Below are 230686 nucleotides of genomic sequence, written 5' to 3'. Positions count from 1 at the left end.
GATTGCACACCAAATTCATCCGGGTCATCGCTGCCGGCGATCTCGTCGACATACAGCGCAGCCGGGCGCGGAAAGGTCGCGTACAACCGGATTAGCGCGATGGCGACGTCGCGGTGGAAGTCTTCAATGTAAATATCATTCATCGGAAATGCTGTCATGGCGTGATCAAATGGGCTCGTCTTGGTTGCTGCATGCCGACTCGCTTGGTGTTGGCAAAAGAGTGGGGTCAGGGAATCTTGGCCATCAGGCCGCGTTCCTGCAGTTGCTGCGGGTCGAGACCGTAATCGCCACGGCGCAGCACGCGCACTACCCGGTGGGCCGGTGCGCCTTCAGCCGCCGGCATGGCCAGATTCAGTATTTGTTCCTTGCGCGGCTGCTTGTTGGCATCGAGCAGCAACACCACGCGCGGCAGCATCGGCTTGTTCGGCGTTTGTGCCAGCACGATGCCGACTTCGCCGCTGCCAAGCTCGACAATACTGCCAACCGGAAACACCCCGATCATGTCGATGAAGTGTTTGACCAGCGACTCATCGAACTGCTTGCCGCGGCCGGCATTGATTTCTTTCAAGGCCTCGAACGCCGTGCGTTCGCCGCGATAAACATGCTCGCCAATAATGTCGTCGTAGGTGTCGACGATGGCAATGATTTTGGCAAAGGGTGAAATCTGGCCGCCGTTCAGACCGCGCGGGTAGCCGGTGCCGTCCACCCACTCGTGGTGACTGTGGGCAACGTCGATAGCGCCGTGATAGAGCTCGCGTGCCGACATCAGAATGACCCGACCAAAATCGGTATGTTTGCGCATCGTGGCCAGCTCGGCTTCACTGAGCGGCCCGGTCTTGTTCAGCACGGCATCCGGGATCTGCAGTTTGCCGACATCGTGCAGCAGCGCACAGATGCCCAGCTTTTGCAGTTCATCGCGCGGCAGACCGAGGTGGCGGCCAAACGTCACCGCGAGAATGCAGGCGTTCAGGCAATGCTGTTCGTGACTGGCGTCCTTTTTGCGCAACTGCGCCAGCCACATCATGGCATCCGGATTGCGCAGCACGCTGTCAACGGTATCGGCCACGCCTTCCTCAATGGCCTTGACGTTAAGCACCCGACCAAAGCGGATGTCATCCATGAAGCCGCGCACCAGCGAGCTGCCGCGCGCATGCACTTTGCGGGCATCCGGCAGTTCTTCTTCGACCGCCCGTTTTGGTGCTGGTGGTTCACTGCGTTGGAACAGACTGAAGCTGCTGTTGCGATCCAGATTCTGCTGACCGCGGTCTTTGCTTGAGGTTGGCAGAGCGCCACGGCGTGGGTCGATGTAGACGTACCGGCAATATTGCTGGACCGCTTTGATATCGGCCTCGGTACTCAGGATGAAGCCTTGGATCAGGAACGGTGTTTCGAGCCAGGGCCGGTCGAGATCGATAACGCACATGCCGAGCCGAAGCTCGCTGACGGAAATACGCTGGCGGTTATTCACGGTAGTCGCATCTCATCGGTGGTCGCCGTCCTCACGGTACCGGGGCCATTGCCCGCAAACGGCCTAAGCTGTACCAGAGTATACCGTCAAATCTCCGGCTTGCTGGCTTTGGCAGGACTTTCCCGACCGGCTGAACGTGGGCGCCGGACTCGGCTTCGGGTAGAATGCGCGCCGTTTTGCGTGGCTTTCGGTTCAGTCGTTGGGCGGGTGCGTGGTGTCCAGTTCTGCAGTATTCAGTTTGCCGATTGCTGGCCAGGAGCTGGCTGACCGCCGTGGCCCGACGCCCGATGCGGCCGCCTTGATCGCCGTGTTCAATGCCTGCTTTGCCGAATCCGAACGCACCGTGCTGGTTGGCGGTGGTGCCGAGCCGGAGTATCTGCCGGCAACCGAAACGCAGCCGGCCCGGATCATTTTCCGTGAAGACTTCGCTTCCAGTGCCTTGCATGAAATCGCCCACTGGTGTCTGGCGGGCGCAGCGCGCCGGCAATTGCACGACTTTGGTTACTGGTATCAGCCCGATGGTCGCAACGCCGCGCAGCAGGCCGAGTTCGAACGGGTCGAAGTCAAACCGCAGGCCGTGGAATGGGCGCTGAGCCGGGCGGCCGGTATACGGTTCAATCTGTCAGCAGACAATCTCGCCGCCGGCCCGCAGGGCAATGATGCCAGCGCGGCTTTTCGCCAGGCCGTGTTCCAGCAGTGCCAGCACTATTTTTCGACCGGCTTGCCACCCCGTGCGCAGCAATTCTTCGATGCTTTGCAGCAGGTCTTTCGGCAGGGCGAACCGGTTTCGGCGCCGCAGTCGCCGTGCTGAGTCATCGCTGGCTTCTGTCATCGTCAGTTTGAGCAATCGATGACTGCGGCAATCAAGAACTGGTGCAATTCATAGCTAGTGCAATTCATAACTGAAGCTATCGCTGGCCGGTGCAAGGGGAGAGAGGATAGGCATGCTGAATCTCGGTCTGGTGATCAATCCCTGGGCGGGTATTGGTGGCAGCGTTGCCCTCAAAGGCAGCGACAATGTCCGTGATCAGGCGCTCGCGCTCGGCGCCGAACCACGCGCGAACATCCGGACCCGCACCGCGCTGGAAAAGCTCTTGCCCTGGCGGGAGCAATTGCGCTTTCACACCGCGGCCGGCGCCATGGGCGCTGATGTCTTGCAGCAGCTCGGTTTTCAACATCAGATTGTCTATCACGCCAACGGCGAATTCACATCAGCTGCCGATACCGTTGCCGCGATCAAGGCGCTGGCTGCGCAGCAGTTGGGCTTGATCCTGTTTGCCGGTGGCGATGGCACAGCACGCGATGTCTATTCGGAGTTGAATGCGCTTGGTGTCAGTGAGCTGGCGCCGGTGCTCGGGATTCCGGCCGGAGTAAAAATCCATTCGGCGGTGTATGCCGTCAGCCCGCAGGCCGCCGGTGAAGTGCTGGCCGATCTCTGTCAGGGCAAACCGCTGGAGCTGACCAGCGCGCAAGTGAAAGATCTCGACGAAGACGCCTATCGGGCCGGCAATGTCCGGGCGCGCTTGTTTGGTTATCTGAAAGTGCCGGCGCATCCTTTGCTTCAACAAAGCAAGGAAAGTGCGCGGGCGGTTGAAACGCAGGTGGTAGACGATATCGCCGAGCAAATCGTTGATGAAATGGCGGACGACGTTGCTTATTTGCTCGGCTCCGGAACCACCTGCATGGCGATCAAGCAACGGCTCGGAATTGAGGGCAGTTTGCTCGGCGTCGATGTGGTCAAGGCCGGCCAGTTGCTGAGCAAAGATGCCACCGAAGCGACACTCTGGAATCTGCTGCAAAACGAACCGAAAGCAGCGCTGGTGGTCACGGTTATCGGTGGTCAGGGCCACGTTTTCGGTCGCGGCAATCAGCAGCTGAGCCCGCGGATATTGCGACGTCTGGGCCGTCAGGCGATCAGCGTGGTCGCCAGCCCCGGCAAGCTGCAAAGTCTGCAAGGGCGGCCACTGCTGACGGATAGCGGCGACCCCGAGCTGGACCGGGATTATTCCGGACCGATTCGCGTGGTCACCGGCTATCGCAGTGAGGCGCTGTATCCGTTGCAATAGCTGCCAGAGAGTGTCGTTCCGGTCGGCCAGCATGTTTCAAGCTGTTGCGGCGGGTGTGCAAATGCGTGCCACCGGGTTCAGCATAATTGGCAAAATGCCCGGCAGTTGCTGGGCTTTTTGCCAATTATGCCTGTGCTTGCCTTAAACAAATTGCCGTAATCCCTTCATTGCCCTGCAATGCTTTGCCGGCAATCTGGCAACACCGGAGATTGCTCCGGCGTAACAGGAAGGGAGTCACCCATGAACGTCATCACCACCGTCGTCATCGCCACTGCGCTGTTGGCGGTTTGCGATGTCAGTCAGGCCGCGCAGCCGGCAGCAAGCAAAATGGTTCATCCGCAAGCCAGCACTCAGACGGTTGCCTCGTCAGCCGCTGCACCGTCATTGCCGAATATTCGCGAGAGCGGCAAGCAGGCCCAGCAACAGATTCTGCGCGATGCGATCCCGCAAAACTGGCAGCAGCTGGCCTTGCAGCCACTGCCGATGCTGGCGCCGGTTGAAGAAGAACGTGTGGTCGAGTCGGAGCTGTCGAGCCGTCAGGTTGCGGTCAAATAAGGCCGGCAAGCACTCAACCGATATCGTCAGTCAGATAGTGGCGGAAGCGCGCCGGTGCGACGGCGCGCAGCCAGTCGAGTGGAAACGGCATCGGCTCGCCGGCCAGTTGTGCCGCCAGCACCTGCGCACCTGCGCAGGCTGTCATCAGTGCGTGTGAGCCGTGGGCGAGATTAAGCCAGAGCCTGTCCTGAGTCGGGTGCGCGCCAATCAGCGGTGAGCGATCGGGGCTGACCAGGCGATGACCAACATCGCCCTGCACGGGCTCGTGTTGCCAGGCTGTCGCCAGTTCCGGCAACGCCCACGCCAGCGCAGCGATATTCTGCTGCTGACTTTCCAGCCGCAACGCCGGATCCCATTCACCTCCATCGTAACTGGCACCGAGAATGTGCCGCCCGTGTTGGGCCGGTGTCAGGTAGCCACCAAAACGCAGTGGTAGTTGCAGCGCGCTGCTGGTTGTTGTTGCTGGCAGGTTGCTGTTTTGGCCGCGCACCGGTCGCAATGGCAACGGTGCCAGGCGGGTCATGCTGGCGGCACCGGTAGCGAGCACGAGTTGTGCGCAGTGTTCCTGTTCGCCGTTATGCAAGCGCAGCGCAACGCCGGCTTCATTGGCCGTAAAGTCGATTACCTCTACGCCATGGCGAACCGTAATCAACGGGTGCGTCAACAACGCGGAACACAAAGCCTGCGGATCAACCGACAATGCCAGATGATGCCGCACCGCGGTGTGCTGCAATGGCACGCCGGCAATGGCGCTGGCGGATGCCGCATCGAGCCAATCTGCCAGCGTCGGCAAAATGCCCAGCTCGTGCAGCAGAGTCTGTTCACGCGCGCAGTCGGCGTCCGTCAGCACGGTCAAAATGGCTTGCTGCAGAATGATTGGCCGAGCCGGGTCGGTTGATTGCAGTGCTTGCGCCCACTGCTTCAACAGCAACAGCCCCGCCAGCTGAAAGCGGCTGCGGACATTGTGATCGCGACTCCAGCGCGGACTGGCCAGCGCTGCCGCGTGTTGACGCAAGGTTCCGCCGGTTTCTGCCTGCTGCTCCAGCACGACCACCGAAATGCCGCGCATTGCCAATGCATAAGCGGTGGCAGCGCCGGCGATGCCGGCGCCGACAATGAACACCGGTTCCTCGGGCCGTTGCAGACTGGCGTGATACGGCAGTTGCTCCCGCTTGCGCGTTTGCGGGTACTGCGGCGCGACGAAACGGGCTTCTGTCATGTCGCGCTTGTGGCCAAAGCCGGCGACTTTTTTTACGTCAAATCCTGCACTCTGCAAGCCACGGCGAACGACACCGGCCGCGCTGAACGTGCTGGCCGTTGAGCCGGTACGTGCCAGCGCCTTCACTACCGGCCACAGTGGCTCGGCCCACATCTCGCCATTACGGGCCGGAGCAAAGCCATCGAGATACCAGGCATCGAATCGCCAATCGGTTTGCTGCAGAGCCGGTAGTGCGTTGGCGATGTCATCGAAGATCAAGGTCAGTTGTACCTGCCCGGCAGCAAAGTGCAGCGTGTGCCAGTTGCGCAGTGGCAAGGGATATTGCGCCAGCAACTGCGCGGCGAGCGGCGCCAGTTCGGGAAAGCTGGCGAGTGCACGCTGCAGATCCTGCGGTTGCAACGGGAACCGTTCGACCGCGACATAGCGCAGTTGCGCGCGTGGCGGCTGGTTGGCCAGAAACGCCTGCAACGTCAGCAGGAAATTGAGCCCGGTGCCGAAACCCGCTTCAAAGACATGAAAGGCCGCTTGCTCGGCAAAATGTCCGGGCCAGCGCTCGGGAATGTGGTTGCCACGCAAATAAACGTAAGTGGATTCGGCGAGACCGCCAGCGCGAGAAAAGTAGATATCGTCAAATTGCTGCGAGCGGGGCGTGCCGTCAGCTTCCCAGCTGAGGTCGGCGTAATCGACGGTGGCAAGTCCGGCCATGGGCAATCAGTTTGGGTGGGGATTGATCAGGTGATGGTGCGGCAGCGAAGGCGTTCGTGAATCTGGCGCCTTCGCTGCTGAACGGAGCGGTCAACCGCGGCCGATCAATTTCAGGAATTCGGTGCGCGTTGCCTGCGATTTGCGGAAGTAACCGAGCATGACCGACGTGGTCATGGTCGAGTTCTGCTTCTCGACGCCGCGCATCATCATGCACATGTGCTTGGCTTCCACCACCACACCAACGCCCTTGGCATGGGTCACGGCCATGACCGCTTCGGCGATCTGCTTGGTCAGGTTTTCCTGAATCTGCATGCGACGGGCAAACATGTCGACGATACGGGCAATTTTCGACAAGCCAATCACCTTGCCGGAAGGCAGGTAAGCGACATGGCAGCGGCCGACGAACGGCAGCAGATGGTGTTCGCACATCGAGTACAGCTCGATGTCTTTGACGATGACCATCTCATCGGTTTCCGATTCGAAAATGGCATCGTTGACCACTTCATCGAGCGTTTCGTGATAGCCCTTGGTCAGGAATTGCATGGCTTTGGCAGCGCGCATTGGCGTGTCGCGCAGGCCTTCGCGATTCACGTCTTCACCGAGCTGGCTCAGGATCTGGCTGTACAGGGCGGCGATTTGTTCAGTCGCGGGCAAGGGCGCGGCTTTGTCGGACATGGGGCAACCTCGGCGAGCTTTCAGGGGCGGGCAGGGCGAAGGGCCGGTATGATACCGCATACCGGCCAAACAGGCCGTCTCTTACGCGGTCCGGCGGCAATCAGATGTCGCATGGGCCAAGGATGTTTTCGAGCCCTTCATGGATTGCCGCCCGGCCTGCGCCGCCTGCTGCATTGCGCCCTCTATCACCAGCCCGATACCCGGCATGCCAAACGGCAAACCGGCGGGTGTGCCGTGCGTGCAGCTCGACGAGCAACTGCGTTGCCGCCTGTTTGGCAAGCCGGAGCGGCCGGCTTTCTGTTCCAGCCTGCAGCCATCGGCCGAAATGTGCGGCAGCTCGGCGGCGGAAGCCATGATCTGGCTACTGGATCTGGAAGCGGCCACGGCACCAAGGCAATCGGACAGTCGAGCTTAGGAGAGGGCTTGCCCGCGATGGTTTCGATGTGGAAAGTCATCGCGGGCAAGCCCGCTGCTACAGGGTCCATGACAATCACAAGGTCCGTGACACTTACAATGTCCGTGACAGTCAGCCAACCCCATCCGCTTTGAACATGGCTTTGATGCCGCGCAGTGCCTGCCGGGTTCGCGCTTCGTTTTCGATCAGGGCAAAGCGGATGTATTCGTCGCCGTATTCGCCAAAACCAATGCCAGGGCTGACCGCCACTTTCGCTTGTTCCAACAGCTTCTTGGCAAAGGCGAGCGAGCCGAGTTCGCGGTAAGCGGCCGGAATTTTGGCCCAGACAAACATCGTCGCTTTTGGAATGTCGACCGGCCAACCGAGCTGGTGCAGGCCCTGACAGAGCACGTCACGACGTTTGCGATAGATCTCGCAGATTTCCTGCACGCAATCCTGCGGGCCTTCCAGCGCGTGGATTGCGGCGATTTGAATCGGCGTGAACATGCCGTAATCGTGATAGCTCTTGATGCGCGCCAGCGCGTTGACCAATTTGGCATTGCCAGCCATGAAGCCGACCCGCCAGCCCGGCATGTTGTAGCTTTTCGACAGCGTAAAAAATTCGACCGCGATATCGCGCGCGCCCGGCACTTGCAGCAGCGACGGCGCCTTGTAGCCATCAAACACGATGTCGGCATAGGCAAGATCGTGCACCAGCCAGACACCGTACTCGCGGCACAAGGCGACGATTTTTTCAAAGAAGCCATCGGGCACCGTCACCGCCGTCGGATTGGATGGGAAGTTCAGGATCAGCATTTTCGGTTTCGGGTAATGCGTGCGCAGCGCTTCTTCCAGCCGCTCCGGAAAGGATTGCGGATCGGTCATCGGCACGCTGCGGACATCGGCGCCGGCAATGACCGGACCGTAGATATGAATCGGGTAGGAGGGGTTCGGCACCAGCACGGTGTCGCCACGATCAAGCAGTGCCAGGCAGAGGTGGGCAATGCCTTCCTTCGAGCCGATGGTGACGATGGTTTCCTTTTCCGCGTCGAGGCTCACGTCATAGCGTTTGTGATACCAGTCGGCGATGGCCTTGCGCAGCCGCGGCAGGCCCTTGGACACGGAATAGCGATGGGTGTCGGGCCGCTGCGCGGCTTCGACCATCTTGGCGACGATATGAGGCGGCGTCGGTCCGTCCGGATTGCCCATGCTGAAGTCGACAATATCGTCGCCCTGCCGGCGAGCGGCCATCTTCAGGTCGCCAATGACATTGAAAACATAAGGCGGCAGCCGGTTCAGCCGCGGAAAATCGTCCATTGGGTTGGCCATCTTGCAAGCTTCCTGTTCGGTAAGCGGCCGATTCTAGGGACCGATGATGCTCTGCAGCAAGCAACGGATTGGCATATTCGCGCGGCGGGCGGGCGGGGCTATTCAGCCTTCTGGTCAATCGCTATAGTCGGGCGGTCGCGTCGTGGTCGCGTCAGCTGCCGGCAGCCAGGGATTCCAATCGCGCTATCGATTGCAGCCGCTTTACCGATGCCAACAATTCGGATTTTCGCCAGGAAGGAACATGAGAAAAATGACAACCCCTCAATCGTTTTATCGCCGCTGTGCCCCCCTGTCTCTTGCCATTGCCACCGTCCTCGCCACCCCAGCCATCACCCTCGCGGCCGATACCGCCGGCGATGAAGAGCGGGTCCAGGTGGTCGGTTCGCGCGTTGCTGTACGCTCCGAAAATGAATCCGCCGTGCCGGTCGACCTGATCTCCGGTGACGACCTGCGCAAGGCCGGTGCCACCGATGTCGGCAACGCACTGGAGCTGATTGCGCCGTCGTTTAACTTTGTTGAAATGTCGGTTGCCGATGGTTCCGACCACGTTAAGCCGGCGATGTTGCGCGGCATGGGCCCGGACCAGACTCTGGTGCTGGTCAACGGCAAGCGTCGGCATCAGAGCGCGCTGATCCACATTTATTCGGTTGGTCGCGGCACGGCCGGCACCGACCTGAATTCAATTCCGATGAGCGCGGTTGAACGCATCGAAGTGCTGCGTGACGGCGCCTCTGCACAATATGGTTCCGATGCCATCGCTGGCGTGATCAACGTGGTGTTGAAGAAAAACCTGGGCACTTCCGTCAGCCAGACATTCAGTCAGACCTCGGAAGGCGATGGTGATACCAGCCTGACCTCCGTCAACACCGGTTTTGGCGTCGGCGAAGGCGTGCTGAATCTGACCGCAGAATACAAGAAAGCGGATCCGACCAATCGTGCCGAGCCGGACCCGTCGGGCAACAAATGGCGTTTTGGTGAGCCGGAACTGGAGCAAAAAACGGCATTCTTCAATTTCGAAATGCCAATGGGTAGCGCAGAGTTGTATGCCTTCGGTGGTTACTCCAAGCGTGAAGCCGAATCCGCCGGCTATGCCCGTTGCGATGAAAATGATCCGAACTCTGGCATCACTTATTGCCAAACGATCCCGACGCCGGTTTTGGACGTACACCCGAACGGCTTTCTGCCGCTGATCAATTCTGATGTCGAAGACAAGTCCATCGCACTTGGCTTGCGCTTCGATATTGGTAATTGGAATGCCGACTTGTCGGTGGTTGATGGCGAAAACAGCTTTGGCTTTTTCATCAGCAATTCGCAGAACTTCTCCTATGGCTACGGCCCGGACAACGACCCGTCGACGGTGCCGACCAGTGCCGATGCCGGCGAATTGATGTTTGGCCAGCGGACCCTGAACTTTGATGTCAGCGGCGATGTTTCACTCGGCAGCAAAACACTGGCGCTGGCCTTTGGGGCAGAAATGCGCCGTGAAGAATCGCAGATTACCGCTGGCGATGAGTACTCTTGGCAATACTACGGCGATCAGCCATGGGGATTGCCGGATGCCAAGCCTGGCATCCAAGTGTTTCCGGGGTGGTCACCGGCACAAGCCAACCATCTGGAACGCGATAGCAGCGCGATCTACGGCGAGGCGTCGATGGAGTTCACCGACAGCTTCCGCATGGAAGCGGCGCTGCGTCACGAGGACTACGAAGATTTCGGCACGGATCTGAGCAGCAAACTGGCGGCTTACCTGAGCTTCAACGATCATTTCAGCATGCGGGCTTCTATCGCCGATGGCTTCCGGGCACCAGCCCTGCAGCAGATTGGTTATAGCCAGCTGTCGTCGCAAATTGAAGCCGGCGCGACGCTGATCTCGGGCATCTACTCGATTGAGAGCGACGTTGCACAGCAGCTGGGCATTCCTGAGCTGAAGCCGGAAGATTCGAAGAGCTACACCTTGGGCTGGGTTACCAAGTTCGATATGGGCTTGGAAGCGACACTGGATATCTATCGGATTGATATCAGTGATCGGATTGCCATCTCCGGCTTGTTCTATCCAAGCGATGCGACAGAAATCGATGATGCCCTGCCGGATGATGTCGGTGCGGCCGCTTTCTTTACCAACGCCATCGATACGCAAACGCTCGGAGCGGATCTGGTGGTGAACTTCCGCCATGACGTTGGCACGGGTCGGATGGAATACACCTTTGCTTCCAGCTACAACAAGACCACGGTTGAAAGCATTGACGACTTGCCGGGCGTGCTGGCGGGCATCACCGGCGCCAATCGCGATTTGAGCCAGGTGTATTTTGACCGTCATGAAGAAGCTCGTATCGAGCGCTACTCGCCGAAAAATCGCCACACCATTTCGGCGCGTCACGTGACCGATACCTGGACCTTTGGTGCCGCGGCGAACTATTTCGGTTCCGTGAAGACGGTCTATCTTGCTGATGACCCGACTTACGACTACGTCGATGATGGCGCCTGGATTTTTGACTTGAATCTGGCGTATGACTTCGGCAATGGCTTCAACGTGCGTGGCATGATCAACAACGTTGCTGACAAGTATCCGAAGAAACAGCATGGCGATTGGAATGGCGTCACCTTGCCGTACTCGTTGGAAACCGCGCAGTGGGGTTACAACGGCCGGACCTATTCATTGGTCGGCTCGTACACCTTCTGATTGTTCCAGGACAGAAAAAGCCGCCGCAAGGCGGCTTTTTTTCGGCCGCACATCGCGACCGCAACATTTGCTTACCGCTGCCCGGAGGTTTACACACCGGCATCGGGCACAGTGCGGATAGGCATTTTTCAGGGGCGGTGAGCATGTTGGCGTTGCAGGACGTTAGTAAAACTTATCGCAATGGCGTCAAGGCCGTTGACGGGGTCAGTTTTTCGATGGGCGCAGGCGTGCTCGGTCTGCTGGGTCACAACGGTGCCGGCAAAACCTCGCTGATGCAGATGGTCGCCACACTGTCGAAGCCTTCCGCTGGCAGCATTCGTTTCCGTGGTGACGATATCGTGGACAAACCGGACCTGCTGCGGGCGCGGCTCGGTTATCTGCCGCAGGATTTCGGCGTTTACGACAATCTGAGCGCGCGCGAGCTGCTGCAATATGTCGCGGCGTTGAAAGGCGTCAAGGAGCGGGGCCGCATTCAGTCCATGCTGGAACTGGTCAATCTGCATCAGGTTGCGGACCGTCCTGCCAGCAGTTATTCCGGTGGTATGCGCCAGCGGCTCGGTATTGCCCAGGCCTTGATCAATGATCCGGATGTGATCATCGTCGATGAACCCACGGCCGGACTGGATCCAGAAGAGCGTTTGCGGTTTCGCAATCTGCTTTCCGAGAACGGTACCGGCAAGCTGGTGATTCTGTCGACCCATATCGTGTCCGACATTGCCTCCATCGCGACCCAGCTGGCTGTGATGAAGGAGGGCCGTTTGCTGCGTTTTGATCGGCCTGAACGGCTGATCCACGAAGTCGTTGGCAAGGTCTGGCAAATTTCCGCGAGCTCTGCCGAGCTGGAGCAGTATCGCAAGCAATACAAAGTCACGCAGGCCGTACGTGATGGTGAAAACTGGACGCTGCGATTGGTGCATCCCGAGCAGCCGCTGCCGTCAGCCTTGCCGGCAACGCCGGATCTGGATGACGTGTTCACCTGGCTGATGCAGTACGGCGGTTAATCATGTTCAGCTCAACCGTTTTCCAGGTCGCCCGTGTTGAAATGATCCTGCGGCTACGCCGACTCAGCACCCTCATCATGATGGTGTTGATGATGATCGGCGGCTTCTGGATGGTGCCGGATCCGGCATCGGGTTATACCGTGATCAGCTCCGGCAGCCAGCGTGTGCTGTATGACTCGCTGGCGATTGCGCTCGGTGGCAGCAGTCTGGCAACCATCCTGATTTCCCTGGCTGGCTATTACCTGATCAGCAACAGCCTTAGTCGTGATGTCCGGGTTCGGATGGGCGCGGTGTTGGCGGCAACACCAGCCAGCAGCAGTGCGCTGATACTCGGGAAATGGCTCGGCAATGCCGCGTATCTCGGCTGCGTTGTCCTGGCGATGATACCTGGCGGCATGCTGGTGCAGTTGCTGCGCGGTGAAGCGGCGATTAATGTTTTTGATTTTCTGGCGGTCTATGGCGTCATTTTCGTGCCGCAGGTGCTGTTTGTGTCGGCAATAGCCTTGTGGTTTGAGAGCGAGCGCTGGTTGCGCGGTCGCTTTGGTGATGTGCTTTATTTGTTTATCTGGGGCGGTTTGCTTTCAGCCACTATCAATGCGGGCGAGAGCAAATCGCTTTCCGGTTGGGCCGGCATGCTCGATGTGACTGGCATGGGCTTTATCGTGGTGCAACTGAGCACGCAGTTTGCGAGCAGCAATCTCAGCGTGGGGTTTGGCGACTTTGATAGCAGCTTGCCTCCGATTGCCTTGCACGGCCTCGATTGGTCGCTGGTGCTGGTCCGTTGTCTGGCATTGGTTCCGCCGATGCTGTTGTTGGCACTGGCCGTTTTCCGGTTTCATCGCTACAACCCGGACAAGGTCAAAGCCGATGCGGTAACCGCTGGTGTGGCCTGGTGGGCCGGCATCAATCGCCGGCTGCAGTTTCTGCGGCGTTTGCTGCGGCCGTTCTGGACCGTGTTGCCGAATTTGCCGGCGCCACTGGCGCACGTATTGTCCGATGTTTTGCTGACCTTGACGGCGACGCCGATTTGGCTGCTGCTGTTGCTCATCGGCAATATCGTCGCCTTGGTGGTGCCGACGGCCGATGTCGCCAATACGCTGGTTTTCAGCCTCAGTGCCGGCGCGTTGGCAACGGCCGAGCTGGGCGTGCGGGATCAGCAAACCGGCATGTGGCAGGTGCTGGCCGCCGCGCCGCGATTGCCCGAGCGTTTTCTACGTTGGAAGTTGGCTGGCGCGGTCTTGACCCTGCTGCTGTTTGTCGGTGTGGCGCTGGTTCGTTTGCTGATCGCCGATCCGGTTCAGGCGTTGACGTTGGTGGTGGGATTGCTGTTTTGTGCGGCCGCCACCGTTGCCATTGGTGTGATGTCACGCGGCAGCAAACTGTTTGCGGGTGGTTATCTGTTTTTGATTTACATGACGCTCAATGCCCACAGCGAACCCGGCTTTGATTTTGCCGGCATCAACAATGTGGCAACGGATGGCAGCCGCCTTGGGTATGGTATTGCAGCCGCCGGGCTGGTGCTGTTGGTGTGGCTGGTTCGGCGCTGGCAGCAGCGCTAGACTGCCGACCAGAGACAGAAACCAACGAGTAAAGGAATGAACTTTCGGCGCGCTAACGCAGCGGATATCCCGGCCATTTTCGAGATTCGTTTTCTCGTGAAAGAGAATGTGCTGTCCGATCCGAGCAAGGTCACGCCGCAGTTGTGCGAGGACTATCTCGACCGTCTGGGCCGTGGCTGGGTCTGTGAACAGGATGGCGCTATCGTTGGTTTTTCTTATGCCGCCAGCGCCGATGGCTCAATCTGGGCCTTGTTCGTCCGCCCCGGGTTTGAAGACCGCGGTATCGGTAGTCAGTTGCTGACGCTGGCGACCGAGTGGCTGTTTCAAAACGGTCATCAACAGGTGATCTTGAGTACCAGCATCAACACCCGCGCCGATCGGTTCTATCTGGCCAAAGGCTGGCAGCGTGGCGCGATGAAAAATGCAGTGGAAGTCAGCTACAGTCTGCCGCGACCGCCGACTTGAAGCTTCTGCTTCGTGACTTCAAGAAATAAAAAAGCCGGGCCACTTTCGTGGCCCGGCTTTTCTTTCAGTTTTTTTTTTGCGGCGCTAGCGGTCAACGCTCAGGCCGTTTGACCTTTCAGCGCCTGCACCAGCGGTTTGAACAGTTTCGGGTTGGCGCAAACAATGCCGTTGGCGCCGCCAAAATCGGTGCCGCCATTCATGTCGGTCACCAGACCGCCGGCTTCCAGCACCATCAGCGTGCCGGCGGCGATATCCCAGGTCTTGACGCCGTATTCCCAGTAACCGTCGAAACGACCGGCGGCAACATAGGCCAAATCCAGCGCAGCGCTGCCCATGCGGCGGATGTCACTGCAATTCGGGTAGACCGAATTGAAGCCGGCCATGTATTTGTCCATCGAGACGATGCCGTGGAACGGGAACGCCGTGGCCAGCAAGGCTTCTTCCAAACGGACTTTGCCGGATACCCGCATACGCTTGCCGTTCAACATGGCGCCGCCGCCGCGCGAGGCGGTGAACAGCTCGTCGCGGAGCGGATCGTAAATCAGGCCGTGTTCAACTTTGCCTTTGATCTGGGCGGCAATCGAGATGCAGAAATGCGGCAGACCGTGCAGGTAATTGGTGGTGCCATCGAGCGGGTCGATAATCCAGACGACTTCGTTGTCGCCTTGTTGACCGCTTTCCTCGGCGAGGAAGGCGTGCTCGGGATAGGACTTGCGGATGGTCTCGATGATGGCGTGTTCTGCCTTGTGATCGGCATCCGAGACAAAGTCGTTACGACCTTTGGCGCTCGCCTTGAGCTTGTCAAAATTCTCCATCGTGCGGAGCAGGCTGGAGCCGGCCGCGCGGGCGGCCCGTACGGCAATAGTAAGCAGCGGATGCATGGCAGAACCGTGTTGGAAAAGAGCGGAAAATTCGGGCGCGAAGAGTAGCAGAATCGGCCGCCGGCCGCCAATCGTGGTCGGCGGATTTCCGGCTGACCTGCTAGAATCCGCGACCTTCGTTCAAGATGGCCAGCCGGCCATCTGCCAGACCAGACCCGAATCCGACGGCCCGCCGTGCTCGACCAGATCCGCATCGTCCTCAGTCATCCCCAGCATTCCGGCAATATCGGCGCGGTCGCGCGGGCCATGAAAACCATGGGCCTGACCGATTTGCGGCTGGTCAATCCGCGCGACGCCATCGACGGCGAAGCCCGGGCCCGCTCCTGTGGCGGCCTCGATGTGCTGCTGGCAGCGCAAGTCCATGACAGTGTCGAGGCAGCCGTTGCCGGCTGTCGGACGGTCATCGGTACGTCGGCCCGCATCCGCGGCCTGCAGTTCGAGGTACTGAACCCGCGCCAGATTGCCGAACGGCTGCGCGACGAGCCGGGCGGTTTGCCGGCCGCGATTCTGTTCGGCCGCGAAGCGCATGGCCTCTTTAATGATGAGCTGGCGCTCTGCCATTACCACGTTTATATCCCGGCCAATCCGGACTACAGCTCCTTGAACCTGGCGTCGGCCGTGCAACTCATTGCCTATGAGCTGCGAATGGCGACCGTGACCGGCGCGGTGGTGCCGACCGAGCCCGGTGATCTGCGCGATCTGCCGGCGTCGGCCGAGTATATGGATGAGCTGTTTGTGCATATGCAGCGGGTACTGCTGCAGATAGAGTTCCTCAAACCGACCGCCTCGGAAAAGCTGTTCGAGCGGCTGCGCCGCTTGTACCTGCGGGCGCGGCCGAGCCAGCGCGAGGTCAATATCCTGCGCGGCATGCTGCGCGCGACCGAGGAAGCGACCGCAGCAGGCGGCGAGGCGACCGGTCCGGGCGATGCTGCCGATCAGAACGAGGACTGAGCATGTTTGGCCGTATTCGAGAAGACATTCGCAATGTGCTGACCCATGACCCGGCCGCGCGCAATGTCTTTGATGTGTTGACCAACTATCCCGGCTTGCAAGCCATCTGGTGGCAGCGGCTGACCAGCCGGCTTTGGCGCTGGAAGCTGCGCTGGCTGGCGCGCTGGCTGTCCGGCTGGGTCCGCTGGTGGACCGGGGTCGAGATCCATCCCGGGGCCAAGATTGGCCGGCGGGTGTTAATCGATCATGGCATGGGCGTGGTGATTGGTGAGACCGCCGAGGTCGGCGATGACTGCACCCTTTATCAAGGCGTCACGCTGGGTGGCACCAGTTTGAATCAGGGCAAACGTCACCCGACCTTGGGCAAGGGCGTTGTGGTCGGCGCCGGCGCCAAGGTGCTGGGTTCGTTCTTTGTCGGCGACGGTGCCCGTATCGGCTCCAATGCTGTCGTCGTCCGGGAAGTGCCGGCCGGCGCAACCGTGGTTGGCATTCCGGGCAAGGTGCTCGGCGCCGACGAGCGCAAGGCCGATGGCTTCCAACCTTATGGGGTGGACACCAGCATGCGCGACCCGCTGTCGCCGGCGCTGGCCAGCCTGCTGCAACACATCACCGCCACCGATGCCCGGATGCGTCTGCTCGAGACCACGTTGCGCAGCAACGGCATCCGGCTGGACTGTGCAGAGCTGCCGTCCCTGGACAAACGTGCCTTCCAGCCATTGTTGGATGAACACGATGCCAACGGCATCGATTACTTCATTTGATGAGGTTTGTTTTTCAATTTATTGATTCATATAGAAAATGAATCCAGATTTGCGGTGGCGGGCGGGAATATTCCGGCGCTTTAGATAATTTACTAAAACACTCGGTCTTTTGTATAATTGCCCCAGTTGCCCGCTCGGGCATTCCTGCCGGTTGGATATCATGAAACTGAGCACCAAAGGCCGTTACGCCGTTACCGCCATGCTGGATCTTGCGCTGCACCATGACGAAGGTCCGGTGGCGCTGGCCGAGGTTTCGGCGCGACAAGGCATTTCGCTGTCCTACTTGGAGCAGTTGTTTGCCCAGCTGCGCCGCGAAGGGCTGGTCACCAGTGTCCGTGGTCCCGGTGGCGGTTACCGGCTTGGCCGCAGCGCCGACGCCATCAATGTGGCCGAGGTCATTACTGCTGTGAACGAAAACATCGACGCCACCCGCTGTGGCGGCACCGGCACCTGTGACGAAGGCGAAGAGTGCCTGACCCATCGGCTCTGGCTCGATCTCAGCAACCAGATTTACAACTTTCTGAGCGGTATCAGCCTGGCGCAGGTCGTTGCCCGGCGCGAGGTCCAGCACATTGCCGAACGTCAGCATCGGCGTGATGCAAAAAGCGATAACGCTCGTATCGATAGTGCGCGACTGATCGCGATTGAATTGGAAGAATCCACGCCAGCCGTCGCCAAGCGCGGCGTTGCTTCTGGCGTTTGAGGCGGAGTTTGATGCTCATGCAAGCGGTAACCCCTATGAAATTGCCGGTTTATCTCGACTACTCGGCGACCACGCCGGTTGACCCGCGCGTCGCGGAAAAAATGATGCAATGCCTGACCGAGGATGGCCTGTTCGGCAACCCGGCTTCGCGCTCGCACAAGTTCGGCTGGCAAGCCGAAGAAGCGGTCGAAGAGGCGCGCCAGTTTGTTGCGGAACTTATCAACGCCGATCCGCGTGAAATCGTCTGGACGTCCGGCGCGACCGAATCGGACAACCTTGCTATCAAGGGCGTGGCCGAGTTCTACAAGGACAAGGGCAAGCACATTGTCACCTGCAAGACCGAGCACAAGGCCGTGCTGGATACCTGCCGCTATCTGGAAGGGCAGGGCTATGAGGTGACTTATCTGGATCCGGAGCCGAATGGCCTGATTGATCTGGCCAAGCTCGAAGCCAGTTTGCGTGCTGACACCATTCTGGTGTCGATCATGCACGTCAACAACGAGATTGGCGTCATCCAGGATATCGACGCCATCGGCGCCATGACTCGCGCCCGCGGCATTCTGTTTCACGTCGATGCGGCCCAATCAACGGGCAAATTGGTCATCGATGTCGAAAAGACTCCGGTTGATCTGATGTCACTGACCAGTCACAAGACCTATGGCCCGAAAGGCATCGGCGCGCTCTATGTGCGCCGCAAGCCGCGTGCCCGTATCGCCCCGCAAATGCACGGTGGTGGTCACGAACGTGGCATGCGTTCGGGCACGCTGCCGACCCATCAGATCGTCGGCATGGGCGAAGCCTATCGTTTGGCCAAACTGGAAATGGCGGCAGAAAACGAGCGCGTGCTGCAATTGCGTCACAAGCTCTGGAACGGCATCCAGGATCTGGAAGAAGTGCATTTGAACGGTGATGCCGACCGCCGGGTCGCTGGCAACCTCAATGTCAGCTTCAATTATGTCGAAGGCGAATCGCTGATCATGGCGTTGAAAGATCTGGCGGTATCGTCGGGGTCGGCCTGTACCTCGGCCAGCCTTGAGCCGTCGTACGTGCTGCGCGCGCTCGGTCGTTCCGATGAGCTTGCTCATAGTTCGCTGCGTTTCACCATCGGCCGCTTCACCACCGAAGCGCAGATTGATTTTGCCATTGCGGAAATTCGCAAGGCCGTCACCCGCTTGCGTGAGATGTCACCGCTGTGGGAAATGTACAAAGACGGGGTCGACCTCTCCACAGTCGAGTGGGCTGCGCACTAAGAACGCGCAAACGTCGGAGGTGTTTGAGGCGGCGTGAAATGTCTCGGCACTTCCGGGAAATGTACAAGGATGGCGTCGACTTGAGCCAAGTCGAATGGGCCGCGCACTAAGCCGGTCTTTGCACTGAATCAGGCGTTGCTCGAAACAGAATTCATGCTTTACGAGGTGTACCATGGCATACAGCAATAAAGTCATCGATCATTACGAGCATCCGCGCAATGTCGGCTCGCTCGACAAGAACGACAGCGATGTCGGTACCGGCATGGTCGGTGCGCCAGCTTGCGGCGACGTCATGAAGCTGCAGATCAAGGTCGGCAAGGATGGTCGCATCGAAGATGCCAAGTTCAAGACCTATGGCTGTGGCTCGGCGATTGCGTCGTCGTCGCTGGTGACCGAGTGGGTCAAGGGCAAGACGCTCGACGAAGCTGCGCTGATCAAGAACACCGATATCGCCCAAGAGCTGGCCTTGCCGCCGGTCAAGATCCATTGCTCGGTGCTGGCCGAAGATGCCATCAAGGCAGCGGTGGCCGATTACAAAGCCAAGCGCGAACAGACCCAGAACTGAGCGAACCGGTTGAGGAGCGAGCATCGTGGCCATCATGTTGTCGGATAGCGCAGCAGATCGGGTGCGCAAGTTTTTGGCCAATCGCGGCAAAGGCTTTGGCGTCCGCCTGGGCGTCAAGACGACCGGCTGTTCCGGTCTGTCCTACGTGCTGGAATTTGTCGATGGCATCAATGAAGAAGAAGACGCCGTGTTCAATGACAAGGGCGTCAACGTCATCATCGACAAGAAGAGTCTGGTCTATCTCGATGGCACCGAACTCGATTTCGTCCGCGAAGGCTTGAACGAAGGTTTCAAGTTCAACAACCCGAACGTCAAGGGTGAGTGCGGTTGTGGCGAAAGCTTCACTGTCTGAATGTTGAACCCGCTGTGACTGCCAACGATTACTTTGCCCTTTTCGGGTTGTCGCCGAGTTATGCGCTTGATCGCGATGACTTGACTCGCCGTTACCGCGAGTTGCAAAAGGCGGTGCATCCTGATCGCTACGCCAACGCCGGTGAAAGCGAGCGGCTGATGGCGGTCAGCCAGGCCGCGCGCATCAACGATGCGTTTCAGACCCTGCGTGATCCGGTCAGCCGGGCCCGCTATTTGTTGCAGCAGCATGGCGGCAACTGGCAGGACGAACAAACCATTCAGGACAAGGCGTTTCTGTTCGAGCAGATGGAGCTGCGTGAAGAGCTCGAAGGTCTGCACGCAGATCGGGAACTGGCGGCGCTGGAAGCGTTTGCCACGCGCGTTCGCCAGCTGGAGCAGATGCAGGAACAGAAGCTGGCGCGTGAATTTGCCGACCTCATGCATTTGCATCTAGTCCAGGGCCGTACCGAAATTCAGAAACTGATGTTCTTCCGCAAGTTGCGGGAAGAAACCGAATACGAAATCAACGCAGTGCTGGATGAAGCCTGAGCGAATCGCGGTGACGCATTCGTGATCAGGCGCTGACTGTGTTGCCCCTGTGCGAGTAGGCGAGTGCTGATTGCCGATGGATTGTTCCGCCGGCAGATGCCGCCACCGTATTGGGTTTGACGAGGAAGGCCATGCCGCTTTTACAGATTGCCGAACCGGGCATGAGCACCGCACCGCACCAGCATCGGCTGGCTGCCGGTATTGATCTGGGCACAACCAACTCTCTGATTGCCAGCGTCCGCAGCGGCAGCGCCGAAACGCTGGCTGATGAAAGTGGCGAGCACCTGTTGCCGTCCGCTGTGCGTTATCTTGCCGATGGCAGTGTCCAGGTGGGCCGCCTGGTGCGTGACAGCGCTGCCGAGCATGCCGCCAACACCCTGCTGTCGGTCAAGCGCCTGATGGGCCGCGGTATGGCTGACATCCATCAGTTGACCGGCCACGCCACTCACCAATTTGTCAGCACGCCGGATGGCCTGCCGGCCTTTGTCACGGCGGCCGGTCCGCGCACGCCCGTGGAAGCATCCAGCGAAATTCTGAAAGTGTTAGCACGCCGCGCCGAAGCCTCGCTCGGTGACAGCCTGCAAGGCGTTGTCATTACCGTTCCGGCGTATTTTGATGACGCCCAGCGACAAGCGACCAAAGATGCGGCGCAGCTCGCCGGACTCAATGTGCTGCGCTTGCTGAACGAGCCAACCGCCGCCGCTGTTGCCTACGGTCTCGACAGCCGGGAAGAGGGCGTTTTTGCCGTTTACGATCTCGGCGGTGGCACCTTTGATATTTCCATTCTGCGCCTCGCGCGCGGCGTGTTTGAAGTGCTGGCCACCGGCGGCGACAGCGCGCTTGGCGGCGACGATATCGATGGGGCGTTGGCGCTGGTGCTGGCCGCTGCAGTGAATCAGGATGCCAATGCCGACAGCAAGACGCTGCGCACCTTGTTGCAATTGGCCCGGCACGTCAAAGAGTGTTTGAGCATTCAGGAAACCGTGACGGTCAATGTGCTCGGCAAGGGCGATGTCGCGGTAAGCCGCGAGCAGCTGAAGCAACTGGCGGAGCCCTTTATCAAGCGCACGATGCAGGCCTGCCGTCGCTGCATTCGCGATGCCGGCGTTCAGCTTGACGAGATTCGCGAGTGCGTGCTGGTCGGTGGTTCGACGCGGATGCCGGCGGTACGTGAGGCGGTCGCAGCGTTTTTTGGTCGCGACGGATTGACCACCATCGATCCGGATAAAGTGGTGGCCATTGGTGCCGCCATTCAGGCCAATGTACTGATCGGCAACAAGAGCGAAAATGATCTGCTGTTGCTCGATGTCATCCCGCTCTCGCTCGGTTTGGAGACGATGGGCGGTATCGTTGAAAAAGTGATTGCGCGCAATACAACTATTCCGGTGACCCGGGCCCAGGAGTTCACCACGTTTGCTGACGGTCAAACGGCCATGAGCATTCACGTGGTACAAGGCGAACGGGAACTGGTTCAGGATTGCCGGTCGCTGGCCAAATTTGAGTTGCGCGGCATTCCGGCGATGGTCGCGGGTGCGGCCCGTATTCGGGTGAGCTTTCAGGTCGATGCCGATGGTTTGCTCAGTGTCTCGGCGCAGGAGACGCATACCGGCGTTCAGGCCTCGGTGCAGGTCAAGCCTTCATATGGGCTCAGTGACAGCAGTATTCGGGAAATGCTGGAAGCGTCGATGCAACACGCTCGCGAGGATATGCAGGCGCGGCTGCTGCGCGAGCAGCAGGTCGATGCCGACCGGGTGTTGGTGGCGCTACGGGCCGCAATGCGCAGTGATGGCGAATTGTTGAGCGCGACCGAACGCGAGGCCTTGCATGTCGCCATGCAGGTGCTGGAACGGACTGCTGCTGGTGACGATGTCGCCGCGATCAAATCGGCGATTGCCGAGCTGGATCGACAAAGTGCCGCATTTGCTGCGCGCCGGATGGACCGCAGCATTGCGGCGGCGCTGGTTGGGCAATCGCTCGAGCAGCTGTAATATATTTTTGCCGACGGCGACAGCGTTTTGTTGCCGTGGCTTCAGGTACGGATTGCTATGCCAAAATTGACGTTTCTTCCGCATCCGGAACTCTGCCCGAACGGCGCGACCGTTGAGGCAAAATCGGGTGAAACCATTCTTGATGTCGCGCTGCGCAACAAGATTGGTATCGATCACGCTTGCGAAATGGCCTGCGCCTGCACGACCTGCCATGTGGTGGTGAAGCAGGGCTTTCAGTCGCTGGCGGCAAGCGACGAAGACGAGGACGATCTGCTCGATCGCGCATGGGGTTTGACGCCGGTGTCGCGGTTGTCGTGTCAGGCCAAGGTGGCGGAGCAGGATCTGACGATCGAGATCCCGCGCTACACCATCAATCTGGCATCGGAACGGCATTGAGCAGACGGGGAGCAGGTTATGGCACTGAAATGGACTGATGTTCTGGAAATCGCCATCGCGCTGTCGGACCGCCATCCGGACGTGGACCCGGCCTTTGTCAATTTCGTGGACCTTCGCAACTGGGTTCTGCAACTACCTGATTTTGCGGACGATCCGGCCCGCAGTGGCGAGAAAGTACTGGAAGCCATCCAGCAAGCCTGGATTGATGAAACTGACTGAAAACCTTTTCCCTTTCCGCTTGATTTCCGGAAGAAAATCCGTAAGATAGCGGCCTCTTCGCGATGGGTCGGTAGCTCAGTCGGTAGAGCAGCGGACTTTTAATCCGTTGGTCGCGAGTTCGAATCTCGCCCGACCCACCATTTATTCGAGCAAAAACGCTGGCAATTGCCGGCGTTTTTTGTTTTCCAATCCGGTAAAAACAGGCTCTTGGCCCGCCGCGCAGCGGACGCTGGCCGTGATTGGTCAAAAATTATCCGGCCGTATTCCCAGCTCCTTGCCTTGATTTGAACACGCGTCCGCGTTGTTCCGCTGGCACCAATTTGCCGGGGCAAAATCCGCTTGGCCGGTAAATTGGAAATGCTATTATCGCGCTCGCCGCGCAAGTTTCCTGCGCAAATTCAGGCACCAGTACAGCCATAGAGTAAAGGTATTTGAGTATGTCGAATCGCGAAAAAGGCACAGTGAAGTGGTTTAACGACGAAAAGGGTTTCGGTTTCATCATGCGGGAACAGGGTGGCAACGACGTGTTCGTGCATTACACCCAAATTCGCGCTGATGGCGGTCGCCGTTCCTTGGTGGACGGCCAGCAAGTCGAGTTTGTCGTCGGCCAAGGCCAGAAAGGCCTGCAAGCCCAGGACGTGACGGTGGTCTAACCGCGTTCGATGTCACTATAAAAACGGCCGGCTTTGCTGGCCGTTTTTATTTCTGCCGATAAACATCCGGTTACGGTGGGAACCACGTGTTGCCGGCTGACGGCGTATAATCCCGCAACCTGATGCTAGTCCGCTCCGGATACCCTCATGAGCGCCGTGCCTGAAGCCATTCGGCTGGAGATCCCAGCCACCTTGCCGCCGCGTGATTTCAGCGCCGTGGAACGTACGCAATTGCGCGAGCGCATCAAGCAGCAGTTGCGCGCTGAAGATGCCGTGCTGGTGGCGCATTACTACACCGACCCCGACTTGCAGGAGCTGGCCGAAGAGACCGGCGGCTGTGTGTCGGACTCACTGGAAATGGCCCGATTTGGCAACCGTCATCCGGCGTCGACGGTGATTGTCGCCGGCGTCCGCTTCATGGGCGAAACGGCCAAGATTCTGAATCCGGAAAAGCGCGTTCTGATGCCGACATTGCAGGCGGAATGTTCGCTTGATCTGGGTTGTCCCGCTGACCAGTTCGCTGCGTTTTGTGATGCCCATCCGGATCGCACGGTCATTGTCTATGCCAACACGTCGGCGGCGGTCAAAGCGCGCGCCGATTGGGTGGTGACATCCAGCATTGCCGTCGACGTGGTGGAATACCTGAGCGAGCGCGGTGAGAAACTCATCTGGGCGCCGGACCGAAATCTCGGCCGTTATATTCAGGAAAAAACCGACGCTGACATGCTGCTGTGGAATGGCACCTGTGTCGTACACGACGAATTCAAGGCCAAAGCGCTGGCGCAAAGCAAGGCCATGTATCCGGATGCAGCCGTGCTGGTACACCCGGAATCACCGGAGTCGGTCATTGCGCTGGCCGACGCGGTCGGCTCGACCTCGCAGTTGATCAACGCAGCCAAAACCTTGCCGCACAAACAATTGATTGTTGCCACCGACGGCGGCATTTTCTACAAGATGCAACAGGCGGCACCGGACAAGGAATTCATCATTGCGCCAACTGCCGGTGCCGGTGGCAGTTGCCGGTCTTGCGCGCACTGTCCGTGGATGCGGATGAACGCGCTGGACAATCTGGCTGCCGTGTTTACGGAACCGGGACACGAAATCACGGTCGATCCGGCGGTGATCCCCGGAGCACTGCAATCGCTGCAACGCATGCTGGATTTTGCCCAGCAGCGTGGTGTGCGTTCGGTGGGGCGTGCCTGAGCTGATTTTTTTGCAAACCGCTATTCCTCGTTAACGGATGGAGCAGAACCCATGAAGCAACTGATTGCCGCGGTCGCCCTGGTGTTGAGTTTCTCGGCGGCAGCTGCCGATACCGAGCTGCAACAAGCGCTGGCGGGAAGCCATCGTGAACCGGCCAATGTTGCCCGCGATGGCTTCCGCCATCCGGCAGAGACCTTGGCGTTTTTTGGCCTCAAACCCAATCAGACCGTGGTCGAGATCTGGCCCGGTGGTGGTGGCTGGTATACCGAGATTCTGGCGCCGTATTTGAAGGCAAATGGCAAATTCTACGCTGCCCATTTTGATCCCAATTCGACCAGCGACTATTACAAGAAGAACCTCGCGGCTTATCAGGCCAAGCTGGCGGCCAAGCCCGAGATTTATGGCAAGGTTGAGCTGACGGTATTCAATCCGCCGACGCAGCTGGCCGTGGCGCCGGCCGGCAGTGCCGATCTGGTGCTGACTTTCCGCAATGTCCATAACTGGTGGATGCGGGGTGGCGGTGATGCCAATGTACAGGCCTCTTTCAAGGCCATGTTCACCGCGTTGAAGCCGGGTGGCGTGCTCGGTGTTGTCGAGCATCGCCTGCCGGCCGCTCGGCCCGACAGCGATCAGGAAAAAAGTGGCTACATGCACGAAGCCTACGTGATCAAAATGGCGGAAAGCGTGGGTTTCAAGCTGGCGGCGAAATCCGAGATCAACGCCAACAGCAAGGACAACGCCGATCATGAAAATGGCGTTTGGGCTTTGCCTCCGACGTTGACCAACGGCGATAAGGACCGGGAGAAGTATCTCGCCATTGGTGAGAGCGACCGCATGACGCTGAAGTTCGTCAAGCCGGGCAAATGATGGCTGGCACGTAAATGCAAGAAAACAAAAGGGCGCCGCTGGCGCCCTTTTGTTTTGCTGCTGCGCTGCCTGTCGTGCAACCGACGCGGCAGGCAACACCGCAGCAACAGGACCGGCGAAATTACAGCTCGGTCTTGAACGGATTGGCTTTTTCTTTCGCCACCGGCTGTACATTGGTTTTGTCGCCGGCTTCACCGAGCCGCATGCGCAGGCTGAGGTCGGTTTTCGATTCGGCGTAGAACAGCGCATCTTCCCGGGTGATCAGGCCGCCCTTGTACAAGTCATAGAGCGACTGGTCAAACGTGCGCATGCCGTCGACATAGTTTTTCTCAATTGCTTTCGGCAGGTCTTCCAGAAAGCCTTTCTGAATGATCTCGGCAATATCTGGTGCCATCATCATCACTTCGGCGGCCGGCATCCGGGCACCGGTACCGGATTTGACCAGCCGCTGCGAGACGATACCTTTCAGTACCGACGACAATTCCTTCATCACATGGCCGCGCATGTCTTGCGGGAACAGGTTGCGGATCCGGTCCAGCACTTGCCGGCAGTTGTTGCCGTGAATGGTGGCCAAGACCAGGTGGCCGGTCTGGGCGTAATTCAGTGCATGCTCCATGGCTTCGGAGTCGCGGATTTCACCGATCAGGATCACATCGGGTGCTTCCCGCATGGCGTTCTTCAGCGCGTAGTGAAAGCTCTTGGTGTCAACGCCGATTTCGCGCTGGTCGACAATTGACAGCTTGTGGTCGTGAAGGAATTCGATCGGATCTTCGATGGTCAGAATGTGGCCGGTTTCACGCCGGTTGCGGTAGTCAATCAGCGAGGCGAGCGTGGTCGACTTGCCTGAGCCGGTCGGGCCGCAGATCAACAGCAGTCCGACCCGCTCCATGATCAGGTTCTTGATGATCGGCGGCAGCTTCAGCGTGTCGATATGCGGAATATTGGACTTGATGTGGCGCATGACAATACCGACTTCGCCGCGCTGCTTGAACACGTTGACGCGGAATCGCCCAACGCCATCGGCAGCCAGCGCGAAGTTCATTTCCCAATTTTCTTCGAACTCTTTGATTTGGCCGGGGTCCATCAGCGCGTAAGCAATTTCCTTGATCGCGCCCGGTGGCAGTGGGCCGGATCCCATCGGCGTGGAAACGCCTTCGATTTTCATGTGCGGCGGCGCGCCGGTGCTGAAGAACAGGTCGGAAGCGTTCTTTTCGGCCATCAGGCGCAATAATAATTTGATGTCCACTTGTTGTTTCCGGAATGAAGGGTGGGGAAAGCCAACGGAATATAGCAAAGGAAAGCCAACAGCCGTTATCTGTACGAGCGTTTGTTATCGGTCGAATCCTGACCTGTGGGCAAAGCGTTTGCCAAGCCGGGGTCGAATGGGTAAGCTAGCGCGCCTTTTCCGACCCCCCACGTTTGGGCTGGTCGTCTGGAAAAGGGCGCTGATTGGCCGCATTGATCAGCGTATAGCAGTGAGATTCAGGAGAGGTGTCCGAGTGGTTGAAGGAGCACGCCTGGAAAGTGTGTATACGGTAACCCCGTATCGCGGGTTCGAATCCCGCTCTCTCCGCCATATCTCATTTGTTGCCGCCTTCAGTTAGTACCCAGCCTCAATTCGGCTTCAGCCGGTCCCGGCTACCGTTCAATGGCGGTCTGCAGGGTGCCCGCGCGACGCTAGACGGTGAACCCCGCCAGGCCCGGAAGGGAGCAACGGTAGTCGTTGATGCGTGCGCCGCGGTCGTGCTCTGCAGGCTGCCACCCATTTCCCCGTTTCAGTCTCCTTCAATCATCTAGATCGGTGTGATCGTCCGTTAGTGGCATATTGCTAGTCGCTGATGCCTGCGCCGCAGTCGTGCACTGCTGGCTTTGCGCTGCTATCGGCCACCAACCACGACCTCGCCCGTGGTAGCATTCGCGCCTCGCTGTAGTCACCTCGGCCGTTGTCTAAACCATGACATATCAGGTACTTGCACGGAAATGGCGGCCTCGCCGCTTTGACGACATGGTCGGTCAAGGCCATGTGCTGAAAGCCCTGCAAAGCGCGCTTGGCCAGCAGCGTCTTCATCATGCCTATCTGTTTACCGGCACTCGTGGGGTCGGCAAGACCACCGTCGCCCGGATTTTCGCCAAGTGCCTCAACTGTGAGCTTGGTGTCTCGGCGACGCCCTGTGGCCAGTGCGCGGCCTGTCAGGAAGTGGATTCCGGTCGCTTTGTCGACCTGATCGAAGTCGATGCCGCCTCGCGGACCAAGGTCGAAGATACCCGCGACTTGCTCGACAACGTCCAGTACCTGCCGACCCGTGGCCGCTACAAGGTCTACCTGATCGACGAAGTGCACATGCTCTCCAACAGCAGTTTCAACGCGCTGCTGAAAACGCTGGAAGAGCCGCCGCCGCACGTGATGTTCCTGCTCGCGACCACGGACCCGCAAAAACTGCCGGTGACGGTGCTGTCGCGCTGCCTGCAATTCCATTTGAAGGCGTTGACTCCCGAGCAGATCGTTGCCCGGCTGAGCCACATCCTGAAAACCGAAACCGTGCCGTTTGAAGAGTCGACACTGCCGCTGGTGGCGCGCGCGGCCAACGGCAGTTTGCGCGACGCCCTCAGCCTGCTGGATCAGGCCATTGCCCACGGTCAGGGCCAACTGAAAACGGCCGATGTTCGCGACATGCTCGGATTTATCGAGCACGCCTCGCTGGCGGAATTGGTCAATGCCTTGTGTCAGTGCGATGTCGCTGCCGTGATGCAGGCGGTCGCCGCAATGGAAAGTTTTGCCCCGGATCACGAGGCGGTCTTGGCGGAGCTGCTGAGTTTGCTGCACGGTGCTGCCGTGGTGCAGCAGTTGCCGCAAAGCAGTTATGCCGAACAGGCGCTTTGCCGGCAGTTGGCCGGTGCGCTCGGCGCTGCCGATATTCAGCTCTACTACCAGATTGCCTTGCACGGTCGGCGCGATTTGCCGCTGGCACCAAGCGGCCGGGAAGGGCTGGAAATGACGTTGCTGCGGATGCTGGCCTTTCGCCCGGTAGGCGAGGGCGAACGCCGCGCCGCGCCCGTTGCCACGACGTCGGCAGCGGTGACGAAAACCGCTGTCACGGCAGCAAGCGTTACGTCAGTAACGACCAGCACCGTTGCAAATTCTGGCAACAGCATTGCCGAAGCTCGCGCGCCGGCGCTCGATACACCGGCTGTTGTCACCGCTGTGGTGACCGAAGTCCCGGCGACCGCAGAAAAAATGCCAGTCGCAGCTACGGTTGCGGTGAATCCGACAGCGACAACCGCGACTGCCAGTGCCAATACCAGTGCTGCGTCGGTTGCCGAGCGTGCACCAAGTGCACTGAATCCGGACAACTGGCATCACGCCAGCCTCGTGCAGCTGGGCAATCAATGGCTCGACTGGATTGATGAAATGAAGCTGGTCGGGCTCGCTGACAATCTGGCGCGCAATACCGCGCTGGTGCGCTGCGACGGCGAGCGCTTTACCCTTGCTGCCGACAGCCAGCGCATGGACATGCTGACGCCCGCGCGGATGAAAGAAATCGAAACCGGATTGTCCAGCTTGCTGGACCGTTCCATCACGCTGGTGCTGACCAGTGACATGCCCGCAGGTGCCATGACAGCACGTGATCTGGCCAGCCAGCGCGCGGCAGAAAAACAGGCCTCGGCGGCGGCGTCATTGCAGGGCGATCCACGGCTGAACGAGCTGCTGAGTCTCAGTCAGGGCCGGTTGCTGCCGGACACCATACGGTCTTTGCACTGATCGCGCAGAGCCGTTGAAAAATCACCTTGAGTTGAAAAATTATCTTGAGTCAATTTGCAAAGAGGACATCACCATGAAAGGCGGATTGGGCAATCTAATGAAGCAGGCGCAAGACATGCAAGCCCGCATGCAGAAAGCGCAACAGGAGATTGCATTGCTGGAAGTGACTGGCGAATCGGGCGCGGGCCTAGTCAAGGTCACCATGAACGGCAAACATGATGTCAAGCGGGTCGAGCTGGACGACAGCCTGATGAAGGAAGACAAGGAAATGCTGGAAGATTTGCTGGCAGCGGCCATCAATGACGCCGTCCGCAAAGTGGAAGCGACCTCCAGCGCCAAAATGAATTCGCTGACCGCCGGTATGGCACTGCCGCCCGGCTTCAAGATGCCGTTCTGATTTCGTACCGGGCTTTTGCTGTAGGAGCGGCCTTGGCCGCGATTGTTTTGGAACGAATCGCGGCCAAGGCCGCTCCTACAAGCCCTCTTTCACATTGAGCGCCGCGCTGTAAATGGAAAGCAGTCCTCTTATCAAGCAACTGGTTGACGCGCTGCGCGTGCTGCCCGGTGTCGGCAACAAATCGGCAACGCGGATGGCGTATCAGTTGCTCGATCGCAACCGTGCCGGTGGCCGGCGTCTGGCCGATGCCTTGACCAAGGCCATGGACGGCGTGCGCGACTGCCAGCGCTGCCGTACCTTCAGCGATGAAGAAGTCTGTGCCATTTGCCGCGATCCGCGCCGTGATCCGGCGCTGCTTTGCGTAGTTGAAACCCCGTCCGATGTCTATGCCATCGAGCACACCGGTGGCTACCGTGGCCGCTATTTTGTCTTGCGTGGTCATTTGTCGCCGCTGGATGGCGTCGGCCCGGAGCAAGTCGGCTTGCCGCAATTGATCAAACGCCTGAAAGAAGGCGAGGTCAGCGAACTGATTCTGGCGACCAACCCGACCGTCGAAGGCGATGCCACGGCGCACTACATCCGCGATTTGTGCGAAAACCTGCCGCTGACCATCTCCCGCATTGCCCACGGCGTGCCGCTGGGTGGCGAGCTGGAGTTTGTCGACGGTGGCACGCTCGCCCATTCGTTTGCTGGTCGGCGGCCGTTCAAGTAATTTCGAGACGCGAGTGCCGCGATGACCGATGCCAACCCGACATTCACGCCGATGAACCCGCTCGAACAGGCGCTGGTCGATACCCAGAATGGTCGACTGTTGCCGGCTGCCTTTTTTCCGCTGCTGTGCGACAGTCAGGTGTTCATTCTGATCGATAGAGAGATCCCGGAAGGTGGCAGCTGGACGCCGGATATTTCCGTGCTGGTACTCAACAGCCAATCCGGCATTCCGGTGGTAGCGATGTTTACCGCGCCGGAGCGCTCGGTGGCCTGGCTGCAGCGGGCGCCAGCGTTCAAGTTTGGCTTGCAGATCGATTTTCGCTGGTTGCTGAACGGCATCGCGGATGGCGCCGGCATTGTGCTCAATCCGGGGGCCGCAGTCGGCGTCGAATTGCCGGCCAATCTGGTCCAGAAACTGAAGACGCAGGCCCAACAGGCGTCGACGGCCAAGGGCAGCGCGCCAACGCTCAACTGAGCCGCCGTTTGTACAGCAGCATTGCGGCCTTCGCGACCGTTTACTCGACGCTGCTAGCCAGCTTGGGTCGCCAGCCGATTGTCGATTGCCAGCGTTCGGTCGTCAGAGTTCGGTCGTCAGAGTTCGGCCGTCGAGTATCGCCGTTTCCCTCAGGCTCTTGAAAAACCGTAGGCCGGCCCCAAATAGCCGGCAGCGCCGCGGCTCTCGCCACGGCATTTTCTGATCCCCTTGTTTTACGGAGCCACACCATGTCCGTTGCCGCGACCCGCGAAACTCGCCGTTTTGAAACCGAAGTTAAACAGCTGCTGCAGCTGATGGTGCATTCGCTGTACAGCAATAAAGAAATTTTCCTGCGTGAGCTGATCTCCAATGCCGCCGATGCTGCCGACAAGCTGCGGTTCAAGGCCTTGGCGCAACCGGAGTTGCTCGGCACCGACAATGATCTGCGTGTTCGGCTGGTGGTCGACAAGGCGGCCGGCACGCTGACCATCAGCGATAACGGCATTGGCCTGACCCGCGACGAAGCGGTCCAGCATCTGGGCACGATTGCCAAGTCAGGCACGGCCGAGTTTCTGAGCAAACTGTCGGGTGACCAGAAGAAAGATGCCAACCTGATTGGCCAGTTTGGGGTCGGTTTCTATTCGGGTTTTATCGTCGCCGATCGCATCACGGTGCGCAGTCGGGCTGCCGGCGCGCCGGCCGACCAGTCGGTGCAGTGGGAGAGTGCGGGTGACGGCGAATTCAGCGTCGAGACCATCAACAAGGAAGAGCGCGGCACCGATGTCATTCTGCATCTGAAGGAAGATCAGAAAGAGTTTCTGGAAGCCTGGCGTCTGCGCCATCTCATCCACAAATACTCCGACCATATCGCCATTCCGGTGCAATTGCCGCAGGAAAACGACGAAGGCGAACCGACCGCGGAGTTTGAAACCGCCAACAAGGCCACCGCGCTGTGGACGCGGGCCAAGTCCGAGATTTCTGACGACGAGTACAAGGCGTTCTATCAACACATCGCGCATGACTTTGAAGATCCGATGGCGTGGACGCACTCCAAAGTCGAAGGCAAGCACGAGTTTACCTCGCTGTTCTACATTCCGGCGCGGGCGCCGTATGACTTGTGGAATCGTGATCGGCCGCGCGGCGTCAAGCTGTACGTCAAGCGCGTGTTCATCATGGATGACGCCGAACAGTTCCTGCCGATTTACCTGCGCTTTGTCCGGGGTGTGCTCGATTCGGCGGATCTGCCGCTTAACGTCTCGCGGGAAATTCTGCAGGACAGCGCAGTTACCGACACGCTGCGCAAACAGGGCGTCAAGCGAGTACTGAGCCTGCTGGAAGACATCGCCCAGAAAGAGCCGGAGAAGTATCAGAAATTCTGGGACGAATTCGGTCAGGTGCTGAAAGAAGGTCCGGCCGAAGATGCGACCAACAAGGATCAGATCGCCAAGCTGCTGCGCTTTGCCAGCACCCACACCGATACTCCGGTGCAGAACATCGCGCTGGCCGATTACGTCAGCCGGATGAAGCCGGAACAGAAAGCGATTTACTACATTTCGACTGACAGTTTTGCCGCCGCCAAAAACAGTCCGCACCTGGAAGTGTTCCGCAAGAAAGGGGTGGAAGTGTTGCTGCTGACCGACCGTATCGACGAGTGGATGCTGAGTTATCTGCACGAGTTCGATGGCAAGCCGCTGGTGTCGGTGACACGTGGTGAGCTCGATCTGGGCGGGCTGGAGAGCGAAACCGAAAAAGCGATTCAGAAAGAAGCCGGGTCGCAGGCCGCCGGTCTGGTGGCGCGAGTCAAGGCGGTGCTGGGCGAGCGGGTGAAAGAGGTGCGGGTCACTTCACGGCTGACCGATTCACCGGCGTGCGTCGTCGGTGAGCAGCAGGACATGGGTTCGCATATCGCCCGCCTGCTGAAACAAAGCGGTCAGGAAGTACCGATCATGAAGCCGGTATTCGAGATCAATCCGGCGCACCCCTTGATGCAGCGCCTGGATCGCGAAGCCGATGAAGCGCGGTTCGCCGATTTGCTGGAGCTGATGTTCGATCAGGCGCGGCTGGCCGAGAGCGGTCAGCTGGAAGATCCGGGCAGCTACAGTCTGCGGCTGAATCGTTTGCTGTTGAGTTTGCTGGCCCATTGAGGGGCGCTGCCGGCGTTGCCGACATTAGCCTGATGACAAGGCCCCGTTAATCGGGGCTTTGTCATTCCTGCGGGCGCATTGCTGTGCTGTGGTAGCCGTGTCATGCCTTGAGCCCGCGCGTGTAAGCAGCGGGCCAAACAAAACAACAAATTCTGGCGCCGGTTCAACGATGTCGGCAGCGTTCTCGGCTATGCTTTTGCCCAGAGACATCAGTGCCGGTTGGGAGCTCGCTCTACCACTATGGCCATTGCCACCACCTTGCGCCGCTTTCTGACCGCCAATGGCGTTGGCTTTCAGGAACACATTCATCCCCGCACCGACACCCTGGAAGAGGCGGCTGCTAGCTGTCAGGCGCCGGCAGGTCAGTTCGCCCGGGCAGTTCTGCTCAGCGATGGCGTCCAGTTGCTGATGGCCATCATTCCCTTGAACAGCGTGCTGGACCTCGACAAGGCCGGCAAGCTGCTGGGCCGGACGGTGCAACCGCTGACCCGGGCTGAAGCCGATCGCCGCTTCTCCGATTGCGAACCCGGCTCGCACCCGCCTGTCCCTGAGCCTTACGGACTGCGCGCGGTGATCGAAGAGGCGCTGCTGCGCCACGACCGCATCTGGTTTGAGGCCGGCGCCCATACCGCGCTGATTTCGGTGAGCGGCCAGTCCTACGGTTTTCTCTGTGGCCGCGCGGTCAAAGGCACGATTTCGGCCGTGGTGCCGGTGGCGCCGGCACCGTGCGGGCTTGATGGCGCCGACCTGAGCCAGCAAATCGCCCGGCTGAATTTGCCGTCCGATGCCGAGGTGCAGAAAAAACTGGAGCAGGTTTACCGGCTGCCGGCGATTCCGGCGGTGGCGACCCAGATTCTGCAGCTTGTCAGTGATCCGGATTCGACCGCCAAGGATCTGTCCGAGCTGGTCGAGATGGACCCCAGCATCGCGGCTCAGGTCATCCGCTACGCCCGGTCGTCCTTCTTTGGCTACCGGGGCAATGTCGACTCCATTCAGACCGCCATTACCCGGGTGCTGGGGTTCGACATCGTCAGCAATCTGGCGCTGGGCATCGCTGCCGGCAAAGTGTTCAAGCTGGCAGCGGACGGTCCGCTCGGGCTCGACAATTTCTGGCGCCATGCGGTGTACAACGCCGCCGTGGTGCAGGGCCTGACCCGGCTGCTACCGCGTGCGCTGGGCATCAAACCCGGCACCGCTTACCTCTGCGGCCTGCTGCACAACTTCGGTGTGCTGCTGCTCGGCCATCTGTTCCAACCCGAATACTTCCTGCTCAACAAGATGTGTCTGGCCAATCCCGGTTGCGGTTTGCCGGCCATCGAGCGGCGCATTTTGTGTGTCGGCAGTTCGCAAAAGCTGGTCAGTCTCGGTCACGCCAATCTTGGCAGCTGGCTGATGAACCACTGGAAAATGCCGGAGGAAGTGGTCGAGGTCACCGCCCACCACCATGACGACGACTACAAAGGCAGTGCCGCCGCTTACGTGCAACTGGTTCGGCTCGCCAATGCGCTGCTGGCCCGCGATGGCATCGGCGACATCACCGATCAAACCCTGCCGGCCGATGCGCTGGCGGTGCTCGGCATGGACGAGGCGACCGCGCTGCAACTGTACGCCGACGTTCGCGCCCACTCGGAAGAGTTGGATCGGATGGCGCGACTGATGTCCGGTAGTCGCGACGAGGGTGCCAACTGAGCCGGCAATCAGCCCGGAAGCGTCACCCGTACGTAGGCAAAAAGTCTTGCTGGATTAAACAGTTAGAGCTGATTTTTACTTGCCGCAAACGGCGTCGGGCGGTAAAGTGCGCGCGGTTCGGTCGCCGTGTGCGGCCGGCGCCACTTATCACTGTCAGGGTTCGTTACCCATCGCCCTGATGGACTTTCTTCTGCTCTGTGGAACAGAGCCTTGGAGCAATTGATGCGTATCATTCTGTTGGGCGCCCCGGGTGCGGGCAAAGGAACGCAAGCGCAGTACATCAAGGAACGGTACGGCATTCCGCAAATCTCAACGGGCGATATGCTGCGCGCCGCAGTCAAGGCGGGCACCGAGCTCGGCCTCAAAGCCAAATCGATCATGGATGCCGGCCAACTGGTGACCGATGATCTGATCATCGCGCTGGTCAAGGATCGGCTGACCCAGGACGATTGCAAGAACGGTTATCTGCTCGACGGTTTCCCGCGCACCATTGTTCAAGCTGACGCCATGCGCAGCAACGGCATCCATGTTGATCACGTAATCGAGTTCGTGGTCGATGACGAAGAGATCGTCAAGCGTTTGTCCGGCCGCCGCGTGCACGCCGCGTCGGGCCGGGTCTATCACACCGAATACAATCCGCCGAAAGTGGCCGACAAGGATGACGTCAGCGGCGAGCCGCTGATCCAGCGCGACGATGACAAAGAAGCCACCGTCCGCAAACGTCTCGAGGTTTATCACACCCAGACCAAACCGTTGATCGATTACTACCGTAATTGGTCGGACCGCGGCGGCGACCATTCCCCGAGCTATATCCGGGTGGAAGGTGTCGGCCCGATGGAAGAAGTCCGTGATCATATCTTCGAGGCCCTGGAGGCACAGTGACCGATTCAGTCGTCGCTAGCACCGACCCCACAAAAGGCGCCAACTCGGCGCCTTTTGGTCTTCTACTGGTCAACCTGGGTTCGCCAGACGAACCAACCACCGGCGCCGTTCGCCGCTACCTGAAAGAGTTTTTGTCAGACCCGCGCGTGGTTGATGCGCCGCGCTGGCTGTGGTGGCTCATCCTCAACGGCGTGATTCTGAATATCCGCTCGAGCAAAGTCGCCAAACTCTACCAAAGTGTTTGGCAAGACGATTCGCCGCTGCGCGCCATCAGCCGCCGTCAGGCCGGTGCGCTGCAAACCGAATTGCGCGCGCTGCTCGGTCGCGATATTCCGGTTGCTGTTGGCATGACCTATGGCAACCCGTCACTGAAAGCCGGCTTGCTAAAACTGCGGCAGGCGGGTGTCAGTCGGGTGCTGGTCTTGCCCATGTATCCGCAGTTTTCCGGCGCTACCACCGGCGCGGTTTTTGATGGCGTTGCCAGTGCGTTGAAACCGTGTCGGCATCTGCCCGAGCTGCGCATGGTCAAGGACTATCACGATCATCCCGGCTATATCGCCGCACTGGCCGACAGCATTCGCGCTCACTGGCAGCAACACGGGCGCGGCCAGACGCTGGTATTTTCCTATCACGGCCTGCCGCAACGTTTCGTCAAACTTGGCGACCCGTACGCAGCGCAATGCGAACGCACGACGCAAGCTGTCGTCGCGGCGCTGCAACTGAAAGCGGGGGAGTGGCAGCATTGCTATCAGTCCCGCTTTGGTCGCGAGCCCTGGTTGCAACCGTATCTGGATCAGTGGTTGGACGAGCAGGGCAAGACCGGACTGAAATCTGTTGATGTGATTTGCCCGGGATTCGCTGCCGATTGTCTGGAAACGCTGGAAGAAATCGCCGAGCGCGGCAAGCATGCCTTCCTTGAGGCCGGCGGCGAGCGACTGCACTACATTCCGGCGCTGAACGATAACCCTGAACATATCCGTTTTCTTGCGCAGCTCGTGCAAGAGCAAGCAACGGCAGGTTGGATAGGTTGATGCACCCACAATTGCGCTCTGCCTTCGAGCAAGAAATGCTGGCCGCTCAAGCGGCCTATCGCCGTGGTGAATGGCGCGAAGCGTTTCGCCTGCTGGAACGCGCCCACATTCTCGGCCAGCACCACGCCATCGCTCACACCCGCACCCATATCTGGTTTCTGAAAACCGGCTGGCAGCGTCGCGATGCCTGGGAAATCATCGGTCAGGTGATTCGCATCATCGGCGGTTTTATCGGTTCATTGATTGGCAAGGTTCCCGTCGGCAATACCGGCGGCGCCGATGTCAGCGCATTTGCTGAAATGCCCATTCCGGATGATCTGCGCGAGATTCTGATCAAGGACGAAACCTCGTGGCAAGGGATCGTCAGGGCGCGGGAGCGGGCGGCGCAGAAACGATAATCTCAGCTGCGGGTTGTTGTGTATTCAATTGCGATTTCTGTCCGCTCTTCCATCTAAAGAAAAACCCGCCGCAGCGGGTTTTTCTTTATTCATCGCTATCATCCTGTATCGGTGCTTTCAGCACTCGCCAGACAAAATAAACGGTGATGGCGGTGACCGAGATCATTGTGGTCAGCATCATGACAAGGCCGCTGGTGCTCATGCTTGTACCCTCCCGGCATGCAGGCGTTTGCGATAGGCGAGGTAGACCAGCGCCGTGATGAACAGAAAAGTCGCCAGCAGCAGCAGACGGGCGCCATTCACATAGAACAGCCGCTCCTGCAGCGTGGCAACGGTGCCACTGTCGCCGGCCACTTGGGCCGCAGCGATCTGCGCTTTCAAGCCCGCATTGCTGACCGTGCCAACCAGCGAACTGGCATCAAACTGCCAGCCGTTACCGGCAACCAGATTGCTGATGGCGGCACCCCAGTCGGCGCCGGCCGGAATAAACAGGTTGCCAACAAAGACAAACAGCAACAGCGCTGGCGTGATGTATTTCAGGACAAACTTGTAGACCGATGGCAGCCGGATCTCCGCGCCGTCATTGATCTCCGCCCAGCCCCGGTCAATGCCAAACACCCAGGCAAACAGTATCGATTCCACCATGGCAAAAAAGAACAGGCAGACCGTACCGGCCCAGTAATCGTATTCGCCAAACACACCCTTGTCGTAAAACAGCACTGTCGGCAAACCGAGCAACAGCACCAACCCACCAAATGACCATGCTGCGCGTTTCTCGCTCCAGCCAAATTCGTAGCGCAGCAAGCCAATCCACGGTGTGCCCATCGCCAGACTGGAGGTGATGCCGGCAAAGAACAGTAAACCGAAGAACGACACGCCAGCGAGCACGGCCATCACGCCACCCCATTGCTGGAACAAGTAGGGCAGTGATTGAAATGCCAAGCCGAAGCCGCCGCCGGACTTGACCAACTCGACCACCTTGTCGACGCCAAAATAGCCGACGCAGATCGGGATCAAAATGGAGGCGCCAAGCACTACTTCGACAAATTCATTCAACCAGCCGGCAGTCATGGCATTGAGCGCGACATCACGGCGTTTCTTGATGTATGAGGCAAAGCAGATCACCGTGCCCATGCCCACCGACAGCGTGAAGAATATCTGACCGGCTGCGGCCAACCAGACGCTGGGGTTGGTCAGTGAATCAAATTGTGGCGTCCAGAGAAAATCGAGGCCAACGGTACCGTCAAACTGGGCGCCGTTTTCGCCGGCGGTCAAGCTCACGCCCTGAATTGCCAGAAAAATGCCAAACAAAATCAGCAGTGGCATGCCGATCTTGGCCGTCACTTCAACGCCGCCCGCCAAACCCTTGCTGAGAATCCAGGTGTTGAGCAAGACGCAGAAGACAAAGAACACGATGTTCTCGTACGGAATGCCGCTGGTGGTCTGGTTGATATCGGTATAGGCGGTGAAGAAGTTCGCGACTTCGACCTGACTCATGCTACCGAAAGTGCCGACCGCCGAGTGATAGACGTAAGCCATGGTCCAGCTTTCGACATAGCAGTAGTACGCTGCGACTGCGACGTTGGCAAAAATCCCAAACACGCCGAGGTATTTCCAGAAATGCCGCTTCGGGTCGAGCTGCTGCATCAGGAATGGCGTGCTGTGATCGCCAAACTGACCGGCGAACCGGCCGGTGGACCATTCGATCAACAACAGCGGCACGCCCATCAAAAGAAAGCAGGTCAGATAGGGGATGATGAAAGCGCCACCGCCGTTTTCGACCGCCTGAATTGGGAAGCGCAGAAAGTTGCCGAGGCCAACTGCGTTGCCGGCCATGGCGAGAATGAGGCCAATGCGGGAACCCCAGCCTTCAATGGGCTTGCTCATCTTGTTCTTGTCCTGTTGCGATTGCTGTTCGTTTTTGTCGACGGCGTTTGTTGAAAGCTACTGGCGAAAGCGATTGTCGGCTCTCATGCTGCTGCGGAACTCAAGGCCGGTTTGAATCGATCTCTTGCTTGGACAGGCCGCGATATCGAGTCTGCTGCGACACCGAGCTCGACAGGCGCTGTTACGAGCGCCAGCACAAACTGGATGAGGCCGTTTGGGCGGCTCATGGCGAGGGGAACGATACCTGAATCTGTCGTGACTGCAAACTGCGGCCGTTATGGCCGGCATTTGTGTCGATAGAGCGGATCGGCACATGGGAATAGTGCCGGACGCGACGGCAGCAGCGCCTGATGGTGCTGCTGCCATGCGGACTGACGGACAGTTACTGCTTCAACACGACCTTGACGGTGCCATCGACCTTGCTGGCATCGATATAGCCAACGCCGGCCGGTGTGCTGGCGACGAAAGCCTTCACGGCCTCATCATTGTCGAGCTCTTTCGGCGGTGTGCCTTTGCCGGTAAAGACCAGCTGCGACCAGTAGGCCTTCACCTGACTTTCCGATTTGCCCAGCAGGCCCTGATTGAATTGCTCACGCACTGCAGAGCCTTCTTTCAGGTTGACCGGGGTGGCTTCGCCGCCAGCCGGAAAACTTTTTATTTTGCCGAGAAACAGCTTTTGAATGTCATCGCTGCTCAGCGCAGCCGCGTTGCCGGGGTGCACGATCACGGCGACTTCGGCATGGACCGCGCCCGCCATCAGGCCGAGCAACAGGGGGAGAATGCGTAGCATCATGCTGATCTCCTTCAAAATACTACATCGACGCCAAGAGTGAGTAATTTCGAGTCACCGATAAAGTCTGATACCGGATCGTTTTCATCGGGGTAATAGAAATACCGCGATTCATCCTCGAAAATATCGTATTGAATCTTGAAGGCCGCCGAGCTGGCAAAATCCCAGCGCAGGCTGAACGACCGGGTATTGTGCTTCTCGATATCGGGCCAGGTCGCGGTTTCCTCAAAGCTGGACGACGTGATCATGGGCAGGAAGTCACCAAAGCGATAGCCGATACCGAAAAGCGCAGCCTTGTATTTGTTCTCTTCACCGGGACGTTCAAAGGTGTTGTATTCCGAGCGCACCACCAAATCGCCATAATCGATGTTGGCGGCTATGCCCCAGAATTTCTGCTTCTCATCTTCCAGACGAACGCGGGGCGGTGATTCGTCATAAATGAGACGATCAACCTTGTTGGTCATGTAGACCACCCGCAAGGTCAGCCAGTCGCGGGAGAGATCCAGGTAACCACCCAGCATGTCCTTCCAGGTTTCATCAACACGCACGCCGTAGTAAACATCGGATAGCAGGGCGTTATTGTTGTCCTGATCGCGACCATACCAGACGTTGCCGATCACCCCCCAATCACCCCAGCTGCTGTTGTAGAGCGCATTGATGCCTTCATAGCCAACAATCTGCCAGCCATACAGATCGCCGGGCGCTCGCATCCATGGCACGGCATAACCGACGTCAAAAAAATCCGAGTAGTAAAAAAGCGGCAATCGCTTTTTACCAATCTGGGCAGTCCAGCTGTCGTTGAGGTTGTAACTGATGTAGGCCCATTCGATATCGGTTTTATAATCTTGGGAACCGTGCGCGACCATTTGACCTGTAACCGACAACTTGTCGTTTACCTTGAAGTTGGTTTGCAGACCGAAAGTGGTTTCTGCATCGAATGTCCAGTCTTCATCATAGGTCCCGACGAACGGATAATCGACCACGGCGCAGTTGCAGGGAAAGGCATTGGGGTTGTCTTCTGTCTCCAGTGCTTTGCCACCAACGGCCGACAGAAATCCGTTCATGGTAAGTTCGCTCGCCATAGCCGCGTTGGCAGCCAGAGCCAGCAATAAGCCAGCTGCAGAAATCGTTCTTTTATGCGGAGCAGGCATGTGTCCTCCCGTTTGCTTTTGATGGTCGGTTTCTCAATGTCAGTGAAAAACCGGTGCCTGAAGCAAAGCTGGACAATGCCAAACTGTCAAACCGGGGCAGGTTATTTACTGTGTTTTCGGCTTGAAAAACACAGCGCCGCAACCTCGGCATAGGTGCGGACAAAATGCACCGAAAGGCCTTTCCGGATGTAGGCCGGCAGTTCCTGATAGTCGCCGCGACAAGCTTCCGGCAGGATCAGTTCGCGGATGCCAACCCGGCGCGCGGCCACCACTTTTTCCCGGATGCCGCCAACGGCCAGTACATCGCCGGTCAGCGTCAGTTCGCCAGTCATGGCCAGTTCGCGTTTCAGGGGTTGCTGGCGTGCCAGCGAGAGCAGGGCGGTGGCCAGCGTGATACCGGCGCTCGGTCCGTCTTTGGGGGTTGCACCTTCCGGCACGTGGATGTGGATGAAGCTGTTGTCGAGCGCCTCGGCTTTGGCGCCGAAGTCGGCAAGATGGGCACCGACATAGCTGTAGGCGATCTCGGCCGACTCTTTCATGACATCGCCGAGCGTGCCGGTCAATTTCAAGCCGCGCTGTTTGTGATGCACGACGGCGGTTTCAATGTTCAAGGTCGAGCCGCCCAGTGCGGTCCAGGCCAGTCCAGTAACGATGCCGATACCTTGCGCGGGTTTTTCAATCGTGAATACCGGATGGCCGAGGTATTGCTCGATCCGTTCCGGTGTCAGTTCGACTTTGCTGGTTTTGCCCGGTGACTTTTGGTTGACCTTCTCGACGACAATTTTGCGCACCATGCGGCCGAGTTGCTTTTCCAGATTGCGGACGCCGGCTTCGCGGGCATAGTCTTCGATGATTTTGCGCAGCGCCGGTGCCGGCAGGCTGACATCACGCCGTGACAGGCCGACTCGTTCCAGTGTTCGTGGCCACAGATAATCGCGGGCGATGGCCATTTTTTCCTCAGTGATATAGCCGGACAGGCGAATCACCTCCATCCGATCCAGCAGTGGCCGCGGAATGGTGTCGAGCTGGTTGGCGGTGCAGACAAACAGCACTTTCGACAGATCAACCCGGACGTCGAGATAGTGGTCAAGAAAGGCGCTGTTTTGCTCCGGGTCCAGCACCTCCAGCAATGCCGATGCCGGATCGCCCTGATAACTGCTGCCGATCTTGTCGATCTCATCCAGCATCACCACCGGGTTCATGGTTTCGCATTCGCGCAACGCCTGGATTAATTTGCCGGGCAGGGCGCCGATATAGGTGCGGCGATGGCCTTTGATTTCGGCTTCATCGCGAATACCGCCGACTGAGAACCGATAGAACTTGCGCTCCAGCGCGTGCGCGATGGAGCGGCCAATCGAGGTTTTGCCGACACCGGGCGGACCAACGAGCAGCACAATGGAGCCGGCAATTTCACCTTTCAGCGCGCCGACCGCAAGAAACTCGATGATTCGCTGTTTGACGTCTTCGAGGCCGGCGTGATCTTTTTCCAGCACCGCTTGGGCACGCTTCAGATCCAGATTGTCCTTGCTGTATTTGCCCCAGGGCACCGCTGTTGCGACATCCAGCCAATTGCGCGTTACCGCGTATTCCGGCGAGCCGGGTTCCAGCACGGCGAGTTTGTCCAGCTCTTCGTCGATGCGCTGCCGGGGCGCGGCCGGCACGGTCAAGGGTTCCAGCCGCTCGCGAAATTTTTCGGTGTCGGCGGTGCGGTCATCTTTGGCGATACCGAGTTCGCGCTGGATGGCTTTCATTTGCTCGCGCAGGAAAAACTTGCGCTGGTGTTCGCTCAGTCGCTCTTCGACTTCCTCGCGGATCTTGGCTTGCAGACGAGCGACCTGCATCTCGGTCTTGATGAGTTCAATGACCACTTCCATGCGATCACGCAGGTGCACGGTCTCCAGCACCTGTTGCAGCTCTTCGCGGCTGGCGGTGGTCAGGCTGGCGGCAAAATCGGCCAACGGTGACGGCTCGTTCGGGTTGAACCGGTTCAGGAAAAATTTGAGCTCGTCGCTGTACAGCGGATTGAGCGGTGCCATGTCGCGCAGGGTGTTGATGATCGCAACGGCATAGGCTTTCAATTGTTCGACATTGCGGTAACGCGGTTCCAGCGGGTAATCGATCTTGGCCAGAAACGGCGGCTTGTGACTGATGAATTCGCGAATGCGAAAGCGTTGCAGGCCTTCGGCAATGAATTGCACCTTGCCGGACGACACCACCGGATGGTGTACGCGCACCACGGTGCCGATTTCATAAAAATCCGCGCTGGTTGCGTGATCAGGATGGGCAGCCTTGGTCAGCACAAGACCGGCGAGACGATGCTCGGTATGGCCGATGTAATCGAGCGTTTCCCGCCAGTGTTCTTCATTCATCAACACCGGCAGCGTTTGTGGCGGAAAGAACGGCCGCTCGGCCAGCGGCAGCAGGCAGAGTTCGGTCGGCAAATAGGTTTCGACGGGGCTGTGGGCTTTATCGTTATTCAGCGGATTGATGCCTGTTGGCTCGGGGGCCATGCCGGTCTCCTGCACCACCGGCCTGCATCCTGGCGGCCAGTCGGGTGGGCGGGGCGCGCCTTGGTGGCTTTAGCCCCTTGCGATGGCGTTAGGTATAGGCAAAAACGTGGCATTGCGCCACGTTTTTTGTATGGATGTCTCAGTATGCCGGCGCTGGATGGCTTAAGCGTCCGCCGAACGGCTCAGGCGTCGCTGCCGTCCGGGTGCTCGGCGAGCCACTGATAGAACTCGATGTCGTTCAGGGTATCGAGATCCGCGTCGGCGGCCAGCAACTCCATGTCATCAAAACCGATGGCCGTTTCGCTGTCGGTTTGCGCCAGACCTTCGGCATCGGTCGCCGCCGGCGCGCGTAGCAGCAAGGGCAGCGCCAGCACAATCGCCAGTGCCGCCGGCATGGCGGCCAGCCACAGCATTTTCTGTTGCCACCAGGGCGCTTTGGCCGGCTGCGGGCTCAGTGCCGCCAGGGCCGCCGCGCGTGCGCGCTGCAGCTTCAGTTGGGCGGCATAGTCCAGTTGCTCGGCACTGTGGTTCAGTGCCTCCCGGCTGCGCTGGATCAGGGCTTCGTCCTGCTCTTGCCTGTTCATGATCAGACTCTCGCTGCTGGCTTGTGCTTCGTCATCGTTACGCATCGTCCCGGACTAGCTTAATTTATGCTCGACCAGACTGGCGCGCAGGGCATGCATGGCGCGCGACAGATGGGTTTTGACCGAGCCTTCGCTGCATTCCATCGCAAATGCGGTTTCCTTTTCCGACAGGCCTTCCCAATGCCGCAGCAGAAAGGCCTGCCGCTGCCGCTCCGGCAGCTTGCCGACGGCGTCGACCAGCGCGCTGTTGCCTTGCTCCAGCGTCAGCCGGTCGAGCGGGTTGGTCAGGGTTTCGTCCGGCGCCTCGGCGATGGGGTCGTAGTCGTCATCGTCGTCATTGCGGCTGAACCAGACGAACAAGCGGTTGCGCACTTTCTGGCGGCGAAAATGGTCGGTAATGCGGCTCTGCAGAATGCGCTGGAACAGCGGCGGCCAGTCGCTGGCGGCGACGTGGCCGTAGCTCTGCGCCAGTTTCATCATGGCGTCCTGAACGATTTCCAGGGCATCGTCCCGGTTCCGCACCGAGAATTCGGCAATGCGCAGCGCCCGTCGTTCCACGCCGGCCAGAAACTGGTCCAGCTGTCGGCGCTGTTGTTGCAAAGCATCTGCTGGAGCGACGCCACTCTGCACATTACGGTCCCGGGTCAGCCCGCGGCGCACCGGAGTCGCGCCGTTTGGTTGGGTCGCGTACGCTCCCTGCGTACTGCGACGTTCCCCATATCCAAGTGGGCCAGAGTCTAACGGTATCTGCAGGCTGGCAACAGCGGCGGTCATCAGCAGGGCTCGCGACGTGGGTTTTGCTCAGTTAACGCCGGTCCGGCGGTCGCGTTGACAGCCCGGATTCACTATTTTTGCCAGAACCATGGCTCGAACCGCCGCCGGGGCTTGCTTGCGGCGGTCGGCCCGGCTGAAATGGCGCCTGCCGTTTGCGCCACCCCGGATGTGTCTGTGTCTCTGTTGCCTGCTTCGCCCACGGCGCCACGCGCTGCCTTCATTTTCATCTTCATTACCCTGGTGCTGGATGTGCTGGCGCTGGGCGTGGTGATCCCGGTCTTGCCGAAGCTGGTCGAGCATTTTCTGGCCGGAGATACCGCCGCCGCCGCGCGCATGGTCGGTTTTTTCTCGATGGCCTGGGCGTTGATGCAGTTTCTGTTTTCGCCGCTGCTCGGTGCGCTATCCGATCGCTTTGGCCGGCGCCCGGTCATTCTGATTTCCTGTTTTGGTCTCGGCCTTGATTACCTGTTGATGGCGCTGGCACCGAGCCTGCTGTGGTTGTTCATCGGCCGGGTCATGTCCGGAATCACGGCCGCCAGTTTTTCCACCGCAGGCGCTTACATTGCCGATGTCACGCCAGCAGAAAAACGCGCGGCCAGTTTCGGTATGCTCGGCGCCGCGTGGGGCATTGGTTTCATCGTCGGCCCGGCGCTTGGCGGCGTGCTTGGCGGTATCGAAACCCGGTTGCCGTTCTGGGTTGCCGGCGCACTGACTTTGATCAACGCGATGTACGGATTATTTGTCCTGCCGGAATCGCTGCCGGCGGAAAAACGCGGCAAATTTTCCTGGGCCAAAGCCAATCCGCTCGGCTCACTCAAACTGCTGCGTTCGCATCCGGAATTGTTTGGTCTGGCGAGCGTCAATATTCTGTATTTGCTGGCGCATTACGTCTTGCCCAGCACCTTTGTGTTGTATGTCGGTTATCGTTACGGCTGGAGCGCGACCGTTACCGGTATCACGCTGGCGATCGTCGGCATCTGCAACGTGATCGTGCAAGGTGCGCTGGTGCGTCGTGTCATTCCTTGGCTCGGTGAACGTCGCGCGATGTTGACCGGACTCTGGTTTGGTGCCGCCGGTTTTCTGATTTACGCGTTGTCGCCGGTTGGCTGGATGTTTTGGCTCGGCATTCCGGTATTTGCCTTGATGGGCTTTTTTGGCCCGGCCGTGCAAAGCATGATGACGCAACATGTCACGCCGCAGGAGCAGGGGCAGTTGCAAGGGGCCAACAGCAGTCTGCTGGGTTTGACCGGCATGATTGGCCCGGTGCTGTTCACGCAAACCTTTGCTGCGGCTATTTCACCCGGTAAAGCCTGGCATTTCCCCGGCGCACCGTTCCTGTTGGCCGCCATGCTGTTGTTGCTGGCCGTGGTGATTGCCTGGCGGGTTACGATGAGCCGCAGCCGCTCGCGAAAAAACGCGGCAACGTGATGTGATCGGCGTTTTCAGTCGCGGCTGTGATCGCTGACAAAAACGCTCGCCGCAAATTAAAAGAACGCTCGCAGCAGCGCCGTCGAGCCTGCAGCCAACGCCATGACCGCCAACAGCGGCAAGCGCAGCAGCAGCGCGAGGGTCGCGACGAACAGGCCGCCGATTCGGGCATCGAGCACCGGCGCATCAATACCGGAAAAACTGGCGTTGATGACCATGGCAGCCAGCAAGGCTGGCGCCAGCACCGGAAGTACACGGGTAATCGGCAATGGCAACGCGCGGCCGCGCAACCAGAAACCACTGGTTTTGCAGGCTGCCGTGGCAGCCGTGACCGCGGCCACGACCGACCAGCTATTTTCAATCATCGCATCATTCCTGTTGCTTGATGGCTTGTGCCGCTGCCGTTTGCTGCGCTGGCAGGTTGCGCTGAGGCGGTGTCTGTCGGTTCCCCCCATTGTTTCGGCGCAGCGACAGCCAGATCAGCGCCGGTAACGGCGCCAGCAATAACGCTAACCCCGGCTGTGCCAGTGGCAACAGCAAAAGGGCGAGCGCGGCACTGCCAATGGCGGCGGCGCGTTTGTCGGGGTGGTCCAGTTGTCCGGCCATCAGGGCCAGAAAAAACGCGGCAATTGCCATGTCCAGCCCCAGGGTTTCCGGCGCCGGCAAATGTTCGGCGAATGCCAGTCCGAGCAGGGTGCCCAAGGCCCAGATCAGCCATTCGGCAATACCGACGGCAAGAAAAAATTCGAATCGATGCCTGCCGTTTTTTCGCCGCGACAACAACCAGGTTTCATCGACCAGCAATTGCCCCGCCAGAAATTGTTTCCAGCGTGATGCCGGCAAACTGTTTGCCAGTGTCAGCCCCATGCTCAGATAACGGCTGTTGATCAGCAAGACGGCCAACAGCGCGGCGATGAGACCACTGCCAGCAGCAAGCGCACCGAGCGCCGCAAATTGGGCGCCGCCGGCAAACGTGATCATCGACATGGCCATGGCGGCGCTGCTATCAAAGCCAACCTGTCTGGCATACAAGCCAAAGCTGATGCCGAAAGCGAGCAGCGGCAACAACAGCGGAAATGCGCGTTGCAGACCGGCGATAAACCGCAGCTGATTGCGACTGGGCTTTTTGTTCATGGTGTTTGGCTCATCATGCTGGCGTTGTCTTTTTTTCGTTCATGCGCCCATCACAACAGTGGCGTGCCGTTTGGCACCGGGTGATCCACCGAGCACAGCACGACGCGACCATCGTGATCGTGGAAGCCAGTAACCAGCACTTCGGAGGTAACGCCAGCGACTCGCTTCGGCGGAAAGTTGCACACGCAGAGCACCTGCCGACCGAGCAAATCGGCCGCCGAATACAGCGCAGTGATTTGCGCGCTCGACGTCTTGATGCCGAGCGGGCCGAGATCCACTTGCAGGCGATACGCCGGTTTTTTTGCCGTCGGATTCGGTTCAGCGTGAATGATCGTGCCGAGCCGCAATTCGACCCGTTGAAAATCGTCCCAGCTGATGACGGGCGGTCGTTGCTCTGAAGGTGGTGATGCGGAGGGCGGTTGTTCGTTCATGGTGGTCGCTAACGTGGTGGGTGCCGAAACGGGCGGCGGGGTTTGTCGCTGTATCTGAGCGGGTCAGCTCGGCAAGTCGGCTCAGCATGCCGGCAACTCTCTTTACTTGTCTTGCAAAAAGCGCAGTGGTTTTTGCCAAAACAACAGATTAGGGGCTGGAGTTAGTGCAGGTGGCCGGTCGTGTCGCTGGGTGGTCAGTGCCGAGCTCAGCGCCGGCGCAAGCGGCCGGGCGTGATGCCGGTCAGTTCGCGCAGGGTGTGGGTCAGCGCGCTCTGGTGGGCAAAACCGGTGGCGGTGGCAATGTCGGCCAGTGATCGATCGGTACTTTCAATCAGCCGGATGGCGAGCTCGGCCCGGCGTTTGCGCAGGTATTGCAGCACGCTCTGGCCGGTCGCCTGCCCGAACAGCGCCTGAAAGTGGCCGGGCGAGCGGTGGACCAGCCGGGCCAGATCAGCGACCCGGATGGGTTCGTGCAGATGCTGGTCGATGTAGCTGTCGATGACGGCGAGGTCGAGCGGGCTGCGGTCAACGTCCTGCAAGGGCCGGCCCTGGACGGCCAGCAGCAGGGTTACGGCCAATTGCTGGGCAATGGCGCTGTCGGAAGGGTGGCGCGGCAGCTCCAGGGCGGCAAACCGGGCCAGCTGCTGCAAGGCCGGGTCGGCGGCAAACCAGCTGGCCTTGTCGAACAGGCGATCCAGTTCGGGCAGGCCGCGTTCGGCCAGTTCCTGCGGGTCGCCGCCGACATCGATGACCAGGCTCTGGTTGTCACCGGTCACGACAAAATCATGCCGGCATTCGGCCGGCACAATGCCGCCGCGGCTGGTCGTGATGACATTTTCCCGGCCCTGCATGGCCAGCTCCATGCTGCCGCTGACAGCGACCAGCAGCTGGTGATAACCGTGGCTGTCGCTGGCACCAAGCTTGCGGTAATGGCGGATGTCGGCGGTCAGTTTCATGCCCACACTATAACGGCTCGCTTTTCAGCTGTCTTTTTGCCCGCTTTTCGCTGCGCCGGCGCTTTCACCAAGGGGCTTTTTAACAACGCAATGCGACAAGCCCGAGCGGGAAGCTGAGCCCTCAGTCAGGCTCAAGCTGTTGCAAAACATCTCGCCAGTCACGCCCGCTTACGCTGGATCAAACTCTTTCTTGCTTTCTTTCGTCAGACTAGCGGCCAGTTGATGATTTCTCATCTGAAAGGAGCGCGTCATGAAATGTCCGAAATGTCATGCGGCAATGGACAGTGTCCGGCTGCACGGGGTCGAGATTGATCGCTGTTCTGGCTGCAAGGGGCTGTGGTTCGACAATGGCGAGTTGGACACGCTCGGCGCCATCCGCGACAGCGAAATGCTGGATTTGGGCTCGGCTGCCATCGGCAACATCTTTAACGGCCAGCACGATATTGATTGCCCACGCTGCGACGACATCGCCTTGCTGACCAAGCAGTTGGGCGGCAGCGGTTTGACCGTCGAGCATTGCCCGCAATGCCAGGGCAAATTCTTTGATGCCGGCGAATTCACTGCCTACAAGTATCGTGGTCCTTTGGCTCCGCTGCGGACGCTGTACTCGCGTCTGACTGCCTGAGTCCCGGTTGTAGCGTCAGCCCGGCTGCGGAACAGGGCCGGGGTCGGGCTGACCATTCCCGCTGTTTTTCTGCGGTTTTCCCGCTGGATTTGATTTGGCCCCGGACCCTTTATCGCGGGTTCTTTTTGCGACAAAACGCGGTAGAATTCGCGCCCCGTTGTTACTGCTGCTTCCGACTCTGCCATGGCTTCTTTTGCGACCGAACGCGTACTCGATGTCCGTCACTGGAACGATACCCTGTTCAGCTTCACCACCACCCGCGATCAGGGCTTCCGTTTTCGCAACGGCCATTTCGTGATGATCGGGCTTGAGGTGAATGGCAAACCACTGCTGCGTGCCTACAGCATCGTCAGCTCCAATTACGAAGATCATCTGGAATTTTTCAGCATCAAGGTGCAGAACGGGCCATTGACCTCGCGTCTGCAGCACATCAAAGCCGGTGATTTGGTGCTGGTCGGCAGCAAGCCGACCGGCACCCTGATCGTCGACAATCTGATCCCCGGCAAGCATCTGTACCTGCTCAGTACCGGCACGGGTCTGGCGCCGTTCATGAGCATCATCAAAGATCCGGAAGTGTACGAGCAGTTCGAGAAAGTGATTCTGGTGCACGGCGTCCGCAACGTGAACGATTTGGCCTACGCCGATTACATCGAGCGCGAGTTGCCGCACAACGAATACTTCGGCGAAATCGTCCAGCAGAAGCTGATTTACTATCCGACGGTCACGCGTGAGCCGTTCCGCAATCAGGGGCGGGTGACGGATTTGATTCAGAGCGGCAAACTGGCCAGCGACATCGGCTTGCCGCCGTTCAACGTAGATACCGATCGGGTCATGCTTTGCGGCAGTCCCAGCATGCTCAAGGACACCTGCGCCATTCTGAATGGCATGGGCTTCGCCGAAGCCCGGCAAGGTGATCTGGGGCATTATGTGATTGAGCGGGCGTTCGTGGAGAAGTAAGCTGCACGCCATCGGTTTCGCCAACAGGCGCGTCGGTCCATCACTGACGCGCTTGTTTTGTTTCTGGCATCGGAATACGCAGGTTCCCGCATGGCACTGAAAGCCACCATCTTCAAAGCCGAGTTACAGATTGCCGACATGGATCGGCATTACTACGAGACGCACATGCTGACCATTGCCCAGCATCCATCGGAAACCGATGAGCGGATGATGGTGCGCTTGCTGGCGTTTGCGGTTTACGCCCATGAGCGCCTGGCGTTCACCAAGGGCATCAGTACCGAAGATGAGCCAGATCTCTGGCAGAAAAGCCTCAGCGATGAAATCGAACTGTGGATTGAGCTTGGCCAACCGGACGAAAAGCGTCTGCGCAAGGCTGCCGGCAGGGCCCAGCAGGTGGTGATCATCACCTACAACAGTCGCAGCGCGGCGGTTTGGCGCAGCCAGATGCAGGATGCGCTGAGCAAGCTCGACAACGTCACCGTGCGTGCCCTGAACAACGAAACCGTCGAAGCGCTTGGCAAACTGGCTCAGCGCAACATGAGCCTGCAGTGCACGATACAGGACGGCGAGATCGGCATCGGCGACGACAGCCAGCATCTGACCGTCCGATTCGAATAAGGCGAATGTGCCGCGTTGTCTCAGGCCTGCTGTGCCAGTCGAGATCGCGCGGTGCAGAAGGCTTGAACAGTAGCGCCGCTAGCCGCCATCGCTTGAACAAGCCGACGTTGCTGCACCGGTAACAGCCGAATGACCGGCACTGATTCGGCCAGAAGGCCACTGGCCGCGTTACCACGCAAGAACGGACTATACTGACCAAGCCGTATCAAACAAATTCCCCGGTTGTGGAGGTCCGTATGGTCATGGATGCCACCGCAGCCGCCGCTCGTGATGAACAAGCCTGGCAACGCAAGCTGCTGCCGTTCATGGCAGGCAGCATTGCGCTGATGGCAGCGTTCTTTCTGATTGTCAGCGTCGTGCTGTTGTTCTCGTTATACCAGGAAGTGCGAATACGCTCCGGTGACAGCATTGTCTATGCGCCGGCTGCAACCGACGCGGTCGCGGTTGCGCAAGCGCAATGGCAAACGCTGGTGGCACTTGAGCAAAAAGTGATCGAGCACCGCTACCAGCAAGTCAATGTCACGTTGATGTTGCGCGCCTGGACCCGTTATCTGGGTTTTCTGACCGGCATGATCCTGGCATTGGTCGGCGCCATTTTCGTGCTCGGCAAATTGCGCGAGGCGGGTACCAGCCTCAACGTCGAAGGCAATGGTTTCAAGGGCGCCATCACCAGCAGTTCGCCCGGTTTGATTCTGGCCAGCCTTGGCACATTGCTGATGGCGATCACGCTGGTGATCCCGTTCAGCTTTGATGTTCGCGATGTGCCGGTTTATCTGTCCCCGTCAGTTGCCGCACCAAGCACGGCGGCGCCAATCCCGTTGGCGTCGGCCGCGCAACTCAAAGCGGAAAATTGTGCGCTGTTTCCCGGTCCGGAATGCGAGACCCACCCGGCACCTGCTGCCAACGCTTCGCCCTGAGGCGTTTGTTACGGAGGGCAGATCATGGCTGCCACTCGCGTTTTGCTGTCAAGCCTGCTCTGGTTGTTGATGGCCTATGTTCCGCCGGGTTTTGCCGAATCTTCGTATCAAACCGGCAAAGAAAAGTGGGTCGCCGGTGATTACGCGGCGGCATTGACGGCGCTGCTGGAATTTCGCAAACAAGCCTTTGGTCGCACCGCCGAAGTGGACTACATGCTCGGCACCAGTGCCTGTCGTTTACCGGCACGGCAGGAGTGGGGGCTGCGGGTGCTGAATTTCACGCTGTATAACTACGCGCTGGATGATAGCAGTCGACAGCAGGTGCAGACCGAACTGCAAAAGTGCCAGCAAGCGGGTTTGTCAGGTGAACGTCTCGCTGTTGCTGGCGCCATTCATGCCGTGCTGGTGGCGGGCGCTTCCGGGCAAGGCAAGATGTATTACGACCTGGGTTCGGAGAACTCCTTGTTTGCCTATCCGGCGAGGCATGTGCGCGAAATTGCAGAAGCCGAGTTCTCGGCACGCTTGTTCACGCCACAGCAGTTACCGGAAGCAAAGGCCAAGATCAGCAGTTTGGTGCCCGAGTTCACCGTGCATGGCTATGGTCGCTTTGTGCTTGCAAGCCACGCCGGACATAGCGTCAGCGAGCTGGAGCAACTGGCAACAAAACTGGATCGCTATTTCGCCTTTTTGCAACAGCGTTATGCCATCACGGCACCGACCAGTGTGGTCAGTGTCTATCTGGTGCCAACCGTTGCCGAGCTGCAACAATTGGCCGAGCGCCTGCACGGTTTGGCGGTCAATCCCAATACCATTGGCTACACCTATCGCAATGATCAATCGGCCGTGGCAATGGTGACCGGAGTCAATACTGGAACCCTGTTTCACGAGCTGTTTCATTTGAGTGTGCGCAACGGCTTCGGCGACATTCCGCAATGGCTGGACGAGGGGATTGCCTCGCTGTATGAAGTCTCGACGTTTCGCCAGCAGGAGCTGTTCGGCTTGGTCAATTGGCGCGGCGAATTGCTGAAACGCTTTTCCCGCGACATTCCTCCGGTAGCCAAGGTCATCAGTTCCGACTGGTTTCCGTTTGATGTGCAGGAGCTGGAGCGTGACCGCTGGCAGGACGGTCAGTCCAATCGCGAGCTCGCGGTGCAAATGGCGGCCAACCGCTATTTCATTCTGTATCTGCAAGAGCAGGGCAAACTGACTGACGTCTATCGCAGTTTTCGCGACCGTGATCTCGATGCGCTGGCCGACAATCCGCATCAGGATGCGCTGAAACGGGTGGAACAGGTGCTGGGCAAACCGATGTCGACCATCGAAGCTGAATTTGGCGCATGGCTGAAACAGGTCCTGCAACACGGGTTGCCTGCACCCGCCGGCACCGGTGAAACGGCGACCAAAAGTGGTACCGGCCAGAAACCCTAACAGCCTGGGACTTTAACGGCGAGCGACGGTAACAGCCAGAGGCGGTAACGGCTTGCAGCGTTGAGATGGTCGGCGCAGAATCGCCAGCCGTTGCCGCCGTCTCCGGATTTGCCAAGTGAATCGCGTTCCTGCTGCCACCTTGCGCCATGAAATTGAAGTCAAGCGCAGCCGGTTTATTGCGACCGTCGCGCGGGCTGGCTCACGCAGCGAGGCCGAGCAAGTGATTGCCAGTGTGCGCGCCGAATTTGCCGACGCGACCCACAATGCATTTGCCTACATCGCCGGCATGCCCGGCAACACCGCAGATGTTGCCTGTTCGGATGATGGCGAGGTGGTGGGTACTGCAGGGCGGCCGCTGCTGAATCTTTTGCAACATAGCGAATTGGCGGAAGTGGTTGTGGTGGTGAGCCGCTATTACGGTGGCACCTTGCTCGGCAGTGGTGGTTTGGTGCGCGCTTATAGCCAAGCCCTGAAAGATGCCTTGGCATTGTTGCCGACACTGGCGCTGGTAGCGAGCTGCAGCGCTGAAATTTCGTTTGCCTTTGCGCTTGAGGCTTCGGTTAGGCGGGAGCTTGCCCGGATTGGCGCCAACGTGCTCAGCCAACACTATGGCGAGCGTGTGAACCTGCAGATTCAATTGCCGATCACCCATCGCGATGAATTCCGCGCGGTGTTGGACAGCCTCAGCAAAGGGCAGGCGATCTGGCGGGATCTGCAGGCCTGAATTGGTTTGATTGGTGAACCTGAATGGTAAATCGGATTGATTAATGAACCGATTCAGGCGGCAGCGGCCGGCAGCATCTGCTGTAGCCGCTCGACCATTTTCTCGGACGGTTCAAAAATTTCCAGACAGACCCGACCCTTTAGATCTTCGTAGAAATATTCAAAGTGGGTGCAGGCGAGGATCAGAATCTCGACGCCGCTCATGCGCAGGCTGGAGCCGATTTCGACCAACGCATGATCGCGGATGATGGCTTTCGGCGAATAACCTTTCTCGATGTCTTCAACAATCTGCAAATTACCGACGCCGATCACCTTGGCCTGGCTGTCGCCTTCGATAATCAGCCGCTCAATGTTGGCGCAGCTCTGGCAGTTGGCCGCCAGCAAACCAAACTTGCGGTATTTGCCGATCAGCTCTTTGTAGACATCGAGCGGTGACACCAGCGGAACGGTAATCTGCTTGCGCACGCGGTCCAGATCAATGGCGCCGCTCAGCGAGTTGCAGTAAATCATGATGGCGTTGGCACCGGCGCGCTGCAGCTCCTCGATGACCAGCAAGGTCCGCTCGGTCAGTTGGTTGCGGTCCAGTGCCTGCAATTCGGTTTGCTGCTGCGGGGTTTCCGAAATGGAGCGGCCATAAGCCTTGATCTGATGGGCATCGAGATAATTGACGCCAAAGCGGGTATCAATTGGCGTGCCGGCAATGACGCCAACCACCAGTTTGGAATCGACAACCGAATTCGTGATCAGGGCCATGCTGTGCTCCGTTCAAGCCGGGGTGCTGCTCGCCGTCATCGGTTTCAAACCGAACAGCGAGCGAACAAAGTCGAGGTAGATGCCGTAAGGGCGGCCGAGGAATCCCGCCAACAGGCTGGCGGTGCCGGCGGCTTTCAAAATACCGGCCAGATCTGCGCCACCGAGCGCCATGATGGTCACGTACACCGGCAACTGGAACGACAGGAATACCAGCGAGTCGACCCAGTAGCGCTTCAGCGCGCTGCTGGCTTCGTTCATGCCGGTCCGCTGCACGACATATTCCCGCCATACGCCATAAGGCCGGCCGATCAGCGAATTGATCAGCAAGCCCATCAAGCGCACTTTTAAATGCGCCTGCCAACTCATGTCGGCGACGATCAGCTCCAGCGGCGCCGCCACCGCATAGGAAAACGTGTTCATCACGAACACATCAACCCAGAACTCTTTCAAACGCTCGCGGGCAGGGAGCGAGGAGGTCTTGGCGGTGGGGTTTTCAATCGACACTGTGGACGTCCAGACGTATGCTACCCAGGAAAAGCAACGGCCACCGCAAGGGTGGCCGATGGCGCGCATTCTACCCGAACCCCGGCGGTTATGGCAGCTCAACCGACCAGCCAGTTGCAGTTATCGTGAGGGGTTGCCGGCTTGGCATGCGCCATGACGATCCACCATGGCTATATCGGTGCTGCGAATCGGGTATCGCCAACATGCTGTTTGGTCAAGGAAAGTGGTAGATGGTTTGTCGTTCATTTGTTGTTGCTGGCGGCATGTTGCTGGCTTGCCTGCTGTGCGCTTGCCAGCAATCGGAAACCTCGGCCGAGAAAGCGGATGTGGTGGCGTCTTCGCCGCAGGCCACACCAGAAAACACTGCAGCCGCGAATGCCGTGGCGGTTGATAGCACGACGCTGCGTTCGGGGTTGCAGGAACTGGTCCTGGCACATCGGCAGTTGATCGTGCTATTTGCCGAGCCCGGCCGTGATGCCGCAGAGCAGGACGTCATCAATCAGGTCGGCCAGTACATCTTTCATGAAAATCAAGCTCGGTTACAGGCGCTGCTCGCGCAGACGGCGACGCTTGCCGACGCGAGCAATACCAATTGGTTTGCTGCCCTGGACGATTTGCTGGTCTATGTCGAGTCGGCTGATGATCTGTTTGATGCTGACCGCCTGGCATTTCGAGAATGGCTGCTTGCGCTTGAATCGAGCAGTACCAAGAGTGGCACCTTGCCGGCCATCAAGTTGCACAAGCGCATTGTCGAGGATCTTGATGCCCTGAACGAAATCGAGCGCTTGTATGACAAGGAGATCAAACAGATATTCAGTCGCTTCGAAACGCGCGCCATTGTACTGCGGCGGGAGCGGTGGCAAGAGTATCTTGCGCAGCTGAAAGCGCGACTGTCTCGGGACGACATTTTGAAGCAGTACGGCCACATCATGCCGTATCCAACACCGGCGGAACGCGAGCGGGTGCAACAGAAATCCATTTTTGGCCGCACATTGCCTGAGAAGACGGTGGTTCTGAGCTTTGATGATGGCCCGCACGCGAGCTATACCAGTGAAATTGCCGCCATTTTGAAGCGCTACAACGCGCCGGCAGTGTTCTTCCACGTAGGCAAGAATCTTGGCACCGTCGACAAGGACGGTATCGTCACGCTGTCGAAGCGGGCGGAAATAAGCCGTCAGCTAGCTGGCGAGGGTTTTACGCTGGCCAACCACACCTATAGTCATGCTCAACTGTCAAAAGAAACGGGTGAATCACTGAAATCGGAAATCACTATGGCTGATGCCGTTCTGAAGTCGGTTGACGGCAAACGCTCCAGCCTGTTCCGATTTCCTTATGGCGCCAACAATGATGAAGGTTTGACTGCGTTGTCACAGGCAAACCTGATTTCGGTGATGTGGAATATCGATTCGCTCGATTGGGCCGATCCGGTCCCCACGTCGATTGCGGATCGGGTATTGCGACTTGTGGATCAAGAGGGTCGTGGCATCATCCTGTTTCACGACATTCATGACCGAACCGTAAAAGCCTTGCCCAAGGTGCTGGACCGCCTGGTGGCAGAGGGGTATCGCTTTGCCGGCTGGGATGGCAAGGACTTCACCGTACCGAAGGAAGCCGAACTTCCAGTTGGCAAGCTGGCCATGAGCACCGAATACGGCGACTCTTGGGCCATCGTGATTGGTATCGACAACTACGACAAGTGGCCCAAGCTGCAATATGCCGCCCGTGATGCTGAAGCCGTCCGCACCACCCTGATCGAACAACACGGTTTCACCAGTGAGCGCGTTCTGGTTTTGCAGAACGAAGCGGCGACGCGCAATGCCATTCTGTCATTGTTTCATGAGCGTTTGGCCCATGATGGGGTCAAGAGCAATGATCGCCTTTTTGTATTCTTTGCTGGTCACGGCGCCACTCGCAAGCTGAGCTCGGGTCGCGAACTCGGCTACATCGTTCCGGTCGATTCCGATCCTGCAACTTTTGCCAGCGATGCAATTGCCATGAGCGACATTCAAAATATCGCCGAAAGCCTGACGGCCAAGCATGTGCTGTTTGTTATGGATGCCTGCTACAGCGGCCTTGGCCTCACGCGCGGAGCCGGTTCGGGTAGCTATCTAAAGGAAAATTCGCGCCGACTGGGCCGTCAGATGCTGACCGCTGGTGGCGCGGATCAGCTAGTTGCTGACGGCGGTCCGAATGGTCATTCGGTCTTCACATGGGCGTTGCTGCAGGCGTTGACGGGTAAGGGGGATTTGAACGGTGACTCGCTGATCACGGCAACCGAATTGGCGGCCTATCTTGCGCCAGCCGTATCCAGCATCTCACAGCAGACGCCGGCATTTGGCAGCTTACCTGGATCGGAAGGCGGCGAATTCATTTTTGAATTGAGTGGCGAATCTGAGTTTCTGAATCCACAGACTGAGCAATTACAACGTGACGAAATCGCGATGAACAAGCAGCTTGATGCTGCAAGTCAGCTGAGCGCGACGGCGCCAGTCAAAGTGCTGGATCTGCAGGGCAAGGCGCAGGAGCTCAAGTTGCCGAAAGCGGTCAGCTCGTCCATGCGGCAGTTGGCGCAGCGTGCCAATGACAAGGGATTGCAGCTGTACCGGGAACAGCAATATGCGGCTGCCGAAGCGCAGTTTACCGAAGCGCTGAAATACCGGCCTGATTTTGCTCTGGCCGCCAACAACCTGGGTTACATCTACTTTCAGCAAGGAAAGTATCAGGAGGCGGTGCGCTGGTATGAGAAAACACTGCAAATTGATCCGTCACGTTCCGTTGCCTATCGCAACCTCGGTGATGTGAAGGTCAAGCTGGGACAAATCGACCAGGCCAAGCAGGCGTTCAACACATACTTGGAACTGGCGCCAACTGGTGTTGGCGCTGACTATGTCAGAGCAGAGTTGGCGAAGCTCTGAGTTGGCTTTCTCTGTTGGAAAAAAGGGCACGTTATCCGTGCCCTTTTTTTGCTCATGGCGATGAGGCCAAGTGACATCATCGCCAGCCGAGTGTGTTACTGACCCGCTTTTTTACCGCTGCTGCCGCCTGCTTTCGGCAAAAAGCCGCGCTTGCGCATCAAGGCATCGGTTTGGACATCGCGGCCGCGGAATTCGCGGAATTCTTCCGCTTGGTCCTTGGTGTTGCCGGCAGACAGGATGGTCTTGCGGAAGCGTTCGGCTACGGATTTGTCCCACGGGCCTTTGCCTTCGCCGAAGGCTTCCCAGGCATCGGCGGTCAGTGAATCTGACCACAGGTAGGAGTAATAGCCGGCCGAATAGCCATCGGACGAGAACACGTGGCCGAATTGCGGCGTGCGGTGGCGCATGACGATTTCTGCCGGCATGCCGAGCTTCTGCAGTTCTTCACGTTCGAACTTGTCCGGATCAATGGTCTCGCCACCGGCCAGATGCAGTTTCATGTCGATGACGGCCGAAGCGAGGTATTCCATGGTCTTGAAGCCTTCATTGAAGGTTTCTGCCGCCTCGATCTTGTCGACCAGTGCTTTCGGAATCGGTTTGCCGGTTTGGTAGTGCAAGGCAAATTTGTTCAGCACTTCCGGCGTCGACAGCCAGTGCTCGTTGATCTGCGACGGGAATTCGACAAAGTCACGCGCGACGGAAGTGCCGGCCAGACTTGGGTATTTCACATCCGACAGCATACCATGCAGGGCGTGGCCAAATTCATGGAACATGGTTTCCGCATCGTCCCAGGAGATCAGCACCGGTTCACCCGGCTGGCCTTTCACGAAGTTGGAGTTGTTCGAGACGATTGGCGTCACGTTGCCATCGAGCTTTTCCTGACCGCGGTAGGCATTCATCCAGGCACCGGAACGTTTGCCCGGCCGTGCGTACGGGTCGAAATACCACAGGCCGACGTGTTTGCCCTTGGCATTGGTCACTTCGTAAACGGTGACATCCGGGTGTTGCACCGGCAGGCCTTTGACCAGCTTGAATTTCAGACCATAAAGCTGACCGGCGGCCCAGAACATGCCTTCACGCAGTTTGTCGAGCTGCATATAGGGTTTCACTTCGTTCATGTCCAGATCGTATTTTTCTTTGCGCAGTTTCTCGGCGTAGTAGCGATAGTCCCACGGCGCAATCTTGATCCAGGCTTCTTCCTTGTCGGCGATGGCTTGCATGGCCGCGACATCGGCTTTCACTTGCGCGGCGGCTGGTGTCCAGACCGATTCCATCAAGGCCATTGCGCGCTCGGGTGTGCCGGCCATTTGCGGTTCGACGCGCCAGTGGGCGTGGGTTTTGTAACCGAGCAACTGGGCCCGCTCAAAACGCAGCTTCAGAATTTCCGTGATGATGGAGTTATTGTCAGTTTTGCCACCGTTGTCGCCACGGCTGAAATAGGTGCGCCAGACTTTTTCCCGCAGGGCGCGATTGCTGGCATTGACCAGCACCGGTTCCATCGAGGAACGGGTGTTGTTGATGACCCATTTGCCTTTGAGGCTGCGTGCTTCGGCATTGCTGGCGGCGGCGGCGATCAAATCAGCTGGCAGGCCGGCCAGATCCGATTCGTTTTCGACCACGGTGAACAGATTGCTTTCGTCGTCGAGCAGATTCTGACTGAAGTTGTTGAACAAGGTTGCCAGCCGACCGTTGATCTCGGTGATGCGGGCTTTTTGTTCTGCATTCAGCGTCGCGCCGGAGCGGACAAAACCGTTGTAATAGGTCCAGACCAGACGCTGTTCTTCCGGCGTCAGCTTGGCTTTGTCCGGGCTGTTGTAAACCGCCTCAACGCGCTTGAACAGCGGTTCGTTCTGATTGATTTCATCATTGAACGCGGCCAGCTTGGGCGCCAGATCGCGCTGGATGTTCGGCATCTCGCCGAGATTCAGCGTGCTCGAATGCACGCCGTAATAGGTGTAGACCTGATCCAGCAGTCGGCCGGAGCGTTCCAGTTCGATGATGGTGTTGGCGAAGGTGGGTGCGTCGGGATTGCTGGCGATTTTGGCGACCCGGGCGCGTGAGTCGGCCATGGCGGCGGTAAACGCGGCGCCGAAGTCCTCCGGCTTGACCTTGTCCCAGGCCGGGACGCCACCGTAGGGGCCGGTCCATGCGGCCAGCATCGCCGGCGACCCCGTCGGGGTGGTGGTCTCGTCGGCATGGCTGATGCTGGTGCCCAGTGTGGCAACGAGAGTGGCAGTAACCAGCGTTCTGGCAATCAGGGCGTTTTTCGGTGAGGTACGGGTTTTCTGCATCGCGACAAACCTCGGATGGCAGTGCCGGTGCAAAGGGCGGGGCAATCCTGCCGCCTTACCGGACGATCAATAGCCAGCGAATCCCTCCGCCGGGCGAGACCGGGGATGGTAGCCGGCCCTGTCGCTGCTGCCAGCCGGCAAAACCGTTACAAGGCGTTTCAGCGGCCCGGCTTACCCGGCCGAGTGCCGGCGGCCCGCCATTTCGGCTATTGCGCGGATTTTTTATGGTAAGTTTCACGGCTACCTGAGAATGGAGAGGAATCAGGCGTGAAGAAAAATTTGAATAAATTGCTGGCAACCGTGATGACCCTGACCGCGCTTGGCCTGGTCGGCTGCGAACGGGGTGATGAGCCGGCGCCGGAAACCACCACGCCGGTCGCGCAAGCCAGCGCCAAAGCGCGGGAAATAAAACAATACAGCGCCGCGATGCTCTATGAAACGGTCAGCTATGGCGGTAGCTCCATCAATGCTGCCGGTGACGCCGTGCTGTTGCATTCTGACGAGTCGGGCGTTTTCAATGTCTATCGCGTTGCCCTGGCCAGCGGCGAAAAGACCGCACTGACCGATTCGAAAGACGACGCGCTGTTTGCCGAAAGTTTTTTCCCGGCCGATGATCGCGTGCTCTACAGCGGCGACAAAGGTGGCAACGAGCTGGACCATCTGTTTGTTCGCGCGCTGGATGGCTCCATCACGGATCTGACCCCCGGCGACAAACTGAAGGCGCAGTTCATCCGGTTCAGCAAGGACGGCAAGTCCTTCTACGTCATGACCAATGAGCGCGATGCCAAATTTTTTGATGTCTACAAATACGACAGCGCAAACTATCGCCGGGAGATGGTCTACAAGAACGATGCCGGCATGCAACCGGAAGCGCTCAGTGGCGACGGTCGCTGGCTGGCCTTGAACCGCAGCAACAACAACGCCGACAGCGATATTTTTGTGGTTGATCTGAGCAGCAAGGACAAAAAGTTGCTGCACCTTACGCCGCATGAAGGTTTTGTCCAGTACAGCGCGGCGACCTTTACCCCGGATAACTTTGGCCTGATTTACACCACCGACGCCAACGGCGAATTTGCCCAGGCGATCCGTTACAACATGGCGGGTGGCAAACGCGACACGCTGATCAATGCCGAATGGGATGTCTCGTTCGTTTATTTTTCGGATGACGGCCGCTACATGATCAGCGGCATCAATGCCGATGGCTCCACCGAAGTCCGCATTCTGGACACCGTGACCAACAAGGCGTTGCCACTGCCAGAAATGCCGAAGGGCGATCTGCGCAGCATCAGCTTCAGCAAAGACAGCAAGCGGATGGTGTTCTACGTCAACTCCGACACCTCGCCGTCCAATCTGTATGTCTACAACATGGATGGCAAGGCGCCGCAACAGCTGACGCAGGCCTTGCCGAAAGAGGTAGCCGAGCTGGATCTGGTCAAGAGCGATGTGGTGCGTTATCCGAGCACCGACAATCTGGAAATTCCGGCGCTGCTGTTCAGGCCGCAAACTGCCAATGCCGACAGCAAAGTACCGGCGATTGTTTACATCCACGGCGGTCCCGGTGGCCAGACTCGCAAAGGTTACAACCCGACCATCCAGCATCTGGTCAATCACGGTTACGCGGTCATTGGTGTCAACAATCGCGGCTCTAGCGGTTATGGCAAGACCTTTTATCATCTGGATGACAAGAAGCACGGCGAGAAAGATCTGGAAGACATCGTTGCGGCCAAGAAATACCTGCAGTCGCTGCCGTGGGTCGATGGCGACCGCATTGCCGTGATGGGCGGCAGTTATGGCGGTTACCTGACCATGGCGGCCATGACTTATACCGACGAGTTCGCGGTTGGTATCGACATTTTCGGTGTCACCAACTGGGTCCGGACCCTGGAATCGATTCCGCCGTGGTGGGCCAGCTTCCGTGATTCGCTGTACGCAGAAATGGGCGATCCGGCCAAGGACAAGGAACGCCTGCGGCGCATTTCGCCGCTGTTCCATGCCGACAACATCAAGAAGCCGGTACTGGTCATTCAGGGCGCCAACGACCCGCGGGTGCTGCAGGCGGAAAGTGACGAGATGGTCGCGGCCATTCGCGCCAACAATGTCCCGGTCGAGTACGTGCTGTTCCCGGACGAAGGCCATGGCTTCGTCAAAAAGAACAATCGTATCCGGGCCTCTGATTCCTATCTGTTGTTCCTGGACACGTATTTGAAAGGGCAGGGGCCGGTTGTGCCTGCAGCGCCGGCATCCGCCACTACGGAGCCCGCTGCCGCTGAATCCGCGACGTCCGAATCGGCTGCGCCTGAGTCGGCGCCAGCGAGCAACTGATCACGGCACGATATCTGATCATGGCAAAACACCGGATCATGACAAGACATCGTCATGCTGACGGGGCACCTTGGTGCCCCGTTTTTTTCGGGCGGCAGCAACCGTGACAGGAGCTGGAACCATGGCGTTTAACGACGTTTCTCCAAGAGACAAATCTGTAAACGACGAGTCTGCAAGAGACAAGCCAGTAAAAGACAAGCCAGTAAAAGACAAGCTGGAGATCGATGCGCTGGTCAAAGCGTTCTTTCAGGTTTTTGACAACCGTGGCGGAAAGCGCCCGGCGTTTGACCAATTGCATCAGTTGTTCATTAGCGAGGCGCTGGTGATAAAGAATGTCGGCGACCGGCCGGAAATTTATACGCTGACCCAGTTCATTGCGCCGCGGGAAGTGCTGCTGACAAATGGCGAGCTGCTGGATTTTTTTGAGCAGGAGTTGGCCGAGCGCACCGATATCTTTGGCAAGATCGCCCAGCGCTTTTGTGTCTACCAAAAATCCGGAATGCAGCAGGGCCAGGCTTTTCAGGCCAAGGGAATGAAGACCATGCAGTTCATCAAGACGCCGGGCGGCTGGAAAATAGCCGCAGTGGCCTGGGATGATGAGCGCCCGGGCCTGATGATCGCGAGTGACCTGATGCGTCTGGATCAGTAACCGCTCGGCGAAAAATGCATGAAGTCTTTTTGCTTGCCGGCAATTTCGCCGCCCCACTTGAAGCCGTATTTCTTGAACGTGAGCACAATGGGGGATTCGACTGTCAGGCTGGTCGGCTGCTGCGGATTCCACGGACCACCTTTGATCAAGCGACAGCCGGGGCCGAACTGATAGCAGTTGTCATAGAGCCCGTTTTGTTCGGTATTGATATCCAGCGCGACCCCGAATGAGTGATTGCTGAAGCCGGTGCGATTACCGGACTTGTCCGGCTCGCCACGGGTCATGCCAACGCGATAACCGACGATGTCGATCAGCGCCGCCTGTTGCTGCTGCAATTCCGTGACAATTTTGCGGATGTTGTCTGCCAGCTTTTTACAGGCCTTGAATGGCCGCAAACCGGGAAACTCAAACTCCATTTGATCTTCGTTGCACACCGTGCAGCCGGTGGTGGCGTCGATTTCGGCATTGCTCAGTTCGCTGCGCAATTTGCGTATTTGTTGGTGGTTGACCGCCTGACGCGTCTGGGTGTTCCACTGGTAGGTCGAATAACTGCAGGTGTCATCGGCCGCGCTGGCGTGGGTAGTTGCAAGCAGCAGCGTCAACAGGAACATCGGGTGAATGCGGCGCACGGTTATCGGTGGTCGGCGGGGAAGTGGTCGGCCAATGTTAGCACCGCTGCTATGTCGGCGGCATTGCCGTACTGGCAAGCGCCAACAAACCTGGGTCACGTTGCCAACGATGAATCACAGCCCATTCGAGCAGGAGTCAAAGCCAGAATCGATTGGGATATCGGCGTAATGTGGCGCGGTCTGTGATTGCTGGCCCTGTTCACTCCGAACGCGCCCGGTGCTATGTTCGTGCTCAGCCATGTCATTGAGACATGTCATTGGTTTTGGGAACTGCCATGCCACGCTTTGCCGACCCGCTGCAGACCACCGATATCATCAATCCGTTTCCGGGCATCGTTGCGCTGGAGCGTATGCTTGGCCGTGCGATCACGGCGCGTATCGGCTCGAACGAAGGCTTGCCGATTGCCAATGAGGCGCTGCTGCATGCGTTCGGTGCGTCTTTCTGTGAGCTGGCCCGGCTGTATCCGGACCCCTCCGCGCTGGCCTTGCGCGAGTGCGTCGCGGCTCAGCAGCGTGTGCAGGCAGAGCAGGTCCTGTTTGATGCCGGCGCGGACAGTCTGCTGCTGCTGGCGCTTCGGAGTTTCTGCAATGCTGGCGATGCGGTGGTGACCAGCGCGGGGACCTATCCCAGTTTCAAATATTTTGCCGAGGGGGTCGGTGCCCGGATTATCGAGGTGCCGTATCACGATCAGGCGGGACTGCTTGCCCCAAATTTGTCGACGATGGCCGCCGAGGCAACCGCGTGTAACGCAAAAGTGGTCTATCTCGCCAACCCCGATAATCCCAGCGGTTACTATCATGACCGCAACGCCATTCGCCGCTTCCGCGAGCAATTGCCTATTGAAACTGCATTGATTCTGGATGAGGCGTACATTGACTTTTGCGGCGTCGAGGAGTGCCTTGCGCTGGCGGGCCATGGCAACGTTGCCATCGACTACCCCAACACGGTGCGTTTGCGTACGCTGTCCAAGGCGTATGCGGCCGCCGGTCTGCGGCTCGGGTATGCGTTGGCTGATGCCGAGTGGATCAAGAAGGCGGCGATGATCCGAATCCACTACGCCACCAGCAGTGTCGCGCAGGCTGCCGGTCTGATTCTGCTGAATGATGAACGCTACAAGCAGCAACTGATCGCGCAGACACTGCAGTTGCGGCAGCAATTGACCGAGCAATTGAGCGCAGCCGGCAACGGCCGCATAACGGTATTGCCGTCGGCCACCAATTTCATTGCGATCCGGTATTCCGATGCCGCTCGCGCGACGGCGGTTCAGCAGCAGTTGTGGCAACAAGGCATTTCTGTGCACAGGCCACCACACCCGGCATTGCAGCATCTGCTGCGGGTGACGGCGCAACCGGCAGCGCTCGAAGCGACGGTGATATCGACCTTGGCCGGTGGTTGATTGCGTCGCGCAGTGGCAGTAACGATTGTTTGCTTGTTGTCGAACTTGTCTTTGTGTCGCGCCTTTTTTTTTCGGGTATCGGTGCCGGGTATTGGCTTCGGGGATTGATTCAAGCATCAGGTTTAGTGAAGCGGATTGGTAATTGAGGAAGCGTTTCATGTACGTTTTGTATATCGCCAATAAAAACTATTCTTCCTGGTCATTGCGGCCGTGGCTGTTGATGCGGCAGTTGGCGATTCCGTTTCAGGAACGCATGGTGCCGTTTTCGTCCGGCTCCAATTGGGAACAGTTTCGCCGTTTTTCGCCCACCGGACGGGTTCCCTGTCTGCGTGACGAAGACAGTTATATCTGGGATTCGCTGGCCATCACCGAATATCTGGCAGAGCGCCACGACGGTGTCTGGCCACAACAGCAAAAGGCCCGCGCGTGGGCACGTTCGGCAACCGCCGAGATGCATTCCGGTTTTCAGCAGCTGCGCGAGCGTTGTCCGATGAACTGCGCGTTACGGGTTCAACTGAACAGCGTTGCGGCGCCGCTCAACAACGACATCACACGGCTCGATGAGCTCTGGTGCGATGGCCTGAACCGGCACGGTGGTCCGTTCCTGACCGGTGCGGAATTCACTGCCGTCGATGCGTTTTTTGCTCCGGTGGCGTTTCGCGTGCAGACCTATCAACTGAAATTGTCCGCTACCGCAACGAGCTATGCCGAACGATTGCTGACATTGCCGGCAATGCTTGAGTGGTACCGCGCCGCGCTGGTTGAACCGTGGCGCGAGCAGGGGCATGAAGACGAGGTCATGCGCTCCGGCACCGTACTGACGGACTACCGAATCCCCGGCGTCAGCTGATGGCAAATGTCGGCGTTCTTGACTGAGCTGGAGCCATGCTCATGCCGCGTATCAGTTTTACTGCCAATTTGCAGCGTCATGTCGAAACGGCAACGTTGTCGGTTGACGGCGATACCATGCTTGCTGCACTTGAGCAGGTGTTTGCAGTCAATCCGCGGCTGCGTGCCTATGTGCTCGATGATCAGGGCCGGGTGCGTCAGCATGTGGCGATATTTGTTGATGCCCAGCAGATTCGTGATCGTATCCATTTGACCGACACCGTAAGGCCTGACAGCGAGATCTATGTCATGCAGGCTTTGTCTGGCGGTTGAAGTCGCACTGGCGGTTGAAGCCGCATTAGTGCAATCAAACCATTGGAGTCACATCGAGCACAGGAGCGCATCATGTCAGCGAAAATTCACGTTGCCACTCGCAAAGGCTTGTTGACGGTAAGTCGCGGCGCAAGAGGTTGGCAGATTGAGCGAGCGGATCTGCTCGCCGAGCCGGTAACGGCATCGCTGTACGATGCTCGCGATGGCTCGCTGTATGCGGCGTTGCGGCTGGGGCATTTCGGACCCAAGCTGCGCCGCTCCCGCGACGGTGGCCAAACCTGGCAGGAGATTTCGGCACCGGCTTTTCCGGCGATAGCCGCAGCGGATGATGGCAGCGAGCCAGATGCGAACGCCAAAGCGGCATCGGTTGACATGATCTGGTCACTGGAGTGCGGCGGTGCGGATGAGCCGGGTGTGCTGTGGGCCGGTACCATTCCGGGCGCGCTGTTTCGCTCGACGGATGCTGGTGAATCCTGGCAATTGAACCAACCGCTGTGGCAGCTGCCGGCGCGCAAGGAATGGCTCGGTGGCGGCTATGATCAACCCGGCATTCATTCCATTTGCGTTGATCCTCGCGATAGTCGTCGGATCCTGATCGGCATTTCCTGTGGTGGCGTCTGGTACAGCGATGACGGTGGCAACAGCTGGAGCGTTCGTGCGCAGGGCATGCGTGCGGCGTACATGCCGCCGGAGCGCGCCTTCGAACCGAATATCCAGGACCCACACCGTTTGGTTGCCTGCAAGGCGCAACCGGATCATCTGTGGGTACAACACCACAACGGTATTTTTCGCTCAGTTGATGCCGGTTTGCACTGGCAGGAAATTGAAACCGCCAAGCCATCGGCATTTGGTTTTGCCGTGGCTGTGCATCCGCAGCAGCCCGACACGGCCTGGTTTGTTCCGGCAGTCAAAGACGAATGCCGGGTGCCGGTCGAGCAGAAATTGGTGGTCACGCGAACGCGCGACGGTGGCCGGAGTTTTGAACAGTTGCGCACCGGGTTACCGCAGCAACACTGCTTTGATTTGATTTACCGCCACGGCCTGGATGTCGATGCCAGCGGCAATGTGCTGGCCATGGGCTCCACTACCGGCAATCTTTGGTTGTCTGAAGACCAAGGCGATAGCTGGCAACTGCTGTCGAGCCATCTGCCGCCGATTTATTCGGTGCGGTTTGGATGAAGGGCAGGGCGGGTGAGAGGCGGGAGTTTTGTTGACAGGCTGACGTTGCGCCAGCGCTTGCATGATTGCGGGTGAAATCTGGAAGCACATCGTCTTGCTGTCCGTTTGAACAGCAAGACGATGCCTGTTGCAGCTCAGGTGCCGCTGCGAATGTTTTCGTGGATGCCCTGACTGCGCAGGTAGTCTTCGTAATTGCCACCGAAATCAATAATGCCTTGCGGTGTCATCTCGATGATGCGAGTGGCCAGCGAGGAAACGAATTCGCGGTCGTGGCTGACAAAAATCAGCGTGCCGGGATAGTTCTCCAGTGCCAGGTTCAGCGCTTCAATCGATTCCATATCCAGGTGGTTGGTCGGCTCATCCATGACCATGACGTTTGGCCGGGTCAGGATCAGTTTGCCGAACAGCATCCGGCCTTGTTCACCACCGGAAAGTACCTTGACCGATTTGCCGATTTCATCGCCGGAAAACAGCATCCGGCCCAGCGTACCGCGAACCAGCATTTCACCGCCCTTGGTCCATTGCTGCATCCAGTCGAACAAGGTCCAGTCTTGCGGGAAGTCTGCTGCGTGATCCTGCGAGTAGTAACCAACTTCCGCGCTGTCGGTCCATTTGACCGTGCCGCTGGTCGGCGTCAGTTCACCCATCAGGCAGCGCAGCAGCGTGGTTTTGCCGATACCGTTCGGGCCGATGATGGCGACACGATCGCCAGCATCGATCTGCAGGCTGAAGTTCTTGATCAGCGGTTCGTTGCCCGGATACGCGTACGTCAGCTTGTCCAGCGTGATGGCCTGACGGTGCAGTTTCTTGTTTTGATCAAAACGGATGAACGGACTGACCCGGCTCGACGGTTTGACTTCTTCCAGTTCGATCTTCTTGATCTGGCGGGCGCGTGAGGTGGCCTGCGCCGATTTGGACGCGTTGGCCGAGAACCGGCTGACAAACTGCTGCAGTTCAGCAATCTGGGCTTTCTTTTTGGCGTTGTCGGCCAGCAAGCGATCACGCGCGGCGGTGGAGGCGACCATGTAGTCGTCGTAATTGCCGGGATAAACGCGCAGCTCGCCGTAATCCATGTCGGCCATGTGGGTGCAGACGCTGTTCAGGAAGTGACGATCGTGCGAGATGATGATCATCGTGCTGTTGCGTTGGTTCAGAATGTCTTCCAGCCAGCGAATGGTGTTGATGTCGAGGTGGTTGGTCGGTTCGTCCAGCAGCAGCACATCCGGATCGGCAAACAGGGCTTGCGCCAGCAGCACGCGCAGTTTCCAACCCGGCGCCACGGCGCTCATCGGGCCGGTGTGTTGTTCAACCGGAATACCAAGACCCAGCAGCAACTCACCGGCGCGCGCTTCGGCGGTGTAACCGTCCATCTCGGCGAACAGCACTTCGAGCTCGGCGACTTTCATGCCGTCGGCTTCGCTCATGTCGGTCAGCGCGTAAATGCGATCGCGCTCGGCGCGCACACGAGCCAGTTCGGTGTGGCCCATGATCACGGTGTCGAGCACGGTGAATTCTTCAAACGCAAATTGATCCTGGCGCAGCTTGCCAAGCCGAACGTTCGGTTCCAGCATCACTTGTCCGGCCGACGGTTCCAGATCGCCACCGAGGATTTTCATGAAGGTGGATTTGCCGCAGCCGTTGGCACCAATCAGGCCGTAGCGATTGCGGTTGTTGAAGCTGACATTGACGTTTTCGAACAGGGGCTTGGCCCCGAATTGCATGGTGATATTGGCAGTCGAGATCACAACGGATTCCACAGCAGCGGCAACACGGGCGACATGCCCGTACGGAAGCCACCAGCTGGTAACTTGATACCAGTTAGGTGACCCCAGCGAAATGGGGCGCGATTGTCGCACAGCAGCATTGTTCAGTCACTGACCAATTTTGCCGTTGGGGAGCGAGGGGCTAGAGGATGGGGCCTGGTTTGCGGATAGAACTGGCGCGGGCCGATCATGGCCGGCTCAGGAGCATTGTTGCGGCCGCCGGGCCAGCTGGAGCCTAGGGCGGGCGCGATAGAATCGACCATCGCCGTCAAACTGCTTGGAAGATCTCCAAGGTGTTGGCTCAGTGAGCTGCTGTGAGGGATTTGCTGAGGAACGCTACAGGGGCGGTCTGTTGGGGGATGTGTTAATGCAAGACCTGACCCCGATACCTGGGCTCAGGAGCAATGTTGCGGTCGTCAGGCCAGCTGGAGCCTAGGGCGGGCGCGATAGAATAGACCATCGCCGTCAAGCTGCTTGGAAGATCTCCAAGGTGTTGGCTCAGTGAGCTGCTGTAAGGAATTTGCTGAGTAACGCTAAAGGGGCTGCCTGTTGGGGGATGTGTTAATGCAAGACCTGACCCCGATACCTGTGCAGGCTGCGCTGAATAATTTAAATGGTCACTAAATAGATGAAGGCTAATGTTATGAAGGCGACGCTCAAACTATTCTTTTTTTTGTCGGCTATGCTTTTGTTTGGTTGTGATGAAAGCGATAAGGGCGCGCAGGAGCTGCAATCAAGAGGCGCGGTAGTCAATAAGCTATCTCTGAGCGGGGACTATCAGCGCGCCGCTGACGAGGCGGTAAAATTGGCGAAAGACTTTCCTGGGAGTGCGAAAGCTCAATTTCTTGCAGCTTTCTATCTAGGAAGAAAGGCTCAGATGACTGAGTCGCATCCTTTTTCTAATGAGACCGCAAATGAGGTCAGAAAGTATCTAAGTAAGGGGTTTGCAATTGGGCCAGATGATGTTGAAACAGAATGGGGCGCTGCACTAGTTTATGCCGGGATAAGTGCCCCAAGAGAAGCGATGAGTATTTTTTTGAAGTATAAGGATGATAACGAGTTTCTGACTCGGGAAGGGCGTATCGACACATTTTCAGACTTCGCATATTTGATAGCAGATTCTGGCGATCTGCCTGAGTCGCTTGAAGTGATGGATGCTGCTTTGGCCGCCAATCCAGGCCATGACTCACTTGCTCAAGAGAAGGTAAGGTTGTTAACTAAGTTTTCAACGATAGAAGAAGTCGAGTTGTTTGCGAAATCTTTCGAAAGCCAGTTCGGTTTTCGCGAAACCATACAGTACCAAGTTTGCTCGGCTTACAAATATCGGCAGTTAAAGGAAAAGGCAATTAAATGCTTCAATGCATTGCTTGCCGTGCCTGATTTGTCAGAGGAGGAGCGGGAAATGATTCTTTCTGATATGAAAAATTAGGGTCACGCTCGAATTAACAACGACCAGTGCAGGTAGGGCGGGACATCCGCAGGGTTTTCCGCCGAATGTTGCGTTTCCGAAACGTCCCGAGCATGCCGTGGGAAACCTGCGACGGAAGTGCTTCGCGGTGGCGCCCTGCCACAAGGCATTAATCCGCCGTACGCGAGGTGCGATAGTTTGAACGTAAAACCGCCGCAAATGCGGCGGTTTTACTTTGCCAGGAAACCGGCAGCGTTTGCTGCATTTAACGACCGGCTAAAACTGCAACCGTAGCTTGACCAGAAACTGGTCGGCATCGCGCAGTTCCAGCGCGTCACTGAAAAGCGGGCCTGGCGCATCGGGGCCATCTTCGCGTTCGCTGAAGCCACCACGGCTGTAGACGGCAAAGACATCGGACAATGAGCCGAGCTTGTAGCGGTAGCGCAGCTGCAGGCCAAAGGTATTGATATTCAGATCGGCAACGGCGTTACCGGTCGCCTGCATGTCTTCATTGACGAGTTGATAGGCCTGACCGTGGTCGGCTGCGATGGCGAGCCACTGGGCTTTCAGCCGCAGCTCGTGTTTGTCGCTCGGGAACCAGTTCAGACCAAACTCGGCCTCGTAGACTTCGCGCTGGTAACGGTTGAAGTCGATGCCTTGCTGCCAGATCAACCAGTCCGGGCTGTCACGGTATTTGAGTTCCGTGCTGGTGGTGAAGCTGTCGCCGAAGTAATGGGTGTAAGCGGCCCAGTACATGTCAAACGATTGGTGCAGGCCTTCTTCGTAACTGTAATAGCCGCCGCTCCAGGCGCTGTTGTCGCGGCGCGCCGATTCGAACCAGACTTCCTTGCTGAGTTTTTCCGGGGCATCCCAGTTGCCATTGCCACGGGAAATCAGATCGTCTTCGCCCGGTTGGGTGATCACCGATTCAAAAAACGCAATGTCACCGGCACGGCTGCGCGCCTGCATGGTGATGCGCGCCATGTCGCCGATATCATCACCTTGCTGATTGCGCCGTGGTTTGACTTTGCCTTGCCACTCGATTTCCTGAATCCAGGCATCGTCGGCAAAACCGGTTTGCACATAACGGGTCAGCCAGGAGACCTGACGCAGATTGCTGCGCTGAACGTAGCCCATGTCGTTGAGCATGAGCTCTTCGCCGTAATTGACCAGCTCAAACGTGTGCTGGGTCGACACCGACGGGTTGATGTCGACAGCAAGCCAGCCACCGTTGTCGCGCGTGCGGCTGTCGGCGACGTCGATCTGGCTTTGCAGGGCCTGCACATGCAGGTGAACGTTTTCGTTGAAAACACTGGTGACATCGACCGCCTGGACCTGGGCTTCGCGTTGCAGGAACGGCCGATCGGTTTGCAGCAGGGTATAACCGAACTGGGTTTCACCAACCCGGTACTTGGGCCGAAGCACCTGAAACCGCCGGCCAAGGTCATCACCAAAATCAGCTTCCTGGGCACCGAGGTAACTGATGGAGCCGGCGCCATTGGCGCCGCGCAGTTTGACTGCCGCATCAATATCGGCAATGCCTTTACCGTCGTCGCGGTTGCCACCGATGCGGCGGGTGTAGATCAGTTGGCCACTGTCCGGCAGTGACAGAATGAAGTCGTCATTGTTCTCGGTGAAGAAGGGCCGCTTGTCGGAAAAGAACACTTCGATGGCCGAAAAATCCACGACCAGATCATCGCTTTCGACTTGGCCAAAATCCGGATTAAGCGCGCCGATCAACTGAAACGACGGCGATGGTTTGTAAAACACATCAAGACCGGCGCGGGTTTCGGTATCGCCATTGACCATGTCACGGCGGACGCTGACATATGGGTAGACGTGCGACTGCGACGCCGAGTACGCGGGGATGTTGATTTTGGCAAAGGTGCTGATGAAGTCGCTCTGGTTGAAACGCAGCGCCGGGTAGGCATAACGCTCGCCGCGCGCTTTCAACACCCGGTCCAGATAGATGCCGACCGTGCGGGTATCGCCGTCGACCGGATCCATCGCGGCAATGGTCCAGGGAATCAGCATTTCCACCGACCAGCCGTTGTCCGTTTCATGTACGGCGTGCTGCCAATCGCCATCCCAGTCATTGCGGAAATTGTTGCGCGAGGCGATGCCGTCTTCGATTCCGTTGGCCAGACTGACCGTGAAGTTGTAGGCGGTCTGGCCCTTGTTGTCGAAATCGATAATCAGATTGACCCGGTCGGCGCTGTCGAGCTGGTCACGCTGCGTTTGTGGCTTGGTGCGGGTGACCTCGGCCGGATGATCAATCTGAAAGGCCAGTGCCAGTCCTTCCGGCAGTGACAACAGCAAAACCCGTTGCTGATACGGCGGTATGGCTTGGGTATACGGCTCGACGGTGACGAACTGATCGAGCACCTTGGCTTGTTGCCATTCGATTTCATCGGCCCGGCCATCAACATTGATGTTGGCATGGCCAACGCTGCAAAGCAGCAGGGATGCGACGGCGAACAGCGTTTTCATGGCGGTGGCGGACATTGGAGTGCTAGCTCTCGGGAATTGCCGCGCATGCTACCGAACCCGCGGCTGGCGCCGATACCGATAATTTGTCACAACACTTTTACCGTAAAGGAAACAACGCGAGGTTTATCGGTTCGCCTTGCCTCAAGCCAGCGCCGCGATCACCTGGATTTCGACCCGGTAGCCCGGCTTGGCCAGCTTGGCCTGTACGCAGGCGCGAGCGGGTGCGGTATCGGCCGGCACCCAGCTGTCCCAAATGGCATTGAAGGCATCGATCTCGCTGATATCGCTCAGATAGATGGTCGCCATCAACAACCGCGCCTTGCTGCTGCCGGCACTGACCAGTGATTGTTCGAGGCTGGCCAACATTTCCTGTGCCTGTCCGCTGATGTCGGCGCTCAACGTGGTGGGCACTTCGACAAGGTACAGCGTGTGGTTGTGGCTGACAGTATCGGACCAGCGGGCAGTGGTTCCGGTGCGGGTGATGTCCATGGTTTGTTTTTCCTGTTTTGAATTGTTCTGGTTTGCTGTCTGGTTCGATGTCTGTTTGAAGTCAGATTCGATCTTTAATTCCGGCGAGGCCGACAATGCAGATCAACTGTAAGGGCTCGCATGGTGCCGGCAGTTTGTCATGCCGGCGAAAGTCGGATCAGACTGCGCTGAGCGGAACCTCAAAATAAAACGTGCAGCCGCCATCAGCGCCATTGCGAAAGCCAATCTGCCCACCGTGGGCAGCGATCAATGCATTGCATATACTAAGACCCAGACCAAAGCCGCCGTGGGCGCGGCTGTCATTGCCGTCGCCCTGACTGAATGGTGTGAATAAGCGGGTCGCCAATTCAGCACTGATGCCCGGTCCGGTGTCGGTTACTTCGACATGCAAGGTGTCGTTGCCACGTTTGTCGTGCGTGATGTTGGCACGCAGCTGTACCGTGCTGTCCGGTTTGGAAAACTTGAGTGCATTCGACAGCAGGTTGTGCACCACCTGCTCAATCCGGTCGGCATCGATATTGACCGGGGCTGTAACCGTCGACTCAACACGCAACGTAATGTGGCATTCATCAGCGCGCGATTGATGCATGCTGGCGGCATGTTCAAGCAGCTGAGAAATGTCGCTTGGACTGCGCGTGAGCAGCACCTTGCCGGCGTTGATCCGCTCCATGTCCAACAAATCATTGGTCAACCGGACCAGCCGCTCGGTGTTGCGCAAGGCGATGGCCAGAAACTCGGCATTGCGCTCGGGATTGCTTTCCGCATTGTGCCGGGTCAGCGACAGCGCACCGTGCAATGCGGTGAGCGGTGTCCGCAATTCGTGACTGACCACCGACACCCATTGCCGATGTAACGCCGCCAGCCGCTGTTTTTCTGCGTCGGCCTCGCGCCGGTTGCGTTCGTACAGATAGGCCGTGCCGGACACCAGCAAGGTCGACGCTGAAAACGCCAGCAATCGGGCCCATTCATTGCCGAGTGCAGGAAAGCGGGCAAGCAGCCCCTGATGGTGTGCCAGCGCCAAACCGATCAGCATCACAATGACCAACAGGCAACTGCCGATGGCGCGAATGCGGCCGGCAAAAAAATTGCCAATCAGCGGCACCGCCGGTAACCAGATCATCACCCGGGAATACAGGCCGTTGTCATTGATCGCTACGCCGATAACCACCACCAGCAGCAGCAGCAACGACAGATCCGCCGTCAATCCTCGATCCAGATTGCAACGAAAGGCAATCAGCAGCGCGCTGTAGGCGAGCCAGGCCAGCAGGGTAACAAGCGTGGCAGCGGCCCAGCCCGCATCCAGCAGCCGATACAGAAACATCACGCCGGACAGCAGGCAGCCGAGCAGCAGAAAACCGGCTTGCACCTGCGTTTGACTGCGACTCTCCAACGTGTCTTGCGCTGTTGTCGGCAGCAGTGGCGAAAGAAGGGCAGGGAGGGGCAAGGACGACTCGCAGGCTTGGTTTATCCCGTGCTCTCAGTGTAGTTGCATTTGTCGAGGGCAGCGGTGCGAGATTTGCGGTTGTGATGATGGTCCGTGGCGACAAACGCCAGTCGTTATCATCACCGCAAAAAACAAGGGCGCCAGTGGCGCCCTTGTTTTACAACTCACTAATGCTTATTCCGGCTTTTCCAGATCGGCGATCACGGCCGCCAGGAAGCGGGCGCCTTCGCCGCCAGTGCAGGCACGGTGGTCAAACGACAGCGACAACGGCAGCATCTTGGCGTTCTCGATGCCTTTGTCAGTCAGTTTCAGCTCGTTGCGGAAGCGGCCGCAGCCCAGAATCGCCACTTGCGGAGGCGACACAATCGGCGTGCCGTAGCGACCGGCGATCGAACCGTAGTTCGACAGCGTGATCGTGGCGCCGCTGAGATCGGTCGGCTTGATGGCCTTGTCGGCGATTTTCTTGCGCAGGGTTTCAACATCGGCGCGCAGTTCTGCGTTCGATTTGGCCTGCGCCTCACTGACGACCGGCACATACAAACCATCCGGGGTATCAACGGCGATACCGACATTGACGTTCGGGTGCAGCAGCCGCTCCATGTTGGCGCCATCAAACCAGGCATTGAGCGCAGGCTCGACTTTGGCCGCAGCACACAGCGCGCGGATATAACGGGCGAGTGAATCTTCGCCTTTTTTCCACTTGCTGATATTGGCATCTTCCATCAGCGTGACCGGCACGACGGTCTGATGCGACAGCGTCATTGCCTGCGCCATTGCCCGGCGCACGCCACGCACGGCTTCCGGTTTTACCTGCACCGTAACGGTCGGCAAACGGGCGCCGACGGCCGGAGCCGCCACCGCCGTTGCCGCTGTTGTGCGTGCGGCGACCGGCGCAGAGGCACCGGTTGAAGCCGACTTCACATCGTCACGGGTAATCGTGCCTTTCGGGCCGCTGCTGTTGCAGCGGCTCAAATCGACACCAAGCTCATTCGCCAATTTGCGCACAGCAGGTGAGGCGCGGAATGCGAGCGGGTTGTTGGTCGATGTCGCGACCGGTGCCGCCGCCAGCGCCATCGATTTCGCCAAGCCACCAGCTGCCGCGGACTTGACATCAGCCTGACTGATTTTGCCGCCAGCGCCAGTACCTTTGACCTGATTCAGATCGACGCCGAGTTTTTTCGCCAGCGCTTTGACCACCGCATCGCTGGTTTCGGCAACGATGGTGTTGCCGACTTGCACCGCGCCGACAACCGTGCCGGCATCCGCAGGTGCTTCGTCTTTTTTGCTGGGCGCCGGCACAGCAGCAGCTGAACCACCGACAGCCGAACCGCCGAACGTAACTAGCGGCGCATGGGTGATAATCACATCACCGGCTTTGCCGTGCAGTTTGGCAATGACGCCATTGAACGGCGACGGCACTTCGACTACCGCTTTCGCCGTTTCCATTTCGGCGATCGGTTGATCGACTTTGACGGTGTCGCCTTCTTTTACCAGCCATTTGACGATGGTGGCGTCCGGCAGGCCTTCACCGAGATCCGGCAGCAGAAATACTTCACCGCCGCCGCTTGCCGGTGCCGCCGGAATGCCGGCAGCCACTTGCGAATGCATCGAGGCCGATGCGCTCGGTACTGATTGGCTCGGTGCCGGAGCTGCGGCAGGTGCGGCAGCCAGCTTTTCACCGGCATTGCCAAAGGTAACGAGCGGAGCGTGGGTGATGATCACATCACCGGCTTTGCCGTGCAGTTTCAGAATCACACCGTTGACCGGCGACGGCACTTCCACCACGGCTTTGGCGGTTTCCATTTCCGCGATCGGTTGATCGACTTTGACGGTGTCGCCTTCTTTGATGAGCCATTTGACAATGGTCGCATCCGGCAGGCCTTCACCCAGATCGGGCAACTCGAAAACAAAGCTCATCACTTGTACTCCAGCAAGCGGCGGGCTTCTTCCAGAATGCGATCCACGCTCGGCATGAACTGCTTTTCCAGTTTGTAGTACGGCATGGTGGTGTCGTAACCGGTGACGCGGCCGATCGGGGCGAGCAAGTTAAAGAGGCCATTTTCGGCCACTTGCGCGGCAATTTCCGAAGCCCAGGAACCCGAGCGCGGTGCTTCACAGACGATGCACAGGCGACCGGTCTTGGCGACCGATTCCAGAATGGTGTCGATATCGAGTGGCGAAATGGTGGCCACGTCGATCACCTCGGCACTGATGCCTTCAAGCTTCAGTTTGTCGGCGGCGATCAGCGTTTCATGCATCATCGCGCCCCAGCTGACCAGGGTGATGTCAGTACCTTCACGGTCCACAAAGCAGGTGCCGAGCGGATATTCTTCGCCGTTGTCTTCGATCTCGTGCTTGACGATACGGTAGACGCGCTTCGGTTCAAAGAACAGCACCGGATCCGGATCACGAATCGCGGCCAGCAGCAAACCATAAGCACGCGACGGGTTCGACGGGATCACCACTTTCAGGCCCGGAATATGCGCGCATTGCGCTTCCGGCGAATCGCTGTGGTGTTCCGGCGCGTGAATGCCACCGCCCCACGGTGCCCGAATGACCATCGGCAACGTGATGCGACCGCGAGTGCGCAGGCGCATCCGGGCCATGTGGTTATAAATCATGTCGTAAGCCGGCATCATGAAGGCTTCGAATTGCATTTCAGCAACCGGCTTCATGCCTTGCGCGGCCATGCCAATCGCCAAGCCGGCGATCATCGATTCGGCCAGTGGCGTGTCGATGACGCGGTCCTTGCCGAACTTCTGGGCCAGACCGTTGGTGGCGCGGAACACGCCGCCGTTGACGCCAACGTCTTCACCGAGCACAACCACATCGTTGTCGCGCTTCAGCTCGTGGGCGAGCGCAAGATTTACCGCTTCAATCAGAGTAATGGCAGCCATGCTGGCGACTCCTTAATGATGACCGCCAACATGCTTGGCGCCACGAGCAATGGCTTCCGCACGTTGTTGCTGGATGTGTTTCGGCAGTTCGGCGAACAGCGTGTCGAACATGTCTTCAGGCTTCGGTGCCGGGAACGTTTTGTAGGCGTGCACAGCGGCTTCGATTTCCGCCGCCAGTTCTTTTTGCAGCGCTTCTTCGTCGGCATCGCTCCAGGCTTTTAGCGATTCGAGGTAAGCACGCAGGCGCTTGACTGGCTCGCTGTCCCAGCCTTTTTCCAGCTCGTCTTTTGAACGGTAACGGGAGGCGTCATCAGCGGTGGTGTGGTCGCAAAGGCGATATGACACCGCTTCGATCAGCGTCGCGCCTTTGCCAGCACGGGCTTTTTCAAGCGCTTTCTTGGACACGTCGTAAACGGCCAGAATGTCGTTGCCGTCAACCTGAATGCTTTCGATGCCAGCCGCGATACCTTTCTGCGCGTAGGTTTCGCAGTTGGTCTGAATTTCCGACGGTACCGAAATGGCCCACTGGTTGTTGTTGATGAAGAACACCACACCCAGATTCCAGATACCGGCAACGTTGATGGCTTCGTAGAAGTCGCCTTCTGAGGTGCCGCCTTCGCCAATTTCAGTCACCACAGCGCGCTGTTGCTTGCGGTATTTGAGCGCTGTTGCAACACCGGTAGCGTGCAGGCATTGGGTGGCAATTGGCACCGCAATCGGGAAGTCTTCGCGCGCGACCTTGAAGTCGGAACCGCGCTCGTCACCGCCCCAGTACAGGAAAATTTCCAGCATCGAGACGCCGTGCATCAGCAGACCGCCGGTTGAGCGGTAGTAGGGCACCAGCACGTCTTCTTTTTTCAGTGCCGTGCCGTAACCGATGCCGATGGCTTCCTGGCCCAATGACGCCGGGTAGGTGCCCATGTTGCCGGTACGCTGCAGCGCGTAGGCTTTGGCGTCGAAGGTGCGCAGACGGACCATGTTGCGATACATCGAGCGCAACAAATCTTTGTCTTTGGCGAAATCAGGCAGGTTTTTGGTAAGCGGTTTGCCAGTCGGGTCCAGGTACTGGACGCGTTCAATGGCGAACTTCGCGACGGGGGTCGTCGACAAGGCAAATCCTCCGGGGTGGTGAAGGACAAAAAAGCGCGTGAGATCCTAGCTGGGTCTGCCGACGACAGCCAGTTTCCCTTTACGCAAACGGAAGGGCGCGCATTGTACCCGAGTCGGTGTGACAGCCCAACACCGTTGCGTGGCTGGTTGCCGGCAGACCGGACCGACCAGCTGCCAGGGGCGGGATATGTTGCGATGCAGCAATATTTGGCCCCTTCTTAATTCACTCCTTACCTTAGCGGTCTCCCCTCGGCTTGACCTGGTGTTGCGGTCGCGTGATGGCCCGCGAATGCAGGGACAGCGGTTACAATCCCCGGCCTGATTCCGCCCCATTTACAAAAAGCCCGGTCCGTGACCGGGCTGGAGCCGCCAATGGCCAAAGGCAACCAACAGCCCAAACAGCCGAAATTCCGCAAGGATTACCGTGCCAGCGATTACCTGATCGATCAGGTCACCATGACCGTCGATCTGTACGAAAGCCACGCCGAGATCTACAGCCAGCTCCATATAAGGACCAACCCGGCAGTGCCGGCGCCGGCGTCCAGCCTGTGCCTGGACGGTGAGGAGCTGGCCCTGAAGTCCATCGCCATCGATGGTCAGCCGCTGCCGGCTTCGCGCTATGAGCAGGACGAGGACTCGCTGACCTTGCACGATCTGCCGGCGCAGTTCCTGCTGGAAACGGTGGTGCACATCGCGCCGCAGAACAACACCCGGCTGGAAGGGCTGTACAAATCCGGCGGCAAGTTTTGCACCCAGTGCGAGGCCGAGGGCTTTCGCCGCATCACGTTTTTCCTGGACCGGCCCGATGTGCTGGCGACCTATGACGTGACCGTGCGCGCCGAGCAGGCGAAATATCCGCATCTGCTCAGCAATGGCAATCCGGCCGGGCAGGGCGAGCTGGACGGCGGTCGGCATTTTGCCCGCTGGCTGGATCCGTTTCCGAAGCCTTGTTATCTGTTCGCGCTGGTCGCCGGTGATTTTGATTTGCTCGCCGATCAGTTCATCACTACGTCCGGTCGCAAGGTTGATCTGAAAATCTATGTCGACAAAGGCAAACTCGATCAGTGCGCGCACGCCATGGCGTCGGTCAAGAATTCGATGCGCTGGGACGAACAGAAATACGGACGCGAATACGATCTGGATATCTACCAGATTGTCGCGGTATCCGATTTCAATATGGGCGCGATGGAAAACAAGGGCCTGAACATTTTCAACACCAAGTATGTGCTGGCCAATCGCGAGACCGCGACCGATACCGATTATGAAGGCGTCGAGAGTGTCATTGGTCACGAATACTTCCACAACTGGACCGGCAACCGGGTCACCTGTCGCGACTGGTTTCAGTTGTCATTGAAAGAAGGGTTGACCGTTTTTCGCGATCAGCAATTCTCGGCTGACATGGGTTCGCCAACGGTCAAGCGGATGGACGATGTCCGGGTCATGCGCACGGCGCAGTTCTCCGAAGACGGCGGCCCGATGGCGCATCCGATTCGGCCCGACAGCTACGTCGAGATGAACAACTTCTACACCGTCACCGTCTACAACAAGGGTGCGGAAGTGATTCGCATGTTGCACACCCTGCTCGGTGAGCAGGGCTTCCGCAAGGGTATGGATTTGTATTTCCAGCGCCATGACGGCCAGGCTGTGACCTGTGATGATTTTGTTCAGGCCCATGCCGATGCCAATGCGGTGGATTTGACTCAGTTCCAGCGTTGGTATAGTCAGGCCGGCACGCCGACCGTCGCGGTCAGTGATGATTTTGATGCCGAAAAAAACGAATACCATCTGACCCTGAAACAGCATTGCGCGCCGACACCGGGACAGCCGCAGAAAGAACCGTTCCTGATTCCGTTCCGGATTGGCTTGCTGGATGAGCAAGGTAATGAACTGGCGCTGGATTGGCAGCAGGGGACACAGCGCAGCCAGAGCGCGGTATTGCCATTTGCTGCCGCCGAACAAACCTTTGTTTTCCGTGGAGTAAGCAGTCGGCCGCTACCGTCATTGCTGCGCGACTTCTCGGCGCCAGTCAAGCTGGAATTCGGCTATCGCGACGAACAGCTGGCGTTTCTGCTGCAACATGACAGCAATTTGTTCAATCGCTGGGACGCCAGCCAGACGCTGGCGAGCCGCGTGCTGTTGCAGTTGGCCGCCGATTTTCGCGCCAGCAAGGCGCTGACGCTGCCAACCATTCTGGCCGAAGCACTTCGTGCCGTGTTGCGCGATGACGCCGTCGACAATGCCGTGCGCGCGCGCATCTTGCAGTTGCCGGATATCGCCTATCTGCAGGAGCAGGTCGAGATTGTCGATATCGACGCGCTGGTTGCGGCACAACGTTTCCTGCGCCGGCAGCTGGCGCAAAGCCTTTATGCCGATCTTTTGGCTTGCCAACAGCGCCATCGCGGTGCCGGTGGTACCGACGGCGCGGCGATTGGCAAACGGGCGCTGGCCAATGCCTGTCTGGCGCTGTTGATCGACAGCGATCGCAGCGAAGCCTACGCGCTGGCCGAACAACAGGCACGTGATGCCGACAACATGACCGACCGCTTTGCTGCGGTCAAAGCGCTGGCGCACAGCGCTGCTCCGCAGCGACTGATGGTTTTGAACGCGTTCGCTGAGCGGTTCAAGGACCAAGCCTTGGTCATGGACAAATGGTTTGCCGTGCAGGCCAGTGCGCCCATTGCCAGTGTGCTGGATGATATTCGCCGGCTGGAAACGCATCCGGCGTTCGATGCCCGCAACCCCAACAAGATTCGCGCCTTGTGGTTGGCGTTCTCGCATGGCAATCCGAGCGAGTTCCACCGCGCCGATGGCTCGGGTTATCAGTTCATTGCCGAGCGGGTGGCCCGGTTGAATGACAGTAACCCGCAGGTGGCGGCGCGGCTGGTCAGTTGTTTCAATCGCTGGAAGAAATTTGATGATCAGCGTCAACGCCTGATGCTGGCGCAATTGAAGGCACTGCTTGGCAAGTCGGGATTGTCGGCCGATGTGTTCGAGATTGTCAGCAAGTCGGTGGCGGCTTAGCGGGAATTTTGTGTTTTATTTTTTGAATAATTTGAGCTGAACCAAGAGAGACCTCTGAAATGGCCTTGATTAACTGCCCGTCCTGCGGCAAAAAAATGTCCAATAAATCACCGTCGTGTCCACATTGTGGCTTCAGTGCCAACGCCGCGCCGGAAGAACAGGACCGGATGTTGGCGCGTCGCGCCGCTGATCGTTATCGCCGGCAGCAGATGCTGCAAATGCTGGCGGTGATCGTGTTGATGGTGGGTGGTGTCATGTGGTGGTTTGGCAGCAATGGTTACGGCAGCAAAGCCGGCATGTTGCTGGCAACCGGTCAGGCGCTGCTGATCGGTGCCGTGCTGCTCTATGTGTTTGCCCGCGGTGCCATGTTATGGGACAAATTTTTCCGGAAAAGCTGATGGGGTCTGCCCAATAAAAGATGGGGCCTACCCAATAAAAAAGGCCGCTGTTGCGGCCTTTTTTATTGGAATCGAAAGTGAATGCGTTAGCCTGAAGAACAGGCCTCAGGCCGAGGCAAACCGCCGGTTGGGCCCCATCCGGGTTGCGCCGCCATTTTGGGTGTACAACACCGCATCCGGTTGGTGACCGCGGATCAGGCTCAGCGAACGCTCCACGCTGCGCCGGCTGGCGCTGATGATGCGGCCATTGATTTCATTCTGGTTGTGGCAGCGAAACAGCAGCTCGCGCAGTTGATCAACCGCCTGCTGCAGCGGATTGGCGATCGCGGCCGGAAAGGTGTTGATCAAGGCATCGACGGCGCCTTCGACCTGATGGTTCGGCACCAGTTTCTGCCGGGCCAGCAGTTGTTGATCGAGCGCAGCGAGCAAGCGGGATTTTTCCTGCGCCAGTGCCTGTATCGAGGCGCTGTCCATTCGCTGCAAGGCCGATTGTTCCTGCGCCATCACCTCATAGAGACGTTGGGCGACGGCGGTTTCCTGACGGAGCGCGGTCTGTAATTGTTCGGCAAGTGTCGGCATGCCGGCGCTCATTAGCGTTGATCCTTGCTGGTTTCGCCGCGATTGCTTTCGCTACGACCGTTCACTTCGCCAAAGCCTTCCTCAAAGCGAATCATTTTGCCGGCCAGTCGTTCCGCCGAAACGGTGTAACGGCCCTCGTCGATGGCGGCTTTGATGCGGGCGACCTTGGCCTGATCGACTTCCGGCTGGGTGGCGACCTGATTCAGCGCCGCGCCAATGGCTTTGGCCTCGGCCGACACTTCCACTTCCGGTGTGCTGCGAACGGTGGCCGGCGCCGCAGCAGGCGCGGCGGCGGTCCCGGCTTTTTCAGCGCGGCGACCCTCGACGGCGGGCTGGCCCGCAGTACCCGGTTTGGCAAGACCCAGTTGTTTGATATCCATGTGTTTCAGCCTGTCGGTAGCTCAGCCTGTTGAGGCCGTTCAATACTCACTGCCCATTTATCGGCAGCGGCGGACCAAACTTTAGCGGCAACGCGGGTTTGGCTGAAGCCGTTGCCCGAATCGGACCGAACCGGGCCGGTTGCTCGATTAACTCTCTACAGCCAGTTACGAGCAAGTTACGGGCCAGCACGACCATGACCGGCAAGGCCCCGCGCTACAGGCTGACCCGAACCTGGCCGGCCGTGACGACTTCGGCCCGGATGGTTCGGCGACTGCCGAGGTTGCGTACCGGGATACGGTCGCCGCTATTGCCCCAGCCTTCGGCCACACCCTTTACCACCACCTTGAAGCCGCTGTCCGCGGCGGAAATGTCGACGCTGTCGCCCTTGCAGACCTGGCAGGTCTGCTGGTCGCTCAGGGTCTGGCCGGCGGCGATGGCCTGCCGGGTCACCGAGCCGACCAGGGCCGCCGGGTCGCGATACGGATTGCCACGCAGCTGGTCGCGGCTGACCCGCTGGAGCTGGAGGTCGGCCGCCAGCAGTCGCTCGCCGGGGCGCAGCGGCCGGCTGGCCACCACTACGGTGACCCATTCCTGAATCCGCACCGGCAAGAACACCTGCCAGCCGGGCGTGCCGACGCAGCGGACGCCGACCACCGTGCTGCCGGATTGGCGGGCATTGGCAGGCCAGAAACCTTCCAATGGCTGGGCGCAGGCGGCCAGTTGCAGCCGGGCATCAGGCTCGGCCAGTGTGATTTCCCGTTCGTCTTCGGCCGTTGCCGGTGGCAGCTTGCCGGCAAGAAATTGCCGGGCAGTTTGCTGCAGGCTGGTGACATCGGCCGGAAAGGTTTTTAGCACCGGCGCAACATCGGCCTGCGCCGTGCAGATGACAAGAAATGCCAGCAGACTGAATGCATTACGCAATTTCATTGGCTTGACCTATGCTTTGGCAGGTTCACGCTTCGGTTGGTTGGTTTAGCCACTGGGCGGTGCCGGGAAGGTTTCCCTTGTTGCAGAGCTCACCGGTATTGCGTTGCTGCTCTGCAGATTTCATGCCCTGAGCGGGCAGATGAGGATATTGGTCATGGCTGGCATATTGGACACCGTTAACCAGCGCACCCAGATGGTCGGACAAAACCGTCTGGAATTGCTGCTGTTTCGATTGGGCGGCAAACAGCGTTACGGCATCAACGTGTTCAAGGTGCGGGAAGTGTTGCAATGCCCGTCGCTGACCCAGTTGCCGCATCGGCATCCGGTGGTGCGCGGTGTTGCCCATATTCGCGGCAATACCATTTCCGTCATCGACATGAGCATGGCTATCGGTGGGCCGCCGCTGGCCAATCTGGAAGGCAGTTTCATCATCATTGCCGAATACAACCGGGCGGTGCAGGGCTTTCTGGTCAGTTCGGTTGAACGCATCATCAATACCAATTGGTCGGATATGCATCCGCCGCCGAAAGGTTCCGGCAGCAATACCTATTTGACCGCGGTAACCGAGATCGACAAGCAGCTCGTTGAAATTATCGACGTCGAAAAAATCCTGTCGGAAATTTCGCCGCAATCGACCCAGGTCAGTCAGGCGGTGCTGGACAAGGCCTCCGACAAGTCGATGACCGAGCGGGCGGTGTTGATTGCCGACGATTCGGTGGTGGCGCGCAACCAGATCAAGAAAACGGTCGAGCAGCTGGGCTATCGCTGCGTGATGGCAAAAGACGGCGCCGAAGCTCTGCAGATTCTGAAAGACACGGCGGCGAAAGGTCTCAGCATTGCCAACGAGTTTGTCATGATGATCTCCGACATTGAAATGCCGGAGATGGACGGTTACACGCTGACCGCCGAAGTGCGCGGCGATCCGGCATTGAAAGACTTGTACATCCTGTTGCACACGTCATTGTCTGGCGTGTTCAACCGGGCCATGGTGGCCAAAGTTGGCGCGGATGATTTTATTCCGAAATTCAATCCGGATGAGCTGGCCAGCGCGGTGCAGCGCCGGGTCGAATCAGCCAATAAATCTTAACGGGGCGGAGACTCCGCAGTGGCGGTAACCAGCGGGATTAGCAGCGATCGCGAACAACAGGGCTATTTGCGCTTCTGTGAGCTATTGCAACAACGCAGTGGCATTGTCCTCGGCGACAGCAAGCAGTATCTAGTGACCAGTCGGCTCAGTCAGCTGATGCGCGAGCATCAGTTGACGACCTTGTCGGAGCTGGTTGACCGCCTGCAGCGCTCGCAGCCGATGGGGCTGTTGCAGCAAGTCATCGATGCGATGACCACCAACGAGACCATGTGGTTTCGCGATGCCTATCCGTTTGATGTCCTGCGCAAGGACATCTTCCCGAATCATCCCGGTCCCGGCCAGTTGTCGATCTGGTGTGCGGCCTGTTCCAGTGGTCAGGAACCCTATTCCATTGCGATGACGGCCGAAGAGTATCGCGCCGAGCCGAAGTCGCGGTTGTTTCCTGGTGTGCGTATCGTTGCAACCGACATTTCTGCCCAGATGCTGCAGGCCGCCAAGGAAGGCGCTTACGACAGTCTGGCGGTGGCGCGCGGATTGTCGCCGGAACGCAAGAAGAAGTTCTTTGATGAGTTGCCCGGTGGCCGCTGGCAAGTCAAGGCAGCGCTGAAAACTGCCATCAGTTTCCAATCAATGAACCTGCTCAGCATGCCGTACTCGGTCGGCCCGTTCGACGTGATTTTCTGCCGCAATGTCTTGATCTACTTTTCCCCGCAGGTAAAGCAGCAGGTATTGGCCGCCTTGACTGCCCGGTTGAAAAAGGGCGGCATTTTGTTCCTCGGCGGCTCCGAGTCGCTCGGCGAGTTGTCCGAGCGGTTTGAAATGATCCGCTGCAGCCCCGGCATCATGTATCGCCTGAAGTAAACGTCTCCGCTTCATTACTCCCTTCATCGCCCCATTTATAACAGTGGTCCGGCGTGCAGCTGCCGGGCGCTGCTGATCTGTGCCCGCATTAGATCTGACCTGCACTTCCGGAACCGGGGCGGCAAGTCTTTGCCGCTGTGGCAAGTGCCAGCTTGCATCGTGTGTTCCGGATGATTCCGGCTTTGAATCTACCGGTCACCATAAAACGCTACCAGCGCGCGCAAGCGGTCCCCAGCGGCAGTCTGATCGGGCTCAAACCATCAAGGCTCGGCGTCAAAAATGCCGTCTGATTCTCTGGCATGGAAGTTGCGACTGCATGCCTGAGTGAAACGGCGGCAGGTGAGGCGAGCGCCATGAGCATCAACTTCAATCAGGCCTTTGGCATACACGAGCAAGCGCTGGATGTGCAATCCAAACGCTCAGCCACGCTCGCCAACAATATCGCCAATGCCGACACGCCCGGCTACAAGGCGCGTGACATCGACTTCCGCCAGGCGCTGCAGAACGCCATGCACGGGGCGACGTCGCCGGGCTTGACGCGCACCGATGAACGGCATTTCAGCGGCAACAGCCGTTACCTGAGCACCGAACAGCAATACCGGGTGCCGATGCAACCGGATACCGGCGATGGCAACACCGTCGATGCCAACGTCGAGCAGGCGGCGTTCGCCCAAAACGCCATCCAGTATCAAACCAGTTTGACCTTCCTGAACGGCAAGATTCGGACGCTGTTAACCGCGATTCGAGGTGAATGATGGATCTGAACAATGTGATGGATATTGCCGGCAGCGCGATGTCGGCGCAGTCGGTTCGGCTCAATACCACGGCTTCCAATCTGGCCAACGCTGACAGCATTTCCAGCAGCATCAACCAGACCTACAAAGCGCGGCATCCGGTGTTTTCCGCCATTCAGCAGGCCTTGAATGCCGACGGCGTCGCCGGTGTTCAGGTCAAGGGCATTGTCGAGAGCAGTGCGCCGGTGCGGCCGCTGTATCAACCCGATCATCCGCTGGCCAATGCCGACGGCTACATCTTTCAACCAAACGTGAATCTGGTGGAAGAGATGGCCGACATGATCTCGGCGTCGCGGGCTTATCAGACCAATGTTCAGGTCGCCAACACCGCCAAGCAGATGCTGGCCCGTACTTTGCAACTCGGTCAGTAAGCAGCAGCGGCAAATGAAAGCCGCTTGGTCGAAGTTTGAAGTGAAGTGTCATTCATTTCAGGAGCGTCAGCCATGACGGTCAGCAGCGCAACAGATATTTATTCCGGCCTTGGCCTGACACGTACCCAGTCAACCGAGAACGACAAAAAGCAGTTGGGCCAGGAAGATTTTCTGGCGCTGTTGACCACGCAGCTGCAATACCAGGATCCGTTCAAACCGCTGGAAAACACCGAATTCATTGCGCAAATGGCGCAGTTTTCCAGCCTCGACAGCCAGCAGCAGCTGCTGACCAGTGTCAATGATCTGGCCAGCTCGCTGACTTCCAATCAGGCGCTGCAAGCCTCGTCGATGGTGGGTCGGACAGTGCTGGTGCCGAATGACACGGCATATCTGTTCAGCGACGGCGGCATGAGTGGCACCACCAATCTGAGTGCCAATGCCTATCGCGTGCAGATGCAGGTGACGGATGAAAACGGTCAGCTGGTCTACAGCGAAGAGATGGGGCCGAAGGCGGCCGGCAAGATTGATCTGTGGTGGAACGGTCAGGATGCCAGCGGCAATCGTTTGCCGGCCGGCAAATACAAAGTGTCGGTGTTTGCCAGTGTCGGCAACCGCACAGAGCAACTGGCCGTCCAGACCCGGGCCTTGGTTACCAGCGTCAACATGAGCAGCAGCACCGGCGGCATTGTGCTGAATCTGGCCGGGCTGGGTTCGGTGCCGCTGTCGGATGTGAAAGAAATCGGTGGTTGAGCCGACGCGCTCAGCACACGTTTACGGTCTAGAGGAGAGCAGTCCATGTCATTCAATACCGCACTCAGTGGTCTCAATGCCGCGCAATCGGATCTGGCCGTTACCTCGAACAACATTGCCAACGTCAACACGACCGGCTTCAAAGAGTCGCGCGCCGAGTTTGCTGACATCTATGCGCTGTCGCCGTTCGGCAGCGTCCGCACTTCAATCGGCGCCGGCGTGCTGCTGACGGCGGTGGCGCAGCAGTTCAATCAGGGCAATCTGAACTTCACCCAGAACACCCTGGATCTGGCGGTCAGTGGCGAAGGCTTTTTTGTCCTGGCACCCAATGTTGGCAGCGTAGAGCGTGTCTATACCCGGGCCGGCGCTTTCGGTGTCGATGACGTGGGTAACGTCGTCAATGCCACCGGCCAGGTGCTGCAGGCGTTTCCGGTTAACCCGAATGGCACGGTCACCTCTACGTCGCTTTCCAGTACGGTGCCGATCCAGTTGCCGCAAACGGCAGGGACACCGGCCAATACAACGGAAATTGAAATCGGTGCGAACCTGTCGGCATCGGCGAGCAACCTGAACGTCGCGCTGTTTGACCCGACCCAGCCGACAACGTACAGCTCGTCGACATCGATTTCGTTCTTCGACTCGCTGGGTCAGACCCATATTGGAACCTTCTATTTCGTCAAGGATGCGGCGGTGCCAAATTCCTGGGCGACTTATTACTACGTCGACGGCAATCCGGTTGATATCACCGGCGGTACTGCCGGTGCCGGTGGCCAGTTGTTTGGCCGACTGACCTTCGACAATACCGGGGTGTTGCAAAGCTCGGTGCCGGCGACGATACCGCCCGGCGAGTTCACCACCGCCGCACTTGGCTTTACCAACGGCGCCGATCCGGCGCAGACATTGACGCTGGATTTCGGCAACAACAATCCTACCCAATTTGCCTCTGGCTTTATTGTCAGCACGCTGAGCCAGAACGGCTTTGGTGTTGGACGTTTGACCGGCATCGATATCGCTGACGACGGTGTGGTCCGCGCGAATTTCTCCAACGGTCAGGCCATCGCGCTCGGCAAGATTGCCTTGGCGCGATTCCCGAATTCGCAGGGCTTGCAGCAACTCGGCAACACCAACTGGGCCGAGACGCTGGATTCCGGCGCAGCACTGGCCGGTGAAGCCGGTACCGCGAGTTTTGGTTTTGTCCGCTCTGGCGCGCTGGAAAACTCGAACGTTGATTTGACCCGTGAGCTGGTTGACTTGATCACGGCGCAGCGCAACTTCCAGGCCAATGCCCGTTCGATCGAAACCAACAACGCCATTACCCAAACCATCATCCAAATCCGGTAACCGCTGATGGATCGCTTGCTCTATATCGCAATGACCGGCGCCAAGGAAACGACCTTGGCGCAAGCCAAGTCCGCCAATAACCTGGCACACGCTAGCGTGACCGGTTTCAAAGCTGATCTGGCGCAAGCGCGGGCCATGCCGATTTTTGGTAACGGTATGCCGAGCCGGGCGTTTGTCATGACCGAGCGTCCGGGCACGGATTTCAATCACGGCAGTTTGATCACCACCGGCAATGATTTTGATATCGCCATCAAGGGCAACGGTTTTCTCGCCGTGCAGGATGCCAAAGGTGGCGAAGCCTATACCCGTGCTGGCGAACTGCGCATCAATGCCGCCGGTTTGCTGGAAACCTCCGGTGGCCGACTGGTGCTCGGGAACGGCGGTCCGGTGCAGATTCCGGCCAATGAAAAGCTGGACATCGGCAGTGACGGCACGCTGAGTATCCGTCCGCAAGGCGCACCTGCCAGTGCGGTCGTGGTGCTGGATCGGTTACGTCTGGTCAACCCGGATCTGGCCAGCATGCGCAAGGGCGAAGACGGTTTGTTTCGGCAGGAAAGCGGGGCACCGGCAGCGCCGGATGCCAATGTGCAGATCGTTCAGGGCGTGCTGGAGTCGAGCAACGTCAATGCCGTTGAAGAAATGGTCGACATGATCACGCTCGCACGCCAGTTTGAAGTGAACGTCAAGATGATGCGCATCAGTGAAGACAATGATTCGTCATTGGAACGGCTGGTGCAGATGTAAGGTGTTGTACAGGTATTTTTGCGTGCCGGGTCTGTTGATCCCGACGTGAATGGTCAGCCACGCCCAATCGCCAAACTGGCTTGCGGCTTCGGTAATATGAGGAAACTGCTATGCATCCCGCCCTTTGGATCAGCAAGACCGGCCTTGATGCCCAGCAAACGGATCTGAGCGTCATCTCGCACAACCTGGCCAACGCCAGCACGGTGGGTTTCAAGAAAAATCGCGCGGTGTTCGAAGACCTGCTGTATCAGAACATTCGTCAGCCCGGTGCCGCGACGACCCAGAATTCGACGCTGCCGACCGGCTTGATGCTGGGCACCGGTGTCAAAACCGTGGCCAACCCCAAACAGTTCACTCAGGGCACAACACAGGTCACTGAAAATGCCCTGGACATGTCCATTCAAGGGCGTGGATTTTTCCAAATTCAAATGCCAGACGGCAGCACGGCCTATACCCGTGCCGGCAATTTCCAGCTCAACCAGAACGGTGAAATCGTTACCACCGGCGAAGGCTATTTGCTGAACCCGGCCATTGCGGTCCCGACTGATGCGCAAAGTTTTACGGTCGGTCTGGACGGCACCGTGTCAGTGACGCTGCAAGGGCAGGCGGCACCAACGGTCATCGGCAATATCACACTGGCCGATTTCATCAATCCGGCCGGCTTGCAGCCGATGGGCGATAACCTGTTTGTCGAAACGCTGGCCAGTGGCGCGCCGGTGGTGGGCACACCGGGTCTGACCGGTATCGGCACGATCCGCGGTGGCTCGCTGGAAAGCTCCAACGTCAACACGGTGGAAGAGCTGGTCAACATGATCGAAACCCAGCGCGCCTATGAGATGAATGCCAAAGTCATCTCGACGGTGGACCAGATGTTGCAATACGTCAGTCAGACGCTCTGATCCGTCAATTTGATGAATGAAGGTACGCTGACATGAACGCCCGCCTGTTTTCGCCGCTGCTGACGTTGCTGTCGCTGGTGTCGTTGTTAGCCGGTTGCGCAGCATTGCCTGGACCGCAGCCGGATGACCCGGAATTTGCGCCGATTCTGCCGGCCATGCCGGAGCCGTCGGCGGCGCAGCCCGGCGCCTTGTACAACCCGGGTACCGCCAATTTCCTGTTTGAAGATCGCCGCGCCAGTCGGGTCGGGGATTTGCTGACCATCCGACTGGTTGAAAATACCCAGGCCCAGAAAAAAGCGGACACCAAGATCAAGAAAAACGATTCCACCGAGATCGATCCGCCGCTGATTTTCGGCCGCACCAATCCGCAAATCGATGGCGGAAAATTTGGTCTGGAAACTGACCTCGGTGCCAGCCGCGATTTCAAGGCCGAAAGTGACAGCAAGCAAAGCAATGCCCTGACCGGCACCGTTACTGTCATGGTCAGTCAGGTGTTGCCGAATGGCAATCTGGTCATTCGTGGCGACAAGTGGGTCAACATCAATCAGGGTCAGGAATTTGTCCGCATTACCGGCATTGTCCGGCCACAGGATGTTGCGCCGGACAACAGTGTGCAATCGACCCGGGTGGCCAATGCCCGCATTGCCTACAGTGGCACAGGGCAAATGGCCGAAGCGAACAGTCGTGGCTGGTTGGCACGGTTCTTCAGTACCGAATGGTGGCCGTTCTGAGGAGCATGATGATGAACCACACTGCAGCTAAATGTTTTCATGCGGCGCTGATTGCCGGATTGCTGGCGATCAGCGCCTCGGCACAGGCCGAGCGCTTGAAAGATATCGCCGGCATCGGTGGCATTCGCAGCAACCCGCTGGTCGGCTACGGTCTGGTCGTGGGGCTCGACGGCACCGGTGAGCAAACGCCATACACAGCGCAGGCGTTCAAATCCATGCTGAGCCGGTTTGGCATTGTCCTGCCGGACGGGCAGACGCCGAAATTCAAGAATGTCGCCGCGGTGGCGATTCAAGCTGAGCTGCCGCCGTATGCCAAACCCGGTCAACCGATCGACGTTACCGTTTCCAGTCTCGGTGAAGCCAAATCGCTGCGCGGCGGCGCCTTGTTGATGGCGCCACTGCGCGGTGTGGATGGTGAGATTTATGCCATTGCCCAGGGCAATCTGGTGGTCGGCGGTTTTGGCGCCCAGGGCAACGACGGCTCCAAAATTACTATCAATGTGCCGACATCTGGTCGGATTCCCAATGGCGCGACGGTCGAGCGGATTTCGCCCAACGGTTTTGCGCTCGGCGATTCGGTGATGCTGAATTTGCACGAGCCGGATTTCACCACTGCCAAGCGAGTGGCCGAGCAAATCAATCTGCTGCTTGGGCCTCTGGTTGCACAGGCGGTCGATGCCGGCACGATTGAAGTTGGTGCGCCGCGCGATCCGTCACAGCGGGTAACGTTCATGTCGGTGCTGGAAAATCTGACCCTGGAGCCGGGCGAGCCGGCTGCCAGAGTCGTGATCAATTCACGCACCGGCACCATCGTCATTGGCAATCATGTCAGAGTGAAGAAAGCCGCGGTTGCTCATGGCAATCTGGTCGTGACGATTACTGAGCAGCAGAACGTCAGTCAACCCAATGCGCTGGCACAGGGCAATACTGTGACTACGCCGCAAAGCAATGTTGCGGTCAATCAGGATGACTCGCGGATGTTCCTGTTTCCGGCAGGCGTGACGCTGGAGCAGATTGTCCGGGCGGTCAATGCTGTCGGTGCCGCGCCAGGCGATCTGATGGCGATTCTGGAGGCATTGAAACAGGCTGGTGCCTTGCAGGCCGAGCTGGTTGTCATTTAAGTCGGCGCTGACGGATACCGATCATGGCCGAGCAATTACCGCTGACCTCTGCGACCCTACCGGATGCCGGCAGCTATCACGATCTGCGTGCGCTCAACAAGCTGCGCAATCTGGCTCAGCATGACGAACAGGCGGCGCTGAAAGCTGCTGCCAAGCAATTCGAATCGGTTTTCTTGCAACAGCTGCTGAAAGCCATGCGTGCCGCCAATGAAGTGTTCGAGGATGACGACTTCTTTGGCGGTGGCAATGACGAGGTCTATCAGCAGATGCACGATGAGCAGCTGGCCTTGTCGCTGGCCAACAATCAATCACTGGGTTTGGCGGAACGCATGGTGCAACAGTTGAGCCAGACGGCCATCAGCAAGTCTGGTTCAGCTGCACCGCAAGCCGCGCCGGAAACCTTGCCTGCTGCCAGTCACCTGCCAGAGCGCAGCCTGCGCCCGCATAGCGTGCAAGGCGCCGTCAAAGCCGCGCACAGTGTGCCCCTGCCGTTGCCAGCGCGCCCGCCGCTGCAAGCCGCACAAAATCCACCACCGGCGACCCCGGCCGAGTTTGTCAAAACGGTGTTGCCGCATGCCGAGCAAGCGGCCGAGAAATTGGGTGTGAGTCCGCTGATGTTGCTGGCACAGGCGGCGCTGGAAACCGGCTGGGGCAGCAAATTGCCGACTGCAGCGGATAATGTCAGCGGAAAAGTTTTGCCGCCGGCGCAGGCAGCAATTGGCCAGTCAAGCGCTTCTGCACATCCAGCCGGCCATTCACAGCCAAACGGCTATTCACAACCAAATCAGTCGATACCGATGACTGCGGCTTCCAGCCACCAGTATTTTGGCATCAAGGCCGATAGTCGCTGGACCGGCAAAACGGTGACCGCGAACACGCTCGAATACGGTCCCGGCAACAGCGCGGTGCCCGCGCGTCAGCGCGCCAGTTTCCGGGCCTATGACTCGGTTGCGGAAGCGTTCGCCGATTACGCGGATTTCATCAAGTCGTCGCCGCGTTATGCCGCCGCAGTCGAGCAGGCCGGTGATCCGGCTGCGTACGCCAAAGGACTGCAGCAAGGTGGTTATGCCACCGACCCGAACTACGCCAACAAGCTGATACAGCTGTTCAACAGCGATTCTTTGCGCGACCTGGTCGCCAAGGCACGCGAATTGCTCTGATTCGTTCAGGCAGTGGCGGAACGGCAAGGTTGGGCTCAAGTCGTGTCCGCCCCGGCCGATAACCCGAGGCGGAGTACCCGAGCATGGCAATCGATATTCTCAATGTGGGCGTTTCCGGGCTGATTGGCTCGCAGCTCGGCATTTCCACGACCTCGCACAATATCGCCAACGTCAACACCGCCGGCTATAACCGGCAGCGCACCGATTACATTGCCTCGTTACCGCAGTTTCTCGGCAGCCAGTATTTTGGTTCCGGTGTCGAGCTCAGCAATGTCGAGCGTATTTTCAGTCAGACGCTGATCAATGAGCTACGTACCAACAGCAACGGTTCGGCAGGGTACGAAGCCTATCTGCAGGAAGCGCAGCGGCTGGACAATCTGGTCGCAGATGCCGATACCGGATTGAACCAGCAGCTGCAGGCGTTTTTTGCTTCGTTGCAGGGTGTCAGCGACAACCCCTCATCGATTCCGGCCCGGCAGGTGCTGCTGAGTCAGGCGCAGATGCTGGCCGGTCGATTCCAGTCGCTGGATTCAACGTTGTCGAAGCAACGCGACACGCTGAACGACGGTATTGTTGCCACAGCTGATCACATCTCGGCCATTGCCCGCGATATTGCCCAGCTCAACAACGCGATCACCGGCGCGGTATCGGCCGGTGGCGGCATTGCCGGACAACCGAATGACATGCGTGATCAGCGTGATCGCCTGCTCGACGAGCTGGCGACGCTGACCAATGTCACGACGATCGATCAAGCTGATGGCAGCACCAGTGTCTTTCTCGGTAATGGTCAGGCGTTGGTGATCGGCGTGGTGTACAACACGGTGGTGGCGCAGCCGAGCGTGACCGACCCGCGTCAGTATGGCGTGTTCCTGCAACCGTCGAGCGGCAGCGCCCAGATTGATATCACCAGTCAAATCAGCGGTGGCAAGCTGGGTGGATTGTTCCAGTTCCGCCGCGAACTGCTGGAGCCAGCCATCAACACCCTCGGCCGTGTTGCCATTGGTTTGTCTGAAACCATGAATGATCAGCATGCGCTCGGCATGGATCTCAACAATCAGCTGGGTGGTTTGTTCTTTACCGATTTCAATGATCCTGCCATCGCTACCCGGCGTGTATTGACGCCGACCGGTTACGCCGGGCCCGGCAGTTTTTCGGTCGATATCGTTGACCCGAACACCATGACCGACAGCAATTATTTGCTGACCATGAATGCCGGCACTTACACGGTTACCCGTCTGTCCGACAACACCGTCGTCAGCAGTTTTGCGGCGCCGGCACCACCCGCTACGGTCAATATTGGCGACGGCATTTCGTTGAATATCGCGGCCAACGCCAATAATGGCGACAGTTTCATTCTGGCACCGACCCGTGGTGCCGCTGGCGAGTTTGATCGGGTCATTGACGATGTTCGGGGCGTCGCCGCCGCGCTGCCGGTCAGCACCAGTACGTCGTTGAGCAATACCGGTAGCGGTTTGGTCAAGTCGGTGCAGGTCACGGATACCAGCACCGCCGTGTTCGCCACGCCATTTGCCATCACGCCGCCGCTGCGGATTAATTTTACCTCGGCAACCACTTACGACGTCATTGACAACACGACCAATGCGGTACTGGTTGCCGGCGCCACCTTCGTGCCCAATCAGGACAATAATCTGTTGGCAACTGCCGGACCACCGGTCAATGCCTATGGTTATGAAGTGGTGTTGGCGGGTGCGCCGCGTACCGGTGATCAGTTTTTTACCGATTACAATACTGGCGGCATCGGCGACAACCGCAACAGTCAATTGATGGCGGCACTGCAGAATATCGCAACGCTTGATAACGGACGCTCGAATTATTCGCAGGCCTATGGCCGCTTGATTGCAGAAGTGGGCACCCGGACCTCCGAGGCCGAGGTCAATGCCGCATCGACCAAGTCGCTGGTGGAGCAGACCAAGGCCCGGCGCGATTCACTGTCCGGTGTCAATCTGGACGAGGAGGCGGCCAATTTGCTGCGCTTCCAGCAATCCTATGAAGCGTCGGCGCAAGTGATTTCGGTGGCGCGGTCCTTGTTCGATACCTTGTTCCAGTCTGTGCGTTAATCAGGAAAGCGACCATGCGTATTTCGACCCCCGGATTTTTTCAACGCGGTGTGGATTCGATTCTGGATCAACAGGCGGCCATTGCCAAAACCCAGCTGCAGCTGTCGACCCAGAAGCGGGTGCTGACGCCGTCCGATGATCCGGTGGCCTCAACGCTGATTGAAACCTTCAAGGGCGAACTGGCGTCGCTTGAGCGCTACAAAATCAACGCCAACACTGCCAAGGGCTATAACGAGCAATCCGATACCACGCTTGATAGCGTCACCACGGCGCTCGGCCGCGTACGCGAACTGATCCTGCTGGCCGGCAACGGAGCCTATGACAGCCTGGAGCGCAATGCGCTGGCCAACGAGGCGCAGGAGCGGCTGGAAGAGTTGGTTGGTATCGCCAACAGCCAGAACTCGGAAGGCGAATACCTGTTTGCCGGCTTTCGCACCGATGTCAAACCCTTTACCCGCAATGCTGCTGGCAACTATCAATACGCCGGAGACAATGGCCAGCGCGAAATTTTCGTCAACAATGATGTCGCCGTTGGCGTAACCCACTCCGGTTTCGACGTGTTCCAGAACATCAAGGAAGGCAACGGCGATTTCGCCACCTTCGGTGGTGCACTCAATACCGGCAATGCCGCCATTGATCCGGGCAGTGTCAGCAACCGAGTGGCGTTTGATGCCGCCGCGCCGCAAACCTATACCATCACAATGGTTACCAATGCGCTGGGCGAGTTGGCCTACAACGTCTTTGGCTCGGTCGATGGCCAGCTGATTCCACCGTTGCCCGCCAATTCGATTACCGCAGCGCCGGCCTATGTGGAAGACGCAGCGATTACCTTCAATGGCATCACGACCAGTTTCACCGGGACGCCGATTGCCGGTGATACCTTTACCGTACAGAACAGCGCGTCGAAGGACATCTTCACCACGGTGCAGGATGCCATCGACGCCATGCGCCTTGGCAGCTCGAACGATGCCGACCGCGCCCGCCTGCAAATGGCGTTGGACTATTCGCTGGAATCGCTCGACCGCGGTCTGGAAAATATCAGCCGCGTTCGCGCCGAGCTCGGCACGCGTTTGAACGTCATCGATTCCGAACTGTCGGCCAATGAAGCCGGCAAAGTGAACGCCAAAACCACGCTGTCCTCGCTGCAGGACTTGAACGTGGTCGAGGCGATCAGCCTGTTTACCCAGCAGCAGACCTCACTTGAGGCCGCGCAAAGCAGTTTTGCCCGGATACAGGGCTTGTCGCTGTTCCGCTTTCTTTGAGAGTGTCTGTGCTTGGTATCGGATAGCACCCGGTGAGCCTGAGGTGATCCGGGCAGGTTGAATCTTTAGCTGTTGCTTTCAATGCGCTGGTTCAATCGGATAAACAGTGCGCTACCCATCACAAATGCCAGTTCGATGCACTGCCGGTTTTGCAACAGCAGGTGATCGGCTGCGCGCTTCGGGCCGTCGCCGTAGGGCCAAACATAATCATCAATAATGATCCAGCCGCCGACGCAGACATGGCCGACCCATGCCGACAAGTCGGCTTGTACGCTGCTCAGGCTGTGGTTGCCATCGATGTGCAATAGCGAAATTTTGCCTTCATAGCGACTACTGCCGAATTCCGCACTGGAAAGTTCCCGTTGTTCACGATAGATCGCAGCTGCTTGAACCGATGGCATCCTGAGGTAATTGACTGCGCCCTTGCCGTACGGCAGCAAATTGAGCCGAAAGACGGTGAACGCTTCATCAGCGCTGATGGCAATACTATCCACCAGTCCTTTTTCATCGTGTTGAACCAGATGCTCGTTCGACCACGGGTCTATACACAGCAGTTTACCGATGCGGTATATCGTTGCCAGTTGCAACAGGACAAAGGCCGATTTTCCCCACCAGCTGCCAATCTCGATGATGTCACCGTCAGGGGTTTGTCGAGCAATGGCGCAGAGCGCACGAATTTTATCGTGGTCACACATCCCGGGAATGGTTTCAGCGTGGCGAAACAGCGCCGCCAATTCCAGTATTGAGCCGGCTGGCTTTGGCGTGTCGCAGCTTGCCAGTGCCAAGGTGTCGTCACCGAGTTGCTGAGCCAGCGTCAGGGCACTGCGGTACGGTGCCAGCTCGCTGTCGACCGGCGAGCCATTGACGAGCTGGACAGTGGGAGCCAGCTGCGCCAGCTTTTGCTGCAGGTAGTTCCAGACCACCGGGTTGGGGGTGTAAATCGCAGTGATGCCATGCTCGATCAGTGCTTGCCGCAGCGCGCTATCGAAGTTCTCTGCTGTGATGTAGGGCAAATGGATCCAGGCTGGGTACTGCTTTTGGGCGGGATCATAGCCGAGCGATGACGCCCCGATGACATCCTGATTTTCCGCCCGCGCTTGCGCCAGGTAACTCAGTGCGCGTGGCATCCCGGCGGGAAAGATGAGCGTGCGTGATTTGCGTTGTTCAGTCATGTCCAGCTTGTCCATTCATCAGTGCACCTGCATGCCAGCGCACAAGCACGCCAGATAGACCGCACAGGCGTTCGGTCATCCGTTTTTATTGCTGGGGAACGGGATGGCTACAAACCAGATAGATGCTGGCGCACAATTCCGGGTACTGCATGCCGAGCTGATAGCAGCCCTCGAGGTAGGCGGGTGTGATGATGTCGGTTTGCAGCAAGCGATCAAATTGGGCGTTGGCAAAGGGCTTGAAGAAAATGCCGCCACGCTGATGAACATGAAATCCGGCCGCCCTGACATCGCGCTCCAGGGTGTCAAAGCTGTAAGTGATGCGATGGCCATGCTCCGCTTCGGCGGCCGTGACGGCGTTGTTGTGGCTAATCAAGCCCATTTTGACGGCAATTTGCCGAGACGCTGCGTCGGCATTGGGAACAACAACCAGCAGACGACCACCCGGATGCAGCCACTGACGAACCCGGCTCAGCACAGCGACCGGGTCATCCAGATGTTCCAGCGTATGCACCAGAAAAATATTATGAAATGGTGTCGCCGGGTTGGCCTGTTCGAAGGTCGAGTGAATGAATCGCACGGATGCCGGCACCCGCTGCCGCGCGCGCGCAATCAGTTCGCTGCCGGCTTCGATGACGGTCAGGTCAGAGAACTGCGCAGCCAACAGGCTGGTCATCTCGCCTTCAAAACAGCCCATCTCAAGCGCATTGCCGGCGACGCAGGCTGGTGCCAGCGTCCGCATCATGTAGCGGCGCATCACATAATCAAATTGATAGGCATACTTTTGCTCTGCGCTGTCTTTCGCCTCGCGATTGTAATCACGTGACATGATCTTGATCTCCACGATAGAAGCGCTTGTCGGCGGGTTGATACCACTCGCTGAGTGTGGCCGGAATTCTGGCGTAGTAGCCCAGCAATTGTTTTACCTCGTCGCTGCAGGCTTGGCACTGGCTATCACCAAGGGCGCGACAATAATCAAATTGCGGTTTGAAGAACGGACTGGTCAAGGTAATGGTCAGGGCGCGCCTTGAGCCATCCGTCTCATTGTGGCCGGCCGCGTGCCAAAGCCTGGAATCAAACACCAGCAGGTCGCCGGAGCGGCCGACCGCACGTTCGGCGCGGGCGTAAAACAGCGCGTCATCCGGCTGCTGTTCCTGTCGGTGCGAGCCCGGCAGCAGGTGCGTGGCACCATTGTGAATGGTGAAGTCATCGATCATGACCAACAAATTCAGCATCAACGGCCGTTCCGTGGAAAAAAAACGGATGTCGCGATGGATGTTGCGGACATAAAGCTTGCGGTCGCGGCGATTGTCGAAACCACCATAGGAGTTGATGACAAGTTTGCTGCGCAGATAGTGTGTGAGCCAGTCCAGCCGGCTGAGAAACGACAAGGTCTCAAGGAATACGCCGCCTTTCGCCAGCACGTGGTGAGCGCCGCCTTGTTCGGCATTGGTGTAGCCGAGCTGTTGGTGCAGGTCGGCGTATTGCAGCAAGGCAGCGTCCAAGGCGAGGCGAACCGCTGCCACGGTATCGGCCGGGAAAACGGCCGGTACCAGGACGTAGCCGTCGCGAGAGAGGGCGTTCAGCTCGGCAAGCACTGTTGGCTGCTCAGTCGATGATGATGTAAGACTGAAACTGGCTGTTTGGGTGTCGGCGGATCTGGTAGCGCGACAAACCAAACACTTCTTTCAATGCCACGGTTTCGCCCGGAAACTCTTCCATGTTCAGTTCATCGAAGGCCAGCACGGAACCCTTGGTCATGTGATCGCGAACCAGTTCCAGGCAGCGGTGGGTAGGTTTGTACAGGTCAAAATCGAAATAGGCGAGGGCGACAATGGTGTGCGGATTGGCAGCGAAATACTTTTCCGCCTCCACGGTCGCATCACCTTTGACCAGCTGAAATTTTTTAACGTGGGGATTCGGATTGATCTGCTCGTGGTAATTCATGATGAAGTCGAGCTGTTGTTCATAGCCGGCACTGGTGGCGTAATGGCCGGGCTGGGCTATCGGGTCAGCGCCATCCTTGTGGTCGACATTGGGGAAGCCGCTGAAGGTGTCAAAGCCAATGATTTTTCGCGACAGATTGAACGGTTCGTGGATGGCCCGCAGCGAAGAGAACAGTGCGAGGTTCTGGCCCCAGCGGCAGCCGAACTCCATGATATTGCCATGGGTGTTGAGTATCAGCTGATAGAGATCGGCCATGTACAGAATTCGGCAGAGCTGCCAGCGAGACAGGAACAGGCCAAGATTGGCAAAGAGTTCATTGTCGGGAATCGGCGTGTTGCGAAAGGCGGCCAGCAACTCAGCGCGAAGTTCCTGTTCGCGCTGAGGTGAGTAGGATTTGGTAGTAATGGGGGGTGTCGTCATGACGAAGCCTCAACGGGTCCAGTAATTGTTGCTGCGAATGAGCGCAAGATAGTCTTCACGGGTTATCCCTACCAAAATGCGATCCCAGTAACGGTCTTGGCGGTAATACCAGTTTCGTTGCCGGCCTTCGACAATCCAGCCGCAGCGATTCAGGTAGATGTTCAGCGAGATCTGGTTGTATTCAATCATTGAACCATCCAGTCTGGCCAGATGCAGCTCTTCAAAGGCATAGCGCATGATCGCCATGATGGAATCAATGCCATAGCCTTTGCCGCGAATGTCCTTGTCACCGAGCATCATGCCGTGAAAGGCGTGATTGTTTTTCCAGTCGATATCCACCAGATTGGTGGTGCCAATCAGGCCATGCTCCTCGGTTGTGATGGCAAACCGTTGCTGGGTGCTGTTGGACGAAAGCGATTCGAACCATTTCTGTTGTTCATGACGGTTGCTGGGGAAATGCCAGCCGCCAAGCTGATACCAGATAGCCGGATCATTGGCCCAGCGATGAAGCAGCTCCAGATCGGTTTCTTCGATGGCCCGGATCAGCACTTTTTTGCCATGAATGTTCATGTCGTTGTTCTCGTTTCCGTTTTTACTGTCGCAGCCGGTTGCCGGTACCGGGGAAAGTAGCGGCTCGGGGCCAGCTCGGCGGTGCGGCGCCGGTATTCCTGAGGGTCCAGAATTTTGCCAAACAACCAGCTGGTCTCGCTGCGATTACTGAAACCCTGCTTGAATCGTGCCAGTCCATCGGATTCGCTGCCGGCAATTCCAGCCGTACCACCAAAGTTGATTAGCCGGGTCGAACCGTAGCGGTCGAGCGCCGCAGCATTGACGGCATAGGCGGCGCTGAGTGCATACCCCTGTTCCGAGCTGGCGGCAAGATGGCTCCATAGAATTTCGCCATCATCAAACCATAGATGCATCGATACCGGCTCGTTGTCGGTGGCCGCAATCACGACCTCCAGGCCGGGGACCTGACTCAGGCACTCAAAGTAGGCGCGCGGAAATTGATGCAGCGCGGACAGCTGGTGCCGAACTGCCAATTGCCCATACATTGCCAGCCATTTGTCCAGCACCGGAGTGAGGGTCGACCAGTGTACGGAGACGCTTTTGTTCGCCCGCTTCAGTTCGTAGCGATGATGCTTGCTGAATTGAAAAGGCAGCCGGTTATCGAACAAATAGTGCGGTTTGAATGCTTGCCAGACATCGGCTTGGCTGGCCAGGGCCGCCATGGCTGCGTTCGATTGCAAAGCGCATACGCCGACAAAGCTGATGGCGCCGGCGTTGGTCAAGGCCGAGAAATCTGTCGCCAGTTGCTCGGGGGCTTGCATTACCCAAATCGGATACAGGGCACTGGCATCCAGCCCTGCTGCGTCTGGCAGCGATCGCAGATAAGCGTAGCTGCCACTTGCCGACATGGCCACTGGCACGCCGAGATGGCGATGCGCTTCCGCGAACAGCGGGTGACAGTAAGGCGAGGTCATAGCAGCGGCTCCAGCGCGCGCACAATCGCCGCCATATCGTCGAGATCGTAACGGTGATCGCAGGGCAGGCTGAGCAGTTGTTGGCCCAGATCATGGGCTTGGGTGAATGTTGCCGGGGCCGCCAATTCGCGCCAATGACGCTGGCCGTAAATCTTTTGCTGATGCAAACGGTTGGTCAGATGCTCGACATCTGGATGCCGAATGACAAAGTGAGACGGCGTGTGCTCACCGAGCTCACCCAGCCAGCTGATGCCGACCAGCTGCTGCTGCAGAAACTGGTAATTTTGTCGGCGCTGCTGCACCAGTGGCCGCCACGGCAGCGACTGCAGCATGGCGCTGCTGAGTTCGCTCATTGCGCGGTCATCCGCGCGCATCGCCTGCTCGATCTGCTGATACCGGGCAAAGCTGTGCGAGGTAGAAGAATCGACTTGCTCCTGCAGACGCAGCAAGGCCGGCTCCGCGAAATGATCCGGTGGCGGCAAACTGGCCGGGCCCGGGATCTGCGTCGGTCTGCTGCGCGCAAATAGCAAACCGCCGTCCGGAACGCCGCAGAGTTTGCGCGGTGAGTACAGCACGTCGTCGCCCCAGGCGCTGTCGCCGGCCGCAAGGCTGTGGGCGCGGTCTTCAAACCAATGACAATGACGGTGCTGTTGTATACGGGCCAACGTGGCTGCCGTTGGTGGCATGCCAAAATAGTTGATGACCAGCACGGCGTCATCGGCTTGCAGCTGGGCAAAGAGTTCCGCGGTTGGCGCCAGCGATTCGTCCTGCGGGTAGAACAAGGTCTCGGTTGTGACCGGCACCGCGTCGGCCAATGCTGTGCAGCTATACGCCGGTAGCCAGCAGCGCCGACAGTCGAGCGCCAGCAGACGAGCATGCATTGCTGAGCGGGCGTTATACCGAGTCAGCACAGCAACCGTATCTGCGGGTAGCCAGTGTTGCCAAAGACTATCCGGGCGCTGGGCCGCGGTTTCAAGCTGAAAGAATCCGCCAATGGCTTTGCTCACGTCGGCACTCCTGCCGCGTGTACCAGCTCGACCATGCTGGTGATGATGTATTGCTGCTGTGCATCCGTGAGTTGCAAATGAAACGGCAAGCCGAGCACACGCGTGCCGAGCTGCTGGCTGATCGTAAGCTCACCGAATCGCGGACAATCCGCAAATGCCGGTTGTTGTGGGAGCGGAGGGCAATACCAGGCTCGCGTCTCAATGCCTTTGCTGGCGAGTTGGCGTTGCGTTGCTGCATTGCTCATACCGGTGGGCAGGGCAACCGGCATCAGACTGTGCACCAGATTTTCACTGCCGTGTTGCCAGTGTAACGACGGGATGGCGGTTGCAAGCTGGGTACGCAGCATGTGCCAACGTTGTCGGCGCTGCAATTGCATTGCTGGCCACATATCCAGCGACGCCAGACCCACCGCAGCATGATATTCCGACAATTTGGCATTGGTGCCAGCGTGGTCAATCTGGCCAGTACCCATATCAATGCCGAAGTTGGACAGCTGCCGAACCCGCGCTATCCAATCCTCATCGTGACTTGCAATGATGGCGCCTTCGACTGAGCTCAGCGTCTTCGTTGCGTGCAAACTGAAGATGACGTGGCAGCGTTGCCCCACCGCTTGATTGCCCATGGCACCGGCTGCGTCGATGACGACCGGAATGCCGGTGTCTGCGCTGAATTGGTCCCAGGCTGCGACATCCTGCGGCACGCCATATGTCGCGACCGGTAACACGCAGGCGAGTGGATGCTGCGCAGCATATTGATACGCCGTTGCCGGGGTGAGCTGCCAACTGTCGGGATCAACATCGGCAAACACCGGTTGGTGTCCCGTACGCAATGCGCTGGAAGCCGTGGCAACAAAGGTCAATGCCGGCATCAGAATGTTGGCTTGTACTGGTAGTCGCAACGCAAGCAACGCCATTTCAAGTGCCAACGTCGCATTGGCGGCCGAACAAACGGCGGGCGGTCCGGCCGTACCCTGCAAGAGACTCCGGATGCGTTTTTCCAGTTCCAGACACAGCGGACCGAAATTGCTGTAGCGATGCAAACGGTCGGCGCGTTGCAGGTAAGGCATGACCGCTTCGGCTGCTGGCAGATGTGGTATCAGGACCGGAATGGCGGCCGGGTGGGTCATGACAGATGCCATTGTGGTTGGCCGCGGCGGTGCCGGTTAGTGCTGGTCATGTTGGCGCGGTATCCGGGTCTTTTTGTGCAGGAATTGCAACAGCTCGGTTGCGGCGTTGCCGGCATCAAACAGCCGCGGGAAACCCGCGGCGATGCGCTTGCCAATGGCAGTTCGATGGGCACTGTCATTGGCCAATTCGTAGGCGATGTCAACATAGGATTCGCGGCTGCTTGCGATCGAGTCGGTTACGCCGATTTGCTGCAGCATCGCGGTCGTCGGATGACTGGCCATATTGTCCAACGGCAGCGTGACGATCGGTTGACCTTGAGCGAGCGCATAAATTGCGGTGGTGCCGAGGCCAAAGTGGATCGGGTCGAGAATGGCATCGGCATGGCTCAAAATTGCCTGAAAGTCAGCTTTTTCGGCCCAGCGGCGGAAGCGGATGCGTGGCATCAATTCCGGCATCTGCGCCGCCAGTCTGGCGCGCAGCGTTTTGCCCCAACCAGTGGCGATCTGGTCTTCGAAATACAGCACCACGGCGTCGCGGTCGCGGCGCAGGATTTCAGCGACAAGCGTATCGAAATCGGGATGGATCTTCTGCAGCTTTGCCGGCACCAGATAGAAGCGCTCGGTTGGCAGCGCCAGTGCGCTGCGATCGCGGGCATCATGAACCGGGTTCGCTGCGGGGTAGGCCATGGCGAAGTGATTCAGCAAAATCGGTTGCTCGCGATATCGGCTTGCCGGCTGCGGCCCTTCCAACGCCTGCTGACTTAGAAAGAAATCCAGGGTGTCGATGCCGCTGGTTTCCGGATGCCCAGGCAACAGGCATTGCACCGTGGCCAGCCGCGAGAACGCCAGATAATAGGTGAAATTGTCCATGCCGATGTCGCCATACAACATGACGTCAGGCGCGAACGATTCGATCGCGGCCCGCGCACTGACCAGTTCCAGCGGCAACGGCACGACCGGAATTGCGTGCTCACGCAGTTGCTGTTGCAGTGGGTCGGCTTCTTTCAGTTTTGTGTAGACCTGAATAGTCACTTGCCCTTTCGCGGCCATGGCCTGCAACAGCGGCTGGTAGCAGCGGCCGACCGGATGGTCGCGCATAAAAGTCGAGACGAAAGCAATGCGCAATGGACCGCTGCGACGGGGCTTCCGGCAATGTTCGGCAACATGGGTCAGCGAAGGTGCAAGTTTGCGCAGGCTGTCAGCGATGTAGCTCAGCAATGCCTTGTTGTTGCAGCCGTGATACGCAAAATAGAAATAGGTCAGCGGCGCTTCGCGTAGCGGATTGTTGGCGCGGGCGCCGGAGGCGAGGATTTTTTTGATGCCATCCTGGACACGTTGGCGCTGGTGTTCAATATGAGCGTTGGAGAGCGGAATGTTGGCGATATAGGCCGCCGCGTGCATCAGCATGGCTTGCGAGCCGGAGCGCGCTGCGGCTTGTTGACCAATCGCCCAGGCCTCGCGGTCACGATCCATTGCAATCAGCGATTCGATGCAGCCCAGGTAGCCTTCGGTGCGGTCTGGTTCTGCCGCCATCAACTGCTGGGCAATCGGCAGGCAATGGTCAAAGTCGCCGCGCACGCGATAGAGCAGGCTGAGTGCGGCGAGTGCATCGGGGCGCTGCGGTTGTTCGGTCAGGGTTTGCTGTAGCAGGGATTCGGCTTCGGTGAGGTGGCTGTCGGTGCCGAGTTCGATCAAAGTCTTGGCGCGAATGATGCGCAAGATCGGGGTAACGGCCTCGGCCAGTTTGTCAGGGTGGCAAAGCTCTTCGCGACGCTGCAAATTGCGCAGGCAACGCCACAGGCCTTCACGGGCATCGGTATCGGCTGGCGCCGACTGGGTCAGCGCCTGATACTGCGCCAGTGCCGCATCGGTCAGTTTTTGCGCTTCCAGATTGCGTGCCAGCGCATAGCGGGCAATGAGGTTGCTCGGCGCGCAGGCCACCGCGGTTTCGTAGCAGGGGGTGGCTGCGGCAAATTGCTGTTCGCTGTCGTGGGTCTTACCGAGTGCCAGCCACAGCTCGCTGCGCTCTGGCGCCAGCTTCAGCGCGTGATGCAAGGCTTCGCGGGCGCGGTCATATTGCCGCAACTGGCTGAGCGCGACCGCGAGAATGTAAAACGGCGTCGGATCATGCGGCTGCATCTGCAACAAATGCGAGGACAACTGAATCGCACCCTGATGTTGGGCGCTCAGCAGCAATTGCTGCGCGCGCAACAGCGCGTCGTCATAACTGATGGCTGGCAGCTGCATGGTGACGGATGCACTCCAAGGTCGGTTGCCGAGTCTTAGCCAAGACTGACCCGGTGCTACCCGAATCAATGTAGCAACTAGAGTGCCAGAAAGGCGGCGATAGACCGAGGCGGGATGAAATCGGGCTCAGATGAAATTCGGGACCAGTTCAACCCGGGTCTAGTTAAATCCAGACCCAGTTAAATCCAGATCCAGTTAAGTCTTGGTTTGGCCAAAAAACAGGTCTGGCTAAAAACAGGCCTAGTGGAATCCTGCGCCGACGACTTTGGCGACACGTCCCTAGAGCATTTTGCGCAGGGTCGTGCTGACCGGTGCATAGCCGCAGCTCTGCCAGAACAGCACCGCCGGCAAGTTGCTGTGGGCATGCTGGGTATCGATATGGTGAACACCTTGATCGCGCAGCGTGGCTTCGAACATCTCGACCAAGGTTTTGCCAAGTTGCAGGCGGCGGGCATCGGGTTCGACCCATAGTACCTGAATCATGCCGTACAGCGCTGCGGTGGTGAAATCATTGGGCATGCTTTGCAGGCTGCCGGCGATATAGGCCAGTGGCTGTTGCTGGCGTTCGGCGAGGATGACCAAGGCGGTCGGGCTGGCGATCAGATCGGCAAAGTAGCGTTCGACCCGTTGCGGAAAATCCGCCTGCAACGTCAAGGCCGCGCCTTGCTCGGCTTCCTGCTCAGCCAGCGCGCAGGCGCCACGGACGATGAATGGCAGATCGGCTGCGGTGGCTAGGCGCACCGCCAGTTCGCCGGAGCTGGTTGGATTCACGCTGCAGAACTCTCCCTGGCATCAGCCGCTGCCTGGGCAACACTGAGTCGTGCCGGCAGAACGATGGGCTGAGCTTGGCTGCTTCCGTGCAACCGGTCAAGTGGGGCGAGGGTATGGCAACAGCGCGGCAAAACCTTGCCTCCATGCGGACCGCAGAGCGTCGTTCAGGCGCAGGAGCGACTAACGCAGTAGCGACAATACGCTTTGTGGCCCGGCGTTGGCTTGCGCCAGTATTGAAAGTCCCGCCTGCTGCAGCACCTGGTTCTTGGTCAAGTTGGCGGTTTCGGCGGCGAAGTCGGTGTCACGGATGCGTGAACGCGAAGCCGACAGGTTTTCGATCGCGCTACCGAGGTTGGCGATCGTACTTTGCAGCCGGTTTTGCACCGCACCGAGTGCGGCCCGCGAGCTGTCGACAAAAGACAGGGCATCATCCAGCACTTTCAAGGCTTTCTGGGCGCCAATGGCAGAGGCAATGTCGACAGTTGTTACGTCGTCAAGGGTGGCGCTATTGACCGAATTGGCCGCGTTGCCATCGATCGTGGCGGCGCTGGGGGAGGTGGTAAATGATGTGGCGCTGTTCAGCTGAATGGTGCCGATAACACGATAGGTATTGTTGCCGGCCATAGTCACAGTTTCGTCAGCGGAGGAGATGACCGTAGTGCCGTTGTAATCATAACCGCGTCCGGTCATGGCGCCGGTGCCGATGGTAGTAAAGTTATCGATAACAAAGTCATGACCTTCTTCACTGGTCACGATGATTTCGCTGCCATTAACCCGCGCGGTAAACGTCGTCTGGCTGGCCACGGCATTGATGGCATCGGCCATCTGGGTCAGATCGCCGCCAGCGACCGTGGCCTGAATGCGGATGCCTGAGCCGCCGGGAAAGGAGATGCCGAAAGCATAGGTGTCATCAGCAAATGCCAAACCGCTAGCGGTTCGGGCATCGGCAGATACTCCTGTGGTCGACGTTACGGCATTGATCGCGGTAGCCACATTGGCGGCGGAACCGGCGACAGCGATGGTGGTTGTCTGCAAGCCGCCTATCGTCAAATTGCCCGTGACGCCGCTGGGTGGAAACACAGTGTCGGCATCAATGCCGCCTAACACGGTCGTATCGGCGGCCGACGCATCAAACAGATTGTAGCGATACGAACCCATGTTATCGGCTTTGTAATTGCCCAGCGACACATTGATAGTTTCGAAGGCGTTGGCACCGACCTGAAAGGCTTCCGAACCGAACGAGCCGTCCAGAATCTTGCGCGAGCCGAACGTGGTGGTGCTGGCAATACGGGTCAGCTCTTGTTTGAGCTGGTTGACTTCCTGTTGCAGCGCCTGACGTTCGCTACCGCCGTTCGAACCGTTGGCGGATTGCACGGCCAAATCACGCATGCGCAGCAGAATGTTGGTGCTTTCCTGCAAGGCGCCTTCCGCGGTTTGCGCCAGTGAAATGCCGTCGTTGGTGTTACGGACCGCGACCGACAAGCCGCCGATTTGCGAGCTCAAACGGTTGCTGATCTGCAGGCCGGCGGCATCGTCCTTGGCGCTGTTGATCCGGAAACCGGACGACAGGCGCTGGAACACGGTGCCAAGGGCATTACTGGTACCCAGCAGGTTACGCTGGGCATTCAGCGACGATGCGTTGGTTTGAATCACACTGCCCATCTGATAGGTCTCCTTTGCTGCCCCACCCTGAGAATGCGGGCCTACAAAGTCGGTTGGTGCTGATCGCCCTGGCCGGGGCGAAATTCATTTTGTTATCGCAATAACGTCAATACGCTTTGTGGCGAGGCATTCGCTTGCGACAAAATCGCAAGGCCCGCCTGCTGCAGCACTTGGTTCTTGGTCAGGTTTGCGGTTTCGGCGGCAAAGTCGGTGTCACGGATGCGTGAGCGCGAAGCAGACAGGTTTTCGATCGCGCTGCCCAGATTGGCGATGGTGCTTTGCAGACGGTTCTGCACGGCACCGAGCGCGGCGCGCGAACTGTCAACAAACGACAGGGCATTGTCCAGAGTATTTAGTGCCTGCTGGGCGCCAATCGTCGTCGAGATATCGACGTTGGTCACAGCTTGCAACGTGCTGGTGGCAGAGCCCGCAGTGCCGGTGATGGTCGTTGCTGAGGTGGCGACGGTGTATGGCGTGGCACCGTTCAATACCACAGTACCGATGGCACGCATCGAATCTGACCCGGCAAGGTTGCCCGTAGCCCCAGCAAAAGAGGCTGGCAATGCATTGTCGCCTTCGTAGTCATATCCATTAAATGAGATTCCGCTGGCACCGACAGTGGTCAAGTTCTCCAGAATGATATCGTCGCCGGCTTCGCTGGTGAGTTTCACGTTGCTACCGCTGACGGCGGCCGTGATGCCAGTTTTGCCGGCCTCGGCGTTGATGCTGTCGGCCATACTGGTCAAGTCGAAGGTACCAGCGGTGATGGAGGCCTGAATGGACACGGATGAACCCGGTGCGCCGGTCAAGGTGAACGTGTAGGTGTCGGCGCCTGTAAATATCATGTTAACAACAGTACGTGCATCGGCGATCACGCCGGTGGTGCCTGATTCGGCATTGATGGCGGCCGCCGCACTACCGGCCGATAAGCCTGCTAGTGAAATGGCGCTTGAAGTGCCGACGCCGGCAATCGTGACCGTGCCGGCTACATTATTCGGTGCACCCGCCGCGTTCGCGCCAGAAGCGGCCGCGCCAAAACTGGCGCCAAGGTTATTGCCTGCTGTATTGAACAAATCAAAACGATACGAACCCATGTTGTCGGCTTTGTAATTGCCCAGCGACACGTTGATGGTTTCGAAGGCGTTGGCACCGACCTGGAAGGCTTCCGAACCGAACGAGCCGTCCAGAATCTTGCGCGAGCCGAACGTGGTGGTGCTGGCGATACGGGTCAGCTCTTGTTTGAGCTGGTTGACTTCCTGTTGCAGTGCCTGACGTTCGCTACCGCCGTTCGAACCGTTGGCGGATTGCACGGCCAGATCACGCATGCGCAGCAGAATGTTGGTGCTTTCCTGCAAGGCACCTTCCGCGGTTTGCGCCAGCGAGATACCGTCGTTGGTGTTACGAACCGCGACCGACAAGCCGCCGATTTGCGAGCTCAAACGGTTGCTGATCTGCAGGCCGGCGGCATCGTCCTTGGCGCTGTTGATCCGGAAACCGGACGACAGGCGCTGGAACACGGTGCCAAGGGCATTACTGGTACCCAGCAGATTACGCTGGGCGTTAAGCGAGGACGCATTCGTCTGAATGACGTTGCCCATGATAGGTCTCCTTCGATGTCCCGCTCTGAGAAAGCGGAACTTACAAAGTGTCTTTGCTGGCTTGCTGCCTTGGGCAAAGCAGGGCCGACTGCCGGGGTGCACTGAGAATGCAGAACCGGATAATCGATTATCGGCGCGTAGTGTTAAATCTTTAGCGGGATTTACAGCAGACTTTCGTCGGTGCTTTCATTTGAAGAGACAAATGCACGACGCCGAAATGGCGTCAATGAGAGCTGGGATTAGATTTGCAGTTGCTGCACCGTCTGGTAGGCATCAGACATCTGCCAACGCTGGCGCAGGTCGATCACTTCTTCGAGCATTTTCTGCCGGTGGTTGCGGGCCAGTTGGTTCAGAACGCCATCTTCTTTCTGAATTTTGCCCAGCGTTCCCTGCACCAATTCATCAGGATCTGGCAGCGGCTTGCTGGCAAAATAGTGGTCGAGCAATTGCTGTCGCTGCCGTGCCACGGTCAGCATCGCGGTCCAGTCGCTGCTGACCGACAAGGCCTGCAGTTTTTCGCTCAGCGCGACGATTTCCGCCAATGCCGGACTCATGCGGGGCTGCGCTCGGAGGCTTGATTGTCTTTGAACATGTCGACTGCCTGTGGCCGAATGCCATCCCAACCTTCCTTGATGGTCTTCATCAGATGGATGACTTCATCCAGCCCCGAGGCATCATTGTTGGCGCTCGCCTGCGCCAGGCGTATGGTCATGTATTCGTACAGGGCATTCAGTGTTTGGGCGATTTCACCGCCTTTTTGCAGATCCAGACTGGCTTGCAGGCCGCCGATGATCGAAATGGCCCAGCTGACGTTTTCGCCTTTTTTGGCGACGTCGCGGCGTTCGATCATTGCTTTGGCGACGACCAGTTTGGCCAGCGCACCGTCGATCAGCATCTGAATCAGTCGATGGGGATCGGCGGATTCGGTTTCCGAACTGGCGCTGATTTTGGCGTACTGCTTGGCGTATTGCATGGACATGAAAACGATCTCCAAACGACGGTAATGGCGTAGCGAGTGCCTGAAAGCCTGACTATTTCTTGGAACCGGTAGACATGCTTGCCAGGTTCTGGCTGATAAAGGTGGACGTTCCGTTGAACTGGGCAACCAGCGCATCCAGCGCGCCATACTGAGCGCGCAAACGGGTTTCGATTTTTTCCAGCCGCAGCGACAGCGAGTCGCGCTGGCCGGCAATTCGTTGCAGATCCTGGTTCAGTGTGGTGGTGCGGCTTTGCAGCGCGCCGTTCGATCCGGTCTGCGAATCGATATAGCTGATGGTGCGCTGGGCGAGGCCATCCGTTGCACTGAATAGCGAGACAATCTTGTCAAAGCCGCTACTCAGCGCTGTATCCAGTTTGCTGCTGTTCAATTCCAGCGTGCCGGTTCTGGATGTCGTCACGCCGATAGCGGCCAAGCTACCAAATTCGCTATCGACACTGCTGACCGAACCGGTCAACAGATTGCGCAGCCGCTGGGTGATGCTGCGGGCTGAGCTGTCGGCGGCCAATGGACCTTCGGCGCCTTTGACGTTGCTGGTCAGTTTACTGATCTCGGAAAAGGCGCTGTTATAGGCCTTGACGAATTCTTCCACCGCTTTTTTCACTGCCGATTTGTCCTCGGCAATGGTCACTTCGGTAGTTTCCGCTGCGGTGTTGGTTTTCAGCGCCGTGATGGTGATGCCTTCGACCGCCGTACTGTAGGTGTTGCTGGTGCCGGTAACGACATTGCCGTTGATCTTGATTTGGCCATTGGCGGCCGCCTGCGTCGAGCTCATGCCGGTCGAGATGGAGTTCAGCGCGGCATTGGTATTGGTGACGACCAGATCTTTGCCGGTGCCGGTAATCTTGGAGTTGAAAACCAGTTTGGTGCCAGCGTCGGTCGTCGTGATGGTCGCAGTGACACCAAAATTGCCCGTCGCATTGTTAATCTTGTTGCGGATCTGGGTCAGGGTGTCAGTTGCGGAAACTGCAACCGAGAAGGTATTGCCGCCAGCAGAAAAATCGAGCGAACCATCGCCAAAGGTTGCGCTGGAACCGCCGGCTATGACCCCGGATTCGAGCTTGCTGCCGGTCGCCAAGGAAACGACTTCCACCGAAAAGCTGGTGCTGCTGGCTGTTTCACCCGGAGTGACCGTGACGTAACCACTCTGCGACAGAGAGGTGGTGCGGAGTTTGAAATCGGAGGCTGAGTCGAGCTTTTGCAGCGCGGTTTTCAGCGTGCCAAGAATGGATGACAGCGAACCGATACCGGTCAGCGTCGTGGTGGTCTGGGCTTCTTGCCGGTTCAGTCGCTGCTCGACTGGCGCGCGCTCGGCGTTGACCAAGGCCTTGATGATCGAATCGACATCGAGGCCAGAGCCGGAACCTGCAGCAGATATGAGTCCCATGGAACCACTCCTGTATCGTGTCGGTGTCGGCCCGGATGCGGCCGTAACGCACTATCACTACACGCATTCAGGCAAAGCGAGAGCAACCCCCATGCCAAGCCATCATCAGGATGGCTGGCAATGGCCGCTGCTGTTCCAGACAGCAGCCGGCACACCCTACATCCCTGCAGGGCGGAGACTGAGCTTGACTGTCAAACCTCAGCGCGCAACAACAACCCTTTACTATCGACCTGACCTTCGCTGGCGGCCGCAAAATAGCGGGCCAGTTGCAGCAATTCTTCCGACGGGATCTGGCGGATAACTTCATCCGTTTCCCGGTCGCGAACCGTGATTACCGTGATTCCGGTGTCGTCATCGACATCAAAGCGCAGGCTGCGACGGACGCTCTGGGCATTCTGGTTGAGTTCTTCAACCTTGGCCCGCAGCGCTTCCACTTCGGCCTTGCTTTGCTGTTCCAGACGTCGGGCCGTCGTTTGTTCTTCGGCAGCCGGTTTGGCCTGAATCTCGGATTGCGCGACTGGCGCGGCAACTTCTTGCCGGGCGGCAGGGCGCAAGCTCACCACATTGTTGCCGTTGGCAGGCGTAGCGATGTTGACGGGCACGCGGGGTCCACCAGTCAGACTGAGATCAGTTGACATGGTCGTCTCCTGCAACTGCTGCCGCACTTGTCAGTGCAGCGTGTCGCAAAGGGCTTACAACGTTTGCGACCGCACCGAAGGCTACGGTCTTTCGACCGTAGCCAGTGTGCGCCCGTGGGGAGCGGCGGTTCATCATTGCCGTTCCTTATCCGCCACTTACTGCAGCAGCGACAGTACGCTTTGCGGCGAGGCGTTGGCTTGCGCCAGAATCGCTAGGCCCGCCTGTTGCAGCACCTGGTTTTTGGTCAGGTTGGCTGTTTCGGCAGCAAAGTCAGTGTCACGGATGCGTGAGCGCGAGGCCGACAGGTTCTCGATCGCGCTGCCCAGGTTGGCGATGGTGCTTTGCAGACGGTTTTGCACGGCACCGAGTGCGGCGCGTGAGCTGTCAACAAAGGAGGTCGCGTCATCCAGGATCTTCAGCGCTTGTTGGGCGCCAATCGCAGTCGAAATATCGACGGTGGTGACATCATCAAGCGCACCGCTGTTGACGGTCGTGGTGCCGTCAATCGTCGCCGCACTGGCAGTGCTGGTGAACGACTTGGCGCTGTTCAGGGCAACGGTACCGATGGCGCGCATCGCATCATCAGCTGCTTCGGTCAGGATGTCGGTCGAGGCCGCCAAGGCGTTCTGACCGGTGTAATCATAACCCTGCACCGTGATTTGGCTGGTGTTGGTGATGCTGTTCAGGTTGTCGATGGTGATGTCATCGCCTGCTTCGCTGGTCAGAATGATTTCCGAACCGGACACTTTTGCGGTCAGACCGGTCTTGCCGGCTTCGGCGTTGATCGCGTCGGCCATGCTGGTCAGGTCGCCGCCGGCAACGGTGGCTTGAATCGAAACCGCAGTACCGCCTTGTGCAGCCAGGCTGAACGAGAAGGTGTCGTTGTCGAAGGTCAGGCCGATCACGGTGCGGGCATCGGCAGAAACGCCGGTCGAACCGCTGACGGCATTGATTGACGTGGCAACCGACGAAGCCGAACCCGCGACGGCGACAACCGAGGTTGCCAGACCGGCAATGGTCAGGTTGCCGGTGACGCCGTTGGCCGTAACCGAGTTGGCCGCCAGCACGCCGCCCAATGAGGTCACCGCCGCAGCGCCGGCCGCATTCCACAGATCGTAGCTGTACGAACCCATGTTGTTGGCCTTGTAGTTACCCAAGGTCACGTTGATGGTTTCGAAGGCGTTGGCACCGACCTGGAAGGCTTCCGAACCGAACGAACCGTCCAGAATCTTGCGCGAGCCGAACGTGGTGGTGCTGGCAATACGGGTCAGCTCTTGTTTGAGCTGGTTGACTTCCTGTTGCAGTGCCTGACGTTCGCTACCGCCGTTCGAACCGTTGGCGGATTGCACGGCCAAATCACGCATACGCAGCAGAATGTTGGTGCTTTCCTGCAAGGCACCTTCAGCTGTTTGCGCCAGCGAGATACCGTCGTTGGTGTTACGAACCGCGACCGACAAGCCACCGATTTGCGAGCTCAAACGGTTGCTGATCTGCAGGCCGGCGGCATCGTCCTTGGCGCTGTTGATCCGGAAACCGGACGACAGGCGCTGGAACACGGTGCCAAGGGCATTACTGGTACCCAGCAGATTACGCTGGGCGTTAAGCGAGGACGCATTCGTCTGAATGACGTTACCCATGATAGGTCTCCTTCGATGTCCCACTCTGAGAAAGCGGGGCCTACAAAGTTACGAGACGCTGGCAGCTGCTCTGAGAAAGCTCACTACCGACGCCGGTCACGTAGCTCTGGGTGCAACTTCGAGCAAATTCGCAACCTGTCTAGTCCGGCTTGCGCTGAGAACGCAGCGCCGGTCCGAACAGGTTATCGGGCTTGCCTGAGGAAACTTTAAATGGATTTCACAATGACGAACGCGGGCATCTGCCTGGCTGTCTTGGCAGAACCCGTATGGGACCAGCGAATCAGTCACTTACCGAAACTGTTAGCGCCGAAAATTTTTTCTGTCAGTTTTTTGTCAGTTAGCCAAACCGCTTGGCTTCCCGGACTCAACTGGTACATCCATCAAAGACTGTTGCCGGTATTCTGTTTATCAAAAGCCGTTCACCGAAAGCCGTTTACCGAAACCCGTTTGCCATATCCGGTTTGCTCAATTTGCCGGGACTCCGCGCCGGGCCTGAACCCCGCGGCCCGAGAACGTCATTCGGGGAGCGGGGCTCAGGTGGCTGAGCGGTCCTGAGAAAACCCTCAGCCCTGTCCTGCGGAGTCGTCGTCGGTAAGGGCTTGGGGCACTGCGGGTACGGCTACTTCGGTTGCTGCAGACTGGACGGCTCTGGAACTGTACACAGTCGGGGTCATGCCTGTTTGGGTAATACCTGGTTGTCGCCGGCAAGAGCCAGGGTTGCCGGCGACCATCTTGGCGGTCATGGTTATCATCCTTGCAACAGTTGAAGGACGGATTGGCCCTGGGCATTGGCTTGCGCCAGTACGGACAGGCCGGCTTGTTGCAACACCTGGAACTTCGACAGGTTCGCCGTTTCCTGCGCGAAGTCGGTGTCCCGGATGCGCGAACGCGAGGCAGCAACGTTCTCGTTGACGCTGTTCAGGTTCGAGATGGTGCTGATGAAACGGTTTTGCACGGCACCGAGATCGCCACGCACCGAATCGATGGCTTCAATTGCCTTGTCGATCACGATGATGGCCTCCTGCGCGCCGATGCCGGTGGCGATGCTGAGATTGGCCACTTGCTCCAAGCCGGCGCTTTGCGTGCCGATGGCGGCAAAGATATCGGCTGCCAGCGAGGTCACCGTATACGAACGGCTGGAGTCAAACCGCACCATGCCGGCGACCACGGCCGAATCGGTGGCGGCGCCAGGCGTCAACGTGGCAGCCGTCGAACCGGCCAATGCCAAGCCGTTGAAGTCTTCCGGTGTCATCGCGATGGTGCCGTTGGCACCGGCACTGTTGTTGAAATCGGCGATTTTGATATCGGTACCGGTTTCACTGATCAGATGCACATTCTTGTCACCGGTAGCCGGGTCAACGACGATTTCGGCCGAAACTCCAGTTTCCGCATTGACCCGGTTGACCGCATCCGAGATCGCCGACAAATCGGTGACATCAGTGACCGTTGCCGAGATGATGATCGGATTGGTCGTGCTGGTATTGGAGCCATACAGCTGAAATGAAAGCGTGCCCGGCAGGGCCAAGCTCGACAATTGCGCAACGGTGCGAGCCGCTGCGTTGATCCCGGTTTCACTCGAGACAAAATTGACCGCATTGGCGATGTCGCGCGCCGTCGAGCCGGCGGCATAGGTGATGTCCTGGGTGCCGAGGAAGCCGGACAGGGTAATCGTATCGCCGGCGACCGCATTGACCGCGTTGGTGGCGTTGTCGGCCAAGGTCGCGCTGGCATCAAGCAAATTGACGCCGGCACTGGTGTCGACGCGGTAGGAGCCGGTGGCATCGGCGCGGACGTTGCCCATCGTGACGCTGATGGTTTCGAAGGCATTGGCACCGACCTGGAACGAGCGCGAACCGAACGAGCCGTTCAGCAGCACCGCGCTGCCGAAGCGCGTGGTTTCCGCAATCCGGTTCAATTCGGATTTCAGCTGCGCAACTTCTTGTTGCAGCGCCGAACGTTCTGACGGGCCATTACTGCCGTTGGCCGATTGCACCGCCAGATCGCGCATCCGTTGCAGCAGGTTGGTGGCTTCACCAACCGCGCCTTCTGCCACTTGCGACAGCGAAATGCCGTCATTGGCGTTACGGGCGGCAACGGTCAAGCCGCCGATTTGTGAGCTCAGTTTGTTGGAGATTTGCAGCCCAGCCGCGTCGTCTTTCGCCGTATTGATCCGAAAGCCGGACGACAGTCGCTGGAACGTTACGTTGAGTCCGTTCGACGTCCCATACAAGTTACGCTGGGCGTTGATGGACGCAATGTTGGTGGCGATCACGCTTCCCATTTCTTACTCCTCAGTCTTCGACGCGTCAGGCCTGCTGGCTTCAAGACGCTTACAAAGTTGCCGGTGTAGGAAAGGAGTTCGTGCTGGGACTTTTGCCGCCGCCATCAGTCATGGATGAGTCATGACAAATCGCAGGCACAAAAAAGCAGGAACGTCCTTTCGTGTTAGTCGGCTGGTGGAGCTGAGAACACCCCTGCCTAGCCGTGGGGAACACTGAGAACATTCCTGCCACGTCGAGCGATTCATGCTGAGACACAACTCGCTCGTCCGGGTTATCGACCCGCCCTGACAAAGCTTGAGGATTTTTTTTTAATTGAGTGGAGGCGAGCGGTTGGCCGGTTGCACAGGCCGGGCATAAACGAGCGGAATGGCGCGAGCGAAGTCGGCCTCAAGCCTCTTTAATGCAAAGCGCGGATTTTATTCAGCGTTATGGCGGATTCTTTCGTTACGGGCGGCTGCCGTGGCGGTTCGCGCAGGCCAGGCAGGTTGGTAGCCACATTAAGGCAAGGCGTATGGCAGGCGGGCTGTGGAGGCGGCAAATGCAACCACTTGCCGCGGCGGCAAGGTCTTGCCGCTTTGGCTCTTGTCTGAGCTGCCATGCGGTCGCAGCAACCGTGGCAAGGCGGCGGCAAACGCCTTGCCGACGCGGCGCGCAGGAAAAATGGCAGGGCGGTCCGGAAATTGCGCCAGCGAACGCGCTGTTTGCACGTTGATTGCTGCAGCAATGCGGGCAATAAGCGTTAGGAATCGCCGGCTTTTCCTGCTTTGCGACGCCGAGATAGGCACCTTGGCACGCCACTTGCTGAGTGAAGGGCGTCCCGAGACACGAATGTCAGTTCCCATGATAGGTCTCCATTTGCGCATCGGTGACATCTCCGGAGAAAACGAGGCCGTTGCTGCCGGGTGCTGAGAACATCCGATAGTGATAAGGCTTCACGAAGACGTACCTTGCGGTGCTGAGAACACTTCAGGGAATGCGGCTTCAGTCGTACGGTAAGGGGCTTAGGGTGACTTAAGCCCCTTTCTTTTTGCGCGGAAAAAGCCGCTCGCGCCGCGGTGGCTGCGCAGGCTTGTGTTCACGCTGCATGGATCCCGCAATGGCGATCCGTCGTGCCGGCTCGCGAAGCCTAACGATCCAGAAGATCCATTTCGCTCAGGAACGTGTGTACAAGCTGCGATTACATCGCGAAAAGAGTGCTGCCAAGAATTTGACAATTCTCGACCCGTCTTCTATCCCTTATTCCAACTTCTTGAACTGACGTCAGTTTTTTTGTGGAGCGCGGGTATCGTGTGGCGAGAATTGCAGTTGTTGGTGCTGGATGACGATATCGAGCGCCGTCAGCGCCTGGGGATCATCCTGGAGTTTCTGGGTGAGGAGTGCGCCCCTGCCGACAGTCGCAACTATCGGGAATTTCTGACCGAAAACCGCCGCTATCTCGGCGTTGTTCTCGGCACCATCGCGCCGGCCGATGCCAAGACCGTGCTGCAGGCGCTGCATCAGCATGATCGGCAGGCGCCGGTCTTGCTGCTGTCTGGTGGCATTCCGGTGCAACAGTTGGAGCCCGTGCTGCAGCCACATGTGGTCGGCACGCTGGATGTGCCGCTGCGCTACGCACAGTTGCTGGATTTGCTGCATCAATGTCAGGTCTGCCGCAACAACCAGCATGCAACCCGGGTCGGTGATCGGTCAGTTGAATTGTTCCGCAGCCTGGTTGGCAACAGTAAAGCAACGCAGGAAGTGCGCCGCTTGATCGAGCATGTCGCCCAGACCGATGCCAGCGTCTTGGTGCTCGGCGAAACCGGTACCGGCAAAGAAGTTGTCGCCCGCAATCTGCACTACATGTCGGCGCGCCGAACCAAGCCATTCGTGCCGGTCAATTGCGGGGCGATTCCAGCCGACTTGCTGGAAAGCGAGTTGTTTGGTCACGAAAAAGGCGCGTTCACCGGCGCCATCACGGCCCGACAGGGGCGCTTTGAACTGGCGCAGGGCGGTACGCTGTTTCTCGACGAAATCGGCGACATGCCGATGGCGCTGCAAGTCAAATTGCTGCGGGTTCTGCAGGAAAAAACCTTCGAACGGGTCGGCAGTAACCGCACCGTGCAGGCCGATGTCCGGATCATCGCGGCAACGCATCGCAATCTCGAACGTCAAGTTGCTGACGGCAAGTTCCGTGAAGATTTGTTCTACCGGCTGAATGTTTTCCCCATAGAAATGCCGCCACTGCGTGATCGCCGTGAAGACATTCCGTTGCTGGTCAATGAACTGATTGCGCGTCTGGAAGCGAGCGGGGCGCCGGCAGTTCGGCTGTCGCCGAATGCACTGGTCAGCCTGAGCCGTTACGACTGGCCGGGCAATGTCCGCGAGCTGGCCAATCTGATCGAACGTTTGGCGATTCTGTATCCCTATGGCGTGGTCGATGTCGGTGATCTGCCAACCAAGTACCGTCACGCCGAAGGCCTGACGGTTACCTCAGCGCCGACCCTGGCGGGCGAGGATCGCAGTGGCGCCATGGTCAACAGCACGGTCGCTGTGTTGCCGCGTGACGGTCTGAATCTCAAGGACTATATGGCGGAGCTGGAAATCGCCTTTATCAATCAGGCCTTGAGCGAAGCCGGTGGCGTGGTGGCGCGCGCGGCGGAACGGCTGCAGATGCGTCGGACCACTTTGGTCGAGAAGATGCGCAAGTACGGTATGGGTCGCGGCGAGGAAATGACGGAAGCTTGACGTCAATTTTTACTAGTCAGCATATCGTACTGATTTAAATAGAAAAAATATCTTGGCATAGTCCCTGCATTATTGATTGCGCCTACCGGCATTCCGCCGCGGAGCGTGATCATGATCGAAGCTGCAATCCGTAATCCTTCAGCCCATCCGGTGTCGGCCGGTGCCAGTGTTGTCGCCGCCATTGCCGGCCTTGGTGCCGCATCGGCGGACTCATCTGAGTCGCTTCGGCAAGGGCCGCAGGCCAGTGTCGGACCGCTCACCACCGGTAATGAAGCGCTGCGCGAAGTGCTGGCCTTGTTGCCGGTTGGCGTGCTGCTGCTTGATGCCTCGGGTCGGGTGCAGGACGCCAATCCGGTTGCGATTGATTTGCTCGGCGTACCCTTGCTCGGCCAGCGCTGGCGCGACGTGATTGCGCGCAGCTTCGAGCCGCGCGCTGACGATGGTCACGAAGTCAGCTTGCGTGACGGTCGCCGGGTGCAAATTGCCACACGCGCCATGAGCAACGGCATGGGCCAGCTGGTGATGGTTTCGGATCTGACCGAAACCCGTCGCTTGCAGGCTCGTCTGGCGCAGCGTGATCGGTTGGCCACTATCGGCCATCTGCTCGCCAGTCTCTCGCATCAATTGCGGACGCCAATCGCCAGCGCCTTGTTGTGCGCCCATCAATTACAGAAACATGTGGCCGGCGAAGCGTTGCCTTCACGGCATGCCGCGCGGGTAATCGAGCGCTTGCAACACATGGAACGTCAAATTGCCGACATGCTGCTCGTTGCCGGCGGTGGCAGCCCGAAAGTGGAACTGCTTGCCGTTACCGATTTGCTTGATCGGGTATTCGAACTTTATATGCCGCTGGCACAGCAGCAGGGCATCACACTGTGCCGCGATGCCGAGCACGTCGATTGCTTTCTGATCGGCAATCGCGATGCCTTGATCGGTGCGCTCGGCAATCTGCTTGACAATGCTTTTCATGCCTGCCAGCGCAATGCGCACGGCAGCGCTACCGTCAGCCTCGCGCTGAGCCAACCGAACCCGGAACACATCACGCTCAGCGTCACCGACAACGGCTGCGGCATGTCGCCATCGGTATTGGCGCGGCTGCGCGAACCATTCTTTACCACCAAACGCACCGGCACTGGACTGGGTCTGGCAGTGGTGCAGGCAGTGGCCGATTCCCATCAGGCGAAATTGACGATCAGCAGCAGCGTCGGCTCTGGCAGCTGCTTTGCACTGACCTTGCCCGCGGCGTCGAACGCCCTGGCCCGCGCCGGTTGATGGCCGTTGGCTCGACCGCGCCCGGCCCAACGCATTTCCAACAGGAGAAAATCGTGACTGACATTTCCGTACTGGTCGTTGAAGACGACGGTGCCTTGCGCGAAGCGGTGGTCGAAACGCTGTCTTCTGCCGGCTTTTCCGTCAGCAGCGCCAGCAGTGCCGAGCAGGCGCAACAATTGTTGACCGAGCAACTGCCGGACCTGGTGTTGTCGGATTGGAATCTGGAAAAAATGTCGGGTCATGATTTGCTTCGTCATGTCCGTCGCGTACATAACAACCTTCCGGTCGTGCTGATGACGGCTTATGGCAATGTCGGCAATGCCGTCAAAGCCATGCAGGACGGCGCTACCGACTATTTACAGAAGCCGTTTTCCCCCGAAATCCTGATTGACACGGTCCGTCAATATGCGCGCGCGCAGGCGGCCAGCACCGGACCGATTGCCGCCGATCCGCGCAGTGTCGAATTGCTGACGCTGGCTCGCCGCGTTGCGGAATCGGAAGCCACGGTCCTGCTGACCGGCCCGAGTGGCGTCGGCAAGGAAGTGCTGGCCCGTTATGTTCATGATCATTCTGCTCGACGCGACGGCCCGTTCATCGCCATCAATTGCGCCGCGATCCCGGAGAACATGCTGGAAGCCACCTTGTTTGGCTATGAGAAAGGCGCTTTTACCGGCGCCCATCAGGCGACACCAGGCAAATTTGAACAGGCGCAGGGCGGCACGCTGTTGCTCGATGAGATCTCCGAAATGGATCTGAACCTGCAGGCGAAGTTGTTGCGGGTGCTGCAAGAGCGCGAAGTCGAGCGCCTCGGCGGTCGCAAACCGATTTCGCTCAATGTTCGGGTCATCGCTACCTCCAATCGCAACATGCTGGATGAAGTGAAAGCGCACCGCTTCCGCGAGGATCTGTATTTCCGGCTGAACGTGTTCCCGCTCCGCTGCCTGGCGCTGATGGAGCGGCCCGGCGACATCGTGCCGATTGCCGAACACCTGATCGCCCGGCACTGCCGCAGCAGTCAGCGGCTGCCGCCACGACTCAGCGTTGAAGCCATGTCGGCACTGACCGCACACAGCTGGCCGGGCAATGTCCGGGAACTTGACAACGCCGTGCAGCGGGCGCTGATTCTGCAGAGTGGGCGTGAACTCGGTGCCGCCGATTTTCAGTTGCAGTTTTCGCCTGCCAGCGAGGCCGCCGGCATCAGTCCGGAACCGGCGGCGGAAAACCGGCTGAGCGACGCGGTCCGCCGTATTGAGTTCGAACGCATTCTGCAAACCCTGCGCGACACCGAAGACACCCGGGAAAGCATTGCCAAGCAATTGGGGATTAGTCCGCGCACGTTGCGTTACAAGTTGGCGCGGATGCGCGAGATGGGTTACGCCGTGCCGAGCATGTGACGTTGGTCCGGCACTAGTCAGTTGATGGACAGGATTTTGACATGAGCACAATTGATCGCACTCAGCTGTTGCAGGAACTGCGCGCCTTGGCCAGTCAGGCCGGCCGAACCGAATCGGCCGGGCAGGTGCTCAACAAGAGCTCGGGGGTCTCGGGTGTTCAGCAATTCAGTAGCTTGTTTTCGCAGGCGCTTGGCAACGTCAATCAATTGCAACAGCAGGCAGAAGGTCTGCAGACGCGCGTTGAAATGGGTGACAAGAGTGTCAGCCTGGTTCAGGCCATGGTCGCGAGCCAGAAAGCCAGCATTGCATTCCAGGCAACGGTACAGGTGCGAAATCGGTTGGTCGCAGCCTATCAGGACATCATGAACATGCCGATTTGAGTCGGCGCTGATTGACGCTTTTCGCAACTCATTTAGTAACGCAGGTTTTGGAGTAAGCAACAATGGCTGAGGCCGCGCAAGATACCGCATTGATTGCCGCACCCGCAGGTGGCTTTGCCAGCAGTGGCGTATTGGCCAATCTGAGCAACATGACCATGCTTCGGCAGATCGGCATTCTGATTGGACTGGCCGGCAGTGTCGCGTTGGGGCTGTTGGTGGTGCTGTGGTTGCGTGATCCGCTGATGCGGCCGCTCGGTCCGGTGGACCGGGAAAATGCCCTGGCAATCGTCAGCATGCTGGAACAACAAAAGGTGCCTTACCGTCTGGAATCGGACGGCAGTATCAGCGTGGCTCAGGATGATTATTCGCGGGTGCAGATGCAGCTGGCGGCGCAGGGCATGGAACTCGGTGGCGCTGAGGCTGACAAAATGTTGGCACGCGACAGTGGTTTCTCGGTCAGTCAGCGTCTGGAACAGGCCCGGCTGCTGCGCACGCAGGAAATTCGCATTGCCCGCACCATCGAGCAGTTTGCCGGGGTTCGCGCGGCTGAAGTGCATCTGGCGTTGCCGAAAGAGGCCGTGTTTCTGCGTGACAACGAAAAACCGACTGCATCGGTGTTGCTGAATCTGTATTCGGCGCGCTCGCTGGACGCCGAGCAGATTCGGGCGATTGTCGATCTGGTTGCCGGCAGCGTGCCAAACCTGGACGCCAATCGGGTGACGATCACCGATCAGTTTGGCCGCTTGCATCACTCCGGCAGCATGACCGAGGACGAGATTCAGGCGAGCAAGGAGTTCGCCGAAAGTCAGAAACGCGGCGAAGAGCTGCGGCGCAAAGTCGAACGCATACTGGAGCCCATTCTTGGCGCTGGCAACTACACGGTCGAGTTGCATGTCGACATGGATTTCAGTGCTCAGGAAGCGACGCAAAAAGTTTACAACGCCGATTTGCCGGCGCTGCGCTCCGAACGGACCTTGAACGAGCAGAATGCCACCGGTGGCGCGCAGGGCGTGCCCGGTGCGCTCAGCAATCAACCGCCAACACCGGCCACCGCGCCGGAAGTTGCCGGCGCGAACAGTACGGCAGCAACTGCCGCCAACGGGAGCACGGGCAGCAAGCGGGAAGAGGCGGAGCGCAATTACGATCACGACACCACGATCAGTCACACCCGGTCGCAAATCGGTGTGGTCCGGCGGGTAACGGCATCGGTTGGGCTCGACTTTGTCGAGTTGCCGGCCACCGATCCGGCACAGCCGCCCCAGCGGCAACCGCGCCCGGCTGCCGAAGTCGCGAACATAACGCGACTGGTCCAGAGTGCAATTGGTTATGACGCCCAGCGTGGCGACATAGTAGAACTGCAGAGTTTCCCGTTTGTTCGGGTCGCTGTGCCGGAAGTGCCGCAATCGATACCGTTCTGGGAACAGCCCTGGTTCCAGCTGATGTTCAAGCCGCTGCTCGGGCTGATCATTGCCGTGGTATTCGTTCTGGGCGTGTTGCGGCCGGTGCTTGGCAAGTTGTCTGGAAGGTCGGATGAAGAAGTGCGGCAGGCGACGCTGGCTGCAGCGGGCCTTGGCCCGGATGGCATGCGTGACGACACCTTGTCGCTCTCTGGCGGCAGTGGCGGCGCCTTGAGCTTGCCGCCGCCGGTAACGACCGAACTGGATTCGGTTGCCCGGGCAAAAGCGGTGGTGCAATCCGACCCGACGATCGTGGCGCAAGTCGTCAAGACCTGGATGGAAAAAGATGCCTGAGAATCCGGTAGCAGAAAAAAAGCCGACTGAAGGCGAAAAGAAAGAGCTCTCGGTCGATCGCTTCAACAACACCGAGCAGGCGGCGATTCTGCTGCTGAGCCTCGGCGAGGATCATGCTGCCCAGGTGCTCAAGCACATGGGGCCGAAAGAGGTGCAGCGCATTGGTCTGGCGATGGCGGCGGTCAAGCATGTCGAACGCAATGACGTCGATCATGTCGTCAACAAGTTTCTGATCGAGGTGGAAAAGCAGACCGGTATCGGTATCGGCACCGAGGAATACATCCGCAACACCTTGCGCGCAGCGCTCGGATCGGACAAGGCTGACGCGCTGTGTGATCGCATTCTGGCGGGTGCCAATACCAAAGGACTGGATACGCTGAAGTGGATGGATGCCCGGGCGGTGGCTGATTTGATTCGCTACGAACATCCGCAGATTCAAACCATTGTGTTGGCCTATCTGGATCCGGATCAATCGGCCGAGGTGCTGTCGCAATTCCCGGACAAGGTCCGGCTCGATCTGACCATGCGGATTGCCTCGCTGGAATCGGTGCAGCCGGCAGCACTGACCGAGCTGAACAACATCATGGAGCGTCAGCTCTCCGGGCAGACCGGTTCCAAGTCGGCGGCGCTGGGTGGCACCAAGCGTACCGCCGATATCATCAACTTCCTCGATGGTTCGGTGCAGAGCGCCTTGATTGACCAAATCAAGCAAGTCGATGAGGACTTGTCGCAGAAGATTCAGGATCTGATGTTCGTGTTCGAGAATCTGGTCGAGGTCGATGATCGCGGCATTCAGACGCTGCTGCGTGAGGTCTCGACCGAAGTGCTGATTACCGCGCTGAAAGGTTCCGACGAAACGGTGCGTGAGAAGATCTTCAAGAACATGTCGAAACGCGCGGCTGAGTTGATGCGCGAAGATCTGTCATCAATGGGCCCGGTCAAGCTGAGCGATGTCGAGAAAGCGCAGAAAGAGATTCTGACCGTGGCACGCCGGATGGCGGATGCCGGCGAAATTGTGCTCGGCGGCAGCGGCGAGCAGATGGTGTAAGCCTCCGGTTGGATGTGATTCACAGTCGAGGATGCAAGAGCAGCACTCATGATCGGCAAAGACCCCTCACCGGTACAGCCCTGGCAGCTGCCGGACATGAAGGAAACCGCGGTGAACGCCTCGCAGCGGCCGCCGCCGCGGCAGCCGGGCGAGCCACGCGGCAATACCGCCTTGGTGACGGCCGAGATGTTGCAGCAACTGCGCGAGCAGGCCCGGCACGAAGGTTATGAAGAGGGTTTGAAGAACGGCCATCGCGATGGTCTGGCCCAAGGCTTGGCTGAAGGTCGCAGCAAGGTTGATGCGGAAATACTGCAATTGCGCACTCGCGTCGACGCCATGCTGGAAGCCTTGGCGCGGCCGCTGCAAATGGTTGATGACCAAGCCGAGCAGGCATTGGCACAGTTGGCGATGTCGGTGGCGCGTCAATTAATACGACGCGAATTGCGCAGTTCACCGGGGCAGATTGTCGCGGTGGTGCGGGAGGCCGTGCAGCTGCTGCCGATGTCGCGGCAAACGATACGGGTTTTTCTGCATCCGGAAGACGCGGCGCTGGTGCGGGAAGTGTTTGCACTGGACGCGCGCGGTGAACATACCTGGCAGGTACTGGATGATCCCGGCCAAAGTCGGGGCGGTTGCCGTGTGCTGACAGATGATTCCACCATCGATGCCAGTCTGGAGTCGCGCATCGCTGCGATCGTGACGCATGTGCTGGGTGGTGAACGGAGTGAAGATGAGCGCGGCGCAGAAAGAGCGACTCCCGTTCCACCAACGGCTTGAACCGTATCAGGCTCGTGTGGCCAGCGCCCCCGGTTTGCAGGTTGAGGGCAAACTGGTGCGCATGGTTGGCTTGACGCTGGAAGCGGTCGGTTGCCGTTTGCCAGTCGGCGGCCGCTGTTTGATTCGCGGCAATGACGGACGCTTGCATCGCGCGGAAGTAGTGGGCTTTTCCGGCGACAGTTTGTACCTGATGCCGACTGCCGACTTACATGGACTCGGCCCCGGCGCCACCGTGTTGCCAACCTCCGGTGCGGCAGAAATTCTGGTCGGTGGCAATTTGCTTGGCCGGGTGCTTGATGGCGAAGGCCAGCCGATTGACGGCAAAGGGCCACTCAGTGGCAGTCACCGGTCGCTTGCGGCAAAACCGATCAATCCCTTGGCGCGGCATCCCATCAGTGAACCGCTTGACGTCGGTGTTCGTGCCATTAATGCCTTGCTGACGGTCGGACGTGGTCAGCGCATGGGCCTGTTCGCAGGTTCTGGTGTCGGCAAGAGCGTGTTGCTCGGCATGATGACGCGATTCACCGAAGCGGATGTGATCGTCGTGGGTTTGATCGGCGAGCGTGGCCGCGAAGTCAAAGAATTCATTGAACACATTCTCGGTGAGGAAGGCATGAAACGCGCGGTGGTGGTGGCCGTGCCGGCCGACTTGCCACCGCTGCTGCGTTTGCAAGGCGCTCAGGTGGCCACCACGATTGCCGAATCGTTTCGCGATGAAGGCAAGCAAGTGCTGCTGCTGATGGATTCGCTGACCCGGTTCTGTCAGGCCCAGCGCGAAATCGCGCTGGCGGTTGGTGAGCCGCCGGCAACCAAGGGCTATCCACCGTCGGTGTTTGCCAAGTTGCCGATGCTGGTCGAGCGCGCCGGCAATGCCGAAAAAGGTGCCGGCTCGATCACCGCGTTCTACACCGTGTTGACCGAAGGCGATGATCAGCAGGACCCGATTGCCGATGCCGCCCGAGCCATTCTTGACGGCCACATCGTGCTGTCGCGACGCCTGGCCGAGGCTGGCCATTATCCGGCGATTGATATCGAAGCCTCGATCAGTCGGGCGATGGCGCAAATTGCCGCCAACGCGCACCAGCAGGCGGCGGTGCTGGTCAAACAGATTTATGCCACGTATCAGCAGAATCGCGATCTGATAACGGTAGGGGCGTACCAGAGTGGTGCCGATAACGCCATCGACGAAGCCATTGGTTTGATGCCGGTCATCAACCAGTTTTTGCGGCAGGGTATGAATGAAAAAGTCTCACTGAAAGACAGCTTGCTCGGATTGGAAAGTATTTTGGCGGCAGAAGCGACTATGCTTCCTGCTAATCGCCGCCGCTGATACCGAATCCGATGGGCCCGTTCGTTGACTGTGCTGTGAGGAGTCTGTGCTTGCCATGAACCGTTCCGAGCGTTTGCAACCGGTGGCCAAACTGGCCGACAAGCAGGAGCGCTCCGCTGCCCAGGCACTGGGCGAGGCACGACAGGCTCAGGTCAGCGAAGAGACCCGGCTGCAGGAATTGATCGTCTATCGGCAGGAGTACATCAGCGATTTCCAGCGTCGCGGCCGCGCCGGTTTGAATGGCATCGAGTTGCAGCAATTCCAGCAGTTCCTGAACCAGCTGGACAAGGCCATTGAACAGCAGCAGCAACGCATCCGTTCGGCGCTGACCCAGGTCGAGCAGCGGGTTGGCCAGTGGCAGCAGCGTGCGACCAAGGCCAAGGCCATCAACAACGTGGTCGGCAATCTGCAGCAGTCGGAGAACCGGCAAACCGACAAGCGTGAACAGGCCGTCCAGGACGACCGCTCGGCCCAGCGCGCCCATCTCAATCGGCCCAAACGCCAGTGATGGCGGGGTTGTCCTGCCGCAGAGGCTATCCTGAGGCTGGACCTTCGTGCTGCTTGCGCTATAGTTGGCACTGTCTCAAGCAGTCGGGGAGCAGACCTCCCTGTTGTGCCGGTTACCAGACCGGGTTCAGGAGCGGTAGATGACGATCAGCACCACCAAGAGCGCCGACGGCACCGAACTGACCATCCGCATTGCCGGACGGTTCGACTTCAGTTCCCATCAGGCTTTCCGCGAAGCCTATGAAAACCTGCCGGTCAAACCCAAGAGCTATGTCATTGACATGCACGAGGCGACCTATCTGGACAGCTCGGCACTTGGCATGTTGCTGTTGCTGCGCGATTACGCCGGCGGCGACAGTGCCCGGATCAGTATTCAGCATTGCAATAACGATGTGAAGAAGATCCTGACCATCTCCAATTTCGAACAGCTGTTCAAAATCTCCTGAGGCGAAGAGCCCGGTTTGCTGTCGCCCGGGTCGTAGACACCGCTGTCTCACCCGGGTTCGCCTAGCGAACGGAAGACCGATCTGACGAGCGCTGCCCGTCAACGCGGTTCAGGGGCGTAGCGCCAACCGAAGTCTCAGTGCGTACCGGGTTTTGCCTCGACGTTGTGAGCGCTACGTTATCTCCCTGCCGAATCATTCGTGTTGCCGCCAATGGCTTTGTGTACAGGACTGGCATTTCATAAGGAATGAATGTGGCGACTGATGCTTTGCGCATTCTGATTGCAGACGACAATGCCAGCGACCGGTTGATTCTTCGCACGCTGCTGCAGCGTGAGGGCCATTCGGTCATCGAAGCGGAAAACGGTCGGCTGGCGGTTCAGCAATTTTTGACCGAACAACCCGATATCGTTTTGCTGGATGTACTGATGCCGGAGCTGGATGGCTATGAGGCGGCCATTCAGATCAAGATGATGGCCGGTTCGCGTCTGGTTCCCATCATTTTCCTGACGGCACTGACTGATGTCGCGGCGCTGGCCCGCTGTCTGGAAGTAGGTGGCGATGACTTTCTGACCAAGCCCTACCAGAAATTGATTCTGCAGGCGAAGCTGCGGGCGTTTACCCGCATGCAACAACTCTACGATACGGTGTCGCGGCAACGGGATGAAATCCATTTTCACACCGAGCGTCTGGTCCGCGAACAGCAGTTGGCCAAAATCCTGTTCGACAATATTGCCCATCCCGGTTGTCTGGACGCGCCGACCATTCGCTATCAGTTGTCGCCGATGTATATCTTCAACGGCGATGTGTTGCTGGCCGCCGAAAAGCCCGCCGGTGGCCTGCATGTCTTGCTCGGTGATTTCACCGGCCACGGGTTGCCCGCTGCCATTGGCGCCATGCCGGTCTCGGAAATTTTCTACGGCATGACCCAAAAAGGCTTTTCGCTGGTCGATATCCTGACCGAGATTAACCAGCGACTGAAAGAAATCCTGCCGACCGGTGTGTTTTGCTGCGCCATCAGTGCCGATATCGATTTTCGCAGTGGCATGCTGGAGTTGTGGAATGGCGGCATGCCGGATGCGTTTCTGGCGCGTTCGGGCCGCGGCATTTTGACCCGGTTCAGTTCCCAGCATCTGCCGATGGGCGTGGTCGGTCGTGATCGCTTCCGGCCGCAGGTGCAGCGCGCGATTTTCAGTCCGGAAGATCGCTTGCTGCTGACCTCGGATGGCGTCATCGAAACCAGCAACGCCAATGGCGAAATGTTTGGCAGCGAGCGACTGGAGCAGGCGGTCGCCACCACGGCGGAAGGCGACAGTTTTTTTGCCGCAGTCCAGCGGGCACTGGAGCTGTTTGGCAGTGGCGCCGCGCCGCGTGATGATGTCAGCATGGTCGAAGTCGAGCTGCGGCCGCTGTCGGCACCGGAGCACGCGCCGAGCAGTCCGCGGCCAACCCGGACCGGGCCATTGGATTGGCGTTTTGAATATGAACTGCGCACGCAATCACTGCAGCAGTTCGATCCCTTGCCGCTGTTGCTGCAGGTGCTGATGGAGCAGCCAGCGCTGCGACCGCATCGCGGCCGGGTGTTCACCATACTGGCCGAACTGTATTCCAATGCGCTCGATCACGGCATTCTGCAGCTGGATTCTTCATTGAAAAATTCGCCGGAAGGCTTCGCCGAGTACTATCGCTTGCGCCAGAGTCGACTGCAGCAACTGGCCGAGGGTTCGATCCGGCTGGTGTTCGAGCATCAGCCGCGCACGCACGGCGGCCGTTTGCTGTTGCGGGTCGAGGACAGCGGTCCGGGTTTTGATTGGCAGCGCTGGCAGGCGAGCCAGGTGCCGGGCAATGGCTATGGCGGTCGTGGCTTGGCCTTGCTGGCCAATCTTTGCCAGTCGCTTCAATTTGAGGGCCGTGGCAATATCGTCGCCGCCAGCTATGACTGGTTGTTGGCCGAGGACTGAGACTTGCCGCATCTGGATGAGCAACAATTCAACGAACTGCGTGAGCTGATGGCGGATGATTTCGGCACGCTGATCGAAGCCTATCTGCGCGACAGCAGCGAACGGCTGCAGCTGCTGACGCAAGCCTGTGCCGAGCAGGATCTGGCCAGCGCCAAACGGCAGGCGCATAGCCTGAAAGGCAGCAGCAGCAACGTCGGCGCGGCGACCCTGGCCGAACATTGCCAGCGGCTCGAACAACTGGCGCGCGGCGGTGAAGTGGCCGCGGTGCTGGCGGAGTTGAGCGCCCTGCAACAGGAGCTGGCAAACGTCCAGCTGGAGCTGCGTCGCCATCTGGCCTGAGCTCTCGCTAGCCAGCGCCCGCGCGAAACGAGTCGGGTGCCGATTGCTGGCACATCAATTGCTCTCTTGTCGCTATCACCAAGAAGGTGGTGCTCAAGGAGCCCAACATGAATTCTCCTTTGCTTGGTTTGACCAGTGGCGTGTCGTCGCCGGCAAGCCCGCCCGCCGGGACCGTTGAAACCGAATCCGGCGCTGCCGCATCGTTCGGTGAGTTGCTGCTGAAGATGACCGGCGCTAACGACGAGGCCTTGGCGGAAGCGGATACCGCGCTCGGCCAAGCCGCTGGCGACGCTGGAAAAGCCGCGGAAACACCGGCGGATTTGCTGGCCGCGCTGGTTGCCAACCTGACCGGAACCGATGACGCGGACGACAGCGACGGGCTGACCGAATCGGATGCCGACAGCGATTCGGAATCCGACGCCAGCACCGAGGATGACAGCCGGATCAGCGATGTCGCTGCTGATGCCGCTGCCATCGCCGCATTGGCTGTCGCGCCGGCAAGCGTCCCGGTAGCCGCAACGGTAGCTGCCGAGGCCGGAACAGGCGACGCAGCGGCTTTGCCGGTCGGCGGCAAATCCTTGCCGACCCCTTGGCTGTTGTTGAATCAGCAGGCCGGAGCCAACGCGAATGCGGCGGCCAACGCCAATGCCGAAACGGCAACGGCCGACACGTCAGCTGGCGGCGCCACAGAGCCTGTCGAGGCGTGGAGCCAATTGTTCGAGGTCGCCAGCAAATCGGTCGAGTTCAAGGCCACGGCAGAAGCGGCAGCGCCGATCAGTCGGCAGGCCAGTGCAGAACCTTTGCTCGCCATCAACACCTTGGCCGGCCCGCTGACCGGCACCAGCGCGTCAGCGCGAGGCAGCTCGCCCGATGCCATCGCCGGTATCCCGGTGCGATCGGCCAACTTTGCCACGCTGGTTGGCAACGACGTGTTGTGGCAGGCCAAGATCGGAAGCAATCAGGCCGAGATCCGGCTCGACCCGCCCGAACTGGGCCCCATCGATGTGCGCATCAGCCGCAGCGACAACGAAACCCACCTGCATTTCACGGTCAGTCACCAGGCCACCCGCGATCAGCTTGAGCAAGCCTTGCCACGGCTGCGCGAACTGTTTGGTCAAGGCGGTTTGCAGCTCGGCCAAGTCGAGGTCGAGCAGGGCCGGCGCGAACAACTGGCCCAGCAACCGCGCGACAGCAATCCGGGACTCGGCAAACGGGGCAGCGACGCTGGCAGCACCGACGAAGTGCTGATTCAGCGCAGCACGCTGATGGGCCTGATCGACGATTACGCCTGACTCGCTCCGGTTCAGACTCACCACAATCGCCGGCCATGTGCCGGCGATTGGCTTTCTGGCGCTGTCAAAACCAGCCAGCGGCCTCCGTCCAAGCGGGATTTATTGCGCCAATTTCCCGTCATCTGGCCAAAGCAAAAATCTGAGCTACATTTCAAGTAATTGTTGGCAAAGTGTTTTTTATCAAAATTCACCAATGGCCCGAAAGCTGCATTTGATCCATTGGTGCGGGAGAGCAGCATGGCAGAGAAGCAGGATCTGGAACTGGGCGAAGCGGCCAAGGGCGGCGGCAAGAAGAAGCTGATCATCATCATCGCCGCGGCGGTCTTGGTGTTGGCCATCGGTGGCGGCGCGGCGTTTTTCCTGCTGAAGAAAGAACCTGCGCCGGCAGAAGGCGAGCACGCGGCGGCCGACGGTGCCGAGCACGGTGAAGCGGCTGACCATGAGGCCGAACCGGAAGAAGAGCCGGTCGAGGGCGCGCCCAGTTTGTATTACGTGGCATTGCCGGAAGCCATCGTCGCCAACCTGCCCAGTGAGAGCAAACCACGGACGATCAAGATTCAGGTGGCATTCGCGGTCAAGAACGCCCATGCCGAAGAGACCGTCAAGAAACATTTGCCGCTGCTGGGCAGCGAGGTGCTGATGCTGCTGAGTGCGACCACCGCCGAGCAACTGATGACGCCGGAAGGGCAGCAGGGCTTTCGCGACCAGGCGCTGCAAAAAGTGCAGGCCGCGATGGAGCACGAAGAGCACAAGCCGCTGATTGAAAAGATTCTGTTTACCCAGTTTGTAATGCAATGACGGCGTGCTGAGACGTTTTTCAAAACCGGTTTTTCAAAAGCAGTCTTTCGGTAGCGGATTTTTGGGAACAGTGATAACGACATGGCAACCGATCTGTTAAGTCAAGACGAAATCGATGCCCTCTTGCATGGCGTCGATGACGGCGATATCGCAACCGACGCCGACGAGCTGGCGCCCGGTGAGGCGCGCCATTATGACTTCAACTCCCAGGACCGCATCGTTCGCGGCCGGATGCCGACGCTGGAGATGATCAACGAGCGTTTCGCCCGGCATATGCGGATCAGCTTGTTCAATCTGATGCGGCAGGCCTGCGAGGTTTCGATCAACGGCGTCCAGATGGTCAAGTTTGGCGAATACATCCACTCGCTGTTTGTGCCGACCAGCCTGAACATGGTCCGGATCAAACCGCTGCGAGGCACCGCGCTGTTTACCATGGAAGCCAAGCTGGTCTTCAGTCTGGTCGACAACTTCTTCGGCGGCATGGGCCGCTTTCACGCCAAGATTGAAGGCCGAGAGTTCACCCCGACCGAGCGTCGCATCATCCAGATTCTGCTGGAGCAGGCATTCATTGATTTGCATGAAGCCTGGGCACCGGTGATGCCGGTTGAATTTGAATACCTCGATTCCGAAGTCAATCCGGCGCTGGCGACCATTGTCAGCCCCTCCGAAGTGGTGGTGGTCTGCAGCTTCCATATCGAACTGGAAGGCGGTGGCGGCAATCTGCACGTGACCATGCCGTATTCGATGATTGAACCCATTCGAGACAAGCTCGATGCCGGCGTGCAAAGCGATCGCGACACCGTTGATGAGCGCTGGACCGATGCGCTGCGGGAAGAAATCATGTCGGCGCCGGTTGAGGTTGAAGCGCAGATTGGCGAGAACCCGGTTCGTTTGCGCGACATCATGGAGTGGAAGCCGGGCGACATCATTCCGGTGGAATTGTTTGAACAGGCATTGATACGGGTCGGCGGCCTGCCGACGTTCCGGGCTCGGTTCGGCACCTCGCGCAGCAATTACGCCATCAAGATTATTTCCGATATCAAGCGCGATCACATTTTGAAAAGCATGCAGTTGGGAGTGTAAGCCATGGCCAAAGACCAAGATTCGATGGCGGACGAATGGGCCGCCGCACTGGCCGAACAGGTTGAGACCGAAGCCAGTGCCAAAGCAGCTCCGATGGAAGAGTTGCGCGATGACGGCAAAAGTCTGGTCGGCAACGACAAGCTGGACGTCATTCTGGATATTCCGGTGACGCTGTCGATGGAAGTCGGCCGTACCCAGATCCCGATCCGCAATTTGCTGCAATTGAACCAGGGTTCGGTGGTGGAGCTGGACCGGATGGCCGGTGAGCCACTCGATGTGCTGGTCAACGGCACCCTGATTGCCCACGGCGAAGTGGTCGTGGTCAATGAAAAGTTTGGCATACGCCTGACCGATGTGATGTCGCCGCATGAACGTATCAAAAAATTGCGCTAAGGCAGGGGCGCGACTCGCGCTATTGCTGCTGAGTCCGGCGTCGGCATGGGCTGCCGAAGCGAGCGAAGCGGCGGTGCCGTCGGTCAGTCGGCTGGTCTTCGGTCTGTTCGCCGTACTGGGCTTGCTGATGATCTGCGCCTGGGTGCTACGCCGTGGCGGCCTGACCGGTCACACCGGACTTATCAAGGTGGTGTCGCAGTGTGCGGTCGGCACCCGCGAGCGGGTGGTGCTGGTGCAGGTTGGCGACCAGCAATTGCTGATTGGCGTCACGCCGCAGCAAATCAGTTTATTGCATACGCTGGCGCAACCGGTCGCCGCGCCGGCCGTGCCGGCATCCAACAAATTTGCCGAACAACTGGCGCTATTGATGAAAGGTCAGCGGCCATCATGATGTTGTCACGTTATCTGGTCCCGTTGACCCTGATCTTCGCCGCATTTGCCGGCGTAGCCCACGCTGCCGATGCCAGCACCAGTGTTCTGGCACCCGGTGCGCTGCCGGCATTGACCGTCACGACCGGTGCCGATGGCAGTCAGCAGTATTCGGTTACGCTGCAAATTTTACTGTTGATGACTGCGCTGAGCTTCTTGCCGGCGCTGGTCATCATGATGACATCGTTCACCCGCATCACCATCGTCTTTGCCATTTTGCGTCAGGCGCTTGGCATGCAGCAGACGCCGTCGAACCAGATTCTGGTCGGACTGTCGCTTTTCCTGACCTTTTTCATCATGGCGCCGGTATTCAAGACCGCCAACGAGCAGGCTTTGCAGCCTTACCTGAACGAGCAAATGGCACCCGGCGAAGCGCTGGAGAAAGCCTCGGAGCCGTTCCGCAAGTTCATGCTCGCGCAGACCCGCAAGACCGATCTGGATTTGTTCCTGCGGATGTCAAAAACCGAGGTGGATGGTCCGGAGGATGTGCCGTTTGTTGTGCTGGTGCCGGCGTTTGTGACCAGTGAGCTGAAAACTGCGTTTCAAATCGGCTTCATGCTGTTCATTCCGTTTCTGATTATCGATCTGGTGGTCGCCAGCATCCTGATGGCGATGGGCATGATGATGTTGTCACCGCTGGTGATCTCGCTGCCGTTCAAATTGATGCTGTTTGTGCTCGTCGATGGCTGGGCATTGGTGATTGGCACGCTGGCTGCAAGCTTCAAGGTTGTCTGACAGAAAACTGACGCACGGCGGCTGTAATGACAGCAGCAAGCATTCCGCTAGCCAGTTCGATGACAACCCGTCAGCAGTTAACCGACACACCCACATCATTACGAGCCACTGATCATGACACCCGAATTTGCTGTTGAATTGCTGCGCAGTGCGCTCTATCTGACCATTGTGCTGGTCGTGGCAATCATCCTCCCCGGTTTGCTGGTTGGCCTGGTGGTGGCCGTGTTTCAGGCGGCGACCAGCGTCAACGAACAAACCCTGTCGTTTCTACCACGGTTGGTCATGACGCTGCTGACGCTGATGGCCTTGGGCCATTGGTTCATGGATCAGTTGATGACTTTCACCACCGAGCTGGTGCGAAGTATTCCCTCGGTGCTGGGCTGAGCCCGGTCGAGTTCTCACCATCGTGGAATTTTCACTCGGACAAATCGACGGCTGGCTGGCCAGTGTGCTGTGGCCGTTCTTCCGTATCGCCGGCTTGTTGACGGCGATGGCGATCTTCGGCACTCGCAGTGTGCCGGCCCGGGTTCGTCTGGTGTTGGCGATTTTCATTACCGTTGTCGCCGCGCCCGTGCTGCCGGCCATGCCGCAGGTGCCGCTCTTTTCCGGCGCCAGCTTCATCATCACCGGTCAGGAAGTGATCATTGGCCTGATGATGGGTTTTATCACGAGATTGCTGCTGGAGATTTTTGTCGTCGCCGGCCAATTGGTTTCGCTGCAGACCGGCCTTGGCTTTGGTTCGCTGGTCGATCCGATGAATGGCGCATCAGTGCCGTTGATCAGTCAGGCGTTTCTCATCATTGCGACCTTGCTGTTTCTGGCGTTCGACGGTCACTTGCTGTTTATCGAACTCGTTGTCGAGAGCTTTCATACCGTACCGGTTGCGACCGACAGCCTGGCCCGGATCGATTTTCTGGCGGTGGTCGACTGGGGCCGCTGGCTGTTCGCCGGCGGTTTGATGGTGGCGCTGGCAGCGGTGCTGGCGCTGTTGATGTTGAACCTTGCCTTTGGTGTGCTGACCCGGGCGGCACCGCAGCTGAATCTTTTTGTCATCGGTTTTCCGGCCACGATGGTGGTCGGTTTCATTTTGCTGTGGTTGCTGACCGGTGATTTGCTACGCCATTTCGAGCGTGAGTTTGGCCAGGCGCGTGAGTTGGCTTGCGCGCTGATCAATACCTCGTGTTGAAACCGACAAGACGATGAGGTCCTGATCAATGGCTGAAAACGACTCCGGCGAACGTACCGAGCAGGCCACACCCCGAAGGCGTGAGGAAGCGCGCAAGAAAGGGCAGGTGGTCCGCTCGCGTGAGCTGACCACGGCGTCCATCACCATTGGCGGCGCCGCCGGCTTGTGGATGCTGGGCGGCGATCTGGCGCAGGCGCTGGAGCAAATGACGCGCGGCGTGCTGGTGCATGCCGGGGAAACAATCGACAGTCCGAACCGGCTGCTCGGCGCGTTTGGCGAAGCGATCTTGCTGGCGCTGTATGCCGCACTGCCAATTCTGCTGTTGTTGTTCGTCATCAGCCTGCTGTCATCCATCGCCATTGGCGGCCTGCATTTTTCGGCGGAGGCAATTCAGCCGAAATTCGATCGGCTGTCGCCGTTCAAGGGCCTGAGCCGAATGTTTGGTACTCAGGCGCTGGTCGAGCTGGTCAAGGCTGCCGGCAAATTCATTGTGCTCGGATTGATCGCGGCGCTAATCCTGCGGCACTACACCGACGAGTTTTTGACGCTTGGTCGCAGCGGGGTGCGCGAAACCTTGACGCATGCGCTCGATCTGCTGGTGCAAACCTTCCTGCTGGTATCGCTGTCGCTGCTGGTGATCGTGGCCATCGATCTGCCATTCCAGATTTGGAATTTCAACCAGCAGCTGAAGATGAGCAAGCAGGAAGTGCGGGAAGAATACAAGGAAATGGAGGGCAAACCCGAGGTCAAGGGCCGCATTCGCCGCATGCAACGCGAGCTGGCGCAGCGCCGAATGATGCAGAAAGTGCCGCAAGCGGACGTGGTCATCACCAACCCGGAGCACTTTGCGGTGGCGCTCAAATATGACCCGGGCAAGCCCGGCGCGCCGATGGTGCTGGCCAAAGGCATCGACTTCATGGCGCTGCAAATCCGGCAAGTTGCTGCCGCCCACAACGTGCAAATTTTTGAGGCACCGCCGTTGGCACGGGCTTTGTATCACACCACTGAGATTGACCAGGAAATTCCGGAAGGTTTGTACCTCGCGGTGGCTCAGGTGTTGGCTTATGTGTTCTCGCTGCGCCAGTTTGGCGCTGCCGGTTCCCGGCCACCGCCGAAGGATTACCCGATTCCGGAACAGTACCGTTACTGATGACTGTCGTTTTCGCGGACAGTCCTGGAAAACCCGCTGCGCGTGGCGCATGGGGCCCTTGTTTGAGGAGACCACTGCATGGCTGACGCTGCCGCTGTTCCGGGCGTCCGGCGCATGAATCTGACTGGCTTGGGTACGCCGGCGGTGGTGCTGCTCATTCTGGCGATGATGACCCTGCCATTGCCGACACTGGCATTGGACGTACTGTTCTCGTTCAACATCGCGATGGCGCTGATCGTGATGCTGGTATCGGTCTATGTGCTGCGGCCGCTGGATTTCGCCGCGTTTCCGACTGTGCTGCTGGTTACGACGCTGATGCGCCTGGCGCTCAACGTAGGTTCGACCCGGGTGGTGCTGATGGAAGGCCACCACGGTCCGGCGGCGGCCGGTGCGGTGATCGAAGCCTTTGGCTCGGTGCTGGTCGGCGGCAATTACGCCGTCGGCATCGTCGTGTTTGCCATCTTCATCATCATCAACTTTGTCGTGATCACCAAAGGTGCCGGCCGCATTTCGGAAGTCAGCGCCCGGTTTACCTTGGACGCCATGCCGGGCAAACAGATGGCAATCGATGCCGATCTGAATGCCGGCCTCATCAATCAGGATGAAGCCCGTACCCGGCGTGCCGAAGTGGCCCAGGAAGCCGATTTCTACGGGGCAATGGACGGTGCTTCCAAGTTTGTCCGCGGTGATGCCGTCGCCGGCATTCTGGTGCTGTTCATCAACCTGCTGGGTGGCATCGCCATCGGCACCTTGCAGCACGATTTGTCATTTGCCGACGCCGCTCGTTTCTACGCCTTGCTGACCATCGGCGATGGCTTGGTCGCACAAATTCCGGCGCTGTTGCTGTCGACCTCGGCGGCCATCATGGTGACCCGGCAAAACAGTACGCAGGACATGGCGGCACAGATGATGTCGCAACTGTTCCGCGAGCCGAAGGCACTGGAGATTACCGGTTATGTCCTGATCACGATGGGCCTGGTGCCCGGCATGCCGCATCTGGCGTTTTTGTTCCTCGGTGTTGGCTGCGTTTTGCTGGCGCGCAGGGTCAAGAAAAAAGCCGCGCAAGCCGCGCTGATGGCGCGCGTTGCGGCGGCGCAGCCGGCGCCGGTCGCCACCGCGCCCGAGCTCAAGGAACTGGGTTGGGATGATGTTGCCCAGGTGGATCCGATTGGGCTGGAAGTGGGTTATCGTCTGATTCCGTTGGTCGATAAGGCGCAAGACGGCAAGCTGATGGCCCGCATCAAAGGCGTGCGGAAAAAGCTGTCGCAGGATCTGGGATTTCTGGTGCCGCCAGTGCACATCCGCGACAACCTGGATCTGCCGCCAAGCGGGTATCGCATCACGCTGATGGGTGTCAACATCGGCGAAGCCGATATTTTTGTCGACCGCGAACTGGCGATCAATCCCGGCCAGGTCTTCGGTGATCTGCAAGGCACCACCACCAAAGATCCCGCGTTCGGTTTGCCTGCAGTCTGGATCGATCGCAATACCCGCGAGCACGCGCAAGCGCTCGGCTATACCGTGGTCGATGCCTCGACCGTGGTCGCAACGCATCTGTCGCAGATTCTGCAAACCCATGCCTCGGAATTGCTCGGCCATGAAGAAGTCGAGCAGCTGTTGAAGCAGCTGGCGAAATCGGCGCCGAAACTCGTTGAGCAACTGACGCCGCAGGCGCTGCCGCTGTCGATTGTCGTGCGCGTGCTGCAGAACCTGCTGCGCGAACAGGTACCGATCCGCGATTTGCGCACCATCGCCGAAACACTGATCGAACATGCCGGCCGCACCCAGGATACGGTCGCGTTGACCGGCGCCTGCCGAGTCGCGCTGGCTCGGCTGATCGTGCAGAACATCAACGGTTTGGCGGCGGAATTGCCGGTGATTACGCTGGAGCCGTCACTGGAGCAATTGCTGCAGAAATCACTGCAGATTGCTGGCGATGAAGGTGCCATCGAGCCGGGTCTCGCCGAACGGTTGCAGCGATCCCTGCTTGATGCCGGTCAGCGTCAGGAGATGTCCGGGCAACCCTCGGTATTGCTGACTTCGCCCGGTTTGCGGCCAACACTGGCGCGCTTTGCCCGCTTTGTCAGTCCCGGCATGCACGTGCTGTCGTATCAAGAAATTCCGGAAAACAAGCAAGTGAAAATTGTCGCGACAGTGGGCTGACGCCCGCCGTTTGCCATAGTGTTTAATGGAGTACAGGAACATGCAAATTCGCCGCTTTTTTGCCAAAGACATGCGCAATGCGCTGGCTGAAGTCAGCCGCGAGCTGGGCCCGGATGCGGCGATTTTGTCGAGCCGCCGGATTGGCGGTGGCGTCGAGTTGCTGGCCGCCATTGATTACGACCCGTCGGTGTTGAGCACAGCGGTTCCGCGCAGCGTTGATGCGCGCAATAGCGCGTCCTCTGATGGGGCATCTGAAACGATGACCGAATCCCTTGCGCCGGCCGCAGCAAAGCGTGCGCCAGCCGCTGACAAGGCACAAGCGACCAGCAAGAAGACACCATTTGAAGCCTTTCTTGAGTTGGCAGAGCGGCAATCCGCGCAAGCATCGGACGATGCTCACGCCGCCGAAGTTGCCGTGCCGCCGCGCGAGCGTAGCCGCACCGAACGCAATCGCCAACTGCCGGCAAAAGATGCCGGTCGGAAATTTCAGTCTGCACCGGCAGGCCAGACCAAGACCGCTGCCAGTCGGCGTATGACCCGGTTCGACGCTGACCACGAAGCGATGGTTGCCCGCGCTGCGACGTCTGCCGAAAAAGCGCGCCGCCCGGACGGTGCTGACACTGATCAGATGCCAAACGCGCCACGCAGCCAGCAAGCCGGCCTTCAGCACAATGAGCGTCAAGACTTGCAGGCCGATTGGCCGGGTCCAAATGCCGCGCCGGCAGGCTTGCGTGATCTGCAGGAAGAAGTCCGGCAGTTGCGCGGTTTGATGCAGGAGCAATTGCAGGGTCTCGCTTGGCGCGATTTGAAGCAGCGGCAGCCGCTGCGCGCGATGCTGACCAAACGGTTGGCCGCGCTGGAGCTGTCACCGCGGCTGCGCGAGGTGTATGCCAGTGCCGAAGGCCGTGATGTCGAACAGGCGTTGGCAACGGCCTATGCGGCGATCGCCCGCGATATCGTCAACAGCGATGACGCCATGCTCGATCAAGGCGGCATTTATGCCTTTGTTGGTGCCACCGGCGTTGGCAAGACCACGACCATTGCCAAACTGGCAGCGCGATTTGCCCTGCGTCACGGCGCCGGCAGCGTTGCCCTGATTAGCACCGACAGTTTCCGTATTGCCGGTCACGATCAGCTGGCGACCTATGCACGATTGATTGGCTGCGCGGTGCGCACCGCCGACAGTGCCGCCAGTTTGCAAAGCGCGCTCGACAGTTTTGTCGACCGCCGGCTGATCCTGATCGACACCGCCGGCATGAGCCAGCGCGATGCCCGACTGGCCGAGCAACTGGCCGCACTGGCCAGCGCCCGTTACCCGGTCAAACAGGTTCTGGTGCTGTCGGCGACCGCACAACGGGCGATTTTGCAGGAAAGCGTCAAGCAATTCGGTCAGCGCCGTGTGCATGGCGCAATCTTGACTAAACTGGATGAAACCACGTCGCTGGGTGCGGTCCTGACGGTACTGCTGGAGAGCCGGCTGCCGCTGATGGCGAGCTGTGACGGCCAGCGGGTGCCGGAGGATCTGCGGTCCTTGCGCGGTGCCCAACTGGTCGACCGGGCGCTGAAGCTGGCCGAACAATTCCGCGACGGCCCGGACGAATGGCTGATGGCGCAAGAACTTCCGGTCGGCCGGGGGTTGGCGGCTCAGGTGGCGGCCAACCCAGCCAAGGTGACCGCCCATGCTGGCATTTGATTTCAAACAGGGCCTGGACCAGGCCTCGGGGTTACGGCGGATGATACAGGCACGGCCGGTCAAGGTGATTTCGGTTACCGGCGGAAAGGGCGGCGTCGGCAAGACCAGCGTCACGGTCAATCTGGCGGTCGCGCTGGCCGAGCAGGGCCATGCGGTCATGGTGCTGGATGCTGACCTCGGTCTGGCCAACATCGACGTGATGCTCGGTTTGCATGCCGGCCGCAATCTGTCTCATGTGATCAGCGGCGAATGCGACATTCCGGACATCCTGCTCGATGGCCCCGGTGGCATCAAGATTGTGCCGGCTTCCAGTGGCACCCAGGCCATGGCGCAGCTGAGCCCGGCCGAACACGCCGGACTGATTCGGGCGTTTAGCCAAATCGGCCACCAGATTGATTATTTGTTGATCGATACCGCGGCCGGCATTTCCGACACCGTGATCAGTTTTACCCAGGCTTCGCAGGATGTCTTGTTCGTGGTCTGTGACGAGCCGACCTCGCTGACCGACGCCTATGCGCTGATGAAGATCCTGAACCGCGACCACAAAATGGCGCGGTTCCGTCTGCTCGCCAACATGGTCCGCAGTCCGCAGGAAGGTCGCGATCTGTACGCCAAGCTGACCCGGGTCACCGACAAGTATCTGGATGTGACGCTCGATTACATCGGCGCCATTCCGTTTGACGAAAACGTGCGCAAGGCCATCCGCAAACAGCGACCGGTGGTCGATGCGTTTCCGCGTTCGCCGGCGGCGCTGGCCTACCGGCAACTGGTCAAGAAAGTGGAAAGCTGGCCCCTGCCGCAAACGCCCGGTGGCCACATCGAATTTTTCATGGAGCGCCTGGTGCAGATGTCCAACCAGGCGGCACTGTCAGAAACGGGTAGCTGATGTACGCACCAGCCCACTATGCGAAGGCCATGTACGAAACTGCCCAATCCCCCGAGGAATTGCTTAACCAGTACGCGCCACTGGTCAAACGCATTGCCCACCATTTGCTGGCTCGCTTGCCGGCAAATGTGCAACTCGACGACCTGATGCAGGCCGGCATGATCGGCTTGCTGGAGGCGTCGCGCAAATACGATTTCAGCAAGGGCGCCAGCTTTGAGACCTTTGTTGGCATCCGCATCCGTGGCGCCATGCTGGACGAGGTGCGTCGCAACGACTGGCTGCCGCGCTCGGTCCATCGCAATGGCCGGCGCATTGCCGAGGCCACCAAGGCGGTTGAGCAGCGGCTTGGCCGGGATGCGCGCGATGCCGAAATCGCCGCGGAAATGCAGATCAGCCTGCACGAATTTCAACAGCTGCTGGCCGACAGCAGCGGCGGGGCGGTCTATGGTTTTGATGATGTCGGCCTGACTGACGATTTATTGGCGCAGCAGGAAGGGGTTCATCTCGCCGGTCCGCAGGAAGGGGTTCATGACGAGGCGTTCCGCAAGGATTTGGCCGCTGCCATCAGCCAGCTGCCGGAGCGGGAGAGACTGGTACTCGCGCTATACTATGATGAGGAAATGAACCTGAAGGAAATCGGGGCCGTCTTGGGGGTCAGCGAGTCGCGGGTCTGCCAGATCAGCAACCAGGCCATGGCCCGGCTGCGTGGCAAATTGCGTGACTGGAACTGACGCCAAGTCGTATCAGCATAAGAATTTTCAGTATTTGAGGGCAGATTAATGGCGTATGACAAAAACATGAAGATTCTCATCGTCGACGATTTCTCGACCATGAGACGCATCATCAAGAACCTGTTGCGCGATCTGGGGTTCACCAATACCTCGGAAGCCGATGATGGTGCTACCGCACTGCCGATGCTGCAGAACGGTAACTTCGACTTTCTGATCACCGACTGGAATATGCCGGGCATGCAGGGCATTGATTTGCTCAAGACTGTCCGCGCCGATCCCAATCTCAATACCTTGCCGGTGTTGATGGTGACCGCTGAAGCCAAGCGTGAACAAATCGTCGAAGCGGCGCAGTCGGGCGTCAATGGTTACATCGTCAAACCGTTTACCGCCCAAACCCTGGAAGAAAAGATCAACAAGATTTTCGAGCGGATTGGCTAAGCCCGGCGGGGCACGGCAGCAGTGGCTGAGCCCGGGAGCAGTGGCATGGACACCGACAATAATGAGCAGTGGAGCCAGAAAGTGTTAGGACAAGCCAAAGAGCTGGTGCAATTGCTGGAGTCGGGCCAACACGATGCCGCCCAGTCATTGCTCGACCAGATGCGCGGTGAACGGGACGTCAATCTGTTTTCGGAAATCGGCAAGCTGACCCGGCAATTGCACGAAGCGCTGATCAGCTTTCAGCTCGACAACAAGATCACCAGTTTTGCCGCTCACGACATCCCGGATGCCCGTGAGCGGCTCAACTATGTGATCACGATGACCGAGCAGGCGGCCAACCGCACCATGGATGGCCTCGAGCGTTGCATGCCGCTGGTGACTCAGCTCAATCATCAAGCCAGCGAATTTCGCGGCAAGATGCAGAAGCTGCTGCGCCGGGAAATGCAGCCCGGTGAATTCCGCATTCTGTGTGACGATCTGGTCGCGCATTTCGAAGGCACGGAAAAGCAGTTAAGCGATGTCCAGCACACGCTCAATGACGTGATGCTGGCGCAGGATTATCAGGATCTGACCGGACAGGTGATCCGGCGCGTGATCAGTCTGGTGCACGACGTCGAAGGCAGTCTGGTCGAGTTGGTCAAGATGTTCGGCAGCATGACCGAAATGGCGTCAGCGGCGAGCGAACCCGGTAAACCGGAAGTGACCAAGGGTGTGGAAGGCCCGATCATAGACAAAACGCGCCAGGATGCTGTGCATGGGCAAGACGATGTCGATGCCCTGTTATCCAGTCTGGGCTTTTAACCTGGAAACGGCGATTGGCGCTCAAAGTGATTGTTAGATGTGCGTCTGACTTTCTGAGTCACGACGATTGCAAATAAGTTTGGAGAGTTGGTCGGTCGCTACACAATGCATAGCGCCTTCCGGACTTGGTGATACAGCGTTGCGGCTTTTTTTGCAAAAGAGTCGCCTCACGAGGAATTCAACCTCGTTGCGGCTTTCGCTTTGTCTCACCGGCGCCGGAAAGCACTCTGCATAGTGTCCAACCACCATTTCCAGGTTACAGGCGGAACACGATGGCCCTTGATGCTGATGAGGAAATTCTCCAGGACTTTCTGGTCGAGGCCGGCGAGATTCTGGAGCTGTTGTCGGAGCAATTGGTCAAGCTGGAGCGCAGTCCGGATGATCTGCCGTTGCTCAATGCGATCTTCCGCGGCTTTCATACGGTCAAAGGTGGCGCCGGGTTTCTGAAACTGACCGCGCTGGTCGAAGTGTGCCACCTCGGCGAAAACATTTTTGACAAGCTACGTAATCAAGAGCTGCGCGCCAACGCCCAGATCATGGACCAGGTGCTGCAGGTACTGGACGTGGTCAACCGCATGTTTGATGAAGTGCGCGGCGGCAATGAACCGGTTCCTGCGGATCCGGCTTTTCTCGAAGCGCTGCACGCCTGTGCCGAAGGCAAAATGACGGCCGAAGCGGCACCGGTCGCGGCGGCTGAGCCTGCACCGGCACCTGCGCCGGTAGCGGCATCAGCTCCGGCACCCGCTGCGGCGGCCAAACCGGCGGCAAGCGGTGACATTACCGACGCCGAATTTGAAAGCCTGCTGGACGAGTTGCAGGGCAGCAAAGCCGCGGCACCGGCAAGCAAGCCGGCGGCAACGGCGCCGGCTGCAAGTGCCGGTTCTGGCGATATTTCGGATCAGGAATTCGACGCGCTGCTCGATTCGCTGCACGGCAAAGGCAAAGCGCCGGTGGTCGCGGCGACAGCGACGCCAGCAACTACATCCGCAACAACATCCGCCGCAAAACCGGCTGCCGGCGGCGACACGATTTCGGACGACGAATTCGACAAGCTGCTTGATCAGCTAGATGCGCAGAAAAAATCTGGCGCGGCACCCGCGGCCCCCGCAGCAAAGCCGGCCGCACCGGCTGCCAAAGCGGCAGACAAACCCGCCAAGGCGAGCGCCGCGAAATCGGCGGATGCTGGCAAGGCCGCTGGCAAAGCCGGCGAGACCATTTCCGATAACGAATTTGATGATTTGCTGGATCAGCTGCACGGCAAAGGCAAAGCGCCGACACCAGTCGCACCCGCTGCGCGGGCACCTGCAGCAACACCAGCTCCGGCACCTGCCGCCGCAGCGGCAACACCCGCCGCTGCCACAGCAACGGCTGCTGCCGGTGCCGCTCCGGCGGCAGCTGGCGAAGCCATGGCGCAAGCGGAGACGACCGTCCGGGTCGATACCAAGCGCCTTGATGACATCATGAATCTGGTCGGCGAGCTTGTGCTGGTGCGCAACCGGTTGCTGACGTTGGCCAATGCGGTTGGCAACGAGGATTTGGGCAAGGCGGTGCAGAATCTGGATGTTGTCACCTCCGATCTGCAAGGCGCCGTGATGCAGACCCGGATGCAGCCGATCAAGAAAGTGTTCGGCCGGTTCCCGCGGGTCGTGCGCGATCTGGCGCGCAGCCTCAAGAAAGAAATCAATCTGGAGTTGATCGGCGAAGAAACCGATCTCGACAAGAACATGGTCGAGGCGCTGGCCGATCCGCTGGTCCACCTGGTTCGCAACGCGGTGGATCACGGCATTGAAATGCCGGATGAGCGCGAAAAATCCGGCAAGGATCGCACCGGCAAGATCATTTTGTCCGCAGCGCAGGAAGGTGATCACATCCTGCTCGAGATCCGCGATGACGGCAAAGGCATGGACCCGGCAATGCTGCGTCGGAAAGCGGTGGAAAAGGGCTTGATGGATCAAGATCAGGCCGAGCGCTTGAGTGATGTCGAAGCGTTCAATCTGATTTTCATGGCGGGCTTTTCCACCAAAGCCGAGGTCTCGGAAATATCCGGTCGCGGTGTCGGCATGGATGTGGTGAAAACCCGCATCTCACAACTCAATGGTTCGGTGTCGGTGTTGTCGGAAGTCGGCAAGGGCAGTCTGATTCAAGTCAAGCTGCCACTGACGCTGGCGATTCTGCCGACCCTGATGGTCAGCGTGCACAAGCAGGTGTTTGCTTTGCCGCTGGCCAGCGTCAACGAAATTTTCCATCTCGATCTGACCAAGACCAACGTGGTTGATGGCCAGTTGACCCTCGTGGTGCGTGGCAAGGCATTGCCCTTGTTCCATCTGGAAGAGTGGCTGGTGCGCGGCGCCGTGCGCAACACCAAACGTCGCGAAGGTTTTGTCGTCATTGCCCAGATCGGTTCGCAGCGCGTCGGGTTTGTTGTTGATGCCTTGATTGGCCAGCAGGAGGTGGTGATCAAACCCTTGGGCAAATCCCTGCAGGGTACGCCGGGCATGGCCGGTGCGACGATTACCTCGGATGGTGGCATCGCCCTGATTCTGGATATGCCGGCATTGCTCAAACAATACGCGCGCCGCAGTGCGGCGTGAGGCGCGCTCATTATGGCTGTGCGGGTACTGGTAGTTGATGACTCCAATTTTTTCTGCCGGCGGGTCGTCGAGATTCTGAAATCGGATCCGGGCATCCAGGTCGTCGGGGTGGCCAACAATGGTCTCGAAGCGGTAAAGAAATCCGCTGAACTGAAGCCCGATGTCATCACCATGGATGTCGAGATGCCGGTCATGGATGGCATCACCGCGACCAAACAGATCGTTGCCCAGCAATCGGTCGCCGTGTTGATGCTGTCATCGCTGACCTATGAAGGCGCCCGCATGACGCTGGATGCGATGTCAGCCGGCGCCGTCGATTTTCTGCTGAAAAGTTACGAAGACGTTCAGGGCAATCAGTCCAATACCGCCAATCTGCTGCGCGAAAAAGTCAAAGCCATTGGCCTGCAACAGCAGCGCCGCAGCGGTGGCGCGTTTCGCACGGCTGCGCCGGCTCCGGCGGCGACTTCCAGTTCATCAACGCCTGGTTCATCAACCTCCAGTTCTCCGGCGCCGGTTGCCGAGTTGCGGCGGCCAGCCACGGCGCCAACGGGTGCTGGCAGTGCGCCAGCACCGGCAGCACGGTCCACACCAGCAGCCGACAGCGCTCGGCCTGAGCCGGCGAAACAAACACTGCGTCGCGGCAACACCAAACTGGTAGCGATCGGTTCTTCCACCGGCGGTCCCGTTGCCTTGCAGCAGGTGCTGACGCCACTGCCACAAAATTTTCCGGTGCCGATTGTCATTGCCCAGCATATGCCGGGCACGTTCACGCCAGCCTTTGCCCAGCGACTCGATGGTTTGTGCAATGTCCGGGTCAAGGAAGCCGCCGATGGCGATGTCCTGCAAGCCGGTCATGTTTATCTGGCGCCGGGTGGCAAACAAATGACGCTGGAAGGACAAGGCGGGCAGCTACGGGTGCGCATTCGGGAAACCGACGCCCGGCTGCAGTACGCGCCTTGCGTTGATGTGCTGTTTGGTTCGGCGGCCAATTTGCTCGGTGGCAATGTGGTGGCGGTCGTGCTGACCGGCATGGGTGCGGACGGTCGTGAAGGTTCGCGCTTGTTGCGTGACAAAGGCAGCACGATTTGGTCGCAGGACGAAGCGAGCTGCGTCGTTTACGGCATGCCGCAAGCGGTTGCTGCGGCCGGCATCAGTCATCAGGTGGTCGCGCTGACCGAAATCGGACGTCGGCTGGCGGCGGAGATCTGAACGGTGGATTCTCTGGCACTGATAGGTTTCCTGCTTGGACTGATCGCGGTGCTGGTCGGTCAGCTGCTGGAAGGCGGTCAGCTGGGCGCGCTGATGAACGGTCCGGCGCTGCTGATCGTGATCGGCGGCACGCTCGGCGCCACGCTGTTGCAAACGCCACTGAAAACCTTTTTGCACGCGTTCAAAATGCTGCGCTGGGTGATCCGGCCGCCAGTGTTGCCGTTTGCCGATGGTTTGCGCCGCCTGGTCAACTGGAGTGCGACGGCGCGCAAGGAAGGTTTGCTCGGACTTGAGCAACTGGTGGATCGCGAAGACGATATTTTTGCCCGCAAAGGGCTGGCCATGTTGGTGGACGGCGGCGAGCCGGAAAGCATCCGCGGCGCCATGCTGACCGATCTGGAATTGCAAGAGCAGCGGCAACTGCAATCGGCGCGGGTGTTCGAAGCGATGGGCGGTTACTGTCCGACGCTCGGCATCGTTGGCGCGGTCATGGGGCTGATTCAGGTGATGGGCAACTTGAGTGACCCGTCGCGGCTCGGCAGCGGCATTGCCGTGGCGTTTGTTGCCACTGTCTACGGGGTCGGTTTTGCCAACCTGCTGTTTCTGCCGGTAGCCAACAAGCTGCGGGCACTGGTGCTGGCGCAAAGCCAGTACCGGGAAATGTTGATCGAAGGCATTGTCGCGATCGCGGAAGGGGAGAACCCGCGCGTCATCGAGAACAAGCTGGCCGGTTTCGTCAATCCGCCGTGATGTTTACCCCGCGCCCTGATACGAGCTCGTCATGATCCGCCGTCGCCGTTACGAAGAAGGCGAAAACACCCATCGCTGGCTGGTTTCCTACGCCGATTTCATCACCTTGTTGTTCGCGTTCTTTGTCGTGATGTATTCCATTTCGCAGGTCAATGAAGGCAAGTACCGGGTCTTGTCGGATTCCTTGCTGTCGGCGTTTGAAAGTACCCCCACCAACACCGCTGAGCCTGCCGAGCAGGCGAGCCAATCGGCCACACCAACCGGCGAGGGTTTGCTGGAAGGCCAACCGGAAGCGGTGCCGGTCACGGCGCCAAAAGACGAGCAGGCGGCGCAGGAAGACCTCAGCTTGCCGGCCGCCAATGCGCCGAACGAGCAACAGAAGCGCGAATTTTCCCAGCTGTACGGTGAGCTGGAGCAATCGCTGCAGCCGCTGATCGATGCCGGCATGGTGGCGCTGCGCGGCAATCAGGACTGGATTGAAGTGGATATGCGTTCCGGCTTGCTGTTCGAAAGTGGCAGCGACGTGCTCGGCAAAGCCGCTGACCCCATCATGACCGAGCTGGCAGAAAAGCTGCGTGACAGTCGCAATCTGATGCGCATCCGCGGCTACACCGACAATCAGGCCATTGAGACCGAGCGGTTTCCGTCAAACTGGGAATTGGCATCGGCCCGTGCAGTCGCGGTGGTACGGAAGCTGCAAAGCTTTGGTATCCCGCCGGCACGGATGGCGGTCGAGGGTTTTGGCGAGTTCAACCCGATTGCCAGCAACAACACGGCAGAAGGGCGGGCGCGCAACCGGCGCGTGGTGTTGGCGATTTCGCGGCTGCATGAACCGGACAAACACCGCGACGAGAGCAGCGGCAAGGGCGCGCCGGCAGCAGGCGGCGAACGTTTGCCGGCCGATCCGGCGAGCAGGTCGGAGTCGGCGACGTCAACGTCAACGCCGGCTACGACATCGACGACGAGTCCGGTGACAAATGCGGCAACCGCTACCGAAGCGGAGCCAACGGAAGCGCTGGATGTGGTGCGCTTGCCGAACGGAGGTTTGCTGATACGCGGCAAGGAGCGCAACGAACCTGCAGCGGTGCCGGAGCAGCAATCGGCACCGCCGAAACCCAAGCCATAAATGGCGCGGGATGCGATTGAATGATGACGGGAGTGGGCTGTGCGGATTTGGGCGGTAGCCAACCAGAAAGGCGGCGTCGGCAAGACCACGACTTCGGTGTCGTTGGGTGGTCTGTTGGCGAGCAAAGGCGCGCGCGTGCTGCTGCTCGATCTGGATCCGCATGCCTCGCTGACGGCGTATTTTGGCGCCAATCCGGAAGGCGATGACCCCGGCATTTTTGATCTGTTCACCGAACACCGCTCGCTCAGCCGTGAACGGATTCTGCAATGCGTGAAAGACACCGGTCAGCCGGGCCTGCAATTCATTCCGGGTCAGGTTGCCATGGCGACGCTGGAAAAACTGCTCGCCGGCCAGGATGGTCAGGGCCTCATCATCACCCGCATGCTGGCGATGGTGCAGGCCGATTATGACAACGTATTGATCGATTGCCCGCCGGTGCTCGGCGTCTTGATGGTCAATGCGCTGGCGGCCTGCGATTACCTGTTGATGCCGGTGCAAACCGAATTTCTGGCGCTGCAGGGACTGGAGCGCATGCTGCGCACGCTGCAGATGATCGAGCGTTCGCGCAAACTGCCGATTCCGTATCGCATCATTCCGACCATGTTTGATCGGCGCACCCGCGCCGCCGTGCAATGCCTGCGGCAACTGCGTGATGGCCACGGTGACAAGGTCTGGCGTGGCGTGGTGCCGGTCGATACCCGTTTGCGCGAAGCCAGCCGCTCGCATCTGCCGCCGAATGTGTTCGCGCCGGAGTCGCGTGCGGTGGAAGCCTATGCGCAGCTGATGCGCGACATCATTCAAATCCAACGGATATCGCAAGCGCCGCCGGTCAGTCAGGCGGCGTCATGAGCAAACACCGCGCTGAACAGGCTCTGGCCGATTATCTCGATCGGCTGCTGGCGCCGATGCCGTTGCCTTTGGCCTCGCCGGCGGCCTCGCTGCTACCGCATGCCGAGCCGGTGGCTGAACCCGTAATCCTGCCGGCGGCCCGGCAGCGCTTGCAGCAGTTGCTGGACCAGGTCTCGGAAAAGCCAGTGGCCGTCGTGGCGGCGCCAATCGCGGCGCCAGTTGCGGCTCCGGTCGTTGCTCCGATAGCAGCTCAGGTAGCCGCTCCGATCACAAAAACGGTCACCGCACCGGTTAGCAAACCGGCGGTTGAAGCTGTCAGCAGCCAGCCCGAGCCGATTCCGCATCCGGTCTCGGCAGTCGCCAGCGCCGTCGCCGAGGCCGCGACGGCCATTTATACCAACCAGCAGTATCGAACCGACTTGCCGGCGAGTTTCCCGACTCTGGTGTTCCGGGTCGATGAGTTGCGGCTGGCCATGCCGCTGCATCTGCTCGGTGGCATTCAGCGCCGGGACAAGCCACTGACGCCGCTGGTCGGGCGGGCCGACTGGTTTCTCGGCCTGTTGCCGCATGAGCCGGAGAACATCAACGTCGTCGATACCGGGCGCTATCTGCTCGGTGACAAGTACCGGCCGGAACTGGTCGACGGTTACCGCTATGTGATCCGGATAGGGGACAGCCCATGGGGCTTGGCCTGCACCGATCTCTGTGCGACGCGCAGTCTGAGCCAGGACGATGTCAGCTGGTATGACAGCAATCCACGGCGGCCGTGGCTGGCGGGAATCATCAAGGAGGACCGCTGCGCCCTGATCAATACCCGGGCGCTGGTTGATGCATTTGAGCAGCTGGGCCGGCATGCGGCCTGAGCGCCCCGTTTGACAAAAGCAGGCTATGCTTGAGCCAGTACTGGCACGCTGGCTGTTCTTACTGGCGTCAGCCGATGGCTGATTCTGGTTTTGCTACCGGGGCCAGCTCGACTGAAAACGGAGCCAATGCAAACACATTGGCGGTAAACAGATTGGCGACAAACCGATTTGCAACAAACAGACTTGCAGCAAACAGACCGACTGAAAACAGACTTGAAAGGTGTACCCATGAACAATGAGAGTTCCCGTCTGGCCAAGGCAACCGGCTCGGTAAAGGAAGATCCGGTGCTGCAGTGGGTGACGTTCCGGCTTGGCAACGAGACCTACGGCATCAACGTGATGCAAGTCCAGGAAGTGCTGCGCTATACCGATATCGCACCGGTACCGGGCGCGCCAATTTATGTGCTCGGCATCATCAATCTGCGCGGCAACGTGGTGACCGTCATTGACACCTGCCAGCGCTTTGGTTTGCAGCCGATTGATGTCACCGATAACACCCGCATCGTGATCATCGAGGCCGACAGTCAGGTCATCGGCATTCTGGTCGACAGTGTTGCCGAAGTGGTTTATCTGCGCAGCTCGGAAATCGAGTCGGCGCCGAATGTCGGTAATGATGAAAGCGCAAAATTTATTCAGGGCGTCGCCAATCGCAATGGCGAGTTGCTGATTCTGGTTGATCTGAACAAATTGCTCAGCGACAGCGAATGGGCTGATCTGAGCTTTGCTCATTGAGAACGCGAACATGAATGTGCTGCAGTATGTGGCGTTTCTGAGCAGCGGTCTGGCACTGATTTTTGCCAGCCTGTGCCTGCTGCTGTGGCGCCGGGTCAAGCACACCGAGCAAATCGTTCAGGAATTGCGCAGCCAGCACCAGCAGTTGGCCGAAACGGCCAAGATCGTCGGCCGCAAGTTGGTGCAGTTGCAAAGCGACTTGCAGGGAGTTGCCCAGAAACTGCAAACCGAGCAGGCCGCACCGAGCAACAGCAATCACAAAGCCTATGGTCAGGCTGCCCGTTTGTTGCAGCAGGGCATGAGTCCAGAAGAAGTTATGCAGAAATGCAGCCTGAGCCGGGGCGAGGCAGAATTGCTGGCGGTGATGACGCGAGCCGCCAGCGGCGATTGACTGGCGCTCACGTTGACGGCTGGGCTGTCACCGTTTTTGTTGTGTGCTTGGTCGCTCTTTCGCTCTCGCTTCCTTCTTTACTCTTGCTGTACTCCTCGTATCGAATTGGTCGCCGGATTGCTTGATCGCAGTCAATACCCCGTCAGCTTGAAACGCCAACCATGTTTGTCAGTCGGCAGCGGAGTGCTGTATCAAGGCGTGGCGATTAATCAGGATGGTGCGGCAGCGTGAAAACCAAGACCAACGTCAATGAGCTGTTTGTTAAACGAATGGGTATCGATACCCATCGGCAGGCCATTGCCTTCATGCCGCGTGATTGTCATGCCTGCCGCTCGGAAGGTTTCAATGCCTTGTCTCGGGTGCGGCTGGTCACCAAGCAAGCCAGTGTCATCGCCACACTCGACATAGTCGACAGCGACATCGTGCCGGCGGGTTACGTCGGTCTGTCGGAATCGGCTTGGCAACAACTGAAAGTCAAAGCCGGTGATGTGGTGCGTGTTTCCCATGCGCCGCATGTCGATTCGCTTCGCTACATTCGCAGCAAACTGTTCGGCAATGAAATTGATCAGGCCGGCTTCAATGCGATTCTGGCGGATATCGTGCGTGGCCATTACAGCGACGTGTTACTGACCGCGTTCGTCACCAGCTGCGCCGGCGAACACATGAACCGGAACGAAGTGATCGCACTGACCCGGGCCATGGTCGAAGCCGGGCAGCGGCTGACCTGGCCACAAGCCTTGGTCGTCGACAAACACTGCGTCGGTGGCCTGCCGGGCAATCGCACCACGCCGATTGTGGTTGCCATCGCGGCGGCAAACGGTTTGTGCATTCCAAAAACTTCTTCGCGCGCGATCACCTCACCGGCCGGCACGGCCGATACCATGGCGACACTGACCACGGTCGAGCTTGATCTGGCCAAGATGCGCGAGGTGGTCAGCAAGGAAGGTGGCTGTCTGGCGTGGGGCGGCGCGGTCAATCTGAGCCCAGCCGATGACATGCTGATCCGGATTGAGCGGGCCTTGGAAATCGACAGCGAAGGTCAGTTGGTCGCATCGGTGTTGTCAAAAAAAATCGCTGCAGGTGCCAGTCATGTGTTGATTGATATTCCAGTCGGGCCAACGGCAAAAGTGCGCACGGCGCCAGCGGCAGCCCGGCTTGCCGCGGAGCTTGTGAACGTTGGTGCTGCGCTGGGTTTGCAGGTGAAAGCGCATATCTCCGATGGCAGCCAGCCGGTTGGCCGCGGTATTGGCCCGGCGCTGGAAGCGTTTGATCTGCTGGCGGTGCTGCAGAATCAAGCCAATGCACCGGCAGACTTGCGGGCCCGCGCCATCGAACTGGCCGCGAAAGTGCTGGAGCTCGGTGGCGTCGCCGCTGAAGGTCAAGGCCTGGTGTTGGCCGAACAGACGTTGGCGAGCGGTGCTGCGTGGCAGAAATTTCAGGCGATTTGTCAGGCGCAAGGCGGTTTGCGCGAACCACCGTTTGCCGAGTTTCAGCAGGACATCATTGCCAGCCACGATGGTATCGTCAGCCACATTGATAACCGGGTCTTGTCTCGTCTGGCGAAACTTGCCGGCGCACCGGGGGCACCAGCGGCCGGCCTGACGTTGTGGTGCCGACTGGGCGATCGGATCAGCAAAGGTGATCGGCTGCTCACGGTCAACGCCGAATCTCCGGGCGAGCTGGCGTATGCGCTCGATTACCAGCAATTGCATCCTGATGTGATCGCGCTGAGCGAGGAGGGCGCATGAGCCAGAACCGATTGCTGTTCACGCTGGATGGCAACGCTTCATTGCAGCAAGCCTTGCAGCAGCGTTTGTCCTTGCAGCGTGGTGACTGCGAAATCCGCCATTTTCCGGATGGCGAAAGCTATGTCCGGGTGCACAGTGATTGTCGTGACAGCGACGTGGCGATTCTCTGCAATTTGCACGATCCGGATCGCATTATTCTGCCGCTGCTGTTCCTGGTCGGCACGCTGCGCGAGCTCGGTGCGAAACGAGTGGGCCTGCTGGCGCCGTATCTGGCGTACATGCGGCAGGATGCCCGCTTCAATCCGGGCGAGGCGATCAGCAGTCGTCATTTCGCGGCACTGCTTTCAGGGCAAGTTGATTGGCTGGTCACGGTCGATCCGCATCTGCACCGGTTCAACACCTTGAGCCAGCTCTACACCATTCCGTCGCAGGTTGTCTACGCGGCGCCCTTGGTAGCCGAGTTCATTCGTCAGCAGATTCATACGCCGCTGCTGATTGGTCCGGATCAGGAAAGTGAGCAGTGGGTTGCCGCCATTGCCGCCGACGTCGGATGCCCCTATCAGGTTCTGCAGAAAAAACGCCATGGTGATCGTGAGGTCGAGGTGTCGTTGCCACAAACCGAACACTTTCGCCAGCACACCCCGGTGCTGCTCGATGACATGGTTTCAACCGGCCACACCATGCTGGCCGCTATCGGTCATCTGAAAAAAATGCAGATGCAGGCGCCGGTTTGCGTTGCCACCCACGGCCTGTTTGTGGAAGAAGCCAGTCAGCGGCTGCTGGCTGCCGGTGCTGAGCGTGTGATCAGTTGCAACAGCGTGCCGCATGCCAGCAATGCCATTGATTTGAGCCCGGTGCTGGTGCCGGCGGTGCAATCGTTCTTGTCGATGTAGACGGGTGCCGATGTAGACAGTTGTCGATGTAAACAGGCGTCGGCGTAATCGAGTGTCGCGTTGACGCCTGCCGTTACTGGCAAGCGCACAGTTCGGTAAACCAGCCGGGCAGTAAATGAACCAGAAATGGAAAAGCCCGGACCGCGATGGGCGGTCCGGGCTTTTTCTTTCGCAACGATTAGCTGTTGGCAGTCACGACCGGAAAGTCGATGCTGGTGTGGGCGACGTTGTTGATGTAGTTGGTCAGAATGTTCAGCGACACATTCAGCACCATCTCGACCACTTCGGCTTCGCTGTAACCGGCATTGCGGACGTCTTGCACAGCGCTGTCGCTGACCCGGCCACGTTGCTCGACAACGGCGCGGGCAAAGCGCAGCGCGGCCGTGGTTTTGGCATCGCTCGACTCGGCCATGCGGGCCGCCTTGATTTCTTCAGCGGACAGTTTGGCGATGTTGCTGCCGATGTAGGTGTGCGCCGACAGGCAGTAATCGCAGCCATTCAGCTGGGCGACGGTCAGGGCGATGCGCTCACGCAGTGCCACCGGCAGAATGCCTTTGCCCAGCGCGCCATTGAGTGACAGATAGCCTTCCAGCGCGGCCGGGCTGTGGCCGACGGTGCGCATCAGGTTCGGGGTCATGCCGAGTTGGGCTTTGACCGCTGCAAACAGGGCTTGTTGGGCGGCATTGGCTTGGGCATCGGTAACGGCAGTAATACGGGTCATGTTGCTCTCCAGAATGGTGTGCCAGGCGTTTTCGCGACACCCGGCTGGCACGAGGTGGAGTGGATGTCTGCGATGGACGGCACTCTAGAGCACTGCAGAAATCAGCAGAATCCGTGCAAAACGCAATTTTCTATTTCGAATAGTGAAATGCGGCGTCACCGAGAGCCGGAGCCATGCCGCCAGCAAATCCCGAGCTAGCGGACCTCAGCCCATCCGCCTATAGCGTCAATTGCCGGAGTTGCTGGCTGGCGAATTCGACGAAGCTGCGGACCCGGGCCGCGGCACGCCGGCCTTCGCGATACACCACATGCACCGGCAGCGAGGCCGGAGCAAAGTCGGCGAGCACCAGCTGCAATTGCCCGGTGGCGACCCGGTCGCGCACTTGATACGACATCAGCCGGGTGAGGCCGGCATCGAGCAGACAGGCATTGAGTGCCGCGGTGTTGGTTGAGGTGCTCAGCGCCGCCGTCACTGGCACAGCAAACGATTCACCTGTCTGCTGAAATTGCCATTCATGACTGCGGCTGTCGGCGGTGGAGACAATCAGTTTGTGCTGATGCAAGTCGTCGGGATGGGCTGGAACACCGAAGCGTTTCAGGTAGGCCGGTGTGGCACAGACGACTCGCTGAATGCTGCCGACCTTCACGGCAATGAGCGAGGAGTCCGGCAACTCGCCCATCAGCAAAGCAACGTCAATGCCTTCTTCCTGCAAGTTGGGAAACCGGTCAAGAAAATGCGCGCGAATGTGCACGGCAGGATAGGCATCGAGGTAGGCGAGCAGAATGGGCGTCAACACGTCCTGACCAAAAAGCAGCGGTGTCGATACGTTGAGCACGCCAGCCGGCGTTGCGTGCCTGCCGGCAGCTGAGGCCTCGGCTTCCTGCACTTCCTGAAGGATGCGTTTGCAATCGGTCAGATAGCGTGTGCCGGCTGCGGTGAGCTGCACGCCACGCGTGCTGCGTTCGAGCAAAGCCACACCCAGACGTTGTTCCAGACCGGCAATGGCGCGGGTAACCGTAGGCGCCGATTGATTCAACTGCCGCGCGGCCGCGGCCAGGCTGTGGCTGTCCGCCACCGCGGCAAATATGCTCATTTCACTGAAATGATCCACGCTGCTTGCTCCCCGAAACGCGCCGGTTTCGTTTCAATTCAACGCCGGGTTGGCGCGCAGACGGTCGACGCAATAATCGACAAATCTACGCAACTTTGCCGAGCCACGGCGTGCTTCCGGATAGACCACGTGCACCGGCGCCGGCGGCAGTTCGAATTCGGATAACACGGTCTTCAACACGTTGGTCGCCAGCTCGTTGGCAATCTGATAACTGATCACCCGCGTGATGCCCCAGCCGGCACACGCCGCGCGAATGGCAGCGCGATTTGAATTCACTTGCAGAGCACTTTGCACCGGCACGGTGAAGCGCTTGCCCTGATCCTGAAATTGCCAATCGCCGACACTGCTGGCATCTACCAAGCGAAAATCCTTCAGCGCATCGGGGTGAGCGGGAATGCCATGTTGTTCCAGCAATGCGGGCGACGCGCAGACCACGCGGCGCACATGCCCGACCGGAATGGCGAGTAGCGCCGGATCGGTGACCGGCGCAATGCGAATGGCCACATCCATGCCTTCATCGATCATGTTGACCACCCGATCCAGCAGCTGAAGCCGAATTCGCATCTGCGCGTGGTCCGCCAGAAACGCGACCACAATCGGGGTAATGATCATTTCGCCGAACAGGACGGGCGCGGTCACCGTCAGGTTGCCGCGTGGCACGGCGTCTTCACCGGCAGCGGCATCACCGGCTTCGGCAATTTCAGCGAGGATGCGGCGGCAATCGGCAAAGAAATGTTGGCCGGATTCGGTCAGGCGCACGCTGCGGGTATTGCGGGTGAACAACAGCGTCCCGATCCGGCTCTCCAGACTGGCGACGGCCCGGGTGACGCTCGGCGGCGACAGGTTCAGCCGCCGGGCAGCCGCAGCAAAGCCCTGGCTTTCGGCGACCGCGACAAAAATCGCCATGTCTTCAAATCGATCCATCGTTTCCTGCCTTTTCTGCGGGAAAACCCTAGCCAAGCGGTCTGTACAGGTGACCGGGATGCTCTGGAATTTTGGCATCGCATTGCAAAAAATGAAATAGACACTTGCAAATTGGCCAGATTCAACTGACCTCAGGCAAGACCTAGAGTGCTCCCCGTCGGTGCCGCTCAGCAGTGATGCGGCCCGGAATCCGACGCCACCGGCGTCAGTCCCTGCTGTCTACACGACTGGAGTTTTCACATGTTTAACACGATCAAAAAAACCGGCCTGGCGGCCTTTTTGGCACTGGCTGTTGTTGCCATGGGCTCGGGCCTCGTTGCTTCGGCAGCCTATGCGCTGGATGAGACATCAACCGCATCGGTCAATGTCGAGCAAGGCAATGTCATTCTGAAAGGCTACGACGCCGTTGCCTATTTCACCCAGAACGCCGCTGTCAAAGGCGACAAGAAATTTGCCGTGAGCCATGACGGCGCGACCTATTACTTCGCATCGGCGGCCAACATGAAGCTGTTCGCTGCCAACCCGGGCAAGTACGCACCGCAATACGGTGGCTTCTGCGCAATGGGCGTCGCCTTGGGCAAGAAACTGGATGTCGACCCGAGCCAATTCATTGTTCACAACAACAAGCTGTATCTGAACGTGAACGCGGATGTGTTCAAAGTGTTCACCAAGGATGTCGACGGCAATGTTGCCAAAGCAGAAACCAATTGGCCGAGCCTGAAAGACAAGGCCCCGAACACGCTGTAATCGCTTCATCAGTCCAGAAGGTTCAGCGGCGTTTTATCTCTGACGCCGCTGAACGCCTGGCTGTGTAAATAGCGAGTGGCGTTTTGCCAACAACTGCGCCGAAACCGCGGGTCCGCCAGGGATTGTTTTTGACTTTGGCAGGATGCAGTCGCAACGAATTGAAACGCGTGCGATCGATAACGGCTATTGGTGCGGCGGGTGATGGCGTATCGCAACAGGAGAGCAAACGTGGATCGTCGAACATTTAATGCAGCGCTGGCGTTGTCGCTGGCCAGTGCTCTGGCGTCAGCCAGTGTCAGTCTTCAGGCCGATGACACCGTGCCGACCCATGCTGGCAAGGAAAAATGCTTTGGGGTGTCGCGCGCCGGTGAAAATGATTGCGCCGCCGGTCCCGGCACCTCGTGTGCTGGCACGTCGAAGCAGGACTATCAGGGCAATGCCTGGAAGCTGGTGCCGAAAGGTAGCTGTATCACCATCGATACGCCGTATGGCAAAGGTTCGCTGACGCCTATCAAGCGTCCGTGACCAAACGCTGCACCGGCCGAATGGCGTGTCCAGATCGGCCGGTGCAGCATCGCGTCGGTGTCGTCAAAAAAAAAGGCGATGCGACGGTGAAGTGAATTCGTGCAGGTTTCAGAACGTGGAGTCGCCATGAGCAGAACCGAAAGCATTGCCGGTGTGGGGATTGGCTACAAGCCGGTCCATCTGGCGCCGCTCTTGGCGGAGCCTGCTACGGTCGACTTCATCGAGGTGCACGCAGAAAACTACATGGGTGCGGGTGGCTTGCCGCATCATGAATTGACTGAGTTGCGTTCGCGCCTGCCCTTATCGGTGCACGGTGTCGGTTTGAATCTGGCTGGCGAATCGCCGCTTGATGCGACGCACCTAGCGCGATTGGCCGCACTGGTTTCACGCTACCAGCCGGCCTTGGTGTCAGAACATCTGGCATGGTCGAGTCATGCCGGGCATTTCTTTGGCGATCTGCTGCCGCTGCCTTACCACGAGGTCAGCCTTGAGCGGATGTGTCGTCATGTCGATCAGGTCCAGAAAACCCTGAAGCGGCAATTGCTGCTCGAAAACCCCGTGCGTTATCTGCTGATGAAGGGCGATACCCTGACTGAGGTGGCGTTCTTGCGTGCGCTGGTTGAACGCACAGGCTGCGCGCTGCTGCTCGATCTCAATAATGTGGTGGTGTCATGCCATAACACCGGGATCATGCCATCACATTACCTGGCGGATTTTCCGTTGCCGGCGGTGGCGCAGATCCACTTGGCCGGGCACTCCAGCCAAACGCTGGATACGGGCAGCAATTTGTTGCTTGATGATCATGGCTCGGCCATATCGTCGGCAACCTGGACTTTGTATCGCCAGACCGTAAGGCGACTCGCGGTGCTGGGGCGAGCCGGGATTCCGACCTTGATTGAATGGGATCGAGAGCTGCCTGCGTGGCCTGTGCTACGTGCTGAAGTCGGCCGCGTCAGACACTATCAGCAACAGGCGCGCAAAGCGCTACGCACCGTCCGTGGCGCCGAAGCTGCTGTCGGAATTGAAGTCGAAGTTGAAGATGCAGTTGGAGTGACCGGAAATGACTGATCTCTCGCTGACATCCTCTGCGCGTGAACCGCTCAGCCAGCAGGCCGCATTCGCGCGCGCGCTGCTGGATCCGCTATTTCCCGTCGAGCAGCTCGCCGTGCGTACGCCGGCAATTGCCTCTGCAGACAACTCGCTGGCCCAGCGTTTTGCCGTGCACCGAAACAACGTGGTGGCAGGGCTGGTGAATGGGTTGCAAGACAGTTTTCCAGCGACCGTGCGCTTGTTGGGCGAGGAGTTTTTTCGCGCCGTTGCGACCGAATATGTTCGCGCGTTTCCGCCGCAATCGCCGGTGCTCAGTGAGTATGGCGGCACGCTGGCGAATTTTTTGCCGCAGCTGACCTCGCTGCAGACTTATCCGTATGTTGCCGATGTTGCCCAGCTCGAATGGCTGCGCCGACGGGCGTACCACAGTGCCGATCAATCGGTGCTGTCGTTGACTGCCATCCGCAAGATGCCGATACAGCAGCTGCTGTTCCAACGGTTTTCACTGCATCCCTCCGTCCACTGGCTGCGCTCGGATTATCCCGTCGTCAGTTTGTGGCGCAGTCAGATGGGTGAGGGGGTCGTTCCCGAGCCGGAGCATTGGCATGCTGAAACCGCACTGATCTGGCGGCCAGGTCATTCCGTGCAGGTTGCGGTGATCACTCCCACGCGGCTGACGCTGCTGGAACAACTTCAGTCAGGTGCGGTACTGGCTGACGCCATGGCCGCGATCGGCGCACCGATAGCGGTTGTCAGTCAGCATTTTTCGGCGCTGGCACAGGCCGGAGTGCTGTGTGCCGGAGACTTGCCTGTCGGCGCTGACAGTCCGCCATCGTTCCCAGACTTTTCCAACCCCACAATTCAGACGAGTTAGCCATGACGACAAGCCAAATTTCTACTGCAGGGGTTCTGCCCCGACTGCGCCATTTCCAGGCACGACTGCTCGGGCGACTCCACGCCTTTCCGGACGACCTGTTGCTGTTGCTGGCCCGGTTTTTTTCGGCGGCGATATTTTGGCAGTCAGGGCAAACCAAGATGGACGGTTGGCAGGTCAGCGAGAACGCGGTCTACCTGTTTCAGGAGGAGTACCGGTTGCCGGTGATTGACCCGTCGCTGGCGGCCCATCTGGCTGCCACCGCCGAACACCTCTTTCCGGTCTTGTTGGTGCTTGGCCTGTGCAGCCGGATGGCGGCAGCCGCCTTGCTTGCAATGACGCTGGTCATCGAGCTGTTTGTCTATCCGGATGGGTGGCCCACCCACGGCGTATGGGCGGTCTGTTTGCTGTTGGTACTGGTGAAAGGGGCGGGGCGCTGGTCGCTGGACCGACAGTTCTTGCAACCGGCCCGGCAGCTTGAATAGCTTGAACTATAGTTGAGCGCGTGGTCGCCACGAGGCGAGGGAGTCAACATCATGTTTGGCAGTCAGCACCGGGAACGCGCAGAGGCGTTGGCAAAAAACGTTCAGCAATTGCAGCAGCAGCTTGCGGAACAGAGTCAGCGCGCGGAAACCGCGCAGCAGGAGTTGGCTGCCCTGCGTAGCCAAATGGAGCAGGCGCAGAAAGAACATCAACAGACCCATCAGTTGCTGAGTCATTTGCACCAGATGGGCCATTCCATGACCGAGACGCAGACCAGCATGAGCATGCTGGCCACCGGCATGCGCGCCGAACAGGATCGCGCCAGTGAAGTCAGTTCGGTTTCGGCGGATTGCACTGATGAAATTTTGCAGATTGCCCGGCAACTCGGGATTCTTGCCACTGACTCGGCATCGGCGGCAGAACAAGTGGCGGGAGTCGATACCCAGGCCCAGCAAATCGGCAGCTTTGTCCAGCTCATCAAGGAAATTGCCGATCAAACCAATTTGCTCGCGCTGAATGCGGCGATTGAAGCAGCACGCGCCGGCGAACAAGGCCGCGGTTTTGCGGTCGTTGCCGATGAAGTGCGCAATCTGGCAAAGCGCACGATGAGTGCCACCTCGGAAATTTCATCGTTGGTCGCCACCATGCGCGACGTCAGTACCGCCAGCCGCGTGCAGATGGAAACGTTGGCGGGGCAGGCCAGCGAATTCAGTCAGAACGGCGAGTCTGCCGCCGCGACCATGTCACGCATCCTGGAACTGGCGCGGGTCGTTGAAAAAACAACGGCGGCTTCGTCACTGCGCGGCTTTTGTGAGGTTGCCAAAATCGACCACATGCTGTTCAAGCTGCGGGTCTATCGCATTTTGTTTGGTTTGTCGTCGGAGACGGCACGCGACTTTGTCGATCACCGGCAGTGCCGGCTCGGCAAATGGTATTACGAAGGTGAAGGCCACCAGCATGCGCATTTGCGCGGTTATCGCGAAATGGACCAGCCTCATCTGCAGCTGCACCAATGTGTGCAGGATGCTTTGAACAGCTATCAGCAAGGCAATGCTTCGGCGATGTTGAGCGCGGTTGCGGCCATGGAGTCGGCCGGTGAGAAAGTGTTGCAGGCGCTGGAAACCATGGCGGCGGCCGGTGATAGCAGTCATGGCAAACATTGAAGCCAGGCCTTTTGCTAGCAATGGAACCCTGTCAGTCATGAGGTGTTCACCATGACCGGATCGCTGCCTGTTATTCATTCCGATACAGCTGCTCACCCAAATACAGCTAAAGACTCCGATGTCGCTGTCATGCAACAGACGCTGAGTCAGTACCGTGAGGCGCTGCTGGCCAGCTTGCTGGTCAGTGCCTGGATGGTGGAGGCGCGTGATCCGTACACCGGCGGTCACCTCTGGCGGGTGGCTCGCCTGTCACATGCTTTGTCGATCGCTGCTGGTGATGCGCCCGCAGAAGCCAGTCGCATCAGCATTGCCGGGTTTTTGCACGACATCGGCAAAATCGGCATTCCCGATGCTGTTTTGCGCAAGCCAGACAAATTGACTGACGAAGAGTTTGCCATCATCAAAACGCATCCGCGGGTTGGCAATCGCATGTTGACCGGGCATCCGCTGGCGCCGCTGGTGGAATATGCCGTGCATTTCCATCACGAAATGCCAAACGGAAAGGGCTATCCGCAAGGTTTGCATGGCGACGCCATTCCGCGCGACGGCCGTTTGGTCGGTATCTGTGATGCTTTCGACGCCATGACCAGCACGCGCCCCTATCGGGTCGGTATGCCAATTGAAAAAGCCCTGGACATCATTGAACGCAATTTAGGGGAACAATTCGATCGAACGCTGGGCGAATTGTTTATTGCCATCGGTCGAGGCGGGCAGCTGCACCACATTGTCGGCCACACCGATGAAGGCATTCCGCTCGGCATGTGTCCGTCCTGTGGGCCGATTCTGGTGCAGCACCGCGATACCCATGCCGGTGATCACACGGCCTGTCCGGCCTGTGCCGGAGAGTTTGTCTGGCAGAAAAAAGGCAATGCGCTGGCGCCAGTCGCAACCGGTCGAAAGGCCGTTGTCATGGCCAATGAACAAGCACCGGACAATGCCGTCATTCACGCTCTGGTGCAGCAGTGGGCGGCCAGTCAATCAGCGTGATCAGGCGCAGCACCTCATTCAGCTGCGGTTCTTTGGCTGCAGCCTGAGCCCTTGCTGCGGACAGGCACGGCAGCAATAGACAGCAACTGACAGCAACAGGCAGCGTCCGAAGTAGCCGGTGACGGGACATCTGTACCGGTCCTTGGCCCCCTTGGCATTTCAGCAATTGAAATAGCCGTTTGCAAAACTCGATCATTCCGCTACCTGCGGCAACTCCTCAAAATGACCCCACGTTCTCCACCGGCCCATTCAGTAGGCGCGTTGGGAACAACCCCTACTTGAACTCATACTGGCTTACAGGATTCACCATCATGACCAAACCGACTCGCCCCATTTCGTTGTACCGCCACCCGCTGTCCGGACATTCCCATCGCGTTGAACTGATGCTGTCGCTGCTCCAGCTGCCGACCGAGCTGAAAGACGTGGACTTGATGAAGGGCGCGCACAAGCAAGCCGAGTTTCTCGCCATGAATCGCTTTGGCCAAGTGCCGGTGATCGATGATGCCGGCGTCGTGCTGGCCGATTCCAACGCCATTCTGGTGTACCTGGCTCGCCGTTATGGCAATGACAGCTGGTTGCCGCGTGATGCCATTGGCGAAGCGGGCGTTCAGCGCTGGCTGTCGGTCGCCGCGGGTCAAATCGCGTTTGGTCCGGCTGCGGCTCGCCTCATCACCGTATTTGGTGCCAAGTTGAATGCCGACGAAGTGATCGCCCGTGCTCACGCCGTATTGAAAGTCATGAACGACGAGCTCGCGCATCAGCCGTTCCTGATCGGAGCATCGCCGACCATCGCCGACGTTGCCGTCTATACCTATGTTGCGCATGCCCCGGAAGGCAATGTTGACTTGGCAGACTACGCCAATGTTCGGGCGTGGTTGCAACGGATCGAAGCGCTGCCGGGCTTTGTCGGCATGAAGAAAACGGCCGCAGGTTTGGCTGCGTAACCGGTGCCAGCAGGATCACCGCCGCCGGTGCGTCGCATCGGTGGCGGCGATGCTGTTGCCAAGGCTGTACGTACTGAAGTGACGCGAAAGCGACTTTGCGAAAATCCGTTCGGTTGACGGTATGAGGTAACACGATGAGCCACAGCTCTCCCTGGCATGCCGGTGAACGCGAGTTGCAGCAGCGAGTCGGTGTTGCCGATCGCATGGAAGTGTTTGGCCGCAAAGTCATTCGCGACTACATGCCGGATCAGCATCGGGATTTTTACCGCCAATTGCCGTTTCTGGTCGTGGCGGCTGTCGATCGGCAAGGTGACCCCTGGGTAACGTTGCTGGAGGCGGCGCCCGGTTTTGCTCACTCACCAGAGCCCCGGCAATTGCAGATTGATGCCATGCCAGGTCTTGGTGATCCGGTTCGCGATTGTCTGGCAACCGGTGACGCTATCGGCGTGCTCGGTATCGAGTTGCACAGTCGACGGCGCAATCGGGTCAATGGCCTGGTGTCGGCCCACACGGAACATGGTTTCCAGTTGGCCGTCGGCCATGCCTTTGGCAACTGTCCGCAGTATATTCAGCGTCGTCAGTTCCATTTTGCCCATGATCCATCGGCAGCCTATCGCGGCAATATTGAGTCGTTGACATCACTCGATAAAGACGCTCATGCGCTGATACAGCAAGCAGATACCTTTTTCATTGCCAGCTACGTCGATGTCAGCGCCGCAGGTGCTGATGCTTCGGTCGTACAACGACAAGTCGATGCTTCGCATCGTGGCGGCAAGCCGGGCTTTGTCCGCATCGATGGCGATGTTCTGACCATTCCGGATTTTGCCGGCAACCTGCATTTCAATACCCTGGGCAATCTGCAGAGCAATCCGCGGGCAGGGTTGGTGTTTGTGGATTTTCTGACCGGTGACATGCTGCAACTGACTGGCCGCACGGAACTGATTTTCGATGGCCCCGAAGTGACGAGCTTTCAAGGTGCCGAGCGGTTGTGGCGATTCCGGATTCAGCGCATCGTTCGCCGCCGCGCAGCGTTGGCACTGCGCTGGTCCACGCCGGAGTTTTCGCCCAATTCCCTGATGACTGGCTCGTGGGAAGAAGCGCAGGCCAGGCAGCAGGCATATGCCCTGCGGCACGACTGGCGACCCTACCGCGTAGCGAAGATTGTCAGCGAAAGTCAGAGCATCAAATCGTTTTACCTGGAACCGGATGATGGTGCCGGCTTGGCCGTGTTCGCTGCCGGTCAGCATTTGCCAGTGCGCTTGGTGCTCACGGCGGACAGCGCGCCGGTGATTCGCACCTACACGCTGTCGGCCGCGCCGTCTGACGGCTTTTATCGGATCAGTGTCAAGCAGGACGGGGCGTTCTCCCGCCATTTGCACGAGCAGATTCGGGTTGGCGATCGCATTGAGGCACGTGCGCCGCAGGGCGGTTTCACGGTGGTTGCGGACGAACGGCGGCCGTTGGTGTTGCTGGCCGGTGGTGTTGGCATTACTCCGTTGCTCGCCATGTTGCGCCACGTGGTCTATGAAGGCCTGCGTATCCGCAGGGTCCGAAAAACGTTTCTTTTCTATGCGGCACGCAGCATCGCTGAACGGGCATTCAATGACGAATTGCTGTCATTGATACAACAAGCTGGCGGCGCAGTGGAAGCCATTCGGGTGATCAGTGCGCCCGAGCCGACCGCGCAACCAGAAGTGGATTATGAAGTGCAGGGCCGCATTGACATCAGCTTGCTGAAGGCGGCGCTGCCGTTTGATGATTATGATTTTTATCTGTGTGGCCCCGGCGGCTTTACTCAGAGTCTGTACGACGGACTGCGTGCCATGCAGATTCCGGATTTGCGCATACACGCAGAGCAGTTCGGCCCTTCCACCTTGCAACGTAGCGCACCAGAAAACATCGCCGTGCCTGAACAACGTCAGCGGCCTGCTGCCGAAAAAGCCATGCCGGTGCTATTCGTCAATTCCGGCAAGGAGGCGCGCTGGCAACCGGGCGCTGGCAGTCTGCTCGAATTGGCGGAGTCACGTGGCTTGACGCCTGAGTTCAGTTGTCGAGGTGGCAGCTGCGGCACCTGCAAAACGCGCATTGTTGCGGGACAGGTGCATCACACCGTCACGCCGGGCGTGGAACTGGCGCCAGATGAAGCGCTGATTTGTTGCGCCGTGCCGGCCGCAATGGAAGAAGGGAGCTCAGCTACCGTGGTGCTTGAGATGTAGCTACCTTTTCAAATCTTGGCATGGTTGTTTGCTGCCAAACAAATACGCTGCGGCAACCGCTTCATTGCTGGCAACGCAGCGGCTGATTGTGCGGGCTTTCCGCCAGAATTGGCTCGATCTTTATTGCAGGTTCAGTAGCAACAATGATGTCTATTTCTACGTTTCCGCCGCCTCAGGCGCCGTCTACTCCGTCCACGCCGTTTAGCTCGCGTGAAGCGGCGCGGTCTCATCCTGAGCCAAGCGGCACGGCACTGTCGGTGCTGTTGTCACAATCCAGTGTTGCGGCGGAGCTGTTTGCGCGCTGGCAGCACAACCAATATGCCTGGGTGCTGCCCTTGGCGACGCGCCGCCGGTTGGCCGTTGCCTTGGCCGCATTTTATGGTTGCTCTCGCAGTGTGGCGGCGCACCGACTGCGTGCCAGTGCCTGTGGTTTGACGGGCGCCGAACTGGATGCCAACCAGCAGGGCAGCTCACAAGATGCGCGCGCCGAACGGGCATTGGAGTTTGCACTGGCCATCGCGGCCAGACGCGGCTGCGTCGAGCCCGCGCAATGGCAGCGCATACACAAGGCAGGTTTTGCCGAGGCAGAACTGATTGAAATCATCGCGCTGGTCGGTGCAAACCTGCTCGAACACTATCTGGGCGCATCACTGCATCCTGAAGCATCCCAGCTTCACCAAAAGTCACAACATCCCGGAATGCCATAACAACTCGGCCCGTGGCGGAGGCGAGATTCTGGTCGTGAAATCCTTGATGAATCGTGAGTGCCAGATTGGGCATTTCACCTTTCCCACCCCGCATTTCAAATTTAGCAACAGCGCAGTGCGATTTCTGGCTATTCCTGCATTTCTCTGACTCTTGGACAATGGCGTCCATCAAGCCGGCCCCCACAGTGGTCGACGCCTTCAGGAGTCTGAAATGGGTACGCGTACAGCAATGAAGTCAGAATCGGCCAGCTGGTGGCAGCGCATGACACTGGGCAGCGAATTTGAACTCAGCATCGCCGGCTTTGGCCTGATGGGCGAACCCGGCAGCGTTGCTGAGCGCTTGCAGCTGGCCGAGTTTCGCCCGCATCTTGATACGGATGTCGAAGCGAATGTCGATTCCAGTGTTGGCGTCGGTGAACCGCGTGGTTTGCTTCGGGCTACGCCTTTGCCATGTCAGCAATAGCCAACCAGCAATAACTGGCCAGTAATAAATGGCGAAGCGGACAAAAGTGGCCCTGCGTAGCGCAGCATTCGGTTGTCGCCAGCGCCGTGAAAAAGCAAACCGGCAGTTGTCATTCCGCCAATTTTCAAATGATTGACCCACACAAGACGAGCATTGCCATGACAGAAATCGCAATCAAGCCGCCATTGCCACCGTTCAATGAAGAAACCGCCGTGCAAAAGGCGCGCATGGCAGAAGATGCCTGGAACAGACAAGATCCGGAGCGGATTGCGCTGGCCTACAGTGAAGCCAGCGTCTGGCGTAACCGCAACGAGTTCCTGTCTGGACGCGCCGCCATCGTGGAATTTTTGAATCGGAAATGGCAGCGCGAGTTGGATTATCGCTTGATAAAGGAAGTGTGGGCATTTCGTGGCAACCGGATCGCAGCGCGGTTTGCTTACGAATGGCACGACCATGAAGGCCGTTGGTTTCGTTCGTACGGCAATGAAAACTGGTTGTTCGACGAGCAAGGTCTCATGGTGCAGCGGCACGCCAGCATCAATGATCTTGCCATTGCGGAGCACGAGCGGCTGTTTCACTGGCCGAGCGGCGTCAGGCCATCATCGCATCCGGGCTTGACTGAATTGGGGCTGTGAAGCCTGTAACGCAAAGCGACATTCAGTCATCTCAGTCTTCGAATGACCTGTCTTTGGTAGACCAGTCTTCGGTAGACCAGCATTCGATAAAACGGTCTTCGGCAGACCGGCTTTCGAGAAAGCAAACTTTCCAACCCATTTACCTATTCTGGAGAATGAAATGAGCAAAATTGACATGTACAGTTCGGGGCACTGCCCATACTGCAAGCAAGCCGAGCAGTTGCTGGCCCGGAAAGGCGTGAAAACGCTGAACAAAATCAGCATTGACGAAAATCCGGAGCAGAAGAACGCAATGATCGAACTGACCGGCCGCCGTACTGTGCCGCAGATATTTATCGGCGGTACCCATGTTGGCGGGTATGACGATTTGGTCAAGCTGGATCGGGCAGGGGGCTTGGATGCCTTGCTGGCCGACTGAACCGCTGCAGCAGCAGCTTTTATTTTCAGCTACTGCTGCGGCCCGTTGTGGTTAAGTGGGTAATGCCTGCGCCTGCCAATCTTTATCGTGACCAGCGCACGGCTACATGCCGGCGCTGATCGTCGTGGTGATAGCTGGCCTTGCCACCGAACGCCGATTCCAGCGCGTGACCGATGCGGTTGGCAAGGTGTACGCCGGTCGTGGTCACCTGCAAGCCGTCGCTGGACGGACTGATCCGCATCAGGCGCTCCAGCGGGTGCTGCGATTTTTCGGCTTGCTCAACGTGGTTGATCACATTGACGATGTCTTGGTGGTGACTCAGCACAAACGGCCCCGATAGTGTCAGCGTACCGGCCGGAGCATTGTCGGCTTTGCGTCGACAGGCCGGGCAACTGATTCGAGCAGCCGCATCGGCTTCAGCCAACTTCTGCCATGACCAGCGGCCGGCCTGATAGCTGGCACCGCAATCACCACAATACGCTGGCCCTTTATTGTGCATCGCTGCCCGATACGGGTCCTGCAGATCGGCCTTGAACAGTTTGTCCTTTTGACTCAGGTGCATTTTATCCATGCCGCTCTCCTTGATTGCGCTGGCGGTGCCGCAGGCCTGTTTGCCATGGCTGCCGGTCGAGCCGATTGATTGACGGCAATGTTGTGACAGCTTGGCGAACCATGCCGATTGACGCACATCAAGGTCCTGCGCGGGCACCACGCCATTTGGCCAAAGCGTTCCAAGCAAGCAGGTTTGATAGCGGTGTGGGTTATCAGAATTGCTATCGGTTGATTGAAGGGATTGCTGCGCAAATCAGGTAGTCATAGTAACTAGCTCAAAACAACCAGCTCAAAACGACTAGCTCAATCCGGCAATTGTCTTGCGGTGCCGGAAACCCGGATCGAACTACCCGGTGTCGCCGGAATGGCGGCGTGCAGCCGTGAGCGGGCGCCCATGTCTTCACCTTGCAGCAATTCAACGGCTCCGCCATGCGGCCAGCCGAGCTCACGCAGATAGCCGGCAAACGCGGCCGTCGCGGCGCCGGTAGCCGGGTCCTCATAAACACCGCCCGAGGCAAAGGCATTGCGGCTGTGAAAGTACTGAGCCGATTCTGCATACACCAACAAAATGGTGATCCAGCCGTGCGCATTCATCAGCTCGCGGCCCGCGTCCAGCGCGTAGCGCATGGCGGCCAAGCTGTCGCGGCGTTTCAGCGCCAGAACAAAGTGATCAGCACCGCCATGAATGACAGTGGGCGGTATGCGTAAATCCAGATCGTCCGCAGAATAACCAAACAGCTTGAGCACCTGCTCAGTCAGCTCGGGAGTTGCGGCGCGGCTATGGGTGCCCGGTGATTGCAAGGCCGCCGCAAAAAGCTCGCCTTGGCGCTCACCATCAACCGTGATCTCGCCCTGATTCAGCTGCAAACGAAAGCGGCCGCCGCCGTGTGCCAATGCCAGCGCTGCGCCCAAGGCAATGGTCGCGTGGCCACAAAACGGCACTTCCGATTCCGGCGAAAAATAACGGACCCGCCACGCACCATCCTGCGCCACAGCAAACACGGTCTCCGAAAAGCCCACCTGAGCCGCCAGCCGGCGCATCTCCTGTTCCGCCGGAAAACGGTCCGTAATCACAACGCCAGCGGGATTGCCGCCAACACCGCCATCGGAAAACGCAGCAAATTTCTGGATGTGCATATCAACCCTTCAAGGTTCGCTAACAGTGGTGAATCATGGCACTGGCCATCCGCTTCAACCAGCCACCCGGCCGTGGTTGCAGTGTTTCCGGATAGCGACCAATCCACCAGCTCAGCGGGTGCGGTCAGCTTTTATCACTTACCGATGGCGTATCGCCGGCAGTTTGAGCGGGAGATTCGGTGCCGCCTTGTTGTTTACGGCCGTCAGAGCCGCTCAACAATCCGCAATCTCGGGCAGCGACGGGCGGCGACCTGCTTGGCGTCATCACCACCACGTATTACTTGTCCCTCGTCCATCGCGATCAGCCGGGGCTTGGCTGCACCTTAGCAGCCCTCACCGCAAAAATCGTCCGACAACCTGCCTCGGTCCGTCAGCAGGTTGCCGCTAGTCAGAGCTTTCCTAAGGAGACTCTGATTTCGTCTCCGTTCGCCCTGAGCTTGTCGAAGGGTGAACAGAATTACGCTGAAATATCGGCTTTCTGTGGTTCGATGACCGCAGGAAATCCCCTTGCGGGACAAGCTCACCACGAACGGTAGCTGATGACTTGATCAGAGCTTCCCTAATTCAAACCTGTCTCTAACGTCTGCCTCGCCTACAAAACGCTACAACACCGGCCATTCACCGCGCACTCGCTTTTGTGTACATTCCCTGCAGTCGTTGCTCGGTTTGTCACACGCACCGCCCACTCACTATTGCCGTATCACGCCGTGGCGTCGGGTGATAACGCCGGTTTTTTTCACGTCACGATACTTTGTTTTTCCTTCGCCTGTTGTCCGTTGATTCGTGTGGTGGAATGGAAATTCGCCTCCCAAGTGGAGGCGCATATCAAGCCCTATTGCCGCGCAGACAGGAGAGGTTTATGCAATGGCCGGAAGGAACCAGCCCGCAGCTGGAAATTGAAACCAGCAGTCATAACGATGAGGGCTCGGCGGCCCGAGTGGTCACGTGGATCCCGTGGGACAGCGGCTTTCGTGGCTCGGGACTACGGGTAAGCGATTTGATTGTTGGCCACGGCGATCTGCGTTACGACGATGACGCGGTAAAAGCCAATAGCCGCATCGGTGATAGCGGGTTTTCGACATGGCTGGAGAAAAGTGGCCTGAAGCCAGATGACAGCTTCACCCTGCAGGTGCAGCGCGGAGACGACGTGGTGTCGATTCAAGGCCGGCTCGGCGGCTACCGCACCTACAAAAATGCCGACGGCCACCGGATGCTCAGTCAGAGCGGCCCGGTCAATCACGAAAAAGACGGTTTCGATTACGCGTGGGACTCTTGGTATCGCCAGTTTGTCGATCTGGCAAAAACCATTCTCGCCGGCTGGGACTACTTCACGGGCACCGTTACCAAGAACCAAGCGGAGCAAATGAAACCCTTTGCCGACCGCGTTGCCTACCTGGAGCAGCATTACCCTTCGGCGTTGGCAAAAGCCGTCCGTGATGACTTTGAAGCCATGAAAATCATGGTGGCTGGTGAAAAACGCGAGCTGAGCGCCGCCGATATCGCCTACCGCAGCCTGGGTGAAGCGCGAGCAAAAGAGGTTACCGCTGCGGCCGACCAGGCATTCGCCGCTTTTCTGGCGGAGCTCGATACCCAGCTGATGCAAAATCCGCCCGAGGCTCCCAATTCCTTTACCGAAGACACCCGACACCTCGTCGGTAAAATGGTGCGCCTGCCAGCAGTGGGCAAACGCGAACTGCTCTTTGAAACCAAACGCAACTGGTATTGGTCGGGTCGATACGGTGGCGGCTATCTGATCGACAAACAAAACCCTTCACTACAGCCTCTGTACGTCGCGACCGACGAGTACATCGAGAAAGTTGACCCAAACTTTCGTGACCCCAGCATCGAATTTGTTGGCATCGTGCAAGCGGAGCCCGCACTCGTTTGCGACGTTTACCGCAACGTCACTGTCTCAGGTGTCAGGCTGGAGCCCATTGCGGCACTGGTCGCCAACGCTGGCGCCAAAGAGAATCGATTCTTTGTCGATTTGCGCCCCGGCAAATCGACCGAGGCGTTCGCAGGTGAAGCCGCATTGGAGGCCGGCATCAAACGGCCAAAACTGGTCGATGAGGCGTCTCCTGCGCAAGTGCTGACAACCGCGTTTGAAGCCATGAAAGTGGGCGACATGGAGACCTGGCTTGCCTGCTATGCCAATTGGATGGTCCGCAGCTATTACGAGCGCGACCGCAGCTTTCTCTACGTCGACCACACCTGGGAAACTCTGAGCCGACAAAGCGCCGTCTCTGCCTGGGACCGCGCCCGGCAGCGCTTGATGGATGACGTATACGGCCTGGAAGTCGTGCGCGTGGGGCCGGTGCGTGTGGTTTACGACGCCGCCGCGCAACCGAGCGAGCACAAGTTGGTTACCGCATCGCCCCGGATTGTCGAATCGGTGCGCCCCTTGGTGAACCACATCGGCAAAATCGGCGATGAGTACCGCACCTTTTCCGGATTCATGTTGCATCGGCGCTGGGAGTTGCAGCGCTTGGACAATGGCCCGTGGCGCATCACTGTCACCCACGCGATATAACCACCGGCTGTTTTCTCAGGAGGAGATCTGCATGTCATACGATGCACGCAAAAAAGAAGTGCTGGAGGAGCTGGAAAAAGCCGGCTTTGAAGCGCCCGCCAAAGAAGCAATTCGCCGAGTGCTCGACAGCTACTTCAGCCAGCGCGAAGGCCGTCTGGAAAACCTGCTCGAGCTGCTGGAGCCGAATAACGACCCCTGCCATGGCAAATGGATCGACAAAGCCAAAGAATCTGCTGCCGCAGCACAAGATGCCTTGGGCCGGTCCGAACACGGCAAGTTATGGCTCGCCAAGATCAGCAATGAAGAGCACACCTTTTTTTTCAAACTGATGATCTCGCAAGTGCCGGTCAAACGCGATTTGATGGTCAAGCAGACCCTTGATCTCAACAAAGCCGAAAAGGAATTCGAGGAGAAATGGAAAGTCATCCTCAGCTCGGACCAAAGCATTGAAGAGCAGATTAAAAAAACCGCATTGGCCTATGAGGAGATCCTGAACTCCGCCGCCAAAGAGGCCGCTAAAGCGCAAATGGAGGCGCGTGAGGCACTGGCTGATAGAGTCAAACGCAGTGTCAGCGCAGTACTGCGCTTGGTGGACTTGGGGATGGTTGAGCAGATCATTAAAGGTGCGACGCGCTTGATTAGCAGCAAGCTGAGTGAGGCGGAAGCACGTAAACTGGAAATCCATGCGCTCATCAGCCGCGAAGAGGCCATTTTTGGCACCTTCAAAGAAGCCAGGGGCTTGGTAAAAGAGTTTCTGGAAGACACCAGCTACCCACAAGTCAAGGACGCCTGGGATAGCGCCGAAGATGCGGCCGAAGCCCTCGCTGGCGAAATGTTAACCAGCGGACAGAAAGACGATTGCAATGCCTATTGCTCCGCCATCAAGAATGAGCTCAGCAACGTCTTTCGCAAAGCAGAGGACGCCTATAAAGCCTTTGCCAAGAAGCACGAGTATCTGTTCTTTGGTCCGCTCGGCAGCGGATACTATCAAGAGCTATCCGAAGACGACTTCTGGAAAGAGCGCTCGAAAAACTGGCAAGAGTCGAAAAGCGACATTCACGAACTGCTTATCGAGCGCAACATTCTGGCCGGCGATGACAACGTGCTGGAGGTCAGCCTGACCGGACTCACCGACGAAGACAAAAAGCAAGTCCACGAGACCCTGAGGGATGCCCTGCAGGATTTGCTGCGCGCCTGGAATCAGTTCAAAGAAATGTCCAACGAGCCGGAATGGGCGCTGGATAGCCGCGAGCAGCTGAAAAGTATTCTGGATGCGTTCCGATAGGCCATTTGAGGTAGGCAGCTAATTCCGCGGATATCATGGCTGGGAAATACGCTGTCTCGCGGACGGCCTCTGGACTCGTTGGTCTATTCGATCCAGCCGGCCCTCACTGATAAGAGGGAGCTGGCCGGATCCTAACGGCAGCTTTCGGCCAAGAGTGGACGTTTAACGATTAACTAAGCGGCGTCGCGTAGCGACGTCCGGCGGAACGAAGTGCAGCGAACTTGAGTGTTTTGTTGGGCATGTGGTTCTCTACTTTTCTCAGCATATTAGCGCTAACACCTCGACGATATCGCCGGGCTCGATGGGGAAGCTCAAATTTTGTTCTGAACAAATCTGCACTTCTTTGCGAGTTACATGAATGTCAACCAGGACAAACTGCTCTTCATCAGGTTTTTCATAGTAACGAAAATATTGCGACGAATCGTCGGGATCAATGTGCAACCCTCGCAAATTACAAAAATTCGCGAGAACCTTACCTAAGGTTTCTCCGGTTACCAAAACACCTTCATTTTCGACCCGCCACCTAAATTGTCCTTTCTTTAGGAACGGATGCTCTTCAGGAACTGCTCTCTCGTTCGGTGGTGTTTTGTAATAAGAGAAGCGAGATTCTTGGTAGCCGTAAACTGTTACCACGAGAGTGCCCAACGTGAAGTAGACCCCATAAATGGGGTATTTTTTTTACACCAAAAAAGGTGCATAACACCTTTTCAACCGTTCTAATTCGCTGAATTATAACCAAGTTAGACCTGTTTATTCACCCAATACCCTAGGTTGAATTATGGGGTGAGTCTGGCAACAACGCCATCTACCGGTTGAACGATGTCATACCTGCCATTTGAATCAGTTTGAACGCAGCTCGCATCAGTTCTTCCAGCGTCCGCTTCGGGTCGAAATCCGTCAGTCACTGAGCCCCTGAGTAGCGTCCCCAAAACCTTGCCACCTAATTCGGCCTCCCTGTTGCCAGTGGTGCAGTTCATGCCCCGTCAAATTGGCAGAGCAGGGCAGTGCGGTTGGTGTTTACGCACGCGGGTGTGCCATAGCGATCCCCTTGGCGCCATAACAATCCGTAATGCTCAGCTATTTCAATGGCTTAATAGAATTCGGCAGAGTGGTTAGAAAGGTCGCCGAACGCATAAGAGCTTGAGTTGGCCACCCGCGTTTGGCGGCGGGGTATGCGCCATTGGTGTTCGCCGCGCTGCTTCAAAACGGACTTTTTTAGTGCAAAAGAGTATTCCACGGGCGTAACAAACCCGCACGGCCCTCGTCAAACTGCGGCCACGCTTGCCAGCGTGGGCCTCCGGTTGTCGATTCGACTTGCTCAGTGGATTGGAGCAGCAGGCTTGAAGCAGCGGGGTTGGATGACATTGTTCTCGCGGGCCGTTGTGCCCGCTCTCAGACAAAAGGAAGACGCATATGATCAACAAGACCAGTGCTGCAGCATTTGCCATCGCCGCTGCCGGCATGTTCGCCGTTGTTCCGGCCGTTCAGGCCAGCGACAAGGACATGGGCGTTCAGTGTTGGGGCGTCAATGCCTGCAAAGGCCACAATGACTGCAAGACCGACAAAAATGCCTGCAAAGGCCATGGTGAGTGCAAAGGCCAGGGTTGGGTCCAGGAAAAGTCGGAAAAAGACTGCACCGACAAGGGCGGCAAAGTCATGATGAAGAAAGAAGAAAAGAAAAACTGAGCCAGGTCATAACGAAAACGGGGTGAATTCAACACCCCGTTTTCGTTTGTCTGCGATTTGGGCGCTTTTGCCGGTGTTGCAGCCTGTTTGTAAACTCTGACTTGATCAGCACATTATTAATGTCTGGTGGAGCAGATTTTGGTAGAGCTGGTTTTGATAAAACAGGGATTGGCGGAGCAGGGTATGGCGGAATCGGTGCCTTTCTATGGTTACGGGCTGGGCCTGCGGCCACCGTATGTTGATGACATCCTGAATGGTGAGCACGCCATTGATTGGTTTGAAATCCTCACCGAAAACTATTTGGTGCCCGGCGGCAAACCCTTGGCAGTGTTGTCGCGGATACGGCAGCGCTATCCCGTCGCCATGCATGGCGTCTCATTGTCCATTGGTGGCAGCGCGCCGCTGAATACCGATTATTTGCAAAAACTGAAGGCCTTGGCCGACCGCATTGAGCCGATGTGGGTGTCGGACCATTTGTGCTGGACCGGGCATGGCGGCAGCAACACGCATGATCTGCTGCCCTTACCGTATACCAAGGCTGCGGCGCAGCACATCGCTGAGCGGATACAACACGTACAAGATGTCTTAGGCCGCCGCATTCTTATTGAAAATGTCTCCAGCTACGCAGCGTTTCAGCAGTCGGAGATGACCGAGTGGGAGTTTCTGAGCGAGGTAGTGACGGCAGCGGATTGCTGGTTGCTGTTCGACATCAACAATGTCTATGTCAGCAGCGTCAATCACCAATTTGATCCGCTGGATTTTATCCGTGGAGTGCCGGCAGCACGGGTCAAACAATTTCATTTGGCGGGCCACTCGGACTATGGCGACTATTTGATCGACACCCATGATCACGCCATTTGCGATCCGGTCTGGCAGTTGTATCGCGAAGCCTGGCGCACCTTTGGTCCGGTCAGTACCATGATTGAGCGTGACGACGAGTTTCCGCCGTTCGCCGACTTGATGGCCGAGCTGCAGATGGCCCGGGACATTGGTGAGTCATTGCGCCGGGAGGCAGCATGAGACTGGCCGAGCTGCAAGCGGCGTTTCAGGCGCATATGTTGAGTGGTAGCGATGCGATACTGCCGCATATTCAAAGCACGCCAACGCTCGACAATACCGCCCGCATGGCGATTTATCGCAATGCCTATTACGCCCGTTTGCGCCAGGTCTTGCAGGTGGATTTTCCGGCAGTGACGACCTGGCTGGCGGATGACGCGGCGCCGGTGTTTGAAGCCTATATTGCCCAACACCCATCACAATCGTTCACGCTGCGTTTTTTCGGCCAGTCGTTTGCCGAGTTTTTGACTCAACAAGAGGTTTGTCAACGGCAGCCATGGCTGCCGGATCTGGCGCGGTTTGAATGGGCGTTCTGCGATGCGTTTGATGCGCCGGATTACCCGCTGGTGGGTCTTGCCGACATGGCGCAAGTGCCGCCGGAGCAATGGCCGACGTTGCGCTTGGCCTGGCACCCGTCAGTGCAGTGCCTGGCCAGCCGGTTCAACATTGCCGCCTTGTGGCGCAAACCCAAGCTGGAAACTGGCGAGGCGATTTCCGAAACTATTCCCGAAACCATTCCCGAGACCATTTTCGAAGCAACTCCCGAGGCAATTCCTGACGCGGCGACACAGCCGTTGCCGACCGAGATTTGCTGCCTGATTTGGCGCGGCCATGATCTCAGCAGCCATTTTCGCAGCCTGGCGGCCGACGAAGCGCTGGCGCTGCAACTGATGAAACGCGGTGGCAATTTTGCCGAACTGTGTGAAGCCATCTTGCCGTTCCATGATGCCGAGACCGTGGCATTCCGTGCCGCCGCTTTGCTCAAGACCTGGTTGCAAGATGGTTTGCTGACTGAGCTGCAGGTGGGAAATTAAGCCGGGCTGCGCAAGACGCGATTCCATATTTTGTTGGCGTAGAGTGCGTCATGGCGCACCCTGCGACGCGATGCATGGAAGAAGTGGCGGATCATGAATCCCCCAACGTTCTGATTAAATTTTGAAACCAACAGGCTATCTCGGTCGGTACCAAAGCCTGGCGTCCCTGAGCGGCGTTTGCGGTGGCAGATTGCGATTTGGCAACTCAATCAGCCGTCGCTTGCTGAAGTTGGCGCGCTTGATGGCGGCGTTATTGTATTTGTGAAAGATGAGGTCAAAGCTGCCGTCCGCCAGCATGCGTTGCAAGCCGCGCTCGATGCGCTCGGCAAGTTTCGGGTCGGTCGGCGTGACAAAGAAATAAAAGGGGTAGGGGTAGTGCAGCAATATGCCCTGCTCGATCTCCAAGTTGGGTGTTTGCGACTGGCGAACATCAAATTCGGCAAACACTTCGTTGACGCCGCGTGAAAAATAATCAAAGCGGCCAAATGCCGTCATGGCAAACAATTCTTCGTATGGCGCCAGCTGGACCTTGAATCCGGCGGCTTGGTAAACGTCGATGTCACCCCAGCCGGGTCCCAGACCGAACTCGAATGGCAACAGATCCTGAGCTGTCTTGACTTGGTCAAACCGCGCCTGGCTGCCAGCCCGAATCAGGCCAATGCGATAGCCCAGCAAACCTTTTTCCAGCGGTATGCGTACCGGCAACAGCGTTTTTTCCTTTTCGATTGAGGTGGCGCTCCAGACCACGTTGATTAACGTCCCGGAACGCGCTTCAACCAGAAACCGGGCTTCGTTCATGTCCTGATCGGCCGGTTTCAGAACATACGGTCCGTAGTCTGTCGACGTGCGGTCCAGCGCCGTGCGCAGCAGCTCGATGTACTCGGCATACCGCGGGGCATCGCCGGGATAGATGACCAGCTTGGGATCAGCCAGCGCCGGCAACGGCAGCCACTGCAGCAGCAATGCGCAGCAGACTGGGATGAGGTATGGCGCGCATCGCGGCATCTGGGCTACCAGCTTTGGCACGTGAAAAGCGGCTTTTGCCAAGTCTAGGTCAGGAAAATCCTGCCCCGTGCGGCATCCATTAGATGGCGCATAATGTATATTATGTTAAATAACATATCCGGCAAGGCTCGGATTAGGCCGATTCCCCTGTCCACGGAAGTAATTTTGTACCAACATGCGAAGTAAATTTGTCCCAGCACCAGCGTTGTTACCCTCACCGACGCGCCGCATGTTTAATGAAAAATCCTCCACGAATTCATGCTCTTACATGCTGTAACACAACCTTAGCATGCTCCGAGCCCCGCGAAACCTAAGGTGACTGAGCCAAAAATGTTCACGAAGTAAATTTGTATCATTGCGAACGACCAGCGCCAAAGACTCATGAATTAGGCAAGCTCTGCTAATTGCACCTAATTGCCGAAGCTGTGGATGAAGATTCAAAAAATAATCAACTAGTCAGCTAGCCAGGCGCTCCCCGCCCGCAACAGCAGTGTTTGGGGCATCTCAAGATTCGGGTTGCTCGGGATTCAGGCGAAAACAGCGGTTTCCACGGTAACTATCGGCAATAATGACAGATGTCTAACACGTCATTGTCAGGCGTGTTCACCCTGATGTAGCGACGCAATCAGCGGACACTTGACCTGAGCCCCCGCGCTTCCACACTGATTGATCAAGGTCACCAATACCGAAGCCAGCCGCGTCAGATCGGCGAGTTTGCGCCGCACGTTATCAAGCTTGCGTTCGGCCAGCTGGCGAGCTTCCTCGCAGTGGGTACCTTCTTCCAGCCGCAGCAATTCGGCAACCTCGTCGAGACTGAAACCGAGCCGCTGCGCCGACTTGATAAAACGCACCCGCTCGACCTCGACTCCACTGTAGCGCCGAATGCCACGCACCGGCCTGTCCGGTTCGGGCAATAGTGCTTTGCGTTGATAGAAGCGGATGGTTTCGACACCAACCTCGGCGGCTTTCGCCAGCGCGCCGATGGTCAGGCTTTCTGTAGGCTCCCGCATGTGCTTGACTCCGTACTTGAGTACGGAGCTAAGGTTAACGCATTTCCGCAAACAAGAAAGAGCTGTTGATGCCGAAACATGGCCCCGGACGTGGCGCTTTAGCCGTTGGTGGCGTGGCTGCCATCCTGGCCTCCAGTTGCTGTCTGGGACCGCTGGTGCTGGTTACGCTCGGATTCAGCGGCGCCTGGATCGGCAACTTGGCAGTGTTGGAACCGTATCGACCCTATTTGCTGGCCGTTGCAGTGGTGGCGATGGCCTTCGCCTGGCGGCGCATTTTCAGACCAGCGACGACTTGCGCTCCCGGCGACATATGTGCCACACCACCGATGCGCGCTCGCTACCGGTTCCTATTCTGGGTTGTCGCACTGCTGGTAGTGATCGCCTTCGGTTACCCCTATCTCGCCCCACTTTTCTATTGAGCCCAGGAGTCTGTTCATGAAACGTTGGTTGATTGCCATCATGGCTCTCAGTTCGGCCGCAGCCGTGACGAACCCGGTCTATGCCGCCAGCCAAACCGTCACGCTGTCGGTACCAAGCATGACCTGTGTCACTTGCCCTATTACGGTCAAGAAAGCCCTCAACAAGGTGGACGGTGTGCTGACCGCTACGGTTAGCTGGGAGCCCAAGGAGGCGGTGGTGAAATATGACGACAGCAAAACCACTATCGAGGCGCTGATCAAAGCTACGGCCGACGTCGGTTACCCCTCAACGCTCAAAGCGCCACAGCAATGAATGCAGTCATCCTCGACTCAACACTGAGTTGTCCGCACTGCGGCCATACCAAGGCTGAGCGAATGCCGACCGATGCCTGCCAATGGTTTTACGAGTGCGAACACTGCCACACGGTGCTCAAACCCAAACCCGGCGACTGCTGCGTGTACTGCTCCTACGGCAGCGTGCCGTGTCCACCGGTGCAGCAGCATGGCAAGCATTGCTGCACATAGTGCAAATGCGTACTTATGATCTCAGCACTCAAAAAAAGGGCGCCAAGGCGCCCGTCTGAGTCCGAGGGAATGAGGAGATCGTTTCCCACGGCAAAACCGCGCTACTTCTTGTCCTCTGCAAGGGTCTTGATGAGAGTGCTCCGATACGTTCTGGATATAGAATCATTCCAGTAGCAGCCATAAGAGACTATGGACGCGATTGCTTCATTCAATAGACATTCGTGCACATAGGATGCCTCGTGGTTCGTCATTATTCGCACTCCTGCGAAATATTCAGTGACGACGTTTTAGCGATGCTCAGCGGACGCTTTCCTGAAATGCCACCATATAACCGCACTCAATACGGCGGCGAAGAAGCACCACACCGAGATCCAAGTGGTGGAATGAATGGCATACGCGGCCAAAGAGCTTGCCAATGCCATGGCGCCAAATGCCCTGATGAAGCGATGACTGGATAAGAGGCCGCTGACACAGGTTGCTATGAGATACAGTGTGACAACTTGCGCAAGATAGAAGTGTGGCGATTCATAAGCGATATGGCCACCCTGAACAATTGCTTTCACGGGAAAACGTACAATGATAGATAACAGATACAATCCAACCAGCCAGCCAACGAGCTGACAGAACCATAGTGCCTTTTTTCTCCAAGGCACAAGTTCAATCCTTCCCACGGCGAAAGGCACGAAGATAGGCCAGATGACGTGTGAAAACAGCGAATAGAAGAAAATCAACCAGGCACTGGCTAATGTTGTTGCCTGCTGCAGGTTAAGCCAAACTAATCCTTCCGAGACCTGTTGAAGCGAGAACAAAAACGGAATCATTGCCATCGGAAACTCGGCCGGTCGTTTCACTAGCCGAAGGGTGGCAATGCCAATGACCGAAAGTGCTACGCCGGCTGTGAAACTGGCGGTTGCGGAAAAACACATATTTGCTCCTTATTGCCGGTTCTTCTCTTCCCCACTACGAGCACCGATATCATCCAAGGTGTCGGCGGTGCGCCAAACGGTTGATTGCAACGCGTACCAGGCAGCTCCCAGTACAAGAAGTCCCGCGGCCATCCATAACGCCATGGCTGTGTTGCGATCGAACAGAACGCCGACAATACCAGCACCCAGAGCTTGGCCAAGACTGGTGACGGCGATCTGTTGCCCAAAGGCATGGCCCTGTCGGTTGCTTGCCACGAGCGAAATGGAGTACGCCAGTGACGGTACCGCCAAGCCAGTACCCAGAGCGATCAAGGAAACTAGGCTCACTTGCCAAGCGTACTGGGTCGCCTCCGGCAATAGGCCAATGCCCGCTGCGGCCAAAAATACGGATGGTATTGTCAATCCAGCGGCTCCAAATCGCTGTAGCAATGGCGCGAACAGAAAGAGTTGAGCGAGGATCATGATGATGCTGCACGCGACAAAAATCCCCGCCACCTGCTGTGAAGCGAGTTGCCATTTCTGCTGCGCCAGGACCGTGTAGCTCACCTCAAAACTGCCAAGTGCAAACATCAAGCTAAACGTGATCGCGAGCATCGTCGCCAATGATGGTGATGAATCTTTGGAGGGCGTCGGTTCTGTTGCAGCAGGTGATGCCGGGGTGTTTCGCCACCAGACCGCCACCACCAGACTCGTTGCAAAACCAATCAGTGCCACAACAATTATTGGCATGACATTGAAGCCGGTTGGCCACCATCCCTGGAGAAATGGTAGCAGCGGCGGATTCCATGTCCATGCGCTCGCTAAAGCTGGTCCGGCGAGGAATCCGAATGCATTGGCTGCATTGATCGTGGCAACAGCGCGTGCGCGCGAAACACTTGCACGGACTGTGACCACAGCAGCCAAGGTTGTCGGCAACACGGCTGCGGCGCAAAAGCCCGTAACGGCACGACTGGCATAAGCGCTTGCCAGGTTAGGAGATAATGCAAACCACAGCATGCCAATGCTGAAGCCACCAAGACCGAAAAGCAGCACCCGATAGTGCCCGGTGCGGTCAGACAGCTTTCCCCACATCGGCGCAAACAAAAACAAGGTAAAGGAATACAAGCCGGTTAGAATGCCGGTATGCCACGACACGGAAAATGCACCGCCATGTTCCGCCAAATGCTGTAGATAGAAGGGTACAACGGGAAGGATCACGCCGTACCCCAGCGTAACGGTGAATGTTGCCAGAAGCACAAGCGCGAGTGCTATTTTGGCTTCCGTGCGTTCTACTCCAAATAGCATGGCGGCTGTATCTCATGTTATCCCTGCTCGGGATTCCGTGTGGCAGTTGCAGCAATGGGAGCGCGGCGCTCGTTCGACATTAGAAGGCAGGGATCAATCCGCTCGCCAACCGATCCGATAGCGATGCAATGGAATGCAGCTGTCGATGCACTTCCGCCTCGATCTGACGCCTGCTCTTCTCATGAAGCTGGGGCGGACCGGCGATGTCAATGGCAATCAAACTGGGTTTTTCGACCGGCCGGCCGATGGTCGACAGGATCTGCACGGATACCGTACCGAAGGTCGGGTCCAGTTTGGCAAGGGCAGTGGCCAGCTCATTGGCGGCGGCGTTGTACAATTTGCCTACGTGAGCGACTGGATTTTTCCCGGCAACCGCTTCCAGTGACATGCTCCGGCATGGCGTGATCAAACCGTTCATGCGGTTGCCGCGACCGACTTGGCCATCATCGCCCTGTTCAGCGCTGAGTCCGGTGACGGTAAGGTAAATACCATTTTCGTTAGTTGCCATCGGGTCATCAAGCATGTTTAGCTGCAGTGTGCACGGGGCCGGAAGCGATGCGGCCAACGTGTCGACCATGGAGCGCTTCAGGGCGAAGTAGTGCGCTACGCTCTCAACCTCGCGATCAAGCATGGCTACCGCCAGCGTCAAGGTCAGCGCCTGTCCGATTCGATGCCCCATGATCTTGTAGTCGTCACCGGCCACCGGAAACTGAGTACGAAACGGCCTGGAGCGCAAACTATCGGCCAGTTGCAAGACTGTGCTTTCGAGTCTGGACAGGGGCGCGAACCCGACGCCAAACGATGTGTCATTGGCAAGCGCTACGGCTTTGCCGCGAGCGAAAATTTGTTGCAGGTTGGGGCTGCCACAGCGAACCGCTGATTCAATCTGAATCAATGAACTGTCACAGTGCAGATTGTGGTCAAGATACTCACGAGCCGCAGCGCCAACCAACACTGCCAGATCGAGTTCTGGTAACGCGGTGGCGCGACCACAAACAATCAATCGCATTGGTACGTCAATACACCCACCGCCAAATCGCGGCCGGCTCTGCCCGCCGATCAGTAGCGCCTTGTCGACATTGTAATGCTGGATGCGGCCATAGGCTTCGTGATAGGCGCGATTGAGGGCGAGCGATACGGCTTCGACCACGCCATCGCACAAGCTGTCGGGGTGGCCGATACCTTTGTGCTCGCACATTTCGCTGGTGCTTGATTCCGCTTCGGCCGGCCGCACACGGATGACGATACGAAGATCATCGCTCATGATCGATTCTCACGCTTGCATTGAATGATGGGAGTCATGGTGATTGCTGGTTGTCTCAAGCCAGCTCTACTTCATCCCCCTCCTCCGGTATTTCGATGTTCCAACCAAAGCGTTCGCTGAGGTAGCGTTGCATACTGGCCGCCGCTGTCGGCTCGCCATGGGTCAGGAACAACCTTTTCGGTGGCGATGGCAGGGTGGCAAGCCAGTTACCCAATTCAACATAGTCCGCATGCCCTGACAAACCATCGAGCGTTTCCAGATGACAGTTCACTGTGACGTAGTCACCATAGACTTTCACCGTTCGCTCACCATTGAGCAGTGCGCGGCCACGGGTGCCTTCGGCTTGGTAGCCGGTGATGACCAAGGTGCTGCGATGATCGCCGCCGAACGCTTCCAGGTGATGCAGAATTCGACCTCCCGTCAGCATGCCGGCGCCGGCAACAATGATTTTTGGGTTGCGGTTTTGTGCCAGCTTGCGGGAGTCGTTTGCATCGCGCACGTAGGTCACACCACTGCACATGGCCTTGCATTCCGACTCGCTGAGTCGGTGCTCCGATTGATAACGGCACAGGATGTCACTGACGTCAATCGCCATCGGGCTGTCGAGATAGACAGGAGCGGCCGGAATGTCGCCAGACGCCCGTAATTCCGTCAAAAGGTGCAACAAGGTTTGGGCGCGGCCAACAGCAAAGGCTGGGACCATCAAGGTACCGCCGCGCAGCACTGTCTCCCTAACAATCTGGCCCAGTCGCTGTTTGGCATCGTCAGCCGCGTGTCGACGATCACCGTAGGTTGATTCCAACACCAAATAATCGGTTGCCGACAGGGGTTCTGGAGGTTGCATCAGTGGATCGTTACCTCGACCGACATCACCGCTGAACGTCAGGATCTCATCGCCGGCAGTGAGCCGAATGCAGGCCGCGCCAAGAATATGACCAACCGGACTGAATGCAATTTGTAACCCTCCTACGGTAAACGGCGTGTGGAATGGCTGTGGCTGCAACTGCTTGAGCACCGCTTCGGCTTCTTCTGAGGTGTACAACGGCTCCGCCGGCTTATGTTTGCTATAGCCGTGCCGATTGGCTCGCTCGGCATCTGCTTCCTGCAGTTTGGCACTATCCGGCAATAGGATAGCGACCAGATCGCGTGTGGCCGGCGTGCAATAAATTGGTCCACGAAAGCCTTCTCGCATCAAGCGCGGCAAATATCCCGAATGATCCAGGTGTGCGTGTGTCAGCACGACCGCATCAAGTGCCGACGGGTCAAACGGGAACGCCTGCCAGTTTTTTTGCCGCAGGGCTTTAAGTCCCTGAAACAGACCACAGTCAATCAGCAGCTTTGTGCCATCGTGTTGCACCACATACCGAGATCCGGTGACCGTGCCGGTGGCGCCGAGAAAGCGAATTTTCATAACAGCTCCTCACTCATGGTTTTGCATTGAGCCTCGACAGTGTGTCGAGACCTCTGAATTCACGGGCATGGCCCGGCCATAACCAATGACAAGATGTCGCCATCGCCCGACAGAATGGCGTGCTCGTCCGGTTGTAGCCACTCGTTGGTGTCCCTGTTCAGACAGCTCGCTACGGCCATCAGGACATGCAGCCATGTGCAGCGATTGGCAAAAAGCAAACCAGCGCTGTTGAGCGTGCCGCCCTGGTTGAGATAACCGAGACAACGCGTGCTTGACCCGGTATCGAGCGGGCGGAGTACTCCCAGCAAAGGTTCCGGCCTCGTATGACTGACGATGACCCGCGCTGACACCGGTGCTGAGAACAGCGGGCCGAGGCTCGCCGATTGATAGGCTGCTTCGCGAGCATCGCGGCCACCCCGAAAACGGCCCGGCTCCAATAGGTATATGACAGCGGCTTCAACGCCCACCGCCTCCAGTCGGCGAGCGGCCTTCAGGCATTCCTGCAGCTGCAACGCGCCAACAGCAATCAACTGAATACCTGCCTGCGATGGCCCTTTGACCAGAAGGGCGCCTTCGTCTATCAGTTGCATCGCTTGCTCGGCACTGAACAAGACCTGCAGCTCGCTTTTTGCCACGACCAGCGCATGCAGCTCGGCCCGACGTTGATAACAATCAACGAGACATGCCATGGCAGTGTTGGCATCGGCAGGAAACCGCACGATCGCGGTATCCGACATTTCGCCGAGCAGTGCTTCACACAATGTCGGATCTTGATGCGACTGCTCGTTCTTGCCGTTCTCCCAGGTATGAGAGGTCAGTAAAAACGGAATGCTGAGCCAAGCTGGCGTCCGTCCGACGTGTTTCTGATGGCGGGCAAACAGCAGTTCCTGACGCATGGCGCCCAGCATCTTGACGGCAAACGCTTCGTAACTGACGACCAGATTCAGTCCGCCTTTATTGGCTAGCGCCGCGCACGCAACGGCCTCCTCGTTGAGGGCCGTGATGATTTGGCCATCGATGGCTTCAGGTAACCCCGGTTCCGGAGAATAGACGCGATGTCGGCACTGCCATAGCGTGTTAGTCATGCGGTTGCTGGCCAGCTCATCGGGATTGCCGACCCGAACGCGATGGCTTGGGTTGGCCTTGACCAAATCGCAAAATATACCGTCCAGTGCCGCCATGGCCGAACCCACTGTGTCGCGCTCAAACCATGCGGGTGTTGTCGCATGTAACGGAGCGACATGTTGCCTGACCAAGGCGTGATCGCGTTCGCGAAGACGGCGCTGTGCGACGTGATTATCGAAACAACGTAAGATCTCGGGCCAATTCTTGGCTGGCACATGAAGCGCGGCCGCACCGGCGTTGAATTCAGCGCGCGCGTTGGCGTCTTGAGAGGGATTGCCAGCCAGTGGCAGGTTGTGCGCGCGATTGCTGCCAGCACCAGGAAAACCAAAACCTTTTGGTGCCTCCGCAATGGCATAGTGTAGTGGAACCGGATAATGGCCGTGGCCAGCGCGCAGCGCGTCGGCGCAAGCTGTCAAGCGCTCTTCCATTTCCCAGATCGCCCAGACAAACGCCGCCGGATCGGTACCATCAATGATGACGGGATCGAAACCATTCAATTTCAAGTGGCGAGCGAACCAGTGAGTGCCGCCTTGCTGCGCCATGGTTGAGCGCTGCTCAATGCGTCGGCCATTGGCAATCATGATCGGCACCACCATGCCGCTGTCTTCAGCACGCCACCAGCGGGGCGCCCAGTCGCTGCCGCGTTGTTCCTCGAAGGCGCCGTCACTGAGAAAAGCCACCAGACGCTCGCCCGGCAGCGGCATGTGCACATACTGCAGTTCGGCAAAACCCAGGTAGCCGCCTTCGCTGATGCCGCCAGCGGTGTGTGCGTTGACGTGACTACCGAGTGCGGACGCGGGGTGCCCATCAGTCGTGACCGCATAAGCGTAAAAGTCCTGTACCAGCCGGGTCAGCCCGCGTTCATCGACGCCGTAACGGGCCGCGTGTTCGGATGTCATGTTGCCGACCAGCACATTGCAGGCATCGATAGCCGCAACGCAGTGTCCCTGCCCCATCAACCAGCCGCGCGTCACACCGGTGAGAGCATTGCAGGCCAAATAGCCACAATAGGCGGGCACCATGTTCAGCGAGCCGCCAACATGGCCTTGCGGATCCGGTTTGAACTCACTTTCAACCAGCGCTGTGCCGTCAAGACGGACATGTTTGGCATAGGTCATATGCACGACCAGCCACATCGCCATCGAGACGAGCCGATCAGCGGCAGCAAGGGTGTCGAAAACAGTTCTACGACTCGGCACCATACCGCGCTGCTCTAGCTCGGTGGCAAAATCAAAGATGCGGACCTGCGTTTCATCTTGGTGAGAAATGACGCCGTAGCCGGCCGCCCATGCGGCGAACGCCGGGTCGTGTTCGCGGTAGTGACGGGCGCGGCTGCTGATGTAGTGTTGCTCATGCTGGTCCATGGGAAGAATCCTGTTCTGGTTGCAATTGCAGCACGTGTTCGACTAAGAGTTGTTCCTCGTCGGCTGCCATGGCAAAAGCGGCGACCTTACTGCCGGGGCGTGTGATGCAGCTGCGGTTGCCAACGGAGCGTTCTTCTACCCCATTCGCGATGGGATCAAAATCAACACCGAGCCATGTCATCGGCACCAGGATCCGTTCCCGGATGGCAGCACTATTGAGACCTATCCCGCCGCCAAACACGATGGCGTCGACACCGCCGAGTACGGCAGCGTAGGCCCCCAGATAGTGACGAACGCGGTAACAAAAGGACTCAATGGCAAAGGCCGCCTCGGCGCTGCCACTGGCCAACAGATTCCGCATATCCGCTGACAACCCCGACACCCCGAGTAGTCCCGATTGCTGGTTCAGTAAAGTGCTGACTTCTGCGATGGAGAGCTCAGTAAGCAGCTGCAGGATCACCCCGGGGTCAAGATCGCCGGGGCGGGTGCTCATCATCAACCCTGCCAGCGGCGTGAAACCCATTGAGGTATCGAGCGGCACACCGGCGCGCAGCGCTGCCGCCGAACAGCCACCGCCAAGCTGCAGCGTGATCACACGGCCAGCAGCCAGATCGGGGCTTGCGTCTTGCAGCGCTCGCCACAGCGCCTGATGTGCCAAGCCGTGAAAACCATACCGGCGCAACTGAAAACGTTCGGTGATCGCCCTTGGCAATGGCAACTGTTTCGCCACCGCAGGCAACTGATGAAAGAAACCGGTGTCCGGGACCAATGCTTGCTGCGCCGCAGGCCAACGCTGTTGGGTGTGGCCAAGCCACTGGCGCGCTTTGGGGTTGTGCAGTGGCGCCAGGGCATCCAGCGCATCAAGCTGTGCTTGTTGTTCGGGACGATACCAGCGCGGACCCGTCAGCCAGTCACCACCATGAACCAACCGATGCGCAACAATGTCAGGCGTCGGAAATTGTTCCAACACGGCGTTCACAGGTTGCTCGTTGTGTTGGTCATCAACATGCGCCCGCGCAATGACGCTGATTCGTCCAACATCGAGACGATAAGCCGCCAACCGAACACTTCGGCTGCCACTGTTCACAACCAGAATCGTGGTCACAGCAAACTGTCGCTGGCAGAGGGCAAAAGATTCTTTACGGCGTCGGCGAGTAGCGGTCCCAAATCTATTGCATTGGTGGCATGGGCGATGCTGTTGCAGGTCACTACTCGCTCGACGCCAGCCGCGAGCAGACGGGCCTGCGCATCGTCGGCAAAGATGCCGTGCACGGCCATGCACACGGGAGCGCGAAGTCCGGCGGTCTTGAGATGACCAATGGTTTCGATCAAGGTATGGCCGGTTGAGATAATGTCGTCCACCAGTACCGGAGTGTGAGCACGCCAGCGCTCCGTGTCGGGCACCGAAACGCTGACGTCGCGGTCACCGTGACGAGTCTTGTGCAACACCTGAAACGGCGCATCAGCCGCTGTCGCGACGGCGGCCACCCACTGCTCGCTTTCGCTGTCAGGACCAATCAGCAGCGGTCGGCTAACCGATTGTGCGATATAGGTCGCCAGTAGCGGCGCCGCATGCACTAGGTGGTGCGGGACGGAATAGATCTCGTTGAGCGCGTGATAGCGATGCAGGTGCGGATCGACCGTCACCAGCCAGTCAATGTGCTGGCTTAGATAGCGGGCAAACAACTGTGAACTGATCGCTTCGCCCGGGTGAAAGCGGGTGTCTTGCCGCATGTAGCCAAGATACGGGGCCACCAAACCCACCGACCGTGCGCCCAGCTCCCGCAACGTATCGGTCATAAAGAACAGTGGTAGTGCACGCTGATCGGGTTGCGACAAACTGCACAACACGATGACATCGCGGGCGCGGCAATCGCTCAGGACCCGAACATAGCTTTCACCATCTGGAAAATGCCGGACCAGGCAATCCCCACGCTCAACATGCAACAACGTTTGCAATCCTTGCTGCAGCTGGGTATTGCCATCCAATGTGAACAAAAGTGGTGTCGTCATGGCCGCTCCTCACTGATTTGAATGACATCGGTATGCTGACGGTAGTAATCGAGTGCGTAGGCGAGTTCGCCGCGGGTTTCGGCGTGGACCGTGAAAAGCGGCTGAGCTGGGGTGACCTGATCGCCAAGCCGAACGTGAAGGGTGATACCGGCCGCGGCGGCACCAGGAGCACCCGCCAGTTTGGCGATGCGGGCGAGAACCCGGTTGTCGATGCTGCACACGAGGCCAGCACGTTCCGACACGACGGGATACTGCTGTGGTGCTACCGGTGGTTGACGCAGTCCTCCCTGGGCGTCGCAAATCGCCAGGAATTTGTGCCAGGCGGCGCCAGAGTCGAGCGTAGCGCACGCCAATGCATAGCCCTGACCCGTTGGCGTTCCCGCTAGTTCCAGTAACTTTCCCGCCAGTTGCACTGCCCGCTCACGCAGATCCCGCGGCGCGTCGGCACGGCCCTGCAATACTGCCAAGATGTCGTGCGCTTCCAGTGCCGGACCGATACCACGACCGACCGGTTGTGTGCCGTCAGATAGATGGGTTTGTACTGTGAGTCCGACCCTGTCGCCCACGCTGTGCAACAGCGCGGCCAATTGTTGGGCCGCACTGGCATCACGCAGTTTGGCGGTGGGCCCCACCGGAATATCGATCAGCACATGGCTGGCGCCGGCTGCCACTTTCTTTGACAGCACGGACGCAACCAGTTGTGCTTCGCTGTCGATGTCGAGAACACGTTCGATCCGGATCAGAATGTCGTCCGCTGGACTCAAGCTGACGGCACCGCCCCAGACCACACAACCGCCCTCTCGTTCAACCACCGCGCGCATCTGCGCCAACGTCAGGTTGACGGGTGCAAGCACCTCCATCGTATCGGCGGTACCGGCCGGTGATGTGATCGCGCGCGAGGACGTTTTCGGGATCAGCAGCCCGTTTGCCGCGATGATCGCCACCACCAGCGGCGTGGTCCGGTTGCCCGGCAAACCGCCGACACAGTGCTTGTCGAGCACAACTGCGCTGCCCCACTCCAATCGCTGGCCTACCGTCACCATCGCCGAGGTCAGACCGCCTATTTCCGCGACGGTCATCGGTTTGCCAGCGCAGGCCGCGATGAATGCCGTCAAATGGACGTCGCTGTAGCGCCCCGCAACAATGTCGACCAGAATCGCTTGATAGGCAGCTTCATCAAGCGCTTGGCCGTGCAACTTGGCTCGAACTGAACCGAGAGAGGTCAGCGGTGCAGGATGTGACACATGGACAAAATCGCCGTCCTCAGCCTTCAGCAATTTCCAGGCGGCTTCCGACAATCCCACCGCTCCATGCGGCAAGCCATCGCCTTCAACGATGTCCAGATCCGCGATGATTTCCAGCTGTCCGTTTCGCAGTGCAATACGCGACAAAGCGTTGAAGCCTTCCGAACGGCACACATGACAATCGCGAGACATGAAGGCAATAGCCTGCTGGTGGGTGTCTATACCCATTCGACGGACCCGCAATTGGTTGCTGTTGTCATGCTCCATGACGACCGTCCTTGTTTTTCGATTCGCAACAGGATCTCGCATCAGAACCGCTAGCCTTCGCCGACTGCACGCTCGCCGCCTCTGTGGTGTCCGGCGTCAGCGAAACGCCCAGTCGCGTAACGATCTGCCGCAAGGCGGCGACATCGAATCGCTCATTGACATGCAGGTGAATCCGGTTGTCACCCAAGGCCAAGGTCACTTCGTGGACACCGGCGAGCACTTCAACCTCAGCCAGCACCTTGCTGACATTGCCGCGTTCAACTCCAGTGAGCGTCAAGGTCCGGTGCGCCAACGCGGCGCTGCTGTCGGGGTAAGCAGAACGATTCATCACATTCTCCTGGGTTCGAAAATCAACATGAAAGCGAGCTCACATATACCGCCGACGGAACTGCCACAGCGACAAGGTGAAAAGACTTCCGCCTAGCGCGAGCAAGGCAATGGTCTGCGGCCAAAGCTCGCGCCATCCGGCGCCTTTCAAGAAAATGGCTAACAGCATGTCCATGTAGTAGCGCAAAGGACTCAGCAGTGACAGATGCTGCAGCGCAGTCGGCATCGACTCGATCGGCGTTACCGTGCCGGACAAGAACAGAATGGGGAACAGGCCAAAAAACGACAGCAGCAGTGATTGTTGCAAGGTTTGACTGTAGACGCCGATGCAGACGCCCAGCGCGATGGCACTGACCAGAAAGACCGCACTTTCCACCAGCAAGAAAATGAAGCTGCCACGCATCGGCACATCGAAAAGGAGGGTCGCGACAAACACGGTGGGAAAGATCGCCAGTAGGCACATCACCAACGGCGGCAGCGTTTTGGCCAGAAACAATTGCCACGCATGAATGGGGGTGACCAGCAACTGCTCGATAGTCCCCTGCTCCTTCTCCCGTACCAAGGACGCCGCAGGCAGCGCAACGCCGACCATCATCCCCGCCAAGGCAATCATCGACAGTGCCATGAACAGGGTGCTGGACTGTTCCGGGTTGTACCAAACCCGGACCCGCGGTTCGAGTCGCCGGTCACGGATCAGCACATTGGTTTCAGCCCGCACGTAGCCACTGTTGCGGGCGAATCGGGCATTGATGCGGTGGACATATGCACGGACATTGGCGGCCACATTGGCATTGCTGCCATCGAGCAACACCTGATATGACACCGATTCATCTCGCAGCAATGACCGGTGAAACCCGCGCGGCAAAACCAGTACTATTTGCACCCGCCCCTGATCGAGCCAGGCCTCCGCCGTCGTCTCCTGGGCAGGCATGCCGACCAAGGTAAACGCGTCGGTAGCCGTGTAGTGCTGGATCAAAGCGCGTGACGCAGGGCTGCCGTCATGATCGATGATCGCCAGCGGCGACTGCTTGACATCAAAGGTTAATGCCAACGGGCACAGTATGATTTCGGCGGTGTACAGCCAAAGCACCACAAACATCATGATTTTGTCCCGAAAAAACTGGGCGAACTCTTTTTTCAGCAAACCAACCAGTACGGTAGCGGTCGCCATCACGCTACCTTTTTCTTCAGCAGCCGCGCGGCCAGCAAAAATATCACCACGGTATAAATTGCCAGCCATAGTACATTGAACCAGAGCACCTCGACCCCTACTCCCTTGAGCACAACACCACGAGAGAAATCGATGAAGTAGCTGGTGGGGAATATTCGTGCATACATCTGGATCAGCATCGGCATGCTGAACACAGGAAACAGGAAGCCTGAAAACAGAAAAGATGGCATCAGCGCAATAATGAGTGCGATGAGCATCGCGGCGACTTGAGTTTTGGCAAGTGTGGAAACCAGCAGGCCGATGCCTACAGTAATCAGCACATACAGCACTGCAACGGCGAGGAGCTCCAACGGATTGCCAACAAACGGAACATCAAACCAGGCGTAGCCGAGACCAACGACCAGCGCCATCTCCAGCGATGCGACGATGGCATACGGCACCAACTTGCCAAGCATGAACTCGTAGGTGGTCAAAGGTGAGGCATAGATCTGCTGAATAGTGCCGCTCTCTCGTTCGCGGGCAATGGCGAGCGCCGTCAAAAGCGGCGGGAATGCCATCAGAATCACGCCATACAATCCAGGAATGATGTAGTTGACACTCTTCATCGATGGGTTGTACCAAACCCGCACGACAGGTTCGATGCGCGCAGGCTGAGCCACATAATTCGTGACAATGGTCTCCGCGTAGCCAGCGGCCAGCAGCGAGGTTGCGGCATAGCTGCCATCGACCAATATTGGGATCGGTGCGGTTTCGCTGCGTGCCAGACGTCGCTGGGTTCCGGGTGGGATAACAAGCACAAGACTCAAGGTGCCACGCCGTAGCCGCTCCTCAGCAGCAGCGGGGCTTGGCAGATCTTCAATCAACCGGAAATAGTGGCTGGCGGTGAATCGATCAATCAGATCTCGGCTCATTGCTGTGCGGTCGTTATCCAGCACGCCGAGTTTGATGTCTTCAACATCCAAATTGACGGCGTAACCGAACAAGAACAGCATGACAAGCGGCATCAGGAAACAGAGCCACATCGTAACGGGATCGCGTACCAGCTCACGACTTTCTTTGGCGATGACCGCGCGAATGCGCTGCGTCTTCATGCCGCATCTCGATTGGCATTTTCGGCGGCTATGCCGGCGATAAAGAGCTCTTCTACCGAGCTGTCGGCTGCCAAGCCAAACCGCTGACATAGCTGCGGCAGCGTGCCATCAGCAAAGAGGTGGCCGTTGTGCATCAGACAGATGCGATGGCAATACTCTGCCTCCGCCAGATAGTGCGTCGTGACGACGATTGTGACTCCCGTTGCGGCCAGCTGCTGAATCACCGACCAGAAGCGATAGCGTGATTGCGGGTCCACCCCGGACGTGGGCTCATCGAGAAAGAGCACTGCGGGACGATGCAACAGACTACAGGCGAGCGCCAGCCGTTGGCGGGTGGCCCCTGACATGTCGCGAACAAAGTGATCATCGGTCACCAGCTCCGTCACTGCACATGCCCAGGCAATTGCGGCGGTTGCTGCCCGTCGGTCCATGCCATAAGCGCTGGCAAAGAAGTCCAGATTTTCCTGCGCCGTGAGATCCGGATAGAGCGAAAAATGCTGGGACATGTAGCCAATATGGGCGCGTAGCGCCCGTCGCTCAGTCCGGACATCAAATCCGGCGACGGTGGCATGGCCCGAGCTCGGTTTTTGCAGCCCACACAGGGAACGGATCAACGTGGTCTTGCCGGCTCCGTTGGGGCCGAGAAAGGCGACAATTTTCCCCGGCTCAATGCTCACTGACGCCGCATCCACTGCCGTAAAAGCGCCGAACCGGATGGTCAGCGCTACCACGGATATGCCTTTTAAGGCATGGCGAGTGGAGTGCGCTGGTCCCATGCCGCCTGTTGCAATATTCGGCTGGTTGCCTCCGGTCAAATCGACAAATACATCTTCTAAACTGGGTTCCAGCAGCACGGCGTTGGGCAGCGCGGTTACCGGCCGCTCTCGCAGTACGACGTGATGTCGGTCGACCAATTGCTTGTGGCTGCGCCAATTGTCGAGCGGCAACGGCGATGGCTGCGCCAAAGGCCACTCGTACACGCGACCATTGCATCGAGCTTTGAGCGCAGCCGGTGTGTCCGTGCCGACCGTTCGGCCCTCTGCCAATAGCAGTACGTGATCGCAGGCATCGGCTTCATCAAGGTACGAGGTGGCCACCACAATGCTGACACCACTACTGCGATAGCCCATCAATATACGCCACAGGTCCCGTCGGGACAGCGGATCCACGCCCAAGCCAGGTTCGTCCAGGATCAGAAGTTGAGGCTCGTGAATAAGATTGCAACACAGCGAAAGTTTTTTGCGCATGCCGCCGGAAAGTGCGCCCGCGCGCCGCGCCGTGAACCGACTCAGTCCCGCCATGTCGAGCAGTTGCACCGCGCGCTGTTGCCAGAGGGAGTCCGGAAGTCCGCGAATACCGGCGGAAAACGCGATGTTTTCCAGCACCGTCAACTGATCGTAGAGGGTAAATCCCTGCGACATGTAGCCAACACTGGCTGCAACACGCTCTGCACTGCGATTCAGATCATGACCGAGCACCGTGCCCTGCCCAGTGCTCGGACTCAGGATGCCGGCGAGAATTTGCATCAAGGTAGTCTTGCCTGCACCATCCGGACCCACGACGGCGAGAATCTCTCCAGCCCGAACCGCTACGTGGACATCCGAGAGAACCGTGATATCCCCGTAGCGCTTGCCGATGCCACTTAGCTGTATGCGGTTCGCTTCCATGACTTATTCGCCCGGCGTGATCAGCGTTGCCGGCCAGGGCAACGCGTCTTGCCAGCGGATCCAGGCATCGGCAGGCATTCCCGGTTTGAGTCGCCCATCCGGATTGTTCAATGCCAATGTCACGCCATAGACGGTCCGTGCCCGCTCATCTGGCAGGTGAATATCACGCGGCGTAAATTGTGCCTGTGGATCAATGCGAGCCAGCGTGGCTTCAAGATACTGGTCCGGAAATGCATTCACGCGCAAGCGAGCATTGTTGCCCAATCTTAGGAAGCCGAGATCGCGCTCACTGACAAAGATACGCAGCTCAAGTCGATCCATGTCCACCAAAACCGCGACCGGTTGACCGGGTTGCACGTACTCGCCGGGTTCCACCGCCTTGATCAATACGGTGCCGCGTCTCGGCGCACGAATTTCGACTTTCTGGCGCTGATCAATGGCAAGGGCTTCCTGGGCCGTTGCAGCCGCCAGTTTGGCGTTCGCGCTGTCGACAGTTGCACGGAGATGAGCTACATGGCCACGGGCTTCGCTTACCGCATTACTGGCTTGATCGAGTTGCTGGGCGGTAGCCAATTCTCGCGTTTTCAATTCATTCAGGCGAGTTTGCTCGCGCTCTGCGTTTTCCAGATGGTGCTGCCAATTTTTCAGTTGCGGGAGCAAAGCCGCCAGTTCATCAGCCGCTGCACGACGCACAGCCTGCGCGCTACGCCACGATTCGGTCGTCGCCACAACATCCAGTGTTGCCAGCACTGAGCCGGCTTCGACCAGCTGGCCCTCCATCATGGTGCTGTCCACCACCCGACCAGGGATCTCCGCGGCGACCCGAATCTCAATCCCCTCGACATGTCCATTACCGTAGACAAAGCCATCAGGCACTTGTTCGGTTTGCAGCAGGCGAAAGCCGCCGTACGACGCAGCGGCCAATGCCAACAAGCTCACCAACGCAATTACCCAAGATTTACGCATCTCAATTGTCCCCAGCCGCGCTGGCGCGACTTACTCTTCCACACAGTTGCAGCGCTCAATATCGCTATCGCGGTTCACTATTTCCGCGGTTCGGTACCGGCACCAGCGGAGTGGTCGTGATGGTCATGGCGGTCGGTAGTGGATCGATCCTCTCGCGGCCCGGAGGCATCATCCCGGTTGCGGTCCGGGTCGCCATGTCCTCCATGTCCACCATGTCCGCCGTGCATGAAATGCATCAGCGGACACGCCAGCAAAAGCAAGTAAGGCAAATAACCGAACACGTGGGCGCGATGTTCACTGAGCAGGAAGAAGGCTGCGATGGCGATGAAGCCAAGCCAGATCAGTTGATTGCGACGCATGGGGTTGCTCCTTCAGCGGGTGGGGTGCAGATGCGGCCATTCGACCCTAACGGCATCGACGCGATCAGGGCGTTGGATGGAAAGATGAATGCAACTTGGAGTGTCCTTGTCGAGCTGAAAACAATTCCCATACGTGAAAACGCTTGCCATCGGCATCGGAAGCCATGCTCTGCTTTCGGTACCGGAAAATTCACTCCACTTGCCAGCATGTTCGGTCTCATGGCAGATCACCTCGATGCACATGCCGTCTAGGCTCCCTGCCCCCTTGCCGTTGCTTAGGTTCATCGTGAGCGAGCCAGAGATGAAGGCCAAGAGCCGCCAGCAGCATCGTTGTGGCAATCACAACACCGGTAACAGTCAACCCAAAATGGGCCAGCACTGCCAGTGCGGCGAGCACGTATAGAAGGTAAATGCCTGCCAGAACACCCCATTTCATGCTGCAATCCTCTCTTGATGTCGCCATTTGCTTGCCTGTTTATGCGAGACTCAGAGTAAGCGAGCCCGGCGCAATCGCAACGCGTTGAGGACCACCGACACCGAACTTAAACTCATCGCCAAGGCAGCAATGATTGGCGACAGCAAAATGCCGAACCAGGGGTACAGCAAGCCGGCTGCAATCGGTACGCCAAGCGCGTTGTACAACAGAGCGAACACTAGGTTCTGGCGCATGTTGCGCACCGTTGTTCGCGAGATCGATTGCGCGCGCGCTATGCCACGCAGATCGCCTTTCACCAGCGTCACTTGAGCGCTGGTCATGGCGACATCGGTGCCGGTACCCATGGCGATACCGACATCGGCGGCGGCCAATGCCGGCGCGTCGTTGATGCCGTCACCCGCCATTGCGACCGTGCGGCCTTTGCGTTTCAGTTCCTGCACCAGCTCGGCCTTGTCGGCCGGTTTGACTTCGCCATAGACGGCGTCGATCCCGAGCCGCTTGGCCACGGCGTTGGCGGTCGTCAGGCCATCGCCGGTTGCCATGACCACTTCAATATTGGCATCATGCAACGCGGCCAATGCTTCCGGCGTTGAGTCCTTGACTGGATCGGCGACTGCAATCAGTCCGCCGAGCGTGCCATCGATGGCGACGAACATCACGCTAGCGCCGGTGTCGCGCAATGCTTCTGCTTCGCGCTGGAGCGCGCCAGCATCGACGCCGATATCGGTCAACATGCGGGTATTACCTAGCACGAGATCGTGGCCCTCGACCCGGCCGCGCACACCGATGCCAGTACTTGACTCAAAACTCTCCGCTTTTGCAAGACCGAGATTGCGCCGCTTCGCTTCCGCGACGATCGCTTCGGCGAGCGGATGCTCGCTGCCCTGCTCCAGACTCGCTGATAAACGCAGCAGAACCGCTTCGTCGACGCCGGCAGCAGTGACGATGCGATCAAAGCTTGGCTTGCCAACGGTCAGCGTGCCGGTCTTATCGACAATCACGGTGTTGACATGGCGCAGCCGTTCGATCGCTTCGGCGTCGCGAAACAGGATGCCGAGCGTTGCGGCACGTCCGGTTGCGACCATGATCGACATCGGCGTCGCCAGACCCAGTGCGCAGGGACAAGCGATGATCAGCACAGCCACCGCGTTGACGATGCCGTACACCCAAGCAGGTTCCGGCCCGAAGAATCCCCAGACCAGCAACGTCAGCAGCGCCGTCGCGAACACCGCGAGCACAAACCAGTAGGAGACCTGATCAGCCAACCGTTGCATCGGCGCCCGTGAGCGCTGCGCCAGCGCAACCATCTGGACGATTTGCGACAACATGGTTTCTGAGCCGACTTTTTCGGCGCGAATCACTAGGCTGCCGCTACCGTTCAGGGTGGCACCAATCACCCGCTGTCCGACGTCTTTGAATACCGGAATCGGCTCGCCGGTGATCATCGATTCATCGACGCTTGATTTGCCTTCGAGCACCGCACCATCGACTGGTACTTTTTCGCCGGGCCGCACCCGCAAGCGATCGCCGACATGGACATGGCCGAGTGGTATATCTTCTTCGGTACCATTGTCGCTGATGCGGCGTGCCAGTTTCGGTTGCAAGCCGAGCAGCGCCTTGATCGCAGCTGAGGTCTTCGAACGCGCCCGCAGCTCCAGCACTTGCCCGAGCAAGGTCAGCGAAACGATGACGGCGGCCGCTTCAAAATAAATCCCGACCCGGCCCTCAACCAGAAATGTGTCGGGGAATAGTTGAGGCATCAGCATGGCCAGTATGCTGTAAAGAAATGCCGCGGCAACTCCGACACCAATCAGCGTCCACATATTGGGGCTACGGTGAACAATCGACTGATAGCCTCGCGAGAAGAATGGCCAGCCGGACCATAGAATAACCGGCACCGACAGTAGGAACTGGCTCCAGCGCGACAACGTATGGTACTGGCCGTCCGCAATCTGATGGTCAAGCAGGGCCAGCAATACCACGATTACAGTCAATGGCAACGTGTACCAAAACCGGCGGGTGAAGTCTTCCAGTTCCGGATTGTGTTCATCTTCCAGGCTTAGCAGAATCGGTTCCATCGCCATGCCGCAAATCGGGCAGTGACCAGGCGCATCCCGAATGATTTCTGGATGCATTGGGCAGGACCATTGCCTGGCGAGCAGCGGTGCAGGTGGCTTGTTTTCAGTGATTTGGCTGGCGTTGGACACGGCTATTGGGTCACCAGCTGGCGTATGGGCATGATGGCCCTGCGCTATCTGTGTAACAGTGCCCGCCTGAATGACAGTAGCTTTCAGTGTGGCGTGACCGGTCTGATGATCATGCTCTGATTGCATCGAACGAGCGTTGCCGGTGTTGCTATGATAACGCTGTGGATCTGCCATAAACCTGTCATGGCAACGGCTCGAACAGAACCAGTAACGTTGGCCATCGTGATCCATGACAATCGCTGTCGCTGGATCCACTTTCATGCCACAAACGGGATCGATTGTTTCGCTCATTATGTTTCCTTATCGTGTCCGTAAGGGGTGTCAACGCGGCCCGTCACCCCTTCGATGGCGATCTGTTCCACGATTTGATGTGTGGGATAAAGCGCGGAGTATTGGCTACATAATTTCGATAGACATCCCCAAACTGTTGTTCCATCTCACGTTCTTCCGCCAGTGCCAAGCGCCAATACACCACCAGCAAGATAGGGAACATAATCAGGGTGACCAAGGTTGGCCACTGAAGTAAAAAGCCAAACATGATCACCACAAACCCGACGTACTGCGGGTGACGAATGCGAGCATAGAGGCCGGTGCGGGCCAGCTGCCCGGTTTGCTGTGCCTGGTACAGCACATCCCACGCCTTGGCGAGCAGGTAGAAACCAACGACAATCAGCACATTACTGACAATATGAAACGGGCCAAAATGCGGATTGGTGCGCCACCCAAATATCACTTCCAGAAGGTGCCCGGCGTCGTGCGACATGAAGTCGATACCGGGGAATTGGCTTCCAAGCCAACCCGACAGCAAGTAAATGGTCAGTGGAAAGCCATACATCTCGGTAAACAGCGCAACCAGGAATGCACTGAATGCGCCGAAGGAGCGCCAATCTCGCTTGCTCTTCGGTTTGTAAAAACTAAAAGCAAAGATTATGAAGATCAGCGAGTTGATAATGACCAACGACCAAAGTCCGTATGCCGATGAAGTGTGTTCCATTGCCCTCTCCCTCGCGTTCCTGCAGTTAACCCTACGTTACTCCGTTGCCGACGCATTCGGCTGACCATGATCAAGCGATGGGCCGCCAATTCGCCATGCTTTCTTGAAAAAACGCAAAGTGCGACTGTCATCAAATTGCCTTGCATTGTTACGTCCACTCTTCTATGAGATGACAGACCATGTCCCCAGTTGGCGCCCTGTCTGGCTTCGCACGCCAACCGATGACAGCACGCAGCATTCGGCTGCGCAGGGCGCTGAGTTCCTCAAAGCGATGTTCCGTCTCCTGCAGTCGCTGTTCGAACAGATCACGCACCACGGGGCAGGCGGCTTGGCCTTTGTCCGCTTCCGCCAAGATCTGACCAACATCGTCGACGGAAAAACCCAGGGCCCTGGCTGCCAGGACGAAGCGCAACCGGTGCATGTCTTCCTCACGATAGTCCTTGTAACCATTGCCGTGGCTACGCCTCGGCTTCAACAGGCCGATCCGCGTGTAGTAGCGAACAGTGTCATCGGTGACGCCGAGCGCCTTTGCCAGCTCACGCACACGCATCGTTGCCGCCTCCGAAAGTGCCCACTGGTCGAAGCCCTGACTCCGTGGTCTGCACACTTAAGTCATTGCACACAGAGCGCCGAGCTTAGACCTGGGTCTTGGACACAGGTCAAGGCGTATTCGGCGCGACTTAACCGCTTCATTTCAGTTCGGCCAGATACTGAACCAAGGTATCTAGGTCTGTATCGCTCAACGGGAACCTCGGCATCGCGGAGGTTGGATTGCTCGCCTGCGGATTCAGAATCTTTTCGCGGACGAAAGCTGCTCCCTTTCGCTGCACGACGCCGTCCAGCGACGGTCCTAGGGAGCCACCAGCTCCGCTCATCACGTGACATGCTTGGCAGGCATATTGCGCTGCGATGGTTTGCCCCCCCTCGGCAGAGCCTGATGTAGTTGCGGCTGGCGGGGACTGATCGGGTCGGTCGGTGCGGCTCTGCAGTTGTGCAAAGAATGCGAGTACTGCCTCCGTTTCCGTTCCGGTTAGGTGTGCGCGTTCCCGCATATGCGGCAAAATCACCGACCACTCATTGCGATCAAACTCTTGCGCCGGCCGTGCGTTATGGCAACGACCACAATTGTCGTTGACCACTTGCGCGCCAAGCGTCACATCACCATTGGCCGCTGAAGTAAAGGAAGCCAGAAAGCCAGTCAATAATAGAATTTTTCTTAACATGTTCGTCTCCATTCTCAGAAGCCAAAGCTCAGCTGCGCAACCAGACGACTGTCGTCTTCACCTTCGGTCACCTCGGTTTCCTCATACGCCAGCTTGATCACGCTACGGGCATCAAGCCAGTAGTTGAGCCCATAGGCCCATCGTGTCGATGCCTCGACCGGCGTGACCTCGGAACGCTCGATAACTGCTTCCAATGCGCCGAGACTCGGCAGCCACTCGCCCAGCTTGATCGTGGCCTGCAAGTACCAGCCCTCTCTGGCAATGGCGTCTTCTTCAAGCGCCATTCCGCCGCCCGCTTCGCTTTCCATGAGCACATCAGTTTCCGTGCGAATGTATTCGCCCCGCAGCAGATAGTGAGACCCTATCCAGTTAAGATCGACCCCGCGAGCGGTGAACGCGAGCGACTCGTCCTCGTCATAGGCCGCCTGATACCAGGACGCGCCGATCTCCAATTGCGGCAGCCATGCATAGGCCACTCGACCACCGACGGCTTTATCCCGGTTGCTGTCCTGGCTGCGGGGTTCGAATTCGAGCTCCGGCATCTCGCTTTCTTCCGGTTCTCCCATGTCATCGTCTGGCGCATCCTCCACCCAAGGCCCATTGGTTACAAACACATCGAACAGCAGTTTCTGGCCGCTACCGGTTGATACGGTCTTTTGCACGGCGATACCGGTATCCGACAAAACCGGCAGTAACGGCACCATGGCGCCTGCTCCTGCACCGTGAGTGCCGTAGATACCCGGGTTGAACGGCATCCGGTTGATCCAGCTGGGATGAAACTGCGAGCTGAACCGGCCGAACGGCAGCAGGAATTTTCCGGCTGTGATGGTGGTTGTGTCGGACAGAAAATAATGCAGGTTGGCATACTCCAACTCCTGCTCTGTTTCGCCGTCTTCGCCGGCGGCAATCTCCAACTCCGCCTCGACATGCATCCTGTCGCTCAGTCGAAACAGAAAGATCGGGACAAATCGGGCAGAAAACGTGCTGACGTCGGCCACGTCCTCCTGCATATACCGGACATCACCATAGCCAACGAGGGCAAATCGATCATCACCGACCGGTCTGTCATCGGCAGCCTTGACAGCCGCGGTCACGCACACACTCAATAGGGAAAACGCGAGCAATCGACCCATCACAAGTCTCCTTCAGTGGACGATTCATTGGCAGACAATTTGAGTTGTCGTTGTTTGATCAGGGTGTAGAGCACGGGGATCACGACCAGTGTCAACACCGTCGATGAGATCATCCCGCCCACCATCGGTGCGGCAATCCGTCGCATCACTTCCGAGCCGGTCCCGCTGCCCCACATGATTGGCAACAATCCCGCCATGATGGCAACAACCGTCATCATTTTCGGACGAACCCGTTCGACCGCACCTTCCATTACGGCTGCGCGCAAATCGGCGCGCGAAAGCGGCACCCCTTCGCGTTCTCGACGCTCGCGTACGGCTGAGAGGGCGTGGTCGAGGTAAATCAACATCACAACACCGGTCTCGGCCGCAACGCCCGCCAACGCAATGAATCCGACCGCAACTGCAACACTGAGGTTGTAATTCAGCCACCACATCAGCCACACCCCGCCAATGAGGGCAAAGGGGACCGATAACATGACAATGAGTGTTTCAGTCATTCGACGGAAGTTGAGATAGAGCAGCAGGAAGATCAGCAATAACGTAACCGGCACAACGATCATCAGCTTGGCCTTGGCGCGCTCCATGTATTCGAACTGGCCACTCCAGGTGGCGTAATAACCGGCAGGGAACTGAACTTGCTCGGAGACCGCCTTTTGGGCGTCTTTGACATAGCTGCCAATGTCCCGATCTCGGATATCGACGAAGACATAGGCGGACAACAGCGCATTTTCAGTACGTATGCCCGGCGGCCCAAGTTCAAGTTTGAGTGTTGCCAACTGGCCTAACGGGATCATCGCGCCATCCATTGTCGGAACCAGCACATGCTGGCCGATGGCTTCCGGATCATTGCGCAACTCGCGTGGGTACCGGACGCTGACCGAAAACCGCTCCCTGCCTTCGACCGTTGTCGTTACCATTTCACCACCGAGTGCACTCGCGATCACATCTTGCACTTCACCAACGGTCATGCCGTAGCGTGCCAGGGCATTTCTGTCTGGCTCGATCGTCAGGTAATAACCTCCGGTAATTCGTTCGGCATAGGCGCTCGTGGTCCCGGGGACCGTTTTGACCGCCGCCTCAATGGCCTTGGCGATACGCTCCATTTCACCGAGCTCTTTGCCAAATACCTTGATACCGATGGGCGTACGGATGCCGGTGGAGAGCATGTCGATCCTAGCTTTGATCGGCATGGTCCACGCATTGCTGATGCCCGGAAACTGCAGCGCTTGGTCCATCTCCGCGACCAATTTTTCCATCGTCATACCCTCGCGCCATTCGTTCTCTGGCTTCAGGTTGATGACCGTCTCGAACATCTCAAGCGGCGCGGGATCAGTAGCCGTCATGGCCCGTCCGGCCTTGCCAAAAACCGAGTCCACCTCCGGGAATCCGCGGATGATGCGGTCCTGTTGCTGGAGGATCTCTGCTGCCTTCGTGACAGAGAGCCCCGGCAGGGTTGCAGGCATGTACAACAACGTGCCCTCGTTCAGCGTCGGCATGAATTCGCTGCCAAGTCGGCTGGCCGGAAACGCCGACAGCAACATCACGGCGATCGCGACCGCAATGGTTGTCCTCTTGAACCGTAGCACCGCATCAATCACCGGTCGGTACAGCCAAATCAGGAAGCGGTTAACAGGGTTTTTCTTCTCCGGCAGGATGCGGCCGCGAATGAACAGGAACATCAAGACCGGCACCACCGTAATGGAGAGCAAGGCGGCCGCGGCCATCGCGAAGGTCTTGGTGTACGCCAGCGGTTGAAACAGGCGTCCTTCTTGCGCTTCCAAGGTAAAGACAGGCAAGAAGGAAACGGTGATGATCAGAAGGCTGAAGAACAGAGCGGGCCCCACTTCACGGCAAGCTCGGATCATCAGATCAACGCGCGAAGAACTGCCGTCATCGTGCTCAAGGTGCTTGTGGGCGTTTTCGATCATGACGATGGCGGCATCGACCATAGCGCCAATGGCAATGGCTATCCCGCCCAGACTCATGATGTTGGAGTTTATTCCGAGCCAGCGCATGGTAATGAACGCCATCAATACACCGAGTGGCAACATCAGGATGGCGACAAGTGCACTGCGCACATGCAACAGGAACACCGCGCAGACGAGTGCGACGATTACACTCTCTTCAATCAAGGTTCCGGTGAGGTTGGCAATGGCGCGATGGATCAGATCGGAGCGGTCGTACACCGTTTCAATCTTGACGCCCTCCGGAAGGCCAGATTCAATCTCGCCAGCTCTGGCCTTGACCGAATGGATGACGTCGAGCGCGTTCTGACCGTAGCGCGCCATGGCGATGCCAGCGACGACCTCTCCTTCGCCATTGAGTTCCGTCACCCCGCGTCGCTCATCGGGTCCCAGCTCAATGCGCGCCACATCACGAAGCAGGACCGGTGTACCGCGCTCTGCCTTTATAACGATCGTTTCCAGATCCGAAATGCCGCGTAAATAGCCCTTACCACGAACCATGTATTCGCGTTCTGACAGCTCCACCACCCGACCGCCGACATCCTGGTTGCTGCGCCGAATCGCAGCCATAACCGTTTCAAGCGAAATGTTGTAGGCCTGCAGCCGATGTGGATCGACGGTCACCTGATACTGTTTGACAAAGCCGCCGACGCTAGCGACTTCGGCGACACCATGGGCTTTGGTCAACTGGTAGCGAACAAACCAGTCTTGCAGGGCTCGTAGTTGCCCCAGATCGTGACGGTCACTGGTCAGCGCGTATTGGTAGACCCAACCCACCCCGGTAGCGTCAGGACCCAGTACCGGAGAAACGCCGCGGGGGAGCCGATCCGATACCGAGTTCAAATACTCAAGCACACGCGAGCGAGCCCAGTAGATATCGGTACCGTCTTCAAAAATGACATAGACGAACGACGATCCGAAGAACGAAAACCCACGCACCACTTTCGATTGCGGCACGGCCAGCATGGCGGTTGTCAATGGATAAGTGACTTGGTCCTCGACAACTTGCGGTGCCTGGCCTGGATACTCGGTGTAGACAATCACCTGAACATCGGAGAGATCCGGCAGGGCATCCAGTGGTGTTTTCCAAAGCGCATAGATGCCACCTGCCAATACGGCGACAGAAAACAAAATGATCAGAAATAGGTTTCGCAGCGACCACGTGATGACACGCTCCAACATGATCAGTGCCCCTCGTGAGCCGCTTCTGGCGCGGATACAGGCGCCTCCGCTGGGGTGGTATGTTTGGTGTGCTCAGCTTTCGATGCCTCCGTTGCTGGTGAGGCTCCGTGGCCGGCATGACCGAAACTGCCAATGGCCGCTTTCAGATTGCTCTCCGCATCGATCAGGAAGTTGGCACTGACGACAACCTGCTCTGCTTCGGCCAGCCCCGAAAGAATTTCGATGTAGCCGTCGCCACGACGACCTGCCTGCACAGGACGAGGCTCAAATATGCCATCGCCGACCTGCACCAGAACCAGTTGCTGTTTGCCACTGTCCATCAGCGCTGAATCCGACACACTCAACACCGGCACCGCATCCTCGGTCGGTTGGACATTGACATGTCCGTACATGCCTGGCAGCAGGCGACGCTCAGGGTTTGGCAGCTCGATCCGCACCCGGGCCGTGCGTGTTTCATCCGCCAGCACGGGATAAATAAAGGTGATACGGCCGTTGAACGATTCGCCAGGAAATGCAGCGACCGATAACGTAACCGGCTGCCCCAGCTGTAGCGCCGACAGATCCTGCTCATAGACATTGGCAATCAGCCATACTGTCTTCAGTTCAGCAAGCCGATACAGTGCGTCGCCTGGCATAAAGCGCATGCCTTGCGTGACCATTTTCTCGAGGATGACGCCATTGATAGGAGACCGGAATGAAACGCTACGCTGCGGCTTTCGTGTTCGCTCAAGCGCCTGAATGTCTGCTTCAGTCAGTTGCCAGTTGAGCAACCGCAATCTGGCTGTTCGAAGCAACTCGCTGGCCATCTCACCCGAGAGCGATTGCCGTGCTTCCAACGCCAACAAATACTCTTGTTGCGCGGCCACCAGTTCAGGACTGTACACGTCGAAAAGTGGCTGGCCGCGGCCAATCTGTCGTCCGGTTTCGTTGGCGTGCAATGTTTCGACCCAGCCTTCAAACCGTGGCGCGATCGTGGTTAGCGTCCGTTCGTCCGCCTCAATGGTTCCGACAGCGCGCACCGGCCGCTGAATTTGTCGTCGTTGTACTGACTCAAGCTTGACACCAAGCTTCTGTACCTTTTCCGGGCTGATCCGAACCAATTTGCCCGCAGCCTCCTCCCCCTCATAGACTGGTAGGTAATCCATTCCCATACTGTCTGTTTTGGGTACAGGCGATGTGTCAGACAGCCCCATGGGGTTGCGATAGTAAAGAATTTTTCGTGTTGCATCGCTCTCCGCAAACACCGGCAAATAGTCCATTCCCATGCTGTCCTTTTTGGGCACTGGCGACGTGTCCGGAAGGCCCATCGGGTGCCGGTAATAAAGTGGTTTACGTTCAGTTGGCGTACCGGCCGTGTTGTCTGCTTTCGTACTTGTCCAGTGGCCGATCACTAACCCCAGTGCGAGCAGCAGCGCTCCACCGGCTATGAGTGCAGCTCTGTTCATGGTTGCATCCCCGTTAATTGTTCAAACTGTGCTGCGGCGCGCTGCTGTTTCACAGCGGCAGCTAGACCAAGCAATCGCGCCTGCCGGATCTGCCTTTCCGCTTCAATCAGGGTGTCGAAATCCACTTTTCCGGATTGGTAGCCTGCCGATGCTGAGCGGAAACTCAGTTCACTTTCCGGCAACAACTGCTGCACATAAATCTGTTCTTGTTTCCAGGCGGCCCGGTAGTCTGCTAGCACTTGTGTGGCGGTGCTGAGCAGCTTCCTCAGCTCAGCATCGCGCCTCGACTTGGCGGTCAGCAGCATGGCGGAAGCTTCCGCCTCCATTCCACTTCGCGTGCCGAAAATCGGCACACTGAAACCAAACATGAGCTGCCACGATTCAAACTTGTCGTCGACTTGTACCGGAGTAATCCCGACTGTCAAATCCGGATACCATTCCCGTTCGGCGAGCTCCCGAGCGGCTTGCCGGCCCTGAATGTTGGCGTTGGCTGCGACCATCGTCGGTGTTTGGCCCCCTTGTTGTCGCTGCAGCTCCAGATATGCGTGCTCAAAACCCGCCAGCGATGGCAATGCTGTGACCGGCGGCAGTGTGGTTTCAGGCGGTTGCCCAACTAAACTGTTGATCGTGGCTTGTGCGCGAGCGGCCTCGCCACGCAGCATTTCCTGTTCCGCCAGTAGAATGCTCTGCTCTGCCTTGGCTTTGATTACATCCTGCTGTGCAGCCAGCCCATTGGCATACCTCGCCTGAGCATTGCGCTCCATTTCACGCAGAAGCACGAGCACTTCGTCGTTGATGATCTGGCCACGCTGGGCGACATATAGCTCTGCATAAGCCATCCGAAGCATCGCGCGCAGTTCCGCCAGAGTTTGCGTGGCACCTGCGGTTCGAATCGCAACTTCTGCGGTCGCTACATCACCTTTCAAACCACGCTTACCCCACAGCGGAAACATTTGCTCCCACGTGTACAGGGTGCTCCCAGTCTGTCCCGGCAGCAGTCGGGGATTGTCTCGATCTATATCCATCAACTCGATGCGGATCATCGGGTCCGGCAATGCGGTTGCCACATTCACGGCGGCCTTGGCGGCATCAATTTCATGCCGCATTGCCTCGTATTCAGGGTGTTCAGCGGTCAGCCGTCGGAGCAGCGTGGTATAGTCCAATGACTCATCGGTCGCGGCCGCCATGGTGGCTATCGCGCATAGCACGCCTGCCTTAAGCCCTCTGCAGAACGGTATTGTTTTTACGAACCGCATGTCTGTCAGTCCTCTTCCGCTTGATGCGCGGAGTTTTGCCGGGCAGGCACGTTCGCTGCCCGGCCTTTTCGTCAATGTTTGTGTGGGCAATTTTTCATCATCATTTCGTGGTCCTTCATCATTTGAGTCAGCATCTCATCCATCAGTGCCTGATGCTCCTTGATCCACTTTGTGTGCTCTTCCATCGACATCGACTCCGCAGGCTTCATCATTCGCATATCGTTCAGGATGGTTTGGACCATCTTCGAGTGCTCATTAAGCATCGCGGCCTGAGCCGCTCCTTCAGCTTTCTCTGCAGCATCAAGTTTTTTCCTCGCCTCGGCCTGTTGCTGACGGATTCGCTTGAATGTTTCTTCCGGCACGGCGGCACTCGCAGTGAATGCAACAGTGGCTAGAATGATTGCAGCGAGTTTCATGGCAGATGTTTTCATTGCGGCATTTCCTCTTCTGGTGATGATGAATCAGGCGACTTCATGGAGTTCGCCCTGGTCGCGGACAGATCGAGCTGCACCGGTCCGGTTTCTTGATGGGGTGACTTGTCTATCAGTGCCGGATCGGGGTACTCAAACGGCACAGGCACTTCGCCCGCGTTGACCAGCAGGTAAACCGGCAGCGGCTTGTTTCCACGTGGCCCCATGCCGGGCGAATGCAGCGGCATTGCTGGCACGCTTATGCCGCGGACCGTCGGTTGACTCGCCAGCAAGTGTTCGATTGCCTCAATCGGCACGTGACCTTCGACGACATACTTTTGAAAAATGGAGGTGTGACAGGACTGCTGGTGTGCCGGCACACCGAGTGCCTCACGCTTGCTCGAAAGCTGAGAGGGAGCCAAGTCCACGACATGCGTGGTGTAGCCGTTCCTTTCCAGATAGCGCACATACGTGGCGCAGCAGGGGCACGTTGGCGTTTTGTACACGAGCACAGATTTGTCCCGGGCTGACGGGTCTTCAGCCACTGAACAACCAAGCAGCAAGAATGCTGCCGCGAACACAAGGGATTTGCTCATGAACCACCTTCCTGATACGGAGTGGCGCCTAGCGCCAGTCGGCTGAACAAGGGATCAGCGACATGTGCGAACGCGCAACCAAGCGACGGTTACGCGCCTCGCACCAGCCCGAAGGTGATCAGATGGTGAGAACTTGAAAGAGGATGGTCAGACGTGGTCGTGGGATAAAGGCATTACTGCTAGGTGAACGAGTGTGCACACCAGCCGTGCGGAACAGCTCCGGCGCAAGTTCGCTACCGGAAACGGCGGCAACCACAGAGACTACCGACAGTTCAAGCTTCGGTGACACATTGTCCAGCAGTTGGCAGTCACCTTGGCAGGCACCGTGCGCTGCGGGTTTGACGGGGCAGCAATCATGCTCCCCCTCACTAACGGGCAACTGATGGGCCGACACATGCTGCACTGCAGCATGCTCCGATGACTGCGCATCGGTTTGGTACGCAGTGGTGAGATTGCAGGCCCATAGCAACTGCAACGCAAGCATGAACAACGCCGCCACCAGCAAGCTTCCTCGCTGGAGTCGTCGAATGTTCCGTGCTTTCAGCATGTCACCATCCCGTCTGCGCCACTGTTGTAACAGTAGCGGTCTTGAGTCGTAAGCGATTTGATGCAGATCAAGCGGATTGCCGCTTTGAGCACCACCGTTCAGGGTCTGATCGCATACAACAGCGCCAACGAGCCGTAAATCGTGTCGTAGCCCCTACCAACACGGACCGGATTGAATCCGGCCTCTCGAATGTAATCAGGCAAGCGCCCGGCCACATGGTCTGCCGTCGGGCTGAACCCGTCCAGCCACTGAACAGAGTAGAACAGGATCCGCATCAGCGCATTGTTCGCCTTGCCCCAGTCAGCGATATGCAGCTCGCCTCCGGGTCGAAGAACACGGAACACTTCGGCCAGTGCCAAGCGCTTCTGATCGGGAACGAGATGATGGAAGAACAGACTGGATAACACGCAATCGAAACTTGCATCGGCATACGGCAGTCGAGTTGCCAAGCCTTGCTGAAAAGGAATCTCGACGCCCATCCGGGTAGCTTTGCGGACAGCCCGAGCTAGCACATCAGAATCCGCATCAATGCCTGTAATGGCCAACCTCGGTTCAGCTTGCTTGGCCATGATGGACAGCGTACCCGTACCGCAAGCAAGATCCAGTACCCGCCAGTCGGGTTGCAGGCGTGCCTGCGCCAATAGTGCGCGCTTAAAACGCCGCTCGCGCGTGGTCCAACGTAAAACGGGGTCATATAGCCCGGTCAGGAACCGAAATCCCAGCGCTGGAACATACGGCTCACCCTGCTTTTTCATGTGCGCTCCGCTTCGGTAGTATTCTGCGAAACCCTTCGGCACCGCAGATTAGAAAATTAGTTTGCGATACGAAACAAGTTGTATAACAACGTTCTGTCGTTGCATCACTGTTCTACCATGGCATCGAATTGCTTCAGCAATGCCCGCATTTGCACCAAGCTCTGATCCAGCGCCTCCAGATAATCCATCTTGTATTTGCTCATCTTTTCTTGCACGTGCGGATAATCGGCGGCCATCATGTTGCGTAGCAGCGTGGTTTTGCGCAGAAGCAATCCCACCTGTTCCTCGATCACCTCCATCCGCTCCGCGGAATCGCCCGGTAGCTGCTCAAGCTGCTCCAGCTGCTCCAGCTGCTCCAGCTGCTCCAGCTGCTGATCAATGCTGCGGTCATAACGACGCAGCTCTTCCACCGGATCCTCGCCGCCATGCGCGTAGAGCTGCGTCGGCAGCAGAGCAACTACAGCGAGCAACAGCCATCGAGTCTTTACCATTTTCGGATTCTCCTGTTTATCTTCTAACTTCACTAATTCAACTGCCGGGCAATGGCATCCAACGGTTTCATGCCGACGCCAAACTGCGCCATGGTATGCCGGTGCGTGCGCAATGCGCTGTACGGCAGGTAGCGAACATTCAAATGGCCGATCTGCGCGAATGCCGGGCGGCGCAGCTGGCCACGCACATCGTTCTCACGCTCATCCGGCGCCACCAGAAAGAAGCTGCATTCGCTGTGTTCGGGATAGCCAAAAGCCAGATCCAACATCCGGACGATGCCGGAATAAATACTGGTGCTGTGCTCGACTTCGAACGCTGCCACGATAGCGTCACGCTCGCCGGCCAGCCACAGCACATCGATCAGGCGGACCGTTTCTGCGACGGCCGTCGCCGAATCGATCGGAAGTTCGGTCATGCAGCCGTCTGCCAGACGGCCGCCACTGAAGTTGCGATTACGATCGTTGCTGGCGATCCAGACGCGATAACCGAGCGCGCGACCGAGATCGCGCAACCAGCCTTGTACTTCGGTATGGCTGTGATCACTTTCCGCGGCGGCGGCGAGCTGCTTCGTGAACTGGCTGGAGGATTGTTCGGCGTGTGCCAGCGCCTCGCGCCATTGGCTCAACGCCTCCGGACTCGCGTCGGTTGGCGGGATCACCGTCCGTTCACTTCCGATATCGAAAAGCAGACCGGCGAGACAGCCCAGATCGTTTGACAGCTCCGCACCACAGCGACGATTGAGCTCGAGCATGCCCTGGCGCATCGCCAGAAAATCGGGCCACTTGCCCAGGCGCACCTTGCTGCCGGTCAACGCGTTGTAACCCTTGACAATCGCGGTATTGAACGGCGGGACCAGCGTTGGATGCAGGAAATACAACAGATTGGCAACCGCAGGGCCAAGTCCTTTGATGGTCTTGCTGTCGAGCTGATAAATGGCTTGAACAATGGCCTGTTCGGTATTGCCGCAAAAGCAGCTGTTCAGAAACCGGGCGAACGCGAACTGATTGTCACTGTTCTCGTAGATATCCGGAATGCGCAGTTTGGGTTTCCACAGGAACGCGTGATCGGCGCCACGAAAAATCTGCCGCTGTTCGGCAATCGAGCCGACCACCGTTTCCAGGGACGAGCCTTTGTAGGCATTGCCAAACCGGCCCTGCTCGATCTCGTCAATGACGACCTGCAGGCCACGGCGAATGGAGCGGAAATTCTTCAGCCGCTCCTCCCACAAAAACCAGGTCCGGTAGGTTCCGCGCTCATCCGTTTTCCAACGCCGAATCATCTCCAGTACCGCATCAGTCATTTCAAGTGCTCCACGGAAAAACAAAGCGCCACGACGACGATCATCGTGGCGCTGTCCGAAGCGAGTCAATTAACGAAGAGGAAAACAGACAACTTGACTCACGCCGTAATGGCTACAGACTTAAGGCCATTGCACCGAGGAGTGCGACTGGCGAACTCGGGGACTCCTTCCCAACCACTTTACTCTAGCAGCTGGATTTGCAATTGCAGCGTGACTGGCGCCGGCGTCAAATTCTTCCACATCCAGCAGTAATCCTGATCGACTGGCACGATTAACGTGTCACCGAGCTTCGCGACATTGTCCTGCTTGGCCGGAAACACGACAGCCTTGTCGTCGTGGTAATGAATATTGAAGTTCAAAGCGGCCGCACCGGTAAACTGCCATTTCAGCACTTGGTTTTTGGTTAGCTTGTCGCAAATTTCGAGGGCCTTTCCGGCAGGAACCTCGCCTTCATAGTGGAAGCGGTTGTCCTTGTCCCATTGGATTTCAACGATCTGTGCCGCCGCTGTACCGGTGGCAATCAAAATGAGACCGCACGCCAATCGTCTCTTCATTTGATTTCCCTATTCTGAGTGTAACCAGCTGCCACAGGCCGAGATCAGTGCCATGACAGGGGCGTTCAAGGTGGTGCCATCCTATCAGTCGGCGGTAGTGATAAATCCGTCTGAGTCATGAGGGCTATTTCACGACGTGGATCTCGGTGATGACAATCTTGCCGGCGTCGCTAATCGCCTGGAATTGGACCTTGTCACCCACCTGGAGTGCAGCGAGCTGGGCTTTATCCTTAACCTGAAACACCATGGTCATGCCGGGCATGTCCAGATTTTTGATCTCAGCATGCTTCAACGTCACTTTGCCAGCCTCTTTGTCCAGCTTGCGGACTTCGCCTTCCGTCAACGCGGCGGCGGTATTCATCGCTGGCGTCTCAACGCTGGCCGGCTGGCCATGCTCGCCTTCGTGGGCAAACGTCGCGCCACCGACATTGAGCAGTACACCAACAAAGACAAGTCCGAGTTTCATCATCATGTTCATCTACCTTCTCCTGTTGCCGACGGTTTTGTCCACCACGACAAGCACCATTGTGGCGGTCAAGCGCTCACTAAAATTCCGACTCATTAATGCTTGTGATCGGTATGGCCATCTTTTTCTTCGGTGGGCATGTTCGCCCCGACAACCGCCACCAAGCCCTTCATACCCGCATCGTAATGACCTGGCTGCAAACACGCAAAATCCACCTTGCCGGACTTGGTGAATTGCCAGATCACTTCGCCGGTTTGGCCCGGCGCCACCGTCACCATATTGGCATCGGCATGCTCCATCTCCGGAAATTTCAGCATGACTTGATAATGCTCTTTGAGCGCCGCTTCGGTGCCGAGCACAAACTCGTGTTTGACTTTTCCGGAATTTTTGACCACAAACCGAATCGTTTCGTTCTGTTTGACACTCACCTGTGCCGGAACAAAACGCATGGCATCGGTCATGTCTACCATAACGGTGCGAGAGACCTTGCCGGCGTCACCCGCTTGCCCGATGGCGCTTTCGTCATGGTCGTGATGGTGCTCGCCAGGATGCGTGCCACCCGCGAGCGTTACGGCCGAATAAGATGTCAGCACCGCGAGTGTCGCGGCGGCTAATGTGTAGCGAATACTCATGTCGTTACCTCAACTGCACAGGTTAAATACACCGATTTCAGTGATCACTGTGACCACTGGGTTTACGGACTTGCACTTCAATTTCTTGCCCCGGCTGGTGCTGGTGCTGTCGCGGCATCGAATGCCCACCGCCGTCTTGGCGACGGTGTGGTTCGGCCAGGGCGCCATCAAATTCGTAGGCCACGGTGCCCGGGGGATGCGCGAACCAGCCGGGGTTGCTGTAATCGTTGCGTTTCTGTTCGCGGCGCACTTTGACCACCGTGAACATGCCACCCATTTCGACCGAGCCGAACGGTCCTTCGCCGGTCATCATCGGGATGGTGTTATCCGGCAAGGGCATTTCCATTTCTGTCATGTCGGCCATGCCTCGCTCGCCCATCGCCATGTAATCCGGCACCAGCTCCGTAATTTTCTTGACCACCCCGCGGTGATCGACACCAATCAAGGTGGGAACGTCGTGCCCCATGGCATTCATCGTGTGATGGCTTTTGTGGCAGTGGAACGCCCAGTCACCTTCTTCATCGGCAAGAAATTCAATCTGCCGCATCTGGCCTACCGCGACGTCGGCAGTCACCTCCGGCCAGCGGGAGGATTTCGCTGTCGGCCCACCATCGGTGCCTGTCACCTGGAATTCGTGGCCATGCAGATGCATCGGATGATTGGTCATCGTCAGGTTGCCGATACGAATCCGGACTTTATCCTTCCATCGAACATTGAGCGAATCAATGCCAGGAAAGATGCGGCTATTCCAACTCCATAGATTGAAATCCAGCATGGTCATGATCTTTGGCGTGTAACTGCCAGGGTCAATGTCATAGGCATTGAGCAAGAAAACGAAATCTCGATCGACCTCGTCGATCAGGGGATGGCGGTCTTTGGGATGCGTCACCCAAAAACCCATCATTCCCATCGCCATTTGGGTCATTTCGTCGGCATGCGGGTGGTACATGAATGTTCCGGGTCGACGCGCAACAAACTCGTAGACGAAGGTCTTTCCCGGGTGGATGGTGGGTTGATTGAGCCCGCCTACCCCGTCCATGCCATTGGGCAGACGCTGCCCATGCCAATGAATGCTGGTGTGCTCAGGCAGTCGATTGGTAACAAAGATCCGTACCCGATCACCTTCCACCACCTCAATCGTCGGGCCTGGACTCTGACCGTTGTAGCCCCACAGATGCGCTTTGAACCCCGGCGCCATTTCGCGCACCACCGGTTCTGCCACTAAATGAAACTCCTTCACCCCACCATTCATGCGCCACGGAAGTGTCCAACCATTCAGCGTCACCACGGGGTTGTAAGGCCTGCCATTCTGCGGCATCAGCGGCGCTTGGGTATCCGGGCTTGTCTGACTGACCAGTTCCGGCAAGGCAGCCAAAGCAACCTTGCTTACTGAGGCAGCGGAAAATGCCGCCGTTACGGCACCTGCGCCAAACAAAAAGTCGCGTCGGGATTTCATGAGCATATTGTCCAGTGTCAGTGTTCGGCAGCCGCCGTGGCTGATGCGCGTGGCATATCAGGCAAGTTCAGGTCAGGTTTGCCAATCAAGGCCATATCTAGATCGGCCTGGGCAATCCAGAACTCACGCAGAGAATCGATGTAACCGTTGACACTTGTGATCTGGGAGCGGGCATCGGCCAGCAACTCGAACACGCCAATCAGCATGCCGTTATAGCGCAGTTGGTTTTCTTCCGAAATCCGTTTGCTGATGGGAACGATCTCATCACGATAGTGCTTGGCGATGTCATACTGGAAGCGATACACCGAGTAGGCTTCCCGCACTTCCGATCGGGCATTGATGGCGGTCTCCGCTGCCACATTGAGCGCCTGCATATAAAGCGCCTCCGCAGTCGCCACCTTTGCGCCACCCCAGTCAAACAGCGGCAACTCGAAAGAAACCTCGTAACCGGTCTTGTAGCCGCTGTCGCGCGCCCCTTCCAACACTCTCGCCGGGCCGAATTCCAGCACGTTGATGAAGCGAGTGGTTTTGGTCAGGCCGAGATTCTTTGCCAAGGCTTCCGTGTGCAAGCGCACGGCCTGTAGATCGAGTCGTTGCGCCATGGCCAACTGCTCGATGTTGTCTTGCTGTGTCGGGGCTGTAGGCAGGTCCGGCAAACGTTCCGGCAAGTTAAGACGGGTCTGATACCCCCAAAGCCCAAGCAGTCGAATCAACTGCTCACGGGCCGACAGGTTCGCCTGCTCGGCGCCGGCAAGGCCCAACGCCGCCTCGGCATAAAACGACTGCTCTCGCAGCTGTTCGAGTTTGTTCCAGTTGCCGACGGCGGCCAAGCGCCTGGCAAGCTCCGCAGCCGCTTCTGCCGCATCTCGCACCTGCTGCTGGTAGCGTACGGTCTCTGCGGCCGCAATGGCGGTGTAGTACGCTTTACGCGTTGCATTCGCCAAACGAAACATGTCCAGCGTAACCGCACGCTGGGTCTGTTCAAATCGCCGCCGCTCGATTTCGGTGGCCTGAGGCATCGTAATCAGAGAGAAAATATTGAAAGTGAGCGCCTGTTCGATTTTGAACTCGCGCACACCGGCTTCGGCGCTGCTGGCCCGCAGCATCGAGAACGCCGGGTTTGGCAGGCGTGCGGCCTGAACCAGTGCCGCTTCACTCAGTTGGAGTTCCGCGTATGAAGCCTGCAGGCCCCGGTTGTTGAGCAGCGCAATTTGTACGGCATCGTCCACGGACAAAGGTTTGGCGAGCAACTCGGCGACCCGCTGTTCTACCGTATTGCGCTCGCTGTCTGAACGGATCCAAACCACGTCCTTGGCCACACGTTCACGCGCGGCGGACGACACGGCAGCAAAGCCACCATCTGGACTGAAACTGACGCAACCAGTCAACATTGCACTGGCGGTCACGACGCTTACGAGCAAGCGGCCGCCCCGCAATGAGCGCAAAGAAGGCTCAGCGCTCATTGACGGATACCCTCATGAGCCGGCGGGTGCGTTGGCTGAACGGCAGCCGGGTTTGGCTCGCCCTTGGGAATGGTTACGGCAGTTGGGGTGTCGGGGTTCTGCGCTTCAGCAGCATAGGCTTTCCAGCCGCCAATGCGGCCAACCCGGTCGTTAGCCATACGCCAGTCGCCTACCGCTTGCTCAGACCAAGCGCGGTAGCTACTGAGGCTGGTGGAAACGGCCGGTGGTGGGACTTCGACCGCGGCGTCCATCGGATCGGACAGGCCGTGTGCCTGTCCTGCAGCGGTCAGCGCCAGTACGGCGAAACACATAACGTGCATGGCTACCTCAAAGTGTCGAACCGGGGCTCCGGACTCGCCCCAAAACAGCCCCTTGCGAGGTCGCAAACGGATCACGCTCGATAGTGGCTGGAGGACACCAACACTGAAATGACATCCAGATTACAATTTTGTCAGGAAAGACTTGCAGACACGGGAAGCGGTATCGTGATCTCCTTGGTAGCGGCTGGAGCTTCCGGCGGAATGGACACTCTGGCAGCGGGTTGCACTAAGGAGCGGTCACATGGGCAATCCGATCCGTTGCGGATGGATCATCGTCCTTCTCGGTCTCTATTGTTTTGTTGTGCTGGCTTGGTGGCAGTATCAGATGTGGGCGCTGTTTGCATTGGCCGGTCGGTGATCAGCTAGCACTTCGTACGCCACGGCACTGGTCGAGCATATTGTTGATTGATGGGGCAACGAGTCGCAGCGATGAAAATTCTGTTGGTCGAGGATGAAAGCAAGACCGGCGACTACCTCAAACAAGGACTGGCGGAGGCCGGCTACGTCACCGATTGGGTTCAGGACGGATTGAGCGGCTTGCAGCAAGCACTATCGGAGGACTATGAGCTGGTCATTCTGGATGTGATGCTACCGGAGCTGAGTGGCTGGAAGATTCTCGAATCGCTTCGACGGTCGGGCAAATCGGTGCCGGTACTATTTTTGACCGCGCGAGATCAGGTGGAGGATCGCGTCAAGGGGCTGGAGCTTGGCGCAGATGACTATTTGGTCAAACCATTTGCATTTGCCGAGCTGTTGGCACGTGTCCGAACCCTGCTGCGCAGAGGTCGCCACCGGGACGATGACATTTTGCATGTAGCAGACCTCGAACTTGACCTGCGTCGACGCCGCGCCACCCGTGGTGGCAAGCGCATCGACCTTACCGCCAAAGAATTCGCCCTGCTCGAACTGTTGATGCGTCGTCAGGGCGAAATCTTGCCGCGCTCACTGATTGCCTCACAGATCTGGGATATGAACTTCGATAGCGACACCAATGTCGTGGAGGTTGCCATCAAGCGATTGCGCAGCAAGATGGACACTGCGTTCGAAATGAAGCTCATTCGAACCGTGCGTGGAATGGGGTACGTTATGGAAAATCAAGGCGATGGCGTTTCGACTTCCTAACGCGATTACGCTACGCGTCAGCTTGCTGTTCACCTTGCTTGCAGCACTCGTGTTTCTGGTGACTGGGCTGGTGATACGCGCCACGGTTGACCATCATTTCAAAGAACAAGATCACGCCACCCTACTCGGGAAACTGGAGTTGATTCGAAACGTTCTTGATGACTGGCAGGCCGAGCCAGACAGCCTTCGAATCAAGCAGCTGTTACGCGATGCGCTGGTCGGGCACCCCGACCTTCAAGTTCGTATTGAGCTTGACGATGGGGCACAGTTTTTTGCAACGAGTGAGTCAGTAGCCTCCATTATGCATTCGCTGCAGCAAGCCAATCGGCCGGCAGCCCAACAGCATGCATTGATTGACTGGCGCGCAGACGAGATCGTCTATCGAGGCTTTATGGTCAATGTGGCGACCGGCAATCCAGCAGTTACCATGCAAGCCATGCTTGCCATAGACACGAGCCACCACAACGAGTTTCTCACAGCGTTTGAGCGCCAGCTTGTGCTGATATGCATCGGCGCCCTACTGCTAATGAGCGGATTCAGCTGGCTTGCCGCAAAGCGCGGGTTGATGCCACTGCAAGACATGGTGCGGGTAGCACAGGGCATCTCGGCGCAACAGCTGCGGGAACGATTGGATGTCGAGAACGTGCCTGTCGAGTTACAACCGCTGGTAAGTTCCTTCAATGCGATGCTTGATCGCTTAGGCGATTCGCTACAAAGACTGTCCGAGTTCTCTTCCGATTTGGCGCATGAGCTGCGGACGCCCATCAATAATCTAATGACCCAAACCCAGGTCTCGCTTACCAAGCCCCGAACGGCGCAGGAGTATGGGGAAATCCTCTACTCAAACCTGGAGGAGTATGAACGTCTCGCTCGCATGATCGGTGACATGCTATTCCTTGCCAAGGCCGATCATGGTTTGATTGTACCCCATCGTGAGCCTGTTGACCTGGCCACTGAAGTGGATGCGCTGTTCGATTTCTACGATGCCTTGGCCGCCGAGAAAGCTGTCCATCTCGAACGGGCTGGCACTGGCGATCTCATGGGTGATCGCTTGATGATTCGGCGTGCGCTCAGCAACCTGCTTTCAAATGCCATACGCCACACGCCTCCCGGTAATGCAGTCACCGTCAATATCGTTAGCGAATCACGTTCCGTTATCATTAGCGTGGAAAACCCGGGGCCTCCTGTACCACAGGATCAGCTCCCACGTCTGTTCGATCGTTTTTACCGTGGCAACGCTTCGCGTCAGCGCATCGATGAAGGTGCAGGTCTTGGCTTGGCGATTAGTCAATCCATTGTGAAAGCGCATCAAGGCAGCGTTGCTGTCAGCTCAGACCACAATGCTACCCGCTTCGTATTCAGTTTTCCGACTACGACAGAAGTTGAGACGAGGTAGTTATCAGCGGATACGAGGAATTTCGGTTGAGTTAAGCGCAAAGTGTCAGCGTTTTGATGATGGGCTGCCAACGCCCTGCGCTGCTTCATCATCTGACAACTGGCAGGCAAGCATGCGATAGGTAGCGTCCAATGCCAGCGAGCCTGGTAAACGGCTCGCCATGACCTCCAGCGCCGTAAGCAAGTGCTCGGCCACCTCAAGGTCTCCCGCTGCACAAGCCCGTGCAAACAGACATTCAATATCTTGCCGCAACGCAGCAGATGCATCATCTGCACAGGTTGATGGCGCATCCATTCGCTTCGAAAACGTTCGTGAACGCAGCGACATTAAAGTCCACCGGCATGAGTCACGGCGGCGCGTTCGCCTCTCAACCTTGACCCTATGTCAAGCTAGATTGACCAGTCAGTCCGCCCCAACAGGAGAGACTATCATCCTCTCACTAATGAGCAACGGCAACACCGATCACTCACTGCCTAGCCATTCGATCACCGCCGCCGCAATGACAATCAGCAGAATCATGGCGGTATGTCCAACCAAGAGGTGCTGTAGGCTCCGCTGGCTGACAAAGGCATCGACTGCGACGAGAAGCACAGCGACGGTCAGTACCAATCGCAACAGAACTCGCCGTGTGCGAAAGAAATGGCGCCAACCCGATGCCGGTGTTTGTGATGGCAGAGACTCTTCCGTCCGCTTCTTTGTCATTGGCTTCCCCTGTCGGATCGCATGGCAGTAATAGGCTTTACTCGGAAGGGCCAAAGGAACTGGCCCAAATAGTGGCGCGGAAACGCCCTCTCCCGCAGCCCCACTTCCGCGTCTCCGAGATTACCAGCCTCATTATGAAAGGAGCCGAACGCAATATCCCAGATCATAAAGAACTCACCAAAATTGACCTGAGCGTCTTCGAACTCGCGTTTGTGATGCCAGCGGTGGTTCTCCGCTACTCCAAATAACCAGCGTCCCCCACCCAATCGATAATCGAGATTGGCGTGCTGGAATCCCAGATGTACAGTCAGGATGCCGAGCCAAGCGGCTAGTATGGCGGGCGGTGTCCCGGCAGCTATCAGCAGGACAACGGCTGGCCCGGCCATGATCATTGCGTGCAATGGATGGCGACGCTCCCCATTCAACCAATAAAGGCGTTCGGCACTGTGGTGGGTCATATGAAACTGCCACAGCCAGGCGGTCTTGTGGCTGGCACGATGCATGAGATACAAACTCAGGTCCAGAACGGTCGCTACGACCAACAACTGTAGCCACAAGGGACTTTGGTCCGGGAAGAGTCGAAAATTTGCCGGCACCAACTGCCCAAGTTGGGCGAGAAGTTCGGCGGTAAACTGAATCACTGACAGGTTGACCAGCAGATGGAGTGCATCTGTCCTCGTGTCGTCATGATCGTCCAACCACTCCGCGCGATAGGGTGCCAGACGCTCCATACAAGCGACCGCCACCAATCCCGCTCCACTTAACAACAGTACCGATGGCCAAGTCGGCAGGCCTGCATATAGCAGCAAAATCATGGCCGCTGAGCAACCGCCAAAGATGGCGGGGTAGCTACCCCATCGGATTAAGGACCTGAGCACGAAGCCGCCAGTCGTTGGATGAACATGACCGCCAGATTATGCGAAAGCCAGGATGTCGGCTTGAACGAAAAAGCTAGGGTGTTGATGTCAGTGAGACGTTGGCCAGGGCTGACGACGGATCGATACCAAACAACGTGCGAAATGTTCGTGAGAAGTGAGCCGCGTCCGAAAAGCCCGCCGCATGGGCAGCTTCTGTCAACGAGGTTCCTGTTGCCACATGTTGCAAAGACACCATCAATCGAATCCACTTGACGTAACTTCGAAGAGGCAAGCCTGTCTGCTCGACAAACCAGTGTGAGAATCGTGACGGTGACAAGCCCACACGTTTTGCTAGCGTCTCCCTATCGGTCACTCCTTGCTGCAAGGTCTTGATAACCAATGCAAGCCGCGGCTCCGGCGAAGCAACGCGTTCCAGTCCCAGCAGACGATGGATCCGTTGTCTCATCCCTTCTGTCGACATCTCCGCACGCTGCAAAGTTTCGAGCAGGATATCCAGAGAGGATGACGACAACTCCAAAGACGAAACCTCCTGAGACGAAGCCAGTTCCCGAGCCTCGTCTGACAGGGCATCAAGATAAATTGACAGAACGCGCCCAGCAGAGATTCGGTGGTCCATCCCCGCTGGTATATGGACGCATGTTGCCGTTAGCTTCTGCCATCTGTTTTCGACCATTACCGGGGCATCCAGTCCGACTGAAATCTGATGCGCCATATGCCTGTGCCACTGCTGGTCGCCCGCCTGACCATAGAAAATCCCGATTCCAGGCATTAACCATGCACAGCCCGCCCAACTGACAACCCTCATCTTCCGTATCGCTCCCGCTTTCGTTGCGGCTCACTTCGCCGCCGCCAACCCTGGAGTTACGCGCAGCCGTGTTTGCCGAGCGGCATTTTCCATGCTGACGCGTTTCCACTCAACATCGTTATTTCGCCCAGCCTGACAGCAGGCTGACGGCCACATTACGCTTTCGTCAGATTACCCGGAATCCCTTTCCCATCTCAATAAAGTGCAGATAATGAAGCCATGCAGACATCTGTTCTCGCCCAACTAACGCGCCAGCTTTCTTGACGCCATCGGCAATGACCGACGACTCAGGCCGTGCGTAATGAAGGAGATATGCCATGACTCACCAAACCACGCTTCTCACATTCTTTTCGGCGTCCCTATTACTGCTTGCCTCATGCGCCTCGTCCAGAACCTATGTATCACCAGAAGACCGGCTGCAGCAACAAATCGACGCCATTGTGGCGCTGGATGATGCCATGTCTCGCGCTCAAACCGAGCAGCAGCGCAATGCAGTTCGAGCGCAGCAAATGCGCGCCATCCGAGATGGCATTCTTTTGTTGCGGGAACTAAACGCTGGATTAATCGCCAGTAACCAAGCTTGCATCGAACAGGAGTCACGCCTGTCATCCGATAGCCAAACCTGCACAGAATCACAACGAATGGAGGCCACTCAATCACTCCTGATGGTAATGCTGCTCGAGCAGCTTCACGATCGCGCTGGCTCCGACTGAAAAGTGATAGGCAGTAAGCACCACCATTGACAGACTGAATTACGCCAAATTGTATTCTCTCTGGATGCGATATGGTCACACGACTACGTTCTCGTTTGGGGGGGGACCATAATGCGCGACAGAAGCCATATCGTGTATCTGCTTGGCTTGGCTTGGCGGCAGTAGCTGGACTTTCCATGTTTAACTGGCAAATGAACCGAGACAGGAAGCCGGGGCCACTGTTTGGCGAGCAGAGCAGCCATTTCCATGGCCCGCACGGCACCGGTGAACATGTCGAAGAAGGCTTGATGCCGCATGGTCCGCACGGCGGTTTGCTGTTTGCAGATCGTGATCTGGCTATTGAGTTGGTGCTACAGGAGCACCAGGGAGATCGCTGGCTGTATGCCTATCTGTTTACCGATACCCAGCGCCCGCTCCCGCCAGCAGCGGTACAAGTGATTATGGCGTTCCGTAACAACGGTATCAGCGAAACGGTGCGACTGACCGCAGACAAAAACAATGGTGTGGCGCTGGCCGCTGCCCTGCCGGAAGATGTATTGAAGGATTGGCAATTGACGATGTTGGCTCAACACGGTCAGCATGCGCACGAATGGCAGCTACGCAACTTTGCCCAAATGCAGTAATACCTGAGATATTTGACGACGCCATAGCGAATCAGTTGCCCCGGGGCGCGAAGGCGATAATCGCCATCCCAAGCACAGCCACCACGCTGCCCAGCACATCCCAGCAATCAGGCAACACGGCATCAACAGCCCATAGCCAAGCAAGAACCGCCGCGACATAAACACCACCATGCGCGGCGTACACGCGGCCAGTTGCTACTGGATGCAATGTCAGCAAGCCAGCAAAGAAGGCAAGACTAAGTGCTGCGGGCAGCAACAGCCAGCCGCTGCGATTTTGTTTCAGCCACAACCACACCAGATAACAACCGCCGACTTCTGTTACCGCTTTCAGCGCATACAAAGCAAAAGCGTTGAGTGGATGCGTCGTTCGTCATTAGTGATTTGCCCGTAACGATCTACCGGCAAAAAAACCGCCGCGCTCACGACGAGCGCGGCGGTGTCCAAGAATTGTCGAGGAGACAGTGACCGATGCGGCAACGGCCGCATCGGTACGGCGTTGGACAAAAGCTTTCGGCACTACGACGCGGCACCGTCAATCAGCTGGTAGGACTCCACGGGCATGACGTACACCAGACCGGCGATGGCCTGACCGGTGCGGCCGTGTTGACGTATAAGCGTCACCGCACTGGCGGCCTGGTCGTCCTCGCAGATCAATTCCAGCTTGACTTCGTCAGTGACTTTTTCGCCAAGCTCGATCGAGTAATGCTCTTCGACCGCGCTGATCGCATTGAGTAGACCCTGGACATCAATCACGGTCAGGTAACGGAAGCCCGCCGCTTCCAACGTGTGCACGATGTCGGAGACGCGGCCACGGTGAACAAAGGCAGTAACGACTTTCATGATGCGGACTCCTCAACGGAAATGTTTTCATCGGTAACTGGAACACGACGGGTTTCCAACCATTCGTAGAGCACCGGCAGCAGCACCAGCGTCAAAAAGGTGGAGGTGATCAAGCCGCCGACGACCACGGTCGCGAGCGGTCGCTGGGTTTCGGCGCCAACACCAGACGACAACAGCATTGGCACCAAACCCAGAATCGCGACGCTGGCGGTCATCAGCACCGGTCGCAATCGCAGCAAGGTGCCCTGCAATACCGCTTCGCGCACCGACAAGCCACGTCCGCGCAGTTCATTCAAGAAGCTGACCAGTACGATACCGTTCAACATGGCGACGCCGAATACCGCGATGAAACCGATGGCCGATGGCACCGACAGGTACTGGCCGGTGATCGCCAGGCCGATCAAACCGCCGATGGTGGCGAACGGCACGTTGGCGATGATGAGGCTGGCATAGCGGACCGAATTGAACGCCGTGTACAACAACACGAAGATGAAAAAGATGGTGATCGGCACGATGATCGCGAGCCGCGCCAACGCCCTCTGCTGGTTCTCGAATGCGCCGCCCCATTCGATCCAGTAGCCGGCGGGGAGATCCACCGCTTGCTTGATCGCAGCATTGGCTTCCGTGACAAAGCCGTCGATATCGCGGCCACGCACATCCATCTGGATCACGGCATAACGCTGCAACTGCTCGCGACGAACGAACGAGTAGCCTTCGGCGATATCAACCTCAGCCACCTGTGTCAACGGCACGATGACCCCACCCGGCGCCGACAGTGGCAACTGTCGGATCGCTTCCAGCGAAGACTTGTTCGACTCCTCCAGACGCACGGCGATATCGAACCGTTTGACGCCATCGAGCAGGGTCGTCACCGGCTCACCGCCGATGCCGTTCTTGACGATGGTCAGCACATCTTCGGCGTTGAGACCATACCGGGCAACGGCCTCACGGTTCACCTGGATCCGGATCTGTGGCTTGCCGAGGTTGGCTTCCAGTGACAGATCGGCGACGCCGGGCACTTTCGCCAACACGTCCTTGAGTTTGGCGCTCAGGCTGTCGAGCTCGGTGAGCTTTTCGCCGTACAGTTTCAGCGCCAGCGTGGCCCGCACGCCGGAGATCAGTTCCTCGACCCGCATCTGAATCGGCTGGGTGAAGCCGGCGACCGAGTTGGGCGCCACCTCTTCCAGCAACTCCGCCATCGCTTCCTGCAACTCACCGATGTCGCGGCCACTGGTCCATTCGTCATGCGGGCGTAGCGCGGTGTAGATCTCCATGTAGTTGACGTCGGCGGTTTCGCCTTTTTCGGCCCGGCCGATCATCGCCAGCGTGGACTCGACTTCCGGGAACTGCTTGAACGCTTCTTCAATGCGTTCGGACAGGCGGATCGATTCATCCAGCGAGGTCGACGGGATCGAGGTGACCCGCCACATGATCGAACCTTCCGCCAACTGCGGCATGAACTCCTTGCCGAGGAAAGGAAACAGCGCGAGGCTGCCGATCAACGCAGCGACGGAGGCGGTCACCACCGTTTTCTTGCGCGCCAGCGCCCAGCGGATCAACGGCCGGTAACCGGCTTTCAACCAGCCCACCAACCGAGTGTCACGCTCTTCCTTGGCACGCAGGATGATGGCCGCCAGCACCGGGATCAGCGTCAGCGTCAACAACAAGGAGCCGGCCATCGCAAAGCTGATGTTGAGCGCCATCGGTTTGAACAGCTTGCCTTCCAAGCCCTGCAGACTGAACAGCGGCAGGAACACCACGATGATGATCAGGATCGCAAACGAGATCGGGTTGGCCACTTCCCGCGCGGCGGCCAGCACAGCCGAAGTGCGGTCGACTTTTTCGCCGTGCGCCTGGCGTTCGGCCATGATCCGAAACGCGTTCTCCACCATCACCACCGCGCCATCAACCATCATGCCGATGCCGATCGCCAATCCGGCCAGCGACATCAGGTTGGCCGACAAATTGGCTTCGCCCATGCAGATAAACGCGATCAGCATGGCCATCGGCAACGCAACAATCACGACGATGGCTGAACGCAACTCACCGAGAAACAGGAACAGGACAATCGCAACCAGAATCGAACCTTCGATCAAAGCGCGCACTGCAGTGTTGACGGCTTTGTCGACCAAGTCGGTGCGATCGTAGATCGGCTTCAGGACCACGCCATCCGGTAGCGCGTCCGCGACGATCGCCAGTTTGCCTTTAACGGCTTCGACCACGCCTTTGGCGTTTTCACCAATACGCGCTAACGCCATACCGAGCACGACTTCTTTGCCATCGCGGGTGACGGCGCCAAAGCGCGTGGCCGGTGCTTCGATAATTTCGGCAACGTCGCGCACATAAACGGGCGTGCCGTCGTCGGTTTTCAGCACGATGCGGCCGATGTCATCGGCATTGGCCACAAGGCCGAGACCGCGCACCAGATATTGTTCCTGACCGAGGTCGACATACTGGCCGCCAACTTGACCGTTATTGACCTGCAGAGCGGTCATCACCTCGGTGAAGCTGACGTTATGCTTGATCAGTTTCAGCGGATCGATCTGCACCTGGAATTGCCGTTCGCCACCGCCCCAGGACATGACGTCATCGACGCCCGGGGCAGTGCGCAGCATCAGGCGCACATTCCAGTCCTGGAGCGTGCGCAGATCCATGTCGGTAATGTTGGCGTTCAGTTTTTCGTCGGCACGTTCCAGCGTGTACCAGAGCACTTGACCGAGACCCGAGGCATTCGGCCCCATCTCGGGTCGGCCGTAACCCTCCGGAATGCGATCACCGACTTCTTGCAGGCGTTCGTTGACCAGCTGGCGGGCGAAATAGATATCCAGGCTGTCATCGAAATAGACCGCGACATAGGACAGCCCGAACAGACTGACTGAACGGATCTCCTGCACCTTCGGTAAGCCCGCCAGCGCCGATTCGATCGGAAAGGTCAGCAGTTGCTCGACATCTTCCGCAGCAAGTCCCGGTGATTCGGTGTAGATATTGACCTGAACCGGCGTGACGTCGGGGAAGGCGTCAATCGGCACCGTGTTGACCGCGCGCAGCCCGAGAAACGCAACGACCGCAAACGCGATCAGCACCAGAAACTTGTAACGTAACGCGAGTTCGACCAGAGGGTTCAGCATGACCGGCCACCTCGCGCGGTGAGTGCCATCGACAGCGGGTGAGCCAGCGCCATGGTTGCCGCCTTTGCGCTGAGAACGGACTTAGTCTGCATCGCCTTCTCCCATCTGCGATTTCAGCTGCCGCGCTTTCAGCGCATAGGCACCCTTGACCACGACCACATCGCCCGCTTTGACACCGTTTTCAAGGATCAC

Annotated in this window: 222 protein-coding genes, 2 tRNA genes and 1 other RNA gene (2 of these 225 cut by a window edge); 125 read left to right on the top strand and 100 right to left on the bottom strand. The window is 58.3% G+C overall.

Annotated elements, in window-relative coordinates; genetic code table 11:
- Positions 1-143: the start of a hypothetical protein gene (locus HPT27_RS14065; RefSeq protein ID WP_172244563.1), read on the bottom strand. It extends 271 nt beyond the left edge of the window; only the first 143 of its 414 coding nucleotides appear in the window; it begins with the start codon at positions 141-143; its stop codon lies beyond the left edge, outside the window.
- Between the two features lie 83 nt (positions 144-226).
- Positions 227-1468 carry an HD-GYP domain-containing protein gene (locus HPT27_RS19650; protein WP_172244562.1) on the bottom strand — a complete coding sequence of 414 codons (1242 nt, stop codon included), beginning with the start codon at positions 1466-1468 and terminating at the stop codon, positions 227-229.
- Positions 1469-1682: 214 nt separating this feature from the next.
- Between HPT27_RS19650 and HPT27_RS14055 the strand changes: the two genes are divergently transcribed.
- The 3 genes from HPT27_RS14055 to HPT27_RS14045 all read left to right on the top strand — a co-directional run bounded on the left by HPT27_RS14055 (position 1683) and on the right by HPT27_RS14045 (position 4089).
- Positions 1683-2279 carry an elongation factor P hydroxylase gene (locus HPT27_RS14055; protein ID WP_211197972.1) on the top strand — a complete coding sequence of 199 codons (597 nt, stop codon included), beginning with the start codon at positions 1683-1685 and terminating at the stop codon, positions 2277-2279.
- Positions 2280-2406: 127 nt separating this feature from the next.
- Positions 2407-3534: an ATP-NAD kinase family protein gene (locus HPT27_RS14050; protein WP_328820716.1), complete on the top strand. Its 1128-nt coding sequence runs from the start codon at positions 2407-2409 to the stop codon at positions 3532-3534.
- Positions 3535-3774: 240 nt separating this feature from the next.
- Complete coding sequence (locus HPT27_RS14045; protein ID WP_172244558.1) at positions 3775-4089, top strand: hypothetical protein; 315 nt, start codon at positions 3775-3777, stop codon at positions 4087-4089.
- Positions 4090-4102: 13 nt separating this feature from the next.
- Here HPT27_RS14045 and mnmC read toward each other — a convergent pair whose 3' ends face one another.
- Both mnmC and folE read right to left on the bottom strand, forming a co-directional pair.
- On the bottom strand, positions 4103-6013 hold the full coding sequence (mnmC, locus tag HPT27_RS14040) for an FAD-dependent 5-carboxymethylaminomethyl-2-thiouridine(34) oxidoreductase MnmC (RefSeq protein WP_172244557.1): 1911 nt from the start codon (positions 6011-6013) through the stop codon (positions 4103-4105).
- A 90-nt stretch (positions 6014-6103) separates the two neighbouring features.
- Entirely contained in the window at positions 6104-6688 is a 585-nt protein-coding gene (gene folE / locus HPT27_RS14035) for a GTP cyclohydrolase I FolE (protein ID WP_211197971.1), read from the bottom strand.
- Between the two features lie 139 nt (positions 6689-6827).
- On the opposite strand from folE, the gene HPT27_RS14030 reads away from it, so the two are divergent.
- Positions 6828-7103 carry a YkgJ family cysteine cluster protein gene (locus HPT27_RS14030; protein WP_172244553.1) on the top strand — a complete coding sequence of 92 codons (276 nt, stop codon included), beginning with the start codon at positions 6828-6830 and terminating at the stop codon, positions 7101-7103.
- A gap of 111 nt (positions 7104-7214) precedes the next feature.
- Here the strand turns inward: HPT27_RS14030 and alaC are convergent, their stop codons facing one another.
- A complete protein-coding gene (alaC, locus tag HPT27_RS14025) occupies positions 7215-8411 on the bottom strand; it encodes an alanine transaminase (RefSeq protein ID WP_235950878.1) in 1197 nt (398 codons plus the stop codon).
- Positions 8412-8661: 250 nt separating this feature from the next.
- Between alaC and HPT27_RS14020 the strand changes: the two genes are divergently transcribed.
- The 4 genes from HPT27_RS14020 to HPT27_RS14005 all read left to right on the top strand — a co-directional run bounded on the left by HPT27_RS14020 (position 8662) and on the right by HPT27_RS14005 (position 14116).
- Entirely contained in the window at positions 8662-11091 is a 2430-nt protein-coding gene (locus tag HPT27_RS14020) for a TonB-dependent receptor plug domain-containing protein (protein WP_172244551.1), read from the top strand.
- Positions 11092-11234: 143 nt separating this feature from the next.
- Positions 11235-12092, top strand: a complete 858-nt coding sequence (locus HPT27_RS14015; protein ID WP_172244549.1) for an ABC transporter ATP-binding protein — start codon at positions 11235-11237, stop codon at positions 12090-12092.
- 2 nt (positions 12093-12094) lie between these two features.
- Entirely contained in the window at positions 12095-13651 is a 1557-nt protein-coding gene (locus HPT27_RS14010) for an ABC transporter permease (protein ID WP_172244547.1), read from the top strand.
- A gap of 36 nt (positions 13652-13687) precedes the next feature.
- Positions 13688-14116 (top strand): GNAT family N-acetyltransferase, encoded by a 429-nt coding sequence (locus HPT27_RS14005; protein ID WP_172244545.1) that lies wholly within the window; start codon positions 13688-13690, stop codon positions 14114-14116.
- Positions 14117-14214: 98 nt separating this feature from the next.
- Here the strand turns inward: HPT27_RS14005 and HPT27_RS14000 are convergent, their stop codons facing one another.
- Positions 14215-14997: an inositol monophosphatase family protein gene (locus tag HPT27_RS14000; RefSeq protein ID WP_172244543.1), complete on the bottom strand. Its 783-nt coding sequence runs from the start codon at positions 14995-14997 to the stop codon at positions 14215-14217.
- Positions 14998-15171: 174 nt separating this feature from the next.
- On the opposite strand from HPT27_RS14000, the gene HPT27_RS13995 reads away from it, so the two are divergent.
- The 14 genes from HPT27_RS13995 (at position 15172) to HPT27_RS13930 (ending at position 25453) form a co-directional block, all read left to right on the top strand.
- Positions 15172-15948 (top strand): RNA methyltransferase, encoded by a 777-nt coding sequence (locus HPT27_RS13995; protein ID WP_172244541.1) that lies wholly within the window; start codon positions 15172-15174, stop codon positions 15946-15948.
- Positions 15949-15950: 2 nt separating this feature from the next.
- The gene (gene cysE, locus HPT27_RS13990) at positions 15951-16709 is read left to right on the top strand and encodes a serine O-acetyltransferase (RefSeq protein WP_172244539.1); all 759 of its coding nucleotides are present in this window, start codon (positions 15951-15953) and stop codon (positions 16707-16709) included.
- A gap of 160 nt (positions 16710-16869) precedes the next feature.
- The gene (iscR, locus tag HPT27_RS13985; RefSeq protein WP_172244537.1) at positions 16870-17412 is read left to right on the top strand and encodes a Fe-S cluster assembly transcriptional regulator IscR; all 543 of its coding nucleotides are present in this window, start codon (positions 16870-16872) and stop codon (positions 17410-17412) included.
- A 35-nt stretch (positions 17413-17447) separates the two neighbouring features.
- Positions 17448-18662 carry an IscS subfamily cysteine desulfurase gene (locus HPT27_RS13980; protein ID WP_172244535.1) on the top strand — a complete coding sequence of 405 codons (1215 nt, stop codon included), beginning with the start codon at positions 17448-17450 and terminating at the stop codon, positions 18660-18662.
- Positions 18663-18834: 172 nt separating this feature from the next.
- Complete coding sequence (gene iscU, locus HPT27_RS13975; protein ID WP_172244533.1) at positions 18835-19227, top strand: Fe-S cluster assembly scaffold IscU; 393 nt, start codon at positions 18835-18837, stop codon at positions 19225-19227.
- Between the two features lie 34 nt (positions 19228-19261).
- Positions 19262-19579, top strand: coding sequence for an iron-sulfur cluster assembly protein IscA (iscA, locus tag HPT27_RS13970; RefSeq protein WP_211198059.1), 318 nt, complete (start codon positions 19262-19264; stop codon positions 19577-19579).
- Positions 19580-19593: 14 nt separating this feature from the next.
- Positions 19594-20127: a Fe-S protein assembly co-chaperone HscB gene (gene hscB, locus HPT27_RS13965; protein WP_172244529.1), complete on the top strand. Its 534-nt coding sequence runs from the start codon at positions 19594-19596 to the stop codon at positions 20125-20127.
- A 131-nt stretch (positions 20128-20258) separates the two neighbouring features.
- The gene (hscA, locus tag HPT27_RS13960; RefSeq protein WP_172244527.1) at positions 20259-22115 is read left to right on the top strand and encodes a Fe-S protein assembly chaperone HscA; all 1857 of its coding nucleotides are present in this window, start codon (positions 20259-20261) and stop codon (positions 22113-22115) included.
- 57 nt (positions 22116-22172) lie between these two features.
- Positions 22173-22511: an ISC system 2Fe-2S type ferredoxin gene (gene fdx, locus HPT27_RS13955; protein ID WP_172244525.1), complete on the top strand. Its 339-nt coding sequence runs from the start codon at positions 22173-22175 to the stop codon at positions 22509-22511.
- 18 nt (positions 22512-22529) lie between these two features.
- On the top strand, positions 22530-22730 hold the full coding sequence (gene iscX, locus HPT27_RS13950) for a Fe-S cluster assembly protein IscX (protein WP_172244523.1): 201 nt from the start codon (positions 22530-22532) through the stop codon (positions 22728-22730).
- A 64-nt stretch (positions 22731-22794) separates the two neighbouring features.
- Positions 22795-22870, top strand: a tRNA-Lys gene (locus HPT27_RS13945).
- A gap of 297 nt (positions 22871-23167) precedes the next feature.
- On the top strand, positions 23168-23383 hold the full coding sequence (locus HPT27_RS13940) for a cold-shock protein (RefSeq protein ID WP_172244521.1): 216 nt from the start codon (positions 23168-23170) through the stop codon (positions 23381-23383).
- 147 nt (positions 23384-23530) lie between these two features.
- Positions 23531-24586 carry a quinolinate synthase NadA gene (nadA, locus tag HPT27_RS13935; RefSeq protein WP_172244519.1) on the top strand — a complete coding sequence of 352 codons (1056 nt, stop codon included), beginning with the start codon at positions 23531-23533 and terminating at the stop codon, positions 24584-24586.
- Between the two features lie 51 nt (positions 24587-24637).
- The gene (locus HPT27_RS13930) at positions 24638-25453 is read left to right on the top strand and encodes a class I SAM-dependent methyltransferase (RefSeq protein WP_172244517.1); all 816 of its coding nucleotides are present in this window, start codon (positions 24638-24640) and stop codon (positions 25451-25453) included.
- A 121-nt stretch (positions 25454-25574) separates the two neighbouring features.
- Here the strand turns inward: HPT27_RS13930 and HPT27_RS13925 are convergent, their stop codons facing one another.
- On the bottom strand, positions 25575-26699 hold the full coding sequence (locus HPT27_RS13925) for a PilT/PilU family type 4a pilus ATPase (RefSeq protein WP_172244515.1): 1125 nt from the start codon (positions 26697-26699) through the stop codon (positions 25575-25577).
- A gap of 239 nt (positions 26700-26938) precedes the next feature.
- Between HPT27_RS13925 and HPT27_RS13920 the strand changes: the two genes are divergently transcribed.
- The 11 genes from HPT27_RS13920 to HPT27_RS13870 all read left to right on the top strand — a co-directional run bounded on the left by HPT27_RS13920 (position 26939) and on the right by HPT27_RS13870 (position 36940).
- Positions 26939-27029, top strand: a tRNA-Ser gene (locus HPT27_RS13920).
- Between the two features lie 82 nt (positions 27030-27111).
- An RNA gene (ffs, locus tag HPT27_RS13915) (signal recognition particle sRNA small type) lies at positions 27112-27208 on the top strand.
- Between the two features lie 199 nt (positions 27209-27407).
- Positions 27408-29213, top strand: coding sequence for a DNA polymerase III subunit gamma/tau (gene dnaX / locus HPT27_RS13910; protein WP_172244513.1), 1806 nt, complete (start codon positions 27408-27410; stop codon positions 29211-29213).
- A gap of 73 nt (positions 29214-29286) precedes the next feature.
- Positions 29287-29610: a YbaB/EbfC family nucleoid-associated protein gene (locus HPT27_RS13905; protein ID WP_172244511.1), complete on the top strand. Its 324-nt coding sequence runs from the start codon at positions 29287-29289 to the stop codon at positions 29608-29610.
- A gap of 112 nt (positions 29611-29722) precedes the next feature.
- Positions 29723-30322: a recombination mediator RecR gene (recR, locus tag HPT27_RS13900; protein ID WP_172244509.1), complete on the top strand. Its 600-nt coding sequence runs from the start codon at positions 29723-29725 to the stop codon at positions 30320-30322.
- A gap of 21 nt (positions 30323-30343) precedes the next feature.
- Complete coding sequence (locus HPT27_RS13895; RefSeq protein ID WP_172244507.1) at positions 30344-30796, top strand: SseB family protein; 453 nt, start codon at positions 30344-30346, stop codon at positions 30794-30796.
- Positions 30797-31044: 248 nt separating this feature from the next.
- Positions 31045-32940, top strand: coding sequence for a molecular chaperone HtpG (htpG, locus tag HPT27_RS13890; protein WP_172244505.1), 1896 nt, complete (start codon positions 31045-31047; stop codon positions 32938-32940).
- A gap of 240 nt (positions 32941-33180) precedes the next feature.
- Entirely contained in the window at positions 33181-34629 is a 1449-nt protein-coding gene (locus HPT27_RS13885) for an HDOD domain-containing protein (protein WP_172244503.1), read from the top strand.
- A gap of 222 nt (positions 34630-34851) precedes the next feature.
- Entirely contained in the window at positions 34852-35511 is a 660-nt protein-coding gene (gene adk / locus HPT27_RS13880; protein ID WP_172244501.1) for an adenylate kinase, read from the top strand.
- On the top strand, positions 35508-36542 hold the full coding sequence (gene hemH, locus HPT27_RS13875) for a ferrochelatase (RefSeq protein ID WP_172244499.1): 1035 nt from the start codon (positions 35508-35510) through the stop codon (positions 36540-36542). The genes adk and hemH overlap by 4 nt, the downstream gene beginning before the upstream one ends.
- Positions 36542-36940: a DUF3703 domain-containing protein gene (locus HPT27_RS13870; RefSeq protein WP_172244497.1), complete on the top strand. Its 399-nt coding sequence runs from the start codon at positions 36542-36544 to the stop codon at positions 36938-36940. Before hemH ends, HPT27_RS13870 begins: the two co-directional genes overlap by 1 nt.
- Before the next feature lie 198 nt (positions 36941-37138).
- On the opposite strand, the gene HPT27_RS13865 is transcribed toward HPT27_RS13870, so the two are convergent.
- The 6 genes from HPT27_RS13865 to HPT27_RS13840 form a co-directional block, all read right to left on the bottom strand.
- A complete protein-coding gene (locus HPT27_RS13865) occupies positions 37139-38827 on the bottom strand; it encodes a sodium-dependent transporter (protein ID WP_172244495.1) in 1689 nt (562 codons plus the stop codon).
- Positions 38828-39209: 382 nt separating this feature from the next.
- On the bottom strand, positions 39210-39620 hold the full coding sequence (locus tag HPT27_RS13860) for a type 2 periplasmic-binding domain-containing protein (RefSeq protein WP_172244493.1): 411 nt from the start codon (positions 39618-39620) through the stop codon (positions 39210-39212).
- An 11-nt stretch (positions 39621-39631) separates the two neighbouring features.
- The gene (locus tag HPT27_RS13855; protein WP_172244491.1) at positions 39632-40768 is read right to left on the bottom strand and encodes a porin; all 1137 of its coding nucleotides are present in this window, start codon (positions 40766-40768) and stop codon (positions 39632-39634) included.
- A 101-nt stretch (positions 40769-40869) separates the two neighbouring features.
- The gene (gene lon / locus HPT27_RS13850; RefSeq protein WP_172244489.1) at positions 40870-43278 is read right to left on the bottom strand and encodes an endopeptidase La; all 2409 of its coding nucleotides are present in this window, start codon (positions 43276-43278) and stop codon (positions 40870-40872) included.
- A 182-nt stretch (positions 43279-43460) separates the two neighbouring features.
- Entirely contained in the window at positions 43461-43862 is a 402-nt protein-coding gene (locus HPT27_RS13845; RefSeq protein WP_172244487.1) for a hypothetical protein, read from the bottom strand.
- Between the two features lie 54 nt (positions 43863-43916).
- Positions 43917-44522: an RNA polymerase sigma factor gene (locus HPT27_RS13840; protein ID WP_211197970.1), complete on the bottom strand. Its 606-nt coding sequence runs from the start codon at positions 44520-44522 to the stop codon at positions 43917-43919.
- Positions 44523-44810: 288 nt separating this feature from the next.
- Here HPT27_RS13840 and HPT27_RS13835 point away from each other — a divergent pair, with 288 nt between their 5' ends.
- A complete protein-coding gene (locus HPT27_RS13835) occupies positions 44811-46064 on the top strand; it encodes a TCR/Tet family MFS transporter (RefSeq protein WP_211197969.1) in 1254 nt (417 codons plus the stop codon).
- Between the two features lie 56 nt (positions 46065-46120).
- On the opposite strand, the gene HPT27_RS13830 is transcribed toward HPT27_RS13835, so the two are convergent.
- The 4 genes from HPT27_RS13830 to HPT27_RS13815 form a co-directional block, all read right to left on the bottom strand.
- Positions 46121-46429: an AzlD domain-containing protein gene (locus HPT27_RS13830; RefSeq protein ID WP_172244481.1), complete on the bottom strand. Its 309-nt coding sequence runs from the start codon at positions 46427-46429 to the stop codon at positions 46121-46123.
- Positions 46430-46433: 4 nt separating this feature from the next.
- A complete protein-coding gene (locus HPT27_RS13825) occupies positions 46434-47198 on the bottom strand; it encodes an AzlC family ABC transporter permease (RefSeq protein ID WP_172244479.1) in 765 nt (254 codons plus the stop codon).
- 50 nt (positions 47199-47248) lie between these two features.
- A complete protein-coding gene (locus HPT27_RS13820) occupies positions 47249-47629 on the bottom strand; it encodes a tRNA-binding protein (protein ID WP_172244477.1) in 381 nt (126 codons plus the stop codon).
- 206 nt (positions 47630-47835) lie between these two features.
- The gene (locus HPT27_RS13815; protein WP_172244475.1) at positions 47836-48585 is read right to left on the bottom strand and encodes a helix-turn-helix domain-containing protein; all 750 of its coding nucleotides are present in this window, start codon (positions 48583-48585) and stop codon (positions 47836-47838) included.
- Between the two features lie 250 nt (positions 48586-48835).
- Between HPT27_RS13815 and HPT27_RS13810 the strand changes: the two genes are divergently transcribed.
- From HPT27_RS13810 to HPT27_RS13785, 6 genes are all read left to right on the top strand, one after another.
- Entirely contained in the window at positions 48836-49210 is a 375-nt protein-coding gene (locus HPT27_RS13810; protein ID WP_172244473.1) for a zf-TFIIB domain-containing protein, read from the top strand.
- A gap of 183 nt (positions 49211-49393) precedes the next feature.
- Entirely contained in the window at positions 49394-50167 is a 774-nt protein-coding gene (locus tag HPT27_RS13805) for a ferredoxin--NADP reductase (protein ID WP_172244471.1), read from the top strand.
- A gap of 90 nt (positions 50168-50257) precedes the next feature.
- The gene (locus HPT27_RS13800) at positions 50258-50785 is read left to right on the top strand and encodes a YaeQ family protein (RefSeq protein WP_172244469.1); all 528 of its coding nucleotides are present in this window, start codon (positions 50258-50260) and stop codon (positions 50783-50785) included.
- A 242-nt stretch (positions 50786-51027) separates the two neighbouring features.
- Complete coding sequence (locus HPT27_RS13795; RefSeq protein ID WP_172244467.1) at positions 51028-51702, top strand: hypothetical protein; 675 nt, start codon at positions 51028-51030, stop codon at positions 51700-51702.
- Positions 51703-51726: 24 nt separating this feature from the next.
- Positions 51727-53130, top strand: a complete 1404-nt coding sequence (locus HPT27_RS13790) for a hypothetical protein (protein WP_172244465.1) — start codon at positions 51727-51729, stop codon at positions 53128-53130.
- A gap of 115 nt (positions 53131-53245) precedes the next feature.
- Positions 53246-53854 (top strand): IMPACT family protein, encoded by a 609-nt coding sequence (locus HPT27_RS13785; protein ID WP_172244463.1) that lies wholly within the window; start codon positions 53246-53248, stop codon positions 53852-53854.
- A 53-nt stretch (positions 53855-53907) separates the two neighbouring features.
- Here HPT27_RS13785 and HPT27_RS13780 read toward each other — a convergent pair whose 3' ends face one another.
- Entirely contained in the window at positions 53908-54606 is a 699-nt protein-coding gene (locus HPT27_RS13780; RefSeq protein WP_172244461.1) for an aspartate/glutamate racemase family protein, read from the bottom strand.
- 12 nt (positions 54607-54618) lie between these two features.
- The gene (gene alaE / locus HPT27_RS13775) at positions 54619-55110 is read right to left on the bottom strand and encodes an L-alanine exporter AlaE (RefSeq protein ID WP_172244459.1); all 492 of its coding nucleotides are present in this window, start codon (positions 55108-55110) and stop codon (positions 54619-54621) included.
- A gap of 230 nt (positions 55111-55340) precedes the next feature.
- Between alaE and HPT27_RS13770 the strand changes: the two genes are divergently transcribed.
- Entirely contained in the window at positions 55341-58025 is a 2685-nt protein-coding gene (locus HPT27_RS13770) for a polysaccharide deacetylase family protein (protein ID WP_211197968.1), read from the top strand.
- Positions 58026-58120: 95 nt separating this feature from the next.
- Here the strand turns inward: HPT27_RS13770 and HPT27_RS13765 are convergent, their stop codons facing one another.
- Positions 58121-60316, bottom strand: a complete 2196-nt coding sequence (locus tag HPT27_RS13765) for a M3 family metallopeptidase (protein ID WP_211197967.1) — start codon at positions 60314-60316, stop codon at positions 58121-58123.
- Positions 60317-60583: 267 nt separating this feature from the next.
- On the opposite strand from HPT27_RS13765, the gene HPT27_RS13760 reads away from it, so the two are divergent.
- Complete coding sequence (locus tag HPT27_RS13760) at positions 60584-62638, top strand: S9 family peptidase (protein WP_211197966.1); 2055 nt, start codon at positions 60584-60586, stop codon at positions 62636-62638.
- A gap of 121 nt (positions 62639-62759) precedes the next feature.
- Positions 62760-63287 (top strand): hypothetical protein, encoded by a 528-nt coding sequence (locus HPT27_RS13755; RefSeq protein ID WP_211197965.1) that lies wholly within the window; start codon positions 62760-62762, stop codon positions 63285-63287.
- On the opposite strand, the gene HPT27_RS19645 is transcribed toward HPT27_RS13755, so the two are convergent.
- Positions 63281-63916, bottom strand: coding sequence for a M15 family metallopeptidase (locus tag HPT27_RS19645; RefSeq protein WP_172244458.1), 636 nt, complete (start codon positions 63914-63916; stop codon positions 63281-63283). The genes HPT27_RS13755 and HPT27_RS19645 overlap by 7 nt on opposite strands.
- A 275-nt stretch (positions 63917-64191) precedes the next feature.
- Between HPT27_RS19645 and HPT27_RS13745 the strand changes: the two genes are divergently transcribed.
- The 4 genes from HPT27_RS13745 to HPT27_RS13730 all read left to right on the top strand — a co-directional run bounded on the left by HPT27_RS13745 (position 64192) and on the right by HPT27_RS13730 (position 67653).
- Positions 64192-65313, top strand: a complete 1122-nt coding sequence (locus HPT27_RS13745) for an aminotransferase class I/II-fold pyridoxal phosphate-dependent enzyme (protein WP_172244457.1) — start codon at positions 64192-64194, stop codon at positions 65311-65313.
- A 157-nt stretch (positions 65314-65470) separates the two neighbouring features.
- Positions 65471-66163, top strand: coding sequence for a glutathione S-transferase family protein (locus HPT27_RS13740; RefSeq protein ID WP_172244456.1), 693 nt, complete (start codon positions 65471-65473; stop codon positions 66161-66163).
- 41 nt (positions 66164-66204) lie between these two features.
- A complete protein-coding gene (locus HPT27_RS13735; protein ID WP_172244455.1) occupies positions 66205-66474 on the top strand; it encodes a MoaD/ThiS family protein in 270 nt (89 codons plus the stop codon).
- A gap of 72 nt (positions 66475-66546) precedes the next feature.
- On the top strand, positions 66547-67653 hold the full coding sequence (locus tag HPT27_RS13730; RefSeq protein ID WP_172244454.1) for a WD40/YVTN/BNR-like repeat-containing protein: 1107 nt from the start codon (positions 66547-66549) through the stop codon (positions 67651-67653).
- Positions 67654-67787: 134 nt separating this feature from the next.
- Here HPT27_RS13730 and HPT27_RS13725 read toward each other — a convergent pair whose 3' ends face one another.
- Positions 67788-69398 carry an ABC-F family ATPase gene (locus tag HPT27_RS13725; protein WP_172244453.1) on the bottom strand — a complete coding sequence of 537 codons (1611 nt, stop codon included), beginning with the start codon at positions 69396-69398 and terminating at the stop codon, positions 67788-67790.
- Between the two features lie 661 nt (positions 69399-70059).
- On the opposite strand from HPT27_RS13725, the gene HPT27_RS13720 reads away from it, so the two are divergent.
- The gene (locus tag HPT27_RS13720) at positions 70060-70845 is read left to right on the top strand and encodes a P-loop NTPase family protein (protein WP_172244452.1); all 786 of its coding nucleotides are present in this window, start codon (positions 70060-70062) and stop codon (positions 70843-70845) included.
- 255 nt (positions 70846-71100) lie between these two features.
- On the opposite strand, the gene HPT27_RS13715 is transcribed toward HPT27_RS13720, so the two are convergent.
- The 6 genes from HPT27_RS13715 to pdhA form a co-directional block, all read right to left on the bottom strand.
- Positions 71101-73329, bottom strand: a complete 2229-nt coding sequence (locus HPT27_RS13715) for a DUF5916 domain-containing protein (RefSeq protein ID WP_172244451.1) — start codon at positions 73327-73329, stop codon at positions 71101-71103.
- A gap of 126 nt (positions 73330-73455) precedes the next feature.
- On the bottom strand, positions 73456-73803 hold the full coding sequence (locus tag HPT27_RS13710) for a RidA family protein (RefSeq protein WP_172244449.1): 348 nt from the start codon (positions 73801-73803) through the stop codon (positions 73456-73458).
- Between the two features lie 157 nt (positions 73804-73960).
- Positions 73961-75193: a sensor histidine kinase gene (locus HPT27_RS13705; RefSeq protein WP_172244447.1), complete on the bottom strand. Its 1233-nt coding sequence runs from the start codon at positions 75191-75193 to the stop codon at positions 73961-73963.
- Positions 75194-75421: 228 nt separating this feature from the next.
- Positions 75422-77164, bottom strand: a complete 1743-nt coding sequence (locus tag HPT27_RS13700; RefSeq protein ID WP_172244445.1) for a 2-oxo acid dehydrogenase subunit E2 — start codon at positions 77162-77164, stop codon at positions 75422-75424.
- Positions 77164-78144: an alpha-ketoacid dehydrogenase subunit beta gene (locus HPT27_RS13695; RefSeq protein WP_172244443.1), complete on the bottom strand. Its 981-nt coding sequence runs from the start codon at positions 78142-78144 to the stop codon at positions 77164-77166. Before HPT27_RS13695 ends, HPT27_RS13700 begins: the two co-directional genes overlap by 1 nt.
- 12 nt (positions 78145-78156) lie before the next feature.
- On the bottom strand, positions 78157-79254 hold the full coding sequence (gene pdhA / locus HPT27_RS13690) for a pyruvate dehydrogenase (acetyl-transferring) E1 component subunit alpha (RefSeq protein ID WP_172244441.1): 1098 nt from the start codon (positions 79252-79254) through the stop codon (positions 78157-78159).
- A gap of 372 nt (positions 79255-79626) precedes the next feature.
- Between pdhA and pepN the strand changes: the two genes are divergently transcribed.
- Together pepN and HPT27_RS13680 are read left to right on the top strand one after the other, a co-directional pair.
- Positions 79627-82275 carry an aminopeptidase N gene (gene pepN / locus HPT27_RS13685; RefSeq protein WP_172244439.1) on the top strand — a complete coding sequence of 883 codons (2649 nt, stop codon included), beginning with the start codon at positions 79627-79629 and terminating at the stop codon, positions 82273-82275.
- A 95-nt stretch (positions 82276-82370) separates the two neighbouring features.
- Complete coding sequence (locus HPT27_RS13680) at positions 82371-82673, top strand: hypothetical protein (RefSeq protein ID WP_172244437.1); 303 nt, start codon at positions 82371-82373, stop codon at positions 82671-82673.
- 105 nt (positions 82674-82778) lie between these two features.
- Here HPT27_RS13680 and HPT27_RS13675 read toward each other — a convergent pair whose 3' ends face one another.
- The 3 genes from HPT27_RS13675 to flgA all read right to left on the bottom strand — a co-directional run bounded on the left by HPT27_RS13675 (position 82779) and on the right by flgA (position 84560).
- Positions 82779-83252 (bottom strand): flagella synthesis protein FlgN, encoded by a 474-nt coding sequence (locus HPT27_RS13675; protein ID WP_172244435.1) that lies wholly within the window; start codon positions 83250-83252, stop codon positions 82779-82781.
- A gap of 11 nt (positions 83253-83263) precedes the next feature.
- Positions 83264-83632 carry a flagellar biosynthesis anti-sigma factor FlgM gene (gene flgM, locus HPT27_RS13670; RefSeq protein WP_172244433.1) on the bottom strand — a complete coding sequence of 123 codons (369 nt, stop codon included), beginning with the start codon at positions 83630-83632 and terminating at the stop codon, positions 83264-83266.
- Between the two features lie 214 nt (positions 83633-83846).
- The gene (gene flgA, locus HPT27_RS13665; RefSeq protein WP_172244431.1) at positions 83847-84560 is read right to left on the bottom strand and encodes a flagellar basal body P-ring formation chaperone FlgA; all 714 of its coding nucleotides are present in this window, start codon (positions 84558-84560) and stop codon (positions 83847-83849) included.
- 154 nt (positions 84561-84714) lie between these two features.
- Here flgA and HPT27_RS13660 point away from each other — a divergent pair, with 154 nt between their 5' ends.
- The 13 genes from HPT27_RS13660 (at position 84715) to flgL (ending at position 97759) form a co-directional block, all read left to right on the top strand.
- Complete coding sequence (locus HPT27_RS13660) at positions 84715-85647, top strand: chemotaxis protein CheV (protein ID WP_172244429.1); 933 nt, start codon at positions 84715-84717, stop codon at positions 85645-85647.
- 66 nt (positions 85648-85713) lie between these two features.
- Positions 85714-86508, top strand: coding sequence for a CheR family methyltransferase (locus HPT27_RS13655; protein ID WP_172245381.1), 795 nt, complete (start codon positions 85714-85716; stop codon positions 86506-86508).
- Between the two features lie 353 nt (positions 86509-86861).
- Positions 86862-87263: a flagellar basal body rod protein FlgB gene (flgB, locus tag HPT27_RS13650; protein ID WP_172244427.1), complete on the top strand. Its 402-nt coding sequence runs from the start codon at positions 86862-86864 to the stop codon at positions 87261-87263.
- Positions 87263-87673, top strand: a complete 411-nt coding sequence (gene flgC, locus HPT27_RS13645; protein ID WP_172245379.1) for a flagellar basal body rod protein FlgC — start codon at positions 87263-87265, stop codon at positions 87671-87673. Before flgB ends, flgC begins: the two co-directional genes overlap by 1 nt.
- A 72-nt stretch (positions 87674-87745) precedes the next feature.
- A complete protein-coding gene (locus HPT27_RS13640; protein ID WP_172244425.1) occupies positions 87746-88423 on the top strand; it encodes a flagellar hook assembly protein FlgD in 678 nt (225 codons plus the stop codon).
- Positions 88424-88468: 45 nt separating this feature from the next.
- Positions 88469-89764, top strand: coding sequence for a flagellar hook protein FlgE (flgE, locus tag HPT27_RS13635; protein ID WP_172244423.1), 1296 nt, complete (start codon positions 88469-88471; stop codon positions 89762-89764).
- Between the two features lie 6 nt (positions 89765-89770).
- A complete protein-coding gene (gene flgF / locus HPT27_RS13630; protein ID WP_172244421.1) occupies positions 89771-90508 on the top strand; it encodes a flagellar basal-body rod protein FlgF in 738 nt (245 codons plus the stop codon).
- A gap of 110 nt (positions 90509-90618) precedes the next feature.
- Complete coding sequence (gene flgG, locus HPT27_RS13625) at positions 90619-91407, top strand: flagellar basal-body rod protein FlgG (protein WP_172244419.1); 789 nt, start codon at positions 90619-90621, stop codon at positions 91405-91407.
- Between the two features lie 32 nt (positions 91408-91439).
- Positions 91440-92138 carry a flagellar basal body L-ring protein FlgH gene (gene flgH / locus HPT27_RS13620; protein WP_172244417.1) on the top strand — a complete coding sequence of 233 codons (699 nt, stop codon included), beginning with the start codon at positions 91440-91442 and terminating at the stop codon, positions 92136-92138.
- An 11-nt stretch (positions 92139-92149) separates the two neighbouring features.
- On the top strand, positions 92150-93259 hold the full coding sequence (locus tag HPT27_RS13615; protein ID WP_235950877.1) for a flagellar basal body P-ring protein FlgI: 1110 nt from the start codon (positions 92150-92152) through the stop codon (positions 93257-93259).
- Between the two features lie 23 nt (positions 93260-93282).
- Positions 93283-94419 carry a glucosaminidase domain-containing protein gene (locus tag HPT27_RS13610; protein WP_172244413.1) on the top strand — a complete coding sequence of 379 codons (1137 nt, stop codon included), beginning with the start codon at positions 93283-93285 and terminating at the stop codon, positions 94417-94419.
- Positions 94420-94502: 83 nt separating this feature from the next.
- Entirely contained in the window at positions 94503-96497 is a 1995-nt protein-coding gene (flgK, locus tag HPT27_RS13605; RefSeq protein ID WP_172244411.1) for a flagellar hook-associated protein FlgK, read from the top strand.
- A gap of 14 nt (positions 96498-96511) precedes the next feature.
- Positions 96512-97759 (top strand): flagellar hook-associated protein FlgL, encoded by a 1248-nt coding sequence (gene flgL / locus HPT27_RS13600; protein WP_172244409.1) that lies wholly within the window; start codon positions 96512-96514, stop codon positions 97757-97759.
- 65 nt (positions 97760-97824) lie between these two features.
- On the opposite strand, the gene HPT27_RS13595 is transcribed toward flgL, so the two are convergent.
- From HPT27_RS13595 to HPT27_RS13510, 18 genes are all read right to left on the bottom strand, one after another.
- Positions 97825-98931, bottom strand: coding sequence for a class I SAM-dependent methyltransferase (locus tag HPT27_RS13595; protein ID WP_172244407.1), 1107 nt, complete (start codon positions 98929-98931; stop codon positions 97825-97827).
- A gap of 85 nt (positions 98932-99016) precedes the next feature.
- Positions 99017-99757: a class I SAM-dependent methyltransferase gene (locus HPT27_RS13590; RefSeq protein ID WP_172244405.1), complete on the bottom strand. Its 741-nt coding sequence runs from the start codon at positions 99755-99757 to the stop codon at positions 99017-99019.
- Complete coding sequence (locus HPT27_RS13585; RefSeq protein WP_172244403.1) at positions 99747-100526, bottom strand: phytanoyl-CoA dioxygenase family protein; 780 nt, start codon at positions 100524-100526, stop codon at positions 99747-99749. Before HPT27_RS13585 ends, HPT27_RS13590 begins: the two co-directional genes overlap by 11 nt.
- Positions 100527-100536: 10 nt before the next feature.
- The gene (locus HPT27_RS13580) at positions 100537-101295 is read right to left on the bottom strand and encodes a crotonobetainyl-CoA--carnitine CoA-transferase (RefSeq protein WP_172244400.1); all 759 of its coding nucleotides are present in this window, start codon (positions 101293-101295) and stop codon (positions 100537-100539) included.
- Between the two features lie 9 nt (positions 101296-101304).
- Entirely contained in the window at positions 101305-101865 is a 561-nt protein-coding gene (locus HPT27_RS13575) for a GNAT family N-acetyltransferase (RefSeq protein WP_172244398.1), read from the bottom strand.
- Positions 101862-102779 (bottom strand): hypothetical protein, encoded by a 918-nt coding sequence (locus tag HPT27_RS13570; RefSeq protein WP_172244396.1) that lies wholly within the window; start codon positions 102777-102779, stop codon positions 101862-101864. Before HPT27_RS13570 ends, HPT27_RS13575 begins: the two co-directional genes overlap by 4 nt.
- Positions 102776-103786 carry a DegT/DnrJ/EryC1/StrS aminotransferase family protein gene (locus tag HPT27_RS13565; RefSeq protein ID WP_172244394.1) on the bottom strand — a complete coding sequence of 337 codons (1011 nt, stop codon included), beginning with the start codon at positions 103784-103786 and terminating at the stop codon, positions 102776-102778. The genes HPT27_RS13570 and HPT27_RS13565 overlap by 4 nt, the downstream gene beginning before the upstream one ends.
- Entirely contained in the window at positions 103783-104913 is a 1131-nt protein-coding gene (locus tag HPT27_RS13560) for a DegT/DnrJ/EryC1/StrS family aminotransferase (RefSeq protein ID WP_172244392.1), read from the bottom strand. The genes HPT27_RS13565 and HPT27_RS13560 overlap by 4 nt, the downstream gene beginning before the upstream one ends.
- A gap of 36 nt (positions 104914-104949) precedes the next feature.
- The gene (locus HPT27_RS13555) at positions 104950-107160 is read right to left on the bottom strand and encodes a tetratricopeptide repeat protein (RefSeq protein ID WP_172244390.1); all 2211 of its coding nucleotides are present in this window, start codon (positions 107158-107160) and stop codon (positions 104950-104952) included.
- A gap of 279 nt (positions 107161-107439) precedes the next feature.
- Entirely contained in the window at positions 107440-107931 is a 492-nt protein-coding gene (locus tag HPT27_RS19360) for a GNAT family N-acetyltransferase (RefSeq protein ID WP_172244388.1), read from the bottom strand.
- A gap of 180 nt (positions 107932-108111) precedes the next feature.
- Positions 108112-109593: a flagellin gene (locus HPT27_RS13545; protein ID WP_172244386.1), complete on the bottom strand. Its 1482-nt coding sequence runs from the start codon at positions 109591-109593 to the stop codon at positions 108112-108114.
- 92 nt (positions 109594-109685) lie between these two features.
- Positions 109686-111191, bottom strand: coding sequence for a flagellin N-terminal helical domain-containing protein (locus tag HPT27_RS13540; protein ID WP_172244384.1), 1506 nt, complete (start codon positions 111189-111191; stop codon positions 109686-109688).
- A gap of 239 nt (positions 111192-111430) precedes the next feature.
- The gene (locus HPT27_RS13535; protein ID WP_172244382.1) at positions 111431-111745 is read right to left on the bottom strand and encodes a hypothetical protein; all 315 of its coding nucleotides are present in this window, start codon (positions 111743-111745) and stop codon (positions 111431-111433) included.
- A complete protein-coding gene (gene fliS / locus HPT27_RS13530) occupies positions 111742-112170 on the bottom strand; it encodes a flagellar export chaperone FliS (RefSeq protein WP_211197964.1) in 429 nt (142 codons plus the stop codon). The genes HPT27_RS13535 and fliS overlap by 4 nt, the downstream gene beginning before the upstream one ends.
- A 52-nt stretch (positions 112171-112222) precedes the next feature.
- Positions 112223-113575, bottom strand: coding sequence for a flagellar filament capping protein FliD (gene fliD / locus HPT27_RS13525; RefSeq protein WP_172244380.1), 1353 nt, complete (start codon positions 113573-113575; stop codon positions 112223-112225).
- 191 nt (positions 113576-113766) lie between these two features.
- Positions 113767-114213, bottom strand: coding sequence for a flagellar protein FlaG (locus HPT27_RS13520; protein ID WP_172244378.1), 447 nt, complete (start codon positions 114211-114213; stop codon positions 113767-113769).
- Positions 114214-114369: 156 nt separating this feature from the next.
- The gene (locus tag HPT27_RS13515) at positions 114370-115851 is read right to left on the bottom strand and encodes a flagellin N-terminal helical domain-containing protein (protein ID WP_172244376.1); all 1482 of its coding nucleotides are present in this window, start codon (positions 115849-115851) and stop codon (positions 114370-114372) included.
- A gap of 748 nt (positions 115852-116599) precedes the next feature.
- Entirely contained in the window at positions 116600-118132 is a 1533-nt protein-coding gene (locus HPT27_RS13510; protein WP_172244374.1) for a flagellin N-terminal helical domain-containing protein, read from the bottom strand.
- A 1288-nt stretch (positions 118133-119420) separates the two neighbouring features.
- Between HPT27_RS13510 and HPT27_RS13505 the strand changes: the two genes are divergently transcribed.
- From HPT27_RS13505 to HPT27_RS13325, 37 genes are all read left to right on the top strand, one after another.
- Positions 119421-120857, top strand: coding sequence for a sigma-54 dependent transcriptional regulator (locus HPT27_RS13505; protein WP_172244372.1), 1437 nt, complete (start codon positions 119421-119423; stop codon positions 120855-120857).
- Positions 120858-120968: 111 nt separating this feature from the next.
- Positions 120969-122129, top strand: coding sequence for a sensor histidine kinase (locus HPT27_RS13500; RefSeq protein WP_172244370.1), 1161 nt, complete (start codon positions 120969-120971; stop codon positions 122127-122129).
- Positions 122130-122182: 53 nt separating this feature from the next.
- The gene (locus HPT27_RS13495; protein WP_172244368.1) at positions 122183-123523 is read left to right on the top strand and encodes a sigma-54-dependent transcriptional regulator; all 1341 of its coding nucleotides are present in this window, start codon (positions 122183-122185) and stop codon (positions 123521-123523) included.
- Between the two features lie 41 nt (positions 123524-123564).
- Positions 123565-123903: a flagellar hook-basal body complex protein FliE gene (gene fliE, locus HPT27_RS13490; RefSeq protein ID WP_172244366.1), complete on the top strand. Its 339-nt coding sequence runs from the start codon at positions 123565-123567 to the stop codon at positions 123901-123903.
- Between the two features lie 62 nt (positions 123904-123965).
- Positions 123966-125654: a flagellar basal-body MS-ring/collar protein FliF gene (gene fliF / locus HPT27_RS13485; protein ID WP_172244364.1), complete on the top strand. Its 1689-nt coding sequence runs from the start codon at positions 123966-123968 to the stop codon at positions 125652-125654.
- A complete protein-coding gene (fliG, locus tag HPT27_RS13480; protein ID WP_172244362.1) occupies positions 125647-126702 on the top strand; it encodes a flagellar motor switch protein FliG in 1056 nt (351 codons plus the stop codon). The genes fliF and fliG overlap by 8 nt, the downstream gene beginning before the upstream one ends.
- Positions 126703-126750: 48 nt before the next feature.
- Complete coding sequence (locus HPT27_RS13475) at positions 126751-127479, top strand: flagellar assembly protein FliH (RefSeq protein ID WP_172244360.1); 729 nt, start codon at positions 126751-126753, stop codon at positions 127477-127479.
- Positions 127433-128809 carry a flagellar protein export ATPase FliI gene (gene fliI / locus HPT27_RS13470; protein ID WP_172244358.1) on the top strand — a complete coding sequence of 459 codons (1377 nt, stop codon included), beginning with the start codon at positions 127433-127435 and terminating at the stop codon, positions 128807-128809. The genes HPT27_RS13475 and fliI overlap by 47 nt, the downstream gene beginning before the upstream one ends.
- 55 nt (positions 128810-128864) lie before the next feature.
- The gene (gene fliJ / locus HPT27_RS13465; RefSeq protein WP_172244356.1) at positions 128865-129317 is read left to right on the top strand and encodes a flagellar export protein FliJ; all 453 of its coding nucleotides are present in this window, start codon (positions 128865-128867) and stop codon (positions 129315-129317) included.
- Positions 129318-129456: 139 nt separating this feature from the next.
- Positions 129457-129762, top strand: coding sequence for an STAS domain-containing protein (locus HPT27_RS13460; protein WP_172244354.1), 306 nt, complete (start codon positions 129457-129459; stop codon positions 129760-129762).
- Positions 129763-130013: 251 nt separating this feature from the next.
- Positions 130014-131720, top strand: a complete 1707-nt coding sequence (locus tag HPT27_RS13455) for a SpoIIE family protein phosphatase (protein WP_407951129.1) — start codon at positions 130014-130016, stop codon at positions 131718-131720.
- 3 nt (positions 131721-131723) lie between these two features.
- Positions 131724-132059, top strand: coding sequence for an Hpt domain-containing protein (locus HPT27_RS13450; protein WP_172244350.1), 336 nt, complete (start codon positions 131724-131726; stop codon positions 132057-132059).
- 107 nt (positions 132060-132166) lie between these two features.
- Positions 132167-133351, top strand: coding sequence for a flagellar hook-length control protein FliK (locus tag HPT27_RS13445; protein WP_172244348.1), 1185 nt, complete (start codon positions 132167-132169; stop codon positions 133349-133351).
- A 237-nt stretch (positions 133352-133588) separates the two neighbouring features.
- Positions 133589-134149 carry a flagellar basal body-associated FliL family protein gene (locus HPT27_RS13440; protein ID WP_172244346.1) on the top strand — a complete coding sequence of 187 codons (561 nt, stop codon included), beginning with the start codon at positions 133589-133591 and terminating at the stop codon, positions 134147-134149.
- Positions 134150-134230: 81 nt separating this feature from the next.
- Complete coding sequence (gene fliM, locus HPT27_RS13435) at positions 134231-135232, top strand: flagellar motor switch protein FliM (RefSeq protein WP_172244344.1); 1002 nt, start codon at positions 134231-134233, stop codon at positions 135230-135232.
- Between the two features lie 24 nt (positions 135233-135256).
- Positions 135257-135625 carry a flagellar motor switch protein FliN gene (fliN, locus tag HPT27_RS13430; RefSeq protein ID WP_407951146.1) on the top strand — a complete coding sequence of 123 codons (369 nt, stop codon included), beginning with the start codon at positions 135257-135259 and terminating at the stop codon, positions 135623-135625.
- Entirely contained in the window at positions 135600-136016 is a 417-nt protein-coding gene (gene fliO, locus HPT27_RS13425; RefSeq protein WP_172244340.1) for a flagellar biosynthetic protein FliO, read from the top strand. The genes fliN and fliO overlap by 26 nt, the downstream gene beginning before the upstream one ends.
- Positions 136016-136789, top strand: a complete 774-nt coding sequence (gene fliP / locus HPT27_RS13420; RefSeq protein ID WP_407951145.1) for a flagellar type III secretion system pore protein FliP — start codon at positions 136016-136018, stop codon at positions 136787-136789. The genes fliO and fliP overlap by 1 nt, the downstream gene beginning before the upstream one ends.
- A gap of 114 nt (positions 136790-136903) precedes the next feature.
- Positions 136904-137173, top strand: a complete 270-nt coding sequence (gene fliQ, locus HPT27_RS13415) for a flagellar biosynthesis protein FliQ (RefSeq protein ID WP_172244336.1) — start codon at positions 136904-136906, stop codon at positions 137171-137173.
- Positions 137174-137195: 22 nt separating this feature from the next.
- Complete coding sequence (gene fliR, locus HPT27_RS13410; protein ID WP_172244334.1) at positions 137196-137975, top strand: flagellar biosynthetic protein FliR; 780 nt, start codon at positions 137196-137198, stop codon at positions 137973-137975.
- A gap of 28 nt (positions 137976-138003) precedes the next feature.
- Positions 138004-139125: a flagellar biosynthesis protein FlhB gene (gene flhB / locus HPT27_RS13405; protein ID WP_172244332.1), complete on the top strand. Its 1122-nt coding sequence runs from the start codon at positions 138004-138006 to the stop codon at positions 139123-139125.
- 78 nt (positions 139126-139203) lie between these two features.
- Complete coding sequence (flhA, locus tag HPT27_RS13400; protein ID WP_235950875.1) at positions 139204-141288, top strand: flagellar biosynthesis protein FlhA; 2085 nt, start codon at positions 139204-139206, stop codon at positions 141286-141288.
- A 40-nt stretch (positions 141289-141328) separates the two neighbouring features.
- A complete protein-coding gene (flhF, locus tag HPT27_RS13395; RefSeq protein ID WP_172244330.1) occupies positions 141329-142981 on the top strand; it encodes a flagellar biosynthesis protein FlhF in 1653 nt (550 codons plus the stop codon).
- A gap of 40 nt (positions 142982-143021) precedes the next feature.
- A complete protein-coding gene (locus tag HPT27_RS13390) occupies positions 143022-143867 on the top strand; it encodes a MinD/ParA family protein (protein WP_235951050.1) in 846 nt (281 codons plus the stop codon).
- A gap of 29 nt (positions 143868-143896) precedes the next feature.
- The gene (locus tag HPT27_RS13385; protein ID WP_172244326.1) at positions 143897-144598 is read left to right on the top strand and encodes an RNA polymerase sigma factor FliA; all 702 of its coding nucleotides are present in this window, start codon (positions 143897-143899) and stop codon (positions 144596-144598) included.
- Positions 144599-144664: 66 nt separating this feature from the next.
- A complete protein-coding gene (gene cheY, locus HPT27_RS13380) occupies positions 144665-145036 on the top strand; it encodes a chemotaxis response regulator CheY (protein WP_211197962.1) in 372 nt (123 codons plus the stop codon).
- 45 nt (positions 145037-145081) lie between these two features.
- A complete protein-coding gene (locus tag HPT27_RS13375; protein WP_172244322.1) occupies positions 145082-145837 on the top strand; it encodes a protein phosphatase CheZ in 756 nt (251 codons plus the stop codon).
- 272 nt (positions 145838-146109) lie between these two features.
- Positions 146110-148428, top strand: a complete 2319-nt coding sequence (locus tag HPT27_RS13370) for a chemotaxis protein CheA (protein ID WP_172244320.1) — start codon at positions 146110-146112, stop codon at positions 148426-148428.
- Positions 148429-148440: 12 nt separating this feature from the next.
- Positions 148441-149637, top strand: coding sequence for a protein-glutamate methylesterase/protein-glutamine glutaminase (locus tag HPT27_RS13365; protein ID WP_172244318.1), 1197 nt, complete (start codon positions 148441-148443; stop codon positions 149635-149637).
- A 3-nt stretch (positions 149638-149640) separates the two neighbouring features.
- Positions 149641-150387 (top strand): flagellar motor protein, encoded by a 747-nt coding sequence (locus HPT27_RS13360; protein WP_172244316.1) that lies wholly within the window; start codon positions 149641-149643, stop codon positions 150385-150387.
- A gap of 31 nt (positions 150388-150418) precedes the next feature.
- On the top strand, positions 150419-151513 hold the full coding sequence (gene motD, locus HPT27_RS13355; RefSeq protein ID WP_172244314.1) for a flagellar motor protein MotD: 1095 nt from the start codon (positions 150419-150421) through the stop codon (positions 151511-151513).
- A 39-nt stretch (positions 151514-151552) separates the two neighbouring features.
- Positions 151553-152362 (top strand): ParA family protein, encoded by an 810-nt coding sequence (locus HPT27_RS13350; RefSeq protein ID WP_172244312.1) that lies wholly within the window; start codon positions 151553-151555, stop codon positions 152360-152362.
- Positions 152359-153225: a chemotaxis protein CheW gene (locus HPT27_RS13345; RefSeq protein ID WP_172244310.1), complete on the top strand. Its 867-nt coding sequence runs from the start codon at positions 152359-152361 to the stop codon at positions 153223-153225. Before HPT27_RS13350 ends, HPT27_RS13345 begins: the two co-directional genes overlap by 4 nt.
- A 249-nt stretch (positions 153226-153474) precedes the next feature.
- Entirely contained in the window at positions 153475-153957 is a 483-nt protein-coding gene (locus tag HPT27_RS13340) for a chemotaxis protein CheW (RefSeq protein WP_172245372.1), read from the top strand.
- A 10-nt stretch (positions 153958-153967) separates the two neighbouring features.
- Entirely contained in the window at positions 153968-154348 is a 381-nt protein-coding gene (locus HPT27_RS13335) for a DUF2802 domain-containing protein (protein ID WP_172244308.1), read from the top strand.
- A 227-nt stretch (positions 154349-154575) separates the two neighbouring features.
- Positions 154576-156096: a thymidine phosphorylase family protein gene (locus tag HPT27_RS13330; protein ID WP_328820698.1), complete on the top strand. Its 1521-nt coding sequence runs from the start codon at positions 154576-154578 to the stop codon at positions 156094-156096.
- Positions 156093-156989, top strand: coding sequence for a ribose-phosphate pyrophosphokinase (locus tag HPT27_RS13325; protein ID WP_172244306.1), 897 nt, complete (start codon positions 156093-156095; stop codon positions 156987-156989). The genes HPT27_RS13330 and HPT27_RS13325 overlap by 4 nt, the downstream gene beginning before the upstream one ends.
- Before the next feature lie 178 nt (positions 156990-157167).
- Here the strand turns inward: HPT27_RS13325 and HPT27_RS13320 are convergent, their stop codons facing one another.
- From HPT27_RS13320 to HPT27_RS13310, 3 genes are all read right to left on the bottom strand, one after another.
- Positions 157168-157710 (bottom strand): carboxymuconolactone decarboxylase family protein, encoded by a 543-nt coding sequence (locus tag HPT27_RS13320; RefSeq protein ID WP_172244304.1) that lies wholly within the window; start codon positions 157708-157710, stop codon positions 157168-157170.
- Positions 157711-157927: 217 nt separating this feature from the next.
- The gene (locus tag HPT27_RS13315; RefSeq protein WP_172244302.1) at positions 157928-158821 is read right to left on the bottom strand and encodes a LysR family transcriptional regulator; all 894 of its coding nucleotides are present in this window, start codon (positions 158819-158821) and stop codon (positions 157928-157930) included.
- A 33-nt stretch (positions 158822-158854) separates the two neighbouring features.
- Positions 158855-159745, bottom strand: a complete 891-nt coding sequence (locus tag HPT27_RS13310) for a LysR family transcriptional regulator (protein ID WP_172244300.1) — start codon at positions 159743-159745, stop codon at positions 158855-158857.
- Positions 159746-159985: 240 nt separating this feature from the next.
- Here HPT27_RS13310 and HPT27_RS13305 point away from each other — a divergent pair, with 240 nt between their 5' ends.
- From HPT27_RS13305 to grxC, 13 genes are all read left to right on the top strand, one after another.
- Positions 159986-160492 (top strand): YHS domain-containing (seleno)protein, encoded by a 507-nt coding sequence (locus tag HPT27_RS13305; RefSeq protein WP_172244298.1) that lies wholly within the window; start codon positions 159986-159988, stop codon positions 160490-160492.
- Positions 160493-160720: 228 nt separating this feature from the next.
- On the top strand, positions 160721-161017 hold the full coding sequence (locus tag HPT27_RS13300; RefSeq protein WP_328820697.1) for a BufA1 family periplasmic bufferin-type metallophore: 297 nt from the start codon (positions 160721-160723) through the stop codon (positions 161015-161017).
- A 126-nt stretch (positions 161018-161143) separates the two neighbouring features.
- Positions 161144-162085: an MNIO family bufferin maturase gene (gene bufB, locus HPT27_RS13295; protein WP_172244294.1), complete on the top strand. Its 942-nt coding sequence runs from the start codon at positions 161144-161146 to the stop codon at positions 162083-162085.
- Positions 162078-162941 carry an HvfC/BufC N-terminal domain-containing protein gene (locus HPT27_RS13290; RefSeq protein WP_172244292.1) on the top strand — a complete coding sequence of 288 codons (864 nt, stop codon included), beginning with the start codon at positions 162078-162080 and terminating at the stop codon, positions 162939-162941. Before bufB (HPT27_RS13295) ends, HPT27_RS13290 begins: the two co-directional genes overlap by 8 nt.
- A 2-nt stretch (positions 162942-162943) precedes the next feature.
- Positions 162944-163426 (top strand): DoxX family protein, encoded by a 483-nt coding sequence (locus HPT27_RS13285; RefSeq protein ID WP_172244290.1) that lies wholly within the window; start codon positions 162944-162946, stop codon positions 163424-163426.
- 51 nt (positions 163427-163477) lie between these two features.
- On the top strand, positions 163478-164587 hold the full coding sequence (locus HPT27_RS13280) for a methyl-accepting chemotaxis protein (RefSeq protein WP_172244288.1): 1110 nt from the start codon (positions 163478-163480) through the stop codon (positions 164585-164587).
- A gap of 129 nt (positions 164588-164716) precedes the next feature.
- Positions 164717-165574 carry an HD-GYP domain-containing protein gene (locus HPT27_RS13275; protein WP_172244285.1) on the top strand — a complete coding sequence of 286 codons (858 nt, stop codon included), beginning with the start codon at positions 164717-164719 and terminating at the stop codon, positions 165572-165574.
- A 311-nt stretch (positions 165575-165885) separates the two neighbouring features.
- Positions 165886-166518, top strand: a complete 633-nt coding sequence (locus HPT27_RS13270; protein WP_172244282.1) for a glutathione S-transferase family protein — start codon at positions 165886-165888, stop codon at positions 166516-166518.
- 134 nt (positions 166519-166652) lie between these two features.
- Positions 166653-168734, top strand: coding sequence for a 2Fe-2S iron-sulfur cluster-binding protein (locus HPT27_RS13265; RefSeq protein ID WP_172244279.1), 2082 nt, complete (start codon positions 166653-166655; stop codon positions 168732-168734).
- Between the two features lie 86 nt (positions 168735-168820).
- Complete coding sequence (locus HPT27_RS13260; RefSeq protein ID WP_172244276.1) at positions 168821-169441, top strand: carboxymuconolactone decarboxylase family protein; 621 nt, start codon at positions 168821-168823, stop codon at positions 169439-169441.
- Between the two features lie 211 nt (positions 169442-169652).
- Entirely contained in the window at positions 169653-169904 is a 252-nt protein-coding gene (locus tag HPT27_RS13255) for a hypothetical protein (protein ID WP_172244273.1), read from the top strand.
- 158 nt (positions 169905-170062) lie between these two features.
- Entirely contained in the window at positions 170063-170539 is a 477-nt protein-coding gene (locus HPT27_RS13250; RefSeq protein WP_172244270.1) for a nuclear transport factor 2 family protein, read from the top strand.
- A 160-nt stretch (positions 170540-170699) separates the two neighbouring features.
- Positions 170700-170957 carry a glutaredoxin 3 gene (grxC, locus tag HPT27_RS13245; RefSeq protein WP_172244267.1) on the top strand — a complete coding sequence of 86 codons (258 nt, stop codon included), beginning with the start codon at positions 170700-170702 and terminating at the stop codon, positions 170955-170957.
- 82 nt (positions 170958-171039) lie between these two features.
- Here grxC and HPT27_RS13240 read toward each other — a convergent pair whose 3' ends face one another.
- Both HPT27_RS13240 and HPT27_RS13235 read right to left on the bottom strand, forming a co-directional pair.
- Positions 171040-171528: a BCAM0308 family protein gene (locus HPT27_RS13240; RefSeq protein ID WP_172244264.1), complete on the bottom strand. Its 489-nt coding sequence runs from the start codon at positions 171526-171528 to the stop codon at positions 171040-171042.
- Between the two features lie 284 nt (positions 171529-171812).
- Positions 171813-172646 carry a PhzF family phenazine biosynthesis protein gene (locus HPT27_RS13235; protein ID WP_172244261.1) on the bottom strand — a complete coding sequence of 278 codons (834 nt, stop codon included), beginning with the start codon at positions 172644-172646 and terminating at the stop codon, positions 171813-171815.
- 859 nt (positions 172647-173505) lie between these two features.
- Between HPT27_RS13235 and HPT27_RS13230 the strand changes: the two genes are divergently transcribed.
- A complete protein-coding gene (locus HPT27_RS13230; protein WP_172244258.1) occupies positions 173506-175176 on the top strand; it encodes a hypothetical protein in 1671 nt (556 codons plus the stop codon).
- Positions 175139-176461: a hypothetical protein gene (locus tag HPT27_RS13225; protein ID WP_172244255.1), complete on the top strand. Its 1323-nt coding sequence runs from the start codon at positions 175139-175141 to the stop codon at positions 176459-176461. Before HPT27_RS13230 ends, HPT27_RS13225 begins: the two co-directional genes overlap by 38 nt.
- Before the next feature lie 258 nt (positions 176462-176719).
- On the opposite strand, the gene HPT27_RS13220 is transcribed toward HPT27_RS13225, so the two are convergent.
- Entirely contained in the window at positions 176720-177094 is a 375-nt protein-coding gene (locus tag HPT27_RS13220; protein WP_172244252.1) for a hypothetical protein, read from the bottom strand.
- Between the two features lie 780 nt (positions 177095-177874).
- On the opposite strand from HPT27_RS13220, the gene bufA2 reads away from it, so the two are divergent.
- The 3 genes from bufA2 to HPT27_RS13205 all read left to right on the top strand — a co-directional run bounded on the left by bufA2 (position 177875) and on the right by HPT27_RS13205 (position 180018).
- Positions 177875-178147, top strand: a complete 273-nt coding sequence (gene bufA2 / locus HPT27_RS13215) for a BufA2 family periplasmic bufferin-type metallophore (RefSeq protein ID WP_172244249.1) — start codon at positions 177875-177877, stop codon at positions 178145-178147.
- Positions 178148-178330: 183 nt separating this feature from the next.
- Positions 178331-179167, top strand: a complete 837-nt coding sequence (gene bufB, locus HPT27_RS13210; protein ID WP_172244246.1) for an MNIO family bufferin maturase — start codon at positions 178331-178333, stop codon at positions 179165-179167.
- The gene (locus tag HPT27_RS13205; protein WP_172244243.1) at positions 179164-180018 is read left to right on the top strand and encodes an HvfC/BufC N-terminal domain-containing protein; all 855 of its coding nucleotides are present in this window, start codon (positions 179164-179166) and stop codon (positions 180016-180018) included. The genes bufB (HPT27_RS13210) and HPT27_RS13205 overlap by 4 nt, the downstream gene beginning before the upstream one ends.
- Before the next feature lie 135 nt (positions 180019-180153).
- Here HPT27_RS13205 and HPT27_RS13200 read toward each other — a convergent pair whose 3' ends face one another.
- Positions 180154-181023, bottom strand: coding sequence for a type 2 periplasmic-binding domain-containing protein (locus tag HPT27_RS13200; RefSeq protein WP_172244240.1), 870 nt, complete (start codon positions 181021-181023; stop codon positions 180154-180156).
- Between the two features lie 593 nt (positions 181024-181616).
- A complete protein-coding gene (gene merR / locus HPT27_RS13195) occupies positions 181617-182033 on the bottom strand; it encodes an Hg(II)-responsive transcriptional regulator (protein ID WP_172244237.1) in 417 nt (138 codons plus the stop codon).
- Between the two features lie 68 nt (positions 182034-182101).
- Between merR and merT the strand changes: the two genes are divergently transcribed.
- From merT to HPT27_RS19355, 3 genes are read left to right on the top strand one after another with little or no spacing between them, the layout of a single operon-like run.
- On the top strand, positions 182102-182452 hold the full coding sequence (merT, locus tag HPT27_RS13190) for a mercuric ion transporter MerT (protein ID WP_172244234.1): 351 nt from the start codon (positions 182102-182104) through the stop codon (positions 182450-182452).
- 16 nt (positions 182453-182468) lie between these two features.
- Positions 182469-182765, top strand: coding sequence for a mercury resistance system periplasmic binding protein MerP (gene merP / locus HPT27_RS13185; protein WP_172244231.1), 297 nt, complete (start codon positions 182469-182471; stop codon positions 182763-182765).
- Complete coding sequence (locus tag HPT27_RS19355; protein WP_235950874.1) at positions 182762-182977, top strand: GDCCVxC domain-containing (seleno)protein; 216 nt, start codon at positions 182762-182764, stop codon at positions 182975-182977. The genes merP and HPT27_RS19355 overlap by 4 nt, the downstream gene beginning before the upstream one ends.
- A gap of 287 nt (positions 182978-183264) precedes the next feature.
- Here HPT27_RS19355 and HPT27_RS13180 read toward each other — a convergent pair whose 3' ends face one another.
- The 35 genes from HPT27_RS13180 to HPT27_RS13010 form a co-directional block, all read right to left on the bottom strand.
- Positions 183265-183903: a DUF6629 family protein gene (locus HPT27_RS13180; RefSeq protein WP_172244228.1), complete on the bottom strand. Its 639-nt coding sequence runs from the start codon at positions 183901-183903 to the stop codon at positions 183265-183267.
- Positions 183904-183912: 9 nt separating this feature from the next.
- Positions 183913-185187, bottom strand: coding sequence for an MFS transporter (locus HPT27_RS13175; RefSeq protein ID WP_172244226.1), 1275 nt, complete (start codon positions 185185-185187; stop codon positions 183913-183915).
- A 79-nt stretch (positions 185188-185266) separates the two neighbouring features.
- Positions 185267-186451: a methionine adenosyltransferase gene (locus HPT27_RS13170; RefSeq protein ID WP_172244224.1), complete on the bottom strand. Its 1185-nt coding sequence runs from the start codon at positions 186449-186451 to the stop codon at positions 185267-185269.
- Positions 186452-186506: 55 nt separating this feature from the next.
- Positions 186507-187862 (bottom strand): MBL fold metallo-hydrolase RNA specificity domain-containing protein, encoded by a 1356-nt coding sequence (locus tag HPT27_RS13165; protein WP_172244222.1) that lies wholly within the window; start codon positions 187860-187862, stop codon positions 186507-186509.
- A 59-nt stretch (positions 187863-187921) separates the two neighbouring features.
- Complete coding sequence (locus HPT27_RS13160; RefSeq protein WP_172244220.1) at positions 187922-190351, bottom strand: phosphoketolase family protein; 2430 nt, start codon at positions 190349-190351, stop codon at positions 187922-187924.
- On the bottom strand, positions 190338-191330 hold the full coding sequence (locus HPT27_RS13155; RefSeq protein WP_172244218.1) for an acetate/propionate family kinase: 993 nt from the start codon (positions 191328-191330) through the stop codon (positions 190338-190340). The genes HPT27_RS13160 and HPT27_RS13155 overlap by 14 nt, the downstream gene beginning before the upstream one ends.
- A 122-nt stretch (positions 191331-191452) precedes the next feature.
- Positions 191453-192364 carry a ribose-phosphate pyrophosphokinase gene (locus HPT27_RS13150; RefSeq protein WP_172244216.1) on the bottom strand — a complete coding sequence of 304 codons (912 nt, stop codon included), beginning with the start codon at positions 192362-192364 and terminating at the stop codon, positions 191453-191455.
- On the bottom strand, positions 192361-193875 hold the full coding sequence (locus tag HPT27_RS13145; protein ID WP_172244214.1) for a thymidine phosphorylase family protein: 1515 nt from the start codon (positions 193873-193875) through the stop codon (positions 192361-192363). The genes HPT27_RS13150 and HPT27_RS13145 overlap by 4 nt, the downstream gene beginning before the upstream one ends.
- Positions 193865-194203: a hypothetical protein gene (locus HPT27_RS13140; RefSeq protein WP_172244212.1), complete on the bottom strand. Its 339-nt coding sequence runs from the start codon at positions 194201-194203 to the stop codon at positions 193865-193867. Before HPT27_RS13140 ends, HPT27_RS13145 begins: the two co-directional genes overlap by 11 nt.
- A 39-nt stretch (positions 194204-194242) precedes the next feature.
- Complete coding sequence (locus HPT27_RS13135; RefSeq protein WP_211197960.1) at positions 194243-195442, bottom strand: ABC transporter permease; 1200 nt, start codon at positions 195440-195442, stop codon at positions 194243-194245.
- Positions 195373-196464: an ABC transporter permease gene (locus tag HPT27_RS13130; RefSeq protein WP_172244209.1), complete on the bottom strand. Its 1092-nt coding sequence runs from the start codon at positions 196462-196464 to the stop codon at positions 195373-195375. The genes HPT27_RS13135 and HPT27_RS13130 overlap by 70 nt, the downstream gene beginning before the upstream one ends.
- The gene (locus tag HPT27_RS13125) at positions 196461-198131 is read right to left on the bottom strand and encodes an ATP-binding cassette domain-containing protein (RefSeq protein WP_172244206.1); all 1671 of its coding nucleotides are present in this window, start codon (positions 198129-198131) and stop codon (positions 196461-196463) included. The genes HPT27_RS13130 and HPT27_RS13125 overlap by 4 nt, the downstream gene beginning before the upstream one ends.
- 3 nt (positions 198132-198134) lie before the next feature.
- Positions 198135-199097, bottom strand: coding sequence for an HlyD family secretion protein (locus tag HPT27_RS13120; RefSeq protein WP_172244203.1), 963 nt, complete (start codon positions 199095-199097; stop codon positions 198135-198137).
- Between the two features lie 77 nt (positions 199098-199174).
- Positions 199175-199456, bottom strand: a complete 282-nt coding sequence (locus HPT27_RS13115) for a DUF2933 domain-containing protein (RefSeq protein ID WP_172244200.1) — start codon at positions 199454-199456, stop codon at positions 199175-199177.
- A 217-nt stretch (positions 199457-199673) separates the two neighbouring features.
- Positions 199674-199892 carry a hypothetical protein gene (locus HPT27_RS13110; protein ID WP_172244197.1) on the bottom strand — a complete coding sequence of 73 codons (219 nt, stop codon included), beginning with the start codon at positions 199890-199892 and terminating at the stop codon, positions 199674-199676.
- A gap of 50 nt (positions 199893-199942) precedes the next feature.
- Entirely contained in the window at positions 199943-202390 is a 2448-nt protein-coding gene (locus tag HPT27_RS13105; RefSeq protein WP_172244194.1) for a heavy metal translocating P-type ATPase, read from the bottom strand.
- A gap of 43 nt (positions 202391-202433) precedes the next feature.
- On the bottom strand, positions 202434-203093 hold the full coding sequence (locus tag HPT27_RS13100; protein WP_172244191.1) for a methyltransferase family protein: 660 nt from the start codon (positions 203091-203093) through the stop codon (positions 202434-202436).
- A 148-nt stretch (positions 203094-203241) separates the two neighbouring features.
- Positions 203242-203643 (bottom strand): MerR family transcriptional regulator, encoded by a 402-nt coding sequence (locus HPT27_RS13095; protein ID WP_172244188.1) that lies wholly within the window; start codon positions 203641-203643, stop codon positions 203242-203244.
- A 139-nt stretch (positions 203644-203782) separates the two neighbouring features.
- Entirely contained in the window at positions 203783-204316 is a 534-nt protein-coding gene (locus HPT27_RS13090; protein WP_172244185.1) for a c-type cytochrome, read from the bottom strand.
- 14 nt (positions 204317-204330) lie between these two features.
- Positions 204331-205449 (bottom strand): porin, encoded by a 1119-nt coding sequence (locus HPT27_RS13085; protein ID WP_172244182.1) that lies wholly within the window; start codon positions 205447-205449, stop codon positions 204331-204333.
- Positions 205449-208595, bottom strand: coding sequence for an efflux RND transporter permease subunit (locus HPT27_RS13080; RefSeq protein ID WP_172244179.1), 3147 nt, complete (start codon positions 208593-208595; stop codon positions 205449-205451). The genes HPT27_RS13085 and HPT27_RS13080 overlap by 1 nt, the downstream gene beginning before the upstream one ends.
- 2 nt (positions 208596-208597) lie before the next feature.
- Positions 208598-210040 (bottom strand): efflux RND transporter periplasmic adaptor subunit, encoded by a 1443-nt coding sequence (locus HPT27_RS13075; protein ID WP_172244176.1) that lies wholly within the window; start codon positions 210038-210040, stop codon positions 208598-208600.
- Complete coding sequence (locus HPT27_RS13070; RefSeq protein ID WP_172244173.1) at positions 210037-211227, bottom strand: TolC family protein; 1191 nt, start codon at positions 211225-211227, stop codon at positions 210037-210039. The genes HPT27_RS13075 and HPT27_RS13070 overlap by 4 nt, the downstream gene beginning before the upstream one ends.
- Positions 211228-211367: 140 nt before the next feature.
- On the bottom strand, positions 211368-211727 hold the full coding sequence (locus tag HPT27_RS13065; protein ID WP_172244170.1) for a hypothetical protein: 360 nt from the start codon (positions 211725-211727) through the stop codon (positions 211368-211370).
- Positions 211724-212302, bottom strand: a complete 579-nt coding sequence (locus tag HPT27_RS13060) for a DUF411 domain-containing protein (protein WP_172244167.1) — start codon at positions 212300-212302, stop codon at positions 211724-211726. The genes HPT27_RS13065 and HPT27_RS13060 overlap by 4 nt, the downstream gene beginning before the upstream one ends.
- Positions 212303-212420: 118 nt before the next feature.
- Complete coding sequence (locus HPT27_RS13055) at positions 212421-212849, bottom strand: hypothetical protein (protein WP_172244164.1); 429 nt, start codon at positions 212847-212849, stop codon at positions 212421-212423.
- Positions 212850-212947: 98 nt separating this feature from the next.
- The gene (locus HPT27_RS13050) at positions 212948-213604 is read right to left on the bottom strand and encodes a class I SAM-dependent methyltransferase (protein WP_172244160.1); all 657 of its coding nucleotides are present in this window, start codon (positions 213602-213604) and stop codon (positions 212948-212950) included.
- A gap of 104 nt (positions 213605-213708) precedes the next feature.
- A complete protein-coding gene (locus HPT27_RS13045) occupies positions 213709-214095 on the bottom strand; it encodes a hypothetical protein (protein ID WP_172244157.1) in 387 nt (128 codons plus the stop codon).
- Between the two features lie 32 nt (positions 214096-214127).
- The gene (locus tag HPT27_RS13040) at positions 214128-215396 is read right to left on the bottom strand and encodes a type II restriction endonuclease (protein WP_172244154.1); all 1269 of its coding nucleotides are present in this window, start codon (positions 215394-215396) and stop codon (positions 214128-214130) included.
- Between the two features lie 179 nt (positions 215397-215575).
- Positions 215576-215920 carry a hypothetical protein gene (locus HPT27_RS13035; protein WP_172244151.1) on the bottom strand — a complete coding sequence of 115 codons (345 nt, stop codon included), beginning with the start codon at positions 215918-215920 and terminating at the stop codon, positions 215576-215578.
- 154 nt (positions 215921-216074) lie between these two features.
- Entirely contained in the window at positions 216075-216428 is a 354-nt protein-coding gene (locus HPT27_RS13030) for a copper-binding protein (protein WP_211197959.1), read from the bottom strand.
- A gap of 83 nt (positions 216429-216511) precedes the next feature.
- Positions 216512-217048 (bottom strand): cupredoxin domain-containing protein, encoded by a 537-nt coding sequence (locus HPT27_RS13025; RefSeq protein WP_172244148.1) that lies wholly within the window; start codon positions 217046-217048, stop codon positions 216512-216514.
- A 37-nt stretch (positions 217049-217085) separates the two neighbouring features.
- The gene (locus HPT27_RS13020; protein WP_172244145.1) at positions 217086-218504 is read right to left on the bottom strand and encodes a copper oxidase; all 1419 of its coding nucleotides are present in this window, start codon (positions 218502-218504) and stop codon (positions 217086-217088) included.
- Positions 218505-218521: 17 nt separating this feature from the next.
- The gene (locus tag HPT27_RS13015) at positions 218522-219967 is read right to left on the bottom strand and encodes a TolC family protein (RefSeq protein WP_172244142.1); all 1446 of its coding nucleotides are present in this window, start codon (positions 219965-219967) and stop codon (positions 218522-218524) included.
- The gene (locus HPT27_RS13010; RefSeq protein ID WP_172244139.1) at positions 219964-220287 is read right to left on the bottom strand and encodes a hypothetical protein; all 324 of its coding nucleotides are present in this window, start codon (positions 220285-220287) and stop codon (positions 219964-219966) included. The genes HPT27_RS13015 and HPT27_RS13010 overlap by 4 nt, the downstream gene beginning before the upstream one ends.
- Positions 220288-220716: 429 nt before the next feature.
- Between HPT27_RS13010 and HPT27_RS13005 the strand changes: the two genes are divergently transcribed.
- The gene (locus HPT27_RS13005) at positions 220717-221409 is read left to right on the top strand and encodes a heavy metal response regulator transcription factor (protein WP_172244136.1); all 693 of its coding nucleotides are present in this window, start codon (positions 220717-220719) and stop codon (positions 221407-221409) included.
- Complete coding sequence (locus HPT27_RS13000; RefSeq protein ID WP_211197958.1) at positions 221357-222805, top strand: heavy metal sensor histidine kinase; 1449 nt, start codon at positions 221357-221359, stop codon at positions 222803-222805. Before HPT27_RS13005 ends, HPT27_RS13000 begins: the two co-directional genes overlap by 53 nt.
- A 45-nt stretch (positions 222806-222850) precedes the next feature.
- On the opposite strand, the gene HPT27_RS12995 is transcribed toward HPT27_RS13000, so the two are convergent.
- From HPT27_RS12995 to HPT27_RS19350, 4 genes are all read right to left on the bottom strand, one after another.
- Positions 222851-223132 carry a hypothetical protein gene (locus HPT27_RS12995; protein WP_172244133.1) on the bottom strand — a complete coding sequence of 94 codons (282 nt, stop codon included), beginning with the start codon at positions 223130-223132 and terminating at the stop codon, positions 222851-222853.
- Between the two features lie 135 nt (positions 223133-223267).
- Positions 223268-223507, bottom strand: coding sequence for a hypothetical protein (locus HPT27_RS12990; RefSeq protein WP_172244130.1), 240 nt, complete (start codon positions 223505-223507; stop codon positions 223268-223270).
- Positions 223504-224322, bottom strand: coding sequence for a sterol desaturase family protein (locus HPT27_RS12985; RefSeq protein WP_172244127.1), 819 nt, complete (start codon positions 224320-224322; stop codon positions 223504-223506). Before HPT27_RS12985 ends, HPT27_RS12990 begins: the two co-directional genes overlap by 4 nt.
- Positions 224323-224458: 136 nt before the next feature.
- Positions 224459-224902, bottom strand: coding sequence for a helix-turn-helix domain-containing protein (locus tag HPT27_RS19350; RefSeq protein WP_235950873.1), 444 nt, complete (start codon positions 224900-224902; stop codon positions 224459-224461).
- A 605-nt stretch (positions 224903-225507) separates the two neighbouring features.
- On the opposite strand from HPT27_RS19350, the gene HPT27_RS12975 reads away from it, so the two are divergent.
- Both HPT27_RS12975 and HPT27_RS12970 read left to right on the top strand, forming a co-directional pair.
- Positions 225508-225903, top strand: a complete 396-nt coding sequence (locus tag HPT27_RS12975) for a hypothetical protein (protein WP_172244124.1) — start codon at positions 225508-225510, stop codon at positions 225901-225903.
- Between the two features lie 176 nt (positions 225904-226079).
- Positions 226080-226526 (top strand): hypothetical protein, encoded by a 447-nt coding sequence (locus HPT27_RS12970; protein WP_172244121.1) that lies wholly within the window; start codon positions 226080-226082, stop codon positions 226524-226526.
- Positions 226527-226557: 31 nt separating this feature from the next.
- Here the strand turns inward: HPT27_RS12970 and HPT27_RS12965 are convergent, their stop codons facing one another.
- The 4 genes from HPT27_RS12965 to HPT27_RS12950 all read right to left on the bottom strand — a co-directional run.
- Positions 226558-226866 carry a YnfA family protein gene (locus HPT27_RS12965; protein ID WP_172244118.1) on the bottom strand — a complete coding sequence of 103 codons (309 nt, stop codon included), beginning with the start codon at positions 226864-226866 and terminating at the stop codon, positions 226558-226560.
- A gap of 176 nt (positions 226867-227042) precedes the next feature.
- Positions 227043-227366: a P-II family nitrogen regulator gene (locus tag HPT27_RS12960; RefSeq protein ID WP_172244115.1), complete on the bottom strand. Its 324-nt coding sequence runs from the start codon at positions 227364-227366 to the stop codon at positions 227043-227045.
- Positions 227363-230494 carry an efflux RND transporter permease subunit gene (locus HPT27_RS12955; RefSeq protein ID WP_172244112.1) on the bottom strand — a complete coding sequence of 1044 codons (3132 nt, stop codon included), beginning with the start codon at positions 230492-230494 and terminating at the stop codon, positions 227363-227365. The genes HPT27_RS12960 and HPT27_RS12955 overlap by 4 nt, the downstream gene beginning before the upstream one ends.
- 81 nt (positions 230495-230575) lie before the next feature.
- On the bottom strand, positions 230576-230686 hold the end of the coding sequence (locus HPT27_RS12950; protein ID WP_211197956.1) for an efflux RND transporter periplasmic adaptor subunit. 1101 nt of this gene lie beyond the right edge of the window; 111 of the gene's 1212 nt are visible here — the last part of the coding sequence; its start codon lies off the right edge, out of view; its stop codon occupies positions 230576-230578.

The sequence above is a fragment of the Permianibacter fluminis genome (assembly GCF_013179735.1).
Classification (GTDB): domain Bacteria; phylum Pseudomonadota; class Gammaproteobacteria; order Enterobacterales; family Permianibacteraceae; genus Permianibacter; species Permianibacter fluminis.
This window is presented reverse-complemented; position numbering and strand designations above follow the sequence as displayed.

Excerpts from the sequence above, each read along its gene's own strand:
- folE (WP_211197971.1), bottom strand. The coding sequence starts at position 6,688 with ATGTCCGACAAAGCCGCGCCCTTGCCCGCGACTGAACAAATCGCCGCC.
- fliN (WP_407951146.1), top strand. The coding sequence starts at position 135,257 with ATGGCGGACGAATGGGCCGCCGCACTGGCCGAACAGGTTGAGACCGAA.
- HPT27_RS13770 (WP_211197968.1), top strand. The coding sequence starts at position 55,341 with ATGGTTTGTCGTTCATTTGTTGTTGCTGGCGGCATGTTGCTGGCTTGC.
- HPT27_RS13065 (WP_172244170.1), bottom strand. The coding sequence starts at position 211,727 with ATGAAAACATCTGCCATGAAACTCGCTGCAATCATTCTAGCCACTGTT.
- dnaX (WP_172244513.1), top strand. The coding sequence starts at position 27,408 with ATGACATATCAGGTACTTGCACGGAAATGGCGGCCTCGCCGCTTTGAC.
- HPT27_RS13030 (WP_211197959.1), bottom strand. The coding sequence starts at position 216,428 with ATGAACATGATGATGAAACTCGGACTTGTCTTTGTTGGTGTACTGCTC.
- HPT27_RS13515 (WP_172244376.1), bottom strand. The coding sequence starts at position 115,851 with ATGGGTAACGTCATTCAGACGAATGCGTCCTCGCTTAACGCCCAGCGT.
- HPT27_RS14030 (WP_172244553.1), top strand. The coding sequence starts at position 6,828 with ATGGATTGCCGCCCGGCCTGCGCCGCCTGCTGCATTGCGCCCTCTATC.
- HPT27_RS13865 (WP_172244495.1), bottom strand. The coding sequence starts at position 38,827 with ATGAGCAAGCCCATTGAAGGCTGGGGTTCCCGCATTGGCCTCATTCTC.
- mnmC (WP_172244557.1), bottom strand. The coding sequence starts at position 6,013 with ATGGCCGGACTTGCCACCGTCGATTACGCCGACCTCAGCTGGGAAGCT.
- HPT27_RS13125 (WP_172244206.1), bottom strand. The coding sequence starts at position 198,131 with ATGGAAGCGAACCGCATACAGCTAAGTGGCATCGGCAAGCGCTACGGG.
- HPT27_RS13255 (WP_172244273.1), top strand. The coding sequence starts at position 169,653 with ATGGGTACGCGTACAGCAATGAAGTCAGAATCGGCCAGCTGGTGGCAG.
- fliS (WP_211197964.1), bottom strand. The coding sequence starts at position 112,170 with ATGTCCATGCAATACGCCAAGCAGTACGCCAAAATCAGCGCCAGTTCG.
- flgH (WP_172244417.1), top strand. The coding sequence starts at position 91,440 with ATGAACGCCCGCCTGTTTTCGCCGCTGCTGACGTTGCTGTCGCTGGTG.
- fliJ (WP_172244356.1), top strand. The coding sequence starts at position 128,865 with ATGAACCGTTCCGAGCGTTTGCAACCGGTGGCCAAACTGGCCGACAAG.
- iscX (WP_172244523.1), top strand. The coding sequence starts at position 22,530 with ATGGCACTGAAATGGACTGATGTTCTGGAAATCGCCATCGCGCTGTCG.
- HPT27_RS13510 (WP_172244374.1), bottom strand. The coding sequence starts at position 118,132 with ATGGGAAGCGTGATCGCCACCAACATTGCGTCCATCAACGCCCAGCGT.
- flgG (WP_172244419.1), top strand. The coding sequence starts at position 90,619 with ATGCATCCCGCCCTTTGGATCAGCAAGACCGGCCTTGATGCCCAGCAA.
- HPT27_RS13615 (WP_235950877.1), top strand. The coding sequence starts at position 92,150 with ATGAACCACACTGCAGCTAAATGTTTTCATGCGGCGCTGATTGCCGGA.
- HPT27_RS14020 (WP_172244551.1), top strand. The coding sequence starts at position 8,662 with ATGACAACCCCTCAATCGTTTTATCGCCGCTGTGCCCCCCTGTCTCTT.
- HPT27_RS13110 (WP_172244197.1), bottom strand. The coding sequence starts at position 199,892 with ATGAAATGGGGTGTTCTGGCAGGCATTTACCTTCTATACGTGCTCGCC.
- HPT27_RS13375 (WP_172244322.1), top strand. The coding sequence starts at position 145,082 with ATGGACACCGACAATAATGAGCAGTGGAGCCAGAAAGTGTTAGGACAA.
- HPT27_RS13820 (WP_172244477.1), bottom strand. The coding sequence starts at position 47,629 with ATGAACGAACAACCGCCCTCCGCATCACCACCTTCAGAGCAACGACCG.
- HPT27_RS13905 (WP_172244511.1), top strand. The coding sequence starts at position 29,287 with ATGAAAGGCGGATTGGGCAATCTAATGAAGCAGGCGCAAGACATGCAA.
- HPT27_RS13335 (WP_172244308.1), top strand. The coding sequence starts at position 153,968 with ATGAATGTGCTGCAGTATGTGGCGTTTCTGAGCAGCGGTCTGGCACTG.
- HPT27_RS13225 (WP_172244255.1), top strand. The coding sequence starts at position 175,139 with ATGGCCCGTGGCGCATCACTGTCACCCACGCGATATAACCACCGGCTG.
- fdx (WP_172244525.1), top strand. The coding sequence starts at position 22,173 with ATGCCAAAATTGACGTTTCTTCCGCATCCGGAACTCTGCCCGAACGGC.
- HPT27_RS13115 (WP_172244200.1), bottom strand. The coding sequence starts at position 199,456 with ATGCGTCGCAATCAACTGATCTGGCTTGGCTTCATCGCCATCGCAGCC.
- HPT27_RS13795 (WP_172244467.1), top strand. The coding sequence starts at position 51,028 with ATGGATGCCACCGCAGCCGCCGCTCGTGATGAACAAGCCTGGCAACGC.
- HPT27_RS14000 (WP_172244543.1), bottom strand. The coding sequence starts at position 14,997 with ATGCATCCGCTGCTTACTATTGCCGTACGGGCCGCCCGCGCGGCCGGC.
- HPT27_RS13060 (WP_172244167.1), bottom strand. The coding sequence starts at position 212,302 with ATGAGCAAATCCCTTGTGTTCGCGGCAGCATTCTTGCTGCTTGGTTGT.
- bufB (WP_172244246.1), top strand. The coding sequence starts at position 178,331 with ATGGCGGAATCGGTGCCTTTCTATGGTTACGGGCTGGGCCTGCGGCCA.
- HPT27_RS13815 (WP_172244475.1), bottom strand. The coding sequence starts at position 48,585 with ATGAAACTGACCGCCGACATCCGCCATTACCGCAAGCTTGGTGCCAGC.
- flgL (WP_172244409.1), top strand. The coding sequence starts at position 96,512 with ATGCGTATTTCGACCCCCGGATTTTTTCAACGCGGTGTGGATTCGATT.
- fliF (WP_172244364.1), top strand. The coding sequence starts at position 123,966 with ATGGCTGAGGCCGCGCAAGATACCGCATTGATTGCCGCACCCGCAGGT.
- fliO (WP_172244340.1), top strand. The coding sequence starts at position 135,600 with ATGAACGTATCAAAAAATTGCGCTAAGGCAGGGGCGCGACTCGCGCTA.
- HPT27_RS13130 (WP_172244209.1), bottom strand. The coding sequence starts at position 196,464 with ATGAAGACGCAGCGCATTCGCGCGGTCATCGCCAAAGAAAGTCGTGAG.
- HPT27_RS13930 (WP_172244517.1), top strand. The coding sequence starts at position 24,638 with ATGAAGCAACTGATTGCCGCGGTCGCCCTGGTGTTGAGTTTCTCGGCG.
- HPT27_RS13080 (WP_172244179.1), bottom strand. The coding sequence starts at position 208,595 with ATGTTGGAGCGTGTCATCACGTGGTCGCTGCGAAACCTATTTCTGATC.
- HPT27_RS13205 (WP_172244243.1), top strand. The coding sequence starts at position 179,164 with ATGAGACTGGCCGAGCTGCAAGCGGCGTTTCAGGCGCATATGTTGAGT.
- lon (WP_172244489.1), bottom strand. The coding sequence starts at position 43,278 with ATGGCCCCCGAGCCAACAGGCATCAATCCGCTGAATAACGATAAAGCC.
- flgF (WP_172244421.1), top strand. The coding sequence starts at position 89,771 with ATGGATCGCTTGCTCTATATCGCAATGACCGGCGCCAAGGAAACGACC.
- HPT27_RS13745 (WP_172244457.1), top strand. The coding sequence starts at position 64,192 with ATGCCACGCTTTGCCGACCCGCTGCAGACCACCGATATCATCAATCCG.
- HPT27_RS12990 (WP_172244130.1), bottom strand. The coding sequence starts at position 223,507 with ATGACAAAGAAGCGGACGGAAGAGTCTCTGCCATCACAAACACCGGCA.
- flgM (WP_172244433.1), bottom strand. The coding sequence starts at position 83,632 with ATGGATATCAAACAACTGGGTCTTGCCAAACCGGGTACTGCGGGCCAG.
- HPT27_RS13105 (WP_172244194.1), bottom strand. The coding sequence starts at position 202,390 with ATGAGCGAAACAATCGATCCCGTTTGTGGCATGAAAGTGGATCCAGCG.
- HPT27_RS12975 (WP_172244124.1), top strand. The coding sequence starts at position 225,508 with ATGACTCACCAAACCACGCTTCTCACATTCTTTTCGGCGTCCCTATTA.
- HPT27_RS13370 (WP_172244320.1), top strand. The coding sequence starts at position 146,110 with ATGGCCCTTGATGCTGATGAGGAAATTCTCCAGGACTTTCTGGTCGAG.
- HPT27_RS13730 (WP_172244454.1), top strand. The coding sequence starts at position 66,547 with ATGTCAGCGAAAATTCACGTTGCCACTCGCAAAGGCTTGTTGACGGTA.
- HPT27_RS13460 (WP_172244354.1), top strand. The coding sequence starts at position 129,457 with ATGACGATCAGCACCACCAAGAGCGCCGACGGCACCGAACTGACCATC.
- HPT27_RS13825 (WP_172244479.1), bottom strand. The coding sequence starts at position 47,198 with ATGAACAAAAAGCCCAGTCGCAATCAGCTGCGGTTTATCGCCGGTCTG.
- grxC (WP_172244267.1), top strand. The coding sequence starts at position 170,700 with ATGAGCAAAATTGACATGTACAGTTCGGGGCACTGCCCATACTGCAAG.
- HPT27_RS13800 (WP_172244469.1), top strand. The coding sequence starts at position 50,258 with ATGGCACTGAAAGCCACCATCTTCAAAGCCGAGTTACAGATTGCCGAC.
- flhB (WP_172244332.1), top strand. The coding sequence starts at position 138,004 with ATGGCTGAAAACGACTCCGGCGAACGTACCGAGCAGGCCACACCCCGA.
- adk (WP_172244501.1), top strand. The coding sequence starts at position 34,852 with ATGCGTATCATTCTGTTGGGCGCCCCGGGTGCGGGCAAAGGAACGCAA.
- merT (WP_172244234.1), top strand. The coding sequence starts at position 182,102 with ATGCCGAAACATGGCCCCGGACGTGGCGCTTTAGCCGTTGGTGGCGTG.
- HPT27_RS13555 (WP_172244390.1), bottom strand. The coding sequence starts at position 107,160 with ATGCAGCTGCCAGCCATCAGTTATGACGACGCGCTGTTGCGCGCGCAG.
- HPT27_RS14045 (WP_172244558.1), top strand. The coding sequence starts at position 3,775 with ATGAACGTCATCACCACCGTCGTCATCGCCACTGCGCTGTTGGCGGTT.
- iscU (WP_172244533.1), top strand. The coding sequence starts at position 18,835 with ATGGCATACAGCAATAAAGTCATCGATCATTACGAGCATCCGCGCAAT.
- HPT27_RS13440 (WP_172244346.1), top strand. The coding sequence starts at position 133,589 with ATGGCAGAGAAGCAGGATCTGGAACTGGGCGAAGCGGCCAAGGGCGGC.
- HPT27_RS13270 (WP_172244282.1), top strand. The coding sequence starts at position 165,886 with ATGACCAAACCGACTCGCCCCATTTCGTTGTACCGCCACCCGCTGTCC.
- HPT27_RS13895 (WP_172244507.1), top strand. The coding sequence starts at position 30,344 with ATGACCGATGCCAACCCGACATTCACGCCGATGAACCCGCTCGAACAG.
- HPT27_RS13780 (WP_172244461.1), bottom strand. The coding sequence starts at position 54,606 with ATGGCCCTGATCACGAATTCGGTTGTCGATTCCAAACTGGTGGTTGGC.
- HPT27_RS13305 (WP_172244298.1), top strand. The coding sequence starts at position 159,986 with ATGTTTAACACGATCAAAAAAACCGGCCTGGCGGCCTTTTTGGCACTG.
- HPT27_RS13700 (WP_172244445.1), bottom strand. The coding sequence starts at position 77,164 with ATGAGCTTTGTTTTCGAGTTGCCCGATCTGGGTGAAGGCCTGCCGGAT.
- fliM (WP_172244344.1), top strand. The coding sequence starts at position 134,231 with ATGGCAACCGATCTGTTAAGTCAAGACGAAATCGATGCCCTCTTGCAT.
- HPT27_RS13590 (WP_172244405.1), bottom strand. The coding sequence starts at position 99,757 with ATGTCACGTGATTACAATCGCGAGGCGAAAGACAGCGCAGAGCAAAAG.
- HPT27_RS13160 (WP_172244220.1), bottom strand. The coding sequence starts at position 190,351 with ATGGACCAGCATGAGCAACACTACATCAGCAGCCGCGCCCGTCACTAC.
- HPT27_RS13055 (WP_172244164.1), bottom strand. The coding sequence starts at position 212,849 with ATGCTGAAAGCACGGAACATTCGACGACTCCAGCGAGGAAGCTTGCTG.
- iscA (WP_211198059.1), top strand. The coding sequence starts at position 19,262 with ATGTTGTCGGATAGCGCAGCAGATCGGGTGCGCAAGTTTTTGGCCAAT.
- HPT27_RS13325 (WP_172244306.1), top strand. The coding sequence starts at position 156,093 with ATGAGCCAGAACCGATTGCTGTTCACGCTGGATGGCAACGCTTCATTG.
- HPT27_RS13040 (WP_172244154.1), bottom strand. The coding sequence starts at position 215,396 with ATGACTGATGCGGTACTGGAGATGATTCGGCGTTGGAAAACGGATGAG.
- HPT27_RS13570 (WP_172244396.1), bottom strand. The coding sequence starts at position 102,779 with ATGACCTCGCCTTACTGTCACCCGCTGTTCGCGGAAGCGCATCGCCAT.
- HPT27_RS13310 (WP_172244300.1), bottom strand. The coding sequence starts at position 159,745 with ATGGATCGATTTGAAGACATGGCGATTTTTGTCGCGGTCGCCGAAAGC.
- HPT27_RS13560 (WP_172244392.1), bottom strand. The coding sequence starts at position 104,913 with ATGACCCACCCGGCCGCCATTCCGGTCCTGATACCACATCTGCCAGCA.
- HPT27_RS13005 (WP_172244136.1), top strand. The coding sequence starts at position 220,717 with ATGAAAATTCTGTTGGTCGAGGATGAAAGCAAGACCGGCGACTACCTC.
- HPT27_RS13735 (WP_172244455.1), top strand. The coding sequence starts at position 66,205 with ATGCCGCGTATCAGTTTTACTGCCAATTTGCAGCGTCATGTCGAAACG.
- HPT27_RS13540 (WP_172244384.1), bottom strand. The coding sequence starts at position 111,191 with ATGGGCAACGTCATTCAGACGAATGCGTCCTCGCTTAACGCCCAGCGT.
- HPT27_RS13230 (WP_172244258.1), top strand. The coding sequence starts at position 173,506 with ATGCAATGGCCGGAAGGAACCAGCCCGCAGCTGGAAATTGAAACCAGC.
- fliQ (WP_172244336.1), top strand. The coding sequence starts at position 136,904 with ATGACACCCGAATTTGCTGTTGAATTGCTGCGCAGTGCGCTCTATCTG.
- alaC (WP_235950878.1), bottom strand. The coding sequence starts at position 8,411 with ATGGCCAACCCAATGGACGATTTTCCGCGGCTGAACCGGCTGCCGCCT.
- HPT27_RS13200 (WP_172244240.1), bottom strand. The coding sequence starts at position 181,023 with ATGCCGCGATGCGCGCCATACCTCATCCCAGTCTGCTGCGCATTGCTG.
- HPT27_RS13140 (WP_172244212.1), bottom strand. The coding sequence starts at position 194,203 with ATGAATCGTTCTGCTTACCCCGACAGCAGCGCCGCGTTGGCGCACCGG.
- HPT27_RS13025 (WP_172244148.1), bottom strand. The coding sequence starts at position 217,048 with ATGAGTATTCGCTACACATTAGCCGCCGCGACACTCGCGGTGCTGACA.
- HPT27_RS12995 (WP_172244133.1), bottom strand. The coding sequence starts at position 223,132 with ATGTCGCTGCGTTCACGAACGTTTTCGAAGCGAATGGATGCGCCATCA.
- HPT27_RS13385 (WP_172244326.1), top strand. The coding sequence starts at position 143,897 with ATGTACGAAACTGCCCAATCCCCCGAGGAATTGCTTAACCAGTACGCG.
- HPT27_RS13675 (WP_172244435.1), bottom strand. The coding sequence starts at position 83,252 with ATGCCGACACTTGCCGAACAATTACAGACCGCGCTCCGTCAGGAAACC.
- HPT27_RS13095 (WP_172244188.1), bottom strand. The coding sequence starts at position 203,643 with ATGCGTGTGCGTGAGCTGGCAAAGGCGCTCGGCGTCACCGATGACACT.
- HPT27_RS13345 (WP_172244310.1), top strand. The coding sequence starts at position 152,359 with ATGAGCAAACACCGCGCTGAACAGGCTCTGGCCGATTATCTCGATCGG.
- cysE (WP_172244539.1), top strand. The coding sequence starts at position 15,951 with ATGTTTGGCCGTATTCGAGAAGACATTCGCAATGTGCTGACCCATGAC.
- HPT27_RS13100 (WP_172244191.1), bottom strand. The coding sequence starts at position 203,093 with ATGGAACACACTTCATCGGCATACGGACTTTGGTCGTTGGTCATTATC.
- pepN (WP_172244439.1), top strand. The coding sequence starts at position 79,627 with ATGGCCAAAGGCAACCAACAGCCCAAACAGCCGAAATTCCGCAAGGAT.
- flgA (WP_172244431.1), bottom strand. The coding sequence starts at position 84,560 with ATGAAATTGCGTAATGCATTCAGTCTGCTGGCATTTCTTGTCATCTGC.
- HPT27_RS13475 (WP_172244360.1), top strand. The coding sequence starts at position 126,751 with ATGATCGGCAAAGACCCCTCACCGGTACAGCCCTGGCAGCTGCCGGAC.
- nadA (WP_172244519.1), top strand. The coding sequence starts at position 23,531 with ATGAGCGCCGTGCCTGAAGCCATTCGGCTGGAGATCCCAGCCACCTTG.
- HPT27_RS13790 (WP_172244465.1), top strand. The coding sequence starts at position 51,727 with ATGGCTGCCACTCGCGTTTTGCTGTCAAGCCTGCTCTGGTTGTTGATG.
- bufB (WP_172244294.1), top strand. The coding sequence starts at position 161,144 with ATGAGCAGAACCGAAAGCATTGCCGGTGTGGGGATTGGCTACAAGCCG.
- HPT27_RS13855 (WP_172244491.1), bottom strand. The coding sequence starts at position 40,768 with ATGCCTGCTCCGCATAAAAGAACGATTTCTGCAGCTGGCTTATTGCTG.
- HPT27_RS13280 (WP_172244288.1), top strand. The coding sequence starts at position 163,478 with ATGTTTGGCAGTCAGCACCGGGAACGCGCAGAGGCGTTGGCAAAAAAC.
- HPT27_RS13135 (WP_211197960.1), bottom strand. The coding sequence starts at position 195,442 with ATGGCTGGCAATTTATACCGTGGTGATATTTTTGCTGGCCGCGCGGCT.
- HPT27_RS12955 (WP_172244112.1), bottom strand. The coding sequence starts at position 230,494 with ATGCTGAACCCTCTGGTCGAACTCGCGTTACGTTACAAGTTTCTGGTG.
- fliP (WP_407951145.1), top strand. The coding sequence starts at position 136,016 with ATGTTGTCACGTTATCTGGTCCCGTTGACCCTGATCTTCGCCGCATTT.
- HPT27_RS13085 (WP_172244182.1), bottom strand. The coding sequence starts at position 205,449 with ATGGGTCGATTGCTCGCGTTTTCCCTATTGAGTGTGTGCGTGACCGCG.
- HPT27_RS13680 (WP_172244437.1), top strand. The coding sequence starts at position 82,371 with ATGTCCAATAAATCACCGTCGTGTCCACATTGTGGCTTCAGTGCCAAC.
- HPT27_RS12985 (WP_172244127.1), bottom strand. The coding sequence starts at position 224,322 with ATGATTTTGCTGCTATATGCAGGCCTGCCGACTTGGCCATCGGTACTG.
- HPT27_RS13715 (WP_172244451.1), bottom strand. The coding sequence starts at position 73,329 with ATGTCCGCCACCGCCATGAAAACGCTGTTCGCCGTCGCATCCCTGCTG.
- HPT27_RS13870 (WP_172244497.1), top strand. The coding sequence starts at position 36,542 with ATGCACCCACAATTGCGCTCTGCCTTCGAGCAAGAAATGCTGGCCGCT.
- HPT27_RS12960 (WP_172244115.1), bottom strand. The coding sequence starts at position 227,366 with ATGAAAGTCGTTACTGCCTTTGTTCACCGTGGCCGCGTCTCCGACATC.
- HPT27_RS13885 (WP_172244503.1), top strand. The coding sequence starts at position 33,181 with ATGGCCATTGCCACCACCTTGCGCCGCTTTCTGACCGCCAATGGCGTT.
- merR (WP_172244237.1), bottom strand. The coding sequence starts at position 182,033 with ATGCGGGAGCCTACAGAAAGCCTGACCATCGGCGCGCTGGCGAAAGCC.
- flgK (WP_172244411.1), top strand. The coding sequence starts at position 94,503 with ATGGCAATCGATATTCTCAATGTGGGCGTTTCCGGGCTGATTGGCTCG.
- recR (WP_172244509.1), top strand. The coding sequence starts at position 29,723 with ATGGAAAGCAGTCCTCTTATCAAGCAACTGGTTGACGCGCTGCGCGTG.
- HPT27_RS13120 (WP_172244203.1), bottom strand. The coding sequence starts at position 199,097 with ATGCGTAAATCTTGGGTAATTGCGTTGGTGAGCTTGTTGGCATTGGCC.
- HPT27_RS13845 (WP_172244487.1), bottom strand. The coding sequence starts at position 43,862 with ATGAACAGGCAAGAGCAGGACGAAGCCCTGATCCAGCGCAGCCGGGAG.
- HPT27_RS13020 (WP_172244145.1), bottom strand. The coding sequence starts at position 218,504 with ATGAAATCCCGACGCGACTTTTTGTTTGGCGCAGGTGCCGTAACGGCG.
- flgC (WP_172245379.1), top strand. The coding sequence starts at position 87,263 with ATGGATCTGAACAATGTGATGGATATTGCCGGCAGCGCGATGTCGGCG.
- HPT27_RS13250 (WP_172244270.1), top strand. The coding sequence starts at position 170,063 with ATGACAGAAATCGCAATCAAGCCGCCATTGCCACCGTTCAATGAAGAA.
- HPT27_RS13075 (WP_172244176.1), bottom strand. The coding sequence starts at position 210,040 with ATGAACAGAGCTGCACTCATAGCCGGTGGAGCGCTGCTGCTCGCACTG.
- HPT27_RS13150 (WP_172244216.1), bottom strand. The coding sequence starts at position 192,364 with ATGACGACACCACTTTTGTTCACATTGGATGGCAATACCCAGCTGCAG.
- HPT27_RS13365 (WP_172244318.1), top strand. The coding sequence starts at position 148,441 with ATGGCTGTGCGGGTACTGGTAGTTGATGACTCCAATTTTTTCTGCCGG.
- HPT27_RS13235 (WP_172244261.1), bottom strand. The coding sequence starts at position 172,646 with ATGCACATCCAGAAATTTGCTGCGTTTTCCGATGGCGGTGTTGGCGGC.
- HPT27_RS13285 (WP_172244290.1), top strand. The coding sequence starts at position 162,944 with ATGACGACAAGCCAAATTTCTACTGCAGGGGTTCTGCCCCGACTGCGC.
- flgE (WP_172244423.1), top strand. The coding sequence starts at position 88,469 with ATGTCATTCAATACCGCACTCAGTGGTCTCAATGCCGCGCAATCGGAT.
- fliD (WP_172244380.1), bottom strand. The coding sequence starts at position 113,575 with ATGGGACTCATATCTGCTGCAGGTTCCGGCTCTGGCCTCGATGTCGAT.
- HPT27_RS13710 (WP_172244449.1), bottom strand. The coding sequence starts at position 73,803 with ATGGACATCACCCGCACCGGAACCACTGCCCGCTGGTCCGATACTGTC.
- bufA2 (WP_172244249.1), top strand. The coding sequence starts at position 177,875 with ATGATCAACAAGACCAGTGCTGCAGCATTTGCCATCGCCGCTGCCGGC.
- fliE (WP_172244366.1), top strand. The coding sequence starts at position 123,565 with ATGAGCACAATTGATCGCACTCAGCTGTTGCAGGAACTGCGCGCCTTG.
- HPT27_RS13170 (WP_172244224.1), bottom strand. The coding sequence starts at position 186,451 with ATGAGCGATGATCTTCGTATCGTCATCCGTGTGCGGCCGGCCGAAGCG.
- HPT27_RS13015 (WP_172244142.1), bottom strand. The coding sequence starts at position 219,967 with ATGAGCGCTGAGCCTTCTTTGCGCTCATTGCGGGGCGGCCGCTTGCTC.
- flhF (WP_172244330.1), top strand. The coding sequence starts at position 141,329 with ATGCAAATTCGCCGCTTTTTTGCCAAAGACATGCGCAATGCGCTGGCT.
- HPT27_RS13660 (WP_172244429.1), top strand. The coding sequence starts at position 84,715 with ATGGCTGGCATATTGGACACCGTTAACCAGCGCACCCAGATGGTCGGA.
- HPT27_RS13275 (WP_172244285.1), top strand. The coding sequence starts at position 164,717 with ATGCAACAGACGCTGAGTCAGTACCGTGAGGCGCTGCTGGCCAGCTTG.
- merP (WP_172244231.1), top strand. The coding sequence starts at position 182,469 with ATGAAACGTTGGTTGATTGCCATCATGGCTCTCAGTTCGGCCGCAGCC.
- HPT27_RS12970 (WP_172244121.1), top strand. The coding sequence starts at position 226,080 with ATGTTTAACTGGCAAATGAACCGAGACAGGAAGCCGGGGCCACTGTTT.
- HPT27_RS13535 (WP_172244382.1), bottom strand. The coding sequence starts at position 111,745 with ATGAGTCCGGCATTGGCGGAAATCGTCGCGCTGAGCGAAAAACTGCAG.
- HPT27_RS13390 (WP_235951050.1), top strand. The coding sequence starts at position 143,022 with ATGATACAGGCACGGCCGGTCAAGGTGATTTCGGTTACCGGCGGAAAG.
- HPT27_RS13695 (WP_172244443.1), bottom strand. The coding sequence starts at position 78,144 with ATGGCTGCCATTACTCTGATTGAAGCGGTAAATCTTGCGCTCGCCCAC.
- HPT27_RS13290 (WP_172244292.1), top strand. The coding sequence starts at position 162,078 with ATGACTGATCTCTCGCTGACATCCTCTGCGCGTGAACCGCTCAGCCAG.
- fliI (WP_172244358.1), top strand. The coding sequence starts at position 127,433 with ATGAGCGCGGCGCAGAAAGAGCGACTCCCGTTCCACCAACGGCTTGAA.
- HPT27_RS13595 (WP_172244407.1), bottom strand. The coding sequence starts at position 98,931 with ATGACTGAACAACGCAAATCACGCACGCTCATCTTTCCCGCCGGGATG.
- HPT27_RS14010 (WP_172244547.1), top strand. The coding sequence starts at position 12,095 with ATGTTCAGCTCAACCGTTTTCCAGGTCGCCCGTGTTGAAATGATCCTG.
- flgB (WP_172244427.1), top strand. The coding sequence starts at position 86,862 with ATGAGCATCAACTTCAATCAGGCCTTTGGCATACACGAGCAAGCGCTG.
- HPT27_RS13050 (WP_172244160.1), bottom strand. The coding sequence starts at position 213,604 with ATGAAAAAGCAGGGTGAGCCGTATGTTCCAGCGCTGGGATTTCGGTTC.
- HPT27_RS13860 (WP_172244493.1), bottom strand. The coding sequence starts at position 39,620 with ATGATGCTACGCATTCTCCCCCTGTTGCTCGGCCTGATGGCGGGCGCG.
- HPT27_RS13545 (WP_172244386.1), bottom strand. The coding sequence starts at position 109,593 with ATGGGCAGTGTGATTCAAACCAACGCATCGTCGCTGAATGCCCAGCGT.
- HPT27_RS13180 (WP_172244228.1), bottom strand. The coding sequence starts at position 183,903 with ATGTGTTTTTCCGCAACCGCCAGTTTCACAGCCGGCGTAGCACTTTCG.
- HPT27_RS13500 (WP_172244370.1), top strand. The coding sequence starts at position 120,969 with ATGATCGAAGCTGCAATCCGTAATCCTTCAGCCCATCCGGTGTCGGCC.
- HPT27_RS19355 (WP_235950874.1), top strand. The coding sequence starts at position 182,762 with ATGAATGCAGTCATCCTCGACTCAACACTGAGTTGTCCGCACTGCGGC.
- HPT27_RS13830 (WP_172244481.1), bottom strand. The coding sequence starts at position 46,429 with ATGATTGAAAATAGCTGGTCGGTCGTGGCCGCGGTCACGGCTGCCACG.
- HPT27_RS13640 (WP_172244425.1), top strand. The coding sequence starts at position 87,746 with ATGACGGTCAGCAGCGCAACAGATATTTATTCCGGCCTTGGCCTGACA.
- HPT27_RS14015 (WP_172244549.1), top strand. The coding sequence starts at position 11,235 with ATGTTGGCGTTGCAGGACGTTAGTAAAACTTATCGCAATGGCGTCAAG.
- HPT27_RS13810 (WP_172244473.1), top strand. The coding sequence starts at position 48,836 with ATGAAATGTCCGAAATGTCATGCGGCAATGGACAGTGTCCGGCTGCAC.
- HPT27_RS13320 (WP_172244304.1), bottom strand. The coding sequence starts at position 157,710 with ATGACCCGTATTACTGCCGTTACCGATGCCCAAGCCAATGCCGCCCAA.
- HPT27_RS13765 (WP_211197967.1), bottom strand. The coding sequence starts at position 60,316 with ATGCAGAAAACCCGTACCTCACCGAAAAACGCCCTGATTGCCAGAACG.
- hscA (WP_172244527.1), top strand. The coding sequence starts at position 20,259 with ATGCCGCTTTTACAGATTGCCGAACCGGGCATGAGCACCGCACCGCAC.
- HPT27_RS13010 (WP_172244139.1), bottom strand. The coding sequence starts at position 220,287 with ATGCACGTTATGTGTTTCGCCGTACTGGCGCTGACCGCTGCAGGACAG.
- HPT27_RS13070 (WP_172244173.1), bottom strand. The coding sequence starts at position 211,227 with ATGGCGGCCGCGACCGATGAGTCATTGGACTATACCACGCTGCTCCGA.
- HPT27_RS13175 (WP_172244226.1), bottom strand. The coding sequence starts at position 185,187 with ATGCTATTTGGAGTAGAACGCACGGAAGCCAAAATAGCACTCGCGCTT.
- HPT27_RS13145 (WP_172244214.1), bottom strand. The coding sequence starts at position 193,875 with ATGGAGCATGACAACAGCAACCAATTGCGGGTCCGTCGAATGGGTATA.
- iscR (WP_172244537.1), top strand. The coding sequence starts at position 16,870 with ATGAAACTGAGCACCAAAGGCCGTTACGCCGTTACCGCCATGCTGGAT.
- HPT27_RS13520 (WP_172244378.1), bottom strand. The coding sequence starts at position 114,213 with ATGTCAACTGATCTCAGTCTGACTGGTGGACCCCGCGTGCCCGTCAAC.
- flhA (WP_235950875.1), top strand. The coding sequence starts at position 139,204 with ATGGCTGACGCTGCCGCTGTTCCGGGCGTCCGGCGCATGAATCTGACT.
- HPT27_RS13045 (WP_172244157.1), bottom strand. The coding sequence starts at position 214,095 with ATGGTAAAGACTCGATGGCTGTTGCTCGCTGTAGTTGCTCTGCTGCCG.
- HPT27_RS13165 (WP_172244222.1), bottom strand. The coding sequence starts at position 187,862 with ATGAAAATTCGCTTTCTCGGCGCCACCGGCACGGTCACCGGATCTCGG.
- HPT27_RS13580 (WP_172244400.1), bottom strand. The coding sequence starts at position 101,295 with ATGACGACACCCCCCATTACTACCAAATCCTACTCACCTCAGCGCGAA.
- HPT27_RS13265 (WP_172244279.1), top strand. The coding sequence starts at position 166,653 with ATGAGCCACAGCTCTCCCTGGCATGCCGGTGAACGCGAGTTGCAGCAG.
- HPT27_RS13090 (WP_172244185.1), bottom strand. The coding sequence starts at position 204,316 with ATGTTAAGAAAAATTCTATTATTGACTGGCTTTCTGGCTTCCTTTACT.
- HPT27_RS13445 (WP_172244348.1), top strand. The coding sequence starts at position 132,167 with ATGAATTCTCCTTTGCTTGGTTTGACCAGTGGCGTGTCGTCGCCGGCA.
- HPT27_RS13805 (WP_172244471.1), top strand. The coding sequence starts at position 49,394 with ATGGCTTCTTTTGCGACCGAACGCGTACTCGATGTCCGTCACTGGAAC.
- HPT27_RS13980 (WP_172244535.1), top strand. The coding sequence starts at position 17,448 with ATGAAATTGCCGGTTTATCTCGACTACTCGGCGACCACGCCGGTTGAC.
- HPT27_RS13755 (WP_211197965.1), top strand. The coding sequence starts at position 62,760 with ATGGCGTTTAACGACGTTTCTCCAAGAGACAAATCTGTAAACGACGAG.
- htpG (WP_172244505.1), top strand. The coding sequence starts at position 31,045 with ATGTCCGTTGCCGCGACCCGCGAAACTCGCCGTTTTGAAACCGAAGTT.
- HPT27_RS13740 (WP_172244456.1), top strand. The coding sequence starts at position 65,471 with ATGTACGTTTTGTATATCGCCAATAAAAACTATTCTTCCTGGTCATTG.
- cheY (WP_211197962.1), top strand. The coding sequence starts at position 144,665 with ATGAAGATTCTCATCGTCGACGATTTCTCGACCATGAGACGCATCATC.
- HPT27_RS13940 (WP_172244521.1), top strand. The coding sequence starts at position 23,168 with ATGTCGAATCGCGAAAAAGGCACAGTGAAGTGGTTTAACGACGAAAAG.
- HPT27_RS13610 (WP_172244413.1), top strand. The coding sequence starts at position 93,283 with ATGGCCGAGCAATTACCGCTGACCTCTGCGACCCTACCGGATGCCGGC.
- motD (WP_172244314.1), top strand. The coding sequence starts at position 150,419 with ATGATCCGCCGTCGCCGTTACGAAGAAGGCGAAAACACCCATCGCTGG.
- HPT27_RS14005 (WP_172244545.1), top strand. The coding sequence starts at position 13,688 with ATGAACTTTCGGCGCGCTAACGCAGCGGATATCCCGGCCATTTTCGAG.
- HPT27_RS13575 (WP_172244398.1), bottom strand. The coding sequence starts at position 101,865 with ATGAACATTCATGGCAAAAAAGTGCTGATCCGGGCCATCGAAGAAACC.
- HPT27_RS13720 (WP_172244452.1), top strand. The coding sequence starts at position 70,060 with ATGAAGGCGACGCTCAAACTATTCTTTTTTTTGTCGGCTATGCTTTTG.
- HPT27_RS13240 (WP_172244264.1), bottom strand. The coding sequence starts at position 171,528 with ATGGATAAAATGCACCTGAGTCAAAAGGACAAACTGTTCAAGGCCGAT.
- fliG (WP_172244362.1), top strand. The coding sequence starts at position 125,647 with ATGCCTGAGAATCCGGTAGCAGAAAAAAAGCCGACTGAAGGCGAAAAG.